Source organism: Rhodanobacter fulvus Jip2 (assembly GCF_000264315.1).
Lineage (GTDB): Bacteria > Pseudomonadota > Gammaproteobacteria > Xanthomonadales > Rhodanobacteraceae > Rhodanobacter > Rhodanobacter fulvus.
Genome location: NZ_AJXU01000007.1, coordinates 1 through 172,599, shown reverse-complemented (window position 1 = coordinate 172,599; position 172,599 = coordinate 1). Strand labels below are relative to the sequence as shown.

Annotated in this window: 162 protein-coding genes, 1 pseudogene and 1 riboswitch; of the genes and pseudogenes, 69 read left to right on the top strand and 94 right to left on the bottom strand. The window is 66.1% G+C overall.

Annotated features, from left to right (window positions below; all coding sequences use genetic code 11):
- Positions 1-161 precede the first annotated feature (161 nt).
- The 3 genes from UU9_RS01970 to UU9_RS01960 are packed head-to-tail and all read right to left on the bottom strand — an operon-like array spanning position 162 to position 1,696.
- Positions 162-680, bottom strand: coding sequence for a DUF3106 domain-containing protein (locus UU9_RS01970; RefSeq protein WP_007080035.1), 519 nt, complete (start codon positions 678-680; stop codon positions 162-164).
- A gap of 3 nt (positions 681-683) precedes the next feature.
- On the bottom strand, positions 684-1,118 hold the full coding sequence (locus UU9_RS01965; protein ID WP_007080034.1) for a hypothetical protein: 435 nt from the start codon (positions 1,116-1,118) through the stop codon (positions 684-686).
- On the bottom strand, positions 1,115-1,696 hold the full coding sequence (locus UU9_RS01960; protein ID WP_040669997.1) for an RNA polymerase sigma factor: 582 nt from the start codon (positions 1,694-1,696) through the stop codon (positions 1,115-1,117). Before UU9_RS01960 ends, UU9_RS01965 begins: the two co-directional genes overlap by 4 nt.
- A 136-nt stretch (positions 1,697-1,832) precedes the next feature.
- Between UU9_RS01960 and UU9_RS01955 the strand changes: the two genes are divergently transcribed.
- Positions 1,833-2,141, top strand: coding sequence for an NAD(P) transhydrogenase subunit alpha part 2 (locus tag UU9_RS01955; protein ID WP_007080032.1), 309 nt, complete (start codon positions 1,833-1,835; stop codon positions 2,139-2,141).
- Positions 2,138-3,598: an NAD(P)(+) transhydrogenase (Re/Si-specific) subunit beta gene (locus tag UU9_RS01950; RefSeq protein WP_007080031.1), complete on the top strand. Its 1,461-nt coding sequence runs from the start codon at positions 2,138-2,140 to the stop codon at positions 3,596-3,598. Before UU9_RS01955 ends, UU9_RS01950 begins: the two co-directional genes overlap by 4 nt.
- A 70-nt stretch (positions 3,599-3,668) precedes the next feature.
- Here UU9_RS01950 and UU9_RS01945 read toward each other — a convergent pair whose 3' ends face one another.
- Positions 3,669-4,049 carry a hypothetical protein gene (locus UU9_RS01945; RefSeq protein ID WP_237710196.1) on the bottom strand — a complete coding sequence of 127 codons (381 nt, stop codon included), beginning with the start codon at positions 4,047-4,049 and terminating at the stop codon, positions 3,669-3,671.
- A gap of 257 nt (positions 4,050-4,306) precedes the next feature.
- On the opposite strand from UU9_RS01945, the gene sufT reads away from it, so the two are divergent.
- Positions 4,307-4,864, top strand: a complete 558-nt coding sequence (gene sufT, locus UU9_RS01940; RefSeq protein WP_007080029.1) for a putative Fe-S cluster assembly protein SufT — start codon at positions 4,307-4,309, stop codon at positions 4,862-4,864.
- A 346-nt stretch (positions 4,865-5,210) separates the two neighbouring features.
- Here the strand turns inward: sufT and UU9_RS01935 are convergent, their stop codons facing one another.
- The 3 genes from UU9_RS01935 to UU9_RS01925 form a co-directional block, all read right to left on the bottom strand.
- Positions 5,211-5,531 (bottom strand): H-NS histone family protein, encoded by a 321-nt coding sequence (locus UU9_RS01935; RefSeq protein WP_007080028.1) that lies wholly within the window; start codon positions 5,529-5,531, stop codon positions 5,211-5,213.
- Positions 5,532-5,813: 282 nt separating this feature from the next.
- Entirely contained in the window at positions 5,814-7,511 is a 1,698-nt protein-coding gene (locus UU9_RS01930; protein ID WP_007080027.1) for a proline--tRNA ligase, read from the bottom strand.
- 130 nt (positions 7,512-7,641) lie between these two features.
- Positions 7,642-8,067, bottom strand: a complete 426-nt coding sequence (locus UU9_RS01925) for a DUF4124 domain-containing protein (RefSeq protein WP_007080026.1) — start codon at positions 8,065-8,067, stop codon at positions 7,642-7,644.
- A 104-nt stretch (positions 8,068-8,171) separates the two neighbouring features.
- Between UU9_RS01925 and UU9_RS01920 the strand changes: the two genes are divergently transcribed.
- Genes UU9_RS01920 through rimI form a run of 3 tightly spaced genes read left to right on the top strand, consistent with a single transcriptional unit; the run spans position 8,172 to position 9,926 of the window.
- On the top strand, positions 8,172-8,954 hold the full coding sequence (locus tag UU9_RS01920) for a CDP-alcohol phosphatidyltransferase family protein (protein WP_040669965.1): 783 nt from the start codon (positions 8,172-8,174) through the stop codon (positions 8,952-8,954).
- A complete protein-coding gene (locus tag UU9_RS01915) occupies positions 8,951-9,451 on the top strand; it encodes a hypothetical protein (RefSeq protein ID WP_007080024.1) in 501 nt (166 codons plus the stop codon). Before UU9_RS01920 ends, UU9_RS01915 begins: the two co-directional genes overlap by 4 nt.
- Positions 9,452-9,494: 43 nt before the next feature.
- Positions 9,495-9,926: a ribosomal protein S18-alanine N-acetyltransferase gene (gene rimI, locus UU9_RS01910; protein WP_007080023.1), complete on the top strand. Its 432-nt coding sequence runs from the start codon at positions 9,495-9,497 to the stop codon at positions 9,924-9,926.
- A 36-nt stretch (positions 9,927-9,962) separates the two neighbouring features.
- Here the strand turns inward: rimI and UU9_RS01905 are convergent, their stop codons facing one another.
- From UU9_RS01905 to UU9_RS01885, 5 genes are all read right to left on the bottom strand, one after another.
- On the bottom strand, positions 9,963-12,854 hold the full coding sequence (locus UU9_RS01905) for a valine--tRNA ligase (RefSeq protein WP_007080022.1): 2,892 nt from the start codon (positions 12,852-12,854) through the stop codon (positions 9,963-9,965).
- A 129-nt stretch (positions 12,855-12,983) separates the two neighbouring features.
- Positions 12,984-14,051, bottom strand: coding sequence for a uroporphyrinogen decarboxylase (gene hemE / locus UU9_RS01900; protein WP_007080021.1), 1,068 nt, complete (start codon positions 14,049-14,051; stop codon positions 12,984-12,986).
- Position 14,052: 1 nt separating this feature from the next.
- Entirely contained in the window at positions 14,053-14,313 is a 261-nt protein-coding gene (locus UU9_RS01895) for a WGR domain-containing protein (protein ID WP_007080020.1), read from the bottom strand.
- A 70-nt stretch (positions 14,314-14,383) separates the two neighbouring features.
- The gene (gene aroB / locus UU9_RS01890; RefSeq protein WP_007080019.1) at positions 14,384-15,481 is read right to left on the bottom strand and encodes a 3-dehydroquinate synthase; all 1,098 of its coding nucleotides are present in this window, start codon (positions 15,479-15,481) and stop codon (positions 14,384-14,386) included.
- The gene (locus UU9_RS01885) at positions 15,478-16,032 is read right to left on the bottom strand and encodes a shikimate kinase (protein ID WP_007080018.1); all 555 of its coding nucleotides are present in this window, start codon (positions 16,030-16,032) and stop codon (positions 15,478-15,480) included. Before UU9_RS01885 ends, aroB begins: the two co-directional genes overlap by 4 nt.
- Positions 16,033-16,059: 27 nt before the next feature.
- On the opposite strand from UU9_RS01885, the gene UU9_RS01880 reads away from it, so the two are divergent.
- From UU9_RS01880 to UU9_RS01870, 3 genes are all read left to right on the top strand, one after another.
- On the top strand, positions 16,060-16,893 hold the full coding sequence (locus UU9_RS01880) for an SDR family oxidoreductase (RefSeq protein WP_007080017.1): 834 nt from the start codon (positions 16,060-16,062) through the stop codon (positions 16,891-16,893).
- A 19-nt stretch (positions 16,894-16,912) separates the two neighbouring features.
- Positions 16,913-17,257 carry a YbjQ family protein gene (locus UU9_RS01875; protein WP_007080016.1) on the top strand — a complete coding sequence of 115 codons (345 nt, stop codon included), beginning with the start codon at positions 16,913-16,915 and terminating at the stop codon, positions 17,255-17,257.
- 109 nt (positions 17,258-17,366) lie between these two features.
- Entirely contained in the window at positions 17,367-17,570 is a 204-nt protein-coding gene (locus UU9_RS01870; RefSeq protein WP_007080015.1) for a dodecin family protein, read from the top strand.
- Between the two features lie 57 nt (positions 17,571-17,627).
- On the opposite strand, the gene UU9_RS01865 is transcribed toward UU9_RS01870, so the two are convergent.
- On the bottom strand, positions 17,628-18,458 hold the full coding sequence (locus UU9_RS01865) for a hypothetical protein (protein WP_007080014.1): 831 nt from the start codon (positions 18,456-18,458) through the stop codon (positions 17,628-17,630).
- Positions 18,459-18,615: 157 nt separating this feature from the next.
- Between UU9_RS01865 and pdxH the strand changes: the two genes are divergently transcribed.
- From pdxH to UU9_RS01850, 3 genes are read left to right on the top strand one after another with little or no spacing between them, the layout of a single operon-like run.
- A complete protein-coding gene (gene pdxH / locus UU9_RS01860) occupies positions 18,616-19,203 on the top strand; it encodes a pyridoxamine 5'-phosphate oxidase (protein ID WP_007080013.1) in 588 nt (195 codons plus the stop codon).
- On the top strand, positions 19,200-19,643 hold the full coding sequence (locus tag UU9_RS01855; RefSeq protein WP_007080012.1) for a secondary thiamine-phosphate synthase enzyme YjbQ: 444 nt from the start codon (positions 19,200-19,202) through the stop codon (positions 19,641-19,643). Before pdxH ends, UU9_RS01855 begins: the two co-directional genes overlap by 4 nt.
- A gap of 46 nt (positions 19,644-19,689) precedes the next feature.
- Positions 19,690-20,487 carry a cobalamin-binding protein gene (locus UU9_RS01850; protein ID WP_007080011.1) on the top strand — a complete coding sequence of 266 codons (798 nt, stop codon included), beginning with the start codon at positions 19,690-19,692 and terminating at the stop codon, positions 20,485-20,487.
- A 33-nt stretch (positions 20,488-20,520) separates the two neighbouring features.
- Here the strand turns inward: UU9_RS01850 and UU9_RS01845 are convergent, their stop codons facing one another.
- Both UU9_RS01845 and proC read right to left on the bottom strand, forming a co-directional pair.
- Positions 20,521-21,096: a YggT family protein gene (locus UU9_RS01845; RefSeq protein ID WP_007080010.1), complete on the bottom strand. Its 576-nt coding sequence runs from the start codon at positions 21,094-21,096 to the stop codon at positions 20,521-20,523.
- Positions 21,093-21,914, bottom strand: coding sequence for a pyrroline-5-carboxylate reductase (gene proC, locus UU9_RS01840; protein WP_007080009.1), 822 nt, complete (start codon positions 21,912-21,914; stop codon positions 21,093-21,095). The genes UU9_RS01845 and proC overlap by 4 nt, the downstream gene beginning before the upstream one ends.
- Before the next feature lie 470 nt (positions 21,915-22,384).
- Between proC and UU9_RS01835 the strand changes: the two genes are divergently transcribed.
- Together UU9_RS01835 and UU9_RS01830 are read left to right on the top strand one after the other, a co-directional pair.
- A complete protein-coding gene (locus tag UU9_RS01835) occupies positions 22,385-23,422 on the top strand; it encodes a type IV pilus twitching motility protein PilT (RefSeq protein ID WP_007080008.1) in 1,038 nt (345 codons plus the stop codon).
- Between the two features lie 172 nt (positions 23,423-23,594).
- Positions 23,595-24,767, top strand: coding sequence for a PilT/PilU family type 4a pilus ATPase (locus UU9_RS01830; RefSeq protein WP_007080007.1), 1,173 nt, complete (start codon positions 23,595-23,597; stop codon positions 24,765-24,767).
- A gap of 92 nt (positions 24,768-24,859) precedes the next feature.
- Here UU9_RS01830 and UU9_RS01825 read toward each other — a convergent pair whose 3' ends face one another.
- The 8 genes from UU9_RS01825 to gshB all read right to left on the bottom strand — a co-directional run bounded on the left by UU9_RS01825 (position 24,860) and on the right by gshB (position 32,046).
- Positions 24,860-25,234 carry a BON domain-containing protein gene (locus UU9_RS01825; protein WP_007080006.1) on the bottom strand — a complete coding sequence of 125 codons (375 nt, stop codon included), beginning with the start codon at positions 25,232-25,234 and terminating at the stop codon, positions 24,860-24,862.
- 183 nt (positions 25,235-25,417) lie between these two features.
- Positions 25,418-26,173 (bottom strand): Bax inhibitor-1/YccA family protein, encoded by a 756-nt coding sequence (locus UU9_RS01820; RefSeq protein WP_007080005.1) that lies wholly within the window; start codon positions 26,171-26,173, stop codon positions 25,418-25,420.
- 104 nt (positions 26,174-26,277) lie between these two features.
- Positions 26,278-28,065 (bottom strand): hypothetical protein, encoded by a 1,788-nt coding sequence (locus UU9_RS01815; RefSeq protein ID WP_040669962.1) that lies wholly within the window; start codon positions 28,063-28,065, stop codon positions 26,278-26,280.
- A 114-nt stretch (positions 28,066-28,179) separates the two neighbouring features.
- Positions 28,180-29,106, bottom strand: a complete 927-nt coding sequence (locus tag UU9_RS01810; RefSeq protein ID WP_007080003.1) for an aspartate carbamoyltransferase catalytic subunit — start codon at positions 29,104-29,106, stop codon at positions 28,180-28,182.
- Positions 29,107-29,132: 26 nt separating this feature from the next.
- On the bottom strand, positions 29,133-29,579 hold the full coding sequence (ruvX, locus tag UU9_RS01805) for a Holliday junction resolvase RuvX (protein WP_007080002.1): 447 nt from the start codon (positions 29,577-29,579) through the stop codon (positions 29,133-29,135).
- Positions 29,576-30,145 carry a YqgE/AlgH family protein gene (locus UU9_RS01800; RefSeq protein WP_007080001.1) on the bottom strand — a complete coding sequence of 190 codons (570 nt, stop codon included), beginning with the start codon at positions 30,143-30,145 and terminating at the stop codon, positions 29,576-29,578. Before UU9_RS01800 ends, ruvX begins: the two co-directional genes overlap by 4 nt.
- A gap of 63 nt (positions 30,146-30,208) precedes the next feature.
- Positions 30,209-31,072 carry an energy transducer TonB gene (locus tag UU9_RS01795; RefSeq protein ID WP_007080000.1) on the bottom strand — a complete coding sequence of 288 codons (864 nt, stop codon included), beginning with the start codon at positions 31,070-31,072 and terminating at the stop codon, positions 30,209-30,211.
- A complete protein-coding gene (gshB, locus tag UU9_RS01790) occupies positions 31,069-32,046 on the bottom strand; it encodes a glutathione synthase (RefSeq protein ID WP_007079999.1) in 978 nt (325 codons plus the stop codon). The genes UU9_RS01795 and gshB overlap by 4 nt, the downstream gene beginning before the upstream one ends.
- Positions 32,047-32,106: 60 nt before the next feature.
- Here gshB and UU9_RS17820 point away from each other — a divergent pair, with 60 nt between their 5' ends.
- From UU9_RS17820 to UU9_RS01755, 8 genes are all read left to right on the top strand, one after another.
- The gene (locus tag UU9_RS17820; protein ID WP_156804150.1) at positions 32,107-32,382 is read left to right on the top strand and encodes a hypothetical protein; all 276 of its coding nucleotides are present in this window, start codon (positions 32,107-32,109) and stop codon (positions 32,380-32,382) included.
- A 72-nt stretch (positions 32,383-32,454) separates the two neighbouring features.
- Positions 32,455-32,823: a twitching motility response regulator PilG gene (gene pilG, locus UU9_RS01785; RefSeq protein ID WP_007079998.1), complete on the top strand. Its 369-nt coding sequence runs from the start codon at positions 32,455-32,457 to the stop codon at positions 32,821-32,823.
- 22 nt (positions 32,824-32,845) lie between these two features.
- Complete coding sequence (locus tag UU9_RS01780) at positions 32,846-33,217, top strand: response regulator (protein WP_007079997.1); 372 nt, start codon at positions 32,846-32,848, stop codon at positions 33,215-33,217.
- Positions 33,214-33,753, top strand: coding sequence for a chemotaxis protein CheW (locus tag UU9_RS01775; protein WP_007079996.1), 540 nt, complete (start codon positions 33,214-33,216; stop codon positions 33,751-33,753). The genes UU9_RS01780 and UU9_RS01775 overlap by 4 nt, the downstream gene beginning before the upstream one ends.
- Before the next feature lie 118 nt (positions 33,754-33,871).
- The gene (locus tag UU9_RS01770) at positions 33,872-35,902 is read left to right on the top strand and encodes a methyl-accepting chemotaxis protein (RefSeq protein ID WP_040669958.1); all 2,031 of its coding nucleotides are present in this window, start codon (positions 33,872-33,874) and stop codon (positions 35,900-35,902) included.
- Positions 35,903-35,989: 87 nt separating this feature from the next.
- Entirely contained in the window at positions 35,990-42,043 is a 6,054-nt protein-coding gene (locus tag UU9_RS01765; RefSeq protein ID WP_007079994.1) for a hybrid sensor histidine kinase/response regulator, read from the top strand.
- The gene (locus UU9_RS01760) at positions 42,036-43,736 is read left to right on the top strand and encodes a chemotaxis protein CheB (RefSeq protein WP_007079993.1); all 1,701 of its coding nucleotides are present in this window, start codon (positions 42,036-42,038) and stop codon (positions 43,734-43,736) included. Before UU9_RS01765 ends, UU9_RS01760 begins: the two co-directional genes overlap by 8 nt.
- Positions 43,733-44,299, top strand: coding sequence for a chemotaxis protein CheW (locus UU9_RS01755; protein WP_007079992.1), 567 nt, complete (start codon positions 43,733-43,735; stop codon positions 44,297-44,299). The genes UU9_RS01760 and UU9_RS01755 overlap by 4 nt, the downstream gene beginning before the upstream one ends.
- A 4-nt stretch (positions 44,300-44,303) precedes the next feature.
- Here UU9_RS01755 and UU9_RS01750 read toward each other — a convergent pair whose 3' ends face one another.
- Positions 44,304-45,038 (bottom strand): 16S rRNA (uracil(1498)-N(3))-methyltransferase, encoded by a 735-nt coding sequence (locus UU9_RS01750; RefSeq protein WP_007079991.1) that lies wholly within the window; start codon positions 45,036-45,038, stop codon positions 44,304-44,306.
- Positions 45,039-45,062: 24 nt separating this feature from the next.
- Positions 45,063-46,427 carry an adenosylmethionine--8-amino-7-oxononanoate transaminase gene (locus tag UU9_RS01745; protein ID WP_007079990.1) on the bottom strand — a complete coding sequence of 455 codons (1,365 nt, stop codon included), beginning with the start codon at positions 46,425-46,427 and terminating at the stop codon, positions 45,063-45,065.
- 63 nt (positions 46,428-46,490) lie between these two features.
- On the opposite strand from UU9_RS01745, the gene UU9_RS01740 reads away from it, so the two are divergent.
- The 5 genes and pseudogenes from UU9_RS01740 to UU9_RS01720 form a co-directional block, all read left to right on the top strand.
- Positions 46,491-47,252, top strand: a complete 762-nt coding sequence (locus UU9_RS01740; protein ID WP_007079989.1) for a type II secretion system protein N — start codon at positions 46,491-46,493, stop codon at positions 47,250-47,252.
- Between the two features lie 31 nt (positions 47,253-47,283).
- On the top strand, positions 47,284-48,060 hold the full coding sequence (locus UU9_RS01735) for an inositol monophosphatase family protein (protein ID WP_007079988.1): 777 nt from the start codon (positions 47,284-47,286) through the stop codon (positions 48,058-48,060).
- A gap of 62 nt (positions 48,061-48,122) precedes the next feature.
- Entirely contained in the window at positions 48,123-48,677 is a 555-nt protein-coding gene (gene nudE / locus UU9_RS01730) for an ADP compounds hydrolase NudE (RefSeq protein ID WP_007079987.1), read from the top strand.
- Positions 48,674-49,486 (top strand): 3'(2'),5'-bisphosphate nucleotidase CysQ, encoded by an 813-nt coding sequence (gene cysQ / locus UU9_RS01725; RefSeq protein WP_007079986.1) that lies wholly within the window; start codon positions 48,674-48,676, stop codon positions 49,484-49,486. Before nudE ends, cysQ begins: the two co-directional genes overlap by 4 nt.
- 19 nt (positions 49,487-49,505) lie before the next feature.
- Positions 49,506-49,916, top strand: a pseudogene (locus tag UU9_RS01720) (MazG nucleotide pyrophosphohydrolase domain-containing protein); the annotation flags it as partial.
- A 57-nt stretch (positions 49,917-49,973) separates the two neighbouring features.
- On the opposite strand, the gene UU9_RS01715 reads toward UU9_RS01720, so the two are convergent.
- The 4 genes from UU9_RS01715 to UU9_RS01700 form a co-directional block, all read right to left on the bottom strand.
- Positions 49,974-50,495 (bottom strand): hypothetical protein, encoded by a 522-nt coding sequence (locus tag UU9_RS01715; RefSeq protein ID WP_007079984.1) that lies wholly within the window; start codon positions 50,493-50,495, stop codon positions 49,974-49,976.
- 91 nt (positions 50,496-50,586) lie between these two features.
- The gene (locus UU9_RS01710; RefSeq protein ID WP_050982353.1) at positions 50,587-51,720 is read right to left on the bottom strand and encodes an SLC13 family permease; all 1,134 of its coding nucleotides are present in this window, start codon (positions 51,718-51,720) and stop codon (positions 50,587-50,589) included.
- A gap of 46 nt (positions 51,721-51,766) precedes the next feature.
- Positions 51,767-54,250 (bottom strand): ABC transporter permease, encoded by a 2,484-nt coding sequence (locus tag UU9_RS01705; protein WP_007079982.1) that lies wholly within the window; start codon positions 54,248-54,250, stop codon positions 51,767-51,769.
- Positions 54,247-54,942 carry an ABC transporter ATP-binding protein gene (locus UU9_RS01700; protein ID WP_040669956.1) on the bottom strand — a complete coding sequence of 232 codons (696 nt, stop codon included), beginning with the start codon at positions 54,940-54,942 and terminating at the stop codon, positions 54,247-54,249. Before UU9_RS01700 ends, UU9_RS01705 begins: the two co-directional genes overlap by 4 nt.
- On the opposite strand from UU9_RS01700, the gene UU9_RS01695 reads away from it, so the two are divergent.
- The 3 genes from UU9_RS01695 (at position 54,941) to UU9_RS01685 (ending at position 57,443) form a co-directional block, all read left to right on the top strand.
- A complete protein-coding gene (locus UU9_RS01695; protein ID WP_040669953.1) occupies positions 54,941-55,597 on the top strand; it encodes an arylesterase in 657 nt (218 codons plus the stop codon). The two genes, UU9_RS01700 and UU9_RS01695, sit on opposite strands and share 2 nt — an antisense overlap.
- A gap of 99 nt (positions 55,598-55,696) precedes the next feature.
- A complete protein-coding gene (locus UU9_RS01690; protein ID WP_007079979.1) occupies positions 55,697-56,428 on the top strand; it encodes a response regulator transcription factor in 732 nt (243 codons plus the stop codon).
- Positions 56,429-56,447: 19 nt separating this feature from the next.
- Positions 56,448-57,443 carry a sensor histidine kinase gene (locus UU9_RS01685; protein ID WP_007079978.1) on the top strand — a complete coding sequence of 332 codons (996 nt, stop codon included), beginning with the start codon at positions 56,448-56,450 and terminating at the stop codon, positions 57,441-57,443.
- Between the two features lie 24 nt (positions 57,444-57,467).
- Here the strand turns inward: UU9_RS01685 and UU9_RS18585 are convergent, their stop codons facing one another.
- The 7 genes from UU9_RS18585 to UU9_RS01650 all read right to left on the bottom strand — a co-directional run bounded on the left by UU9_RS18585 (position 57,468) and on the right by UU9_RS01650 (position 66,844).
- Positions 57,468-58,826, bottom strand: coding sequence for a 3-oxoacid CoA-transferase (locus UU9_RS18585; protein ID WP_007079977.1), 1,359 nt, complete (start codon positions 58,824-58,826; stop codon positions 57,468-57,470).
- Between the two features lie 246 nt (positions 58,827-59,072).
- The gene (locus tag UU9_RS01675; RefSeq protein ID WP_007079976.1) at positions 59,073-59,534 is read right to left on the bottom strand and encodes a thioredoxin domain-containing protein; all 462 of its coding nucleotides are present in this window, start codon (positions 59,532-59,534) and stop codon (positions 59,073-59,075) included.
- The gene (locus tag UU9_RS01670) at positions 59,531-60,697 is read right to left on the bottom strand and encodes a sialidase family protein (protein ID WP_040669950.1); all 1,167 of its coding nucleotides are present in this window, start codon (positions 60,695-60,697) and stop codon (positions 59,531-59,533) included. Before UU9_RS01670 ends, UU9_RS01675 begins: the two co-directional genes overlap by 4 nt.
- A gap of 140 nt (positions 60,698-60,837) precedes the next feature.
- Entirely contained in the window at positions 60,838-63,081 is a 2,244-nt protein-coding gene (locus tag UU9_RS01665; RefSeq protein ID WP_007079974.1) for a TonB-dependent receptor, read from the bottom strand.
- A 228-nt stretch (positions 63,082-63,309) separates the two neighbouring features.
- Complete coding sequence (locus UU9_RS01660) at positions 63,310-63,894, bottom strand: response regulator transcription factor (protein ID WP_007079973.1); 585 nt, start codon at positions 63,892-63,894, stop codon at positions 63,310-63,312.
- A 99-nt stretch (positions 63,895-63,993) separates the two neighbouring features.
- Positions 63,994-65,268, bottom strand: coding sequence for an ATP-binding protein (locus tag UU9_RS01655; protein WP_007079972.1), 1,275 nt, complete (start codon positions 65,266-65,268; stop codon positions 63,994-63,996).
- A 22-nt stretch (positions 65,269-65,290) separates the two neighbouring features.
- Positions 65,291-66,844, bottom strand: a complete 1,554-nt coding sequence (locus tag UU9_RS01650) for a peptide MFS transporter (RefSeq protein WP_007079971.1) — start codon at positions 66,842-66,844, stop codon at positions 65,291-65,293.
- Between the two features lie 316 nt (positions 66,845-67,160).
- Between UU9_RS01650 and UU9_RS01645 the strand changes: the two genes are divergently transcribed.
- The 5 genes from UU9_RS01645 to UU9_RS01625 are packed head-to-tail and all read left to right on the top strand — an operon-like array spanning position 67,161 to position 70,766.
- Positions 67,161-67,535 carry a diacylglycerol kinase gene (locus UU9_RS01645; protein WP_040669948.1) on the top strand — a complete coding sequence of 125 codons (375 nt, stop codon included), beginning with the start codon at positions 67,161-67,163 and terminating at the stop codon, positions 67,533-67,535.
- A gap of 57 nt (positions 67,536-67,592) precedes the next feature.
- Positions 67,593-68,729, top strand: a complete 1,137-nt coding sequence (locus tag UU9_RS01640; RefSeq protein WP_007079969.1) for a glycoside hydrolase family 5 protein — start codon at positions 67,593-67,595, stop codon at positions 68,727-68,729.
- A 35-nt stretch (positions 68,730-68,764) separates the two neighbouring features.
- Positions 68,765-69,382: a LemA family protein gene (locus tag UU9_RS01635; RefSeq protein WP_007079968.1), complete on the top strand. Its 618-nt coding sequence runs from the start codon at positions 68,765-68,767 to the stop codon at positions 69,380-69,382.
- Between the two features lie 14 nt (positions 69,383-69,396).
- On the top strand, positions 69,397-70,263 hold the full coding sequence (locus UU9_RS01630; RefSeq protein ID WP_007079967.1) for a TPM domain-containing protein: 867 nt from the start codon (positions 69,397-69,399) through the stop codon (positions 70,261-70,263).
- Entirely contained in the window at positions 70,263-70,766 is a 504-nt protein-coding gene (locus UU9_RS01625; RefSeq protein ID WP_007079966.1) for a TPM domain-containing protein, read from the top strand. The genes UU9_RS01630 and UU9_RS01625 overlap by 1 nt, the downstream gene beginning before the upstream one ends.
- Positions 70,767-70,827: 61 nt before the next feature.
- On the opposite strand, the gene UU9_RS01620 is transcribed toward UU9_RS01625, so the two are convergent.
- Complete coding sequence (locus UU9_RS01620) at positions 70,828-72,783, bottom strand: alpha/beta hydrolase family protein (RefSeq protein ID WP_237710195.1); 1,956 nt, start codon at positions 72,781-72,783, stop codon at positions 70,828-70,830.
- A 215-nt stretch (positions 72,784-72,998) separates the two neighbouring features.
- Here UU9_RS01620 and lgt point away from each other — a divergent pair, with 215 nt between their 5' ends.
- A complete protein-coding gene (gene lgt / locus UU9_RS01615; RefSeq protein ID WP_007079964.1) occupies positions 72,999-73,880 on the top strand; it encodes a prolipoprotein diacylglyceryl transferase in 882 nt (293 codons plus the stop codon).
- Between the two features lie 104 nt (positions 73,881-73,984).
- Here the strand turns inward: lgt and UU9_RS01610 are convergent, their stop codons facing one another.
- Entirely contained in the window at positions 73,985-75,001 is a 1,017-nt protein-coding gene (locus tag UU9_RS01610; protein WP_007079963.1) for a TIGR00266 family protein, read from the bottom strand.
- A gap of 117 nt (positions 75,002-75,118) precedes the next feature.
- Here UU9_RS01610 and UU9_RS01605 point away from each other — a divergent pair, with 117 nt between their 5' ends.
- From UU9_RS01605 to UU9_RS01595, 3 genes are all read left to right on the top strand, one after another.
- Positions 75,119-75,913, top strand: a complete 795-nt coding sequence (locus tag UU9_RS01605) for a thymidylate synthase (protein ID WP_007079962.1) — start codon at positions 75,119-75,121, stop codon at positions 75,911-75,913.
- A 122-nt stretch (positions 75,914-76,035) separates the two neighbouring features.
- Complete coding sequence (locus tag UU9_RS01600; protein WP_007079961.1) at positions 76,036-76,521, top strand: dihydrofolate reductase; 486 nt, start codon at positions 76,036-76,038, stop codon at positions 76,519-76,521.
- A gap of 14 nt (positions 76,522-76,535) precedes the next feature.
- Positions 76,536-77,483, top strand: a complete 948-nt coding sequence (locus UU9_RS01595) for a Nudix family hydrolase (protein WP_007079960.1) — start codon at positions 76,536-76,538, stop codon at positions 77,481-77,483.
- A 114-nt stretch (positions 77,484-77,597) separates the two neighbouring features.
- Here the strand turns inward: UU9_RS01595 and yjgA are convergent, their stop codons facing one another.
- Together yjgA and UU9_RS01585 are read right to left on the bottom strand one after the other, a co-directional pair.
- On the bottom strand, positions 77,598-78,164 hold the full coding sequence (gene yjgA, locus UU9_RS01590) for a ribosome biogenesis factor YjgA (protein WP_007079959.1): 567 nt from the start codon (positions 78,162-78,164) through the stop codon (positions 77,598-77,600).
- A 19-nt stretch (positions 78,165-78,183) separates the two neighbouring features.
- Positions 78,184-78,402 carry a DUF1653 domain-containing protein gene (locus UU9_RS01585; RefSeq protein WP_007079958.1) on the bottom strand — a complete coding sequence of 73 codons (219 nt, stop codon included), beginning with the start codon at positions 78,400-78,402 and terminating at the stop codon, positions 78,184-78,186.
- Between the two features lie 116 nt (positions 78,403-78,518).
- Here UU9_RS01585 and pmbA point away from each other — a divergent pair, with 116 nt between their 5' ends.
- Positions 78,519-79,898: a metalloprotease PmbA gene (gene pmbA, locus UU9_RS01580; RefSeq protein ID WP_007079957.1), complete on the top strand. Its 1,380-nt coding sequence runs from the start codon at positions 78,519-78,521 to the stop codon at positions 79,896-79,898.
- Between the two features lie 247 nt (positions 79,899-80,145).
- Positions 80,146-80,586, top strand: coding sequence for a DUF4870 domain-containing protein (locus tag UU9_RS01575; RefSeq protein WP_040669985.1), 441 nt, complete (start codon positions 80,146-80,148; stop codon positions 80,584-80,586).
- A 71-nt stretch (positions 80,587-80,657) separates the two neighbouring features.
- Here the strand turns inward: UU9_RS01575 and UU9_RS01570 are convergent, their stop codons facing one another.
- The 5 genes from UU9_RS01570 to UU9_RS01550 all read right to left on the bottom strand — a co-directional run bounded on the left by UU9_RS01570 (position 80,658) and on the right by UU9_RS01550 (position 85,030).
- On the bottom strand, positions 80,658-81,557 hold the full coding sequence (locus UU9_RS01570; RefSeq protein WP_040669944.1) for a polyprenyl synthetase family protein: 900 nt from the start codon (positions 81,555-81,557) through the stop codon (positions 80,658-80,660).
- Positions 81,541-81,795, bottom strand: coding sequence for an exodeoxyribonuclease VII small subunit (locus tag UU9_RS01565; RefSeq protein ID WP_007079954.1), 255 nt, complete (start codon positions 81,793-81,795; stop codon positions 81,541-81,543). Before UU9_RS01565 ends, UU9_RS01570 begins: the two co-directional genes overlap by 17 nt.
- 73 nt (positions 81,796-81,868) lie before the next feature.
- Positions 81,869-83,170, bottom strand: coding sequence for a tRNA lysidine(34) synthetase TilS (tilS, locus tag UU9_RS01560; protein ID WP_007079953.1), 1,302 nt, complete (start codon positions 83,168-83,170; stop codon positions 81,869-81,871).
- Entirely contained in the window at positions 83,167-83,910 is a 744-nt protein-coding gene (locus UU9_RS01555) for an NYN domain-containing protein (protein WP_007079952.1), read from the bottom strand. Before UU9_RS01555 ends, tilS begins: the two co-directional genes overlap by 4 nt.
- 163 nt (positions 83,911-84,073) lie before the next feature.
- A complete protein-coding gene (locus UU9_RS01550) occupies positions 84,074-85,030 on the bottom strand; it encodes an acetyl-CoA carboxylase carboxyltransferase subunit alpha (RefSeq protein WP_007079951.1) in 957 nt (318 codons plus the stop codon).
- A gap of 162 nt (positions 85,031-85,192) precedes the next feature.
- Between UU9_RS01550 and UU9_RS01545 the strand changes: the two genes are divergently transcribed.
- A complete protein-coding gene (locus tag UU9_RS01545; protein WP_040669942.1) occupies positions 85,193-85,558 on the top strand; it encodes a YajD family HNH nuclease in 366 nt (121 codons plus the stop codon).
- A 119-nt stretch (positions 85,559-85,677) separates the two neighbouring features.
- On the opposite strand, the gene dnaE is transcribed toward UU9_RS01545, so the two are convergent.
- The 15 genes from dnaE to rpsB all read right to left on the bottom strand — a co-directional run bounded on the left by dnaE (position 85,678) and on the right by rpsB (position 104,008).
- Positions 85,678-89,217, bottom strand: a complete 3,540-nt coding sequence (gene dnaE, locus UU9_RS01540) for a DNA polymerase III subunit alpha (protein ID WP_007079949.1) — start codon at positions 89,215-89,217, stop codon at positions 85,678-85,680.
- Between the two features lie 106 nt (positions 89,218-89,323).
- On the bottom strand, positions 89,324-89,983 hold the full coding sequence (gene rnhB / locus UU9_RS01535) for a ribonuclease HII (RefSeq protein ID WP_007079948.1): 660 nt from the start codon (positions 89,981-89,983) through the stop codon (positions 89,324-89,326).
- Positions 89,970-91,202, bottom strand: coding sequence for a lipid-A-disaccharide synthase (gene lpxB, locus UU9_RS01530; protein ID WP_007079947.1), 1,233 nt, complete (start codon positions 91,200-91,202; stop codon positions 89,970-89,972). Before lpxB ends, rnhB begins: the two co-directional genes overlap by 14 nt.
- A gap of 120 nt (positions 91,203-91,322) precedes the next feature.
- Positions 91,323-92,111 carry an acyl-ACP--UDP-N-acetylglucosamine O-acyltransferase gene (gene lpxA / locus UU9_RS01525; RefSeq protein ID WP_007079946.1) on the bottom strand — a complete coding sequence of 263 codons (789 nt, stop codon included), beginning with the start codon at positions 92,109-92,111 and terminating at the stop codon, positions 91,323-91,325.
- Positions 92,108-92,581 carry a 3-hydroxyacyl-ACP dehydratase FabZ gene (fabZ, locus tag UU9_RS01520; protein ID WP_007079945.1) on the bottom strand — a complete coding sequence of 158 codons (474 nt, stop codon included), beginning with the start codon at positions 92,579-92,581 and terminating at the stop codon, positions 92,108-92,110. The genes lpxA and fabZ overlap by 4 nt, the downstream gene beginning before the upstream one ends.
- Positions 92,574-93,626 carry a UDP-3-O-(3-hydroxymyristoyl)glucosamine N-acyltransferase gene (gene lpxD, locus UU9_RS01515; RefSeq protein WP_007079944.1) on the bottom strand — a complete coding sequence of 351 codons (1,053 nt, stop codon included), beginning with the start codon at positions 93,624-93,626 and terminating at the stop codon, positions 92,574-92,576. The genes fabZ and lpxD overlap by 8 nt, the downstream gene beginning before the upstream one ends.
- Before the next feature lie 79 nt (positions 93,627-93,705).
- The gene (gene bamA / locus UU9_RS01510; RefSeq protein ID WP_007079943.1) at positions 93,706-96,129 is read right to left on the bottom strand and encodes an outer membrane protein assembly factor BamA; all 2,424 of its coding nucleotides are present in this window, start codon (positions 96,127-96,129) and stop codon (positions 93,706-93,708) included.
- Positions 96,130-96,315: 186 nt separating this feature from the next.
- A complete protein-coding gene (gene rseP, locus UU9_RS01505) occupies positions 96,316-97,662 on the bottom strand; it encodes an RIP metalloprotease RseP (protein ID WP_007079942.1) in 1,347 nt (448 codons plus the stop codon).
- A gap of 39 nt (positions 97,663-97,701) precedes the next feature.
- Positions 97,702-98,877 (bottom strand): 1-deoxy-D-xylulose-5-phosphate reductoisomerase, encoded by a 1,176-nt coding sequence (locus tag UU9_RS01500; RefSeq protein ID WP_007079941.1) that lies wholly within the window; start codon positions 98,875-98,877, stop codon positions 97,702-97,704.
- 18 nt (positions 98,878-98,895) lie between these two features.
- Entirely contained in the window at positions 98,896-99,711 is an 816-nt protein-coding gene (locus UU9_RS01495) for a phosphatidate cytidylyltransferase (protein ID WP_007079940.1), read from the bottom strand.
- Positions 99,711-100,463: a polyprenyl diphosphate synthase gene (gene uppS / locus UU9_RS01490; protein ID WP_007079939.1), complete on the bottom strand. Its 753-nt coding sequence runs from the start codon at positions 100,461-100,463 to the stop codon at positions 99,711-99,713. Before uppS ends, UU9_RS01495 begins: the two co-directional genes overlap by 1 nt.
- Before the next feature lie 52 nt (positions 100,464-100,515).
- A complete protein-coding gene (frr, locus tag UU9_RS01485) occupies positions 100,516-101,073 on the bottom strand; it encodes a ribosome recycling factor (RefSeq protein WP_007079938.1) in 558 nt (185 codons plus the stop codon).
- A gap of 76 nt (positions 101,074-101,149) precedes the next feature.
- On the bottom strand, positions 101,150-101,872 hold the full coding sequence (gene pyrH, locus UU9_RS01480) for a UMP kinase (RefSeq protein ID WP_007079937.1): 723 nt from the start codon (positions 101,870-101,872) through the stop codon (positions 101,150-101,152).
- 305 nt (positions 101,873-102,177) lie between these two features.
- Positions 102,178-103,059 (bottom strand): translation elongation factor Ts, encoded by an 882-nt coding sequence (gene tsf / locus UU9_RS01475; RefSeq protein ID WP_007079936.1) that lies wholly within the window; start codon positions 103,057-103,059, stop codon positions 102,178-102,180.
- A gap of 100 nt (positions 103,060-103,159) precedes the next feature.
- Positions 103,160-104,008: a 30S ribosomal protein S2 gene (rpsB, locus tag UU9_RS01470; protein ID WP_007079935.1), complete on the bottom strand. Its 849-nt coding sequence runs from the start codon at positions 104,006-104,008 to the stop codon at positions 103,160-103,162.
- Between the two features lie 316 nt (positions 104,009-104,324).
- Between rpsB and map the strand changes: the two genes are divergently transcribed.
- The 6 genes from map (at position 104,325) to dapE (ending at position 111,654) form a co-directional block, all read left to right on the top strand.
- On the top strand, positions 104,325-105,089 hold the full coding sequence (gene map, locus UU9_RS01465) for a type I methionyl aminopeptidase (protein WP_007079934.1): 765 nt from the start codon (positions 104,325-104,327) through the stop codon (positions 105,087-105,089).
- Positions 105,090-105,219: 130 nt separating this feature from the next.
- A complete protein-coding gene (gene glnD, locus UU9_RS01460) occupies positions 105,220-107,853 on the top strand; it encodes a [protein-PII] uridylyltransferase (RefSeq protein ID WP_007079933.1) in 2,634 nt (877 codons plus the stop codon).
- A gap of 85 nt (positions 107,854-107,938) precedes the next feature.
- Positions 107,939-108,763 carry a 2,3,4,5-tetrahydropyridine-2,6-dicarboxylate N-succinyltransferase gene (dapD, locus tag UU9_RS01455; protein WP_007079932.1) on the top strand — a complete coding sequence of 275 codons (825 nt, stop codon included), beginning with the start codon at positions 107,939-107,941 and terminating at the stop codon, positions 108,761-108,763.
- Between the two features lie 107 nt (positions 108,764-108,870).
- Entirely contained in the window at positions 108,871-109,230 is a 360-nt protein-coding gene (locus UU9_RS01450; RefSeq protein ID WP_007079931.1) for an arsenate reductase, read from the top strand.
- 162 nt (positions 109,231-109,392) lie between these two features.
- Positions 109,393-110,457, top strand: a complete 1,065-nt coding sequence (locus tag UU9_RS01445; protein WP_007079930.1) for a VIT1/CCC1 transporter family protein — start codon at positions 109,393-109,395, stop codon at positions 110,455-110,457.
- A gap of 66 nt (positions 110,458-110,523) precedes the next feature.
- The gene (dapE, locus tag UU9_RS01440) at positions 110,524-111,654 is read left to right on the top strand and encodes a succinyl-diaminopimelate desuccinylase (RefSeq protein ID WP_007079929.1); all 1,131 of its coding nucleotides are present in this window, start codon (positions 110,524-110,526) and stop codon (positions 111,652-111,654) included.
- Between the two features lie 20 nt (positions 111,655-111,674).
- Here the strand turns inward: dapE and tatA are convergent, their stop codons facing one another.
- The 11 genes from tatA to UU9_RS01385 form a co-directional block, all read right to left on the bottom strand.
- A complete protein-coding gene (tatA, locus tag UU9_RS01435) occupies positions 111,675-111,866 on the bottom strand; it encodes a twin-arginine translocase TatA/TatE family subunit (protein ID WP_007079928.1) in 192 nt (63 codons plus the stop codon).
- A gap of 15 nt (positions 111,867-111,881) precedes the next feature.
- Positions 111,882-112,508: a nitrous oxide reductase accessory protein NosL gene (locus UU9_RS01430; RefSeq protein WP_237710193.1), complete on the bottom strand. Its 627-nt coding sequence runs from the start codon at positions 112,506-112,508 to the stop codon at positions 111,882-111,884.
- A gap of 26 nt (positions 112,509-112,534) precedes the next feature.
- The gene (locus UU9_RS01425; RefSeq protein WP_007079926.1) at positions 112,535-113,368 is read right to left on the bottom strand and encodes an ABC transporter permease; all 834 of its coding nucleotides are present in this window, start codon (positions 113,366-113,368) and stop codon (positions 112,535-112,537) included.
- Positions 113,365-114,294, bottom strand: coding sequence for an ABC transporter ATP-binding protein (locus UU9_RS01420; protein WP_007079925.1), 930 nt, complete (start codon positions 114,292-114,294; stop codon positions 113,365-113,367). Before UU9_RS01420 ends, UU9_RS01425 begins: the two co-directional genes overlap by 4 nt.
- Complete coding sequence (locus UU9_RS01415) at positions 114,291-115,553, bottom strand: nitrous oxide reductase family maturation protein NosD (RefSeq protein ID WP_007079924.1); 1,263 nt, start codon at positions 115,551-115,553, stop codon at positions 114,291-114,293. Before UU9_RS01415 ends, UU9_RS01420 begins: the two co-directional genes overlap by 4 nt.
- Before the next feature lie 54 nt (positions 115,554-115,607).
- Positions 115,608-117,551, bottom strand: coding sequence for a TAT-dependent nitrous-oxide reductase (nosZ, locus tag UU9_RS01410; protein ID WP_007079923.1), 1,944 nt, complete (start codon positions 117,549-117,551; stop codon positions 115,608-115,610).
- A gap of 35 nt (positions 117,552-117,586) precedes the next feature.
- Positions 117,587-119,773, bottom strand: coding sequence for a NosR/NirI family protein (locus UU9_RS01405; protein ID WP_007079922.1), 2,187 nt, complete (start codon positions 119,771-119,773; stop codon positions 117,587-117,589).
- Positions 119,773-120,840, bottom strand: coding sequence for an FAD:protein FMN transferase (locus UU9_RS01400; protein WP_007079921.1), 1,068 nt, complete (start codon positions 120,838-120,840; stop codon positions 119,773-119,775). Before UU9_RS01400 ends, UU9_RS01405 begins: the two co-directional genes overlap by 1 nt.
- A gap of 47 nt (positions 120,841-120,887) precedes the next feature.
- On the bottom strand, positions 120,888-121,964 hold the full coding sequence (locus UU9_RS01395) for an NAD(P)/FAD-dependent oxidoreductase (RefSeq protein ID WP_007079920.1): 1,077 nt from the start codon (positions 121,962-121,964) through the stop codon (positions 120,888-120,890).
- Positions 121,965-122,156: 192 nt separating this feature from the next.
- Positions 122,157-124,562: a penicillin acylase family protein gene (locus UU9_RS01390; protein WP_007079919.1), complete on the bottom strand. Its 2,406-nt coding sequence runs from the start codon at positions 124,560-124,562 to the stop codon at positions 122,157-122,159.
- A complete protein-coding gene (locus UU9_RS01385; protein ID WP_007079918.1) occupies positions 124,562-125,350 on the bottom strand; it encodes a phosphodiester glycosidase family protein in 789 nt (262 codons plus the stop codon). Before UU9_RS01385 ends, UU9_RS01390 begins: the two co-directional genes overlap by 1 nt.
- Positions 125,351-125,505: 155 nt before the next feature.
- Between UU9_RS01385 and UU9_RS01380 the strand changes: the two genes are divergently transcribed.
- Positions 125,506-126,006: an NUDIX hydrolase gene (locus UU9_RS01380; RefSeq protein WP_007079917.1), complete on the top strand. Its 501-nt coding sequence runs from the start codon at positions 125,506-125,508 to the stop codon at positions 126,004-126,006.
- A gap of 133 nt (positions 126,007-126,139) precedes the next feature.
- Here UU9_RS01380 and UU9_RS01375 read toward each other — a convergent pair whose 3' ends face one another.
- The 3 genes from UU9_RS01375 to lplB form a co-directional block, all read right to left on the bottom strand.
- Positions 126,140-128,602, bottom strand: coding sequence for a glycoside hydrolase family 3 protein (locus UU9_RS01375; RefSeq protein ID WP_156804146.1), 2,463 nt, complete (start codon positions 128,600-128,602; stop codon positions 126,140-126,142).
- A gap of 118 nt (positions 128,603-128,720) precedes the next feature.
- Positions 128,721-129,497 carry a lipoate--protein ligase family protein gene (locus tag UU9_RS01370; RefSeq protein ID WP_007079915.1) on the bottom strand — a complete coding sequence of 259 codons (777 nt, stop codon included), beginning with the start codon at positions 129,495-129,497 and terminating at the stop codon, positions 128,721-128,723.
- Complete coding sequence (gene lplB / locus UU9_RS01365) at positions 129,494-129,766, bottom strand: lipoate-protein ligase small subunit (protein ID WP_237710192.1); 273 nt, start codon at positions 129,764-129,766, stop codon at positions 129,494-129,496. Before lplB ends, UU9_RS01370 begins: the two co-directional genes overlap by 4 nt.
- A 616-nt stretch (positions 129,767-130,382) precedes the next feature.
- Between lplB and UU9_RS01360 the strand changes: the two genes are divergently transcribed.
- Positions 130,383-135,470, top strand: a complete 5,088-nt coding sequence (locus tag UU9_RS01360) for a GLUG motif-containing protein (RefSeq protein ID WP_083838886.1) — start codon at positions 130,383-130,385, stop codon at positions 135,468-135,470.
- 44 nt (positions 135,471-135,514) lie between these two features.
- Positions 135,515-137,197 carry a ShlB/FhaC/HecB family hemolysin secretion/activation protein gene (locus UU9_RS01355; protein WP_007079912.1) on the top strand — a complete coding sequence of 561 codons (1,683 nt, stop codon included), beginning with the start codon at positions 135,515-135,517 and terminating at the stop codon, positions 137,195-137,197.
- A gap of 230 nt (positions 137,198-137,427) precedes the next feature.
- Here UU9_RS01355 and UU9_RS01350 read toward each other — a convergent pair whose 3' ends face one another.
- Positions 137,428-138,315 carry an NAD(P)/FAD-dependent oxidoreductase gene (locus UU9_RS01350; RefSeq protein ID WP_007079911.1) on the bottom strand — a complete coding sequence of 296 codons (888 nt, stop codon included), beginning with the start codon at positions 138,313-138,315 and terminating at the stop codon, positions 137,428-137,430.
- Positions 138,305-138,757, bottom strand: a complete 453-nt coding sequence (locus tag UU9_RS01345) for an Rrf2 family transcriptional regulator (protein ID WP_040669939.1) — start codon at positions 138,755-138,757, stop codon at positions 138,305-138,307. The genes UU9_RS01350 and UU9_RS01345 overlap by 11 nt, the downstream gene beginning before the upstream one ends.
- A gap of 50 nt (positions 138,758-138,807) precedes the next feature.
- On the opposite strand from UU9_RS01345, the gene UU9_RS01340 reads away from it, so the two are divergent.
- A complete protein-coding gene (locus UU9_RS01340; protein ID WP_007079909.1) occupies positions 138,808-139,545 on the top strand; it encodes a class I SAM-dependent methyltransferase in 738 nt (245 codons plus the stop codon).
- Between the two features lie 28 nt (positions 139,546-139,573).
- On the opposite strand, the gene UU9_RS01335 is transcribed toward UU9_RS01340, so the two are convergent.
- Together UU9_RS01335 and UU9_RS01330 are read right to left on the bottom strand one after the other, a co-directional pair.
- Positions 139,574-140,308, bottom strand: coding sequence for an SDR family NAD(P)-dependent oxidoreductase (locus tag UU9_RS01335; protein ID WP_007079908.1), 735 nt, complete (start codon positions 140,306-140,308; stop codon positions 139,574-139,576).
- An 89-nt stretch (positions 140,309-140,397) separates the two neighbouring features.
- Complete coding sequence (locus UU9_RS01330) at positions 140,398-140,997, bottom strand: NADPH-dependent F420 reductase (RefSeq protein WP_007079907.1); 600 nt, start codon at positions 140,995-140,997, stop codon at positions 140,398-140,400.
- A 137-nt stretch (positions 140,998-141,134) separates the two neighbouring features.
- On the opposite strand from UU9_RS01330, the gene UU9_RS01325 reads away from it, so the two are divergent.
- Positions 141,135-142,025 (top strand): LysR family transcriptional regulator, encoded by an 891-nt coding sequence (locus UU9_RS01325; protein WP_007079906.1) that lies wholly within the window; start codon positions 141,135-141,137, stop codon positions 142,023-142,025.
- Between the two features lie 639 nt (positions 142,026-142,664).
- On the opposite strand, the gene UU9_RS01320 is transcribed toward UU9_RS01325, so the two are convergent.
- Positions 142,665-143,504 carry an AraC family transcriptional regulator gene (locus UU9_RS01320; RefSeq protein ID WP_007079905.1) on the bottom strand — a complete coding sequence of 280 codons (840 nt, stop codon included), beginning with the start codon at positions 143,502-143,504 and terminating at the stop codon, positions 142,665-142,667.
- A 119-nt stretch (positions 143,505-143,623) separates the two neighbouring features.
- On the opposite strand from UU9_RS01320, the gene UU9_RS01315 reads away from it, so the two are divergent.
- Together UU9_RS01315 and UU9_RS01310 are read left to right on the top strand one after the other, a co-directional pair.
- Positions 143,624-144,052, top strand: coding sequence for an organic hydroperoxide resistance protein (locus UU9_RS01315; protein ID WP_007079904.1), 429 nt, complete (start codon positions 143,624-143,626; stop codon positions 144,050-144,052).
- Between the two features lie 292 nt (positions 144,053-144,344).
- Entirely contained in the window at positions 144,345-146,285 is a 1,941-nt protein-coding gene (locus UU9_RS01310; protein WP_007079903.1) for an FTR1 family protein, read from the top strand.
- Positions 146,286-146,465: 180 nt separating this feature from the next.
- On the opposite strand, the gene UU9_RS01305 is transcribed toward UU9_RS01310, so the two are convergent.
- From UU9_RS01305 to crcB, 8 genes are all read right to left on the bottom strand, one after another.
- Positions 146,466-146,915 carry a hypothetical protein gene (locus tag UU9_RS01305; RefSeq protein WP_007079902.1) on the bottom strand — a complete coding sequence of 150 codons (450 nt, stop codon included), beginning with the start codon at positions 146,913-146,915 and terminating at the stop codon, positions 146,466-146,468.
- 186 nt (positions 146,916-147,101) lie between these two features.
- The gene (gene parC / locus UU9_RS01300; RefSeq protein WP_007079901.1) at positions 147,102-149,342 is read right to left on the bottom strand and encodes a DNA topoisomerase IV subunit A; all 2,241 of its coding nucleotides are present in this window, start codon (positions 149,340-149,342) and stop codon (positions 147,102-147,104) included.
- Positions 149,343-149,494: 152 nt separating this feature from the next.
- Positions 149,495-150,364, bottom strand: a complete 870-nt coding sequence (locus UU9_RS01295) for a TraB/GumN family protein (RefSeq protein WP_007079900.1) — start codon at positions 150,362-150,364, stop codon at positions 149,495-149,497.
- A complete protein-coding gene (locus UU9_RS01290; protein ID WP_007079899.1) occupies positions 150,361-150,834 on the bottom strand; it encodes a GNAT family N-acetyltransferase in 474 nt (157 codons plus the stop codon). Before UU9_RS01290 ends, UU9_RS01295 begins: the two co-directional genes overlap by 4 nt.
- Before the next feature lie 4 nt (positions 150,835-150,838).
- A complete protein-coding gene (locus UU9_RS01285; protein ID WP_007079898.1) occupies positions 150,839-151,225 on the bottom strand; it encodes a YciI family protein in 387 nt (128 codons plus the stop codon).
- Between the two features lie 282 nt (positions 151,226-151,507).
- Positions 151,508-152,626, bottom strand: a complete 1,119-nt coding sequence (gene cfa, locus UU9_RS01280; protein ID WP_007079897.1) for a cyclopropane fatty acyl phospholipid synthase — start codon at positions 152,624-152,626, stop codon at positions 151,508-151,510.
- Positions 152,627-152,711: 85 nt separating this feature from the next.
- Positions 152,712-153,059: a DUF190 domain-containing protein gene (locus tag UU9_RS01275; protein ID WP_007079896.1), complete on the bottom strand. Its 348-nt coding sequence runs from the start codon at positions 153,057-153,059 to the stop codon at positions 152,712-152,714.
- A gap of 12 nt (positions 153,060-153,071) precedes the next feature.
- Positions 153,072-153,458, bottom strand: a complete 387-nt coding sequence (crcB, locus tag UU9_RS01270) for a fluoride efflux transporter CrcB (RefSeq protein WP_007079895.1) — start codon at positions 153,456-153,458, stop codon at positions 153,072-153,074.
- Positions 153,459-153,526: 68 nt separating this feature from the next.
- Positions 153,527-153,623: riboswitch (Fluoride riboswitch) on the bottom strand.
- Positions 153,624-153,725: 102 nt separating this feature from the next.
- On the opposite strand from crcB, the gene UU9_RS01265 reads away from it, so the two are divergent.
- From UU9_RS01265 to chaB, 3 genes are all read left to right on the top strand, one after another.
- Entirely contained in the window at positions 153,726-154,985 is a 1,260-nt protein-coding gene (locus tag UU9_RS01265; RefSeq protein ID WP_040669937.1) for a multidrug effflux MFS transporter, read from the top strand.
- A 44-nt stretch (positions 154,986-155,029) separates the two neighbouring features.
- Positions 155,030-155,491: a carboxymuconolactone decarboxylase family protein gene (locus tag UU9_RS01260; RefSeq protein ID WP_040669935.1), complete on the top strand. Its 462-nt coding sequence runs from the start codon at positions 155,030-155,032 to the stop codon at positions 155,489-155,491.
- 121 nt (positions 155,492-155,612) lie between these two features.
- On the top strand, positions 155,613-155,840 hold the full coding sequence (gene chaB, locus UU9_RS01255) for a putative cation transport regulator ChaB (protein ID WP_007079892.1): 228 nt from the start codon (positions 155,613-155,615) through the stop codon (positions 155,838-155,840).
- Positions 155,841-155,989: 149 nt separating this feature from the next.
- Here chaB and UU9_RS01250 read toward each other — a convergent pair whose 3' ends face one another.
- From UU9_RS01250 to UU9_RS01230, 5 genes are all read right to left on the bottom strand, one after another.
- Entirely contained in the window at positions 155,990-156,478 is a 489-nt protein-coding gene (locus UU9_RS01250) for a hypothetical protein (RefSeq protein WP_040669933.1), read from the bottom strand.
- 64 nt (positions 156,479-156,542) lie between these two features.
- Positions 156,543-156,833 (bottom strand): cell division topological specificity factor MinE, encoded by a 291-nt coding sequence (gene minE, locus UU9_RS01245; protein ID WP_007079890.1) that lies wholly within the window; start codon positions 156,831-156,833, stop codon positions 156,543-156,545.
- A 5-nt stretch (positions 156,834-156,838) separates the two neighbouring features.
- The gene (gene minD, locus UU9_RS01240; protein WP_007079889.1) at positions 156,839-157,654 is read right to left on the bottom strand and encodes a septum site-determining protein MinD; all 816 of its coding nucleotides are present in this window, start codon (positions 157,652-157,654) and stop codon (positions 156,839-156,841) included.
- A gap of 34 nt (positions 157,655-157,688) precedes the next feature.
- Entirely contained in the window at positions 157,689-158,447 is a 759-nt protein-coding gene (minC, locus tag UU9_RS01235; RefSeq protein WP_007079888.1) for a septum site-determining protein MinC, read from the bottom strand.
- A complete protein-coding gene (locus tag UU9_RS01230; protein ID WP_007079887.1) occupies positions 158,444-159,064 on the bottom strand; it encodes a GNAT family N-acetyltransferase in 621 nt (206 codons plus the stop codon). Before UU9_RS01230 ends, minC begins: the two co-directional genes overlap by 4 nt.
- 188 nt (positions 159,065-159,252) lie before the next feature.
- On the opposite strand from UU9_RS01230, the gene UU9_RS01225 reads away from it, so the two are divergent.
- The 7 genes from UU9_RS01225 to UU9_RS01195 all read left to right on the top strand — a co-directional run bounded on the left by UU9_RS01225 (position 159,253) and on the right by UU9_RS01195 (position 167,592).
- Positions 159,253-160,479: a sensor histidine kinase gene (locus UU9_RS01225; RefSeq protein WP_040669972.1), complete on the top strand. Its 1,227-nt coding sequence runs from the start codon at positions 159,253-159,255 to the stop codon at positions 160,477-160,479.
- Between the two features lie 139 nt (positions 160,480-160,618).
- The gene (locus UU9_RS01220) at positions 160,619-161,260 is read left to right on the top strand and encodes a response regulator (RefSeq protein WP_007079885.1); all 642 of its coding nucleotides are present in this window, start codon (positions 160,619-160,621) and stop codon (positions 161,258-161,260) included.
- Between the two features lie 247 nt (positions 161,261-161,507).
- A complete protein-coding gene (locus UU9_RS01215) occupies positions 161,508-162,872 on the top strand; it encodes an SRPBCC family protein (RefSeq protein WP_007079884.1) in 1,365 nt (454 codons plus the stop codon).
- A gap of 161 nt (positions 162,873-163,033) precedes the next feature.
- Positions 163,034-163,966, top strand: a complete 933-nt coding sequence (locus tag UU9_RS01210) for an ABC transporter ATP-binding protein (protein WP_007079883.1) — start codon at positions 163,034-163,036, stop codon at positions 163,964-163,966.
- Entirely contained in the window at positions 163,963-164,697 is a 735-nt protein-coding gene (locus UU9_RS01205; protein ID WP_007079882.1) for an ABC transporter permease subunit, read from the top strand. The genes UU9_RS01210 and UU9_RS01205 overlap by 4 nt, the downstream gene beginning before the upstream one ends.
- A 3-nt stretch (positions 164,698-164,700) precedes the next feature.
- Positions 164,701-166,617: a GldG family protein gene (locus UU9_RS01200; RefSeq protein ID WP_007079881.1), complete on the top strand. Its 1,917-nt coding sequence runs from the start codon at positions 164,701-164,703 to the stop codon at positions 166,615-166,617.
- Positions 166,618-166,731: 114 nt separating this feature from the next.
- Entirely contained in the window at positions 166,732-167,592 is an 861-nt protein-coding gene (locus tag UU9_RS01195) for a cytochrome c oxidase assembly protein (protein WP_040669929.1), read from the top strand.
- Between the two features lie 13 nt (positions 167,593-167,605).
- On the opposite strand, the gene UU9_RS01190 is transcribed toward UU9_RS01195, so the two are convergent.
- Both UU9_RS01190 and UU9_RS01185 read right to left on the bottom strand, forming a co-directional pair.
- Complete coding sequence (locus tag UU9_RS01190) at positions 167,606-168,118, bottom strand: copper chaperone PCu(A)C (RefSeq protein ID WP_007079879.1); 513 nt, start codon at positions 168,116-168,118, stop codon at positions 167,606-167,608.
- Positions 168,115-168,726, bottom strand: a complete 612-nt coding sequence (locus UU9_RS01185; RefSeq protein WP_007079878.1) for an SCO family protein — start codon at positions 168,724-168,726, stop codon at positions 168,115-168,117. The genes UU9_RS01190 and UU9_RS01185 overlap by 4 nt, the downstream gene beginning before the upstream one ends.
- A 79-nt stretch (positions 168,727-168,805) precedes the next feature.
- Here UU9_RS01185 and UU9_RS01180 point away from each other — a divergent pair, with 79 nt between their 5' ends.
- From UU9_RS01180 to UU9_RS01165, 4 genes are all read left to right on the top strand, one after another.
- Complete coding sequence (locus UU9_RS01180; protein WP_007079877.1) at positions 168,806-169,186, top strand: DUF423 domain-containing protein; 381 nt, start codon at positions 168,806-168,808, stop codon at positions 169,184-169,186.
- Between the two features lie 49 nt (positions 169,187-169,235).
- Positions 169,236-169,670 carry an NHL repeat-containing protein gene (locus UU9_RS01175; RefSeq protein WP_007079876.1) on the top strand — a complete coding sequence of 145 codons (435 nt, stop codon included), beginning with the start codon at positions 169,236-169,238 and terminating at the stop codon, positions 169,668-169,670.
- Positions 169,671-169,827: 157 nt separating this feature from the next.
- Positions 169,828-171,009 (top strand): formate-dependent phosphoribosylglycinamide formyltransferase, encoded by a 1,182-nt coding sequence (purT, locus tag UU9_RS01170; protein ID WP_007079875.1) that lies wholly within the window; start codon positions 169,828-169,830, stop codon positions 171,007-171,009.
- 36 nt (positions 171,010-171,045) lie between these two features.
- The gene (locus UU9_RS01165) at positions 171,046-172,557 is read left to right on the top strand and encodes an FMN-binding glutamate synthase family protein (protein WP_007079874.1); all 1,512 of its coding nucleotides are present in this window, start codon (positions 171,046-171,048) and stop codon (positions 172,555-172,557) included.
- The last annotated feature ends 42 nt before the right edge of the window (positions 172,558-172,599 follow it).

The following is a 172,599-nucleotide window of genomic DNA, read 5'->3' as shown; positions in this document are numbered from 1 at the left end:
CCCGCAGGCGGGGGAAGGAAGTCGTCAAGTTCCTCGAAACAGCCAGCTTCCTTCCCCCCGCTTGCGGGGGAAGGTGCCGAAGGCGGATGGGGGCGCTTTTCGCGACCGCGCGCTCCCCACCACTGATTCTTCACCCCTTAAATAACGCAGCCACGAGCCGGTTACTGTCCTGTCGGTTTCGGCGGGTTGCCGCTTGATGGCGGCTGACCGCTTGGCGGGTCGCGCCATTGCAGCCGTTGTTTGGGCGAAAGCTCGCGCCACTGGCGGATCAGTTGCTCGCGCTGCGGCGGCGGCAGGCTCTGGAAATGCTCGAACGTGGCGTGCAGCTGTTCGCGCTGCTCGCGCGGCAGCTTGTGGAATTCGCGCATGTTGGCGCGCGCCTGCCGGCGCTGCTCGGGCGTCATCTGCTGCCAGCGGGCGATGCGTTCGCGGATTTCCGCGCGCTTTTCCGGCGGCAGCGTGGCCCAGTGTTCGGCGCGGTGGAGCATGTGCGCCCGTTTGCGTGGCGACAAGGCATCCCACTCATGCTGCAGCGGTGCCAGCACGTCACGCTGGGCGGCGGACAGGCTGCTCCATGAGGGCGGCGGCGTACCCGCGTCGTCCGGCGGTGGCGCGGCAAAGCCATTGCCAAGCGCGCCGGCCAGCAGCAGGGAGAATGCGATGCGGAGTAGTGGTTTCATGACTCAGCGCGTCGTCGGGTGGCGGTCGGCAGCGGCCAGCCAGGTGTAGAAATCGAGGTTCTGGTAGAGCACCGGATCGGTCTTGTCGGCATCCGGCGGCAATTCGTTGTCGAGGTCGGTGGCCGCTTCGACGGTGGTGGCCGGCCTGTTGCTGCCTTGGGGCAACGGTTGCCACAGCATCAGGGACGCCAGGGCGATCACCGCGACGGCGCCGGAAGGAATCAGCCAGTGGCTGACCTGGTGCGATGGCTTGCCTGCCGTCTCCAGTGCCTGCCGGCGGGCCGCGCGCAAGCGCCCGGCGGTTGCCGGGTCGACGCGTCGGCCGGCTTCGCGGTAAAGCTCGCGGGCGCGCTGTTGCAGCCGCTGGTCGGACAGGTCGCCCGCCAGGCTGCCGGATCGATCACCAGGCCGAGTGGACTCGGTGTCGGGCATGTTCATCGCCAGTTCTCCAGTTGGTCGCGCAAGGTGTGCATGGCGCGCGACAGATGGGTTTTCACGCTGCCTTCGCTGCAGCCCATGGCTTGCGCCGTTTCCTTGCCGTCGAGGCCTTCCAGCATGCGCAGCATGAATGCTTCGCGCTGGCGTCTCGGCAAGGTATTCACCGCGGCGGCCATGTCGGCATAGGACTGCACGTCGTGCAGCCGGTCCAGCGGGCCGGGGCTCTGGTCGGCGGGCTCCCATGCCGGCAGTTCGTCACCCTCCTTGTCGTGGCCACCGCCGAGCCAGCCCACCACGATCGAGCGCACCTTGCGCCGCCGCTGCAGGTCGACCACGCGCCGCCGCAGGATGCCCCAGAACAGCGGCGCCCATTCCGTGGCCGGCTTGTCCCGGTAGTGCTTGACCAGCCGCAACATGGCGTCCTGCACCGCGTCCATGGCGTCTTCGCGGTGACGCAGCTGCATCTCGGCCATGCGAAACGCGCGGCGCTCGACCTGCGCCAGGAACGCATCCAGCGTGGCCGGCGTCGCCTCGTCGAGCACCATGTCCGCGCCAAGCGCGTCGACGGCCGTGTTCATGGCCGTCGCGCCCGTGTCGTCGCGTGCTGCATTTTCGGGCTCCATCGTTCGACTCCATGCTTGAACGCGGCAAGCTCGCGCCGGTTGACGGACAACCGTATGATGCGTGGACTGGGTGTCCTGACAGGGGTGGGTCATGATCGACGGTTTCCTGGCACTTTACATCTTCATGCTGGCCGCGTTCTGCGGTTACGAGATCATCGCGCGGGTGCCGGTGATCCTGCATACGCCGCTGATGTCCGGCTCCAACTTCATCCACGGCATCGTGCTGGTGGGCGCGATGATCGCGCTCGGTCATGCACAGACGCCGTTCGAGATAACCATCGGCTTCGTGGGCGTGCTGCTCGGCGCGGGCAATGCCGCGGGTGGCTACGTGGTGACCGAGCGGATGCTGGAGATGTTCAAATCCAGCAAGCCGGGCGCCGGCAAGGGAGACAGGGGATGAGCCTGCTGCCGACCCTGATCAAGGCTTGTTATTTCCTCGCTGCCCTGCTGTTCATCCTGGGGCTGAAACGCATGAGTTCGCCCCGCACGGCGCGCGGCGGCATCGTGTGGGCCGGCGTGGGCATGCTGCTGGCGGTGCTGGCCACGTTCTTCCTGCCGGATATGCACAACCGCAGCCTGATCGTCGCCGCCGTGCTTATCGGCGTCAGCGCCGCGTGGTGGACCGGCCGGCGCGTGGCGATGACGGCGATGCCGCAGATGGTGGCGCTGTACAACGGCATGGGCGGCGGCGCGGCAGCGGCCATCGGCGCGGTCGAGCTGATCGGCTATGCGCGCGCGCTGGGCCTGCTGCACGTGGTACCCGATACCTCGCCGCTGCAACCGGAGAGCTGGGCGATAAACGGCTTGCCGCCGTTGTTGTCGCCGGTGGAGCTGTCGCTGGGCGTGCTGGGTGCCTTGATCGGCACGGTGAGTTTTTCCGGTTCGCTGGTCGCTTTCGCCAAGCTGCAAGGGTGGATGGACAAGCGCTTTGTGTTCCCCGGCCAGCGCGTGGTGAACATATTGTTGCTGGCGGCGGCGGTCGTGGTGGGCGTGGTGCTGGCGTCTGGCCATGTCAGCGGGCCGATGATCGCGCTGTTCTTCGTGCTGGCGTTGCTGTTCGGCCTGCTGATGACGCTGCCGATCGGCGGCGCCGACATGCCGGTGGTGATCTCGCTGTACAACGCGTTCACCGGCCTGGCCGTGTCGTTCGAGGGTTTCGTGCTGGGCAACGAGGCGATGATCATCGCCGGCATGGTGGTCGGCGCGGCCGGTACCTTGCTGACCCAGTTGATGGCCAAGGCGATGAACCGTTCGATCGGCAATGTGCTGTTCGGCAGTTTCGGCGCGGCGGCCGGTGGCGACGCACAGACGATCGACGGCGCGCAGAAACCGGTCGATGCCGGCGATGCGGCTGTGATGATGGCGTATGCCGAGCGCGTGGTGATCGTGCCCGGCTACGGCCTGGCCGTGGCGCAGGCGCAGCACAAGGTATGGGAGTTCGCCCAGTTGCTGATCAAGCGCGGGGTGAAGGTGAAGTTCGCCATTCACCCGGTGGCCGGCCGCATGCCCGGGCACATGAACGTGCTGCTGGCCGAGGCCGGCGTGCCGTACGACCTGATCGCCGACATGGACGAGATCAACCCGGAATTTCCCGCCACCGACGTGGCGCTGGTGATTGGCGCGAACGACGTGGTGAACCCGCTGGCCAAGACCGATCCGGCCTCGCCGATCTACGGCATGCCGATCCTGGACGTCAGCGCCGCGAAACACGTGATCGTGATCAAGCGCGGCAAGGGCACCGGCTTTGCCGGCATCGAGAATGCGCTGTTCTACGCCGACAACACCCGCATGTTGTACGGCGATGGCCAGGCTGCCGCGGGCCAGCTGGTGAACGAGCTGAAATCGCTGGACGACTGAGCGCGCGTGATGCGGCCGGGGAAAACCATGGGAAGTGGTTTCCCCCGGGGCTTCCGGGGCTTCCGGGGCGTCAGTTGCTCCGCCGTACGGGCCGGCTTGCCAGTACCGCGGCCAGCCCGGCGGCAATCAGATACCAGCCGGCGTCAGCCGCCGAGAAGCCCATTCGCGCCAGTTGCAGCAGCATGCCGGCGCCCGCCGTGCGCAGCGCATCGACGATACCCATGCCCATGTTGGCGGCAACCAGCGCGCCGGCCATCAGCACATTGACGTACAGCGCCGCCAGCAGCGCGGCGAGCGCGGCAAGTACCGCCGCATAACGGCCCGGCGACTGCACCCAATGCCGTATGGTCCAGGCCAGCACCACGGCAAACGGCAACGCCAGCCACGACGTGGCGTGGCCGGCGTACAGGGCGGCCACCATCCACACGGCGCCGGCCGCGAGTCCCAGCATGGCCGCACAGACGAGGGCGAAGACCGCACGGAAAACAGAATGCACGCTCATGAATGCGACGGGCGCGAAAGAATGGCGGTCACGTTGATCCCCCGGATAAAGCCCCAATCATAACGCGAGCACGAAGAGCCACACCTGTCGCGGGCGGCTTACTGGCCCGCGCTTGATCTGGAACAAGCAGCCCGGAGCGACGGGCGGCATAATAGAGCGCTGGCGCGGTGTCTTGTCGCGCCCATTGATTCGGGTTGGACAGTGGTATGAGTGGTTTCAGTTTGAGCAGCGAACCTTTCACCCTCTTGCGTGATTGCAACGCGGTGATGGTGCCGCAGGGCGAGGTGATCACCTTGCCGGCCGGTCAGATCGGCTACATCACGCAGGCGTTGGGCGGCAGTTTCACCGTCTATGTCGACGGCAACCTGTTCCGTATTGCGGGCGACGATGCCGATGCACTGGGCAAGCCGCCACCGGAGGCCATCGAAGTGGCCGCCGACGCCACCAACGAGGACGTTGAGAAACTGGCTTGGGACCAGTTGCGCACCGTGTTCGATCCAGAGATCCCGGTAAACGTGGTCGACCTCGGGCTGGTTTACGACCTCAGCCTGGAGCAGACCGCCGAAGGCGAGCGCAAGGTCTACGTGAAACTCACCCTGACCGCACCCGGCTGCGGCATGGGCGACATCCTGGTGGATGACGCGCGCACCAAGCTGGAGATGATCCCCACCATTATCGAAGCCGACGTGGACCTGGTATTCGATCCGCCGTGGAGCCACTCGATGATGTCGGACGCGGCGAAACTCGAAACCGGCATGCTTTAATCCGGTTGCACCACGGCTCGGCGACAGGCAAGCCTCAGCACGTCAAAGAGACCGTAATACCCTCTCCCCTGCGGGGAGAGGGCAGGGGAGAGGGGGACACGCCGCGGGGAGGACCCAACGGAGCCGCTCACGGTACCGAAAAAACCCGTTACCCACTTCCCCCGCCAGCACCCACCCCTCTCCTCGATCCTCTCCCCAAGGGGAGAGGAGATTTCTTTCGGTACACGTATCGCCGGCCACAAAAAAGCCCACATGCGTCCAGAACGCATGCGGGCTTGATGTTTTTCAGCCCCGGTACGAAGGCATGGTTTGCGACATGCCTACCGCACAACGCGCCGGGAATGCATCAGATCGCCAGATCCTTTTCCTTCTTGCCCGCCTTCAGGGCGTCGTTGTACCAGCGCGGGCGCTTGCCGCGGCCGGACCAGGTCTGAGCGGGATCGGCGGGATTGCGGTATTTCGGCGCCACGGGACCGGTGCGGCGGCTCTTGGCGCGGCCTTGGCCGAAAATGTCCTCGAAGCTGTAACCCTCGGCCTTGATCAGTGCGTGGACTTTCTCGCGCAGCTTGACCACCTTTTCCTTGCGCAGCTCCGTCTGGCGCGTTTGTGCCTTGCTGATCAGTTCGTTGAGCTGGTTATGGTTGAGGTTCTTGATATCGACGGCCATGGGGAACTCCGGGAGTGGTTATCAGTAATGTTGAATTGGCTGCAACGGAGTGGAACAAACGAAGTGCCACTGCGTGATTCTCCACGAAAAGAAAATTGAATGCAAAGCAGGCGCCCATTAGCTCCCCGCGTAAACCTGTGACGATTAACTCGATCACATCGGTTTCACGTGGTCCGGCGGCGCCGCAATGCATTGCCGTGTGGTTAATCCGCGGCCGCCGCCCTGATAACGGGGCGGCATTCGTGTGCTGTCGCGACAGGTACTTTGTGCCCGCTGCGCGAATCAGCCAAGCAGGTCGAATAGCTGTTCCTGGGTAATGGCCCGGCTCTCGGTTTCGGTACGCCCGCGATATTCAAGCGTGCCCGCGGTGAGGCCGCGGTCGCTGATCACCACCCGATGCGGAATGCCGATCAGTTCCATGTCGGCGAACATGCCGCCGGGACGCAGTCCGCGGTCATCCAGCACGGTTTCGATACCGTGTGCATTGAGTGCTTCATAGAGCGCTTGCGCCGCTTCGCTTACTTCCGGCAGGTGCTTCGGGTTGATTACGCAAACCGCGACGCGCCATGGCGCCATCGCTTCGGGCCACACGATGCCGGCGTCGTCGTGGCGTTGCTCGATGGCAGCGGCCACGATGCGGCTCACGCCAATGCCGTAGCAGCCCATGGTCATCACTTGCGTCTTGCCCTGGTCATTCAACACGACGGCGTCGAGTGCTTCGGCGTATTTCGTGCCGAGCTGGAATACGTGGCCTACTTCGATACCCCGCGCGATATGCAGGATGCCTTCGCCATCGGGCGAACGGTCGCCCTCGACTACATTGCGGATGTCGGCGATGCGGCTGATGCGCGCGTCACGCGCCCAGTTGGCGCCCGTGCAATGGGTGCCGTCGGCATTGCCGCCGCAAACGAAGTCGGCGAGCACGGCGGCGTCGCGATCGACAATGACCGGGATCGAATCGGGCAGCCCCACCGGCCCGATGAAACCCGGGCGGGTTCCGATGGCCGCGAGGATTTCTTCTTCGCTCGCCAATATCGACTCGCCACCCAGTTCGTCAAGCTTCGCCGCCTTGACCTCGTTGACCTGATGGTCGCCACGCAGGCACAGCGCGACGAGCCCGTCGCGCCCGCGCAGCAGCAGGGTTTTCACGCAGCGGTCGGGTGAAACGCCGAGGAACGCAGCGACGTCCTCGATGGTTTTCTGGGTGGGCGTGGCCACTTGTTGCAACGCCGCCGTGGCCGTCGGGCGTGTGTTGGTGGGCGCCAGCGCTTCGGCTTTTTCGATATTGGCCGCGTAATCGGAGCCATCGGAAAACGCGATGGCGTCTTCGCCCGAATCGGCCAGCACCTGGAATTCGTGGCTGGCATTGCCGCCGATCGCGCCGGTATCCGCCTGCACCGCGCGGAAGCTCAGCCCAAGCCGGGTGAAAATGCGGGTATAGGCCTGATACATCACCGCATAGGTGGCGGCCAGCGATTCCTGCGTGAGGTGGAAGGAATAAGCGTCTTTCATCAGGAATTCGCGCGCGCGCATTACACCGAAGCGCGGGCGGATCTCGTCGCGGAACTTGGTCTGGATCTGGTAGAAATTGACCGGCAGCTGCTTGTAGCTTTTCAGCTCGTTGCGGGCAAAGTCGGTAATGACTTCCTCATGCGTGGGGCCATAGCAGAACTCCTGCTGCTTGCGATCCTTGATTTTCAGCAGCTGTCCGCCGAATTTCTCCCAGCGGCCGGTCTCTTCCCACAGTTCACGCGGCTGCACCGACGGCATCAGCAGTTCGATCGCGCCGGCGCGGTTCATTTCCTCGCGCACCACGTTTTCGACCTTGCGCAACACGCGCAACCCCAGCGGCGACCAGGTGTACAGGCCGGAGGCCAGCCGCCGGATCATGCCGGCGCGAAGCATCAGCTTGTGGCTGGCGATTTCGGCGTCGGCAGGGATTTCCTTGACGGTGGCCAGGTGGAATTGGCTGAGGCGCATGCGAGTGGATCCGGCGGAGGGGAAAGGCGCCGATTATAGCCGTCAGACCGCTCTGGAAGCCGCTATGCAGCGTGAATACGGGTTTTTCGCCGGCGCGTTTGAAAGGCGCACCAATGGCGACGAACGTAAATCAGTTGGCCTGGCAATATTGCTGGTATTGCGCTTCGTCCGCCGCGATCTGCTGCTTGCGCTGGGTATCGTCCAGCGCCGTCGATTTTCCGTCCTGCTGCATCACCACCGGGCCGGTGCCCTTGAGCATCTTCAGATTCGTCTGCAGGGAATCGCAAAGCGTCTTGCGGTTGGCGGGTGTGTCGGCGATCGGCTGGCTGGAAGCCGGCGCGGGCTGTGTTTTGGCAACTGCCGGCGTTTGCGTGTCGGCGTCTTGCGCGGGCGCCGCGGCGGATTCGACCGTTTTTATCCTTTTGAAATCGACGCCTGAGGCCGGCGCGGTCTGCGAGTAATGCACGGTGCCGTGGCTGTCGGTCCATTTGTAGACCTGCGCCACGGCCAGCGGCGTCAGCAGCATCAGCGCCACGGCGATCAACGAACGTTGCATGGGGTGTCCCCTGGATGAGATACGCAGCCCGTCCTTGTTATCACTCCGGCGATCGGGACTCAAGCGATGGTTTACACTTCGCGCATCCTGTCACGGTTTGATTCATGAGCGAGCAAATGCCAGTCCGCGCGCCGCGGCACCGGGGTATCTACCTGTTGCCCAACCTGTTCACCACCGGGGCAATGTTTGCCGGGTTCTACGCGATCATCGCCAGCATCAGCGGGTTCTACGCCGATGCGGCGGTCGCGGTGTTTTTCGCCGCCGTGCTCGATGGCATGGATGGTCGGGTGGCGAGGATGACCGGCACTCAGAGCGAATTCGGCGTGCAGTACGACTCGCTGTCCGACCTGGTCAGTTTCGGCCTGGCGCCTTCGCTGGTGCTGTACACGTGGTCGTTGTCCGCGTTGAAGGATTTCGGTCCGCTGTGGGGCAAGCTGGGCTGGGCCGCCGCCTTTATCTATGCCGCCTGCGCCGCGTTGCGGCTGGCGCGGTTCAATACCCAGGTCAGCGTGATCGACAAGCGCTATTTCCAGGGGCTGGCCAGCCCGGCCGCGGCAGGCGTCTGCATGTCGTTTGTGTGGAGCATGGAGAAGTTCGACGTGCCGGGTGCCGAGCTGTGCTTCGTGGTGCCCTTCATCGCCGTGATTACCGGTTTGTTGATGGTGAGCCGGTTTCGCTATTACAGCTTCAAGTCGCTGCCGACCGGTGATCGCCAGCGGGTGCCGTTTGGCTGGATGGTCGGCGCGGTGCTGTTGCTGGCGTTGCTGATTCTGGATACGCCGCGGGTATTGCTGGCGGGGTTCACGATTTACCTGTTGTCCGGCCCGGTAATGACGCTGTGGGGGTTGGCCGAGCACCGGCGGCGGGGACGCCGCGGTAACGCATGAACGTGGCCGCGAGCCACGTCGATGCCGTCCATCGTGCGCGGGTGTTGCGCGCGCTGGGCATGGTGCCGTGGGTACGCCGCGCCGCGCCCACGCCGCCGACTACACAAGAAGACATCATGGTTGCGTCGCCGGTGCGGGGCGACGATGCGCCAGGCGCCTGCGTGGTGATCCTGCCGGGCAGCTGCGCCACGCGTGAGCTCGACCTGCTGGGACGCACGTTCGGCGCCTGTGGCGCCTGGCTGGCGCGCGCCGCGCGGGTGCGCGTGAATGCGGCGGGCGAACTGGCGGAGACACCGCCAGCGGCGCGCGCGTATCTGGTGTTCGGTGAAGCCCAGGCCCACGCGCTGGGCCGCAGCCTGCCGGCCGAGGTGATGCAGCGCGCGCAGATCGTGCTGGTCGACGAGCCGTCGCAGGTGCTGTCGCAGGCAGCCTCCAAGCGGCGCCTGTGGACCGCAGTGCGCACGCTGCACCGTGCGCTGGCCGGCGTCACGGGCTGACGTCGTGGCCGCGCTCGCTCATCCCTCGGCCCGGATGCGCACGATGACGGCGGACGATCTTGCCGCCGTTGGCGAGATCGAGCTGGCCTCGTATGAATTCCCCTGGTCGCCGGGCGTCTTTGCCGATTGCCTCAAGGCCGGCTATCCGTGCTGGGTGCTGGTCGTGGATGACGTCACCGCGGGCTACGGCATTCTTTCTCTGGGCGCGGGCGAGGCGCATGTGCTGAACATCTGCATCAGCCCGCAACGGCGTGGCCAGGGCCTGGGCCGTTACCTGCTGCGCCGGCTGCTGGACAGCGCGCGCTGGAACGGCGCCGAACGCGTGTTCCTGGAAGTACGACCGTCCAATGCCGATGCCCGCGCCCTGTACGCGTCGATCGGTTTTCACGAGATCGGCCGGCGTCCGCGCTACTACCCGGCACGCAACGGACGCGAAGAGGCGATCGTGATGGCGCTCGATCTGCTGCCCTCGTAGGAGCGCACAAGGGGCGCTCCTGCAAGATCGGACCGATCACCCCAGCTTCTGCGCCTGCTCGCGCAACGCACCCAGCGTGGTGTTCCAGTCGGTGATGCGCTGGCGCTCCTGGGCGACGACTTCGGCCGGGGCGTTGGCGACGAAGCTGGCGTTGCCCAGCTTGCCCTCGCACTTTTTGATTTCGACTTCGATGCGGCTGATCTCCTTGGCCAGTCGCACCTTTTCCGCCGCCAGATCGATCAGCCCGGCCAGCGGAATCATCACCCGCAGCGCACCCACCACGGCCGCGGCCGATGCCGGCTCATCGGCGCCGGCTTCGATCCATTGCGGCGTTTCGGTACGGGCGAGGAAGCTGATCTGCGCCGCGAATTTGGCCACCCGCGCGTTGTCGCTGGCGTCGCCGTCGGCGAACAGCAGCGGGATCGTCCTGGCCGGCGAGATGTTCATTTCCGAACGGATCTTGCGAATGCCGGACAACACGTTCTTGAACCACTCGATCTCGCCCGTCGCCGCGTGATCCGCCACGATGTCCTCGGCCTTCGGCCACGGCCGGTGGATCAGGCTTTCCTCGGTCAGGCCGAGCTTCGGCCCCACGTCTTTCCAGATCTCCTCGGTGATGAACGGAATCACCGGATGCAGCGCGCGCAGCACCGATTCCAGCACCACCAGCAAGGTGCGCCGGGTCGACGCGGCGGCGGCAGCATCATCGCCATTCAACGCGGGCTTGGACAGCTCCAGGAACCAGTCGCAGTACTCGTTCCACACGAACTCATACAACGACTGCGCCAGATGGTCGAAGCGGTAGCTGACGAAATGCTGCTCCACCTCGGCCAGCGTCTGCTTCAGGCGGGTGAGAATCCACCGCTCCGCTTCGGTTGCGGGCGCTGTGGGAGCGGCTTCAGCCGCGATGCTTTTGCCGATGCCGATTGAAGGCATCGCGACTGAAGTCGCTCCCACAGCGGTAGCCGGGTCGGCGTCAAGATTCATCAACACGAAGCGCGCCGCATTCCACAACTTGTTGCAGAACGCCTTGTAGCCTTCGGCGCGCTTGATGTCGAAGTTGATCGTGCGGCTGTAGCTGGCCAGCGCGGCGAAGGTGAAGCGCAGCGCGTCGGTGCCGATCGCGGGAATGCCGTCGGGGTAGTCCTTGCGGATGCGCTTCTCGACCTTGGCGCGCACCTGCGGGATCAACAGCGACCTGGTGGATTTCGCCACCAGCGGTTCCAGTTCGATGCCGTCGATGAGGTCCAGCGGGTCCAGCGTGTTGCCCTTGGACTTGGACATCTTCTGGCCTTCCGCATCACGCACGATGGCGTTGATGTAGACCTCGCGGAACGGAATCTTTCCGGTGAAGTACTTGGTCGCCATCACCATGCGGGCGACCCAGAAAAAGATGATGTCGAAGCCGGTGACCAGCACCGCGCTGGGCAGGAAGATCTTGTCCTGCTCCCAGTTCGCGACCACTTCGCCGCGCTCGTTCTTCACCGGGCCCTCGGCCGGCCAGCCCAGGGTGGAGAACGGCCACAGTGCGGAGGAGAACCAGGTGTCGAGCACGTCGTCGTCCTGGCGCAGCGCGCCGACCGGCGCCGTGCTGGCGCTGGCGCGCGCATCGGCTTCGTCCTCGCCCACGAAGATGTTGCCGGCCCCGTCGTACCACGCCGGGATGCGATGGCCCCACCACAGCTGGCGGCTGATGCACCAGTCCTGGATGTTGTCCAGCCACTGCGTGTAGGTGGTGCTCCAGTTCTCCGGCACGAACTTGATGTCGCCGTTGCGCACGGCATCGAGCGCCGGCTCGGTGATCGCCTTGCGGCCGCCTGGACGTCCATCCGCCAACGTTTCGGAAGTGAGGTCGACGAACCACTGATCGGTCAGCATCGGCTCGATCACGGCGTCCGAGCGCTGGCTTATCGGCACCTGCAGCTTGTGCGGTTTTGTTTCGACCAGCAGGTCGGCGGCGTCGAGGTCGGCCAGCACCGCCTTGCGCGCGTCGTAACGATCCAGCCCGCGGTATTTCTCCGGTGCGTTGTCGTTGACCTTCGCGTCCAGCGTGAAGATCTCGATCGGTGCCAGCTTGTGGCGCTGGCCGACCGCGTAATCGTTGAAATCGTGCGCCGGCGTGATCTTCACCGCACCGGTGCCGAAATCCCTGTCCACGTAATCGTCGGCGATCACCGGAATCTGCCGGCCGGTCAACGGCAGGTGCAGCATCTGGCCGATCAGCGGTGCGTAGCGTTCGTCCTCCGGATGCACCGCCACGGCCACGTCGCCCAGCATGGTTTCCGGACGGGTGGTGGCGACCACCAGCGAGGCGGCGCCGTCGGTGGTCATGTAGCGGATCGACCACATGTGGCCGTCGCGCTCGACGTTGTTCACTTCCAGATCTGACACCGCGGTGCCCAGCACCGGGTCCCAGTTCACCAGCCGATTGCCGCGGTAGATCAATCCCGCGCGATACCAGTCGATGAACACCTTGCGCACGGCCGCGGAGAGGCCTTCGTCCATGGTGAAGCGTTCACGCGACCAATCCGCCGCCGCGCCGATACGGCGCATCTGGTTGGTGATGGTGGAGCCGGATTCCTCCTTCCACTTCCACACGCGTTCGATGAACGCCTCGCGGCCCAGGTCGTGCCGCGTCTTTTCCTCGACCGCCAGCTGGTTTTCCACGATCTTCTGGGTGGCGATGCCCGCGTGATCCGTGCCGACCTGCCACAGCGTGTTCATGCCGCGCATGCGCTGGTAGCGCACCAGCATGTCCATCACAGTCTGCTGGAACGCATGCCCCATGTGCAGCGTGCCGGTGACATTCGGCGGTGGCAGCAGGATGCAGTACGGCTCGCCCTGGCCCGACGGCTTGAACGCGCCGCTGGCTTCCCAGTGCGCGTACCACGTCGACTCGATCTGGGCGGGCTCGAAACTCTTTTCCATGGGTGTGCTCGATGGCGCGCGTGGGGCGCACGTTTTGTCTTGGCGAAACGGTAATTGTACGGGCGCGGCGCCGGGCTGCCAAAAAGCCGGCGCCGCCGATGTTGCCGCTTCCCGGTTGATGGCGGGTCGTCAGGAACGCAACGTGCGCCCGTAGGCATGCACTTCGTCCACCAGCACTTTCATGTGGGCCGGATCGACTTCCGGGGTGATGCCGTGGCCGAGGTTGAACACGTGCCCCGGATGGTTGCCGTAGCTGTCCATCACGGCGCGCGCTTCGCGACGGATCACCTCGGGGCTGGCGCGCATTACGGCGGGGTCGAGGTTGCCTTGCAGCGCAACCTTGCCGGCCACGGCGTGGCGTGCGTCCGTCAGATCCATGGTCCAGTCGACGCCGAGTGCGGTGCAACCGGTATCCGCCATCTCGGCAAGATGCTGGCCGGCGCCCTTGGAAAACAGCGTCACCGGCAAATCGCGTGATGCGGGGTCGGCTTTCAGTGCGGCCACGATCCGCGTCATGTAACGCAGCGAGAATTCGCGGAACGGAGCGGGGCCGAGCAGGCCGCCCCAGGTGTCGAAAATCATCAGCGCCTGGGCACCGGCGGCAGCCTGGGCGATCAGATACGTGGCAACGGCGCGGGCCAGCGTGTCGAGCAGTTGATGGGCGAGTTTCGGCTGGTTCCAGCACATGGTCTTGAGCGTGGCAAAATCCTTGGAACCGTGGCCTTCGACCATGTAGCAGGCCAGCGTCCACGGGCTGCCGGAGAAGCCGATCAGCGGCACGCGGCCGTGCAGTTCCCGGCGGATCAGGCGCACCGCATCCATCACGTAGCGCAGTTCGCCATCCATGTCCGGTACGGCCAGCTTCGCGATGTCGGCGGCGCTGCGCACGGGGTGCGCGAACTGCGGGCCTTCGCCTTGCGCAAACGACAGGCCCAGGCCCATCGCGTCGGGAATGGTGAGGATGTCGGAGAACAGGATCGCCGCGTCCAGTTCGAACCGCTCCAGCGGTTGCAGCGTGACTTCGCAGGCGTATTCGGGGTTCTGCGCCAACCCCATGAAGCTGCCGGCGCGCTCGCGGGTGGCGCGGTACTCGGGCAGGTAGCGGCCGGCCTGGCGCATCACCCAGATGGGCGTGGTGTCGGTGGCTTCGCGGCGCAGCGCGCGCAGGAAGCGGTCGTTTTTCAACGCGTCGGTCATTTCAACGTCCGTAGGGGCCTTCCTGGCCTTGGCTGAACATCAGGCGGAAGCCGCGCTTGAGTTGCGCGTCGCGGCTTTTCTCGAAGGCGGCAATGGCCTCGTCGCGCTCCAGGTATTGCTCGCGTTTGAGCGTGGCGCGGCCACCCTGCGTGCCGGATTCGCGGTACAGCGTCCAGCCGCCGAGCAGATCCTGCTCCAGCGTGATCTGGACATAGCGTGGCGCGTCGGCGTTGACGGGCACGGTTTGCAGGTAGAGGCGCATGGTTTCCAGAATGGAGCAAGGCGCATTGCCGGACCACACAGTTTATCGCACTGCCGACCTGCCCAGGTTCCTAGGCCGGCATGGCCGCCCGCAGCACGGCCAGCACCTCGGTTTCATCCACGCCACCGACGATTTCGGCCTTGCCGATACCGCGCCACAGGATCAGGCGCAGCTGGCCGTTGGCGTTCTTCTTGTCCAGCCGCATCAGCTCCAGCAGTTGCTGCGGGTCCATGCCGGCGGGCACCGTCGTGGGCAGCCCCAGACGCTGCAGCAGGCGCTGCAGCCGTTCGCGGTCGGCCGGCTCGCTCATGCCCAGCCGTTCGGACATCTTCGCGGCCAACACCATGCCCACCGCCACGCCTTCGCCGTGCAGCAGGGTGGTGTAGTGGCCGGCAGTTTCCAGCGCGTGGCCGAAGGTATGGCCCCAGTTGAGCAAGGCGCGCTCGCCCTGTTCGGTTTCGTCGCGGGACACCACGCCGGCCTTGTAGCGCACCTTGCGGGCGATGGCTTCGATCAGCAGCGCGGTGTTGTGCGCCATCAGCGAATCGGCGTGTTTTTCCAGCCATTCGAAGAAGGGCGCATCGCCGATCGCCGCACCCTTCACCACCTCGGCCAGGCCGGCGCTGTATTCGCGCTCGGGCAAGGTGGCCAGCGTGTCGATGTCGGCCACCACGGCGCGTGGCTGGTGAAACGCGCCGACCAGGTTCTTGCCCGCGGGCAGGTTGACGCCGGTCTTGCCGCCCACCGAGGAATCCACCATCGCCAGCAGCGTGGTCGGCATCTGGATGAAGTCGATGCCGCGCATCCAGCAGGCCGCGCTGAAGCCGGCCAGGTCGCCCACCACGCCGCCGCCCAGCGCGATCACGCAGGCGTCGCGGGTGGCGCCCAGGTCGGCCAGCGCCTGCAGCGCGCGCTCGACGTTGGCGAAAGACTTATGCGCCTCGCCGTCTTCGAGCAGGAATGACGACCACTCCAGCCCTTCCAGCCCCTGCGCCACACGCTGCAGGTACAGCGGCGCCACCGTGGTGTTGCTGATCACCAGCGCGTGGCGGCCACGCAGCATCGCGCGCCAGCGGTTGCGGTCGGCGAGCAGGTCGTGGCCGATCCATACAGGGTAGCGTCGCGTGCCGAGGGCGACTTCAATGGTGGAGAGATGCGAATCGTTCATGCGGTTTGCGATGGCCTGATGGGTTGGCGTTGCCAGTGGTGGTCGATCAGATCGATGCAGCGGTCGCCCGCCGTGGCGACGGTGGTGCTGCCGCCGGGGATGGCGAGGTCGGCAATCCGGCGATACAGCGGCTCGCGGATTTCCGCCATCGACTGCAGCCGCGCGCGGCGATCGGTGCCGGCCAGCAGGGGACGATGCGTATCGCGCTCCAGCCGCTCCAGTTGTTGCCCGATGCTTGCCTGCAGCCACACCACAAAGCCACGCGTGGCCAGCCTGTCGGCGTTTGCCGGGTCCAGCACGGCGCCGGCGCCGGTGGCCAGCAAAATTTCGCCGCGGGCGGTGATGGCATCCAGCAGCAGGCTTTCGCGTTGGCGGAAACCCGCCTCGCCCTCGATCTCGAAGATGGTGGGGATGTCCACGCCGGTCTGTCGTTCGATCTCCTGGTCCAGGTCGATGAACGAGAGACCATAATGGTTGGCCAGCCGCCGCCCGACGGAAGTTTTTCCGGCGCCGGTGGGGCCGATGAGAAAGAGGCTGGACGACGGATTCATCCGTGAACTTTAGCAGCAGAAGCCGATATGACCGAACGCGTTTTACTGGCTGGTTGCGGTGATCTGGGCTTGCGCGTGGCGCGACAACTGCAGGGCCGTGGCGACAGTGTCTGGGCGCTGCGGCGGATGCCGCCGGTCGGTGACACCAGCGGCATCCACTGGCTGCGAGCGGATTTGCGCCAGGCCGAAACGCTGCGTGACCTGCCGCCCGGAATCACCCGACTGGTCTACCTGCCCACACCCGACCGGCGCGACGAGACGGCCTATCGGGCCACCTTCGTCGATGGCTTGCGGCATCTGCTGCAGGCGCTGGATACCGGCACGCTGCGGCGGGTGCTGTTTGTTTCGTCCACGGCGGTTTATGGCGCGCACGGTGGCGAGTGGGTGGATGAAACCACCGCGCCGGCGCCGCCGGGTTTCAATGGCAAGGCCCTGCTGGACGCCGAGCGTTGGCTCGCCGCGCAATCCGTTCCGTCGGTAGCACTGCGGTTGGCTGGTCTGTACGGACCGGGTCGGCTGCAACTGGTCGAACGGCTGCGTACGGGCCAGGTGCGGGTACCGCGCGAGCATCCGCATTGGGCCAACCGCATCCATGTCGACGATGCCGCCAGCGCGATCACGCATCTGTTGACGCTCCCCGCGGTGCAGTCGCTGTACCTGGGCGTGGACGACACGCCGTTGCCGCTGGATGTGCTTTACGATCAGCTGGCCCGCCTGGCCGGCGCCCCATTGCCGGCCGAGGGGCCGGCGCCGGCGGGTATCGGCAGCAAGCGGCTCGGCAATGCCCGCCTGCGCGCCAGCGGCTGGGTGCCGCAATGGCCGGACTCGCGCGCCGGCTACGCTGCGTTGCTCGACAAGTGACCCACTACGGAGAACCGTCATGGCCAGCACCGTTCCGCATCATCAAGTCAGCACCACCAACGACATTCCCGGCTGGCGCATCGTGCGTTCGCTGGGCATCGTGCGCGGCATCACGGTGCGTTCGCGCAGCGTGGTCGGCAATATCGGCGCGGCGTTGCAGACCATCGTCGGCGGCAATATCTCGATCTACACCGAGTTGTGCGAGAAGGCACGCGAGGAAGCGTACGAGCTGATGCTGCAGCACGCCGCGGCGATGGGCGCCAATGGCGTGGTGGGGATGCGCTATGACGCCAACGACGTGGGCCAGGGCGTTACCGAAGTGCTCGCCTACGGCACCGCCGTGCAGGTTGAAGCGTCAACCTGAGGTGATTTTGCAATGCGGCTTGTCTCCCGCACGGAGCACGGGCCAGACTCGGGCTTCAGGAAGGGGGGCGCCTCGTGCCGCTTGCACGATTCAATCGGAGATTGACGCCATGTCGGTAGCCAAGGTCATTGAAATCAACGCTTCGTCCAGCAAGGGCGTGGAAGACGCCGTGCAGCACGGTTTGAAGAAGGCGGCGGAGTCGGTCAAGAACATCAAGGGCGCCTGGGTCAACGAGATCAAGGTGGTTACCAGGGACGACGGTACGGTGACCGAGTGGCGCGTCAACATGAAGGTCAACTTCGTCGTCGACTGATTCGGGGGGATGTCGGGTCGGGGCAGCAATGCTGTCCCGACTCCCGAAAGCGCGGGCTCAATCGTGGCTGAGGCCGGTGACGTGGCGCTCGTCGTCGTACTCCACGCAGCTGTCGGCCAGCACGGGCAGGGTGGCCAGCGCGTGGCGGCTCAGCCGTTCGAAATGCGACAGGAAGCGATCCATGGCGTCGGCATCCATCGCCAGCGGCGCATGACGGGCCAGCAAATCCTGCTCCTGCTGGCCGCGCCAGCGGCGCACGATGTTCCAGCCCGGTGCCTGCAGCACGATCAGCGCGTCGAACTTGCGCCACAGCGGCTGGTAACTGCGCAATTGCTTGTTCACCCAGCGGCGCCAGCTGCCGTCGGCGTCTTCGCGGCGTTCCAGATCGTTGATCGGGGCGAGCAGCGCCGATTGCGCCTGCGGCCGGATGCCCAGCGCCCAGCCTTCCACGATCACCAGCTTCGGCGCGCGCTTGATGCGCGGCCAGCGCGAGGGTGGAAAACGGGTGTCGCGGCCCTTGTCGAAACGCGGATGGGTCACCGGCAGCTTGTCCGACGCATGCGGCAGCGCCGCCAGCACCGACATCAGCAACTCGATCTCGTGGGTGCCCGGCACGCCGCGCGTGCGCAACAGCGGATGCACCTGCTGGGACAACGCCTCGCGCTCGCTGCGGGCGTAGTAGAAATCGTCCAGCGAAAGCACTTCGGTGGCCCAGCCACGCGCCTGGGCCTGCGCTTTCATCACCCGCGCCAGCGTGCTCTTGCCGCTGCCCTGCAGGCCGGAAAGCGCCAGCACGTACGGCCGCCGCGAACGGGCGATGCGGCCGGCGTAGTGATCCAGCAAATGGCCGGCCAGTGCCTCGTTCTGGGTGTCCGCGAGAGCCTTCATTCGTACCGCGCCGTGACGTGCGGCGGCACCGTGCCGCGGGCGGCGGATACCCGCCGTGCGGCGCGGGCTGGCGGGGGGATTGAGCTAATATGTGAGGTATCCATCTGCCCCATGATGGCGCGCGCGGGCCACGATTCAAGGAAAAGTTTCAAAAGCCATGCTTAATTCCGAGATGTTGCACACTTTCCAGCAGTTGCTGGAGGAGGCCAGGGCCAGCGGCGACCCCGAGCCGACCGCGATGAACCTGGCCACGGTGGATGCCTCCGGTCGCGTGGCCTCACGCATCGTGCTGCTCAAGGGCGCGGACGAGCGCGGCTTCCGCTTCTTTACCAATTACGCAAGCGACAAGGGTTCCCAACTGGAAGCGCACCCGCAGGTGGCGCTGTGCTTTCACTGGAAGCAGGTCCGTCACGGTGTGCAGGTGCGCGTGGAAGGCCACGCCCGCAAATTGCAGGACGAAGAATCCGACGCCTATTTCGCCACCCGTGCGCGCGGTAGCCAGATCGGCGCCTGGGCGTCGCTGCAATCGCAGACGCTGCCCGATCGACAGACCTTCGAGCAGCGGGTGGAACGCTACGAGCAGGAATTCGCCGGCCGCGACGTCAGCCGTCCGCCGCACTGGGGCGGCTTCGTGGTCGAGCCGGACACGCTGGAGTTCTGGTACGGCGCGGAGTTCCGCCTGCACGAGCGCGTGCGCTGGAACCGCCACGGCCAGACCTGGACCCATCGCCTGCTGTACCCATGAACGGCGGCGCCCAACCCTGTCGGCTGGTCGACCAGAACGGCTTCACGGTCGCCACCCGCGGCCGCGGTTTCAGCGAGATCACCCGCGACGTCGCCGAGCTGGTGGCCGCCAGTGGCGTGCAGACGGGTATCGCGCAGGTGTTTACGGCGCACACCAGTTGCTCGTTGCTGATCTGCGAAAACGCCGACCCGTCGGTGCGTGGCGACCTGGAACGCTGGATGGCGCGTGTGGTGCCCGATGGTGATCCGATGTTCCGGCACGACGCGGAAGGCCCGGACGACATGCCTGCGCATATCCGTTCGATCCTCGGCGGGGTCAGCCTTGCGGTGCCCGTCGGCGGCGGCCGCCTGCGGTTGGGCACCTGGCAGGGCATTTACCTGTGGGAGCATCGAACGCACCCGCATCAGCGCCAGGTCACCGTGACGGTCCTGGGATGCTGACGACCCGGGCCGCGCCGCTGCACGCCATGCCTGGCTGAGGCCGCACATGCCCGACGCCTACCCGCAACGCATCGTCTGCCTCACCGAGGAACCCACCGAGGTGCTCTACGCGCTGGGCGAGGCGCACCGCATCGTCGGCATCTCCGGTTTCACCGTGCGCCCACCGCAGGCGCGGCGGGAAAAGCCCAGGGTTTCGGCCTTCACCAGCGCGAAAATCGGCGAGATACTGAAACTGGAGCCCGACCTGGCGATCGGCTTTTCCGATATCCAGGCGGATATCGCGCGCGAGCTGATCAAGGCGGGCGTCGAGGTGTGGATCAGCAACCATCGCAGCGTGGACGGCATCCTCGCCTATATCCGCCGGCTGGGCGCGATGGTGGGTGCGGGCGCCAAAGCCGAAGCGTATGTGCAGCGGGCGGAGCGGCACATGGCCGATATCCGCGCCGCCGTCGCAAGCTTGCCGCGGCGGCCGAGGGTGTACTTCGAGGAATGGGACGAGCCCATCATCACCGGCATCCGCTGGGTCGCCGAGATCATCGGCATCGCCGGCGGCGACGACTGCTTTCCCGAGCTGGCCCGTGAGCCGTTGGCCAGACAGCGCATCCTGGCGAACGGCGACGAGGTGGTGCGGCGCGCGCCGGACATCATCCTCGGCTCATGGTGCGGCAAGCGTTTCCGGCCGGAGAAAGTCGCGGCACGAGCGGGCTGGGAGGCCATTCCCGCCGTGCAAAGCGGCGACCTGTACGAGATCAAGTCGCCAATCATCCTGCAACCGGGCCCGGCCGCGTTGTTCGATGGGCTGGACGAAATCCATCGCATCATTGCCGCGTGGGCGCTTCGCTGAGCCGGCTCGGTCAGTGCCGGCCTCAGGTAAAGCTCAACGCGCCAAGGCCAGTCGCATGCCCAGGTCCAGCAGCGGCGCGGCGATCAGCATGCGCGCCAGCAGCAGCGCGATCATCACCGCCATCGGCGCGAAATCGATCATGCCCACGACCAGTCGCCCGCGCAGCGGTCGCATCAATGGCGCCACGATGGTATCCAGCAGCCGCAGGACCGGATGGCGCTGATCGACCGCGAACATGCTCAGCAACGACCACGCGAAAACCAGGATCAGGTAGAACATCAGCGCGAAATCGAGCAGCTCGGCCAGCGACAAAATCAGCAACCCGGCCACTCCGGGCATCATGCCCGTCACCGCGAACAGCACCCAGCGTTTCAGCAGCATCGCCAGCCATGCCAGCAGCAGGGCGGCGAGGTTGATCCGGCGCCAGTTGGGGATCACCCGCCGTACCGGCGCCAGCACCGGGTTGGTATAGCGATAGACGAACTGGCTCAGCGGATTGTGGAAATCCGCCCGGCAGGCTTCGGCCAGCACCCGCAGCAGGAGCAGGGTGACGGCGGCATTGAAGGCCAGCTCGATCAGCAGGCCCAGGGCATTCAGCAGATAGCTCACGTTGTCTCATCCAGGCTGGCGGCAAGTTCGGCGCCGCGCTTCCTGGCCGCGCCCATGGCATGGGCCACGATGACGGGCAGGCCGTCGGCGGCAAAGCTTTCCAGCGCGGCCTGCGTGGTGCCGTTGGGCGAGGTGACGCGCTGGCGCAAGGTGGCCGCGTCTTCGCCGCCCTCCGTCAACATGCGGCCGGCGCCCAGGCAGGTCTGCGCGGCCAGCGCGCGGGCCGCGTCGCGCGGCAGGCCCTGCGCCACGGCCGCGGCTTCCATCGCCTCGACCAGGGCAAAGAAATACGCGGGGCCCGAGCCGGACAATGCCGTGACCGTATCCATCAGGGCTTCGTCATCGATCCAGCGGGTGACGCCAGCGGTACCCAGAACGTCCTGCGCCTTGGCCTTTTGCGCCGCGCTGACCGCCGCATTGGCGCACAGCCCGGTGGCCCCTGCGCCGATCAGGGCGGGCGTATTGGGCATGCAACGCACGATCGGCAAGGCGCCAAACCAGCGTTCGAGCTGGTCGATGCGCACGCCGGCGGCGATCGAGATGAGCAGGGGCGATTTGGCCCGCAGCACGTCGCGCAGGTCGCCCTGGATGGCCGGCATGACCTGGGGCTTCACCGCCAGCACAACCACCTCGGCGCCGGCTGCCGCGGTCTTGTTGTCACCATGGCAGGTCACGCCCAGGTCGCGCGTCAACGCCTCGCGGGCGGCGGCCATGGGTTCGGCAACGTTGATGTCGCCCGGGGCCGCGCCATGCTTCAACAATCCGCCGATCAGGCTGCGCGCCATGTTGCCGCCGCCGATGAAAGCAATCTGTGTCATGAAAATCCTCGTTGGTGGGCCTTGCCGCGGTGCCTGCTACAAGCAACCGGGCCACGCCTGTTTTGCCTTGTTGCCGATGACCGACCCCGGCGGTGCGTCGCGCCGAAGGGGAGATCGGTACATCTACCCGAAACGCTTGAAGTGGCGGCTGCCCGGTTTTGCACGCCGGGTTGCCTAGCCTAACCGAGCCGGCCATGGCGGGGAAAACCGCCGGCCTGCCGACGTCGTCGGACGGGTCCACTGGCGTGACGTGCAAACTGCGTCGAAAGTTTGCGATGTCCGCCCGGGAAACAGTGGCCGCGCAGCGGCTTGCGCGAGTAGTATCGAAGCGGTCGCAAGGGGAAGGGGATGCCGGGTTTTCGGATCGGGCCGGCGTCTGCGCTGGCGAGGCTCGCCCGGTGAACTTCGCACCCCGTGTCATGCGGCACCAATCCATGCATCCAGACGATCGGTTTTGAGGGGAACGATAGATGGACATTGCCGAACTGCTTGCGTTCTCGGTGAAAAACAAGGCTTCGGATCTGCACCTTTCCGCGGGCCTGCCGCCGATGATCCGCGTTGATGGCGACGTCCGCCGCATCAACATCCCGGCACTGGAACACAAGGAAGTGCACTCGCTGATCTACGACATCATGTCGGACAAGCAGCGGCGCGATTACGAGGAGTTCTACGAGACCGACTTTTCGTTCGAGATTCCCGGCCTGGCGCGTTTCCGCGTCAATGCATTCACCCAGAATCGCGGCGCCGGCGCCGTGTTCCGCACCATTCCGTCCGAAGTGCTGACGCTGGAAGACCTCGGCTGCCCGCGCATCTTCAAGGAGCTGATCGAGCAGCCGCAGGGCCTGATCCTGGTGACCGGGCCGACCGGCTCGGGCAAATCCACCACGCTGGCGGCGATGGTCGACCACATCAACAAGACCGAATACGGCCACATGCTGACGGTCGAGGATCCGATCGAGTTCGTGCACACCTCGCAGAAGTGCCTGGTAAACCAGCGCGAGGTGCACCGCGACACGCACGGTTTCAACGAGGCGCTGCGCTCGGCGCTGCGCGAGGATCCCGACTACATCCTGGTCGGCGAGTTGCGCGATCTGGAAACCATCCGGCTGGCGCTGACCGCGGCGGAAACGGGGCATCTGGTGTTCGCCACCGTGCATACCAGCTCCGCGGCCAAGACCATCGACCGCATCATCGACGTGTTTCCCGCCGGTGAAAAACCGATGGTGCGTTCGATGCTGTCCGAAAGCCTGCGCGCGGTCATTTCGCAATCGCTGCTGAAGAAGGTCGGCGGCGGCCGCATCGCGGCGCACGAAATCATGGTGGGCATTCCCGCCATCCGCAACCTGATCCGCGAGGACAAGGTGGCGCAGATGTACTCGTCGATCCAGACCGGCCAGCAGTTTGGCATGCAGACGCTGGACCAGTGCCTGCTCGACCTGGTCAAGCGCGGCGTGGTGTCACGCCAGCAGGCCTCGTCGTATGCGAAGAACAAGGATAGTTTCAAATGAGCGTCGGGATTCGGGATTCGGGATTCGGGATTGGCGAAAGCCGCCATCGCGCTACCGTCCGTCTTCCCTGCGCTTGCGTAAACAAGCAGACCATCGGTTGCGCGCGCAATTCGCGGATCGACGGCTTTGACGAATCCCGAATCCCGAATCCCGAATCCCGGGGGTACACGCCATGAGCGATTTCGATTTCACCTCGTTCCTGAAACTGATGGTGCACAAGAAGGCATCGGATCTGTTCATCACGGCGGGTGTGGCGCCGTCGATGAAGGTGCAGGGGCGCATCGTGCCGATCACGCAGAGCCCGCTGTCGGTGCAGCAGGCGCGCGACATGGTGTTGAACGTGATGACGCCGGGGCAGCGCGAGGAGTTCGAGAAAACGCACGAATGCCAGTTCGCGATCTCGGCGCAAGGCGTGGGCCGCTTCCGTGTGTCGTGTTTCTACCAGCGCAATTGCGTGGGCATGGTGCTGCGCCGGATCGAGTCGAAGATCCCCACGCCGGAGGAATTGAACCTGCCGCCGGTGATCAAGCAACTGGCGATGACCAAGCGCGGCATCATCGTTTTCGTGGGCGCCACCGGCTCGGGCAAATCGACCTCGCTGGCCTCGATGATCGGCTACCGCAACGCCAACTCGACCGGCCACATCATCACCATCGAGGACCCGATCGAATACGTGCACAAGCACGAGGGCTGCATCATTACCCAGCGCGAAGTCGGCATCGATACCGACAGCTGGGACAACGCGCTGAAGAACACGCTGCGCCAGGCACCGGACGTGATCATGATCGGCGAAATCCGTACGCGCGAGGGCATGGACCACGCGATCGCGTTTGCCGAAACCGGCCACCTGGTGCTGTGCACCCTGCACGCCAACAACGCCAACCAGGCGATGGATCGCATCCTGCACTTTTTCACGGAAGACCGCCGCCAGCAGTTGCTGATGGATCTTTCGCTCAACCTGAAAGGCATCGTGGCGCAGATGCTCATTCCCACGCCCGACGGCAAATCGCGGCGGGTGGCGGTGGAGATACTGCTGGGTACGCCGCTGGTGCAGGACTACATCCGCCAGGGCGACATCCACAAGCTGAAGGAGGTGATGAAGGAATCCACCTTGCTCGGCATGAAGACCTTCGACCAGAGCCTGATCGAGCTCTACCAGGCCGGCGAGATTTCCTACGAGGACGCGTTGCGCTATGCCGACAGTGCCAACGAGGTGCGCTTGCGCATCAAGCTGGCGCAAGGCGGCGATGCACACACCCTCGCGCAGGGGCTCGACGGCGTGGCGCTGGAGGAGGACCGCGACCCGAACAACCTGGGTTCCGGCAGCAATTTGCTGAATCGCTGAGTTCCACTGACCGTTGGCAAAAAAAGGGAGCCGTGGAGGCTCCCTTTTTTTGCCGCGTCACCGCGGCGCGACAATTACGACGGCTGCTTTGTTCAGTGGGTGGCCGACGCACTCACCGTGAGGCCACTGGCATCCACGCCCTTGACGCCCTTGACGGATTTGGCCACGCGGACGGCTTCGAGCTTTTCCTGCGCCGAACCGACGGTGCCGCTGAGGGAGACCGTGCCATCGACGGTGGTGACCGATACGTCGGTCGCCTTCACGGCCTTGCTGGTACCGAACTCGGATTTGACCTTGGTGGTGATCCAGGCATCGGCGGCCTTGTCCGGCACGGTCTGATTGCTGCTCTGCATCGAGCCATTGGCGCCGGCATCCTGCGCCGCGACCTGGCTGAGTGGAATCAGCGCAAATGCGGCGGTCAGGCCAGCGGCCAACACGGTGCGACGAATCATGGACTGGTTACGCATGGGCTCTCTCCTGCGGTGGGGGGTCTGTCGATACGACAGCCGGTCGCCAACATTCACGGCGTCCGTGCGGCACATGGCACCAGCCGCACCGTGAACCTCGCGTGGGGACGAGAGGCTCCCGTTCAGCCCGCGATCACCGACGCGAAGAGAGGGTTACGTGCATGTTTTCCTGCCGTTACGGGATCAATTGCGCGACTGCAGTTTCGACAGCAGGCGCAGCAATTCCAGATACAGCCAGACCAGCGTCACCACCAGCGCGAACGCGCCGTACCACTCCATGTACTTCGGCGCGCCCGACCGGGCACCGGTTTCGATCAGGTCGAAATCAAGCACCAGGTTCAGTGCGGCGATGATCACCACCACGATGCTGAAGCCGATGCCCATAGTGCTGTTGCCGCTGATGAAATCCATCGAGTGGCCGAAGAAGCCCATCACGAAATTGGCGACATAGAGAAGAAGCACGCCGCCGGTGGCCGCGACCACGCCCAGCTTGAATTTCTCGGTGGCGCGGATCAGTCCGCTGCGGTACGCCAGCAGCAGTGCCGCCATGGTGCCGAAGGTGAGGCCGACGGCCTGCATCACGATGCCGGGGAAACGCACTTCGAAGATGGCCGACAGCGCGCCGATGAAGACGCCTTCCACCAACGCGTACATCGGTGCGGTGAACGGCGCCCAGGTTTTCTTGAAGGTGGTGACGAGGGCCAGGATCAGTCCGCCGATCGCGCCGCCCAGGATCAGCGGATAAAGCGCGGGCGCACTCTCCGGGCCGCTGAAATGGCTCCAGCTGTACATCGCCCCGACCAGCACCAGGATCAGCAGCAGGCCGGTCTTGTTGACCGTGCCGTTGATCGTCATGGTGCTGTCGCCATGGGCAACCAGAGCGCCGCTGGCCGCGTCCAGGAAGGTGTTCTTGTTGATGGCCGGATTGCCGCTTTGCATGATGAGCTCCTGAAGAAGTAGTGCTCATCTTAGAGCCTGCGGCGCGGAAGTCGACCGGTCCGGCCGCACCGGCGCCAAAGGCGGCGCCGGGCGGCGGAAAGCGGCTATTTCAGGACGGTCTGGCTGGTGATCACCATGCCATCGTCGTCGACGTGCATTTCCGCGTCGATGCTGTCGACGCGCTCGGCCTGAGCCTTCATGACGGCGAACTGGGCCTTGGAACGGGCCGCGTTGGCGGCGGCCTCGGTTGCCGCGTCATCGTTGTCGGTACCCAGCGAGGAGTCGTCGCCGCGGCTTATGGTTGCCGTGGCGGCGGCCAGGCTGTCGGCCTTGTCCTCCATCAGCTGCAGCCAGCTCAGGTACATCGCGCCGTTCAGGTGCATCCGCAGCATGCGCCCGGCGTCGCCCACCGGTGTGTTCAGGGTTTCAGCGAGCTTGGCGTCTTCGCCGGCACCGATGCCGATGGCCAGTGCATGCGGACTCATGGCCAGCCATGCCGGTTGACCCACCATGTTCGCCAGATCCTGCGGCAGCGGTATCGGCTTGCCGTCCGCGGCGAGCTTCAGCCGCGCCAGCGACGGCACCATCATCTGGCCGGTGGCGAGCAGGCCGGCGGGGTTGGAGGTGCCCAGCACAAGGCGCCCGCTGAAAGTCGGCAGCGAGGTGTTTTTCGCGGCCACCAGGGTGTCCAGCGCCACCCGCAAACCGAGCATGTCGCCGAACGGCGGGATGGCCGCCTGCTGCATGGCGGCGCCGAGCTTGGCGAACTCGTCGTTGAGATCGGTCAGCTTGGGGCAGGTGAATGGCTTGGCGGCTACGGCATCGGCCTGTGCCGACCAGAACGTGCGCAAGGACATGACCGGCAGCGCGATGCTGAGGTCGAACGGCGCTGTGCCGGCCGTGCCCAGCCCGGGCAGATCCACCTTGAGCCTGGCAAAGGCCTCGCTGATGTCGGACGCCAGCGCGATGTCGAAGCGGGCATCCTGATGTTTCGGGTCAAGCCGCGTGTAGCCAAAGCTCAGCGCAGGTACGCGGGCGGCGATGCGCGCCGCGTCGATCGCGCAGCTGGGCGGTGTCTGCAACTGGTTGGCCACCGGCTCACCGGTCTTGGCCGACTCGGCCTGCGCCCGGGCCTTCTCGATGGCGCCGAACAACGGGTCGTTGCCACTGGCCAGCAGCGGCAGGGCGCGGGTCAGGTCCAGCTGGCCGACCAGCCAGTCCTTATAACCCTTGGCCTTGGCCAGGGTCTTCAGGCGGCCATCGTCCTGCAGGCTCTTTTTCGGCCGGTCCAGACCCAGCGCCTGACGCAGCAGGCTCGGCGTGGCCGTATCGGGAAGCAGGGCGATGACGGCCTGCTTGCCGACGATGGCCAGGATCACCTCGGTGCCGGACGCAGTGGAAACATGGCGGCGATAAGCCTGCTTGTCTTCCTGCGCGGCATCGAGTTTCTTGCCATAGGCGGTTTCGAGCCGGGCAATGAACTCCTCGAACATCGCCGGGTCGCTGAGGTCGAACCGCAGCACCGGTGCCAGGCCCAGGCCGTAAAAGGCGGCCCGGCCCTTCACGTCGATGCCGGCGTGTGCGGCAAAGGTTTCGACGGTCTGGCCTTTCAGCTCGGCGCCGAACGCGCGCAGCAGGCGCGCGGTATCCGGATCCTTGGCGGCCATGTCGTCGGCCATGGCATTGAGCTGTGCCAGTTGGGCCGGCAGCTGCGCGTCGGCCTGGGTCAGCAGGGCGGTGCGAGTGTCATCGTCCAGCGTTGCCAGGTTGGCCACCGCGTACGGCGTGTCCGCAGGTACGAAAGCCAGCGGTGCGTTCTTGTCCTTGTGCGAGCAGGCCACCAGCATGAAGCCGGCCAAACCCAGCGCGATGAAGCGCATCGTCGATCGCATGATGAAACCCCTGATGGATAGGTGGAAAGCGAGGCCATTATGCCCGTTTCCACCCGTGCCGCATTGCAACACCGGGGCAGCGGCGCGCGCCATCACATGCGGCCGGATACTTTCTCAGCGGGCCAGCACTTCGCACAGCACGGCCATGCGCACGAACACGCCGTTGCCCACTTGTTCGAGGATGCGCGACTGCGCTCCATCCGCCACTTCCGAAGCGATCTCGATGCCCCGGTTGAGCGGCCCGGGATGCATCACCAGGCAGCCCTTGGCGGCACGCGCCAGGCGACGTGTGTCCAGCCCGTAGTGGTTGAAATACGCGGCCTCATCGGGCAAATCCACGATGGCCATGCGCTCTTTCTGCAGGCGCAGCATGATCGAGACATCCGCGCCCTCGATCGCGGCGTCGAAATCGTTGTAATAGCGGCAGTGGGGGAATTCGTCTGCCGCCGGCATCAGGCCCGCCGGGCCGCACAGGCGGATTTCCTTCGCGCCCATCACGGTCAGTGCGTGGATGTCGGAGCGCGCGACGCGCGAATGCTTGATGTCGCCGCAGATCACCACCACCAGGTTTTCGAAATCCGGTCGGTGCTGGCGGATCGTGAGCACATCGAGCAGGCCCTGGGTGGGGTGGGCGCGGTGGCCGTCGCCCGCGTTGACCACCGAGACGCCGCTCATCGCATGGCGCACCAGCGCGTCGGGCGTGCCGGCTTCCTTGTGCCGCACGATGATCGCGTCCAGATGCATGGCTTCCAGCGTGTGCAGCGTGTCGTACAACTCCTCGCCCTTGCTGGTGGACGAAAAGCCGAGATCGAAATTGATGACGTCCGCGCCCAGCCGGCGGGCGGCCAGTTCGAACGACGTGCGGGTGCGGGTGGAGGGTTCGAAGAACAGGTTGAGCACGGTGCGCCCGGCCAGCACGTCCAGCTTTCGGGTGCCGTGCGCGCAGGCGTCGCGCAGGGCTTCAGCCCGATCGAGCAGGCGCTCGATGCTGATGCGGGGAAGGTGTTCCAGGGTGGTGAGGTGGCGCAGGCGAGGGCTCATGGGATCGGGTCGACAGGTGGGCGGGGTCAGCGCGGTTCGGCGGTGGCCGGAACCGGCGGTTCGAGGAGCCAGTGCTCCAGAATGACAGCGGCGGCCTCGGCATCGATGTCGTCGGCGTGACGGCGGCGTTTCAGGCCGACGGAGCGGGCATGTGCGAAGCGGCGCGCCGCTTCCTGCGAGCTGTGTCGCTCGTCGATGAGGACCACGGGCACGCCGTAGCGCTCGCGCAATTGCGTGGCGAACCGGCGCGCACCGCGGCTGGCCGGCTGTTCGGCGCCATCGAGCGTCAAGGGCAGCCCGACCACGAACGTGTCCGGCAGCCAGGTCTTTTGCAGCGCGTCGATGACATGCCACTCGATGTTGCCGTCGCGTACTTGCGCGGTGGCCACCGCGCGCGCGCTGCTGGTGATCGTGTTGCCGACGGCGACGCCGATGATGCGGCTGCCGACGTCGAAACCCAGCGCGCAACTCATGCGTGGCCCGCGTACGTGGAAAGCTGGCGCGGGTCCACGCCCACCAGGGCGGCGGCCGCGGTCCAGCGGTCTTCCAGTGGCGTCTCGAACAGGATGCGGCTGCTGGCTTCGGCGGTGAGCCAGGCGTTGTCCAGCAGCTCCTGTTCCAGCTGCCCCGCTTCCCAGCCGGCATAACCCAACGCCATCACCGCCTGCCGCGGACCTTCGCCGGCGGCGATCGCCACCAGGATGTCGCGCGAGGTGGTGATCGACCACTCGGTGTTGACGCGATAGCTGGACTCCCAGTTGCCGGTTTCGCGATGCAGCACGAAGCCGCGCTCCTGCTGCACGGGGCCACCGATCAATACCGGTGAATCGGCCATTTCGATATCGGCGCAGTCGAGCTTCATTTGTGCCAGCACGTCGCCCAGCCGGTATTCGGACAGGCGGTTCACCAGCAGGCCGACCGCACCGTTTTCGTCGTGCTGGCACAGCAGGGCCACGCCGCGCGAAAACGGCGGATCGGCCAGGTTCGGCATGGCGATCAGGAAATGGCCGGTGAGAATGTCGGCGACAGGCGTACTCATGCGTTCATTGTAAGCCCGGCGCGCCGAATAGCGTGCGAACGGGAAGTGACTGCCACACCGGTTCTAGTGATTGCGCAACACGTCGCCCGGCAGGAACTGCCAGGTGCGCGTGATGTACAGCTCGTCCACGGCGGCGTCCCTGGGCAGCGCCGGGAAAGGCGCCGCCAACCGCACGATGCGTTCGGCGGACGCATCCAGCAGCGGATGCCCGGAACTCTTGATCACCTCGATCGTCTTGATGCTGCCGTCGCGGCGCAGGCCCACGGTGAGCACCAGGTCGCCATACAGCTTGCGCTGGCGCGCCTGCTCCGGATAGTTGAGGTTGCCCACGCGTTGCACCCGGTCGGACCACCCGCGCATGTAGCTGGCGTAGACGTACTCGCGGGTGCTGGCGGAGATGAATTTCTTCTTCGGCCGCTTTGCCAGTGCCTCGGTCTGCTCGCGCAGCTCGGCGGCCAGTTGCGCCATCGTCTGCTGGCGTTGCAGGTCGGCGGCGGTCTGTGTCTGCGGCTGCGGCACGACCCTGGTCTGCGCCGAGTCGCTGGTCACCGCGAAGGCACTGGTGCCGGTGGTGGTGACCATGTGCGTGGGCGTGGCGTCGCGCGGAACCGGTGTGGTTGCCTCCGTCGCCCTGGCCGCGGTGCCGGGGTCGGGCTTGGACAGTGCGCCGGAGTGCCGTTGCGAAGGTCGCGCGGCCCGATCGCTCACGCCACCGCCGCTGTTGTTGGCCTGAGCCAGAAAATCCGCGTGGTCCGGCGCCTGCTGGTTGGCCACGTTGACCAGCGTCACATCCAGCGTCGGCAGCGTAGGCGTGGGCTTGGTGAAGTGGAACGTGATGCCCAGCAACAGCACGCCGTGCAGCAACAGCGAAAACAGCATGGTGGCGCCGATCGCGTTCGGCGTCTCGTTGACGGTGACGGCATTCACGCGGCGCGCGTTCCGGCAACGCGCTGCTCGATGACATCGAACAACTGGCCGGCGATATTGAGGCCGAACTGGCGGTCCAGCTCCCGCACGCAGGTGGGCGAGGTCACGTTGATCTCGGTGAGGTAATCGCCGATCACGTCCAGGCCGACAAACAGCAGCCCGCGCCGGCGAAGCTCCGGCGCCACCTGCGCCACGATCCAGCGATCGCGTTCGGACAGCGGCACGCCTTCGCCACGTCCGCCGGCGGCGAGATTGCCGCGGAACTCGTTGCCTTGCGGGATGCGCGCCAGGGCGTACGGCACGGGTTCGCCGTCGACCACCAGGATGCGCTTGTCGCCGGCAGTGATCTCCGGGATGTATTTCTGCGCGATGGTGAGCTGTCGGCCGGCGCCGTGGGCATCGCCGCCGAGCAAGGTTTCCAGCATCGAGTTGAGGTTGCTGTCGCCCGCCTTGACCCGAAAGATGCCCCGGCCGCCCATGCCGTCCAGCGGCTTCAACACCACCTCGCCGTGTTCGGCGGCAAAGCGGCGCAGTTCGCCGGCGTCGCGCGCCACCAGGGTCGGCACGATGCACTGGGGGAAATCCATCGCGAACAGTTTTTCGTTGCAGTCGCGCAGCGCCTGCGGCTTGTTCACTACGGTGACGCCGGCGCGGTGGGCGACTTCGAGCACCAACGTGTCGTTGATGAACTGCGCATCCACCGGTGGGTCCTTGCGCATCAGCACGACGTCGATGTCGCGCAGGTCGCGCCATTGCGGCTCGCCCAGCGTGTACCAGTCGCGCGGATCGTCGCGCACCTGCAAGGCCGCCAGTCGCGCCCACGGCACGCCGTCGCGCAGGGCCAGGCCGGCCTGTTCGAAGTAGAGCAGCGAGTGCCCGCGGCGCTGCGCCTCGAGCAGCATCGCGAAGCTGGTGTCCTTGGCGACCTTGATGGTGCTGATGGGATCCATCAGCACCGCGACCGAAAGCGTCATCGTATTTCTCCGTGGCGGTGTGGCGGACCGAGTGGCCCGCGGTCGCCATGACATCGGTGAATGGTCGCCGAGACCACGCCATCGCCACAAGCGATTCCGGCCTTGCCGTGCGCGTTGCCTGCCGCTGACCGCCACATGCTGCCGATTTGCGTCACACTCGACATCGCCGAGCGGAGCGCTCTGTCATCATTGCTTGACAGTCTCGGCGAGCAGGCGGTAAACAGCAATGCGCGAGAGGCACTGCCCGAAAGCCTGTTTTCGAGCGGCCTTATCTTTGCTGAATTTGTGCATGTACCCGGCGGCACAGTAGTTGCTTGCCATCAAGGTCCATGCTGAGCTCGGTGCGCCACAGGGGGAGCTTGAGTGAATTTGAACGTGAGCGTTAACGGTCTCGCTGGACTGAAGGTCATGGTGATCGATGACTCCAAGACCATCCGCCGCACCGCTGAAACCTTGCTCAAGAAGGAAGGTTGCGAAGTGTTGACCGCGGTGGACGGATTCGAGGCACTGGCCAAGATCTCCGATCAGAAACCCGCGATCATCTTCGTCGACATCATGATGCCGCGGCTGGATGGTTATCAGACCTGTGCATTGATCAAGAACAATCCGCAATTCCGCAGCACCCCGGTCATCATGCTGAGCTCGAAGGATGGTCTGTTCGACAAGGCTCGCGGCCGCATCGTGGGCGCCGAACAGTATTTGACCAAGCCGTTCACGCGCGACGAACTGCTGGGTGCCATCCATAGCCACGTCGGCTCAGCACACACTGCCGGCTGACTGCAGAGATCCAGGGGGTTCTGTGGCAACTATTCTCATCATCGACGATTCGCCGACCGACGTGCGTGTCTTCACCACGTTGCTCGAGCGCGCCGGTTATACCGTCATCGCGGTCAGCACCGCCGAGGACGGCATTGAACGGGTAAGGGCCGAGTTGCCCGACCTGGTCATCATGGACGTGATCATGCCCGGCATGAACGGCTTCCAGGCCACCCGCATCCTCACCCGCGACCCGGCCACGGCCGGCGTCCCGATCGTGATGATCACCACCAAGTCGATGGAAACCGATCGCGTGTGGGGGCTGCGCCAGGGTGCGCGGGCCTTCATCACCAAGCCGGTGAATGAAAAGGAGCTGCTGGCCAGCATCAGCGGGTTGCTGCCGGGGGCGGCATGAACCAGGCGGTCAACCTCACGCCTTTCGAGATACTTGCCCATTTCGAGCGGAAGTCGCTGGCGCACGCCTCGGCTTCGCCCGACACGCTGGAGGCGCCGGGGCTCTGGCGCGGCATCGGCTTCCGGGTAGGCTCGCGTCGGCTGGTCAGCGGCATCGACGAGATCAGCGAGCTGCTGGCGGTACCGCTGCTTACGCCAGTGCCGGGCACGCAGCCGTGGTTGCTCGGCGTCGCCAACGTGCGCGGCAACCTGGTGCCCGTCATCGACTTCGCCCGCTTCCTGTTCGGCGAACGCACGCTGCATACCGACCGTACGCGCCTGCTGATCGTGCGCCAGAACGGCGGCAACGTGGCGCTGCTGGTGGACGAGGTGTTTGGCCAGCGTACGGTCGACCAGGAACAGCGGACTCAGGCGATGAACGAGGACGATCCACGGCTTGTTCGTTTCGTCGATGGCCGCGTGGGTGAGCAGCAACTGGCGGTTTTCAGCATGAACCGGCTGGTGCGCGCACCGGATTTTCGACAGGCCGCGGCCTGACGCGTCACATCGAATACAAGAAGGACCGGGATCGGTTGGGACCGGAATCAGGGGCAACTGCTCCGCTGAGCGCCGCTGCGACGCGGCGCTGCCAGAAGCGTAGACGGGTGAGGTGAACATGAGCACTACAGGGGGCGTTAGCAGGGAACGGGGTTACACCCTCCTTATCGTCATGCTGCTGGCGGCGATCGGTTTTGCGGCGGTGGACTTTTTCCTGCTCAACCAGCGCAACGGCGAGGATCGGCAGGCGATCGCGCTGACCACGCAGATCCAGGTGCTGTCGCAGCAGACCGCGAAATTCGCGCTTGAGTCCGCCGACGGCAACGTCGATTCGTTCAAGGAACTGGAAAGCACGCGCAACGCCATCGATTCGGCCGTGCAACGGCTGAGCAAAGGCGATACCGCCGGTGGCATGCGTGCCTACGGCAACAATGACACCACGCCTTCCGGTCGCGCGGTAACCGCGTTGAGCCATTCCTGGAGCCAGCTCGACGCCGATATCGGCAAGATCCTGTCCAACAAGTCCGTGGTGCTCGATTCGGCCCAGCGCGCCGCCACGCTGTCGCGCGAGATACCGCTGCTCAACTCCAGCATGGAGCAGGTGGTCAACATCCTGCAGCAGCGCAATGGCAGCTCCGAGCAGATGCTGGGCACTTCGCGCCAGATGCTCTCGGCTGACCGCATCATCCGCCGCGTGCAGGAAGTGTTGCAGGGTGGCTCCACCGCCCAATCCGCGGCCGACGGACTCGCCCGCGACGCCCAGCTCTACGGCACCGTGTTGAAGGGCTTGCTTGAGGGCAACAGCGGCAGCGGCGTGAAACCGGTCAGCGATGCCAATGCGCGCAAGATCCTTGCCGACATGGATACCAGCTGGGAAAAGCTGGCCGATCCGCTGTCGCGACTGGTCGCCGCCGCCAGCAACATCGCGGACGTGAAGCACGCCGGCAACCAGGCGTCGCTGGATTCGCAGACCGTGCTGTTGCGCGCCAACGATCTCTCCGAGCAGATCGGCAAGCTGCCGTTGCGCCGGCTGTTCCCGAACGTGTGGTGGGGCCTGCTGGCGGCAATCGGTGCGGTGGCCTTCGCGCTGTTGCTGGTGGTCAGCCTGGTGCGCGACCAGCGCCGCCGCTTCGCCGAGAGTACCGAGCTGAACCAGCGCAACCAGGAGGCGATCATGCGCCTGCTGGATGAGATGGGCTCGCTCGCTGAAGGTGACCTCACCGTCAAGACCACCGTTTCCGAGGACATCACCGGCGCCATCGCCGACTCGGTGAACTACGCCATCGACGAGCTGCGTTCATTGGTTACCACCATCAACGAGACCTCCGAGCAGGTGTCGTCCTCGGCGCAGGAAACCCAGACCACCGCCCGCCAGCTGGCGAACGCGGCCGAGCAGCAGGCGCAACAGATCAGCACCGCGACCTCCGCGATCAACCAGATCGTGAGCTCGATGGACAACGTGTCGCGCGATTCGGCCGAGTCGGCCGACGTGGCAGAGCGCTCGGTGAAAATCGCCTCGCACGGCGCCGAGGTGGTGCGCGAAACCATCTCGGGCATGGACTCCATCCGCGACCAGATCCAGGAGACCTCCAAGCGCATCAAACGGCTGGGCGAGTCCTCGCAGGAGATCGGCTCGATCGTGGAACTGATCAACGACATCGCCGAACAGACCAACATCCTGGCATTGAACGCGGCCATCCAGGCAGCCTCGGCCGGTGAAGCCGGTCGTGGTTTCGCGGTGGTGGCGGACGAAGTGCAGCGACTGGCCGAACGTTCCACCAGCGCCACCAAGCGTATCGAGACCCTGGTGCAGACGATTCAGTCCGATACCAACGAAGCGGTGAACTCGATGGAACAGACCACCGCCGAGGTGGTCGCCGGTGCACGACTGGCGGAGGACGCAGGCAGCGCGCTGGGCGACATCGAGCGCGTTTCGCACGATCTGTCCGCACTGATTCAGAGCATTTCCACGGCAGCACGGGAGCAGTCGGCGGCGGCCACCGATATTTCGGTGTCGATGAACGCGATCCAGGAGATCACCTCGCAGACATCGCAAGGCGCCAGCCAGACAGCGGATTCCATCGGTACGCTGGCGCAGTTGGCGAGCGATCTTCGCCGCTCGGTGGCGCATTTCAAGTTGCCGGACTGACGTGAGCCGGACTGACATGAGAATTTTGAAGGGGGGCATTCTCGCTGGTGGCGTAATGCATCGTTGCGCAACCGCTGAGAGAGGCGCATGAGACTTCAAGACCACATCGATTTCACCACGCTGCAGTGGGTCAAGCCCCAGCTGGACGAAGCACTGTCCAGCGCCCGCGACGCGCTGGCGACCCATGTCGAAAATCCCGCCGATCGCAGCGTCATGCGTTCGTGCATGGACCAGTTGCACCAGGTGCGCGGCACCTTGCAAATGGTGGAGTTGCATGGCGCCGCCATGGCGGCCGCCGAGATGGAAGCGGTTTCCCGCGCGCTGCTCGACGACCAGGTGGGCAACCGCGAAGAAGCCTACGCCGTATTGATGCGTGGCCTGATGCAGTTGCCGGACTATCTCGAACGCCTGTCCGGCGGGCATCGCGACGTGCCGGTGGTATTGCTGCCGCTGCTCAACGACCTGCGTGGGGTCATCGAAAAGCCACCGCTTTCCGAATCGGCCTTGTTCCATCCCAATCTCGACGCCTTCCTGCCGGAGCAGGCGCCCGCCGCCATGAGCGAGTCGCATGCCGAGGCGCGTCGTGGTGAGTTGACCGCGCTGCGGCTTCGCTTCCAGCGACAGTTGCTGGGCTGGTTCCGTGGCGAGGACCCGACGCGCCAGCTGGCCGGCATGCGCACCACGCTGCTGGAAATTGCCGCGCGTTGCTATCACGTGCACGGTCGCCGGTTGTGGTGGATTGCAGCGGGTGTACTGGAAGGCCTTGGGCAAGGCTTGTTCAAGAATCGTACGACCGAAATTCGCCAGCTGATCGGCAAGGTCGATCGCAATATCCGCGAGCTGGTCGAACATGGCGAAGACAGTTTGCGGGGCGGTGATGCCGACGAACTGGCGTGCCAGCTGCTCTATCTGGTGGCGCAATCGCCGCAGCGCAGCCCGCAGATGGAGCTGCTGCAATCCACGTACGCGCTCGATCGCCAGGTGCCTGACGCCAGCGAGCTGGAGCACGCGCGCGGATCGATGGCCGGTCACAACCGCGCCTTGCTCGACTCCGTATCGCGCGCGCTGAAAGATGATTTGTTGCGGGTGAAGGAAGCGCTGGATCTGTTCCTGCGCCAGGTGGACGGTGATCCGGCGCAGTTGGCCGCCCAGGGCGAAGTGCTGGAGCGTGTTGGCGACACGCTCGGCATGCTGGCGCTGGCGGTGCCGCGGCGGATGGTTGTCGAGCAGCGGCAGGTTCTCGACGAGATCGCCAATCACATGCGCAGTGCCGACGAGGCCGCGTTGCTCGATGTCGCCGGCGCGCTGCTCTATGTCGAGGCATCGCTGGACGACCACATCGAAAGCCTCGGCGCCGAGGGTGTGACGGAAGGCGACGAAGGTGTGGTCGGCGTTCCCCGCAGCGAGGCCATGGGCATCGTCGTGGCGTTGATGCAGGAAGCGATCAGCAACACCGGCAAGGTCAAGGACGCGATCGTGGCGTTCAGTGAATCCGGCTGGCAGCACGAGCATCTCGCCGGCAGCCCGGCGTTGATGGATGAAGTGGCCGGTGCGTTGCGCATGCTGTCCACGGCACGCCCCGCCGAGCTGGCCGAAGGCATCAGTCGCTTCATCGGCAATGAGCTGCTGCTTGATCGACGCGTGCCCGATGGTGCGCAGATGGACCACCTGGCCGATGCGCTGGCTGCGCTGGAGTATTACCTTGAGGCTGCCCGCGAACACCGCGGTGGCCTGGAACATATCCTTGACGTCGCCGAGCACAGCCTGGGCCTGCTGGGTTACTGGCCGCCGCCAGCCGCGCGCGAATTGCCCGAAACCCTGCCGCCGGTGGCCGTCGATGCACTGTCGACGGACGACGAACATGTCGAGCTGTCCGAGTCGGTGAGCGTGCATCCGGGCGACAGCATCCATGAGCTGATCATTGGCGGAGACGAATCCTCGCCGCGCTCCGCGCAGGATATCGATGGCCTGCGTCTGGCTGAAACAGAATCCCTGAAACCCGAATCGGCTGAAAGTGCTGCGGACGAGGACTGGGTCGAAATCGAAGAGGAGATCGTCGAGCAGGTTCCGGTCACCGATCCGCGGGCGGCCACCGCCGGCTTCAATGCCAACGCCGAAGGCATCGATGACGACATCCGCGAAATCTTCCTGGAGGAGATGCAGGAAGAAATCGACAACCTGACCGAGGCCGAAAAGGTCTGGCTGGACGACCCCTCGCAGTTGTCCTCACTGACGGCCATCCGCCGCTCGTTCCATACATTGAAAGGGTCGGGCCGGCTGGTTGGCGCCAGCGTGCTCGGCGAATTCGCATGGAAGGTCGAAAGCGCGCTCAATCGCGTGCTGGACAACAGCATCGAGCCGCATGAAGGCGTGCAGGCGATGGTGCGTCATGCCATCGATGCATTGCCGCAATTGCTGGCCGCGCTCAAGGGCGAAGGCACGCTGAAGGCACCGCTCGGCGCCATCATGGACGTGGCCGAACGACTGGCCGCTGGCGAGCAGGGCGCGCGGGTCGAGGGCCATCCGTCGGTCGTTACCGAAACGGTTCGCCGGGTCGTACGCCGCCGCGTGCCGCGCATGGACGCGGATGCGGCAGCGATTCCGCAGGCCGGCATCACCGACGCCCATACGCTGGCAGGCGCCCCGGACGATGACATCGAACCGGTCGAAGCCTTGCCGCTGCCGGTGATGCCGCCGGTGGATCCGGTTCTGCTGGAGATCCTGCGCAGCGAAGTGGCCCAGTATCTGCAGACGATACGCGGCGCCATCCACCGCGCGGGCACCGAACTGCGGGTGGGGGAAGAATTGCTGCGCGCCGTGCATACCTTGCACGGAGCCATCGCCATGGTCGACATCGCCTTGCTGATGCAGGTGTTGTCGCCGCTGGAAGGCTTGCTCAAGCGCCTGCGCGCCGCCGATGTACCGTTGTCCAGCGAAGGCCTCCGCCTTCTGGGCGAGGCGGCGGACGTGGTCGATACCGTGATGGAGCAATTCGACGCGGCCGATCCGCAGTTGCCCGTCGTGGATACGCTGGTCGACCAGATCGTGGCCATGCGCGACTTGTACTCCGAGTCGCAGGTGGCCCACGTGGTGTACGAATCCCGTCCCGACGACCTGGAAGATGCCGCGGCGGCATTGGGTGCGGAGCATGATCTGGACGCCTGGGTGCCGTCGCACGAACTGGACGCGACGCCGGTCGACAATGACGAGGCGCCGGCCATCGCCGACGAGGCGCCTGCCGACGAGGCATTGTCGGGGGCGTCGCCGGCGGTCACCTTTGGCGACGGCATTGAGCCTGCGGCCGACGCTGACGATGCGCACCACGAGACGTTCGCCAATGAGTTGATGGCGGCGCTGGATGCGTTCGAACCCGGGGAAACCCGCGACAGCGATATCGAAGACGACGATGTCGTCCGAACGGATGACGAGAACGCCGCCGTCGACGCGCAGCAAGACGAGCTGGATGACACCGGGCTGGCCGAGGAGCTTGCCGCGGAGCTGGAGGCCGTCGAGCGCGAAGCTGCTGCGCGCGAAGCCGCCGAGCGCGAAGCGGCGGCACAGCGCGAGGCCGAAGCGCGTGCATCGGCCGAACGTGAAGCGGCCGAGCGCGAGGCCGCCCAACGCCGTGAGCGTGAGGCGCGCGAGCTCGCCGAGCGTGAGGCGTCGGAGGCTGCCGCGCTGGCGCGGCAGGCGACCCACGCCGTCGATGCCGGTGTGGCATCGACAACCGTGGAAGGGGGTGCCGAAGAGGCGCCTGCCGCCAACGCCCTCGATGACGACTTGCTCGAAGTGTTTCTCGATGAGGCACATGAAATCCTGGATCACGCTGATGGCGTGCTGGCGCAGTGGCGCGCCGAGCCGGCGGAACTCGGCTACGTGGGAGAGCTTCAGCGCGACCTGCATACGCTCAAGGGCGGCGCGCGCATCTCGGGCCTGGCGGCGATCGGCGATCTGGCTCACGCGATCGAGACACTGCTGGAGAAACCGGTCGAATCGGCGGGTACGCCCTCGTTGATCGGCGCGCTGGAATCCAGCTTTGACCAGCTCAACGCGATGGTGCAGCAAGTGGCGCATCGCCAGGCGGTCGAATACCCGCAGGCGGCGATCGACCGGCTGCTGGCGCTCGCCGGTGAGGAAGGCTTCACCAACGACGACGTGCTGGCTGCCATTGCGATGCCCGAGGCGGCGTCGCCGACGTCGCCGGTGGCGGCGTCCGGTGAGCGCACGCCAGACGGCGATCTGCCGGGGCTGTTGCCCGAGGCGGAGGAAGAGGTCCGCTCGACGCAGGAACAGATCCGCGTTCGCGCCGATCTGCTGGACAGTCTCGTCAACCATGCCGGCGAAGTGGCCATCTACCGTTCGCGGCTGGAGCAGCAGGTTGCCGGCTACCGCTTCAACCTGGTCGAGCTGGAACAGACCGTGGCCCGCCTGCGCAGCCAGCTGCGCATGCTGGAAATCGAGACCGAAGCGCAGATCATCGCGCGCTTCCAGCGCGAGCACCGCGAGGCGGGCCTCACCACCGTGTTCGATCCGCTCGAGCTCGATCGTTATTCCCAACTGCAGCAGTACTCCCGTGCGCTGGCCGAGTCGGTGTCCGATTTGGTTTCCATCCAGAGCACGCTGGACGAACTGACGCGTCAGGCCGAAACACTGCTGATCCAGCAGTCGCGTGTCAGCACGGACCTGCAGGACGGTCTGCTGCGTACCCGCATGCTGCCGTTCGACACCATGGTTCCCAACCTGCGCCGCACCTTGCGCCAGGCCGCCCAGGAAGAGGGCAAGCACGCGCAGCTCTATGTGGACGGTGCGCACGGCGAAATGGATCGCAACCTGCTCGACCGCATCAAGGCACCGTTCGAGCACATGCTGCGCAATGCCATCGCACACGGCATCGAAACGCCGGACGAACGACGCAAGGTCGGCAAGCCGGCCGAAGGCGCGGTGCATATCCGGGTGGCGCGCGAGGCGACCGAGGTGGTGGTGCGCGTCAGCGACGATGGCCGCGGTCTTGATCGCGAGGCGATCCGTGCCCGTGGTATCGAGCGCGGGCTGCTCCGTGCCGACGCCAACCCCAGCGACGATCAACTGCTGGGTCTGATCACCCAGGCCGGCTTCTCCACCGCGGGCAAGATCACCCAGCTGGCCGGTCGCGGCGTCGGCATGGACGTGGTGGCCAACGAGATCAAGCAGCTGGGCGGCTCGTTGTCGATCGAATCGACCGCGGGCAAGGGCACCACGTTCGTGCTGCGCCTGCCATTCACTCTGGCGGTGACGCAGGCGATCCTGGTACGCATTGGCGAGGCCACGTTTGCCATCCCGATGACGTCGGTCCAGGGCGTCGCGCGGATTGACGCCGAGGAGATGACGGCACTGCTGGAGCAGGGTGAACCCACCTTCTCCCATGGCAACGAGCCCTATGCCATCCACGACCTGGCCGAACTGCTCGGGTTGCCGCCTGGTTTGCCGCCCGAAGGCGAGCAGCAGCCCCTGTTGCTTACTCGTGCCGGCGACTTGCGTGCAGCTATCCGGATCGACGCGGTGCTGGGCTCCCACGAAATCGTGGTCAAGTCGGTGGGCCCGCAGATCAGTTCGGTGCCGGGCCTGCTCGGCGCCACCATCATGGGCGATGGCTCGGTGCTGATCATTCTGGATCTGGCACCACTGGTTCGCCACGGCATCACCCGTCGCGAACAGCGCCTGGCGGAGGGGCTCAGTGCCCTGCAGGCGCCGGTCATCGAGGAAGTCCGGGTGCGGCCGCTGGTCATGGTGGTGGACGATTCCATCACCATGCGCAAGGTCACCAGCCGCGTGCTCGAGCGTCATGAATACGAGGTCAGCACCGCCAAGGACGGTGTCGATGCGGTCGAGAAACTGCATGAGCGCGTCCCCGACCTGATGCTGCTGGACATCGAGATGCCACGTATGGACGGCTACGAGCTGGCGACACTGATGAAGGCCGACCCGCGTCTCAGCGGCGTGCCGATCATCATGATCACCTCGCGCAGTGGCGACAAACATCGCCAGCGGGCACTCGACATCGGTGTGGAGCGTTATCTCGGCAAGCCGTACCAGGAGGCCGACCTGCTGACGCAGATCGGCGAGGTGCTGGAACTGCATGCGTCGGAGCCGGCCCATGACTGAATCCGGCCCGGGGATCGCATTGCTTTTCGGCGACGGCGAACTGGGCAGCCAGTTGCGTCTGGCGCTACAGGAGCATGGCGCACGGATCGTGCACGAAGGCAGCATGGTCAGCCTCAGCCGGGATCTGCTGATGGAAAGCGGGGCCGAGGTCGTGGTGGTGAATCTCGACGACGAGAACGACGACGCGCTTGATCGCCTGTATGACGTGATCGACGGCGATACGCCACGCGTGGTTTTCAATGACGGCCAGGCCAGCCGCGCGCTAGAAGGCTGGGATCGCGCCCGCTGGGCGCGCCATCTGGCGGCCAAGGTCATGGCCTCCGCCGATGTCGACCCGCCACGGCCGCTCACCGCCGCCAGTCTGGTCGTACCTACCGTGGCCCCGTCGGCGGCCGAAAGCGCCGAGTTCACGGTCGACAGTATCCCTGCCACTGAAGACGTCGACGCGACGACCGCATCCTCCGCGCCGGAGACCGACGGTGCGCTGGCTTTCGACGAGCCTGCATCGATCGACCAGAGCCTTGATGCACCCGGGAACGTCGATTCCAATAGTCTCGAAGCCGAGCTCGAGGCCATGCTGGCCTCCGATGCCCTGGCGACGGGCGAAGACGAGTTCGGCTCGGGCCTGCGTTATTTCGAAAACGCGCCCGAACTGCACGATGGTGAATTCGGCGACGTGGCTGGCGAAGCGGCCGGTGCGGCCGATGTCGTGGATGAACCCTCCGCTGAGGACAGCGTCGGTACCGATCACCTTGCCGCCGAACCGGTTGCCGCAGCGGCCACGAGTTTCGATTTCGATCACCTGCCGTCGGATCTGTCCCTGGCTGGTGACGCTGCACCTGCCTCCGAAAAGGCCCCGGCACCCACCGTGGTGAGTGCGCCCGACAGCTGGGCCTTGCTGGATGATGACACCGCCGTCGCACCCGCGCCGGCGCCCGGCACGGCATCCGCCACGGATTTCGGCGTGGTGAAACAGACTGCTGCCGAATTCCTCTTGCCCGAGGTCGAACACGCGGCACCGGCCACCGAGCCGGTGATGAGCCTGCAATTGCTGACGATGGAAGAGGCGGTGGCGCCGCAGCCCTACTCGCATGCCAGCGAGATGCACCTGGACGACAACACTCACGGCTTGCATCGGGTCGTGTTGCTGGGCGCGGCTGCCGACGGGCTGGACTCGGTGTGCGAATTCCTTTCGGCGTTGACGGAACCCACGCGGTCGACCTTTCTGCTCACCCAGCACCTGGGTGCGCAATCGATATCGGGGCTGATGGAAGTGCTGTCGGTCGGCGGCGGGCCGTTGCCCGTTCGGCTGGCAACCGACGGTGACCATGCCGTACCCGGCGAACTGCTGGTGGTGCCGGCGGCGTCCCAGGTTTCGTTGCGCCGCGACGGCACGATAACCGTGCAGGGCAACGCGCCCGATGCGGGCAACGAATCCTCGATCGACGCCAATTTCAGCACGGTCGCCACTATTTTCGGGCGCGACGTGGTGTCGATCGTGTTCGCCGGACGCTCCACCGACGCGGTTGCCGGCGCCCAGGCCGTACACGATCTGGGTGGCGAGGTCTGGGTCGAAGCCGCGCCCGACGTGCAGTATTCCGATATGGTCGGCAGCATTTTTGCCGAGCGACTGGTCAGTTTTTCCGGTGCCCCGCATGAGTTGGCGGCGCATCTGATCGAGGTGTATCCATGAGTGATCCGCTGCCGCGCGAAATCCGCTGCATCCTGGTGCCGGTAGGCCATATGCGCTTGTTGTTGCCCAACGCCACCGTGGCCGAGGTCATCACCCTGCCCGAAGCGGAGTCGGTAGCCGGCGCACCGGCGTGGTTGCTCGGGCGCATTGCCTGGCGCGGCTGGCGGGTACCGCTGGTGTCGTTCACCCGGCTTTCCGGCGCGGAAGAGGGCGACGCCGAACTCAGTTCCCGCGTCGCCGTGCTGAAGACACTGAGTGGCAATGCGCAGATGCCGTTCATGGCGCTGGTCACGCAGGGTTTCCCGCGCCTTACCACGCTCAACGCCGAGCTGATCATCCCGACCCATGACGGCACCGAATTGCCGCCGGGCATCCGTGCCAGGGTGCTGGTGCGCGACGATGTCGCGGTGATTCCGGACATGGAAGGCATTGAGACGGAACTGCTGACCTTGCTGCAGCAGGCGGATGTCATGGAGTCGGACGAGGCAGGCGAAGGCCACGCCGACTTCGAACGCGTGGACTCCACGTCCGCGCCGTCGTCATGGGCCGATTCCGACGATTGAGGCGTCAGGCGTCGCCGTGCAGCGCCTGCAGCGCCGCAAGTGCCGCCATCCCCGCCGTTTCCGTGCGCAGGATGCGCGGACCCAGGCGCAGCCCGGCAAAACCGTGCGCCGTCAGGGCCTGTATGTCGCGTTCGCCGAGGCCGCCTTCGGGGCCGATCACCAGCGTGCCGCCGGCCGGCCCGAAACGAAGATCGCGCGCGTTCCGTGTGCCGTCGGGTAACAGCGCCAGGCGCAACGCACCGTCGTCGGCCAGCTGATCCAGCCATGTCTGCAGCGGTTGTGCGCCCAGGACCTCCGGCAACCGCGCCCGACCGCTCTGTTCACAGGCGCTGGCGACCACCGAACGCCAATGGGCCAGGCGCTTTTCGGCGCGGGCAGCGTCGAGTTTCACCTCCGAGCGCTCCGTCAGCAGCGGCACGATCCGCACCACGCCCAACTCCGTGGCCTTCTGCATGATCAGGTCCATCTTCTCGCCGCGCGCCACCGCCTGCGCCAGTGTCAGCTGCAGTGGTGATTCCGTCCGCGCCGGCTGCCCGGCGGTCACGCGCACCACGACCTCGCGCTTGCCGGTGCGTTCGATGGTGGACGGGTAGTCGTTGCCGTCGCCGTTGAACAGGGTCAGCGGATCGCCAGCGACCAGGCGCAGTACGCGGGCGACGTGTTCTCCAGCCTGCGCCGGCAAGGTCAGCTCCGCGCCGGCCATCAGCGATACGTCAACGTGGATACGAATGGTACGCATGGGAGCGATCCGCGATCGAGAGAGTCAGCCTGCCACGGCACGTTCAATACCAGCGATCGCGGTATCGACCAGCAAATCGATTTCCTGTTCCGTCACGACGTAGGGGGGCATGAAATACACCACGTTGCCCAGCGGCCGCAGCAACACACCTTGCTGCAAACCGTGCAGGTAGACGCGCATTCCGCGCCGCTCTTTGCTGTCGAACGGCCGGCGGGTGGCTTTGTCAGCCACCAGTTCCACCGCGGCAATCATGCCGGTCTGGCGCACATCGGCCACGTGCGGGTGGTCGCGAAGCGGCGCCAGTCGCTGCGCCAGGTGGGCGGCCAGCTTCCGGTTGCGATCAAGTACGGGTTCGTCGCGGAAGATCGCCAGGGTTTCCAGCGCCACGCGACAGGCCAGCGGGTTGCCGGTGTAGCTGTGCGAATGCAGGAACGCCTTGCCGGCGTTGTATTCGGCATAGAACGCGTCGTAGACGTCGTTGGTGGTGAGGGTCACCGAGAGCGGCAGGAAGCCGGCGGTAAGCCCTTTCGACAAGCACATGAAATCCGGTGACACGCCCGCCTGCTCGCAGGCGAACAGGCTGCCGGTGCGGCCAAAGCCCACGGCGATTTCATCGGCAATGAAATGCACCGAGAACTCATCGCACAGCGCGCGCAGGCCCACCAGATAATCCGGGTGATACATGCGCATGCCGCCGGCACACTGCACCAAAGGCTCGACGATCACCGCGCAGGTTTCATGCGCGTGGCTTTCCAGCAGCGTGCGCAACTCACGTAATCGTCGGGCGGCCGTCTGTTGTGGATTTTCGCCCGGCTCGCCTTCGTAGGCATCCGGCGACGGTGTCAGGAAGGGCGTCAGCAGCAGCGGCGCATAGGTTTTGCGGTACAGCGCCACATCGCTTACCGACAGCGCGCCCAGCGTTTCGCCGTGGTAGCTGCCGCTGAGCGCGATGAAGCGCGTCTTCTCGCCATGGCCCTGGTTGAGCCAATAGTGGAAGCTCATCTTCAGCGCGACCTCGACCGCCGACGAGCCATTGTCCGCGAAGAACACCTTGTCCAGCCCGGGCGGCGTAATGGCTACAAGCTTCTCGGCCAACTCGATCGCCGGTTCGTGGGTGAAGCCGGCGAAGATGACGTGCTCCAGCGTGCTGGCCTGGTCGGCCAGCGCCGCGGCGATGCGGGGATTGGCGTGGCCAAAGATGTTGGTCCACCACGAGCTGATGCCATCGAGATAACGACGGCCTTCGGCGTCGATCAGCCAGGCGCCTTCGCCGCGCACGATCGGTACCAGCGGTACGCTTTCGTGATCTTGCATCTGGGTGCAGGGGTGCCACACATGTTTCAGGTCGCGTGTGGCCAGTGCGACGTTGCCGCTTGCCGGGTGAGTCATCCGGTTATCATCGGCCCTGCGCCGTGATCACTCAAGTGTTGCGGCTTTTCTTCTGGAAGCGCCTTGACGTATTTGCGGAAAATCCTGCCTGGCTTCGGCGTTGTGCTGCTGGCCGTGGCGGTCCTGCTGTGGTTTTTCCCGGCGCGGTGGGCGGTGGCGCTGATCGCGCCGCAACTGCATGGCATGCAATTGCGGCAGGTCAGCGGTTCGGTATGGCAGGGCCAGGCAGGGCAATGGCGGGATCGCAACGGCCACGATCTGGGACACGTGCAGTGGCAACTCTCGCGTCGCGCCTTGTGGGGCGATGTGCGGCTGCAACTCGACATCGAGGGTCCGCAGCTGGATTTCAGCGGCAGCATGCGCAGGGTTTCGTCGGATACCTACGACTGGCGAAACGTGCAGGCCCGCGTGGTGCTGGGCGCAGCGTGGCAAGGCTGGCTGGCCACGATCGGCCAGCCGCGCGGCGAAATACACTTGTCGGTCGATCGTGCGCTGCTGCAAAGCGGCTGGCCCATGGACCTGCAAGGCACCGCCCGCTGGCGCAATGCCTCGATTCAAGGGGCTGGCGGCGAGATGGTGCTGGGCAGCTGGCAAGTGCAGGCACAGGCGCGCGACGGGTGGATCAAGGCACAATTCCACAACGAGGACGACGGCCCGCTGCGCGGCAACGGCCAGATGCAGGGGAATCTGCTCGGCTGGCGGTTGCAGGCGACATTGCAGCCGCATGATCCCGATCGCGCGCTGCGCCAGTGGTTGCATCGATGGGGAACCATCGACGCCGGCGGCACCGTGCATGTCGACCGCCGTGGTGGCCTTGCCCTCTGAACACGAATTTTTTCCACGAACAGGAAACAACATGGATTCCGCAACACTCGCTCAGGCGCTTGCCGCCGCCAAGGAAGCCGCCGCCGCCGCCGGTGAGGTCATTCGCCATTACTGGCAACAGGGCGTGGCGGTGGAACTGAAAGAAGACGCCACCCCCGTCACCATCGCCGACCGCGAGGCGGAGCAGGCGATTCGCAAGATCCTGCAGGCGGCGTTGCCGCAGGCGTCCATCTACGGCGAGGAATACGGCCTGGACGGCGAGCGTGGCGGCCTGATGTGGCTGGTCGATCCGCTGGACGGCACCAAGAGCTTCGTGCGGCGTACGCCGTTCTTCTCGACCCAGATCGCTTTGATGGAAGGCGACGAGCTGATCCTTGGCGTGTCCAGCGCGCCGATCTACGGCGAGGTGATGTGGGCCAGTGCCGGCGGCGGCGCGTGGATGGATGGTGCGCGGGTGCAGGTGGCGGGCACGTCGGCGATGGCGCAGGCCTCCGTGTCCACCGGCAACGTCAAGACGCTGACGACCGACGCGCGCTGGGATGCGCTGGGCGCGTTGATCCGCGACAGCAACCGCATCCGCGGCTACGGCGATTTCTGCCACTACCACCTGCTGGCGCGCGGCGGGCTGGATCTGGTGATCGAGTCGGACGTGAACATCCTGGACATCGCGGCGCTGGCGGTGATCGTGCGCGAGGCCGGTGGTGTGTTCACCGAACTGGACGGCGCACCGTTGACGCTCGATACGCGCAGCGTGCTGGCGGGCACGCCGGCCATCCACGCACAGGCGCTGCAGCGGCTGCGCCTCTGAATCGCGTCGGTTGACGTCGCGCGGCGTTCGATTTCTGCGGTGCGGGCTTCTAGAATGGGCGGATGCCGAAACTGCCGATCATCCATGCCACGCGCGACGTCGCCCACGGCCGTTTTCAGGTCGAACAAGTCGACCTGGAATTTTCCAACGGCGTGCGGCGCACCTACGAGCGCCTTAAAGGGGGCGGCTTGGGCGCGGTGATCATCGTGCCGATGCTGGATGACGACACCGTGCTGCTGATCCGCGAATACGGTGGTGGCGTGGGACGTTACGAACTCGGTCTGCCGAAAGGTCGCCTGGACCAGGACGAGACCGCCGAGCAGGGCGCCAACCGCGAGCTGAAGGAAGAGGTCGGTTACGGCGCGCGGAAGCTGAAAATACTGCACAACCTGTCGCTGTCGCCCTCGTACATGACGCACATGGCGCATGTGGTGCTGGCGCAGGATCTTTACCCCGAGCGGTTGCCCGGCGACGAGCCGGAGCCGCCTGAAGTGGTGCCCTGGAAAATGTCCGAATTGCATACCCTGCTCGGTCGCGACGACGTCACCGAGGGGCGTTCGATCGCCGCGCTCTTCATGGCGCGCGAATACCTGGCCGGCCGGTTCACGCGCTCATGATCGACCTTTCGCTGGCGCAAAAGGTCGGTGCCATCGCCCGCGCTGCCGGCGACGCCATCATGGCGATTTACAGCGGTGATTTCGCGGTGCAGACCAAGGCCGATGCGTCACCGCTCACCGCCGCCGATCTGGCCGCCCAGCAGGTGATTGCCGCGGCGCTGGCCGAACTCGATCCACCGCTTCCCATCGTGTCCGAAGAAGCCCGTGCGGCGGATTGGTCGCAGCGCCGGCAATGGTCGCGTTACTGGCTGGTCGACCCGCTCGATGGCACACGCGAGTTCGTCAAGCGCAACGGTGAGTTCACCGTCAACATCGCCCTGATCGACAACCACCAGAGCGTGCTGGGCGCGGTATTGGCGCCGGTCACGGGTGACCTCTACGTGGCCGCGCGGGGCGCGGGTGCCTGGCTGCAGCAGAAGGTTGACGGGCCATGGCAACCGATCCACGCCCGCAGCCTGGCGCAGCCGGCCACCGCTGCCGGCAGCCGTTCGCACGGCGGTCCGGAGCACGCCCTGCTGAGCCAGTTGGTGGGCGGCGATTACGAGCGGTTGCCGATGGGCTCTTCGCTGAAGTTCTGCCTGATTGCGCGGGGTGCTGCAGACGTCTATCTGCGGTTGGGGCTTACCAGCGAGTGGGACACCGCCGCCGCGCAATGCGTGCTGGAGGAGGCCGGTGGTGCGGTGCTTGATCTGGCTGGTGCACCGTTCCGCTACAACCGCGGGGAATCGCTGCTGAATCCGGAATTCCTGGCGGTCGGCGACGGCTCGCGTGACTGGTCGGCCCGCCTGCAAGCCGCCACGCGGGATTGATGGGGTGAGCCGGCGCGCTTCCGATCCGAGCGCGCTGGCTGGCGTACCGCACGGCTTGCCCGAGTGGAAACGTGCCGAGCGGTTGCAGCAGCGTGCGGCCGCCACCGGCTTTGAATGGACCGACCCGCAGCCGGTAGTGGACAAACTGCTCGAAGAGATCGAGGAGGTGCGTGCCGAGTTCGTTGCCGGCGCCGACCCGGCGCGGCTGGAAGACGAGATCGGCGACGTGCTGTTCGTGATGGTGAACCTCGCGCGCCATGCCGGCGTGGATTTTCCGCGCGCGCTGCGCCATGCCAATGCCAAGTTCGAGCGCCGGTTCCGGCAGATGGAACAACTCGCGGCCGACGATGGCGTCGAGTTTGCGAAGTGCAGCCTGGCCGAGCAGGAGCGGCTGTGGCAACGCGCGAAATCGGCGGAACGGCAATCATGAAAAAACGCGCGAAGGTTGCCCCTCGCGCGTTTCGTTCCACGGCAGGTGTCGTCTTGATTACTTGGCGGTTGCCGGCGTCGTGGCACCCTGGGCGCGACGCGACTGCCACTCGGCGCGCATCTTTTCCTTCGTCGCCTGCATCTTCGCCTCGCTGGCGAGGCTCTCGTCCAGGCCCTTGCGCAGGGTGGCGATTGCCTGGTCCACGTTGGCGGGACGTGCCTGCAAGCGGGCCAGGTGGTGATAGACATAGTTGCGCACGCGCGGGTTCTGCGACTTGGCCAGCACGTCGTTGTACACCGCGGTCAGCTCCTTGCTGCGGCCGGATTCCAGGTACAGGCGCTCCAGCTGGCGCAGGTCGCCGATCACGCCGCCGCGATCCTTGTTGAAGCCGTGGCGCTGCATGCCGTGGCGATACTCGCCATGATCGCGCATGCCGTGGGCACCATGCCCGTGACTGGTGGTGCCTTGCGTCGCCGCGGCGGGAGGCGTCGCAGCAGGAGCGTTCTGCGCGATGGCGAACGAGGCGGAACCGGCCATCAGCAGGGCCAGTGCGGAAGCGAGCAGTGTCTTGCGATGCATGGTGGATCTCCGTCGGTAGGTGGGAGAAAAAACGTGCGGTCGCCATGCGCGTTGACAGGTGCATTCAAGCGCCGCTCAGTTTCGCGACCGACTAGCCCAGCCAGCGCCACGCCAGATACACCAGTGGCGCGGCCACCAGCAGGAACGGAATCGATACCGCATGCAGCAGCCGCAGGCCGTGCGGCTGTCGCGCCAGGCGAAGCGCGATCAGGTTGGCCAGCGAGCCGGTCACCAGGCCGAAGCCGCCCACGTTGACCGCCACCGCCAACGCCACGGCGTCCGGCGCGCGATCGAGCAGCAGGACGGTGGCCGGCACGTTGCTGATCACCTGGGACGCCACGATGGCGCCGAGGTAGACCGTCAACGGCTGGTTGAAATCCATGGTCTGCAAGGCGCCGCGCACCCACGGCAACTCGGCGAAATGCCCCAGCCCCAGGAAAATGGCGGCGAACGTCAGCAGCAACAACCAGTCCATCCGCCGCAGGCTTGCGCGCGCGCCCAGCGCAAACAGCATCAGCAGGACAGCGGCACCCAGCGGCGCGTGGCCGTGTTCCATCAGCACCACCATGCCGGCCAGCGCCAGCGCCGAGCACATGCCGAGGCGGACGGAAGTCGGGGTGCGGTCGAGCCGATCGGTGGTCAATGCCACCCGGCCGCGCGGCAACCAGAACACGGTCAGCAACGCCACCATGGTCAGCATCACCGCGGCGGCTGGCAGCATCGCCGCGACGAATTGCGCGAAGCCCAGCGCCGAGTGCTGCCACAGCAGCAGGTTTTGCGGGTTACCGATCGGGCTCAGGGCCGAGCCCGCATTCACCGCCAGCGCCTCCAGCACCACCATGCGCAACACCGGCAGGTTCGACATCGTGCCGATCGCCAGCGTCAGCGGCACCACCAGGAACAGGCTCACGTCGTTGGTCAACACCATCGACAGCACGGCGGTGGCGGCCACCAGCCCCAGGCCGAGTCCGCGCAGCGAATGCGCCCGCGCCATCACCGCCGCGGCGGCGTGCTGCACCAGGCCGCTGTCGCGAATGCCCTGGATCGCCAGCAGCAACCCGGCGAGCCCGGTCAGCGTGGGCCATTGCAGCCAGCGCTGGTAGTCGGCAGGGGGCCGCGGGTCGAGCAGCGCCAGGACGCCAGCGAAAACGGCGAACAGCAGCAACAGCCATTCGTCGCGCAACCAGGCGCGCCACGATGGTCGTGGCGGAACGTCAGGCGTCATGGCGAACGGCGACGGTGGATGGGTGTGTCATCGGCTGGAGGAAACCTCACCCCTCCCGCAACAGGCGCATCGGTGGCGTGCGGCTGACCTTGCGCGTGCCAACCAGCCCCAGCGCCATCACGACCAGGGCCGCGGCGATGGCGGCCAGCGTCAGCGGCACCAGTGGCGGCATGAAGTGCTCGATATGAAACACCGCGCGGCCCAACCACCAGCCCGCACCGGCGGCGCCCAGCGCGGCGGTGAGGCCGGCGATCAATCCGAGCAGCGCGAACTCGCAGGCCGCCGCCACCCGCAATTGGGCGCGGCGGGCACCCAGCGTGCGCAATAGCGCCGCTTCGTGCTGGCGCTCGGCCGCGCTGGCGGCGAGCGCGGCGGCCAGGACCAGGGCGCCGGCCAGCAGGCTGAAACCAAGAATCCAGCGCACGGCATTGCCCACCCGGTCGACGATCTCGCGCACCCGGTCGAGCAACGAATCCACGTCGATCAGGCTGAGGTTGCCGTAGTCGCGCGACAGCTGCGCCAGCCCGTCGGCATGGCCGGGCGGCAGGTAGAAGCTGGCCAGCCAGGTGTGCGGCAGATTACCGGCGTGGGCCGGATCCAGCATCAGGAAAAAGTTGACCCGGAACGAACTCCAGTCGACCTTGCGGATGCTGGTTATCTTCGCGTCGATGCTGCCCTCGCCGATGTCGAAGCGCAGCGTATCGCCCAACTTCAGCGCAAACATGTCGCGCCATGTGGTATCGACCGACACCTCGGCCTGCGCCGGATGTGGCCCCGGCCACTGTCCGGCAATCACCTGGTTGCTGGGCGGCAGGGCATCGGCCCATGACAGCCGCAGCTGGCGATCCGCGCGGTCGTCGGCGCGTTCGTCCTCGAAGTGCACCTGGTCGATCGGCTGGCCGTTGATCGTCGTGAGTTTGCCCACGGCCAGCGGCATCATGTTGAGTTTCTCGCCGCCGATTTTTTCCAGCGCCTGGGCAAAGCCCTCGCGTTGATCGTCCTGCAGGTTCATCGCGAACCAGTTTGGCGTGTCGGGCGGCAGCTCCTGACGCCAGCCCTGCAGCAAAGCCGGCGCCACGATCGCCAGCAACAGCAGCGCACACATGCCGAGGCTGAGTGCGGTGGCCTGGATCAGGCTCAGTGTGCGTCGCCGCGCCAACGCCGCCAGCCCCAGCCGCAGGCCGGGATGTGCGCCGGGCGCCACGCGTCGCGCCAGCCACAGCATCAACGCCGCCAGCAGCGCGGCAACCACGGCCACGCCGAGCAGGCTGGCGGCGAGGATGCCGGCCAGCGTCAGCGACTGGCTCTGCGCCCAGATCAGGCCCAGCGCCACCAGCACGGGTATCAGGTACAGCGCATCGAAGCGTCGCGTTTTACGGGTGGCGCTCTGGCGAAATACCGCGACCGGCGGCACCTCGGCCAGCCGCGCCAGCGGTGGCAACGCAAAACCCGCCAGCACTGCCAGACCCATGGCGGCCGCTGCGAAGGACGGCGCCAGCGGCAACGAGGTCGGCGCCGAACCGAACAGCGTGCTGGCGAACAGCCACGCCAGCTGCGACAAGCCCAAAGCCAGCGCGGCCCCCAGCGCAGTGGCCGGTATCGCCAACGCACCCAGCGTACCCAGCAGCAAACCCATCACCTGCCGGCGCGGCGTGCCCAGCGCGCGCAGCAGGGCGACTTCGGCGGTCTTGCGCCGCGCATAGCGTTGCGCCGACAGCGCAATGGCGATGCCGGCCAGCAGCGCCGACAGCAAGGCGGTGAGGCGCAGAAAGGCGCCGGCGCGATCGAACGAGGTGCGCATGCGCTCCTGGGTCTGTTCGGGCGTAATCAGTTGGGCGCCTTGCGGCAGTGCGGATGCCTGCACCTGCTGACGCCACGCGTCCACTGCGCTCGGTTCACCTGCCAGCAGCAACCGATGGCGGGCGCGGCTGCCGGGATCGAGCAGGCCGGCCTGGCGCGCATCGGCCAGATTCATCAGCGCCCGTGGCGCCAGCGCCAGCAACTGGCCGCCATCGGGTTGGCGTTGGAGTTCCGCGGCGATGGTCAACTCGCGCCCGCCCAGTTGCAGCGGCTGCCCGACTTTCAGGTTGAGCGCGACCAGCGCGCGATGATCGAGATAGACCTGGCCCGGGGCAGGCGCCTGGCCGATGTGGCTGCGGCCCGCCGCATCACCGAGTTGCAGCGTGCCGCGCAACGGGTAGCGCGGCCCGGCCGCCAGCACATCGAGCAGTTGGGTCTGGTCGCCGGCAAACGCCACGCTGGGGAAACTGGCGCTGTGTGCAATCTGCAAGCCACGGTGGCGCGCTGCGTCGGCGTAGTTGTCGGGCAACGCCTGCGGCGAGGACACGCCGATGTCGCCGCCGATCAATTCGGCCGCGCCAGCCAGCATGCCGCGCTCAATCCGCGCGGCAAGCGTGGCCACCACGCCCAGCGCCACCACCGCCAGCACCAGCGACGCGGCCAGCGTGCGCAGTTCCGGCAAATGCCATTCCCGCCGCAAGCTGCGCAGCGCCAGCCAGAGCATCCTCATGAGTGGGCGCCTGCGGCCACGACGCGGCCTTCTTCAAGTTCGATCCGCCGATCGCAGCGCGCCGCCAATTCGGCGTCGTGGGTCACCAGCACCAGGGTGGTGTGGTGATCGCGGTTCAGCGCAAACAGCAGGTCGCAGATGTGGTGGCCGGTGCGCTGGTCGAGGTTGCCGGTGGGCTCGTCGGCGAACAGCACGCGCGGGCCGTGCACGAACGCGCGGGCGATCGCCACGCGCTGCTGTTCGCCTCCGGAAAGCTGCGCCGGGTAGTGCCTTCGCCGCGACGTCAGCCCCACCGCGTCCAGTGCCTGGCGCGCGCGCGATCGCGCATCGCTGGCGCCTTCCAGTTCCAGCGGCAGCATCACGTTTTCCTCGGCGGTGAGCGCCGGCAGCAGGTGGAACGACTGGAACACGAAACCCACCAGTCGCCGGCGCAGGTCCGCGCGTGCTTCCTCATCCAGCGATTCCAGCGCATGGCCGTCCAGATGGATGCTGCCGCTGCTGGACGTGTCCAGCCCGGCCAGCAGGCCGAGCAGGGTGGTCTTGCCTGAACCCGACGCGCCCACGATGGCGAAACTTTCGCCGGGCAGGATTTGCAGATTCACCCCGCGCAGGATGTCCAGGGCGCCCTCGGGGCCAACGACCGACTTGCTAACATCGCAGGCCACGACAAGCGGATGGGAAGAATCACTCATGCATCGAAGCCCTGGTTGGAGGATATGGAGCGTATGGGTGCTGCTTTGCTGCATCGGTGTCGGCAGCGCGCAGGCCGCCACGCCGAAAAAAACGGTATTGGTGCTGGGTGACTCGCTGTCCGCCGCGCACAACATTCCGGTCGAAGCCGGCTGGGTGCACTTGCTGGACACGCGTCTGGGCAAGATGGTGCCGGAATGGCGCGCGGTCAATGCCAGCATCAGCGGCGAGACCTCGCTCAGTGGCCGCAACCGCCTGCCGGCGCTGCTGCAGAAATACCATCCGGACGTGCTGGTGATCGAACTGGGCGCCAACGACGGGCTGCGCGGTTTGCCGTTGCCGGCGTTGCGCGACAACCTCGACGCGATGATCACCATGGCGCAGAAGAGCCGCGCGCGGGTGTTGCTGGTGGGCATCGAATTGCCGGTGAATTACGGATCCCGCTACCGTGACGGCTTGCGCGCGGTCTACGCCGACCTGGCCGCGTCACGGAAACTGGCGCTGGTACCGTTCCTGCTGAAAGGCGTCGCGATGGACCCGGCCTTGATGCAAAACGACGGCCTGCACCCCGTCGCGGCGGCGGAACCGACCGTGCTGGAGACTGTGTGGCAGGGCCTGCAGCCCCTTCTGAAACTGCCGCATTCTCCTCGTTCCTGAACGGTACCCGGAGCCCTCCACCGCCATTTCACGCATCCCTCACCAGGCAACCGTTTAGATCTTCACATTTGTGAAACCACTAAACGCGAGGACGACTATATGACCGTACACGACGAGCAAGCCGGGTTGATCCTGTTGGTCGAAGACAATCGCCAGATCGCCGAGATGGTGGGCGAATTCCTTGAACGCCGTGGTTATTCCGTGGATTACGCGGCCGATGGCGTCAGCGGCCTGCACCTGGCGGTGTCCAACAGCTATGACGTGATCGTGCTTGATCTGATGCTGCCGGGGCTGGACGGGCTGGAGGTCTGTCGCAAGCTGCGCAAGGAGGCACAGAAATCGACGCCGGTGCTGATGCTTACCGCGCGCGACACGCTGGACGACAAGCTGGTTGGCCTGGAAGCCGGTGCCGACGACTACCTGGTGAAGCCGTTCGAGGTGCGCGAACTGGAAGCGCGCCTGCGGGCCCTGATCCGCCGCGATCGTCGCCAGGTATCCACCGAGGTGCTCACCGTGGGCGACATGACCCTGGACACCGCCACGTTGCGTCTGACCCGCGATGGCCAGGAGCTGGTCGTGTCCCCGATCGGCCTGAAGCTGCTGGCGATCCTGATGCGCGAATCACCCCGCGTGGTCAGTCGCCGCGATATCGAGCGCGAGATCTGGGGCGACACCTTGCCCGACTCCGACACCTTGCGTTCGCATCTGTACAATTTGCGTCGCGTCATTGACAAGCCCTTCCCACGGCCCCTGTTACATACCATTCATTCGGCCGGCTACCGCCTCGCAGATCTCGATTCGGAGGTGGCGCTGTCCGCCCAGACGGCTTGATACCGACACGGCGAAGTCAATGGACGAAAGGGTGAAAACGACGCCCACCTACCGGGTGGGCGCCTTCCGCCGGCGCATCGCCTGGGTGTTCGGCCTGCAATTCGTGGCCGTCGTGATCATCTGCATCATGGGCATTTACGACGTGGCACCGACGCTCGCGGTCGTCACCGTCATCGTTATCACCACCATACTGGGCTGGTTCGCCACCCGCCGCGAATGGCGACCGGTGCGGGCGCTGGCCCGGTTGGTCGCGGGGTGGGATGGACAGCAGCCCGACCCGAATGCGCTGCAGCTGCACAAGCTGTCGACCCATACCGACGCCGACGTGGCGTCGCTGGCGCGCGGGCTGCACGGGTTCGCCACCCGCATCGCCGGCTACAACCAGCGCGAGCGCAACTTCACCCGCGACGCCAGCCACGAACTGCGCAGCCCGCTCACCGTGATCAAGATGTCGGTGGACATGCTTGCCGACGAAGAGGGTTTGACTGATTTCGGCAAGCGCTCGGTGAAGCGCATCCGCCGCGCCACCCGCGAGATGGAAGTGCTGGTCGAAGCCCTGCTGATTCTGGCGCGCGAGTCGGACACCGTCATCGACAACGAACGCTTCGTGGTCAACGACGTGTTGCGGCAGGAGCTGCAATCGGCCCGCGAACTGCTGGTGGGCCGGCCGATCGAACTGGAACTGGAAGAACCCGCACGGTTCGCGCTGGAAGGCTCCTCACGGGCATTCTCGGTTCTGTGCTGGCAGTTGATCCGCAACGCCTGCCAGCAGACCGAACAGGGCCGCGTCATGATCACCGTGACGCCTGGCGTGGTCAGCGTCAGCAATCACGAGTCGGTGCAACCGGTGGATGACGCCCATCCCAAGCGGATGCACGGCGCCGACCGGCATGGCTTCGAACTGGCCATCGCCCAGCGCATCAGCGACCGCTTCGACTGGCCGCTGGAGCTGCAGACCCATCCGGGTCACGAGAACATCGCACGCATCCGCTTTCCGCATCCGCTGCCGAGCTAGCCCGACAGCGGACATCGCGTGCCTTCAGTGCTGGAGCGATGGCGAAACGGCAAACGCGCAGCCGGTCTTCGCCTTCACGTCTTCCAGCGTGACGCCGTCATTGAGCTCGATCAGCGTCAGGCCCTTGCCCTTGGCCACCTCGAACACGCACAGGTCGGTGATGATCAGGTCCACCACCTGTTTGCCGGTGAGCGGCAGGTCGCATTGATCCTTGATCTTGGGGCTGCCGTCCTTCGCACAGTGCTCCATCAGCACCACCACGCGCTTCACGCCGCTGACCAGATCCATCGCCCCGCCGGGGCCTTTCACCATCTTGCCCGGCACCATCCAGTTGGCCAGATCGCCGTGCGCGGAGACTTCCAGGCCGCCCAGGATCGACAGGTCGATATGGCCGCCGCGGATCATCGCGAAGGAATCGGCACTGGAGAAGAAGCTGGAACCGGGCAGGGTGGTGATGGTCTGTTTGCCGGCGTTGATCAGGTCCGGATCGAGCTGATCCTCGGTGGGGAACGGACCGATGCCAAGCAAGCCGTTCTCCGATTGCAGGGTGACGCTGACGCCCTCGGGAATGTGGTTGGCCACCATGGTGGGAATGCCGATGCCGAGGTTCACGTAGAAGCCGTCGCGCAGTTCCTGCGCCGCGCGCTTGGCCATCGCCACGCGGGTGGGGTTCTCCTTGCCCGCCGCCACGCCGGCCAGCGTGCGGAATTCGATTCGCTTTTCGTACTTTTCGCCCTGCACGATGCGGTCGACGTAGATGCCCGGCACATGGATGTTGTTCGGGTCCAGCTCGCCCACCGGCACCAGGTGCTCCACCTCGGCCACGCAGGCCTTGCCGCAGGTGGCGATCATCGGGTTGAAGTTGCGCGCGGTCTCGCGGAACACCAGGTTGCCGTGGGCGTCGCCCTTCCATGCTTTCACGATCGACAGGTCGGCGTGGATGGCTTCCTCCAGCACATATTCCTTGTCGCCGAACACCTTGGTTTCCTTGCCCTCGGCCAGCTTGGTGCCGAACGCGGTGCGCGTGTAGAACCCCGGGATACCGGCGCCGCCCGCGCGCAGTTTCTCGGCCAGCGTGCCTTGCGGGGTGAGGTGCAGCTCCAGCTCGCCGGCCAGCGTCTGCCGCTCGAACTCCTTGTTCTCGCCCACGTACGAGGCGTATACGCGCTTCACCTGGTGGGTCTTCAGCAGCGGGCCCATGCCGAAATCATCCACGCCGGCGTTGTTGCCGACGATGGTCAGGTCTTTGGTGCCGGCCTCCAGCAAGGCGCCGATCAGGTTTTCGGGGATGCCGCACAAGCCAAAGCCACCGGCCGCGATCGTCATGCCGTCGAACAGCAGGCCGTCGAGGGCTTGCGTGGCGCTGGGATAAACCTTGTCCATTGCACGTATTCCTGCAGGAAGAGTCGTCTCGCAAGAATACGACGGAATGGTTCGACGAGCTTTCCGCCTGCTGAATCGGGCCTTGTGGGAGCGGCCCCAGCCGCGATGCCCTTGTTGTTTGTGCAGGAGCGCACCCTGTGCGCGATGCTCTTGCTCTGCAGTCAGATTCAAGAGCAAAAGCGTCGCGACTGAAGTCGCTCCCACAGACAGCGGGAGCGCGGCGGCTGAAGCCGTCCGTAGCGCTGCCTATCGAATCTTGTGCAACTGCGCAGGCGTCAACGCGCCACTGACGCCGGTGCGGCTGCCGTCGGCGCGGATCACCAGGACACGGGGAGTCTCTCCGCCCCAGTTCGAGTCGAGCAGGAAATTGATGCGTTGCGGGGTGGCTTCGGCGTAGGCGCGGGCGGGGTAGGTGGCCATCTTCATCTTGTGCAGGCGTGCTTCGATCGCCGGGCGCTGGGCGGTGATGTCGTCCGTGGTCACGGTGATCAGTTCAATCGACTTCGGATGCGCACGTTGCAAGGCTGCCAACGCTTCCAGATTGGATTCGCAGTAGGCGCAGTCCAGTGACCAGAGCGCGATGATGCGCTCGCCGTGGGCGGGTGGCTGCAGCAGTGCCGGCACGTCGGTGGCCGCCAGCGGTTGCAATGAGGCGGCGCTGACGAGGGTCGGCATCACCAGCAGCAAGAGGGCCAGCAGGCGTTTCATGGCATGGATTCCGTGGCGATCAGGCGGAAGCCATCGGCGGTGTTCCATGCCACGAACACGTGCCCGTTTTTCTGCAGCAGTTGCGGCGAGCCAACGGCGACGGTGCTGTGGGCGATATCGCGGGCGGGGCCGAAATGCGCGCCGTTATCGGTGGAATGGCGCAGCGCCAGCGCGTAGCCTGAGGCGCTGACCTGGTTCCACACCACCCAGACATCATGGCCGTGTACCGCCACGTCGGCATGGCTGGCGCCGGCGGTGGCGATGGCCTGCCGGTGATGGGGCGCGTGGCCGGGATCGAGCTGGCCGTACCAGATCGTGGGCTGTGTCTTTGCCTCGTACCACACGGCGTGGCGGGTGCCGTCTGCGCCGATGGCCAGGCCCGGGCCGTGATGCGGGCAGCCAGCGATGTGCCAGTCGCTGAAGGTGGCGCGTGTGGCCGTTGCGGCTTTCCCTTGCGTGGTCAGCACCGCGTAGCCGTGGTCGCGGATGTTGTCGCCATAGATGCTGCGGAAGAAGGCGGCGACGTCGCCTTGCGGTGTCGTTGCCAGGGCGATGCGGCAGCATTCGCAGCTCTGGTCGACCAGCTTGTGTTCGGGGACGAAGGTGGCGCCGCCATCGTCGGACCAGCTGTAGTACACCGCCGCGCCCAGGTACGGTTTCTTGGCGGCTTCCGCGGCCAGCAGGTCGCGCTTGTCGATCCATGCCACCACGATGCGGCCGTTGCCATCGACCGCCAGCGCGTCGAAACGGTGGGTGATTTCGGCGCGGTCGTGGTGCACGGTGATGGGGGTGGAGAAGTGCGCGCCGCCATCCAGCGAGCGGGCGAATCGCACGAAGCCTGTCCATGGTTTGGCGCGTGGCTGCGACCAGCTCACGTAGATCTCGTCATGCGGACCGAACGCCAGCTTGGGCCGGTTTTCACCCTCGGCGTAGATCCGTTCGGGTTCGGCGTTGACCGCGACGGGTGTGCTCAGGCTGTGGCCGTCATCGTCGGAATGCCGCAGCCGCACGTGGCCGTTGGCCGCATCGACCACCCACAAACGGCCATGGCTGTCGAACGCCGCGCTGGCGCCCAGCTCGGGTGCCTTCGCCATGTGGCCCATGTCGTGCGCGCACGCAAGTGGCGACAGCAGGTAAATCAGCATGAAGAGAAGTCGGCGCATCAGATTCCCTCGAAGTGGGCTTTTGCTCCCTCCCCTGCAAAGCAGGGGAGGGTTGGGGAGGGGTTGATCTTGATTGGAAAATCAAAAGCCTTACCCCCTCCCAACCTCCCCCTGCAGAGCAGGGGGAGGAGCGAAAGCGTTTACAGCTCCCAGCGCAACTCGCCGAACCAGGTTCGGCCGGCGTAGGGGTGATAAACCCAGTAATGAGTATCGGTGAGATTGTCCACGCCCAGTGAAGCGGTCCAGTGCGGCGCGAAGGCCCAGCGCAGTTTGGCGTCGACCACGGTGAACGCGCTGACCGCGCCGTACGTGTCGACGAAATCGCTGTTGTCCAGTGTGCCGTACTGGCGGCCGGAGCGGCGCACGCCCAATGAGGCGTCCCAGCCGGGCGCGAAGCGGTAGTCCGCGAACAGGTTGGCGCGAAGCCTGGGAATGCGCGGGAAATAGTTGCCTTCGGCCCGGGGGAACTGGCGATCGCGCAAGGTCTTGGCATCGTTGAGCGCGAGGCTGGCGGAGATATCCAGTCCGGACGTCCAGACGTCCGTCAGCGTGAGCTCGCCCTCGATGCCGCGTGAGCGCACGAGGTCGATGTTCTGCACGCTGGTGACGGTGGGCGTCACGGTGATGTCGGTTTGCGAATACAGCGAATCGGCGATGCGATCCTGGTACAGCGAGACGCGCCAGTGGCCCTTGTCCAGCTGGCGGGTGAGGGTGAGATCGGCGGATCGGTCGCGCTCGGGGCGCAGCGCGGGATTGTTGTTGACGATGGCGTTGGCCGAGATCGAACCCTGGAACAGCTCCGATACGGTGGGGTAGCGCACCGCCTTGCCGTAGGCCAGCCGCAGTTGCCAGTCGCCGGCGAAATCCCAGGCCAGCGACGCCTTGGGTGAGAAATCGGTACGCTGGCGATCGGCGTAACGCAGGCTGCCGTCGGCATTGCCCAGCACGCCGCCATAGGCGCGCCACTGTTCCAACCGCCCACCCACGGTGAGCGCCCAGGCTGGCGCAAGCGCCCACACGTCCTGCAGGTAGGCCGCGCGCGTCTGGGTGCGGCCGGCGAAGCTGCTGATCAGAGGGCCATCGGCGGCGCCCGTCCACCACTGGCTGCTGTTGCGCACGCGCGAATCCAGCAGATAGCGATCGCCATGCACGCCGGCGTAGAGCATATGGTTGTCGCCGACCGGGCCGGAACTGCGCAGGTCGAACGTGTCCCAGCCCGAGCCGCCCTTGTCGGCCACGGTGCCGGCGGCGCCGGTCGGGGTGAGCGCGTTGCGGCTTTGCGAACGCAGGAAATCGTAGTGGCTGGCGACAGCCGTCCAACGCCAGTCGTTGTCGAATTTGCCGTTGAGCTCGATGCCGTAGAGCGCGTGGGCGTCGCTGGCTGAGGACGGGGCCAGACCGCTGGATGGCAAGGTCCAGATCTTCCCGTCGGCGCTGATGACGCCTTCGTCGACGAGTTCGCCGGCCGCATTGCGGATCAGGCTGCGCGTGCGGTCGTCGGCGCGGTTGTGCCACCAGCCGAGGGTGAACAGGGCATCGACGTGCTCGGCAAGTTTCACGCCCAGCTTCAGCTTGGCCTGCGTCTGTACCGTGTGCTCGATGGTGTTGGCGCCATAGACCAGCCGCGGCGAACCGTTGGGATTGCGGTCTGGCGTGGCGCCAGTCACCGGCACTGCGGCGGTGGCATCGCCACCGGCGCGCGCGGTGGCGTATTGCATGGGCTGGCCGTGGTTGTCGAGCCGGTTCACCGATACCAGCCAGCTCCAGCGACCTTGCCGGTTGCCCAACGTGGCGGAAAGCTGATGGCCGTTGTAGCGGCCGGCGGCGCCGTACGCGTCGCGGTAATCCTGGCTGAAGAATTGCGAGCTGGCGCTGGCCATCAGGCGGTTCGGCAGGATGGTGTGGATCAGCACGGTGGTGCCCAGCGAGTTGCCCGGGTACAGCGCGGAATACGGACCGTACAGGATGTCGACCGCGCCGATCTCCTGCGGCGCCACCATGCCCCAGCGCGGCGCGCCGTCCCAGCCATTGGTCATCAGGTTGGAAAGCAGCAGGCCGTCGGCGTAGAGCAGGCTGCGCGCACTTTGCAGGGTGCCGGTGTTGCGGCCGCTGATGACCGCGTTGGGGTCGCCGATATAGCGTTTGCGCACGATCATGTTCGGCGCGTATTTCAGCGCGTCGGCGCTGTCGCTGACGTTCTGTTGCTGCAGCTGGGTTCGGTCGATCCGCACCTGCACGCTTTCGGTGCTCATCACCTGGGTGTCGCTGGCGTGGACCGAGACCGGTGCCAGTGTGGTGGCTGCCACGGCGGGCCCGCTGGCCATCGCCGGGCTGGTGGAGATCGCGAGTGCGGCTGCGCACAGACCGAGCGGGAAGGCGTTCAAGCGGAACTCTGGATGGGGGTCTAGGGTTGCAAGGATAGTCCGATGGCGCGCACGCAAAAGGTGGCGCGTTGTCGCAGTGGGGTGCGGACGTTGATGGGACGCGCGGGCATGGCGAAAGGTGCCCGCGGGAGATTCTGTGGGAGCGGCTTCAGCCGCGATGCTTCTGCGCCAAGGCTCCAGAGCAAGAGCATCGCGACTGAAGTCGCTCCCACACAAGGGAGCGCGCGATCAGTCGTCGCGGTCGGGGCGTTCGCGCACCGGGTGCTTGCTCAGCTTGCGCTGCAGCGTGCGGCGATGCATGCCGAGCCGACGGGCGGTCTCGGAGATGTTGCCGTCGCATTCGGTCAGCACGCGCTGGATGTGTTCCCACTCCAGCCGGCGCAGCGCCAGCGGCTGCTCCGGCGCGTCGGGCAGGTCGCTGTCGTCGCTGTCGTTGTCGCCATCGAGCAGGGCGCGCACCACCGCGTCCGCGTCCACCGGCTTGGCCAGGTAGTCGTGGGCGCCGCGCTTGATCGCCTCCACCGCGGTGGCGATCGAGGCGTAGCCAGTCAGCAGCAACACGCGGATGTCCGGCACCAGGGTGTGCAGTTCGGGGATCAGCCGCAGGCCGTTGTCCTCGCCCAGTTTCAGGTCGAGCACGCAGTAGCGCGGATGATGCCGGCGCGCCAGCGCGCGGGCCTCGTCGAAGCTGGTGGCGGTGATGACCTCGAAACCGCGCGAGCCCAGTGCGCGTGCCAGCACGCGAACGAAGGTGACGTCATCGTCGACCAGCAGCAGCGGGCGGCCGGACAGCGGGCTCGGTGATTCGGTCATCATGTTCTCCATTCAGTACCGCCATTTTGCCGCAAGTGCGGCGCGGGAAGGGGTTGCCGGTGCCGAATGATGCGCGACGCGATGGCGTGGGTCAGTGGATCAGGGTGTTTCGGCGATCACCGCCAGCGGCAGGCGCAGGCATACTTCGGCGCCATTCCCGCTGTTGCCCGCGATGAGCTCGCCGTTGAGCCGCTCGGCGGTGGCTTCGGCCAGCGCCAGGCCGATGCCCAGGCCGGTCTGCTTCTGCGAGATGCCCAGCGACAGCTGCTGCCCGCCCGCCACGAATCCCGGCCCATGGTCGCGCACGCTCAGTTGCAGCCACTGGTTCTCGTGGTGCACGTCCAGTTCCACCTTGTGCGAATCGTGCAGCGCGGACGCATCGGCGGCGTTGTTGAGCAGGTTCAGCAAGGCGTGGCGCAGGCCCGGCGGCGTGCGCAGCACGATGGCGGCGGTGGCGGGGTTCAGTTGCACGGCGAGTTCCGCCTCGGGCCGCAGCAACTGGAATCGCTCCAGGCAGCCATGGATGAATTTCGCCACGCTCAGCCGCTCGGGTTCCTGCGACAGCTGCGCCTGGCCGAACGCCACCATCTCGCGCAGAATCGTGCGGCAGCGATCCACCTGGCCTTCCAGCAGGGCCAGGTCGTCGGTGAGCGAGGTGTCGGCGGCGTGTTCGCGGCGCAATTCCGGCAGCAGCGTGCGCATGGTCGACAGTGGCGTGTTCAACTCGTGCGCGGCGCCGGCGGCCTGGGTGGCAATGGCCAGGATGCCTTCGTCGCGCAAGGCACGCTCGCGCACCCGCTGCACTTCCTGCTGCTGCAGGCGCAACACATTCGCCAGCCGGTTGATGAAGAAGCCCAGCAGCAGCGCGCTGATCACGAAGTTCACGCCCATGCCCGCCACGTGCAGCGAAAACCTGCCGCTGGCGTTTTCGTGCATCGCCGTCGGCAGCGGCACGTGCCAGTACAACAGCACCAGGTAGGCGATGCCGGCGAGCGTCGATACCGCGGCAATCGCCCGCGCCGACAATGCGGCGGCGGACAACGCGATCGGCACCAGCAGTAAGGTGATGAACGGATTGCTGGCGCCGCCGGTGAAGTACAGCAGATAGCCCAGTATCAGCGTGTCGAAGGCGATGTGGCCGATGGTTTCCACCTGGCGAACCGGCCATGGCTGGCGCAACCGCCAGGCCGCGAACACCGCAAACACCGCCAGCAGCCCGATGCCGATCAGCAGCGGCAACAGCGGGATCGGCAACTGCATCCACCACGCGCATACCAGCACCGCCACGCATTGCCCGGCAATCGCACACAGGCGCAGCCACGCCAGTGTGCGGGTGAGGGCGAACGGCCCGACGCGTTGGGTCAGTCGATGCATGGCAGGCGCGCTCACCGCTGGATCAGGGAGAGGGTGGGATGGTTGCGCTGCGTACCGGCGGCAGCGGGTCGTTGTTGTTGGCCGCGTCGGAATGGCTGGCCGAAAGCTTCTTCATCAACGGCAGCATCGCCAGCGCGATCGCCGTGCAGACCACGCCCGCCACGCCGAGCTGGTTGAACAGTTTGGTATAGATCGGCAGCGACACGGTGGGGTCGGCCACGTGCTGCGGGATGCTGGCGAAGTTCGCCACCACGCTGCCCAGGTATTGCGAGATGCCCGAGGCGACGTAATAGGCGCCCATCATGAAACCGCCCATGCGCGCGGGCACGTAGCGGGCGATCATCGCCAGGCCCAGGCCGCTGACCAGCAGTTCGCCCAGCGAATACAGCCCGTAGCCCCACACCATGTACCACGACGAGATCTGGCCGTTGACCGCAAACCTTGCGCCCACGCCGTACATGAAGAAGCCGGCCGCCACCGCGGCGAAGCCCCAGGCGAATTTCACCGCCACCGCGGGATTCTTGCCGACCTTGCCCATCGCGTTGTAGATCAGCACCAGCACCGGGCTCAGCGCCACGATCCAGATCGCGTTGAGCGACTGGAACTGCTCGGGAATCCAGTTGAACAAGTGCAGGCCGAACACGTCGAACGACAGGTCGACATTCTTCTGCGCGAACAGGTTCAGCGAGGTGGACATCTGCTGGTAGAAGATGAAGAAGAAGATCGTCTGCACCGTCAGCACCAGCGCGGCGACTAGGCCGGCACGCTCATGCTGCCGGCTGCTGCGGATCAGGTGGATGAAGATGCCCAGGATCGCCACGCCGGCCGCGTACACGCATATCCGCGCCACCAGCTCGCTCTGCAGGATGAAGGCGGCGATGAACACCATCGCCGCACCGGCGACCAGCAGCGCACCCAGGCGCTTGACGTTCACCGGCTCGCTGTCCGCGGGCGCGCCCACGTGCGCCAGCGTGCGATGCATCAGCGAGTAGTTCAGCAGCCCCAGCACCAGGCCGATGGCGCACACGCCGAAGGCGGTGTGCCAACCCCAGGCGTCGCCGTATTTCGCACCCACGTAGTCGCGGATCCACGGCGTCAGCAACATCGAGATGGTGGAGCCGATGTTGACTGCCATGTAATAGATGGTGAAGGCGCTGTCGATCTTGGTGTCGTCGCCCTCGTAGATCTTGCGCACCAGGTTGCCGGCGTTGGGCTTGAAGAAGCCGTTGCCCACGATGATCACGCCCAGCGAGCAATACAGCAGGTACTCGCTGCCCGAGGGAATCCACAGCATCGCGTAACCCACGGCCAGCACCACCGCGCCCAGCAGCATGGTGCGGCGGGTGCCGATGAGCTTGTCGCCCACCCAGCCGCCGATGGCCGGCGTGGCATAGATCAACGCCGCCGCCGCACCCCACACCAGGTTCGCCTTGCTGTCGACGAAGCCCAGCCGTTTCACCATGTAGGTAACCATCAGCACCTGCATGCCGTAGAAGCCGAAGCGCTCCCACATCTCGATCAGGAAGACGGTGCTGAATGAGCGGGTTTGTGAAACCGGAGGATTCTGGGTTGCCATTGACGATTCCGTACGCGATTCAAAACAACAGCGCGGCGGGCACAGGTACGTGCGCGGCCGTACTGCACCACAACCGGGCGAGGGTACCCCACTTCGGCGCAGGCGCCAGCTGCACTGCGGCGTGACAGCGCCCGCAAATCGTGGACGATCCGGCCGGGTTTTCAATGTTGCGCCGGGCCTGCTGTGGCATCATCGGCGCTCGGCGCCATCGCCATCCGACCGAGAGTTCCATCCGCCATGCTCCATGGTTTCAGCAGCGAGGCCCCCTTCCGGCCACAGCTTTCCGATGGTCGATCGCGCCGCGAGGTTGCCGTGCATGGCTGCTGAAGGTTTTCGCGGGCCGCGGCAAGTCTGGAACGCCTTCCGTTGGTCGATGAAGGGCCTGAAGGCCGGCTGGCGACACGAAGCCTCGTTCCGGCTGGAGGCATGCCTGGCCATCGTGGTGGTGCCGCTGGGTTTGTGGTTGGGGCATGGCCCGGTGGAGAAGCTGGCGCTGGCCGGCCCGCCGTTGCTGGTACTGTCGGCCGAGCTGCTCAATTCGGCGATCGAGGCGGTGGTGGACAAGGTCTGCCCGGAGATCCACGAGCTCGCCGGCCGTGCCAAGGACATGGGCTCGGCCGCCGTGTTCGTGTTGATGATGCTGGTGGTATTGAGCTGGGCGCTGGTGATCGGGCCGCGCTTTTTCGGCTGAGACATAGGCGGTGACACGCGGCGGGGCCGCGTTGCGCCGTGTTGCAGGGGGACAATCATGACTTGCGAAAAACCCTGCTTCCGCGGGGCATTTGCCGCGCTTGCCGCCAGCCTGTGGCTGCTTTCCGCGGCCGCGCAGGGCGCCGTGGCGCCGTTGTCCACCCACGGCAACAAGGTGTTGATCGGTGGCCAGCCGGGCAGCGTGTCGGGCAACAGCTTCTTCTGGAGCAACAGCGGCTGGGGCGGTGAGCGGTTCTACAACGCCCAGGCCGTGGCCTGGCTGAAAAATGACTGGAACGCCGGCATCGTGCGCGCCGCCATGGGCGTGGACGCGCCCGGCGGCTATCTGGCCGATGCCTCGAACAAACAGCGCGTGGTGACCCTGGTGGATGCGGCCATCGCCAACGACATGTACGTGATCATCGACTGGCACTCGCACCATGCCGAGCAATACCGCGCGCAGGCGGTGGCGTTTTTCCAGGACATGGCGCGCACGTACGGCCATCGCGACAACGTGATCTACGAGATCTACAACGAGCCGCTGGACGTTTCGTGGGCCGATACGTTGAAGCCGTACGCCGAAGCCGTGATCGACGCCATCCGCGCAATCGACCCGGACAACCTGATCGTGGTGGGCACGCCCCACTGGTCGCAGGACGTGGATGTGGCCGCAGCCGATCCGATTACCGGCTACGCCAACATCGCCTACGCCCTGCATTTTTACGCCGGCACGCATGGCCAAGCGTTGCGGGACAAGGCACAGGTGGCGCTGGACAAGGGTGCGCCGTTGTTCGTGACGGAATGGGGCACGGTCAACGCCAATGGTGATGGCGCGGTGGCCGAAGGCGAGACCGCCGCGTGGATGGCCTTTCTCAAGGCCAACCACATCAGCAACGTCAACTGGAGCATCACCGACAAGGCTGAAGGCGCCGCGGCGCTGGTACCCGGCGCCAGCGCTGCCGGCGGCTGGACCGATGCGCAGCTCACGGCGTCGGGAGCGCACGTCCGGACGATCGTGCGCAGCTGGCCGGCGCTCGGTGCGGGCAGCTGGCCGCGTCGTCGGTTGCGCATGTCCACGATCGCCGACCGGGGCGCCGCCGACCACGCTGTGATAGCCGCCGCGCAGGAGCGCCGTAATGTGACATCCGGCTTGCCGTGGCCCGGCCCGCTTCGATTTGCGCGGGCCGGGCGGTAATGCTGCAATGGCGCCTCCACCGACCGGAGCCGCCCATGAAACCTCTTCGCCATCTCGTGTTGCTGCTGCTCGCCTTCAGCCTCACCGGTTGCGGCTACAACGCGATCCAGAAGCAGGATGAGGCAGTCAAGGCCGCCTGGTCCGAGGTGCTCAACCAGTATCAGCGGCGCGCCGACCTGGTGCCCAATCTGGTCAACACGGTCAAGGGTTACGCGCAGCACGAGGAAAAGGTTTTCGTCGAGGTGACCCAGGCGCGCGCCAAGGTCGGCAGCCTGCAGATCAACGCCGATTCGCTGGACGATCCGCAGAAGATCCAGCAGTTCCAGGCAGCGCAGGGCGAGTTGGGCAGTGCGTTGTCACGGCTGATGGTGGTCAGTGAGAACTATCCCGAATTGAAGGCCAACGGCCTGTTCCAGAACCTGCAGGCGCAACTGGAAGGCACCGAGAACCGGGTCACCGTGGCGCGCAACCGCTACGTGCAGGCGGTGCAGCAATACAACGGCATGATCCGCACGTTCCCCAACAACCTCACCGCCAAGATGTTCGGCTACAAGGTGAAACCCAACTTCAGCGTGGACAACGAGAAGGCGATCTCCACCGCGCCCACGGTCGATTTCGGCACCACGGCGCCAGCACCCGCCGCCACCCGTTGATGGGATTCCCGCGCATGCCGCGCTGGTGCGCCGTGCTGGCGCTGATGTTGCTGTGGCCGTTCCTGCTGCAGGCGGCCGATACCGTGCCGCAACTGAAGCGCCACGTCACCGACCTGAGCGGAACACTCACGGCCGCGCAGGTCGACCAGCTCGACCAGCAACTGGTGGCGCTGGAGCGCAGCAAGGGCGCCCAACTGGTGGTGCTGATGGTGCGCAGCACCGGCGAGCAGGACATCGAGAGCTACTCGCTGGCGGTGGCCGAAGCCAACAAGATCGGCCGCAAGGGCACCGATGACGGCGTGCTGCTGCTGGTCGCCCAGGACGATCGCCACGTGCGCATCGAGGTGGGTTACGGCCTGGAAGGTGCCATTCCCGACGCCGCCACGGCGCGCATCATCCGCGAGTACATCGCACCGAAATTTCGCAGCGGTGACTATTTCGGCGGTATCAGCGATGCGGTCGGCGCGCTGACCCAGTTGATCAACGGCGAACCCTTGCCCCCGCCGGTGCAGGGCAACGCCGAGCGCGAGCGGCCCGGCCTCGGCCTGCAGGGCGGCCTGATGATCGGCCTGTTTGCCGCCCTGTTCCTGCGCAACCTGCTGGCGCGTGCGCCGTCGTGGCTGCGTGCGCCGGCGGGCGCGGTGCTGGTCGGCGGGTTGCTGTGGCTGCTGATCTCGATCGGCGCCGGCATCGTGGGCGCGATCATCGGCGGCCTGCTGATGCTGCTGCCCGGGGGCGCGGCCCGCTCGATCGGCCACGGCGGCTGGGGTGGTTTCGGCGGCGGTGGCGGCGGCTTTGGTGGCGGCGGCTTCGGCGGTGGCGGTGGTTTCAGCGGCGGTGGCGGCAGCTTCGGCGGCGGCGGTTCTTCGGGGAGCTGGTGATGGGGCGCATGGTGCGGTTATGGGCAAACCTGTGCGGCGGCTGGTTCCAGTTGCGTCGACGCTTCCCGGCCGCGTTGCTGGACGATATGGCCGCAGCGATCACCGCGGGTGAGCGTACCCACCTGGGCGAGATCCGTTTCGTGGTGGAGTCGCGGCTGGCGCCGCTGGATGTGTTGGCGGGCCTCGACGCGGCGATGCGTGCCCGACAGCTGTTCGCGCAGTTGCGGGTGTGGGACACCGAGCTCAATACAGGCGTGCTGTTCTACGTGCTGATGGCCGAGCACCGCATCGAGATCGTCGTAGACCGTGGCATCGCCGCGACAGTGGCGGCCGGCGAGTGGGATGCGCTCTGCGCGCGCATTCAGCAGCACTACGCCGGCGGGCGATGGCGCGACGGCAGCCTCGAAGGCATCGCTCGCGCCAATGCCCTGCTGGCGCAGCATTTTCCCGGCACCGACCGCGCCAACCCCGACGAGTTGCCGGATCGGCCCGTATTGCTCTGAGCCGAAGTCCGGCGAGACGCCGCCATGGCGACATGGCGGGTTTACCTGACTGGCGTATCGGTCATGCGCCCTTGCCGATGTGCTTTTCCAGAAAAGCCTGCAGACGGTTGTAGAACTCGATGTTGTTCTTCTCGTCGTAGAAACCGTGGCCTTCGCCAGGCTTACTCAGCCATTCGTAGGGTTTGTGCGCGGCATCCAGTGCGGCGCGCATCGCCTTGGCTTGCGCGAACGGTGCGCGCTTGTCGTCCTCGCCGTGGATCAGCAGCACTGGCACGTCGATCTTGTCGGCCAGCTTGTCGGGGGAGTTGGCGGCAAGGTCGGCATCGTCCTTGCCGATCACCGTCTTGAGGTAGCTGCGACCGGACTCGTCGCTCTTGATGTCACCCTTCTTGTACATCATGCCCAGGTCGTAGATACCGGCGTAGCCGACGGCGCACTTGAACATGCCTGGTGCGCGGATGGTGGTCATCATCGCCGAGTAACCGCCGAAACTGCCGCCGTAAACGCAGATACGCTGAGGGTCGGCATATTTCTCGGCAATCGCCCACTTCACGCCATCGATCAGATCCTGCTGGATGCGGGTGCCCCACTTCAGGTAGCCGGCCTCCAGGAAATCCGCGCCACGGCCGCCTGAACTGCGATAGTTCACTTGCAGCACCAGATAGCCGCGATTGGCCAGGAACTGTGCGTCGGTGTCGTAGAACCAATCGTCCTGCACCCCGACCGGGCCACCGTGCGGCAGCAGGACCATCGGCAGGTTGCGCGGATTGACGCCGTTGGGAATCGTCAGGATGGCGTCCAGCTCGACGCCGTCATCGGTCCTGAAATGCAGTGGCCGTCGCTCGGCCATTTTCGTCGGGTTGATCCACGGCGCCACGGCGAACAACTGGGTCACCTTGTAGACGTGCGTGTCGATCAGGAAATAGGTTCCCGGGTCGCGGTCGCTGCTGACCGAAAACAACAGCTTGCCGCCGTCCTCGCTGTAGTTGATGAAATTGACCAGCTTGCCGGGAAACTTCAGGCTGAGCGCCTGGTGCAGCTTGCCTTCCGGCGAGGTGGCGTCGATGTAGGTGACCATCGGCAGGCCGGTGGCGGGTGTCGTGGCAAATGGTCGGTAGGGCAAAGCCGTCCATTGGATATTTCCGATGCTGCTGAAAGCGTCGCTGGCGAGCGTCTTGCGGTTGCCGCCGTCCTTGTCCTGTTCCACCAGTGAAAGCGGTCCACCGCCGCCGTCGTACTTGGCGTAGATGCGCTTCCCGTCCGGGGTGGGGAACAGCGGAGTAAAGCTGCCTCCGATCGTGGCAGGACTCAATTGGAGCCAGCCATGCGGCCCCTGGCGATAGACGACATAATTCCAGCTGTCGTCACGGCCGTACGCATAGACGGCCTGCCCACCGGCGTCCACCATGAAACTCAATCCACCCACGCCGATCTTGCCGATCAGTTTGCGGGTATTTCGGGTTGCGTCGACGTCGTACAGGGTGCTGTAGTCATTGTTGTCCCAGTTCTGCGTAGCCATGTAGAAGTGGCCATTGGCAGGTGTGGGCAATCCGTCCACGAAACCCCAGCCGCGGTCGGTACCGCGCGTCGCCGCCCGCGTGCCGAACTTGCTCTCGAAACCGTACAGGTAATCCTGATGCTTGCCATCGATATCGGTGGCGAGGATCTCGCCGGTGCTTACGGGCTTGTCGATAGAACCGTATTGCTTGCCTTTTTCCACGACCAGCCGGGTATTGCTGACCCACGTGATGCCGGTGGCGAGCTCGTACTTGGGCAGGCGCAGCATGCTTATCGGCCGGGTCATGTCGTCCAGGTCGTAGACCGCCAACGTGTGCGAGTCGCCGTCGATTTCGTTCATGTTTACCGCCAGATGCTTGCCGTCTGGCGAGAGTGTCGGCATGGACAACAATGCGTGACGCGCGAAGTTCTCGACCGGGATCAGGTCGGTCGCTGCAGCGACGGCAGGCAGCAGCAGGCAAAACGCGGACAGTGCTGTCCGCATGACGCGATGAGACATCGGTTTTCCCCTGGTACGTTCCGTGTGAAGGCTTTCGCCGCGACAGGCGTGGCGATCCGGTCGAATGTGTAACTCGCAAACCTGCTATCCGTCCCAGTCCCCGATGGAACCGGTCTGCTTCGGCGGATTCTAGCCACAGTAAAAGGGGCCGGTAAGTGGGTGTCCGCCTATTCGCGGCCCGCTACACTAGGCAATTGTTTGCCAGTCTGGCCGCCATGTCCCAGCCCCACATCGTCGCGTTCGACCCGGTCGCCTTTCAGCTTGGCCCGATCCAGGTCCACTGGTATGGGCTGATGTATCTGCTCGGGTTCTTCTTCGTGGCGGTGCTGGGCGAATACCGCCGCCGTCGCGGTCGTTTGCCGGTGACCCGCGACGCGCTGGGGGATCTGTTTTTCTACGGCATGATGGGCGTGATCGTGGGCGGGCGCGTGTGGTACATGCTGTTCTATTACGAGGGCGGCATCGGCTGGATGTGGCGCGATCCGTTGGCATTGTTCAAGGTGTGGGACGGCGGCATGAGCTTCCACGGCGGTCTGCTGGGCGTGCTGGCCGCGGGCTGGTGGTGGTCGCGGCGACAGAGCCTGCATTTCCTCGACACCATCGATTTCGTGGCGCCGCTGGTGCCGATCGGCCTGGGCCTGGGCCGGCTGGGCAATTTCATCAACGGCGAGCTGTGGGGCAAGCCCACCTCGCTGTCGTGGGCCATGATTTTCCCCAACGCGCATGCGGAAGATGTGGCCTATGCAACCAGCCATCCCGCACTGTGGCCCACCTTGCAGCAATACGGCGGCTTGCCGCGGCATCCGTCGCAGCTGTACGAAATGCTGCTGGAAGGTGCGGTGATGTTCGTCATCGTGTGGCTGGTGTCGTTGAAGCCGCGGCCGCGTTATCTGGTTTCCGGGCTGTTTGCGCTGCTCTACGGTTGTTTCCGCTTCGCGGTGGAATTCGTGCGCGTGCCCGATCCGCAGTTGGGCTACCTGTTCGGTACGTCGTGGGTGACGATGGGGCAGATGCAGTCGCTGCCGTTGATCGTCATCGGCGTGGTGCTGATCGCGATGTCGCGCCGGGCGCCGACGCTGCCGCTGGCAAACGCCTGACGGGCCGCGGATTGTGGGAGCGACTTCAGTCGCGATGCTTCTGCCTTGGAGCCACAGAGCAAGAGCATCGCGACTGAAGTCGCTCCCACATTCAGGGAGAGCCGTCAGAAGTTGCGATCGCCGCCCAGGATGTCGCCCAGGCCGCCGAGGATCGAACCTTCGCCTCGACGCTGACCGCCGCCTTGCGGCGCTGCCGCCAACATGCGGCCGGCCATGCGCGAGAACGGCAGCGACTGCAGCCATACCGTGCCCGGGCCGGTCAGCGTGGCCAGGAACATGCCCTCGCCACCGAACAGCATGCTCTTGATGCCGCCCACCGGATGGACGTCCATGCTGACGCCGTCATGGAACGCCACCACGCAGCCGGTATCCACATCCAGCCGCTCGCCCGCCGCCAGTTCGCGCTGCATCACGGTGCCGCCGGCGTGCACGAAGACCCAGCCGTCGCCTTCGAGCTTCTGCATGATGAAACCCTCGCCGCCGAACAGGCCGGTGAGGATCTTGCGCTGGAAGAAGATGCCCAGTTGCACGCCGCGGGCGCCGGCCAGGAAGGCGTCCTTCTGGCAGATCAGCCGACCGCCATGGTCGGACAGCTTCATCGCCATCACGGTGCCGGGGTAGGGCGCGGCGAACGCCACCTTGGCCTTGCCCTGGCCGCGATGGGTGAACACGGTGGTGAACAGGCTTTCGCCGGTGACCACGCGCTTGCCGGCGGAGAGCAGCTTGTCCATCAGGCCACCGCCGGACTGGCCACTGCTGGCGCCGTCGCCGAACACGGTATCCATCTGCACCGCCGACTCCTTGTACATCAGCGCGCCGGCCTCGGCGATGGCGCTTTCGCCGGGGTCGAGCTCGATCTCCACGAACTGCATGTCGGTGCCCACGATGCGGTAGTCGATCTCGTCCGCGCGGCTGCCGCTCATCGATGGCGGCATCGGCGGTGGCACCAGTGTGGCTTCGTCGGCCAGCGCAGCTACGCTGCGGATCGGTTTCCATTCGGCAAAACCCTCGCTCCAGCAGTAGCCGTCGGGCTGGCGCCGGGCCTGTGCCTTCGCCGCGGTATCGTCGAACGGACCCAACCGCTCGGTGTTCTTGCCGTAACTGAAGTACCACTGCGCCATGGCGTCGCTCTCGTCGTTGGAAAAGCCCGAGTCTAAGCCCCGTTCGGATCACGCGGGAATGGCAAGGAGGCTGGCCCGACGGTTCGCGTACAGGGCGCCGCCACCTATACTTGTCCGATGCGCGCTTATCTCGACCTGCTCCGCCACGTCCTCGACCATGGCACCGAAAAAAGTGATCGCACCGGCACCGGCACGCGCAGCGTGTTCGGCTGGCAGATGCGGTTCGACCTGGCGGAAGGTTTTCCGCTGGTCACCACCAAGAAGCTGCACCTGAAATCGATCGTGCACGAGCTGATCTGGTTCCTGCGTGGCGACACCAATATCGGCTACCTGAAAGAACACGGCGTGCGCATCTGGGATGAGTGGGCCGACTCCGAGGGCAATCTGGGGCCGGTCTACGGCCAGCAGTGGCGGGCGTGGCCCACCGCCGACGGCGAGGCGGTGGACCAGATCCGCTGGGTGGTCGACGAGATCCGCCGCAACCCGGATTCGCGCCGCCTGATCGTCAGCGCCTGGAACGTGGGCGAGCTGCCGAAAATGGCCTTGATGCCTTGCCACACGCTGTTCCAGTTCTACGTGGCCGACGGCAAGCTCAGCTGCCAGCTGTACCAGCGCTCGGGCGACATCTTCCTGGGCGTGCCGTTCAACATCGCCAGCTACGCCTTGCTCACCCACATGGTGGCGCAGGTGTGCGGCCTGCAGGTGGGCGATTTCATCCATACGCTAGGCGATGCGCACCTGTACAACAACCATGTCGAGCAGGCGCGCCTGCAGCTGACGCGAGAGCCGCTGGCGCTGCCGCGGCTGGCATTGAACCCGGCCGTGCGCGAGCTGGGCACGTTCCGTTACGAGGACATCGTCATCGAGGATTACGCATCGCATCCGGCGATCAAGGCGCCGGTGGCGGTATAGCGGTTCGACGAGGCGCGTGGCATCACCGCGACCGTGTTCATCGCTAGAATGGTGATGCCAAGCACCGTGCCTGCCGCAGGCTCCTGCCCGATCACCAAACTTTTGCATCCTGGAGTTTCTTCATGGCCATATCGCTGATTGCGGCACTCGACGAGAACTTTGCCATTGGCCGCAACGGCCAGTTGCCCTGGCATCTGCCGGACGACCTGCGCTGGTTCAAGCAGCTGACCGTGGGCAAGCATGTGCTGATGGGTTACAACACGGCCGTATCGATCGGCCGCACCCTGCCGGATCGCACCAACCTGGTGTTGTCGCGCAAGCACGAGGCACCGTTTCCCGGCCAGATCACCGTGCGCTCGGTGGAAGAGGCGCAAGCGCTTTGCGGCACCGGGTTGATGGTGATCGGCGGCGGCCAGGTCTTTTCCGAGGCGATGCCCAAGGCACGCCGCATGTATCTCACCTGGGTCGGCGCCGCCATCGATGGCGCCGACGCGTTCTTCCCCGGCGTGCATTTCAGCGAGTGGACCGAGGTGTCGCGCGTGCACCACGCGGCGGATGCGGAGCATGCCTACGCCTTCGACATGGTCGAATACCTGCGCAACAGCTGAGCCGGGTCGCCGTCGTGCACGTGGTCGCGGCCGCGCTGATCGACGCCGATGGCCGCTTGCTGCTGGCCCAGCGCCCGCCGGGCAAGCACTTGGCCGGCGCCTGGGAATTTCCCGGAGGCAAGCTCGAAGCGGGCGAGACGCCGCTGGCGGCGCTGGTGCGCGAACTCGACGAGGAGCTGGGCGTGGCCGTGGAACAGGCCGCGCCGCTGATCCGCATTCCCTGGCGTTACAACCACCACGAGCTGTTGCTCGATGCCTGGCGCGTCACCCGCTGGCGCGGCGAACCGCGATCACTGGAAGGCCAGGCGCTGCGCTGGCAATTGCCGGCCGATGTCGACCCGGCGCACCTGGCACCGGCCGATCGTCCGCTGTTGCAGGCGTTGCGATTGCCCGCAAGGTATCCCATCACCCCGGCCGATGTGCCACTGGCCCAGCGCGATCATTGGCGCGAACGGCTGGCCGCCGCCATCGTGCGCGGCGAACGCTTGCTGCAACTTCGCCTGCCGCTGTGGCCGCGCGCTGCGGTGCGTGAACTGGCGGTGGATTTGTTGCCGCTTGCCGAACGGCACGGCGCCCGACTGTTGTTGAATGAGGATGTCGGTGGCGCACGTGCGCTGGGCATCGGCGTGCATCTGAAAGCGGCGCAATTGATTCCCCTGGCGGAGCGCCCATTGCCATGGCGTCAGTTGATCGCGGCCAGTTGCCATGATGCGGAAGAGCTGGCCCGCGCCGTGGCATTGGGGGCGGATTTCGCCACCTTGTCACCGGTCGCCACGACCGCCAGCCATCCGGCTGCCGCGCCGCTGGGTTGGCCGGCGTTTCACACGCTGGCTGAAGCGGCGGCATTGCCGGTTTATGCGCTGGGTGGCATGGATCCGTTGATGTCGCAGGAAGCGTGCGCGGCGGGGGCGCAGGGCGTGGCGGGTATCGGCGGCTTCTGGCTGGATACCGCGAATCGGTAGCAGCCGCTGGGGAAGGGTTCTGTGGGAGCGGCTTCAGCCGCGATGCTCTTGCTTTGGTCTGGAGCAAAAGCGTCGCGGCTGAACCCGCTCCCGCAATGAAAGAAAAAAGCGGTTCTACACCGCTTCCTCCGACGCCGGGTCGCCATCACCGTCAGCGGTCAATTCCTTCAGCAACTGGAAAATCTCGCGGTAGGCGCGCGGCGGCTTGTTGCCGTCGCGCTCGCTGCGGGCCCGGCGAATCAGCGAGCGCAGGTGCTGCCTGTCCAGGCCCGGATGCTGCGTGATCAGCGCCGACAGGGCGTTTTCGTCCTCGCCCAGCAACTGCTCGCGCAGCGCTTCCAGCCGGTGCATGGCGGCTTTTTCCTGGCGTTGGCGATCGCGGTTTTCGCCCAGTTCGGCGCGCACCGACTCGAACGCCTCGTCGCCATGCCGACGCATGATCTTGGCCAGGTAGGCCAGCTGCCGCTTGTGCGCGATGTGGGCGGTGATGCGGCGCGTGGTGGCCACCTCGTCGCGCACGTCATCGGGCAACTGCAGCTTGGCCAGCCGGGTGGGCGGCAGCTCCACCAGCTGCCGGGCCAGGGTCAACGTGGCCAGCGCCTCGCGGCGCTGCTGGGTGCGGCTGGGGCCGTAGTCCTCGTCGGACAGTTCGGTCTGGTTGCGGCTGCGGCTGGGGCTCACGGTGTCATCCTGTAATGGGTCAGGCGTCGGCCTGTTCGAGGGTGAAGCGCGCCACCGGCGCACCGTCCACCTCGATGATTTCGCTGAACATCGCGGCCGGTCGTACCCACAGGCCGCGCTCGCCGTAGAGCGCCTGGTAGACGACCAGCGGCTCCATTGTCTCGCTGTGGCGGGCGGTGCCCAGCACGCGATACGGCTGGCCCTTGTAGTGGCGGTAGACGCCGGCGACCACGGTCATGGCGGTTTCCTGCTTTCGGCTGGCGCGCTTTTCATTTGGCCGCGTCGACCCCATGTCGGGCAGTCGAACGGTTGCGAACCGTGCATTCTACCCTCTTCAATTTGCAGGAAACCGATGTGAGCGAAGTTACCAGCCAGGATCGCAGCACCCGCGACAGCAGCCAGCAGGATCTGGACCGCTTGGCCGAACTGGCCGAGGACGTGATCCGTCGCGCCCGCGCCGCCGGTGCCAGCCAGGCTGAGGTGGCCGCCAGCATCGATACCGGCCTCAGCGTGAACGTGCGCCTGGGTGAGGTGGAAACGGTGGAGCACACGCGCGACCGCGGCTTCGGGCTGACCGTGTATTTCGGCCAGCGCAAGGGTTCGGCCAGCACCGCCGACCTGCATCCCGATTCGCTGCAGGCCACGCTGGACCAGGCCTGCGCCATCGCCCGCTATACCGAGGAGGATCCCGCCGCCGGCCTGGCCGATCCCGCGCGCATGGCCGATAGCTTTCCTGACCTGGACACCTGGCATCCGTGGGACATCGACACCGCGCAGGCGATCGCGCTGGGCATCGAGATCGAGGAAGCCGGCCGCGCCCATGCAGGCATCACCAACTCCGACGGCGCCGGCGTGCAGGCCGGGCAGGGGCTTTCGGTGTACGCCAACTCGCATGGTTTCGTGGGCCGCGAACGCGGCACGCGGCATTCGTTGTCGCTGTCGCTGATTGCCGGCGACGACGACGGCATGCAGCGCGACTACTGGTACGACAGCGTACGCGCGGCCGGCGATTTCATCAGCGCCAGGGCGCTGGGCGACAAGGCCGCCGAGCGCACGCTGGCGCGGATGGGCGCGCGCAGCCTGTCCACGCGGCAATGCCCGGTGCTGTTCGCGCCGGAGCTGGCGCGCGGGCTGATCGGCCACCTGCTGAGTGCGGTGAGTGGCGGCGCGCTGTATCGCCGGGCCAGTTTCCTGCTCGATCACGTGGGCAAGCCGGTGATGCCGGCCTGGCTCAATATCAACGAGCGGCCGCGACTGCCGCGCGGCCAGGGTTCGGCCAATTTCGACGCCGAAGGTGTGGCCACGCGCGACAGCGCGCTGGTCGAAGGCGGCGTGCTGGCGCGCTATGTGCTGGGCAGCTATTCGGCACGCAAGCTGGGGTTGGCCTCCACCGGCAATGCCGGCGGCGTCCACAACCTGGTGGTGGATGCGGGCAGCGCCGACCAGTCGCGCCACGATTTCGCCAGCATGCTGCAGCGCCTGGGTACCGGCCTGCTGGTGACCGAGGTGATGGGCCAGGGTGTGTCCACCATCACCGGCGACTATTCGCGCGGCGCAGCGGGTTTCTGGGTGGAGAACGGCGTGATCGCCTATCCGGTGGAGGAGGTCACCATCGCCGCCAACCTGCGCGACATGTTCGCCGGCATCGTGGCGGTGGGCACGGATGTGGATCCGCGCTCGCACATCCTCACCGGCTCGATCCTGGTGGAGCGGATGACGGTGGCGGGAGAGTAGGGGCCGCAAAGCTGACCGCCCGGGAAGTGGGGTTGGCGAAAGGGCGGAGACAAGATCAAAAGCGACCCCTCCCCAGCCCTTCCCTGCGAGCAGGGGAGGGAGCAAGAGCGCGGCGAGGCCGGGTTGCGCGGGGCGGAGGGCTATGCCGCAAGTTCACTCGGCAAAGCGGGCAAGGCTTGCTAGCATCCACGCAACCGGCATTCGCCGGCAGGTTCCCAACGCACGTACTTGACCGAAGGAGATGCGCATGAGCGTTCCACCCGAGTCCGTCGTTCCGCCGCCGCCAGGCGAGCCGCCACCGCCACCGTCTTTCGACGATGAGCCCTCTGGGTTGCCATCGCGGGAGGAGCGCCAGTGGGCGATGTTTGCGCATCTGGCTGCCTTGCTGGGCGGTCTGGTCACCAGCCAGTTTTTGGGGCTGGGCTGCATCCTTGGCCCGTTGATCATCTGGCTGGTGAAGAAGGACAGCATGCCCTTCGTCGATGACCAGGGTAAGGAAGCGCTGAACTTCAACATCACCGTCGCCATCGCCGCGCTGGTCTGCGGCGTGCTGATGTTCGTCCTGATCGGTTTCGTGTTGCTGCCGCTGCTGGGCATCGCCTGGCTGGTTTTCGTCATCCTGGCGGCGATCAAGGCGAACGAGGGCGTGCGTTACCGTTATCCGTTCACGCTGCGGCTGATCAAGTAAGTCGTGCGGGACAAGCGAAAAAGGCAGCCGCGAGGCTGCCTTTTTCGTGTGCGAAGTTCGACCGCCGCGCGCTAGCTGGCGCGCTGTGCGGCGTAGTGGGCAAGTTCCCGCAGCAAGGCGCCGCGTTCGCCCAGCGGGCTGATGGCCGCCAGTGCAGCGTTGGTCAGCTCGGCCAGCCGCGCGCGCGAGGCGTCGAGGCCGATGATCGAGGGGAAGGTGGGCTTGCCGGCCGCTGCATCCTTGCCGGCGGTCTTGCCGATCACGATGGACTCGCCCTCCACGTCCAGGATGTCGTCGCGCACCTGGAACGCCAGACCCACGGCGTTGGCGTAATCATCCAGCGCCTGCAGCACGTCGGCATCGCCACCCGCGGCCAGCGCACCGAGTCGCACCGAGGCGCGGATCAGCGCGCCGGTCTTGCAGGCGTGCATGTGTTCGAGCTGGGCCAGCGTCAGCGGCTGTCCCACGGCGGCGAGATCCAGTGCCTGGCCGCCGGCCATGCCTTCCGCACCGCAGGCGCGGCCGAGCGTGCGCAGCATGGCCATGCCGGTGGCGGGATCGGTCTGGCGGGTGGTGTCCTCGGCCAGGATCTCGAACGCCAGCGCCTGCAGCGCATCGCCGGCCAGGATCGCCATCGCCTCGCCGAACACGACATGGCAGGTAGGTCGGCCGCGGCGCAGCGCGTCGTCGTCCATCGCGGGCAGGTCGTCGTGCACCAGCGAATAGGCGTGGATCAATTCGACCGCGCAGGCGGCCGCATCGAGTTGTGGACCGTCTTCGCCCAGTGCCTGCGCGGTGGCGTACACCAGCAGCGGGCGCAGCCGTTTGCCGCCGCCGAGCACGGCGTAGCGCATCGCGCGGTGCAGGTCGGCGGGGGACTGGTCGGCAGGCGGCAGGCGGTGATCCAGCGCCTGTTCGGCGCGCAGGATCAGCGCTTGCAGGGCGGGGCCCAACTCAGAATTCGGGTTCAAACGGCTGGGCGTTGTCGGGGGCATCGGGATCAAGCAGCAGGCGCACGCGCAACTCGGCCTGCTCCAGCGACTGCTGGCAGTGGCGGTACAGGCCGATGCCGCGCTCGAAGGAGGTCAGCGATTCGTCCAGACTCAGTTCGCCACCTTCCATCCGCGCCACCAGTTGCTCCAGCTCATCCAGCGAATGCTCGAAGTCGGCGGCGGGTGGTGTTGCGGGTGCGGGAGCGGTCTTGGCCATGGCCCGCAACGCTAACGCAGTGACTGCAGGGAATCAATCGGTGTGAGCACGCGCCGCGGGCGCGTGTGGGCTTTCAGCGACCGGGTCGCCACTGCGGTCGTCCACCGGCTTGCTGGAAAAGTGCTGCGCCGCTGGCGCTGGTCCAGCGGTCGGCAACGGCCACCAGTTCGTTGTCGACATACAGCAGCGGACAGGCCGGGCGACGCCAGGGCGGCATCATGTCCTGCTGGAACAGGTCGCGCAATTCGCGCGTGTGCGCATCGCCCGCTGGTTTGATCCGTTCGCCACCGCGGCGCAGGCGCACGGTGATCGGCGGGTCCAGCTGTGCACTTTGCGGCAGACGCAGTTCACCGCCGTCGGGCAGATGCAGGGGTTCGCCGCGCCACTCGGTTTGCCATTGCGGGTCGATGTTTGCCGCTGGCGGCACGCTCCAGAGACGTCCCCGCCAGATATGCAACTCCGTGCCGGGCCAGCGGATGCAGGGCAGTTTTCCGGGCCGCGATTCGCGCAGTTGCCGTTCGATCTGCTGGCGCTGCGCCGTGGTGGGCGCGGTCAGGCCGCGCGCATGCAGCCAGTGATCGAGCAGCGGATCGCGCAGCGCCGGCACGAGAGCGAGCCAGACCTGGCCGTCGAGGCTGTCGGTGGCCGGATCGCGCAGGCGTTCCAGCGCCTCCAGCCATTGCGAGCGCAAGGCGTCGGCGGCGGCGCGACTCAGCGCGGCGCTGTGCAGGATCGAATCGGCCGCCTGCGGCCAGTGGCCTTGCAGCCGCGGCAGGATTTCGTGGCGCAGGTAGTTGCGTGCCAGATGGATGTCGGCATTGCTGGGGTCTTCGATGAACGCCAGCCCGTGCGCCTCAACGTAGGCGCGCAGTGATGCCCGCGGCACGTCCAGCATCGGCCGCCACAGTTGGCCCTGGCCAAGCGGCCGCAACGTACGCATCGCGCCGAGCCCATCGGGACCGGCGCCGCGCAGGAGTTTCAGCAGTACGGTTTCCACCTGGTCGTCGCGATGGTGGGCCAGCACCAGCCGTTCGCCCTCGCGCAGGTGCGTGGCGAATGCCTGGTGACGGGCGCGTCGGGCCGCCGCTTCCAATCCGTCGCCACGGCCGCCCTCGACCTGCACGCGCGCCACCTCGCAAGGCACGCCCCATGCCTCGCCGAGCCGCTGGCAGTGCGCGGCCCAGGCCTCGCTGTCGCGCTGCAAGCCGTGGTTGACGTGCAAGGCCCGCAGGCCGTTCGCACGCGCCTGTGGCAGTTGCGCCAGCGCGTGCAGCAGGGCGGTGGAATCGGCGCCGCCACTGAACCCCACGCACAGCGGCGCCGGTTCGATCGCCGCCAGGCTGGCGGCGAGATGTTGCTGCAGGGCGTCGCTCATTTCTTGCCGTGCGACCGCACGTAGATGTGCTTGCCGTTGCCGACCTGCCGCTCCTCGGTGTCGAACAGGCCGATGGCACCGATCAGCCCGCTGAGTTTGGCGTAGCCGTAATTGCGCGAGTCGAACTCCGGTGCACGCTTGCTCACCATGCTGCCCACCGCGCCAAGCCCGGCCCAGCCGGTGTCGTCCGCGGCGGCGCCCAGGGCTTCGCGCAACAGGTTGAGCAGGCGCGAGTCCTGGCGCAGCTCCTGGGTGGTTTTCCGATGCGGCGCGTCGTCGGTTTTCTCGGGGCTTTCATCTGCTTCGCGCAGCACGTCGGTGTAGACGAACTTGTCGCAGGCCGCCACGAACGGCGTGGGCGTCTTGCGTTCGCCGAAGCCGTAGACGAACAGGCCCGATTCGCGGATGCGCCCGGCCAGCCGGGTGAAATCGCTGTCGCTGGAGACGATGCAGAAGCCGTCGAAGCGATTGGTGTAAAGCAGGTCCATCGCATCGATGATCATCGCCGAGTCGGTGGCATTCTTGCCGCTGGTGTAGCCGAACTGCTGGATCGGCTGGATCGACTGGGTCAGCAACTGGTCCTTCCAGCCACGCAGTTGCGGGCTGGTCCAGTCACCGTAGGCGCGCTTCACATGCGCGGTGCCGTACTTGGCGACCTCCGCCAGCAGGCCTTCGGCCAGCGACGGCTGCGCGTTGTCGGCGTCGATCAGTACGGCAAGTTTGGACGCGTCATGGGCCATGGTGGATATCCATCGGTGGGATTACCGATCGTAGCGCCCAAGGCTGGCTGAGGGGTGCTGTGGGAGCGGCTTCAGCCGCGATGCCTTTGCTCCGGTGCAACGAAACAACAACAGCATCGCGGCTGAAGCCGCTCCCACATACGGACACACCAGATCAGGATTCTTATTCCTGATACGCCCCGTAACCGCGCAACCGCTTGTAGCGCTGTTCCAGCAGATCGGTGACGGGCATCGCCTGCAGCTGGTCGAGCTGGTTCAGCAGCACGGCCTTCAGGCGGATCGCCATCGAGCGTGGGTTGCGGTGGGCGCCGCCCAGCGGCTCGCGCACCATCTTGTCGACCAGGCCCAATTCCAGCAGGCGCGGGGCGGTCATGCCAAGGGCCTCGGCGGCATCCTTGATTTTATCGGGGCTCTTCCAAAGAATCGAAGCGCAACCCTCGGGGGTGATCACCGAATAAGTCGAGTACTGCAGCATCAGGGTACGGTCGCCGACGCCGATGGCCAGCGCGCCGCCGGAGCCGCCTTCACCGATCACCGTGCAGATGATGGGCACCTTCAGCTCAGACATTTCCAGCAGATTGCGGGCAATCGCCTCGCTTTGCCCGCGCTCTTCGGCACCGATGCCGGGATAGGCGCCCATGGTGTCGATGAAGGTAAACAGCGGCAGCTGGAAGCGCTCGGCCATCTTCATCAGGCGTAGCGCCTTGCGATAGCCTTCCGGGCGCGGCATGCCGAAGTTGCGCTTGATCTTGCCCTTGGTGTCGCGAGCTTTCTGGTGACCAATGATCATCACCGGCCGGCCATCGATGCGGCCCAGGCCGCCCACGATGGCGCCATCGTCGGCATACATGCGATCGCCGGCCAGCTCGTGGAATTCCTCGCACATCACGCCGATGTAATCGAGCGTGTACGGCCGCGCCGGGTGGCGTGACAGTTGGGTGGTTTGCCACGAGTTGAGGTTGCGGAAAATCTCGGCCGTCTTGATCTTCAGCTTCTCGCGCAGACGGCCGACTTCCTCGTCGATATTGAACGCCTGGCCATCGCTGGCGTGGCGCAGCTCCTCAATTTTCGCGTCCAGCTCGGCGATGGGTTGTTCGAAGTCGAGGAAGTTGGGATTCATCCGTTTTCATTCATTAGCGATAGCCTTGCAGTATACCGCCATGACCGGTTTTCACGGGAACGCAACCGTATGGCGGCGTTCATCGCCCAACCCCCGGCAACATGCTGGCCCGACCCGGTTTTGCGCTATCGTCGGAGCCCCGATTTTCGCCCCGGAATCCTCATGGCCATCGACAACGCCAAGCTCGACCGCATCGTGGCCGAGGCCCGCCGCAACGCCGAACAGCGCGAGCTGGGCTACCGCGAGCGGGCGCTGAAAATGTACCCCTGGGTGTGCGGCCGCTGCGCCCGCGAATTCACCCGCGCCAACCTGCAGGAGCTGACCGTCCACCACCGCAACCACGACCACGATTTCAACCCGCCGGACGGCAGCAACTGGGAATTGCTGTGCGTGTATTGCCATGACAACGAGCATTCGCGGCACATCGATCACGTGCGCGGCGGGGTGATGGCGGTGGAAGATGCGCCGGCGGCCACGGGTAATCCGTTTGCGGATCTGAAGGCGATGCTGGAGCAGCGGGGGAAGTGACGTATCGGTTCCTCCCCTGCGAAGCAGGGGAGGTCAGGAGGGGTAAGGCTTTTGACTTTCAGATCGAGAGCGACCCCCTCCCCAATCCTCCCTGCAAGCAGGGGAGGGAGACATGCTGATCAGTCCTGCTGCTTGACGATGCGCAGGCGCACGGCTTCGACGCCGGGCATGGCGCGCACGGCGCGGAGCAGGTCGGGGACGGCGTCCACGCGCCACTCGTCGCCGAGTTCCAGATCGGCCTGGGCGGCGCCGTTGCGATAGTTGTGCAGGATCACGGTGGCGCGGCCGCCGCGGTAGCCGGTGAGCACCTGCTGCAGTTGGGCGGGGAAATCGGGGCTGATGCCGTCGAGCTTCAGGCGCAGCAGGCGGGCGTGCTTGTGGCAGGCCTCGGCCAGTGAGAGCGCGCTGCGGGCGCGCAACTGGAAGCCGCCACCGGAGAAATCGTCGATGCGCAGGCCACCTTCGACGATCAGGATCTGGTCGCGGGTCAGCAGCGGCGCGATCTGCTGGTACAGCTCGCCGAAGAAGCTCACCTCGATGCTGCCGCTGCCGTCCTCGATACGCACGAACGCATCGCTGTCGCCGCGTTTGCGCACGGCGGCGACCATGCCGGCGATCGTCCACGGCGTGTCCGGGCCGCGGCGGAAGCGGTTGCTGTCGCCGTCGTCGTTCCGGCGCGGCTTGGGCGGCTGGTAGCGGTCCACGATCTCGCCCAGCGGGCAGGTGGACAGTTGTGCCAGTTCATCCTTCCAGGGGTCGGTGGGATGACCCGAGAGATAGTGCCCCAGCGTGTCGCGCTCGCCCTGCAGCTTCTGCTCCAGCGGCCACTCGGCCACGACGGGCAGCTCGACCTTGAGTACCGGCGTGGCGTTGCCCATGGCTGCGCCGAACATGTCGTTCTGGCCCGACTGCTTGTCGCGCAGGTGCTGCTCGGCTGCCTTCATCGCGTTGGGCAGCTGGGCGATCAGGCTGGCGCGGGTGGGCGCCAGTGCATCCAGCGACCCGCACAGGATCAGCGCCTCCAGCACGCGCCGGTTCAGGCGCGTGGGATCGATGCGGCGGCAGAAGTCGGCCAGGTCGGTGTAGGGGCCGTTGGCACGCTCGGCCACGATCGCCTCGCAGGCGCCCTGGCCCACGCCCTTGATGGCGCCGAGGCCGTACTGGATCGTCTTTGCCTCGGTCGCGACGAACATGTACTCGGACGCGTTGACGTCCGGCGGTCGCACGTCGATGCCCAGCACCCGCGACTCATCCAGGAAGGTCACCACCTTGTCGGTGTTGTCCATGTCCGAGGAGATCGTGGCGGCCATGAATTCGGCCGGGTAATGCGCCTTCAGCCAGGCGGTCTGGTAGGACACCAGGGCGTAGGCGGCGGCGTGCGATTTGTTGAAACCGTAGCCGGCGAACTTCTCCATCAGGTCGAAGATGGCGTCGGCCTTGTCGCCGCTGAGGCCGTCCTTCGCGGCGCCTTCGCGGAACTTGACGCGCTCCTTCGCCATTTCCTCCAGCTTCTTCTTGCCCATCGCGCGGCGCAGCAGGTCGGCGCCGCCGAGCGTGTAACCGCCCACGATCTGCGCCATCTGCATCACCTGCTCCTGATAGACCATGATGCCGTAGGTCTCTTTCAGGATCGGCTCGACGCGCGGGTCGGGGTATTCCACGTCCTCGCGGCCGTGCTTGCGCGCCACGAAGCTGGGGATCAGGTCCATCGGGCCGGGGCGGTACAACGCCACCAGCGCGATGATGTCCTCGAAGCGGTCGGGTTTCGCGTCCTTCAGCATGCGCTGCATGCCGGAGGATTCGAGCTGGAACACGGCGACCGTCTGCGCTTTTTTCAGCAACTCGTACGGTGCCGGATCGTCCAGCGGCAGCGCGGCGATGTCGAGCGGTTCTTCACCGGTCTTGGCGCGGCGCGCGTTGATCGCCTTCACCGCCCAGTCGATGATGGTCAGTGTGCGCAGGCCAAGGAAGTCGAACTTCACCAGGCCCACGGCTTCGACATCGTCCTTGTCGAATTGCGTCACCACGCCGCCGCCGCCCGGTTCGCAATACAGCGGGGCGAAGTCGGTCAGCGGTGTGGGCGCGATCACCACGCCGCCGGCGTGCTTGCCGGCGTTGCGGGTGAGGTTTTCCAGCTTCAGCGCCAGGTCGATCAGGGCGCGGGCGTCTTCGTCCTGCTCGTAGATGTCGCAGAACTCGCGCACGACGCGGTCGGGTTCTTTCTTCGCCTTCTCCGAACGGTTCAGCGCATCGGACAGGGTGAGGTCGAGCGGGCGCGGCGGGATCAGCTTGGCCAGCTTGTCGACCTGGCCGTAGCCCATGCTGAGCACGCGGCCGGAGTCGCGCAGCACCGCCTTGGCCGCCATCGAGCCGTAGGTGATGATCTGGCTGACGCGGTCGCGGCCGTACTTGCGCGACACGTAGTCGATCACCTCGTCGCGGCGATCCATGCAGAAATCGATGTCGAAGTCGGGCATCGACACGCGTTCGGGGTTCAGGAAGCGCTCGAACAGCAGGTCGAACTGCAGCGGATCGAGGTCGGTGATCTTCAACGCCCACGCCACCAGCGAGCCCGCGCCGGAACCGCGGCCGGGGCCCACCGGAATGCCGTTGTCCTTGCCCCAGCGGATGAAGTCCGAAACGATCAGGAAGTAGCCGGGAAAGCCCATTTCCACGATCACGTCCAGCTCGCGCTCCAGCCGCTGGTCGTAGTCCTGGCGCGTGTGGTTGTTGGCCAGCGGCGCCAGTGCCAAGCGCTCCTCCAGCCCGTGACGCGAGAGTTCGCGGATGTAGCTGGCCAGGTCGTGGCCACCGGGTACGGGGAAGTCGGGCAGGTAGTAGGTGCCGAACTTCAGTTCAAGATTGCAGCGTTTGGCCAGCTCGACGGTGTTTTCCAGCGCCTCGGGCAGGTCGGCGAACAGCGCGGCCATTTCCTCGGGGGTTGTCAGGTATTGCTGGTCGCTGTAGTCGTGCGGGCGTTTGGGATCAGCCAGCACACGGCCCTGGTTGATGCACACGCGCGCCTCGTGCGCCTCGAAGTCGTCCTGTTTCAGGAAGCGCACGTCGTTGCTGGCCAGCACGGGCAGGTTGAGATCGGCGCCCAGCGCCAGCGCCTGGGTGTTCCAGTTTTCCTCGCCCTCGCGGCCGCAGCGGGTCAGTTCCAGGTACAGCCGGTCGGGAAACAGGTGCGCCAGCGGCTGGAGTTTCGACCGTGCCGCCGGCGTGCCCTGGTTGAGCGCGATACGGGCGACTTCGCTGTCCCTGCCCAGCAGCGCGATCAGGCCGAAGGTGGCGTCCGCGGTGAGCCAGCCGGCGTCGACCAGGGCGCGCCCGCCGTGCTGGCCGTCGCGCCAGGCGCGCGAGACCAGCCGCGACAGGTTGAGGTAACCGGCGTGGTGCTGGCACAGCACGGTGAGCCGCCACGGACGCGGGTCGTCCGGCGAACTGATCCACAGGTCGCAGCCGCCGATCGGCTTGATGCCGGCCGCGCTGCACGCCTTGTAGAACTTCACCAGGGCGAACATGTTGCTGTCGTCGGTCAACGCCACCGCGGGAATACCGTCGCGCACGCAGGCGCCGACCAGCGCCTTGATGCGGATGGTCGAATCGACCAGCGAGTATTCGCTGTGCAGGTGCAGGTGGGTGTAGCGGACGGTCATGCAGTCTTACGCGCTGAATCCATGCAGGCTACCGGGCGCCCTGCGCATCGGCAAGATTGACATGTGCGCGCTTTGCGCCAAACGGCACCCATGCTGGCACCGGTCCTCAGAGCAGGGGCTGTTGCAGCAATCGACCCACCGGGGCAAAGCTGCGCCGGTGCTGGCGGCAAGGGCCCAGCTGTTGCAGCGAGGCGAGGTGCGACGGGGTGCCGTAGCCCTTGTGGATGGCGAAGCCGTAGCCCGGATACTCGTCTTCCATCGCCACCATCAGGCGGTCGCGGCTGACCTTGGCCAGGATCGATGCGGCGCTGATCGCTGGCACGCGTGCGTCGCCGCCGATGATGGCTCGGCCGGGGCAGGGCAGATCCCTGGGCAGCTGGTTGCCATCGATGAATGCTTCCTGCGCAACCACACTCAGCCCGGCCACAGCGCGGCTCATGCCGGCCATGGTGGCGTGGAAGATGTTGAGGCGGTCGATCTCGTCCACCTCGATCATCACCACGCACCAGGCCAGCGCGCGTTCGATGATCTGCGGATACAGGGCCTCGCGCCTCGCCTCGGTGAGTTTCTTTGAATCGTCCAGCGCCTTGATGGGTCGCGACGGATCGAGGATGACCGCCGCCACCGCCAGCGGACCGGCCAGCGGCCCGCGCCCGGCCTCGTCGACGCCGGCCACCAGCAAGCCCCTGGTGGTGGCGACGTAACCCTTGCGACGCGAGAACGGGGTGGTGGCGCGCGTTCGTGCGGGGCGTTCAAGCACGGGCATGCGCGTGCTCCAGCAACTCGGCCACGGCCGTGGCGGCGCGGTCGGCGGCGTGGTGGTCGTCATCGCCGCGCAAGGCTTGGTGCAGGTGTTCGAAGGCGGCTACCACGGCGCCGCGGCGTTCGCTGTCGCGGAACAGCGCCAGCGTGGCATCGGCGAGTTTCTCCGCGGTGCAGTCGTCCTGCATCAATTCGGGTACGGGCAGGTCGGGCAAGCCTTCGGCGCGCGCCAGGATGTTGGGCAGGGTGAAGATGTCGGTCTTCAGCATGTTCAGCGCGCGGGCGATGCGGTAACTCATCGGCGCCACGCGATAGCCCACCACCATCGGCCGCTTGGCCAGCATCGCCTCCAGCGTGGCGGTGCCGGAGGCGAGCAGGACCATGTCGGCTGCCATCATCGCCTCGTGGGCGTGGCCATCGAGCAGCAGCGGTGCGGTTTCATCGCGCGTGCCGTTGGCCAGCATGGTCTTCAGCATGGCGTGCACCTGCGGGTTGGCGGCGGGTATCACCACGCGCAACCCCGGAATCGCGGCCGCCACGCGGTGCGCGGCGTCGATGAAAAGCTGCCCCAGTCGCGACAGCTCGGACGGGCGGCTGCCGGGCAGCAGCGCCAGCACGGGTGCTTCCTGCGGCAATTGCAACGTCTCGCGCGCAGCCACCCGATCGGCCACCAGTGGAAAACGGTCGGCCAGCGGATGACCCACGAAACGCGCGTCGACACCGTGCCTGGCGTAGATCGCCGGCTCCATCGGAAACAGGCACAGCACGCGGTCGGCGCTGCGGCCGATCTGGGCGGCGCGCTTTTCCCGCCACGCCCATACCGACGGGCTGACGTAGTGCACGGTGCGCAATCCGGCCTCTTTCAGGCGGCGCTCGACGGCGAGGTTGAAATCGGGGGCGTCGATGCCGATCACCACGTCGGGCCGCGTCTCCAGCAAGTGGGCAACCAGCGTCCGGCGCAGGCGCAGCAGTCGCGGCAGATGCTTCAGCACTTCCACGAAACCCATCACCGACAACTCGCGGATGTCGTGCCACGACTCGAAACCCTGCGCCTGCATGCGCGCGCCGCCGATGCCCACGAAGCGGGCCTGCGGATAACGCCGGCGCAAGGCTTCGATCAGGTCGGCGCCGAGCTGGTCGCCGGAATCCTCGCCGGCGATGATGGCGATGGTGGGTGAGCCGGGATTAGGGATTTGGGATTCGGGATTCGGCACGATGCTCACGGTTGGCGGATGCTTTTGTACAAAGGTAGCGGGCCAGAGCTTTCGGTGAATGAATCGGGTGGTTGGTGAGTCCGCGCTGTTGCCCTTGCGAATCCCCAATCCCGAATCCCAAATCCCGGCTTATCGCGCCAGCGCCCGCTCGCTGCGGTCGATGAAGTCGAGCATGGCGCGCACGTCGTCGCTTTCGCGGGCCTGCGTGGCCAGTTGCTCGCGCGCTTCGGGCAGCGACAGGCCGGCCATGTACAGCGTGCGGTAGGCGCGCTTGATCGCGGCGATCCGCGGCGCGTCGAAGCCGCGACGTTTCAGGCCTTCGCTGTTGATGCCGCGCGGGCGGCCCTGCTGCTCGTTGGCCATGGTGACGAATGGCGGCACGTCGTGGCCGACCAGGCAGCCCATGCCGATGAACGCGTGCGCGCCCACCTTGCAGAACTGGTGCACGCCGGAATAGCCTGAGAGGATCGTCCAGTCGCCGATTTCCACGTGCCCGGCCAGCGCCGAGTAGTTGGAAAACACCACGTTGTTGCCGATCTGGCAGTCGTGCGCGATATGCACGTAGGCCAGCACCCAGTTGTCGTTGCCGATGCGGGTGAAGCCGCCACCGTCGCCGGTGCCGCGGTTGATGGTGACGAACTCGCGGATCAGGTTGCGGTCGCCGATCACCAGCTCGGTATGCTCGCCGCCGAATTTCTTGTCCTGCGGGTCGCCGCCCAGCGAGGCAAACTGGGCGATGCGATTGTCGCGGCCGATGCGGGTGGGGCCCTCGATCACCACGTGCGGCCCGATCACGGTGCCTTCGCCGACATGCACATCCGCGCCGATCACGCTGTACGCGCCGATGCCGACATTGGCGCCGATGACGGCGGCCGGATCGACCTGCGCGGTGGGATGGATCGAGGCGGGCCTGGTCATTTCTCCGACCTCGCCGCACACATCAGTTCGCAGCAGGCTACCTCCTTGCCATCCACCAGCGAGCGCGCAAGGAACAGGCCCATGCCGCGCATCACGCGCTTCTGCGTCACCTCGAAGCGCAGCTGGTCGCCCGGCACCACCGGCGCGGTGAAGCGCGCGTTGTCGACCTTCACCAGGTAGAACAGCGGTGCCTCGATCAGGCCCTTGGAGCGGTTGCTGAGCTGGGTCAGCAGGCCTGCGGCCTGCGCCATCGCCTCGATGATGAGCACGCCGGGCATCACCGGGTGGTTCGGGAAATGGCCGTTGAAGAAGGGCTCGTTGATGGTGACGTTCTTCAACGCCACGATGCTGGTCTCCGGCACGATCTCGATGACCCGGTCGACCAGCAGGAACGGATAGCGGTGTGGCAACAGTTTCTGGATCTGTTCCACAGTCACCGGCAGGGTAATCGCCGGGGTGTTATCACTCATGATTCTTGTCCTTTTCCAGCGCCGACAGGCGGCGCGCGTACGCGTCCAGATGTTTGAAGCGCGCGGCATTCTTCCGCCATGGGCGGCTTTCCTGCAACGGTACCCCGGATGAATATTCGCCCGGCTCGTGGATTGAATGGGTAACCAGGCTCTTGGCGGTAATGGTAACCCGATCAGCCAGTTCCAGATGGCCGAGCACGCCGGCGTTGCCGCCGATCATGCAATAGCGGCCGATTTTCGCGCTGCCGGCCACCGCCGCGCAGCCGGCCATGGCGGTGTGCGCGCCCACGTATACGTTGTGGGCGATCTGGATCTGGTTGTCCAGGCGCACGTCCTCTTCCAGCACGGTGTCTTCCAGCGCCCCGCGATCGATGGTGGTGTTGGCGCCGACCTCGCAATCGTCGCCGATGCGCACGCCACCCAGTTGCGGCATTTTTACCCAATGGGCCGGATCAGGGCCGCCACGGTCGAACGCCAGACCGAAGCCGTCCGAACCGATCACGGCGCCCGGATGGATCAGCACGCGCTGGCCCAGCGTTACGCGAACCACCAGCGTCACCCGCGCTACCAGGCGCGAATGCGCGCCCACGGTGCAGCCGTCGCCGATGATGCAATGCGGCCCCAGCACCACGCCGTCACCGATCACGGCGTCGTCGCCGATCACGCAGCACGGTCCGATGCTGGCGCTCTGGCTGACCCGTGCCGTGGGCGCAACCACGGCGCTGGGATGGATGCCCACCGGCGCCGCCGGCAAACGTTCGAACAGCGCCGCGATTTTCGCGTAGGCCAGGTACGGGTCGGCCGCGACCAGCGCGGCACCCGGGCAATCGGCCAGGTTTTCCGCGCGGACGACCACGATGCCGGCGCCGCTGGCGGCCAGCTGGGCGGTGTATTTGCTGTTGGCGAGGAAGCCGAGTTGGCTCGGTCCCGCCGCCGCCAGGGTGCCGACGCCGTCGACCCGCACGCCCGCGTCGCCATGCGCGACGAGACCGAAGCGCTCGGCCAGTTCGGCCAGGGTGTAGCTGGTGGTCGTGCTCACGGTCATCTCCGAAGGCGCGAGGGACGCGAAACGGAAAAGCGCGGCATCGCCGCGCTCCTTTCCAGCGTTTGCGGGAGGTCCGGTATCAGAACTGGCTCCCGAAGGTGAACTGGACCCGCTCTTCGTAGTGATGGTCTTCTTTCTGCGAGCGGATCGGTACGGCCAGGCTGATGATCAGCGGACCGATCGGTGCCTGCCACTGCAGCGACAAACCTGTCGATGCGCGCAGCATCTTGGCGTCGAAGCTCTGGTAGTCCTTGTACGCATTGCCGACGTCCATGAACCAGGACACGCGGGCCGTGTTGATGTCCTTCAGGAACGGCAGCGGGATGAACACCTGCGCCGTGCCGAGCACCTTGAACGCACCGCCGATCGGTTGCGCGTAGGAGTAGTAGCCGCCGGTGCAGGTGCCGTTGGCATTCTGCGTCGCGCTGGGACCTACGCAGGAACGCGGGCCCAGCGTGTTGTCCTGGAAGCCGCGCACGTCGCGCACGCCGCCGGAGTAGAAGTTCTGCCAGAACGGGAAGTCATTACGCATGTCGGTCAGGACATGGTTGGGATTTTCCTTCGCGCTGGCGGCTTTCAACGCTTCGAACTGCTCGTCACTGATGCCGTTCTTGCCATAGCTTTCGCCGTAACCGACCTGGCCATCGAGGTACAGCACGAAGCCCAGGCCGACCGGCCAGTAGTGGTTGGCCTGAGCAAAGAACTTCCAGTACTTCGCCGTCGAACCGGGCAGGGCGACATCCACCGACGCCGACAGCAGGCCACCACGGGTGGGGGCCCAGTAACCGTTGCGGGTGTCGTGGTTCCAGCCGATCGTACTGGTCCAGGCGTGCTCGGTACGATTTCCGATCTGGTCCTGATAGGCCACGAACTGCGGTGGGCTGTAGAAGCTGGTGACGATGCGGTTGCTGCTGATGCCAAGGCCCAGGCGCAAGCTGTCGGTTTCGCCGAGCGGCAGACCCAGGTAGGTGGAGAACGCCTTGGTGCTCGTCTCGTAGTTGGCCAGTTCGGTATTGCCGTAATCGGTCTTGGAATAAGTGGCGTTGTAGCCGATACCGATGCCGTTGTCGGTGAGGTACGGGTTGTAATAGTTGAGGTTGAAGCGGGTGTAATAGCTGCTGCGCTCACCGCTGATCGCAAAGCTGTCGCCGCTGCCGAACAGGTTGTTCTGCGATACCGAGGCCGACAGGATCATGCCCGAATACTGCGAATAGCCCACGCCGAACTGCATGCTGCCGGCGGACTGCTCTTCGACCTTGACCGTCACGTCGACCTTGTCCTGGGTGCCGGGAACCAGCTTCTTGTCGATGTCGACCTTCTTGAAATAGCCCAGTCGCTGCAGGCGGATCTTGGAGCGGTCGACGGCGGCCTGCGAGTAGAACGTCCCTTCGAGCTGGCGCATCTCGCGGCGCAGCACGCTGTCCTCGGTGCGGGTATTGCCCTGGAAAACCACGCGGCGCACGTACACGCGCTCGCCCGGCTCGACGTACAGCGTGAGGTCGACGGTGCGCTTTTCCTTGTCCAGCTTGGGAATCGAGGTGACCTTGGCGAAGGCGTAGCCGAGGTTGGCCAGCAGTGCCTTGATGCCGTCGGTACTGGCTTCCACCGCGGCGCGGTTGAAGGTGTCGCCCGGCGCCACGATGACCAGATGGCGCAAGGTGGATTCCGGCAGGATCAGGTCGCCCAGCAGCTTCACGGCGGTGACCTTGTAGATCTCGCCTTCCTTCACGTCGGCGGCCACGTACATCGTGCGTTTGTCCGGCGCGATCGTGACCTGGGTGGAGTCGATGCCAAAGTCGGCGTAACCGCGATTCATGTAGTAGGACTGCAGCTTTTCCATGTCGCCGGAAAGCTTTTCGCGCGAGTACTGGTCGTTCTTCGAATACCACGACGTCCAGTTGGTGGTGCCCGATTCGAAATCGTCGCGGATTTCCTTGTCGGTGAAAGCGTGGTTGCCGAGGATGTTGATTTCCTTGATCTTCGACACCTTGCCTTCGCGGATCTCGATTTCCACCGCCACCCGGTTGCGATCGAGCTTGGTGACGTGCGGCAACACCGAGACGTTGTACTTGCCCCGGTTGTAGTACTGGTGGATCAGTTCCTGCCGGACCCGGTCCAGCGCCAGGCGATCGAAGGTCTCGCCTTCGGCCAGGCCGATTTCCTTCAGGCCCTTCTTCAGGTCGTCGGACTTGATGTCCTTGTTGCCGCGCAGGGTGAGCTTGCTGATCGACGGCCGCTCGACCACCTTGATCACCAGGATGTCGCCTTCGCGGCTGAATTCCACGTCGGTGAAGAACTTGGTGTCGTACAACGCGCGGATGGCCCGTTGGGCCTGCGCATTGGTCATCCGGTCGCCCTTGTCCACCGGCAGGTAGTTGTAGACCGTGCCGGCCGCGATGCGGCTGAGCCCGTCGATGCGGATGTCCGACACCACGAAGGGGGCGAACGCAAACGCGTTGGCGGAGAGGGAGGCAAGCAGGAGCAGGGCGGCGACACGCTTCATCGTCGATTCCGATGGGTTATTTGGATGAGGCAGCCTGCGCGGCCACCTCGATCAACAGTGAAGCTAAGGACGAATCCCGCTTCGAGAAAGTACTGACACGTGGCCGTGGTGCATCGCGAGGTCCGCCGTCGCGATGCCACGCACCGTGGCGTGCCGCGGTCATGAGCTTGTTGTGAAGCGCTGGCGTCACGACAGCAGCATGCGGTGAATATCGTTGTAGAACGCCAGCCCCATCAGGGTGAACAGCAGCGCCAGGCCGATGTACTGACCGACGATCATGACTTGTTCGCTGACCGGACTGCCTTTGACCAACTCGACAAGGTAATACAGCAGGTGGCCGCCGTCCAAGACCGGAATCGGCAGCAGGTTGAGAATGGCCAGACTCAGCGACACCAATGCCAGGAATTGCAGGAACCATGGCAGGCCCATGCTGGCCGATGCATTGGCCACCTCGGCGATGCCGATCACGCCGGAAAGATTCTTCGTCGATGCCTCGCCGGTGAGCATCTTGCCGAGCATGCCGAACGTCTGCGTGGTGTTGCGCCAGGTGGTTTCCAGCGAAGCACTCAGCGCCCGCAGCGGGCCGTAGTGAAGAGTGGCCAGTTCGGTCACCGGCGAGCCCACGCCCATCACCCAGCGCGCCGGCTGGCCCTGCAGCGATTCGAAGCGGGTGGTGACATCCAGCTTCAGCCGTTGACCGTTCCGGTCGACCACCAGCGCAAGCGTGGGCGACGTCGCCGCCTCCTTCTGCACCAGTTCACCGAACGCCGAAAAATCCGTTACTGACTTGCCGTTGACGCTGACGATGCGGTCACCACCCTGCATGCCGGCCAGCGCGGCGGGCTGGCCCGCCATCACGGTGGCGGCGATGGCCGGCGGCGGCGCCAGTTTCAGGCCCAGCGTGTCGAGGTAATGGCCCACGTCCTGGCCGGCGGGCAATTGATTCAGCGGCAACACCAGCTGGCGTTGCGCACCATCGGCGTCGCGTACGGTCAGCGGCAGCGGTTGGCGGCCCAGCGTGGCGTTGGCCACCGCCGCCATGGAATCGCTCCAGGTCGTCACCGGCTCGCCATCGACCGCCAGGATGCGATCGCCCGGCTGCACGCCGGCCACGGCGGCCATGCTGTTTGGCGTGGCGGTCACCACCGGCGCCACGTCGGGCTTGCCCAGCATGAACATCGCCCAGAACGCCACGATCGTGAAAATCAGGTTGAACCCGGGGCCGGCCGCCACGATGGCGATCCGCTTCCATACCGATTTGCCGGTGAATTCCTGATCGCGCAAGGCGGGGTCGACCTCACCCTCGCGCGCGTCCAGCATCTTCACGTAGCCACCCAGCGGGATCGCCGCGATCTGGTACTCGGTGCCGTCGCGGCCGATCCGTTTCCAGATCGCGCGGCCAAAACCCACCGAAAAACGCAGCACCTTGACGCCACAGCGGCGCGCGACCCAGTAATGGCCAAATTCGTGAAAGGTCACCAGCACGCCAAGCGTGACCAGCAACCAGAATACCGAGCCGAAGAAGGAAGTCATCAAGTGCCGAAGTTGAGGAAAATCGCGGGCTACAGAATATCAGCAAGCATGCTGCAGAACGCGACGGGCCGAGGCACGGGCGATCCGGTCGCGTTCACATAGCGCCCCCACATCGACCACGGCTTGCCCCGGCAGTTCCGTCAATACGCTCTCGACCACGTCGGCGATCGACAGGAAGGGCAGCGCGCCGGCGAGAAACGCCTCCACGGCGACCTCGTTGGCGGCGTTGAGTATCGCCGGGCTGTCGCCGCCGGCACGCAAGGCCTGATAAGCCAGTGCCAGGCAGCGGAAGGTCGACAGGTCCGGCGCTTCAAACGCCAGCGGCGCACAGGCGGCCAGGTCCAGCGACGGCACACCCGATTCCACCCGCTCGGGCCAGGCCAGCGCGTGGGCGATGGCGGTACGCATGTCCGGGTTGCCGAGCTGGGCCAGCACCGAGCCGTCGACGTATTCCACCATCGAATGCACCAGGCTCTGCGGATGCACCAGCACGTCGATGGCATCGGCGGGTGCGCCAAACAGGTGATGCGCCTCGATCACCTCCAGCCCCTTGTTCATCAGGGTGGCGGAGTCGACGGAAATCTTGCGGCCCATCACCCAGTTCGGATGCTTGCAGGCCTGATCGGGGGTGATGCCGGCCAGTTCGGCGCGGGTGCGGCCGCGGAACGGGCCGCCGGAGGCGGTGAGGATCAGCCGGCGCACGCCGCTGCGGGTCAGCTCGGGGCGCCCGCCGGGCAGGCACTGGAACACCGCGTTGTGCTCGGAATCGACCGGCACCAGCGCACCGCCACCCACGCGCACCGCTTCCAGCAGCAGCGCGCCGGCCATCACGATCGATTCCTTGTTGGCCAGCAGCAGGTGCTTGCCCGCCTGCGCCGCGGCCAGCGTGGAATCGAGCCCGGCGGCACCCACGATCGCGGCCACCACGGTGTCGCAGAGGGTGCCGGCAGCCGCATCGGTGATCGCCTGATGGCCGCTGGCCACGTCGCAGCGCACGCCGGCCGCGGCCAGGCGCCGCGACAGTTCCCCTTCCAGCGCAGGGTCGGCGATCACCGCCAGTTCCGGCCGGTGGCGCACACACAATTCGGCCAGCGCGGCGACTTGCCGGTTGGCGGTCAGGACGGTGGCGCGGAAGCGTTGCGGGTGGCGCGCGATGACATCCAGCGTATTGCCGCCGATGGAACCGGTGGCGCCAAGTACAGCGACCTTCTTCATGCCTGACGACCCGTCACTTCAGAGGCCCAGCAGCCACAGGCCGGCGGCAAACACCGGCAAGGCGGCGAAGACGCTGTCCAGGCGATCCAGCAGGCCGCCGTGGCCGGGGAAGATGGTGCCCGAATCCTTCACTTTGGCGTGCCGCTTCATCAGGCTTTCGATCAGGTCGCCGACGATGGATGCGGCGACGGTCAGGCACGCCAGTACGGCCAGGCCAACCAGCGAAGTCCCGCGCACATCCAGCAGCCAGCCACCAATCACCGCGACCAGCGTGCCGGCCACCAGTGCGCCGTAGGCACCCGCCCAGGTCTTGCCCGGGCTGACCTGCGGCGCCAGCTTGCGCTTGCCGAAGGTGCGACCGCTGAAATACGCGCCGATGTCCGCGCTCCACACGATCAGCAGGGCCAGCAGCGTCCACCAGTGGCCGTGCGGTTCGCGATCATGGATCGCCACCAGCGCGATCCATGCGGGAAAGATGATCAGCGCGCCGGCCATCAGTTTCAGTGCGCGGTTTTCACTGGTGGGCGCCGCGGCAAACGCGAAATGGCGCAGCCACAGGCAGGCCACCACCCACCAGGCCACGCCCAGCAGCACCACCGGTATCTCCACGGCGGCATGGCCCCACCACAGCAAGCCGAACACGACGACCGCCGCCAGCAGCAGCACGATGGATGCGGCGCGGTTCTTCAGGCCGGACAGTTGCGCCCACTCCCACCACGCGGCGAGAAACGCCACGGCGCAAAGCAGCGCGAAGATCGCCGTGGGCGGCCACAGGACGATCGCGATCGCCAGGGGGGCGAGTATCAGGGCGGTGAGGACGCGCTGGAGCAGCATCAGGATACCTGGACAGTGGTGGCGGCGACCTGCTCGCCGGTGCGGCCGTAGCGGCGTTCGCGGCGAGCGTAATCTTCGATGGCCCCGCGCAGGCAAGCCTGGTCGAAATCGGGCCACAGGGTATCGGTGAAATAGAACTCGGCGTAGGCCGCCTGCCACAGCAGGAAGTTGCTGATGCGGGTTTCGCCACCGGTGCGGATGAACAGATCCAGCGGCGGCGCATCGGCCAGGCTCATCCATTGGCCCAGGCGCGCCTCATCGATCTGATCCGGTTGCAGCTCACCCCGCGCCACGGCGGTGGCGGCCTGGCGGCTGGCCTGGACGATGTCCCAGCGGCCACCATAGTTCACCGCGACGTTCAATTGCAGCTTGTCGTTATCGGCGGTGCGCGCCATCGCCGACTGCATGCGCCGGCGCAGCGGTTCGTCGAACGCGGACAGGTCGCCGACGAAGCGCAGCCGCACGCCGTAGCCGTGCAATTCGTCCACTTCCTTGTCCAGCGCGCGCACGAACAGGTTCATCAGCGCACCGACTTCATCCTGCGGTCGCTGCCAGTTCTCGCTGGAAAACGCGAACAGGGTCAGCGCCTGAACACCTTCGCGCAGGCACGATTCCACTGCTTCGCGCACCGCCTTGCGGCCGGCGTTGTGGCCGAAGCTGCGCGGCTGGTGACGGGCCTTGGCCCAGCGGCCGTTGCCGTCCATCACGATCGCGATGTGGCGCGGCACTGCCGCCGCTGGCACGCCGGTCATGCGGCCGGCCGCGCGTGCCGGGTTACAGCGGCGGCAGCCGACGGACTCATCGTCAAATCGCCATCAGCTCGTCTTCCTTGGCTTTCACCACGGCGTCGACGTCCTTGACGGCCTTGTCGGTGAGCTTCTGGATCTCGTCGTCCACGCGGCGGTCGTCGTCTTCGGTGATCAGCTTTTCCTTGAGCAGGTCCTTGACTTGCTGCAAGGCGTCGCGGCGCACGTTGCGGATGGCGATCTTGGCGTTTTCGCCTTCATGGCCGACCATCTTGGCCAGATCGCGGCGGCGCTCTTCGGTGAGCGCGGGCATGTTGAGGCGGATCACGGTGCCGGCGGTGGTCGGCGTAATGCCCAGGTCGGAGGCCATCAAGGCCTTCTCGACCGGTGCCACCATCTGCTTTTCCCATGGCGTGATCACGATGGTGCGTGCGTCGGCCAGGCTGACCGACGCGACCTGGGTCAGCGGCATGTCGGAGCCGTAGTACGGCACCTTGATGCCGTCGACCAGCGCGGTGCTGGCGCGACCGGTGCGCAGGCGCAACAGATCGTGCTTGAGGGAGTCGATGCTTTTGCCCATGCGGGTCTGGGCATCGTTCTTGATGTCATTGAGCATGTGGCGTTTCCCGAAGAGCTCTGGCAAGCGGACGATTATAGCAGCCGGGTCAAGCCAGCCGGCGGCGTTGCCGGCCTCAATCGCCGCAAACCAGGGTGCCGATCGCTTCGCCGCGCATGATCCGCATCAGGTTGCCCGGCACGGTCATGTCGTAGATGCGCAGCGGCATCTGCTGGTCGCGGCACAGTGCGATGGCGGCGGTGTCCATCACTTCGAGCTTGTGCTCGATCACCTTGTCGTAGCCCAACTGCTCGTAGCGCACGGCGTCGCTGTGCTTGGCCGGGTCGGCGGTGTAGACGCCGTCGACCTTGGTGGCCTTGAGCAGCAGGTCGGCACCGATTTCCACCGCACGCAAGGCGGCGGCCGAGTCGGTGGTGAAGAACGGGTTGCCGGTGCCGGCGGCGAATAGCACGATGCGGCCCTTCTCGATGTGGCGGATGGCGCGGCGGCGGATGTAATCCTCGGCCACGTCGTGGATCTGGATGGCGCTGGTGACGCGGGCGAAACCGCCGCGCTTCTCGATCGCATCCTGCATCGCCAACGCGTTCATCACCGTGGCCAGCATGCCCATGTGGTCGCCGGTGACGCGGTCCATGCCCGCCGCGGCAAGGCCCGCGCCGCGAAAGATGTTGCCGCCGCCGATCACCACGCCGATCTGGATGCCGGCGCGCTGCACCTCGATGATCTCGTCGGCCAGGCGGCCGATCACCTTCGGATCGATGCCGTAATCGGCCTCGCCCATCAATGCCTCGCCGGAGAGCTTGAGCAAGATGCGGTGGTACTTGTGCGGGTTGCTCATGGGGACTCCGGATTGTGTGGGGTAAACCGGCACATTGTAGCGGAGAGCCGGTCGTGCGGCGCGAAGAATGAGCGTCGGGGAATGAAGGTGAACCGCCCGCTTTCTCCCTCCCCTGCGCAGCAGGGGAGGGTTGGGGGGTGGTGCTCTTGATCGGGTAAGCCCAAAGCTTTATCCCCTCACCTGAAGGACTCCCTGCGACCGAAGGAAGTCCTTTGGGGCAAGCAGGGGAGGAGCAGAGCTTCTCGCCAACGAAAAAGGCCGCGGTTTCCCGCGGCCTTTTTGCTTTCAGCAGTTAGGGCCGGCGATTACGCCAGACCGGCCTGCTTCATCACTTCAGCAGCAAAATCCTCGGTCGCCTTCTCGATGCCTTCGCCGACCGCCAGGCGGGCAACGGAGATCACGTCGGCGCCTTCCTTCTTCAGCGCGTCGGCGACGGTCACGTTGGTGTCCAGCACGTACGGCTGGCCCAGCAGGGTGACCTCGGAGATGATCTTGTTGACCTTGCCGGCCACGATCTTTTCCAGGATTTCGGCCGGCTTGGCCTTTTCCTTGTCGGACATCTGGCTCAGCGCGATGTCCTTTTCCTTGGCCAGGAAATCGGCCGGGACGTCATCGGCGCGAACATAGGCAGGATTCATCGCCGCCACATGCATGGCGATGCCCTTGGCCAGTTCCTCGGAACCGCCCTTGAGCGCCACCAGCACGCCGATGCGGCCGCCGTGGATGTAGCTGCCGATCGTGCCGTCGTTCTCGACGCGCGCCAGGCGGCGCACGTCGATCTTCTCGCCGATGGTGGCGATCAGGGTCTTGGCGGCATCTTCGACCGTGCCGCCGCCCGGATAGGCGGCAGCCTTCAGCGCGTCGATGTCGGCGGCGTTGGAGTTCAGCGCCACGTCGGCTACGGCGTCGCTGAACTTCAGGAAGCTCGCGTCCTTGCCAACGAAATCGGTTTCGCAATTCACTTCGACCAGCACGGCCTTGCCGGTGGTCTGGGCGGCCACGATGCGGCCTTCGGCGGCGATGCGGCTGGCCTTCTTGTCGGCCTTGGCCAGGCCGGACTTGCGCAGCCATTCCATCGCGGTTTCGATGTCGCCGTTGTTCTCGACCAGGGCCTTCTTGCATTCCATCATGCCGGCGCCGGACCGCTCGCGCAGCTCCTTGACCAGTTGTGCGGAGATAGTGCTCATGGGTTGTCCTCTAATGCTTGAAAGCGCCGGGGCACGCAGGCCCCGGCGCGGTTATCGCGTGCGGCGGATGCAGCGGCGGGACGAGCCGCCGTCGTCGCGCTTACCTGGCGGCAGGGGCGCCATCGCGCGAACCACGGCCACCATCACGGCGCGGCGCGGACTTGCGCGGGGCCGCCTCGCGGCGCGGGCGGTCGACCTTGGCCACCGGGTTGCCTTCCTCGTCCAGTTCGACGAAGTCGTTGCCGTCGCCCTGGGCGGCGGCCGGCGCGGCGGCCTTGCCTTCCAGGATGGAGTCGGCAGCGGCGCGGGCGTACAGCTGGATCGCGCGGATGGCGTCGTCATTGCCCGGGATGGCGTAGTCGACCAGGTCCGGGTTGTAGTTGGTGTCGACCACGGCGATCACCGGGATGCCCAGCTTCTTGGCTTCCTGCACGGCGATGTCTTCGTGGCCGATGTCGATCACGAACAGCGCGTCGGGCAGGCGGTTCATGTCCTTGATGCCGCCCAGCGAAGCCTGCAGCTTCTCGCGCTCGCGACGACGGGCCAGCACTTCGTGCTTGACCAGCTTGTCGAACGAACCGTCGGTCTCGGCTGCTTCCAGCTCCTTCAGGCGCGAAACGGACTGCTTCACGGTGCGGAAGTTGGTCAGCATGCCGCCGAGCCAGCGCGAGGTGACGAACGGCATGCCGGCGCGGGCAGCCTCTTCGGCCAACGGCTCGCGGGCGGAACGCTTGGTGCCGACGAACAGGATGGTGCCGCGCTTCTGCGCCAGGCCCGACAGGAAGTTCATCGCGTCGGTGAACAGCGGCAGGGTCTTTTCGAGGTTGATGATGTGGATCTTGCCGCGGGCGCCGAAGATGTACGGGGCCATCTTGGGGTTCCAGTAACGGGTCTGGTGACCGAAATGGACGCCGGCTTCGAGCATCTGGCGCATGGTGACTTGTGCCATGGGGTATTACTCCGATTGGCGGCTCCCTTGAAGGGAACCTGGGGTTGGGACCTCCACGCATCCCCGACTTCGACCGCGACTGCCCGGTTTGTGAGTGGGCAGGGCGCAGCACCCCGAAGACGGTGCCGATACGTGTGTGGCGTTGGTTTGGGTGTTGTACCGCTGAGGGTTACAATCCCGGTTCGCTTTGCGCTGGGCAGCTGCCAAAACAGCTACGTCAGATCAGCAAAACTCCGAAATTGTAGCCGGTGCGCCGGCATGGCGACAAGTCACCGGGTTCCCGAGGGCTTCGTCGCCACAGATTGAAGTGGAAACCATGGCCATCACCCTGAAATCCCCCGAAGACCTCGAAGGCATGCGTGTCGCCGGCAAGCTGGCCGCCGAAGTGCTGGCGATGCTGGTCGAGCACGTCAAGCCGGGCGTCAGCACCGAGGAACTGGACCGGCTCGCCTACGAGCACATCGTCAACGTGCAGAAGGCGATTCCCGCCAACGTGGGTTATCACGGGTTTCCCAAGACGCTGTGCACCTCGGTCAACCACGTGATCTGCCATGGCATTCCGAACGAGGGCAAGATTCTCAAGGACGGCGACATCATCAATCTCGACGTCACCGTGATCAAGGATGGCTGGCACGGCGACACCAGCCGCATGTACATCGCCGGCACGCCGTCGGTGCTGGCCAGGCGGCTGGTCGACACGGCGTTCGAATCGATGATGTGCGGCATCCGCGTGGTGCGCCCGGGCGCCACCCTGGGCGACGTGGGGCACGCCATCCAGCAGCACGCCGAGGGTGCCGGCTTCAGCGTGGTCAAGGAGTATTGCGGCCATGGCATCGGCAAGATCTACCACGACGAACCGCAGGTGCTGCATTACGGCAAGGCGGGCACGGGCGTGGAATTGAAGAAGGGCATGACCTTCACCATCGAGCCGATGATCAACGCCGGCAAGGCGCAGACCCGCCAGCTGCCGGACGGCTGGACCGTGGTGACCAAGGATCATTCCCTGTCGGCGCAGTGGGAACACACCATCGCCGTCACCGACGACGGCTTCGAGATCCTCACGCCCTGGCCCGATGCCTGAGTAGCCGGGATTCGGGATTCGGGAATAGGGAATCGGGATTCGGAAGAGCGGGTGTCGCCAGCCTGCTGCACTTGTGCCCGATGTAGCGTGGCAGACTGGTGACCTTTCTCCGTCGCCCCGGATCCCGCCGATGAGTGTTGTGCTTCCCCCGTTGCCGCGCCTGCCCGTGGCGGTGCCGCGCTCGGGCGTTTCCAGCGATGCCCGCCGTGCCTTGCGGCAGTTGCTGGGCGATGTGGATCGCGGCCTCACGGTGGCTTTCCGCGACGGTGCCGACGCCAGCGTGCTGGCGCGCCGGCGCAGCGAATCGGTGGATCGCATGGTGGCCCACGTATGGACGGCCTGCCTGGGCGAGGTCGACAACGCGGCGCTGTTCGCCGTGGGCGGCTACGGCCGCGGCTTGCTGTTTCCGTATTCGGATGTGGACCTGCTGGCGCTGGTCGACGCACCCTCGCCAGCGCGGCTGCGCGCGCTGGAGCAGTTCTTCGCCACGCTGTGGGACATCGGCCTGAAAGTGGGCCACGCCGTGCGCGAGCTGTCGCAATGCCGCGAGCTGGCGTCGAGCGATGCCACGGTATTCACCAGCCTGCTGGATGCGCGAAGGCTGGTGGGTGACCCCGCCTTCGACGCCACGCTGCGCACCATCATCGACGACCCGCAGTTGTGGCCCCCGGCGGATTACCTGGCCGCGCGCCTGGCCGAGCGCGACGCCCGCCATGCGCGCTACGACGACACCGCCTACAACCTGGAGCCCAACATCAAGGACGGCCCCGGCGGCCTGCGCACGCTCGATTCGCTGCGCTGGCTGGGCCGCCGGCTGGTGCATGCGGGCGGGTTCGAGGACATGCAGGTCGAAGGTCTGCTCGATCCGGCCGAGCGCACCAGCCTGTGCGAGGCGGAGACCACGCTGCGTCGCTACCGCTACGCGCTGCATCTGGAAGCGGGGCGGCCCGAGGAACGGCTGCTGTTCGACTACCAGCGCGCGCTGGCGGCGCGATTGGGGTTCGAGGACGAGCACGAGAAAAACCTGGGCGTGGAGCAATTCATGCAGGGCTACTACCGCGCCGCCAGCCAGGTGGAGCGGCTGGGGGTGCAGGTGGCCGAACGTTTCGTGGAAATGCTGGAGCCGGCCGGCGACGAAGAACCCGTCGGTGCGGACTTCGTGCGTTATGGCCGGCGCCTGGCGGCGCGCGATCCCGAGCTTTTCATGCGTCGGCCGGCGGCCCTGATCGAGATTTTCATCGCGCGGCTGGATCTGCCCGGCGTGGTCGGTTTCAGCGCCGACAGCATGCGCCGCATCCACCGCGCCACCGCCGTGCACGAAGCGATGCTCGCCACCGATCCCGACGCGCTGGCCGCGTTCCTGCGTCTGCTGCGCCGGGGCGCGCCGGCGGTGGACGCGCTGTGGCGGATGAACCGGCACGGCCTGCTGGCGGCGATCCTGCCCGCGTTCGGCAAGGTCTTCGGCCGCATGCAGTACGACCTGTTCCACGTCTACACCGTCGACGAGCACACGCTGCGCGTGCTGCGCAACATGGCGCGCTTCGCCGACCCCGCCGCGAAGCGTGATTTCGCGCTGGGCTGCGAGATCTGGGCCGACATGCCCAAGCCGGAAATCATGTTGCTGTCCGCGCTGCTGCACGACATCGCCAAGGGTCGCGGCGGCGATCATTCGGTATTGGGCGAGGAAGAGGCGCGCGCCTTCTGCACGCGGCTGGGACTTTCGCGCGGCGACGTCGAACGCGTGGCCTGGCTGGTGCGCTGGCATCTGCTGATGAGCACCACCGCCCAGCGACAGGACATTACCGACCCCGACGTGGTGCAGCGTTTTGCCGAAAAGGTGGAGAACCGCGAACGGCTGGGCCAGTTGTACCTGCTCACCGTGGCCGACGTGATCGGCACCAGCCCGCGGCTGTGGAACGCATGGAAGGATCGCCTGCTGGCCGACCTCTACCATGCCACCCGCTACGCCATGAGCCGCGACGTGGACCTGCCGCGCGATGCCGGCGAACGGGTGCAGGAATGCGCGGAGTATGCGCTGGCGCTGCTGATGGACCAGGGCGTGGCCGAAGCGGACGTGGAACGCATCTGGGCGGACTTCCCGCAGCTCAGCTTCCTGCGCCACCGGCCCGAGCAGATCGCGTGGCAGACGGCGGCCATCCTGCGTGCCGGCGGCGTGATGCCGCTGGTGGCCGTGCACCCGATGTCGGTGCGCGGCAGTACCGAATTGTTCGTCTGCACGCCCGACCGCGACGGCCTGTTCGCTTCCGTCACCGCGATGCTCGACCGGCTGCGTTTCTCGGTGATGGAAGCGCGCATCCTCAGCTCGCCCAAGGGCATGGCGATGGATACCTTCCTGTTGCTGGAGGCGGACAGCCAGCAGCCGGCCAACACCGTGCGCGCCGAGGAGCTGCAGCAGCGCCTGCAACGTGCGTTGACCCTGTCGACCGGCGTGCAGCCCAGCAAGCGCAGTATGTCGCGCCATCAGCGGCACTTCCAGACGGCGCCAAAGATCAGCTTCGACGATGCGGGCGACCGTACCCAGCTGGCGCTGGTCGGCACCGACCGTCCCGGCCTGCTGGCGGCGGTGGCGCAGGTGATCCTGGATGCCGGCGCGCGGGTGCATGACGCGCGCATCGCTACCTTCGGCGAGCGCGTCGAGGACTTCTTCCTGCTCAGCGACCGCCACAACGCACCACTCGGCCCGGCGCTGCGCGACCGCCTGCTGCACGCGTTGCTGGAACGCATCGGGCCGTCCAAAGACTGAGTTCCTGTAACCTTGGCAGTCCGATCGCGCGGCCGTGGACAGGCCGCGCGTTTAGCCATCCAGATACGCGAGCGAACCCCAGCCCATGCAAGCCATCGAAACCCTGATCAACGACGCGTTCGAGCGTCGCAATGAACTGACCGCCACCGAGATCGAAAACCAGCTGCGCCCCGCCGTCGAACAGGTCATCGACCTGCTCGAATCGGGCGAGCGCCGCGTGGCCGAGCCGGATGGCCAGGGCGGCTGGACGGTGAACCAGTGGCTCAAGAAAGCCGTGCTGCTGTACTTCCGCATCAACGGCAACCACGTCGTCGATGGTGGCGCGGCGCAGGCCTTCGACAAGGTGCCGCTGCGCTTCGCCCATGGCAATGACGCCGAACTGCAGAACCTGGGCGCCCGCGTGGTGCCCGGCGCGCTGGTGCGCCGCGGCGCGCACATCGCCAAAGACGCCGTGCTGATGCCCAGCTACGTCAACATTGGCGCCCACGTGGGTGCGGGCACGATGGTCGATACCTGGGCCACGGTGGGCTCCTGCGCGCAGATCGGCGCGGGCGTGCACCTGTCCGGCGGCGTCGGCATCGGCGGCGTGCTGGAGCCGTTGCAGGCCGGCCCCACCATCATCGAGGACAACTGCTTCATCGGCGCCCGCTCCGAAGTCGTCGAAGGCTTCGTGGTGGAAAAAGGCAGTGTGATCGGCATGGGCGTGTTCCTGGGCCAGTCCACCCGCATCTACAACCGCGCCACCGGCGAAACCAGCTACGGCCGCGTGCCCGCCGGCAGCGTGGTGGTCGCCGGCAATCTTCCCGCCAAGGACGGCAGCCACAGCCTCTACGCCGCCATCATCGTGAAGCAGGTGGACGAGAAAACCCGCAGCAAGACCGGCATCAACGAGCTGCTGCGCGCGCTGTAGCAAAATTCTCCGGGGATGGGTGGGAGCGACTTCAGTCGCGATGCTTCTGCTCTGAAACCTCCAAGGCAAGAGCATCGCGGCTGAAGCCGCTCCTACAGGAATTGCGCGTGACCGAACCGACGCTTTACGGCCTTCCCAACTGCGATACCTGCAAGAAGGCCCGCAACTGGCTGGCCCGCTTCGACGTGGCCCACGACTTCATCGACTACCGCGCCAACCCGGTGCCGGCAGCCACGTTGAAAGCGTGGGCGGCGCAGCTCGGTGGCTGGGAAAAGCTGGTCAACAAATCGTCCACCACCTGGCGCAACCTGCTGCCGCAGCGCAAGAACCCCGGCAGCGATCCGGAGTGGACCTTGCTGCTGAAGGAATACCCCGCGCTGATCCGCCGCCCCGTGGTCGTGCAAGCCGACGGCGCGGTCAGCGTGGGCTTCAGCGACAACGGCTTCAAGAAGCTGTTTGGTCGCTGAGAGGTTGTGATTTTCTCAACCTCGAAGCCCGGCCACGATGGCCGGGCGCGGATCGATCACGCAAGTGATGGGTCCGCGTGAGCGCTTCCGGGCCTGTGCCGGAAGCGCGATAGAGGAAAACCACAGGAAGTGGTTTTCCTCACAAACTCTGAGTCCACGGATATGAGCACCCACCGGGTCCGGCGCTATCGCAACAATCTGCGCATCGAGCGCGACAACGCCGCGCTGTATGGACGGCTGGCCGAGCTGGCCACCGACGCCAGGCTGGCGCGGGCGTATCGACGCATTGCCAAGGGCGAAACCGTCAACGCCGGTTTCTGGGAGGCGCGCCTGCGCGAGCTTGGCGAAACGGTGCCCCCGGCGCGCGTCGGCTTGCGTGTTCGCGCCCTGAGCGCGTTCGCGCGTCGCTTCGGCACCGAGTTCGTGATGCCCACCGTGGTGCGGCTGGAACATGCCGACCACGAATCCACGCCGGTGGACCGCAACCGTCATCGCGATCATTTCATTCCGCGGGACGAGCACGGCGTGCATGGCCGGCGCGACCGGCCGCAAAGCGGCAACACGTTGCGCGCGGCGGTGCTGGGCGCCAACGACGGATTGGTCTCGAACGTCAGCCTGGTGATGGGCATGGCCGGCGCGGCGTCCGGCGATCGCGCCGTGTTGCTGGCGGGCCTGGCGGGCCTGGTCGCCGGTGCCTGTTCGATGGCGCTGGGCGAATGGCTTTCGGTCAACAGCTCGCGCGAGTTCTACCAGGCGCAGATCACCGAGCGCGCCGAGCGGCTGGCGGTGGCGCCGGAAGACGGCTTGCGCCACATCACCGGCATCTATCGGGAGAAAGGGCTCGACCCCGCCGCCGCCGCGCATCTGGCCGGCCACGTCACCGAAACCCCGCGCGCGGCGCTGGACATGCTGGTGCGCGAGGACCTTGGCATCGACCCCAGTGAACTGGGTGGCTCGGCCTGGGGCGCTGCCATTTCATCGTTCTGCCTGTTCGCCTGTGGTGCGCTGTTTCCGGTGGCGCCGTACTTTTTCCTGGGCGGCCAGGCCGCGCTGCTTGCCAGCGCCTGCTCCACGGCCGCCGGGCTTGCCCTGATCGGTATCGGCACCTCGCTGTTCACCGGGCGCAGCATGCTGTTTTCGATCGCACGCCAGTTCGCGATCACCGCCGCCGCCGCCGCAGTCACCTATGCGGTGGGGCATGTGTTGGGCGTGGTGGTGGCCGGCTGAGGCAACGTCGAGTCGCACGCTTGATATGCTGCGATTTCCTTTTTCCCGCTGCCTCTGCGAGAGCGCATGTCCGCCGTATTCGATCTCACCTGTGATTTGATCCGCCGCCGCTCGGTCACGCCCGACGACGCCGGCTGCCTGCCATTGATTGCCGAGCGCCTTGAGCGCGTGGGCTTCCGCATCGAGCACCTGCGTTACGGCGACGTCGACAATCTGTGGGCCACCCACGGCAATGCCGGCCCCACGCTGGCCTTCCTGGGTCATACCGACGTGGTGCCCAGCGGGCCGGAGGATGCCTGGCAGAGCCCGCCGTTCGAGCCATCCATTCGGGATGGACGTCTATACGGCCGTGGCGCCGCCGACATGAAAGGCTCGGTGGCGGCGATGGTGGTGGCGCTGGAGCAGTTCGTGGCGGCTCATCCGCAGCATCGCGGGCGGGTGGGTTTGTTGCTCACCAGTGACGAGGAAGGCGTGGCGATCGACGGTGTGCGCAAGGTGGTCGAGCATTTCCGTGCCGTGGGCGAGAAGATCGACTGGTGCGTGGTGGGCGAGCCGTCCGCGAAGGAAAAGCTGGGTGACCTGATCCGTGTCGGTCGTCGCGGCTCGCTGTCGGCCACGCTCACCGTGCGCGGCGTGCAAGGCCACGTGGCCTATCCGGAAAAGGCGCTGAACCCGATCCACGCACTGGCACCGGCACTGGCCGAGCTGACCGCCGAGCGCTGGGACGAAGGCAATGCGGATTTCCCGCCCACCTCGATGCAGGTGTCCAACATCAACGCCGGCACCGGCGCCAACAACGTCATCCCCGGCACGCTCGCGGCGCTGTTCAACTTCCGCTACAGCACGGCCAGCCGCGCCGACGACCTGCGCGCGCGCAGCGAGGCGATCCTTCGCCGCCACGGCGTGGATTTCCACATCGACTGGCATCTCTCCGGCGAGCCGTTCCTTACCCCGCCAGGCGGTCAGCTGCGTGAAACCGTGGTGGCCGTGTGCCGCGAGCTGTGCGGTATCGACCCGGAACAGAGCACCGGCGGTGGCACCTCGGATGGCCGCTTCATCGCGCCGCTGGGCGCCGAAGTGGTGGAACTCGGCCCGGTCAACGCCACCATCCACCAGGTGGACGAGTGCGTGGATATGGTGGAACTCGACCAGCTGCCGTCGCTGTATCGCACGGTGTGCGAGCGGTTGTTGGGTTGACCATTTAAGGCGCGCCGTCGTCAGCGCGGGTCGTTCGATGACGTGGCTTGTTCCGCGGCATCGTCCGACGTGTCGCTCTTGAGTCCCTTGCGGAAACCGGCGATGGCGCCGCCGAGGTCGCGGCCGGTGTTGCGCAGCTTGCCAGTGCCGAACAACAGCAGCACCAGTACCAGCAGCACGATCCAGTGCGAAAAACTGTTCAATCCGAGCATGTTCGAAGCTTCCCGTTATGGATGGTCGTGTGAATGCGCCTGCGGAATCGCGGGTCGCTTGTGGCCCAGCAGGCCCAGCGATCGTGTGGACGGTGCGAGACATTGCAGCGTGCCGAGATTCGCGGCGACCTGGACCGGGCAGCGGTAGTCCAGCCTGGCCACCAGCGCGGGCGTGATTTCGCTGAAGCCGAGCACGGCGCCGCCGTGTTCGGCCTTGAACGCTTCCGCCGCCGCAAGGTTGGCGAAGGGCGCCAGGGTCGGTCCCATCGAACCGGGCAGCGGCTGCCAGGCCACGTAGGAGGCGCTGCGCGCGTCGATGAAACTGACGGCGGCGTGGGCGGGTTGTTGCCAGTCGATGCGCGCGCTGTCCTGCACGAACAGTTCCTGCAGCGAAGCCTGATTTTCCGGTTGCAGCACGTAGGCGAAAAAGTCGCGGGTGGAATCGAACACCAGCGGTTTGGCGCGACCGCTGACCCAAGCCTCCGCGCGCGGGCCGGGCGAACCGTCCAGGTACATGCCGCACACTGCGCAGGCATCTTCCGGGTGGGTGTCGACGGCGTGGTGTGGGGGTGCGGGCTTGCCGCCGCAACCAGCGAACAGGGCCAGTGCCAGCATGAAGGCGGCACGACGCAAAGTGGTCATCGGCGAGCAGAGCATCCGTTGGTTCCTCAGATTTCCTTGCGCCGGAACGCGAGCATCGCCCACGCGAACGGCGCCAGGGCCCAAACCAGCAACAACGCGTAAAGCAGGGTTGGCGAATAGGTGTGGTGGGCGGTCATGCCGGTCAGCAGGTCGTTGCCGGCGCCGTCGCCCAGCGTGGTGAGGTTGACCAACCGGAACACGTCGACCGGGTTGAGCAGCAACAGGTACGGATACACCGCGCGCTCGAGCGGGTTGCCGCCGCTGATCACCAGCAGCGCCAGCAGCGCCAGGTCGAACAGCACTACACTGACCAGCCAGCCGATCAGCGCCAGTCCGGCGGCGCGGGATTTGTCGGTCGTCTGCACGCTGATCAGGCATGCCAGCCCGACGAAGCAGGCACCGAGCAGCGAGGCGCTGAAGATGAAGCGGCCGATCTGCAACCAGGCCTGCATCATCTGCTCTGGCGGCTGCATCCACTGCATGATCGCCACCGCCAGGCCGAAGCCGGCCAGCGTGGCCGCGGCCAGCGCACCGCAATGGCCGAGGAATTTGCCGGCCACCAGTTGGCCGCGCGCCAACGGGTAACTGAGCATCAGCAGCAAGGTGCCGTCGTCGCGCTCGCCGACAATGCTGTCGTAGGCAATCAGCAGGCCGATCAACGGGATCACGAAGGCGCCCAGCGTGGTCAGGCTGGCCAGCGTGGCGTCGAAGGAGGTGAAGCCCACGCGCCCGGCCGCCGCACTGCCGAACCAGGCGATGCCCAGCGCCAGCAGCGCGAACAGGATGGTCAGCGCGATCGTCCAACGGTTGCGGAAGTCGTCGCGAAATTCCTTGGCGGCGACGGTGAGGATCGGGTTCATGCGGGCACCTCCGTCGTGGATGGCGGACCGGCGCCGAGCCAGTCGTAGAGTTGCGCCAAGGTCGGTTCGCGCACGTCGAGATCGACAACGGCCGGGTCGGCCAGCAGTTCGCGCAGCACGCGCAATTTGCTGGCGCGTGGCACCTGCAGTTCCAGCCGGCCGTCAGGACGCGTTTGCGTCAGGAGGCCGCCCATTTCGAGGCGCGCGATCAGTTCGGACATTGCCGGTTCGCGCGGCCGCAACAACACCTGCGCTGGCAGCGCGGCCTGCTCGCCCAGTGCATGCAGGCTGCCGGCGGCGAGCAACTTGCCCTGGCGCAGGATCAGCGCGCCGTCGATGTGCGGTTCCAGCTCGGCCAGCAGGTGCGAGGAGACCAGCACGCAGCGGCCATCCGCGCGCAGCTCGCCGACGATGCGATACAGCTCGCGGGTGGCCTGCGGGTCCAGGCCGGTGGTCGGTTCGTCCAGCAGCACCAGTTCCGGCGAACCCAGCAATGCCTGCGCCAAACCCAGACGCTGGCGCATGCCCTTCGAATACGTGCCGATGCGTCGGTCGGCGGCGTGCGCCAGGCCAACGCGTTCGAGCAGCGTGGTTACCTGCGTGCGTGACGCCTGCTTCAGCCGCGCCAGGTAGTCGAGCAGTTCGCGACCGGTGAGACTGGCGTAGAACGTCGCGCTCTCGGGCAGGTAGCCGATGCGCCGGCGCAAGGCATGCGCGCGCCACGGCGACTGCCCGAGCACTTCAATGCGACCGCCACTGGGTGCGATCAGGCCGAGGATCAGCTTGATCAAGGTGGACTTGCCCGCGCCGTTGTGACCGAGCAGGCCGATCACCTGGCCGTGCGGCACGCGGGCATCGATGCCGTCGAGTGCGGCCAGTTCGCCGTAGCGCTTGGCCAGCGCGTGGCATTCGATCGGATGGTTCATGGCATGGCCCGGGAAGCTTTCATCAGCGGATGGCTGTCCTGCACCGAGGGCGGTGTGAACACGGGGAAGGCGCGCTGCACGTAGCGCATCAGCAGCACCGCCGGGCTGGACATCAGGTTGCGCGCGGACGGGTATTTCCACAGCAGCACGTCGACGCCGTCGTTGGGGCGGAACGGGATGTCGCCGATGCCGTCGGCGTCCAGGTCCCAGCCCAGGTAGTCGCTCCAGAAATTGCCGCGGCCGCGCTCGGACCATTCCTGCGCCAGGTTCTGCACGTATTTCACCTGGATGCGGTTGTCCTCGAAGTGGTTGCCCCACAGACGGTTGTTCTCCGAACCTGCGGTCATGTGGATGCCGATTTGCGAGTCGGCGACGAGGTTGTCGTGGAAGGTGTTGAACTGCGACAGGTAGACGAACAGCCCCTTGCCCTCGGTGCCCTCGATGGTGCCGCCGGCGTCGTCGCTCTGGCCCTTGATGCGATGCACACGGTTGCCGGCGATCTCGCTGTGCGCGATGTAGTTGAGCAGGAAGCCGTAGGAGCTCTCGTCGGCGGAGCTGTTGCCGATTACCCGGAGGTGGTGCGAGGACATCAGCGCATAGCCGGCGAGGTTGCCGCGGCTGACGTTGTCCTGCAGCAGGTTGTATTGCGAATACATGTAGTGGACGCCGTAGCGCACGTCGTGCACCACGTTGCGGGTGATGGTGTTGTGCGAGCTTACGTAGACGTAGATGCCGTCGCGCGAGCCGGCGATGTCGTTGCCTTCGATGGTGCAGCCGGTGTCGTTCCACAGATGGATGCCGTCGCCGCGGTCGGCCACGCGCAGCTCGCGCATGCCGCGGATCACGTTGCGCTCCACCCTTACGTTGGCGGCGCCGTCGAGGTAGACGCCGAACAGGCTGTCCTCGATGCGGTTGCCGCTGATGACCACGTCGCGCGCCGTGCGCTCGATGAAGATGCCCGCGTTCATCGCGGTGAGGTCGTTGCCGCTGCGGCGCAGGGTCAGGTCGCGCACGGTGACGTTGGCGGCGGCGATGCGCAGCACGTCACCGGTGCCACCACCGTCGAGGATCGCGCCGGGCTCGCCGATCAGGATGAGCGGCTTGTCCAGCTTCAGATGCACCGCATGCACGCCCGCTGGCACGCTGATCGTGGCGCCGGGGGCCGCCGCGGCCACCAGCTGTTCCAGCGATTCGCGTGCGTGTGCCGGCAGCACCAGCAGCAACAGCAGTGCGATCGTGAGGTAGCGAAATGTCGTCATGGAACCGGAAGATCCGGCCGGGCCACCGCGGGTTGTGCGGCGGCCCGGCACGGCTCAGGCCTCCACCAGCATCCGCCCGCTCATCTCCATGTGCATCGCATGGCAGAAGAACGTGCAGTAGTACCAGAACACCCCCGCCTTGTCGGCGGTGAAGGTGGCCGAGGCGGTGGCGCCGGGGCTGATTTCCATGTTGATGCCGTAGTTGACGATGCAGAAGCCGTGGCTCACGTCCTCCACCGCGTCGATGTTGGTCACCACCACGGTCACCTCGTCGCCCTTCTTCACCTTGAAGCTGCCCAGGCTGAAGATCGGTGCGGCCGAGGTCATGTACACGAACACCTTGCGGCCCTCGCGGATGACCTTGCTGTCGGACAGCACGTTGACGCCGTGCTTCTTCGCCATGGCCACCGTCTCGGCGAAGAACGGATCGTCGCGCTCCCAGCTCTTCTTCACCTTGTCGATCAGCAACCGCCGGTGCAGCAGGATCACGTCGTGCGGCTCGGCGTAGACCGGGCCGTCGGCGACCAGTTTCATGGTCTCGCCGGAGATGTCGATCAGCTGGTCGTTGTCCGGGTGCAGCGGGCCGGTGGGCAGGAAGCGGTCCTTGGAGAACTTGTTCAGCGACACCAGCCATTTGCCGTCGGCATCGTGCGACTCGCCCATCGAGGTGTGGCAGTGGCCGGGCTGGTAGGCCACGTCGATCTTCTGGCGCAGGTAGTTGACCTTCTTGCCGTTGTGGGCGGCGATCGCATCGGCGATGTTCCACTTGGCGATCTGGCTGTCGATGAACAGCGTGGTGTAAGCGTTGCCACGGCCGTCGTAGGCCGTGTGCAAGGGGCCCAGGCCAAGTTCGGGCTCGGCCACCACGGTGTCGCGCGGATCCTTCAGCTTGCCGGCGAAGCAGTCGTCGATGCGGCTCCACTCGATCACGCTGACGGTGGGCGAGAGCTTGCCATTGGCCACCACGTACTTGCCGTCGGGGCTGGCGTTGATGCCGTGCGGGTTCTTCGGGATCGGGATGTACAGCGTCAGCGCCGAGCCGTGGCGGCCATCCAGCACCGGTACCTTCGAATCACCGATGGTCTTGAACTTGCCCTGTTTCACCGCCTCCTCGATGCGCGCGATGTTGAACACCACCGCCCAGTCGCGCTCGGCCTGCATGGTCCCGGGCAGGTCCAGGCCGCCCTCGCTGTTGTAGCAGGTGGAGATGGCGTACTTGCCGGCGTAGTCGGCTTCGGTGTTGTCCAGGTTGCCGTCCACCAGCACCTGCCAGGCCACTTCCATGGTGTCGCCGTCGATGGCGCTGAACATGGTCTGGTATTTCTTCGGGTCCTCCAGGTCGCGCCCGTCGTTCGGTGCCGGGATCATGAACTCGCCATTGGCGAACACGTAACCGGTGCGCGGCGCGCGCTGCACGCGCAGGCCGTGGATCGCCTGCACGTTGGGCACGTCGATGATGCGGTCGGTGCGCATCACGTCGCAGCGGATGCGCGCCACGCGGGTGTGCGCCTTGTCGTTGATGAAGATGTAGCGGCCGTCGTAGTGGCCGTCGGTCTGGCTCATGTGCGGGTGGTGGCAGTCGCCGCCGGGCGGGAAGTTCGGCCCCAGCACGCGCTTGCTCTCGTTGGTGACGCCCCAGCCGATGGTGAAGTCGGGGTTGAACACCGGGATGCGCATCAGCTCGCGCATCGACGGCACGCCGACCAGGCGCACCTCGCCGGATTGGCCGCCGCTCCAGAAGCCGTAGTACTCGTCGAGCTGGCCGGGCGGCACGTGGTCGGAGGCTGCTTCATGTTCGCCGTGCTTGCGCTGGCCCTCGCCATCGTGGCCTGCGGCACCTTCCGCGCCGCCGTGCTCACCCTTGCGGCCGCAGCCGGCCAGCGCCAGTCCCGCCGCACCGGCAAGGCCGGCCAGCGCGCTGTTCTTCATGAAGTTGCGACGGGCGGGGTCGGCGCCTTCCGCGTTCGCTTCGGGTTTGTTCTTCGATTCGTCGTGCATGGCTTCTCATCCGCAGAGGGCAGGTGACGTGGGGATCAGTCGGCGACGGGCGCCGGCTCTCGGGTTTCCGGCGCGTTTGCCGGGTTAATCAGCACGATCGGTGTGGGCAGCGGTCGCGCGGCGCGTTCGCGCTTCTTGCGTTGCTGCACCACCGGCGGGCACTTGTGGTCGTTGACGCGGGTGACTTGGCAATCCAGGCAGTAGTGGCATTCGTTGAAGTCGATGCGGCCATCGGCGTGGATCGCCTTGACCTCGCATTCGTTGGCGCAGACTTGGCAGGGGCTGCCGCACTCCGGCCGTCGGCGCAGCCATTCGAACAAGTGCCAGCGTCCGGACACGGCCAGCCCGGCACCCAGCGGGCACACGTAGCGGCAATAGAACTTGTGGTTGAACGCGGAGACGCCGATCAGCAGCACCGCGTAGAGCACGTAGCTCCACGAGCGCGCGAAGTGCAGCGTGAACGTGGTCTTGAACGGCTCGATCTCGGCGTAGTGCTCGGCCGTGTTGAGCGACTGCAACGACATGCCGAACAGCACCAGCAGGATGACGTACTTCAGCGCCCACAGCCGCTCGTGCACCGCCCGCGGAAATTCGAACTGCGGCACGTGCAGTCGCTTGGCCGCGTTGTTCACCAGCACCTGCAGCGCGCCGAACGGGCACAGCCAGCCGCAGTACACGCCGCGCCCCAGCAGCAGCAGCGTGGCGGCCACGAACACCCACAGGATGAAGATCAGCGGGTCCATCAGGAAGGTTTCCCAATGGAAGCCGTGCAACAGCGACTGGATGAAGGTGAAGATGTTCACCACCGACAACTGCGCCAGCCCGTACCAGCCGATGAACACCAGGGTGTAGATCAGGAAGCCGGTACGCAGGCGTTCAAGCAGCACGGGCCGCGTCACCAGCCAGTCCTGGAACAGCAGGATCAGCGTCAGCACGGTCAGCCCGGCCAGCAGCACGGCGATGTCGATGCGGCGGCCGTACCAGATCTTCTGCCACAGCGCGGCACCCGCCGGCAGCGCGCTGGAGGTGTCGGCGCTGCGCTCCGGCCGCGTGGTGTAGGCGGCCGGCATGCGGTAGTCGCGGGTGAAGGTGTGATAGATGCTCTGCAGCGGACCGACCTGGCGATTCACCAGCAATTGCAGCGTCCATGGCCGGGTCGCGTCGAAGCCACTGCCGCCGTGGCGCACGATGAAGATCGCCTGCTCGGCGAAATCGGGCTTGCCGCGCAGCGGGGTGTCGTTCAACTGCACCAGGTCGGTGTCCTTGAACAGCACCAGCTTGCCGTCCTGCAGCAGGTGCACGCGGTCGAAGATGCCGCCGCGCACGTAGCCCACGCCCTTGAACGAATAGATGCCGTTGGCCATCACCGCGATCGCCGAATCGCCCGGCTTGAGCTGCTTCATCAAGTCGGCATGGGCGCTGGCGCCGAGCAGGTTGCGGCCCACCGTGGGTGGGGTGACGTCGGTGAAGTACAGGTCGATGAAGACATCGCCCTCGTGGCCGGGTGACGGTGCGGTGGGATCATCGACCAGGCCGCTCTGCGGCTGGCCCTCGAAGGCGTCGGTGATCGCCCGGCGCTTGAGCTGCAGGTGGCCGATCGCGCCGTTGCCGGTCAGCGTGTCCCAGTCGGCCGGCTGGTAAAAGTCGGTGCGCACGGCGGCGGCTTCTGCGTCGGTACCGGTCGCGCCGGCAATCAGCTTGCGCGAGGCGGCCACCTTCAGCGCCGAGTTCATGATCGTTTCGTTGACCACCATCGAGGTCACTGTGGCGCTGCTGATCGCGTCGATGCGCACGCTGCCGCTGGCACCGCCGCCGACCACGATCTGGTCGTCCACGCGATGGCCGATGTAGTGCGCCACGAAGTCGTAGAGCTTCTGCACCGGGATGCCGACCAGCAGGATCGGCTCGTGCTGCTCCAGCACGCGCGCATCGCGGATGCTGCCGTCGGTGCCGATCGACACCAGCAGGTTGATCGGCGCGCCCGAGTACGCCGGCACCGGCGCCACCATCACCGTCTCGAACACGTAGCCGATGATCTTGTCGTCCCGGTACACGGCGGCCGCCGGCGGCGTGCCCTCGATGTCGCCGTAGCGGGTGGCCTGCGGGAACACGTCGTGCAGCTGCGGATGTTTCGCGTCGATGCCGGCCAGCGCCACGGGTGCCAGCCACAGCAGGCACAACGCCAGCAGCACGCGGGTGATGAGCGGACGCGGCACGCGCATCACACGCGCTCCGCCGTGCCGGCGATCAGCGGCAGTTCGCGCGAGCGCCAGCGTTGCTCGCCCGTGCGCGAGAACGCCAGCCACTGCTGATCCTGCGCGTCCATCAGCGCGGACAGGCGCGGCAGCTCCAGCGAGAACGCCGCCGTGCTCATGCCGTCGGCCAGCACCGAGCGCTGCGCCATCACGGTAACGCTGGAATAGCTTTGCGGCGACCAGCCGGTGCGCGGGTTGACGATGTGGAACAGCCGCCGGTCGGCGGAGAAGAACACGCGGTAATTGCCCGACGTGGACAGCGCCGCGTTGCGCAGCTGCAGTACCGCCGCCACGCGGCTGACGTCGCGCGGATCGACGATGCCGACGTTCCAGTGCCGCTCGGGGTCGTTGCCGCAGATCGCGTGGATGTCGCCACCGGCGTCGATCAGGCCGTACTCGATGCCGGCGCCGCGCAGCGCGGCGATACCCTGGTCGACCACGTGGCCCTTGGCGATGCCGTCCAGCGTGACGGCCATGCCCGGGCGCAACAGCCGCGCGCCGTGCGCATCGAGCGCGAGGTCGTGGTAGCCGACCAGCGTGTCGCGGCGTTCGGCCACGCGCTGCTCGTGCGCGTCGGTGCTCGCCGTGCCGCGCAGCGTTTCGAAATAGCGCAGCACCGGCAGCACGGTGGGATCGAACGCGCCGTCGGTCAGCAGCGACAGCGACAGCGCCTGGCGCAGCACCGCATCCAGTTGCGCCGGCACCTGCGCCAGCTGGCCGTCGCGGTTGAGCCGCGCCAGCGGGCTGGCGGCATCGAAGCGGGTCAGCTGCGCGGCGGTCGCGGCCATGCGTTCGAACGCCGCCTCGATGGCCACGCCCGCGGCCTTTACGTCGTCGGCCAGGCAGGTCACCGCCACCGAGGTCTGCATCAGCGTTCGCTCGCGCCGCACCTGCCACAGGTTCTGCTTGCGCTTGAGCACCGCCCAGCCGCCACCGGCCAGCAGGCTGCCGGCGATGGCGAGCTGGCCGGCCTGCTTCAGCCAGCACCGGCGTTCGGGCGAGCGCAGGTCGTCGGGAGCGGAGGAGCGGTACATGGGATGTATCCCCGGGAGTGGTTCAAAAGGTGCGTGCGTGGGGCGCGTCAGGCGGCGGTGGCGGCCACGCGTGGCGGTGGCTCGGCCACGCTGTCGCGACTTGCATCGCGCACGCCCAGGCGCCTCTGCAGCGCTGGGCTGGTGGTCGTGTATTGCAGGTTTGCCTTGTCGCCGGGGTGCAGGTAGGCATGCGCGGCGAACGCGCACAGCGCGCTTTCGTGAAAGCCCGACAGGATCAGCTTCTTCTTGCCCGGATAGGTGTTGATGTCACCTACCGCGAAGATGCCGGGTACCGAGGTCTGAAAGGTTGACGGGTTCACCGCCACTTGTTGCCGTTCCATCGCCAGGCCCCACTCGGCGATCGGCCCCAGCGCCGGGTGCAAGCCCCAGAACACCAGCAGGTGCGATGCCTCGATGCGCTGAACCATGCCGCTGCGGGTGCGTACGCGCACCTGTGCCAGTGTGTCGCCGATCGTCTCCACGCCGACGATGTCGCCTTCGCACGACTGCATGCATCCGCCGTCGCACAGTGAACGCATGCGCTCCACGCTGGCCGGCGCCGCGCGGAATGTGGGCGAACGGTGCACCAGCACCACGCTGCGCGCGCGCTCGACCAGGGTCAGCGCCCAGTCCAGCGCCGCGTCGCCACCACCGGCAACCACGATGTCCTGACCGTCGAACAGCGCCGGCTGGGTCACCTTGTAATGCACCGCATGACCTACCAGCGGTGCGGCCTCCGGCAGGTTCAGCGTGCGCGGTGCGAATGCGCCCAGGCCGCCGGCGATGATCACCGCACCCACGTCGAACATGAGCCCGTCACTGGTTTGCAGCCGGAAGCGACCGTCATGCACGCGCTCCAGCGCAGTGACGGTGTGGCCCAGGTGGAACTGCGGCGCGAACGGCCGGATCTGCTGCTGCAGCCGCTCGATCAACTCGCGTCCGCTGCAAACCGGCACGGCCGGGATGTCGTAGATCGGCTTGTCCGGATACAGCTCGATGCATTGACCCCCGGCTTGCGGCATGGAATCGATCACATGCGCGTTCACCCCGAGCAGACCCAGTTCAAAAACCTGGAACAGGCCGACCGGGCCCGCGCCGATGATGATGGTGTCGCAGCTGATCATGGAAGGCATCCGCCTTGTGGACGGTGCGGAGCATGCGCGTACGCAAAGGCGCTTCCTTTGACCTCAGTCAGATTCGCCCCGGTCGGTCGGTGTGGTCGAATGACGCAGGAATTGCCTGCCCCGATCGTGGATCACGGTTCGGCGTGGCGGCATGGCATGTCGCGGCTTTCCGCTGGCGACGCGTTCAAGCCATCAGCGGACGAGCGGCTGCAGGGTCAACGTGTGCTGTGTGGTGCCAGGCAGCAGCGGCGTCGGCCTGCCGTTGGCCCAGTCCTCATGGCCGGCGCCGTAGAACGGCGACAGCGGGTGGTCGCTCTGGCCGCCGGGCATTTGCAGGATGCCGTGGGCTTCGTGGCCGGGAGCCACGTCCAGTCGTTCGGAGGCGCCGAAGGCGGGGGCGGCCACGCGCGGCATGTTGCTGTCGCCGGCCTGCGGTTGCGAGGGCATGTCCAGGTAACGGCCCAGCCACGTCGGCAACGCGGTCGATAGCGGGTGGTCGATCTTGCTGCGGTTGTATTCGCCCCACTGCTGTGCGGCGAGGCCGCCGGGCTGCTTGCCCAGCTCGGTCGCCACGCGTTTGGCGCTGGCCACCAGCAGCGCGTGCCAGTCGGGGTAGGCAGGGTCCAGCAGATACGGTGGTTGCACATGCACCAGCGCCCAGACCGCGGCTTCCGCGCTGTTTTCGCCGGGCCATTCGAAGTCGCCGTGTTGCTGCGCCACGCGGCGGGCGAACGGTGCCAGCACGGCCGTGGTTACCTCGTTGCGGAACGCGCGCACCAGGCGGTAATCCACGCTGCCGACGGAGGCATGGCCATGCCAGTGCGCGGTGAGTTTGCGCAGCTGTTGCAGCTCGGGATCGCTACTGTCGGCGAGCGCGTTCTGCAGCAGCCCCTGCCAGCGGCTGAGGAAGATCGCGCGGTCGTCGAGCTGGATGTCGAGCAGGCTGCCGGGCGTGAAGCCGGTGCGCGCGTGCAGATCGTCGCGGATCTGCTGCGCGCGGGCGCCGAGGTCGTGGCCGCCGTTGCCGAGCAGGGCCAGCGCATCGCCGTCGACGGTGCGATTGTTGGCGGTCCACAACCGGCCGCCGACCGGGTCTTCGATGCGCGGATACTGCGCGGCCTTGGCCCAGCCCTGCCAGCCGCTGCCCGGCTGCGCGCCGTCGACAGGCATGCTCGGGTCGCCGTTGCCGCGCAGGGGCACGCCGATGCCGGCGATCGTCCAGCCGATATGCCCGGCGCGGTCGGCCACCAGCAGGTTCTGTACCGGCATGCCGAACTGCGGTGCCAGCGCCAGCGCCGCGCGCGTGCTCGGCGCGCGCTCCATCTGCATCAGCGCCAGGTTGTAGTTGCGCGGCGCGGCACCGCTCCATTGCAACGCCAGCGGTGTGCCATCGGCGTCGCGGCCCATGATCGGGCCCCAACGCGTGTCCTCGACGGTGAGCAGCGTATCGGGCCGGCCTTTCACCTGGATATGTTCGACGTGGCGCTCGATGTCGGCCCAGCCGCCGGGCACCTTGTAGCGATCGGCGTCGTGCGGATCGCGCTGCACGCGCACCCAGTCCAGCCAGTCGCCGTAGCTGTTGGTGAAGCCCCAGGCGACCTGGCCGTTCGAGCCGATCACGATGGCCGGGGTGCCGGGCAGGCTCACGCCGTTGACGTCACGCTGGCCACCCGGCGCGGTGGGGTCGGGATAACGCAGGCGGGTGCGAAACCAGATGTTGGGCACGCGCAGGCCCAGGTGCATGTCGTTGGCCAGCAGCGCCGCACCGTTGTTGGTGAGCGCACCGGCGACGGCGAAACTGTTGCTGCCGGGGCGCGCCGTATCGAGTGCGGGCGCCAGCGTGGCAGTCAGGTCAGTTGGTTTGGCCGGTGCCAGTTGGCGCAGGTCGAATACGCCCGCGCCGGGAACCACCGGCGAACGCGACAGCCGCCCGCGCAGTGGCGCCTCCCAATCCGGATCGGGCGACAGCAGAAAATCCACCAGGGCGCCGGGCAGCACCGCACGCATCTGCGCAATGTGCAGCTCGCGCGCGTTGAGGCCGTCGCCGTTGAGGTCGAGATACATGGCGGCAACCAGCAGCAGGCTGTCCGGCGATTGCCAGGGTTGCGGCTGGCTGCCCAGCAGCAGGTATTCCCACGGCTTCGTGCGCAGATCGGCCAGGCCCGCATTGACGCCGTCGCGGTAGCGGTCGAGTTGCTGCTTCTGGTCTTGCGGCAATTGTGCGTAAGCCGCATTGGCGACCGCGCGCAGGCGATGGCGCCGGTGGTTGAGATCGGTTGGCAGTGCGGATGGACCGACCAGCGCCGACAATTCCCCGGCGGGCACGCGACGCATCAGGTCCATCTCGAAGAAGCGCTCCTGTGCATGCACGTAGCCCAGTGCGTAGTCGAGATCGGCGCGGCTCTTGCCGGTGAGCGTCACCGTGCCCAGTGCGTCGCGCTGCACGCTCACCGCCGACTGCAAACCGCCCAGAGGCAACGTGCCGTCGAGCCGGGCGCGGCTGCCGGCAAGCACCCACCACAGCGCGATGCCGGCGATCAGCAACAGCGCCGGAACCGCCAGCGCCAGTACGCGCCAGACATTGCGCCGCCGCGCCATCACGGCGTGGCGAACACGGCAAAGATGCCCGCGTATGGCTTGACCATGAAAGCCGGTGCGCCGGCGTAACCTTCGTCGTCGACATACATCTGCGAGATGCTGCCGTCGAGGTAGAGTGCGTCGCGGCAGCCGAGCTTGTCGCGAAACAGACGTCCAAAGGTATGGAAGTTGACCGGCGCCTCGCTGACCGCGAACACCACCTCGTAGGGGCTGCGGGCACAGACGCCGCTGCGCCATTTCAGGCTGGCGGAGTCGCCCACGAACTGCGGGTTGAGCTGGCCGTCGATCAACAGCATCGGGCCGGACTGGCTGGCCCACTGCACGGGTTTGCCATCCGCCTTGAAATCGGCGCTGGTGCGCACGGCGGCGTGGCCATCGGGGTACACCGCGAACACGCCGTTGGGCAGCAGCGAGAAATTGCCCGACGCCGGGTTGCCATGGGCCAGGTTCAGCGGCACCAGTGCCTTGCCGTTTTCCACGTACAGGCCCAGTGGCGCGAACTGCTTGTCGTAGATGCCCGCGTTGGCGGCAAACAACAGGCGCTGGCCGCGCGCCTCACCCCAACGGCGCAGCGTCTCGATGCTGCCGAACGGCTGGCCGCTGGCCGGTTCGCGCCAGTGCAGGGTCAGTGCATGGCGACGCAGGTCCAGCCGCACCACGCGATAGTTCTGGCCCTCGAACGCCAGCTCGTCACTGGACACCGCCCGCGCCCGCGCGCTGCAGCCGGCCAGCAGGGCCAGCAGGATAAGCAGGATGAACACGACCGGCGCGCGGCGCGGGCCGGACATGCGTGGATGGGGTGGCAAAGGGAAAGACGACATCCCCCGATGGTCGCCGCCCCGGCTGTCTCCATGCAAGCCCGTCCTTGCGCCGTGCGCTGCGGCGGCGGGCAGGCGAGCGGTGCAGCGGCTAAACTTGTGGACTTTCCGCCAGCGATTCACGCATGTCCGCCTTGCCTCCGTACGCACCCATTGTCGCCACGCTCGGTTACGTGTTGTCGCCGGATCAGCGCGAGGTGTTGATGATCCATCGCAACACCCGTCCGGACGACCACCACCTGGGCAAGTACAACGGCCTGGGCGGCAAGATGGAGCCGGGCGAGGACATCGCCACCTGCATGCGCCGCGAGATTATGGAGGAGGCCGGCATCGCCTGCGAGTCGATGCAGTTGCGCGGCACGTTGAACTGGCCCGGCTTCGGCAAGCACGGCGAGGACTGGCTGGGTTTCATCTTCGTGATCGACCGCTACAGCGGCACGCCGCTCACCGCCAACCATGAAGGCACGCTGCGCTGGGTGGCCCGCGACAAGCTGATGGAACTGCCGATGTGGGAGGGCGACCGCCACTTCCTGCCGCTGGTGTTCGACGGCGACCCGCGCCCGTTCCACGGCGTGATGCCGTACAAGGACGGACGCATGCAGTCGTGGTCGTACAGCCGGTTGTGAGCGCGGTGAACTGACCCGCCGCGACAAGACAGGTGGAAGCGACTTCAGTCGCGATCCCCCGTAGCGACATTCGGAAGCTGCTGCGGGAAGAACGGCGTGGCGCGCTTGGCGGGCGATCGCGACTGAACGGCGGTCAGCGTGCGGGACATGCGGCACCCGCCCTGGTTTCGGTGAGGCGGATGTCGGCGATGGAAACGTCCAGCGCGCCGTCGGTTTCCAGCCGCGCCACGGTCGGGGTGGCGGCCAGATCCTGTGTGGCGAAGCACGACAGGGGTACCGCGAGCGTGGCGTAGCCGCCGGCGGACTGGGCTTTCAGCAGGGCGCTCACCGGCACCGAGGCCGAGCCCACACCCAGCCGTACCTCGCCTGTCGGAGCGGTGTTCACGCGCAGTTTGAGGTTGAGCATCATCGCGCCATTGGCTTCGCGGGCGATGTCGGAAGGGGTGTCCGTGCCGATCGCGATCCATGCTTTCGACTTGCCGTTCCAGCGGGTATGCAACGCGCCATCGGCCTGCGGCTCCAGGGTCAGGCCCGCCGAGCCGTACAGCGTGGTGCGCGTGCCGACGTAATCCATGTGCGGGGCGTTGTCGTCGCCGATCCACAGCTTGTAGCCGTTCCACGCCGTGCCCTGGTTGTAGTAGACGTTCTTCTCGCCGTAGCGGGTGGTGTCGACCACTTCGGGCAGCTGCGGCGTGGTGGCGGGCGCCGCGTAGCTGAGGCCATAGCCGTAGGCGAACTGCGGGTCGTAATGGGCGTCACCGACGTTGAGCGGTGTCTGGTCCGGACGGCTGGGCCACGAGAAGCTCAGCTTGCCGCTGAAGTCGCGGCGGCCCAGCAACACATCGGCCACGCCCGCGCCTTCCGAACCGGGCAGCCACGCGGCAACGAAGGCGTCGGCGGCGTTGATCTGCGGGTTGACGTAAAGCGGGCGGCCCGACAGCAGTACCGCCACCACCGGGATGCCCTGCGCCTTGAAGCGCTTGAGCAGGTCGAGCGATTCGGTGTTGTCGTGGTGCAGCGCCACGTCCGACTGGTCGCCCATGAATTCGGCGTAGGGCGTTTCGCCGAAAACGACGATGGCCGCGTCGGGCTTTTGCGGTGCGGTGCCGTCGGGGCTGTACAGCGCCACGCCGCCGGCCGCATCGATCTGCGCCTTCAGCCCCTCGTAGATGGAGGTGGCGCCGGGGAAATCGCTGTTGCTGTTGTCCGCGCCCTGCCAGCTCAGTGTCCAGCCGCCCGTCTGCATGGCGATGTTGTCGGCGCCGTCACCGGTGATCAGGACGGTGGCGTTGGACTTCAGCGGCAGTACGCCGTTGTTCTTCAGCAGCACCAGCGATTTGGCCACGGCCTCGCGCGCGACGGCGCGGTGTTGCGGCGTGCCGATGGGACGGAAGGTGGTGGCGCGGTTGGCGGGCGAAGGCTCGTCGAAAACGCCGGCGCGGAATTTCACCCGCAGGATGCGGCGCACCGCGTCGTCCAGCCGTGCCATCGGGATCACGCCCGATTTGACCTCACGCACCAGGTTGCCGATCAGCGCCTTCCAGTCCTGCGGCGCATTGAAGATGTCCAGCCCTGCATTGAACGCAGTCGCGCAATCGGAGTTGCTGCAACCGGGGATCTGCCCGTGGGCGTTCCAGTCGCCCATGATGAAGCCGTCGAAACCCATGCGGCCTTTCAGCACGTCGGTCAGCAGGCCCTTGTCCGCGTGCATCTTGATGCCATGCCAGGAGTTGTAGCTGGCCATCACCGATTGCACGCCCGCGTTGATGGCGTCGGTGTAGGGCGCGCCGTGCAGCCGGGCCAGTTCCGCCTCGGACACCGACGACTCGCCCTGATCGCGTCCGCCATCGGTACTGCCGTCGCCCAGGAAATGCTTGGCGGTCGCGATGACGTGATCGCCATCCAGGAATGTTTTGCCGCGGCCCTGCAGGCCGGACACCATGGCGGCGGCGTACTGGCGGACGATCCTCGGGTCTTCCGAATAGCTTTCGTAGGTGCGGCCCCAGCGGTCGTCGCGCGCCACCGCGATGGTGGGGGCGAACGACCAGTCCATGCCGGTGGAGCGCACCTCGGCGGCGGTGACCTCGCCGATGCGCTGCAGCAGGTCGGGATCGTGCGCCGCGCCCAGGCCGATGTTGTGCGGAAACAGCGTGGCGCCATAGACGTTGTTGTGACCGTGCACGGCGTCGGAAGCCCAGATCAGCGGGATGGTGGCGTTCTGGCCGGGCACGACCGAGGCCTGGTAATAGGGCTCGATCAGATCGACCCAGTCCTTGACCGTGGCGTGCTTGTTGCCGCCGGGCACCGCGCCGCCGCCGTTCTCGATCGAGCCGATGTGGTACTGCGTCACCTCCTGCGGCTTGATCGATTTCCATTCCGGCTGCACCACCTGGCCCACCTTTTCCTCGACGCTCATCGCCTTCAGCATCGCGGTGATGCGCGTTTCCATGGCGGCGTCGAGGCCGATGGGCGAGGCCGAAGCGGGCCAGATTTCCGGGTGGACGGTGGGTTGGACATCCGCGCTGTTGGCGTGGACGTCGATGGCCAGGCACAAGGCCATGGATGCGGCAGCCCGCAAGACGGAACGACAGGACATGAGCGCTTCTTCCCCCGATGGTTTCCCGTCGTCTATGGGCCACGGCGACAGCCGCTGTCAAGCGGCCCGCGTCCACCGTTCACCCCGGCTCGCGATGCGCACAGGCGCCGCGGCGCTGTCAGGGGACGTCGGCAAGCCAGGTCGCGCTGCCGAAGCGGGTCTGCGCGAGCGCCTCGGCCCGGGCCAGTTCATCGGCACGCAGTGTGTCGTCGGTGAGGCCGTGCAGGCGGCGGAAGGTGGCGATCATCCGTTCAATCACCGCCGCGCGCGGCAGGCCGGTCTGGCTGCGCAAGGGGTCGACGCGCTTGGCGGCGCTGGTGGTGCCCTTGTCGGACAGTTTCTCGCGACCGATGCGCAGCACGTCCAGCATCTTCGCCGCGTCGATGTCATAGGCCATGGTGACGTGGTGCAACACCGCGCCGCCGCGGTGCGCCTGCGCCGCGCCGGCGATCTTGCCGCCCTCGGAGGTGATGTCGTTCAACGGCTGGTACCAGGCCTTGATGCCCAGGCCGCCCAGCGCCTCGATCACCCACGCATCCATGAACGCATACGCCTGCTGGAACGACATGTCCTTGATCAGCGAGAGCGGCGCGTAGATCGAATAGGTGATGGTGTTGCCTGGCTCGATGAACATCGCGCCGCCACCGGAAATCCGTCGCACCACTTCGATGCCATGGCGTTGCGCGGCCTCCGCGTCGACCTCGTTGCGCAGCGACTGGAAGCGGCCGATCACCACCGCGGGCGATGCCCATTCCCATATGCGCACGGTGGGTTTGCGGTGACCGGCGCCGACCTCGTGGGTGAGTACGTCGTCCAGCGCCATGTGCAGGCTTGGCGATTGCGGCGCGGCGTGGATCAGTTGCCAGTCGTGGTCGTGCCATTCGGTGCGCATCATGCGAGGTGCTCCCCCTGCAGCGCGCGGCGCACGGCCACGGCGATGGCCTCGGGCGAAATGCCGTACATCATCACGTCCGGCGCGAGCGCGTCGCGGATGCGGCGGGCGAGCCCGGCGTCGTCCATGTCGGCGGGCTGGCCTTCGAGCGCCGCGTCGATGGTGCGCAGTGCGCTGTCGGGCTCGAGGAAAAAGTCACCGCTCAGTTGCACGTGGGCCAATCGCCCATCGCGGACATCGAGATCGATCACCACCAGCTTGCCGCCAGGCATCTTGTACTCGCCATGCATCGGCGGTTTACCTCGAGTAGGAACAAACCGGGATTATCGCGCGTGCGAGTGGGTGGCGGAATCGGTGCGGGCAGGGTGGTGCTTTGCCGCGATGGCAACGTGAGGCATGAAGGCGCGCGAAGAGCGGCCTCCATCAGCCCTTCGGGCAGCTTCTCCCGTGGGCGGGGAAGCAGGCACTCGCACTCCCGTGGGATGACCAGCGATAGGGCTTCGCCCGCACGAGATGCACAGCGCGGCCATCCAGGAAACCGGGCTCCGGTTCCTTCCCCCGCTTGCGGGGGAAGGTGCCCGACAGGGCGGATGGGGGGCCGCCCGAAGCGCGCAGATAAGGAACCGCACCGGGTGCATAATCGAAGGCGCGCGGCAGAGCGCACCTTGTGCGATGGCCTTCATGTTCGGGCCGCTTCCGCGGCTGGAAACCGCGGTGCTCACCGCTGCCTTCCGCATCCGGCACGATTCATGCTCCATCGGTCCATGATGATGCATCGCCATCGCGTGGCTACGGGACGTTGACCAGCCCCTTTCGAGGGGCGGCGACATCCCGATCGAGCCCACCGCCGTAGCGAAACTTTTCGCGCAAGAAACCCAAGGGGACATCATGAATCGTAGCTATCGCCTGATCTGGAACCGGGCCCGTGGGTTATTCGTGGTTGCGTCGGAGATTTCCCGGGGGCGTGGCAAGGCGGGGGGCACGTCGCCTGCGCAGCGGTTGGCCTGGCTGGCCCTGCTGCCGTTGGGTCTGGCGCCGGCCATGAGCATGGCGGCGGTCAATCCGCAGGGCGGGCAGGTTACCGCCGGCAGCGGCCATATCAGCCAGAGCGGGCTAACCACCACCATCGACCAGCGCAGCCAGAACCTGTCGTTGAACTGGCAGAGCTTCGACATCGGCGCGCAGAGCACGGTCAATTTCGTGCAGCCCAACGCGCGCTCGATCGCGGTCAACCGCATCGGCGGCAACAGCGGCAGCGTGATCCTCGGCCGCTTGAACGCCAACGGCCAGGTGTTCCTGATCAACCCCAATGGCGTGTTGTTCGGACAGGGTGCGCAGGTGAATGTCGGTGGCCTGGTCGCTTCCACCTTGAATGTGAGCGACAGCGAGCTGGCCGGTGGTACGCGCCACTTCAGCGGCAACGGTGGCGGCAGCATCGTCAACCGGGGCACGATCAACGCCGCGAAAGGTGGGTATATCGCGCTGCTCGGTCCACAAGTGACCAATCAGGGCACGCTCAACGCGCCCGGCGGCACCGCGGCGCTGGCCGGCGGCACCGCGGTCACGCTCAGTTTCGACGGCAGTCGGTTGCTCAGCCTGCAAGTGGACAAGAGCACGCTGAACGCACTGGCCGACAACCACCAGCTGATCGTCGCCGACGGCGGCCAGGTGTTGATGAGCGCCGGCGCGAAGGATTCGCTGCTGGCCAGCGTGGTCAACAACAGCGGCACGATCCAGGCGCGGACGGTGGAAAACCGCGGCGGCAAGATCGTGCTGCTCGGCGGCATGGCGGCGGGCACCACGACGGTGGCCGGCACGCTGGACGCATCGGCGCCGACCGGCGGCAACGGTGGTTTCATCGAAACATCGGCGGCGCATGTGAGCGTGGCTGACGGCGCCAGAATCACCACGCGGGCAGCCAATGGTCATACCGGCGCATGGCTGATCGATCCCAACGATTTCACCGTCGCCAGCAGCGGCGGCAACATGACCGGCGCGGCCGTGAGCAGCGCGCTCGCCGGCAACAATTTTGAAATCACAACGGCGTCGATGGGCACGGCAGGCGGCCATGGCGACATTTTCGTCAACGATGCGGTGAGCTGGAGCGGCAATACATTCACGCTCAATGCCGAGCGCAACATTGCCATCAACGCGCCCTTGAAAGGCTCCGGCACCGGCAAGCTGGCGCTGAAGTACGGCCAAGGCGCCGTAGCCGCCGGCAACACGGCCAACTATCGGATCAACGCGCCGGTCGATCTGGCGGCCGGCAACAATTTCAGCACCATGCTGGGTAACGATGGCACCGTGGTGCAATACCGGGTCATCACCAGCCTGGGGGTTGCAGGCTCCATCAGCGGTACCGACCTGCAGGGCATCAACGGCCACCTGGTTGGTAACTACGTGCTGGGCGCCAACATCGACGCCAGCGCTACTGTGGCCTGGAACGACAATGGCGACGGCACATATGCCGGCTTCGCACCGATTGGCCCGGACGCGACGCTTTTTTTTGCAGGCATATTGGACGGTCTCGGCCACACCATCAATGGCGTGTTTATCAACCGCCCATCCACGAGCGGTGTCGGCCCGTTTGGCTATATCGGCAATACGGCGGAAATCCGCAACATCGGTCTGACCAGTGTCAACCTCACGGGCGCGTCATATGTCGGCGGCTTGGTCGGATACAACAACGGTGGCAGCATCAGCAACAGCTACGCCACCGGCCAGGTGGCCGGTGGCTCGGTTTACGTCGGCGGCCTGGTGGGGGTCAACAAGGGCAGCATCAGCAACAGCTACGCCACCGCGATGGTCGCGGGTAATGACCTTGGTACGGGCGGCCTGGCCGGATACAACATCGGCAGCATCAACCACAGTTACGCTACCGGCCAAGTGGTCGGTAGCGGGCATTACACCGGCGGCCTGGTGGCGATCAACAGGGGCATCATCAACGACAGTTACGCCACGGGCACAGTCAGTGGCGGTGGCCATGCTGTGGGTGGCTTGGCGGGGCTCAATGGCCAGATGGCTGGCGACGCCGCCAGCATCAGCAACAGCTACGCCAGTGGCAACGTCAGTGGCGCTGCCAATGATGTCGGCGGCCTGGTGGGAGAGAGTTACACCGACATCAGCAACAGCTACGCCACCGGCACAGTCAGTGGTAATGCCCAGGATGTCGGCGGTCTGGTTGGCATCCAGTACAACGGCTCGATCAGCCAGACCTATGCCACCGGCGCGGTCATTGGCCCCAGCGCGGGTGGGTCCATCGGCGGTCTGATCGGCAGGCAGAACAATGGCACTGTCAGCACGATCAGCAGCAGCTACTGGGATGCGGAAACCACGGGGCAGGCCAGCAGCCACGGCGGCGGTACCGGCCTGACCACCGCAGCACTGATCGCGGCGTTGCCCGGCGGTTTCGCGAGTAGCGTCTGGGGTAACGGGGACAACCAGACCACGCCGTACCTGCTGGGTATGGCCGGCAATCAGGTGTTCAACCTCAACGATCTGCCGACCGGCGCCATCACGCCCAGCAATCGGCCCAACCTGTACACCGTCATTCTCGATGTGAACCAGTTGCAGGCGGTGAATAGCGGCCTCGCCGGCAGCTATGTGCTGGGCAACAACATCGACGCCTCGGCCACGTCGGGCTGGAATGCAGGAGAAGGCTTTGTTCCGATAACCGGATATATGGCCGACCCTGATCCTTTATGTAATCCATACTGCTCCGCTCAAATCCTCCCTTTCGCCGGCATATTCGATGGCTTGGGACATGCTATTTCCAACCTCACCATTAATCGGCCGACGGAGAGCCATCTTGGTTTGTTTGGCAGTATCAAATTAGGTGCAGAAGTCCGAAACCTGGGGTTGATCGGCGGCAGTATCAGTGGTGCGTACCAGGTGGGTGGATTGGCGGGTGAAAACAAAGGCACGATACGTAACAGCTACGCCACGGCAGATGTAAATGGAAGAAGCACCACCGGCGGATTGGTGGGAAACAACGGCGGCACGATCGGCAGCAGTTATGCCACCGGGAACATAAACGACATTGCCTACGCTGATGTTTATGTCATTTCCAGCATTGGCGGGCTGGTCGGCTTCAATAATGCCGTTATTGACAGCAGTTATAGCACCGGTAACGTCAACGGCACGAACTACATGGGAGGGCTGGTAGGGAGTAATGAGCCTGGGGGGATGATCAGCAATAGCTATGCCACGGGTAATGTAGTGGATGACTACAGCTATCATGGAAACTATGCCAACGGCGGTTTGGTCGGCTTTAATACGGCACAAATCCGCAACAGTTACGCCTATGGCAGCGTCGTCGACAATGGAGCCAATGGGGGTGTGGTGGGATACAGCGCGGGTGGCGGCACGATCACCAACAGTTACTGGAACAGCGCAGCCAATACCAAGGGAATTGGCACAAACAACAATGGGGCAAGCGCGACCGGCCTGACCGCCGCACAGATGCTCGACCCGACCAGCTTCGTCGCCTGGGGTGCGGATATCAGCGCGACCGGCGGCAGCAACGCCGTCTGGCGCATCTACGAAGGCCATACCTCGCCGTTGCTCAAGGCATTCATGACGTCGCTCACTGTGACGCTCGGCGACCAGACGACCACTTACAACGGGCAAGCCTACGACGGCAGCGGGTTGGCTTATTCCGTGGCCGATCCGGACATGAGCCAGCTGTTGGGCTCGTTCACCGATGGCACGGCACGCAACGCAGGCAGCTATACCCTGTCCGGCAGCGGCCTGTATTCCGGCCAGCAAGGCTACGACATCGTGACCGGCGGCAGCGGTACCTTGACCATCGACAAGGCGACCCTGACGTTGAGCGGCCTGTCCGCCGCCGACAAGGTGTACGACGCCTCCATAACGGCAGTAGCGACCGGCACGCTGTCCGGCGTGTTCGGTAGCGACGACGTCGATGCCACGCTGACAGTCAGCTTCGCCAACAAGAACGCGGGCACTGGCAAGACCGTAACAGTGGACGGCATCACGCTGGGCGGCGCCGATGTCGGCAATTACGTCATCGCTGCCGGCCAGACCGCCACGGCCGACATCGTCGCGGCCACATTGACGCTGAACGGCCTGTCCGCCACCGACAAGACCTACGACGCCAGCGCGATAGCGGCGGCAACTGGCACGCTGTCCGGCGTGTTCGGCAGCGACGACGTCGATGCCACGCTGGCGGCCAGCTTCGCCGACAAGAACGCGGGCACGGGCAAGACCGTGACGGTGGACGGCATCACGCTGGGCGGTGCCGATGGCGGCAACTACGTCATCGCTGCCGGCCAGACCACCACGGCGGACATCGCCAAGCGGGCGATCATCGTCGGCGCTACCGGTACCGACCGCGTCTACGATGGCACGAAGACGGATGCCGTGAGCCTGGCCACTACCGGCATCCTTGGCGGCGATACCGTGACCTTTACCGGCACCGGCAGCTTTGCCGACAAGAACGTCGGTACCGCCAAGGCGCTCGCGGTTACCGGCATCGCCGCCTCGGGTGCCGATGCGGGCAACTACAGCTTCAACGCCACCGCAAGCACGACAGCCACGATCACACCCGCCACGTTGACCTACCGCGCCGACGGCGCCTCCTCCTGGACCGGACAGATTCCAGGCGATCTGAGCGGCACGGTGAGCGGTCTGGTCGGTGGCGACACGCTGGCCGATGCCACCGAGGGTGCGCTGACATGGAGTACGCCAGCGAACGCGGCCAGCCCTGCCGGGTCGTACGCCATCAATGGCAGCGGCCTCAGTGCGCTCAACTACGTGTTTGCGCAAGCACCCGGCAATGCCGTGGCCCTGCAACTGATGCAGGGTGAAGCGGTGCAGAGCGGCGCACCGCTCGCCGTCGCCCGCACCGTCGCTGGGTTGCAACAGCAAGAGGACGACGCCGCGGCAGGCTACGCGCCCCATGCGCCGTACGCCCCAAGCATCCAGATCCTCAGTGGCGGGGTGCGTCTGCCGTGAGCCTTTCTTTCCGCTTGCCACCCACCCACCGCAAGGATCGCTGCATGTTCGTATCTTCCCGCCTTCGTCTCTCGCCGCTGACACTGGCCTTGCTCGCCTTGCCGCTGGCCACGCTGGCGCAGACGATCCCCAACAGCGGCCAGATCCTGCAGCAGGTGCAGCCGAAGCCGGCAGAACGGCCCCAGGCCGAACCGGGCCTGATGATCGAATCACCGGCTTCTAATGCCGCCGCCGACAGCACGCCGTTCGCGGTGACGCATCTGCAAGTCGATGGCAACACGGCGTTCGACCATGCAACGCTGCATGCGCTGGTGGCTGACGGCGAAGGGCGCACGTTGACCCTGACCGAGCTCAACACGCTGGTACAGCGCATCACCGATTACTACCACGCGCACGGCTATCCGCTGGCGCGCGCGCTGGTGCCGGCGCAGACGCTGAGCCATGGCACGGTTCGCATTGCCGTGGTCGAAGCGCGCTACGACCAGGTGCAACTGCATAACCGCAGCCGCGTCAGCGACGGCTTGTTGCGCGCCACGCTGGCACCGTTGCGTGCGGGCGATGTGGTGACCCAGTCATCGCTCGACCGCAGCCTGCTGCTGCTCGGTGAGCTTCCCGGCGTGTCGCCGCACGCCACGCTGAGCCCCGGCACCGGCGCCGGCACTTCGTCGCTGGATGTGGTGACCGATGCCGCGCCGATGGTGCAGGGCAACGTGTTCATGGACGATGCGGGCAGCCGCTACACCGGCCGCCTGCGCGTGGGTGGCAACCTGGACATCAACAATCCGTTGCGCCACGGCGACCAGCTCAATCTCAGTGCGCTCACCGCCGGCGGCGACATGAGCTACGGGCGGCTGGGCTATCAGTACACGCTGAACGGGCAAGGCACCCGGTTGGGCGCGGCGTATTCGGCACTGGCTTATTCGCTGGGTGGTCCGCTGGACGATCTCGATGCGCACGGCACGGCGCACGTCGCCAGTGCGTGGCTGGCGCAGCCACTTCTGCGCACGCGCAATAGCCGTATGGACGTCCGTTTGCAATTCGACCACAAGCAGCTGCGCGATCGCATCGATGCCAGTGCGCTGCGCAACGATCGCCACGGCAATCACTGGATGGCCAGCGTGGATGGCCAGCACAGCGATGATTTCGCCGGTGGCGGCTTCACCAGCGGCAGCCTCAGCCTTGGCCATGGCCGGCTCGGTTTCGATCGGGGCGCCGCGGCGGCTGCCGCTGCTGATGCCGCCACCGCGCGCACCCAGGGTAGCTACACCCACTGGAACGCCAGCCTGGCCCGCATGCAGTCATTGAATTCGAACACCCGCCTGTACGCCAGCGTCAGCGGCCAGCACAGCAACCGCAACCTCGACTCGTCCGAGCAGTTCCTGCTGGGCGGGCCGGGCAGCGTGCGTGGCTACGATGTCTCCAGCGTGGCCGGCGCCAGTGGCTGGCTGGGTACCGTGGAGCTGCGCCGTGATCTGGACTGGGACTGCGCCGGCCATTGCGAAGGCAGCGTGTTTGTCGATCACGGCAGCGTGCGCATCAACGCCGATCCATGGCTCGCCGGTCGCAACCACTTCGATCTGAACAGCGCCGGCATCGGCTTCAACTGGATTGGCGCCCGCCAATGGCAGGCGCAGGTGCAACTGGCTGTGCCGCTGGGCGATGCACCGGCCATGCTGGGCAAGCGCAACGACGGGCGGCTCTGGCTGCAGGTGGCCAAGGGTTTCTGACGCGTCCATGGCACTGGCTGCAGGGGCGCACCCGTGCGCGAAGCTCCTCGTCCACGCAAGAAACCACGATCGTGCCGGACATCGACGCTGGCAGAAGGGACGCGTCGCAAATTACCTGTCCATGGAATCGCGCGTCAGCCGACTTGCCGGACGGTAACGATCAGCCTCGGCCGCCCGACGGTTGCCGAGCCATCTTGTTGGCCGATACTCCCAGCGTGCGCCACGCCCATTTACGACGCAGGCCACACCAGCGACCGATGGATCTGCGCACCTGCCCACGCGCCATCGCCCACCGCCAGCGAAACCGAATGCGGCATCCTGGCGGCGTCACCGCAGGCGAACACGCCGGGCACGGTGGTCTCCTTGGTCTCGCCGGTGCCTATCTGCACGCCCGTCAATGTCTCGACGAGTTCGCAACCGAGTTGCGTGGCGATCGGGGTGGAGGGCTCGTTGTACGGCGCGGTGAACAGGCCGGCGAAGCGCAGTCGCCGTCCATCGGTGAGCACGACATCGGCGCTTCCATCGATGTGTTTGATCGGCGTCGTTTCGATCGTCACGCCGCGGCGAATCAATTCGTCCTCGGCAACCCGGTCGGGTTCGAACGTGCCGTTGAGGAAGAACGTCGTATCTCCCCATTCCGGCAGCAGCTGCGCCTGATGGATCGACACCGGACCCGTGGCGATGACGCCGACGCGCCCCCGGTCCAGCTCGTAGCCATGGCAATACGGGCAATGGAAGATGCTCCTGCCCCAGCGCTCGGGCAGGCCCGGGATCTCGGGCAGTCGGTCCGACACGCCGATCGCCAACAACAGACGCTTGGCGGCATACGTCGTACTGCCGCTGGTCACCGTGAAGTCGTCCATCGTGCCGGTGGCCTGCTCGACGGCGCCATCCACCCAAGTCAACGTGGGATAGGCTTCAAGTTGCGCCCGCGCGACGCGGGCCAGCTCGGCGGGATCGACGCCGTCGCTGCCCAGGAATCCGTGGGAGTGGCTGGCGCTGCGGTTGCGCCGCTTGCCGCCGTCGATGATGAGCACGCGGCGGCGCGCCCGCAGCAGTTGCAGCGCCGCCGCCATGCCCGAGTAACTGCCGCCGATGATGATGACGTCATGCTTCATGCCGGTGCCTCGCTCGATGGGCGCCGTGGCGGCGCGCGAAATCCGCCGCCAGCGCGGCCAGGGTGACTGACTCGAACCGCTGCAGCAGCAGCGCTTCGGCGTCGGCGAAAGCCGTGTCGAGCGCCGCATTGATCACCTGCTCGACCAGGCATGACGGCTGCTCGTTCCGGTTGCCCACGGCGAACAGCGCGGGCTCGCCGAGCGCTTCGTGCAACTGACGCAACGTGACCTTGGTGAGATCTGCCGAGATGCGCCAGCCGCCGGCGTGGCCACGATCCGCCGTGACCATCCCCGCATTCCGCAGCAGGCCCATGGTGCGCCGGACCACGACGGGGTTGGTGCCCAGGCACTGCGCCAGCGCATCGGACGTCATGGGCGTATCGCGCTCGGCCATGTGCAGCAGCGCGTGCAGTACGGCGGAAAGTCGGCTGTCTCGTCTCATGTAACAAACGATGTTACGTTAGCACTTCCATGTCAAGCGGCAGAGGCAAGATGTTTTCTTTCAACGAACCCCAGACAGCGGCGCATTACACGGCCGGCGTGCTGCGACAGGTGCCCGGACTGCACGCCCTGCACCAGATGGCCGGCCTGCTCCTGCACGAGCGCGTCCCGGCGGATGGGCGGGTGTTGGTATTGGGTGCAGGCGGAGGTCTGGAGCTGAGGGCCTTCGCCGAGACCTGGCCGCAATGGCATCTGCTGGGCATCGACCCGTCGGCACCGATGCTGGAATTGGCCGTCCAAACGCTGGGCTCGCTGGCGTCGCGAGTGGAACTGCTGGAGGGCACCATCGACGCGGCTCCGGCAACCGAATTCGACGGCGCCGCCTGTCTGCTCACCATGCACTTCCTGTCCGTCGACGAACGCCTGCACACGCTGCGCGAGCTGCGGCGCCGATTGAAACCCGGCGCCCCGCTGGTGATCGCCCATCACAGCGTTCCCGATGCGCCCGACGAAAAACTCCGATGGCTGGGGAGGCACGTGGCCTTCATGACCTCAAACGGCATGCCCGTTGCAGACCCGGCCACGACCATCGAAGCGATGGCCAGCCGTCTCCCGCTGCTTTCTCCCGAAGCCGAAGTCGACTTGCTGGAGCAGGCAGGCTTCGCACGGCACGAACTGTTCTATGCGGCTTTCACGTTCAAGGGGTGGGTGGCGTATGCGGGTCCTGGTTTCGAGTCGCAGCCACACGGCGGCACGGCGGTCAGGTCCACACACAGCTTGCCTAAGTGAACCTGACCCCCGTTCTTTGTGTAGCGCGTCAGAGTTGCGCCAAACCACCGTCGACCGCAACTTCGCTGGCGGTCATGAAGCTGCTGTCCGACGATGCGAGGAAGGCGGCGACCCCACCGATCTCCGAGGGATCGGCCATGCGCTGCAGCGGTGTCATCGCGGCGAAGACCTTCTGGCCTTCCTCGCCCAGCGCATCCTTCGCCAGCTCGGTCGCCGTCGCCCCGGGCGACAGCACGTTGACGCGGATGCCGGTGCCTTTCAGGTCTTCCGCCCAGGTCCGGGCGAGGTTGCGTACGGCCGCCTTGCTCGCGCTGTAGGCGGTCATGCCCGGGGCGCCGGTGGTGCCGGCACTCGATCCGGTCAGGATGATCGAACCACCCTGGCCCATCAGCGGCAGTGCCTTCTGCACGGTGAAGATCGTGCCTTTCACATTGGTGTCGAAGGTTTCGTCGATGTGCTCGGCGGTGATCTGGCCGAGTGCCAGCTGGCTTCCCGCCCCGGCATTGGCGAATACGATGTCAAGGGCGCCGCGCTCGGCCTTCACCGCCGCGTAGAGCCGGTCGAGGTCGACCAGGTTGGAGACCGAGCCCTTCACCGCGCGGGCGTTGGGGCCGAGTTTCGCCAGTGCGGCGTCAAGCGCTTCCTGCCGGCGGCCGTAGATGAAGACGAAGGCGCCTTCCTCGATGAAGCGCTGCGCTGCCGCGAAGCCGATGCCGCTGGCGCCGCCGGTGATCACGGCGGTCTTTCCATTCAACTTGCTCATGTCGTGAATCCTCAAGATGGGGGCTACTGCTTTCGAAACAGTGATGGGTTGCGGGCCGACCGCCATGGCGTCGTGATGGCCGCGCGCGCTTACGGCTCCCGCTTGAACAGGTCCTGGAAAATCAGCGGGCCCCAGACGCGGCCGCGTGCCTGTACCAGGGCGCCACCTTCGTCGAACTTGCCCAGATAGACGGGGGCAAAGCCGAGTCGCTTGGCCACATCCGCGACCTGCGCCGCGGCCGCTTCGTCGTCGCTCGACAGGAACACGACGCGGTGGCCGCCCTCGACGTTGGGGTCGGTGGCCAGGGTGCGCGACAGCAGGTGATTGAAGCCTTTCACGAACCTGGCGCCGGGGAATGACTTGGCGGCAAAGGCGGAGGAGGGGAGGTTGTCGAGCGTTTCCACGGGGTCATTCGTATTCATCGCATCGATGATCGTCTTGCCCGTCCAATCCGCAAGCAGTTTGCCGATGTCCTGGTGGCCCTCGAACAGCACCGCCAGGATGATCACGTCCGCCTTGACCGCTTCCTGCAATGTCCCGGGGATGACCTTGGGGCCGATCGCCTGTGCCTGCGGCAACAGGTCTTCGGGCGGCCGCCGACTGGCGACGGTGACTTCGATGTTGCTGCGCGCGAACGCGCGGGCGAGGGCCTGGCCGATGGAGCCGAAACCGATGATGGCGTAAGTCATGGGGATGATCCTTTTCAGTAAGGGGTTTGGAGTGGTTCTGGCCCTTGCAGGCCGGTTGCCCAAACGATCTGGGTCGCTTGACGCATCAATACAATTGACGAAACATCGTTCAATACGATCTAGTTTTTGGATAACTCATGCTCGACAACGTCACCATCAACCAGCTGCGGGCATTCGTGGCGGTGTGCGACCAGGGCAGCTTCTCCGGTGCGGCGCGCAAGCTCGCGCGGGCGCAGTCGGCCATCAGCCACGCGATCAAGGCGCTGGAAAGCGCGTTCGATGTCGAGCTGTTCGAGCGCAACACGCGCAAGGCGCAGCTCACCGCGGCGGGGCGCAGCCTCCTGCCCGACGCTCGGGCGGTGATCTCGCGCACGGAGGAAATGAAGAACCGCGCCGGCTCCATCGCCAAGGCCGGCGTGCCGCAAGTGTCGGTGGCGGTCGACGCCTACTTCGCGCGCGCCCACCTGATCAACTGCCTGCGCACGCTGCAGGAAGAATTCCCCACCGCCGCGATCAACCTGCGCATCACCACCATGCAGGGCGGTGAAAAGCTGGTGATGGAAAGGGTCTGCGCCCTGGCCGTCACCATCAACGACGTGCCAGAGGTAAACCCGCAAGCCATCGAGCGCCACTGGCTGCGCGAGGAGGAGATGGTGACGGTATGCGCGCCATCCTTTCCCCTCGCCGCAACCCCCCAACCCATCCCCGTGGACGAGTTCGGCCGCTACACCCAGATCATCGTCACCGACAACCAGCCCGGCGCCGACAACACCCAGGAAGGCGTGGCTGGCAAGCGCCAGTGGTTGGTCAACGATCTCGGTGCGAAACGCGATTTGCTGAAAGCCGGGCTGGGGTGGGGGCATCTGCCGCGGCATCTCGTCGATGAGGATCTGACCGGTGGCCAGCTCGTCGAACTTGAGCGGCGCGCGTGGCACCTCCGGTCGTTGACGTTCGTGGTTTCGCAGCGGCGGGGGCATGATTTGTCGGCGTGTGAATCTCGGCTGGTCGAGCTTCTGGGCAAGGCATAGCTTCATGCAATGATCAAGGCGGCTTTGGACCAGAGGCAGTCTCGTGAAAGTGCACTCTGACCCAGGTTCCAGTGCGGTCTAATCCCACCGCCTAATCTCGCAGCGTTTGTTTGGCTCGGAGAAGCGTGTTGGCGGTCTTTCACGAGGTGGGAGGTGGGGCAGGCAACGGGGTGGCGCGGTCGCCGAAGTTGCTGGATCAGGTGCGCGGGAGGATGTGGCGGCTGGGGATGGCGCGGCGCACGCTGGTATCAGGGATGAATGGCCCTTGCTTGAGCGCCGTCATCCCCGCGAAAGCGGGGATCCAGTGTCTCGCACACGGCCGACAATCTTGAAGGCACTGGATTCCTGCTTTCGCAGGAATGACGAAAAGTGGAGGTTTTGCGCTTAAGTAAGTGCCATTCGTGTCAGGGACAATTTGTCCGCTGGCAGCGGGCTCTTTTCCTGTTTCGAGAGGCGAGTGAATTGCAGGACATGCCCGCGATGGGCTGCCGGGACGTAGCAGCGCTTCGACTCCGCCCGCGGCGCGGGCTACGCTCAGCGCGAACGGTGGTGGGGGAGATGGCTCTGGGTGAGTGCCGATTCACGCCAGGGTAAATCCTTCGACAACCAGCTGCCGATTGTCGCTGGCACCTTGTGTACCTACGCCTTTCCCGCGGCACTCACCCCAAGCGCTTTCCACTCCCGCGGTGATTGCCCGGAATGCGCCTTGAACGCGCGGGAGAGTGCGGCTTCACTGCCGTAGCCCACGTCGGAAGCGATCACCTTCAAGGGGCGGCCGCGGCGCAGGGCCTTTTGCGCCAGCCGCACGCGCCAGCCTTGCAGGTAGCGCCCCGGCGTCGTGCCGATGGTCTCGCGGAATGTCGTGGCGAAGACGCTGCGCGACATGCCGGCGACGCGGGCCAGGTCGTCCAGCGTCCACTCTTGTGCCGGTGCTTCGTGCATGGCGACCAGCGCGTTGCGCAGGCGCGGGTGCGACAGGCCGGACAACAGGCCGCCGTGCACGTCGCCGCTTTCCATCAGCTGGCGCAGCACCTGGATCATCACCACTTCGAACAGGCGCTCGATCAGCGCGACGCGCCCGCAGCGCTGCTCGAAGGCTTCCTCGAACAGCAGCGCCAGCACCGGCGCGGCGCCGAAGATGTCTTCCAGCGGCAGGCAGACGACGTCGGGCAACGCCGAGGCCATCGGGTTGCCGGCGCCGCCTTCGAACGAGAGGTTTGCGCAGACCATATCCGCGCCGCGTTCGGGGTCGGTGACGAAGTGATGCGTCAACGGCCGCGGAAACAGCAGCAGGCTCGGTCGCTCGACGTGCAGCGTCTCTTTGCCGTAGCGCACCTCGACGGCACCACGGCGCACCAGGTGCAACTGCCCGTGCGTGCCATCGCCTTCCACGGTGTTGATGCCGCACAGCGCGCCGGTATTGAACACCTGCGCGTTCACCGGGAAATGCGCCATCAGCGCCGCAAGTCGGTCAGCCATGTTCGTACTCCTGATCAAGTTTTCAGGACTTTATATCACCAGTAGTTCCTCCGGGGCGGGCAAGATACTCCCACCGAGCCACACCGCCCGGATCTCCCCACTCGACAGGAACTACCGCCATGTCCATTCAGAAAATCCTCTACACCGCCGCCGCCACCGCCACGGGTGGTCGTGAAGGCCACGCTGCTTCGTCCGACAACGTGCTCGACGTGCAGCTGTCCACGCCGCGCGAGCTGGGCGGCGCCGGCGGCCCCGGTACCAACCCGGAACAGTTGTTCGCCGCCGGCTACTCGGCCTGCTTCCTCGGCGCGCTGAAGTTCGTCGCTGGTCAGCAGAAGGTCGCATTGCCCGCGGACACCAGCGTCACCGGCAAGGTCGGCATCGGCCAGATCCCGACCGGTTTCGGCATCGAGGCCGAACTGACCATCGCCGCCCCCGGCATCGCCCGCGACACCTTGCAGTCGCTGGTCGACCAGGCCCACGTGGTCTGCCCGTATTCCAACGCGACGCAGGGAAATATCGACGTGACGCTGCGCATCGCCGACTGATTGCAGATCTCTCGCGCCAGGCTCGCCTGGCGCGCCTCGCATGACCGTCGAAAGGAAGCCCGCAGTGGTGGGTGCATGGTCCCCACGACGAGAATGATCGCGACCGCGACAACAAGAAGGCGGGCTCATAACCGACGCGGTAGTGAGCCCGTTGTCTGTCTTCGTACCGGCGAAAGCGATGCCGGGCTATGTCATGTCAGGCGGCTGTCGGCTGGGTTGATGCCGGCCGTGTCCGGCTGCTGCATGCGGTGGCGTGCGGTAGACTGTTGCGATCCATTCTCATTTGCCTCTCATGACCCCACGACATCTGTTTGCGGCGCTGCTGCTGGCCACCCTCCTGTTCTGCCCTCGTCTTCATGCCGCGGTGGACTCTGTCCCCACCACGTGGCGGCTGCTGGACTACATCGCCGTGGACTACCGCGAGGCGGTGCGGGACGGCGCGGTCGTCAATCCGGTCGAGTACGAGGAGATGCGGGAGTTTTCGGCGACGGCGGCCGCGGCGATAAGGGCGTTGCCGCCCACGCCGGACTCGGACGCGTTGAATCAGGGCGCCGCGGCACTGCAGCAGGCCATCCAGGCCAAGAGCGCGCCGGAGCAGATCGCCACCCGGGCGCGCGCCGTGGCGGCCTTGCTGATCAAGGCATACCCCATCCCGCTGATGCCAACCAGCGCGCCGCAGTACGCACGCGGTCAGGTGTTGTACGCACAGCAATGCGCGAGTTGCCATGGCGCCACCGGCGCGGGTGATGGCCCCGCCGCTGCGGGCCTGGACCCGCCGCCGATCGCCTTCACCGACCGTGCTCGCGCCGACGAACGCAGCATCTTCGCGCTCTATCAGGTGATCGATCAGGGCCTGCAGGGCACGTCGATGCCCAGCTTTGCCAGCCTGCCGGCCGAGGATCGCTGGGCATTGGCGACCTATGTGGGCGCGATGGCCTACCCGGAGTCCGAAGCCCCGGCGGGACGTGAGCTGCTGGAGAAAAATGACGCGTTGCGGGCGAGGCTCGATTTCAAGAGCTACGTGGACACCACGCCCGCCACGCTGGCCACGGAGCTGCAATCCGCGCAGAAGGCGGCGGCGATCGTGGCGTATGTGCGCAGGCATCCGGATACCACGCAGGCCAAGGACGCGGAATCCGCCTTGGCGGTGTCGCATGAATTGCTCGGGCAGGCGATGGCGGCCTACCGCGGCGGCCAGCTGAAGCAGGCCAAGGACCTGGCGTTGTCCGCGTATCTGGACGGGTTCGAACCTGTCGAACCTCTTCTTGCCGCGCGCGACAAGCCGTTGATGGTGAAGATCGAGGAAGCCATGGCGCGCGTGCGCGCGGGCATCGCGGCCAACGTCGATGCCGAAACCCTGCAGACCCAGGTCGACAACCTGGACAACCTGTACGCGGAGGCGGGGCAGGTATTGGCACAGAGCGAAACATCCGCCGTGGCCAGTTTCGCCGCCGCCTTCACCATCCTGCTGCGCGAAGGGCTGGAGGCCTTGCTGATCGTCGTGGCGATCATCGCCCTGCTGCGCAAGTCTGGCCGGAAGGAAATGCTCCCCTGGGTACATGGCGGCTGGCTGTCCGCGCTGGTTGCCGGTGCCGTGACGTGGGGATTGGCCACGTGGGTCATTTCCATCAGTGGCGCAAGCCGCGAGCTCACCGAAGGATTTGGTTCGCTGCTGGCGGCGATCGTGCTGATCTGGGTCGGCATCTGGATGCATGGAAAAAGCCACGCCGCGAACTGGCAGCGCTATGTGCGCGACAAGCTCAGCCATGCCTTGGGCAAGACCTCCGGGGTTTTCCTGCTGGGCCTGATCTTCGTCGTCGTGTATCGCGAAGTCTTCGAGACCATCCTGTTCTATGTCGCCATCTGGAATCAGGGCGGCAAGGGCAGCGTGATCGCCGGAGGCGTGGCCGGGTCGCTGGTGCTGCTGGTGATCGGCTGGTTGATGATGCGTTACAGCCGTCGCCTCCCCATCAGCCAGTTCTTCCGCTACAGCTCACTGCTGATGGCAGTGCTGGCCATCGTGTTGATGGGCAAGGCGGTCTCCGCGCTGCAGGAGGCCGGTTATCTGCCGATCACCTGGATCAATGGCGGGCCACGGGTGGAGCTGCTGGGCATCTATCCCACCATGGAAGGCATCGCGGCCCAGGTCGGCATCGCGCTGATCCTGGTTATCGGTTTTGTCTGGTCCAACCGTTCCGCGGATGCGTTGGAGGCGTCTGACGGCGCTCGGTGACACCGAGCGCTTTCTTCTGCCCATCGCTTTGCGCATGCCGCTCAGGCCACCAAGCCCGGTGACTGGGGACCGGACGTGTCGCTTGCAGATGCCTGCCGTGACGGATGTCACGAACGTAAGCCGGGCGGGATCGGTCCGGGTCGATTTTCAACGCGGCCTCTACCCGGATTCGGGTTTGCCTCAGCGCCCGCGGCGGTCGTAGTCGGGGAAATGGCCGCGGCTGCCGCCGACCGAAATGCTGATGCCGCCGGAAGGTTCGTCGCAGCTGCCGAATGCCTGGCTGACACTCACCTGGCCCGCATTCCAGTTGCCGGTGCCCATGTGGCTGCCGGTGACGATGCCGGTGCCGACGCTGCCGTGGACCTGCGGCTTGTTGTAGGTGGAGTCGTCGCAATCGGGTGCTTCGGCGACGGGCTCGGTGTTGCCCATGCGGCCGCTGGTATCGCCGTAATACACACCCGGTGCATCGCCCGCCGTTTTCGGAACGGCGGGCTTCGGGGCGGTGGAACTGGTGGCGGGGAGGTCGCCGGGTGGCAGCTTCAGGTTCAGCGGCTTGCCGGTGGTCTGCGCCCACGCCGTGGCGGCCAGCAGGCTGGCGGCGACGGCGACGAGAAGCCGTTTGATTTTCATGCGTACTCCGGGGTGATACCAGCACCAACGCGCGATGTGCGGTTGGCGTGTACATCCCTATTGGAAAGGCCGCGCGCCGACAAGTTCCTGCGGCCTGTGGGAGCGACTTCAGTCGCGATGCTTTTGCTTCGACATTCTGGACCAGGAGCATCGCGACTGAAGTCGCTCCCACACAAGCAGCTTCGGTCAGCCGGTGGTCTCGATGCGCTCCACGCGGCGCAAGCCGCGTGGCAGCAAACCGCCGCGGCTGGCGCGGGTGCCACCGTATTCCACCAGGTCGGCCCAGCGCAGGGTGAGCTTGCGCTGGCCGGCGTACAGGGTGACTTCGCCCTTGCTTTCGCCGACCACGGCGATGCCGGCCACGCGTTCGTCGCCGGCCACCAGTTTCGCCTTGGGGATCTCGATCAGCTTGTTGCCCTTGCCCTTGTCCAGCTCGGGCAGCTCGGCCACCGAGAACATCAGCAGGTGGCCTTCGGTGGTGACCACCACGATGCGGTCGCGGGCGGGGTCGGCGCTGATCTGCGGCGCCAGCACTTTCGCCTTGTCGCTGAGGCTGATGATCTGCTTGCCGGCCTTGTTGCGGCTGGTGAGCGTCTCGAAGCGGGTGACGAAGCCGTAGCCGAAATCGGTGGCCAGGATCAGCCTTGTGGCGTTGTCGCCGGCGACCATGGCGTCGAAGCTGGCGCCGGCCGCGGGGCTGAAGCGGCCGGTCAGCGGCTCGCCATTGCCGCGCGCCGAGGGCAGGGTGTGCGCGGCGGTGGAGTAGGCGCGGCCGGTGGAATCGATGAACGCCACCTGCTGCGTGGTACGCGCTTTCACGGCGGCCAGCAGGCCATCACCCTCACGGTAATTCAGGCCTTCGGCATCCACGTCATGGCCTTTCGCGGCGCGCGCCCAGCCTTTCTGGCTCAGCACCACGGTGACCGGTTCGCTGGCCACCAGTGCGCTTTCGTCCAGCGCATGCGCCACGTCGCGTTCGACCAGCGGCGAGCGGCGGTCGTCGCCGAATTTCTGCGCGTCGGCATTGAGCTCCTGCTTGATCAGGCTTTTCAGCTTGGCCGGCGATTTCAGCAGCACGTTGATGCGCGCGCGCTCCTCTTCCAGTTGGTCCGCCTCGGCGGTGATCTTCATCTCCTCCAGCCGGGCCAACTGGCGCAAGCGCGTTTCCAGGATGTAGTCGGCCTGCTCGTCGCTGAGCTTGAAGCGGGCGATCAGCACGGGCCTGGGCTCGTCCTCGGTGCGCACGATGCGGATCACTTCGTCGAGGTTGAGGTAGGCGATGCGCAGCGCTTCGAGCAGGTGCAGCCGGCGCTCGACCTTGGCCAGCCGGTTCTCCAGCCGGCGGGTGACGGTGTTGGTGCGGAAGCTCAGCCACTCGGTGAGGATGCGCTTGAGGTTCTTCACCTGCGGGCGCCCATCCAGGCCGATCATGTTGAGGTTGATGCGGAAGCTTTTTTCCAGGTCGGTGGTGGCGAACAGGTGCTGCATCATCTCGTCGGCATCGACGCGGTTGGAGCGCGGCACGATCACCAGGCGGATCGGGTTTTCGTGGTCGGACTCGTCGCGCAGGTCCTCGATCATCGGCAGCTTCTTGGCGCGCATCTGCGCGGCGATCTGCTCCAGGATCTTCGACGGGCTGACCTGGTGCGGCAGCGCGGTGATCACGATGTTGCCTTCCTCGCGCTGGTACACCGCGCGGGCGCGCACCGAGCCGATGCCGTTTTCGTACATTGCCAGCAGGTCGCCGCGCGGCGTGATGATCTCCGCTTCGGTGGGATAATCCGGCCCGCGCACGTGTTCGAACAGATCCGCCACGGTGGCGTCCGGGTCATCCAGCAAACGGATGCAGGCGCTGATCACTTCGCGCAGGTTGTGTGGCGGAATGTCGGTGGCCATGCCCACGGCGATGCCCATCGAACCGTTCAGCAGCACATGCGGCACGCGCGCGGGCAGCCAGCTCGGCTCGTCCATGGTGCCGTCGAAGTTTGGCACCCAATCCACGGTGCCGTGCGCCAGTTCGCCCAGCAGCGCCTCGGCGATCGGGCTGAGCTTGCTTTCGGTGTAGCGCATCGCCGCGAAGCTTTTCGGGTCGTCCGGCGAGCCGAAGTTGCCCTGGCCGTCGACCAGTGGGTAGCGGTACGAGAACGGCTGCGCCATCAGCACCATCGCTTCGTAGCAGGAGCTGTCGCCGTGCGGATGGAATTTGCCGATCACGTCACCGATGGTGCGCGCGGATTTCTTCGGTTTGGCGGTGGCCGCCAGCCCCAGCTCGCTCATCGCGTAGATGATGCGCCGCTGCACCGGCTTCAGGCCGTCGCCTACGAAGGGCAGGGCGCGGTCCAGCACCACGTACATGGAATAGTCGAGATAAGCCCGCTCGGCGTATTCCTTCAGCGGGATCTGTTCGTAATTGGCTTGCAGGTTCATTCGGTGACATCGACACATGGCGCGCGAACTGCGCGGTTAACCGGTCGATGGTGCCAGAAAGCAATGGTTTCTTGTAGGAGCGGCTTCAGCCGCGATGGGGTTTGCGGTGGTGCGTGATCGCGACTGAAGTCGCTCCCACAAATGTCCGGGCTTTACTGGCGTGCGGCTTCAATGCCCAGCTTGTGCAACTGCGCCTGCACGCTGTCCGGCCCGGCCAGATGCGCCGCGCCCACGGCGATGAAGACGGTGCCGGGCTGTTGCAGCAGGGCGGCGATCTTTGTGGCCCAGGCTTCATTGCGTTGAACCAGTAGTCGTTGGTAAAGCTCGGGCGCGGTCTGGCGCATGTCCTCGTCTTCGAGCCGGGCGATGGTGGCGACGTCGCCGTCTTTCCAGGCGTCGATCAGCCGGATCAGCTGGGTCGGCCCCTTGTCGGCATCGCGCATGGCCGAACGCAGGAAGTCCAGCTGAACTTCCTGCGGCATGTCGGCCAGGAAGCGCATCTGCTGCTCGGCGGTTTCCAGGCCAAAAACCTGCTTGCCGGCGGCGGACATCTGCGCCTTGAGCTGCTTGTCCACGCCGTGCTCCGGGTCGAGCCCGGCTTTCAGCAGCGGCGCGGTCGTGAGCGTCAGTGCGGCCAGCCAGGGGCGCATCACGTTCAGCGCCTGCATGCCGCCGGGCACGCCGGCCTCGGTCGCCACCGTACGCAGGCGCTGCTGTTCGTCGGCGTCGAGCTGGCTGGACAGCGGGTGCGCCGCATCCAGCCCGTAGCGCAGCACCAGCGCCATCATGTTGCCGGGGTCGTCGTCGGTCAGCTCGATGTAGAGCGCCTGGCTGTCGGCTACGGCGCGATCCAGCGTGGCGTCATGCCAGTCGGCGTCGTTCGGCAACAGGTGCACGGTGCCGAACAGATAGATCGTGGTGTCGGCGTCTTTCACCGCCCATAACGTGGGACGAGCGATGGCTGCCGCGGGCAGCAGCAGGACGAGGCAGAACAACAGGCGAACGGACAGGGAGGATTTCATGTCGGCATTGTCGCCTGCATCGCGCGGGTCATGAACACGCTGTTGGGGTCTTCGACGTAGCCGGCGAACGGACCGCACATCACGAAGCCGAAGCGCGCATACAGACGGCGGGCCGGCGCGAAGGCTTCCATCGAGCCGGTTTCCAGGCTCAGGCGTTCGTAGCCGCGACGCCCGGCTTCCTCCAGGATGTGCTGCATCAGCCGCGCCGCCACGCCCTTGCGCAGATGGGCCGCGGACGTGCGCATCGACTTGATCTCGCCGTGCCGGCGGTCGAGCTCCTTCAGCGCGCCGCACCCCATCAGCTGGCCGTCGTTCCACACGCTCCAGAACGTGATGTCCGGTCGACGCAACCCATCGAGGTCGAGCGCATGAATGCTTTCCGGCGGCGAATGCTGCGCCACGCCCTGTAGGTGTTCACGCAGCAGTTGGATGATGTCGGAGCCGGTGAGGTCGTCGACGCGGATATGCATACGGCTAGGTCGGGGTCTCGTTGGTCAATGCATACGCGCTGGCGCGCACCGGATCAAGCGGCCGCACCTCGCAGACCAGACCGTAAGCCAGGCAAGGATTTTCCGCCGCGATATGCGCCGCTTCCTCCAGGCTGTTCGCCCGGATGAACCAGTAACCGCCGACCACTTCCCTGGCCTCGGCAAAAGGGCCGTCCGTGATCGCTTGTCGCGACACCACCTTGCCCTCCATCCCCAGCCGCTGCCCGGGCCCGATCCTGCCCTCGCTCACCAGCCGGTCGTACCACGCGTAGAAGCGGTCGATTGCACCCTGGATGTCTTCACGCGAAGCGTTCCCGTCCCATTGACCGCGTGAGAGGAGGAGGTACTCGGCGGGTGAGGCGTGCTTGCTCATGGTTCGCGCCCGTTAGGGTTGCGTCGTTCCGTAGGCCGACAGCGGGTGACGTGACGTTTCATCGGTGTTCCCCCTCGTTGGCTCGAGCGCCCCGGCACGTTTCGCTGCCAACATGGTTCGGCCGGTCGCACCGCCATCCTCCGTATTGCTGCATGCCCCTCGACTCCCCCCTGAAATGCGGGAAGCAGACTTGGCATTCCGTCATGAGGGTGGATGTTTATCACAAATACACCGGCCAGACCGGCCGGTGCGTGGTCGACTGCGATGGGTCCCCGGGGCGGATCAGCGCGGCACGCGATACCCGCCAGGCACGCCGCGCGCGCTGAGCGTCAGCTGCCACAACTGGTCGCGGCGGCTGCGGAACACGGCGGCGGAGGCGCCCAGGTAGTAGCGCCACATGCGCCGGAAACGTTCGTCGTAATGCGCAGGCAGGCTGGCCCACGCCGCTTCCACGTTGGCCGACCAGGCCATCAGGGTGCGGTCGTAGTCGGGGCCGAAGTTGTGCCAGTCCTCGACCACGAACAGGCCCTGCAGGGCCGCGGTCACCTGGGTGGCGGCGGGGATCACCGAATTGGGGAAGATGTATTTCTCGATCCACGGATCGGGTTGCGCGGGCGCGCTGTTGGTGCCGATGCAATGCAGCAGCGACAGTCCGCCACTCTTGAGGCAGCGCTCCACGGTTTCGAAATACGCGCGGTAGTTCTTGCCGCCCACGTGCTCGAACATGCCGATGGAATACACCGCGTCGAAGGGCTCGTCGATGTCATGGTAGTCCTGCAGGCGGATCTCGATGGGCAGGCCGGCGCACAGCTCGCGGGCGAACTCGGCCTGCTCCCGCGACACGGTGATGCCCACACCGCTGACGCCATGGTTTTCCGCCGCGTATTTCAGCGCCTCGCCCCAGCCGCAGCCGATGTCCAGCACGCGTTGCCCCGGTTGCAGTTGCAGCTTGCGGCAGACCAGGTCGAGCTTGGCCGCTTGTGCATCGTCGAGGTTGTCGGCGGCGGCCCAGTAACCGCAGGAATACACCAGCCGCTTGCCCAGCATGGCCTGGAACAGGTCGTTGCCCAGGTCGTAGTGCGCCTTGCCGATCTCGAACGCATGCTCGCCGCGCTGCAGGTTGATGAAGCGCGCCTTGAGGTGGGCGACCACCGCCTCGAAGGTGTGCAGCTTCTGGTCGAGCCCGGACAGCAGCATGCGGGTGAACATGCCGGCCAGGTCGCCGGCGTCCCACCAGCCGTCCATGTAGGCCTCGCCCAAGCCCAGCGAGCCGTGGGCGAACACACGTGGATAAAGCCGTTCGTCGTGCACCTGGATATCGGTGGGGGCGGCGCCGTTGATGGTGATGCCGGCGCTCTGCAGCAGTTCGCTGGCGCGATCCTTCAAGCTGTCCTGGCTCATGCCTTTCCTCGCGGAGTGGAACAAAACAGTCGTCAGCGCCGGATGGGTGTCTCCCGGCGTTCGGTGACGTCGCTGCGCGCGGTACTCATCCGGCCTTCGCCGCCCCCAGCACGCCATAGCTTGCCGGCGTTCGTGCATACACCGTGTCGATGCCGGCCGCGCGCACGCGCTCCAGCAGCAGGTCGGCCTGGTCTTCGCTCAGCAGGAATTCCACCTTCACCGGCAGGTCGTCGGCCAACTCGAAGAATTGCTCCTCGCGCAGCACGCCGTGGCGGCCGAAGCCGGCGGTGGCGCGAAACACCGAGCCGCCACCGAGGCCGTCGCGGCGGGCCTGCTGCAGCAGCCATTGCGATACCAGCATGCCCTCGTGGCGGGCGCGCACGTGGCAGTAGAACGTCAGATGCAGGCCTTGTTGCAGGTTGTCCTGGTTCATGCCGGTTCCCGATCAATGGCGCAGCAGGCTGCGGGTGAGGGCGATGCCGATGACGGTCATGCTGATCGAGCCGACCACGTGCACTGCCACGTGGCCGCTGAACCACAGGTACTGCTGGCGCAGCAGCAAGGTGGTCGATTCCGCGGAGAAGGTGGAGAACGTGGTCAAGCCGCCCAGAAAGCCGGTGAACACGAACAGCCGCAGTTCCGGCGAGAGGGTCTGGAAGTGATCGAACAGGCCCATGACGCAGCCCATCAACAGACCGCCGGTGAGGTTGGCCGCCAGCGTGCCCAGTGGCAGGGTGGGAAACAGCGGGTTGAGCGCGATGCCCAACAGCCAGCGCGACCAGCAGCCGATGGCGCCGCCGAGGCCAATTGCAACGAATCCGGTAACACCCACGAGCGCGTCTCCTGACGAATGGAAGTCCGGTTGCCGCGGCGGCAGGCACGCCTGCGCCGCCGGAAGCCGGTGGTGCAGGCATCATCAGCCCCTGCAGTGATGCGGGGCGGTTGGTTCCCTCGACCCTGTCGCGGGAACGGGAGGCATGCCATCTCCCGGAGCGGCCATGCTAGGAGCGTGGGCGGCAGGAACGCAAGTCACGCGACGCAGGCCGGGCACGCGCTCGCTACAATGCCTTTCCTGTTGCCGCCCGACGTTGTTGCTCCGATGAATCCACCCCCGCGCACGGCACGCCGCAGCCTTCCCTGGTTGCTGGCGGCGTTGTCGATGATCGGCCCGTTTTCGATCGACGCGATCTTCCCCGCTTTCCCCCTGATCGGCGCCCATTTCCAGGTGGACAGCGCAGCGCTGCAGCAGTTGATCAGCATCTACCTGCTGACCTATGCGTCCATGAGCCTGTTCCACGGCGCGATCTCCGATGCGATCGGGCGCAAGCCGGTGATGGTGGCCGGCATGCTGGTGTATGCGTTGGCGTCGGTGCTGGCGGCGGTGTCCACCTCGTTCGCCATGTTGCTCGCCTGCCGCGCACTGCAGGGTGCCTGCGCCGGGGCAGGGCTGGTGGTGGGGCGCGCGGTGATCCGCGATACGTTCGAAGGCCCGGCCGCGCAGCGGTTGATGTCGCAGGTGATGATGATCTTCGGGGTGTCGCCGGTGATCGCGCCGATGGTGGGCGCGTGGCTGCTGCCGCTGGGCGGCTGGCACGGCATCTTCTGGTTTCTGCTGCTGTTCACGCTGTTGCTGTCGGCGGCCATCGCGATCTGGCTGGAGGAGAGCCACCCGCCCGCGCAGCGCACCACGTTCGCGGTACGCCCGCTGCTGGCCGGCTATCTGTCGTTCGGTCGTGACCGGCCGTTCTGGCCCTTGCTGATTTCCAGCTCGGTGAACTTTGCGGGGTTGTTCCTGTTCATCGCGTCGGCACCGCGCATCGTGCTGGAACTGCTGCATCTGTCGGCGCAGGATTTTCCCTGGTTGTTCGTGCCGGTGGTGGTCGGGCTGATCAGCGGCGCCTGGCTTTCCGGGCGGCTGGCCGACCGGCGCAGCGTGCGTTTCACGGTCAACCTGGGCTATGCGGTGATGCTGCTGGCGTGCGTGCTGCATGTGTCGCTGGCGGTGGCGCTGCCGCAACCGCAAGTGCCGTGGTCGATGTTGCCGCTGGTGCTGCATGGCGTGGGCGTGCAACTGGCGTTCCCCACGCTCACCTTGCTGCTGCTGGATCGCTTCCCCCACCTGCGTGGCGGAATTTCCTCGGTGCAGGCGTTTGCCAGCCTGTTGCTCAGCAGTCTGGTGGCTGGCGTGTTGTCGCCGCTGCTGTCGTCGACCATGTTGTCGCTGTCGCTGGGCTCATCGACTTTGACCGTGATCGGCGTGCTGTCGTGGTACTGGTACGGGCGGATCAGCCGCGTGCCCAAGGCGCCGCGCCTGGCCCGGGATGTCGAACTGCAGGCGCAGATCACCGAGCCCCGCTGACTTCGCCGTACCGCTCTTCTTCCCATTGATTGACGAGGAACCGCATGAAACCGCGTATGGATTTCCGCCATGCCGCCCCCGACGCCTTCAAGGCGATGCGCGATCTGGAAGCCGGCGTGCGCCGCAGCGCTCTGGAGCATTCGCTGCTGGAGCTGGTGAAGGTGCGGGTGTCGCAGATCAACGGCTGCGGCTATTGCCTGGACATGCACATCAAGGAGGCGCGTGCCGCCGGCGAAACCGAGCAGCGGCTGTACCTGCTGTCGGCCTGGCGCGAGGCGCCGTTCTATTCGCCCCGCGAACGCGCCGCGCTGAGCTGGGCCGAGGCGGTGACCCAGGTGTCCACCAACGACTTGCCCGATGAACTGTATGCCGAGGTGCGCGAGCACTTCGACGAAAAGGCGACGGTTGAACTGACACTGGCGATCATCGCCATCAACGGCTGGAACCGGCTGGTGAAGGCCTGTCGTACCGAGGTGGGCAGCTATATGCCGGCAACGGTTGCGTGAGCTTCGGGCGGTGGGGGTGGGCCTTTTGACGGCTGCTTGACCGCGACCGGTCCAGGCTCTGCGGACGCCCATCGGTCCGGTGTTCCGGATTGCCCCCGACCGCATTACTGGAGGTTCGGCCATGCCTTACAAATCCATCAGCGACCTGCCTGATTCGGTACGCGACAACGTGCCGAAGCATGCGCAGGAGATCTACAAGGAGGCGTTCAACAGTGCCTGGGACGAATACGCCGACAAGGACGATCGCCGCGGCGATGCGTCGCGCGAGGAGACGGCGCACAAGGTGGCGTGGTCGGCCGTGAAGAAGGATTACAGGAAAGGCGACGACGACAAGTGGCACGCGAAGTAGCGCGTGCGCGCCCTTAAATGCGGGGGAAGTTGGGAGGGAGCCTCTTGGTTTTGCAGCGAAGAGCAACCCCTCCCCAGCCCTCCCCTGCGAGCAGGGGAGGGAGTAAGGCCGGACCCGCTCGGCACTTCTTTGCCAGCAGGGGCGGGGCCTCAGATCAAGCCGCGCAGGGTGAGGAACGTCCGTGCTTCGGCGGCGTCGTTTTCGAACCAGGCCCGGGTCGAACCCAGCCGAAACGTGTAGCCCCAGGCATCCATGTCGGCCATCAGGCGTTGGCGGCCCACGCCGGGGAAGGCGTCGGCCAGCACGATCTGCAGGTAGCAGGTGGCGTCCTCTTCCTCGATCGAATCGGTGGCGTTGGTATGGACGTCCAGACGTCTGTCCGGTGGCATCACGATGAGGTGGCAGGCCTCGTGCAGCAGCGAATGCAGCGGCGTATCCGCCCGCGCGTAGACCGTCGTGCCGATGATGCCGGCCTCCTCATCGCCCCAGAAACTGCCGGGAATGGGTGCGCCGCCGTCGACGCGCTGCAGCGCCAGGCCGTAGCGGGCAAGCAGCGCGGTGGGCGCGTCGAAGCCGAGTTCGGCCAGCCGCAACACGGTGTCGGGAGATCCGGCTGGAAAGGGAGGTTCGGATGGCATGCGTGGCGGCGACTGAAGGAGGAAGCGGGCCGGCCGAAGGCGCCGGCCCGCGACTTCGGAGCGCTCAGTTGGCCGTGGTGGCGTTGGTGGCGTCCGATTTTGCCTTGCCGTCGGGCAGCGTCACCGACAGCTCCAGGATTTCGTGGCCGCTGTCGCGCTCCAGGTTGATGTTGATGGCCTCGATGTCGACGTGAACATACTTCTTGATCACTTCGAGCAGTTCGTTGCGCATCATCGGCAGATAGTCGGGCGCGCCGCGGGAGGAACGCTCCTGCGCCACGATGATGCGCAGCCGCTCGCGCGCCACGGTGGCGGTCGGCTCGGGCCGGCGCTTCAGGAAATCAAGAATACCCATCGTGATCAACCTCCGAACACGCGCTGGAGAAAGCCCTTCTTGGGCACATCGATGAAGCGAAGCGGACGCTCTTCGCCGAGGATGCGGGCCACCGTGTCGCTGTAGGCTTGTCCGGCCGGGGACGCCGTGTCGACGATCACCGGCACACCGTTGTTGGACGCGGTGAGCACGTTTTCCGACTCCGGAATCACGCCGACCACCTTGATGCCCAGGATGTCCTCCACGTCGGTGACGCTGAGCATCTCGCCGATCGCCACGCGGGCCGGGTTGTAGCGGGTCAGCAGCAGGTGCTGGGTGACCTGGCCTTCACCGCGCTCGGCGCGCCGCGTCTTGCTGGCGAGCAGGCCCAGGATGCGGTCGGAGTCGCGTACCGACGACACCTCCGGGTTCACCACCACGACGGCCTTGTCGGCGAAGTACATCGCCAGGTGGGCGCCTTTCTCGATGCCGGCGGGCGAATCGCAGATGACGTAATCGAAGCCCTCCTCGGAGAGGCTGTCGAGCACCTTCTCGACGCCTTCCTGGGTCAGTGCATCCTTGTCGCGCGTCTGGCTGGCGGCCAGCACGAACAGGTTTTCGTAGCGCTTGTCCTTGATCAGCGACTGTTTCAGGGTGGCTTCGCCATGCACCACGTTGACGAAGTCGTACACCACGCGCCGCTCGCAGCCCATGATCAGGTCGAGGTTGCGCAGGCCGACGTCGAAGTCGATCACGGCGACTTTCTTGCCGGCCATGGCCAGGCCGGTGGCGAGCGAGGCGCTGGTGGTCGTCTTGCCGACGCCGCCCTTGCCGGAAGTGACAACGATAATCTCAGCAGTCAAGAGCCCATCTCCGCAAGGTTGTTGTTGCAGCTGATCACAGTTTTGCGATCAACAGTTTTTCGCCCTCGAGCCAGCATTGCACGGACCGGCCCTCGAGGTCGTCGGGAATTTGTTCGAACACGCGGTACTGGCCCGCGATGGCCACCAGTTCCGCCCGGAAATCGGAGACGTAGATGCGCGCTTTCTCGTCGCCTTGCGCACCGGCCATGGCACGCCCACGCAGCCCGCCGTAGATGTGGATATTGCCGTCGGCGATCACTTCGGCACCGTTGGCGATCGCACCGGTGACGATCAGGTCGCGGTCGCGGGCGTAGATCTGCTGGCCGGAGCGCACCGAGCCGTCGTGATGCTGCGCGCCGAGCGGGTGGCCCGCTTCGGGTGGCGCCAGGATCGGCTCCGGCCGCGCCACGGGTTCGGGCGCGCGGGTTTCGGCGGCCGGCGTGGCCGCGGCCGGCTCATAGGCGGCGCGGAACTTGGCGATCAGGGGCAGGCCCATGCGGCTGGCCAATGCCTCGGTTTCGCTGGTGCCGTAGGCCAGCCCCACCGGCAGCATGCCGGCGCTGCGCACCGCTTCGAGCAGTGCGTCGACGGTGCCGTCGTCGGGCAGTTGCAGCAGGTGACTGAGGTCCAGCACCACGGCGGCGCGGGAGAACATCTGCGGTGCAGCACGCACGCGGCGTTCCAGTTCCTCGCACAATGCGGCCGCGTCTACCCGGCGCACGCGCACGCAGGCGATGCCGACCTGGCCGAAGCGCAGATCGCAGGCGTCGGTTGTTTCGGTTTTTGCGTTCATGAATGTTGTTTTCCCGCCGATGTGCGCGCAGGGGTGGGGGCCAGTGCCGGCACGGTGCGCTCGCTCAACCAGGGCACGTCGGGCAGGCCGCCCTTGTCGAGCCAGGTTTCGCGCACGTAGGCGTAACTGGGCAGGTCGAGCGCCAGCAGGCTGACCTGCGGGCCGTCCTTGCCCATGCGTTGCTGGCCGACTTCCTGGAAGCCATAGGTGCCGTGGAAAAGCACGACCACGTCGTCGCGTGGTTCCAGCAGCACTTCGCAGGTGAGCAACGGCACGCGCACTTCGGCGTAGCTGTGCACGTCGCAATACAGCACGCGGCCCAGGCCGTGGCGATGGTAGGCGTTGGCGATCACGATGCGATCGATGTACATGAACTGCGGGTAATGCTCGCCGAACCAGCGGTAGTTGGGGCTGTCGTACTCGCCGCCATCGCGAAGGGCGATAAGGAAACCGGCCAGGTGACCGTCGACCTCGGCCACGCGGAAGTATTCCGCGTGCTCGTAGAAATAGCGCAACCGCGCGGAGTCGAGTGCCAGGATGGAGCGGCCGGCGGCGTTGTTGAGCGCCAGCACCGCATCCAGGTCGTGCTCGCGCACGTCGCGGATGGCAAGAACCATTCGTTGCTCCGCTTGATGGAGTCGGGGAAAGGCCAACGCACGGCCTCGCAAAGTCGCCATTATGCCATGCGGCCATGCCCCGTACACCGGCGAAAGCCCATGTAAAACCTTTGTAAAGCCGGCGCCGGCGCGCTTCTGCTGACTGTCGTGGATTGCGCTGGGCGCCCGCACGGCCAATGATGCGCGCCATGCGATGGCCATTCTTCAACCATATCCGCCTGCTGCTCCGTTACGCGGGGTTCTTTACCTATTTGTCAGCCGGGACGCCGCTGGTCACCACCTGGGCGGCCGAGCGCCTGAACCAGTTGCAGCGGCCGAGTTTCTCGCTGTTGCTGTGGACGCTGTGCTACCTGGTGTTCGGGCTGATGTACTGGTTGCTGACCAGCAACCTGGGCTCGCGCCGTTACCCCGCGCTGAAGTTGCTGGGCCTGGCGCTGATGACGGCGGCGGCGGTGGCGGTGGGCTGGTACAGCCACAGCGGCCTGTCGGCCATGCTGATGGTGGTGGCCTCGGTGGTCCTGCCCTGGCTGCTGCCGTTCTGGATGGGCGGACTGTGGCTGGTATTGCAGCATTTGAGTCTGGTGGCGGTGTTCGCCACGTTCCCGGAGTACGACCACAGCATCGCGATCGGTTTCGTGCAGGCGAGTGTCTACCTGGGCATTTCCGTGCTGGTGTTCACCACCTCGGCGATCGCCAGCCAGCAGGCGGAGGAGCGCGAAGTGCAGCGCCGCCTCAATTCGGAACTGCGCGCCACGCGGGCCTTGCTGGCCGAGTCCAGCCGCATCGCCGAGCGCATGCGCATCGCGCGCGATCTGCATGACGTCATCGGCCACCACCTCACTGCGCTGAGTCTCAACCTCGAAGTGGCCAGCCACCTCACCAACGAGGCGGCGGGCGCCCACGTGCGCAAGGCGCAGAGCACGGCGCGGCATCTCCTTTCCGACGTGCGCGAAGCGGTGAGCGAACTGCGCCAGGATGATGCGGTCGACCTCACCCGCGCCCTGCGCACGCTTACGGATGGCGTGCCCGGGCTGAAGATCCATGTGGAGATGCCGCCGCGCTTCAGTGTGGAAGATCCGCGGCGGGCACATGTGCTGCTGCGTTGCGCGCAGGAGATCATCACCAACACCGCGCGGCACGCGGGCGCGCGCAACCTGTGGCTGGATTTCGCCTATGCCGAGGCCAGCGAGGTCGGCCTGCAGGCGCGCGACGACGGCCGTGGCGCGGCCCAGGTCAAGCCGGGCAACGGGCTCTCGGGCATGCGCGAGCGGCTGGCCGAATTTGGCGGCAGCGTCACCCTGCATACCGGCGTCAGCCGCGGTTTTGCGCTGTCGGTGCGATTGCCGCTGGGTGAGCACCCGTCGCTGGCGCACGCGCCCACGCGATTCGACCCGCCGGCGCTGCGAATGCCCTGAGCGCCGCTGCCGGCGATGGGGATTGCGGCCACACCAAGGGTTTTCCGTGGCCCGCGCAGACATGCAAGAATGCACTGCTGACGGGGGCGATGCGTCGTGCCGATACCGCCCCATGGGCCTTACTGCTTGAGGATGCGCGATGATTTCCGTTTGTCTCGTCGACGACCAGAATCTGGTGCGCCAGGGCGTACGTTCGCTGCTGGATCTCGCTGCTGACATCCGCGTCGTGGCCGAATGCGCCGACGGCGCCCAGGCGATACGCGAGATTCCGCGGATCAAGCCCGACGTGGTGCTGCTGGACCTGCGCATGCCCAACATGAGCGGGTTGGAAGTGTTGCAGACGCTGGCGTCCCGCGATGAACTGCCGCCCACCATCATCCTCACCACCTTCGACGACGACCAACTGGTGCTGCAGGGGCTGAAGGCCGGTGCGCGCGGTTATCTGCTGAAGGATGTGTCGCTGGAGCAACTGGTCGAGGCGGTGCGCGTGGTGGCCGGCGGCGGCTCGCTGGTGGCGCCGATGGTCACCCAGCGGCTGATGGCCGGGGTGGCACGCATGCAGAACCAGTTCACCAGCCTGGAGCAGCCCGACCCGCTGACCGAGCGCGAAACCGAGATCCTGCGGCTGCTTTCCGGCGGCTACAGCAACAAGGAAATCGCCAATTCGCTGAAAGTGGCCGAGGGCACGGTGAAGAACCACGTATCCAACATCCTTTCCAAGCTGGGCGTCCGCGACCGTACCCGCGCCGTATTGAAGGCGCTGGAACTGGGCATCGTCTGAGCCGCAACGCGGCTCGCCATGGCTGCCGGAATGGCGCCGCGAGGCCGTTTCACGTGGCCATCCATACGGATGTTCCCGGCAATAGCGTTCCAGCCCGCGAGCAAGTAACATCCGTAGCTTCGGCAATTGCCGACCCCCCTTTTGCATCCCTGTAGCAACCCATGGGAGGCACCGCGCCACGCGGTTGGGGAGACCATCCTGGTACTGCCATCCTGGTACTGCGTAGAGACGTTCGGAGACCCTTGGAATGATGCGTGTCCTTGAATTTTTTGTTGCCCTGATCATCGTCGCCCTGATCGGCGTGGTGGCGGGTGTGGTCATGCCGGGCCACGGTCACGTGGAGCGGTCGCTGGTAATCGGCAAGGACATGCGGCAGGTCTACGACGTGCTCGACAATCTTCGCCGCGTGCCCGAGTACTCGGTGTTGCGTTCGTACGATCGGAACACGAAGTTCAGCTTCTCGGGCAATGCCTACGGCCCCGGCGCCGAGTTGAGCTGGAGCAGCGACAACGAGAAGGTAGGCAACGGCAAGCTGACCATCGCCAACGCCACCCCGTCGTTCGACCAGATCACCAGCACCACCAAGACTGCCAGCATCGTCTGGAACCTGGACAACAACTGGCGCGGTCAGGACAAGCACTTCACGCTGGACCTGGAACGCCAGGGCAGCCGCGGTCAGCTGACCGAAGTGACCTGGTCCTATGACGTCGCCTACGGCTGGAACCTGGTCAACCGCTTCGCCAACCTGTACATCCACGGCGATCCGGACTCCTTCGTGGACGTCACCCTGAACAACCTGCAGAACGTGATGGCGACGGTGCCGAACATCGACTACGCCGACCTGATCCCGTACATCGTGCAGACGCAGCAAACCCCGGTGCTGCTGGTGCCCACCTCGATCGCCCGCAAGGACGGCCTGGAAGGCTTCGAGGCGGCGACCAGCAAGGCGGTTGCACAGATCCAGGCCACCGCCAAGAAGCTGGGTGTGAACGTCACCGGCCCGCGGGTCGTGTTCACCACCAACTACGGCGACCAGACCTACACCTTCGACGTGGCGATGCCGATCGACAACAGCAGCCTCACCGTCAACGGTCAGGCCGAGCAGCTGACGCCGCCCACGCCGCCGGCATTGAATCCCCTTGCCGCACCCGCCGAGTCCAGCAGCAGCAGCGCCGATGCGGACAGTGTCCCGCTGGCCGTGGACAGTCGTGACCGCTACGGTCGCCTGGTTGTCGACGGTAACGTGCGCGCCACGCTGGCCTTCGGTGGCCCGGCCCTGAAGGGCGTGTGGAACGGCACCTTTGCCGGCGTGCCGCAGACCCGCGACATGCTGAAGGCCTATGCACAGACGCATGGCTACGCGTTCGATGACGTGGTCAACCGCCCGTACAACATCCAGACCAAGATCGGCGACAACGTCGAGACGTACTCGCAGTTCGAGATCTACCTGCCGCTGAGTAACGCGCCGGACCAGACCCCGGAGCAGGCCGCCGGCATCAAGCCGCCGTCGCTTGAGGAAGAGGCTCCGGCCAGCGCCGGCTCGGCGGCAGCCCCGGCCAGCGCAAGCAGCGTCGCGCCGGCCAGCAGCAGCGAAGCGCCCGCTGGCGAGTAAGCAGCTACCGCAACACGCAAAGAAGGGCTCTTCCTGACGGAGGAGCCTTTCTTTTTGGCGACCGGCCACGCCGTCACCGGACACTTCGCCGCTTGCGCTACATTGTTCCGATGCACGGCAGCGCTTCGTGCGCAGCCACTGTTCCCGATCGTCGACCGGACATGATAGAAACCGACCAGCTCACCCGTTGCTATGGCCACCTCACCGCGGTGGATGCGTTGAGCATCCGCGCCGAACCGGGCCAGGTGCTGGGGCTGTTGGGCCCGAACGGGGCGGGCAAATCCACGGCGATGCGGATGATCGCCGGCTTCCTGGCGCCGACCTCGGGCACGGCGCGGGTGTGTGGCTACGATATCCGGCGCGAACCGCTGAAGGCGAAGCGGGCATTGGGCTACCTGCCCGAGGGCGCGCCCAGCTACGGCGAGCTGACGGTACGCGAATTTCTGCAGTTCATCGTGCGCATGCGCCGGTTGAAGCCGGAGCTGGGTTACCGGCGCATCGACGAGGTGGTGCACCTGTTGCAACTGGACGACGTGATGGAGCAATGCATCGACACGTTGTCCAAGGGCTTGCGGCGGCGTGTCGGCCTGGCCCAGGCCATCCTGCACGATCCGCCGGTGCTGATGCTGGACGAGCCCACCGATGGCCTGGACCCGAACCAGAAGCACGCCGTGCGCCAGTTGATTGACACCATGGCGCGCGAGCGCACCATCCTCATTTCCACCCACCTGCTGGAAGAAGTGCACGCGCTGTGCAACCGCGTGGTGATCATCGCGCAGGGCACCTTGCTGGCTGATGCCACGCCCGCGGAACTGGAGGCGCGTTCGCGCTACCACGGCGCGGTGTCGTTCAGCGCGCCCGGCAGCGGGGTATCACAGGAGATGCTGGGGCGGTTGCCGCAGGTTGCCGCGATCGAGGTCGACCCGCTGGACGGTCGCATCACCGTGTTCCCCAAGCCGGGCATACGCATCCTGGAGCCGGTGCAGACGCTGTTGCGCGAGCAGGGGCTGGAAGTATCGGAAATCCAGCTCGAACGTGGCCGGCTGGACGAGGTTTTCCGGCAGATCACCACCGGCACGGCGGGCGCCGCATGAGCCCGATCAATGCGGTGATGCGACGCGAGCTGCGCAGCTATTTCGTGACGCCGGTGGCGTATGTGTTCCTGGTCATCTTCCTGGTGCTCGCCGGCATCCTCACTTTCTACGCCGGCGATTTCTACGCGCGCGGGCAGGCCGACCTGCAGCCGTTTTTCGTGATGCATCCGTGGCTGTACCTGATCCTGGTGCCCGCCATCACCATGCGCATGTGGGCCGAGGAGGCCAAGGGCGGCACGCTGGAACTGTTGCTGACGCTGCCGGTGACGTTGTGGCAGGCGCTGCTGGGCAAGTTCCTGGCGGCGTGGCTGTTCATCGGCCTGGCGCTGGGCCTCACGTTTCCGATCTGGATCACGGTCAACTACCTCGGTTCGCCCGACAACGGCGTGATCCTGGCGGGCTATCTCGGCAGCTGGTTCATGGCCGGCACGTTCGTGGCGATCGGTGCCTGCCTGTCCGCGCTGACGCGCAGCCAGGTGATCGCGTTCATCCTCACGGCGCTGGTGTGCGTGCTGTTGATTCTGGTCGGCCAGCCACAGGTGCTGGAGTTTTTCCAGGGCACCTTGCCGCGCCGGCTGATCAACGCGGTGGCGCATCTGAGCATGCTGCGCCACTTCGGTTCGATCGCCCGCGGCGTGCTCGACCTGCGCGACCTGCTGTATTTCCTGCTCAGCATCGTGGGCTGGCTCACCGCCGGCGTGTTGCTGCTCGACCTGAAAAGGACGCGCTGACCGATGCCGCGCCTGCACCTTCCCGCCTTCCTGACCCGGCCGCTCCAGTTGACGCGCGGCTCGTTGCTGTACGCCGCGCTGGTTTTGCTGGTGCTGGTATTCGTGCCGCTGATCGTCACCACCAGCCGCTGGATGCATGCGGTACGCATCGATCTCACCACGGACCATCTCTACACGCTTTCGCCCGGCACGCTGCACATTGTCGATGGCCTGCGGCAGCCGTTGAAACTCACCCTGTATTTTTCCGAGCACGCCACGCGCGACCTGCCGCAACTGCGCAGTTACGAGCAGCGCGTGCGCGAGATGCTGCAGGAAATGGTGGCGCGTGCGCATGGCCGCATCCGGTTGCAGATCATCGACCCCGTGCCGTATTCCGATGACGAGGCCAATGCCGAAGGCAGCGGGTTGACGGCGGCCAGCGGCGGCAGCAACGGCGAGCGGGTGTTCTTCGGGCTGGCCGGCAACCGGCAGGCCGGCGACGGCGACAACGAGGTGGTCAGCCAGGTGCCGGAGAAGGCGCTGAGCATCCCGTTCTTCGATCCGGCGCGCGAGGCGTTCCTGGAATACGACATCGCCAAGTTGCTGTACGAGCTGGATCAGACGCGCAAGCCGCCGATCGGCGTGATCAGCGCGTTGCCGGTGGAGGGCAAGCCGGTGCTGGGCCAGCAACCCTGGGCGGCGGTGCAGCAGCTGAGCCAGTTGTTCGACCTGCGCATGCTGGATCCTGCGCAATTGAAGCGGGTGGACCCGACCCTGAAGATGCTCTGGTTGATCCAGCCGACCCATTTGTCGAGCGATGCCTTGTACGCGATCGACCAGTACCTGCTTCAGGGCGGCCACCTGGCGGTGTTTGTCGACCCCGATGCCGAGCAACTGCAGAGCTCGCCGTACGACGTCGGCGCGGCGTTGCCGGAACACAGCTCCGACCTGCCGCGGATGTTCGCGGCGTGGGGCGTGGTGTATGACCCGCGCCAGGTCGTGCTCGACCGTTCGCGCGCGCTGCAGATCGAGCTGGCCGGAAGCAGCCTCAACCATCCGGCGATGCTGGGCCTGGGCGCGCAGGAGCTCAATCGCAACGACGTGATCACCGCCAGCCTGCAGCGCGTGAATCTGTCCACCGCCGGTTACTTCGACCTTGCGCCCGATGCCGGCACGCGGCTGATTCCGTTGTTGCAGAGCACCGGCGACGCCGAGGCGGTTTCCACCCAGCGCACCATGCAGGCCACCGCCGACCCGGCCTCGCTGCTGCAGGATTACCGGCCGGACAATATCCATTACGTGCTGGCGGCGCGGCTGCAGGGGCCGTTCCGGAGCGCCTTCCCCGAGCGGGCGGGCGAGCCCGGCCACCTGGCCAGTTCACGCAGCAACGCCGAGGTGGTGCTGGTGGCCGATACGGACCTGCTCAGCGACCGGTTGTGGGTGGAGACACAGACCATCCTTGGCCAGCCGATGCTGAGCGCGTTCGCCAACAACGGTGATTTCATCGCCAACATGGTGGACAACCTCAGCGGTTCGTCGGCGCTGCTTTCGATCCGCGGCCGCGCCACGTCGCAGCGTCCCTTCACCCGCGTCGAGGCGTTGCGCAACGCGGCCAACCAGAAATTCCTGCAGAAGAAGCAGGAGCTGGAGCGCGAGCTGGCCGATACCCGCCGCCGGCTGGAGGAATTGCAGCCGGCCAAGGGCGGCAGTGGCGATACGGTGACGGTCGAGCAGCGGCGGGAGATCGAACAATTCCGCCAGCGCCAGATGGCGATCCACACCGAACTGCGCAACGTCCAGCATCAGCTCAATGCCGAGATCGATGCGCTGGGCCTGCGCCTGAAGTTCATCAATATCGTGCTGGTGCCGGCGCTGGTGATCCTGATCGGCCTGCTCTATGGCTGGCGGCGCGCGCGGCACAGTCGGCGCCGGCGTTCGTGAGGGCGGCAATCTGCCGCAACGTGACGAGCGCCGCGGGGAGGATTCCGGCGCCGCGGCCGACTATGCTGGCGGGATCGCGCTCGCCGGTGCGCGGATTCGTCGTGGTGGCCTGAGTTGATTGCAACGTTGTTGAAATGGATCGTGCCGTGGGAGTTCTCCTGGATCTTCCTGGCAACTTTCGTGCTGACCTGCGTGCTGTACTGGCGCGGAAGCCGCCGGATGTCGGTGAGTTTCAGCCGCAAGCTGGCGTTCTGGACCGGCATGGCGATCATCTACCTGTCGCTGCACACCTATCTCGATTACTTCGCCGAGCACGAGTTTTTCGTGCATCGCATCCAGCAATTGCTGCTGCACCATCTGGCGCCGCTGCTGATCGTCACCGCGTTTCCGGGCACGGTATTGCGTGCGGGCATGCCGTTTTCGTGGCGCATGCGCCTGTGGGTGCCGTTCCGCCGTTCCTGGCCCTGGCGCGTGGTGAGCGGCGTGCTGCTGAATCCCACCGTGGCGACGGTGCTGTTCATCGGCTTCATCCTGGTGTGGCTGATCCCCGATATGCAGACGCTGGCGATGCTGGACTGGCGCATCTACCGCTTCATGAACTGGAGCATGTTGATCAGCGGTTTCGCCTACTGGTCGCTGGTGCTCGACCACCGGCCGCACCCACCGGGGCGGATGACCGCGGGGCTGCGGGTGTTGTCGCCGGGCATCACCATGACGCCGCAGATCATCGCCGGCGCCATCATCACGTTCTCGCACACCGACCTGTACCCGATCTTCGAGATCTGCGGCCGCGCCTTCACCTTCAACGTGCTCACCGGCCAGCTGATCGGCGGCGTCATCATCTGGGTGCCGTCGGCCTTGCTGGAATCGACCGGCGCGATGATGGCGATGCGCCAGTGGTTGCGGCTGTCACGCAATGGCCGGCTGCCGCGAAGGCCGCTGCCGCGCCGGGCCGAGGCGAGCCGTTCGACGTAAAGGCTGTGCCCGTTCAGTGCCCCGCGTGCGGCTCGCCTGCATCGATGGCATTGGCCGGGCGTGCCGCGAAATCGGTGGCCAGGGTGCTGCCGTCGCTGAACTTCAGTGTCAACGTGACGGTGTCGCCGGGTTTCACCGGGTTTTTCGCCTTCATCAGCATCAGGTGATAGCCGGCCGGGGCCAGCACCGCTTCGCCGTGCGCCGGTACGGTCAGCGTGTCGACCATGCTCATGCGGCTCATCCCGCCCGCGGTCGAGCTGTGATGCAACATCACCTCGGCGTATGCCGTGCTGGTGGCGCCGGTAAGCGCCACGGGTTGTGCACTGTCATTGTGCAAGGTCACGTAGGCGCCGGCGGGGAGCGCGCCAGGCAGCACGCGGATCCACGCATCGCTGGCGTGGACGTGGTCGGCCGCTGCGGCCTGCACGCCGCCGGCCAGCAACAGGCCGGGCAGCAACAAGCCGGCCAGCAACAAGCCGGCAAGCAACAAGCCGGCATTGAGGAAAGGCAGTCGAATCGGCTTCATGGCGTGGCTCCGGTGTCGAGCAGCAGATGCAGGTCGTGGACGAGGTCGTCCTGCGAGGCGGATGGTGTGGCCAGCAGGCGCGCCTTGCCGTCGCGATCGAAGATGTAGATGGCCGAGCTGTGGCTCACCTCGTAATTGCCGTCGGCGTCACCGGGTTCGCGGGTGAAGGCGGAGCGATAGCGCTTGCTCAGCGCCTCGACGGCGCGCGCGCTTCCCACCAGACCCACCGCGCGCTTGTCGAATGCGTTGACATAGGCGTGCATCACGGCGGGCGTGTCCCGCGCCGGGTCCACGCTGACGAACAGAATGCGCGCATCGTCCGCCAGTGGCCCCAGCCGCTGCATCACCACGTGGAGCTGGGCCAGGGTCAGCGGGCAGACGTCCGGGCAGTGGGTGTAGCCGAAGTACAGCAACACCACCTTGCCGCGATAATTCGCGCCCGTCACCGCCTTGCCGTTGTCGTCGGTGAGCTTGAAGTCCAGGTCCGGCATGTGCCCGCTGATATTGGTCAGGCGCAGGGGCAGCGGTTCGCTGCGGCAACCGCCGAGCAGGGCGCCCATGGCGAGCAGCAACAGCAGGGGAAGGCACAGCAGGTAGCGGGGCTTCATGCGAAAATCCGGTGTTCTGATCCCTTCCAGCATACGACACCGGCCCATACGCCCGCTCCGCCAACCCGGAAATTTCCCCATGCCGCGACAACATGTCCCCACCCCGCTGGCGTTGCTGGTCGGCCTGGCCGGCGCCAGCGCGGTGATGCTGGGTGCGTTCGGTGCGCATGCCTTGCGCCAGGTGCTCGACCCGCAGCACCGCGAGCTGTGGCGCACTGCGGTTGACTACCACGTGTGGCACGCGCTGGCATTGGTGTTGGCGGTGGGGCTCGGGCATGGTCGCAGCCGCCGCTTCGCGATGGTCGCGTTCGCGCTCGGCATCGTGCTGTTCAGCGGCAGTCTTTACGCGCTGGCCTTGGGCGCGCCGCGCTGGGTCGGCGTGGTGACGCCGCTGGGCGGGTTGGCGTTCATCGCCGGCTGGATTGCGCTGGGCCTGTCGCTGCGCCGCGGCAACAGCTAGGTCTTGCGCGTGACATCGTGCTGTCATCCGGCGGTGGGACGCTGCCGGCATGAACATGCAGATCGCCCTGCGGCATGCACACACGATCAACCCGTCGCGATTCTGGCGACTCGTACCGTGGCTCGGCTTTGCGTTGCTGGCGGCAGGGATGCTGCAACTTCGGTGGCCGCCCGTCGCCGGCAGTGACAACACCACGTCGGCAACGCCGATAGCGCCGCTGGTGCATTGGAGCGACGCGGATCACGACTGGTTGCTGGTTGTCGACCAGGCGTCCGGTGAGCTGGTGGTCTACGACGCGAACGACGGCCGCCCGCTGCGCCGGCTGGGCGCCCCCAACGGTGTGGGACCGATCGAGACGATCACCCGCGAAGGCGATTGGCTGGTCACCACCAGCGAACGCCGCCCGGGCCTGCAGATCCTCAGCCTGCCGGGGCTGCAGCCGGTGATTGGGCGGCGCGGGGACGTCGCCGGGAATGGGGAATAGAGAATAGGGAATCGGAAGAGCGCTCTTTCGCCGGTTCGAAGGATGTCGCCGGCGCCGAGCCTTTGCTTTTCCCATTTTCCATTTTCCATTTCCCATTCTCTGCTGGCTACACGCACGTGGCCGCATACAATGCCGTTTTGCCGCATTGGAAAATCCCATGAAGCCATTCGGTACGCCGCACTCCAGCCATGCCTTGCGTGTCCTGCTGCTGGGCGCGGGCGAGCTGGGCAAGGAAGTGGCGATCGAGCTGCAGCGCTACGCGGTGGAGGTGATCGCGGTGGATCGCTACGCCGACGCGCCGGCCATGCAGGTGGCCCATCGCAGCCACGTGATCGACATGCTCGATGGCGCGGCGCTGCGGGCCGTGATCGAGCTGGAAAAACCCGACCTGGTGGTGCCCGAGATCGAGGCGATCCATACCCCGACCCTGATCGAGCTGGAGAAGGAAGGCCAGCGGGTGATCCCCACTGCCCGCGCCGCCTGGCTCACGATGGATCGCGAAGGCGTCCGCAAGCTGGCCGCCGAGGAGCTGAAGCTGCCCACCTCGCCGTACCGCTTCTGCGACGACGAAGCCGCGTACCGCGAGGCGGCCGCCGCCATCGGCTATCCGTTCGTGATCAAGCCGGTGATGAGCTCGTCGGGCAAGGGCCAGAGCGTGGTGCGCGATGCCAGCGAATTGCCGCAGGCCTGGGCGTACGCGCAATCGGGCGGCCGCGCGGGCAAGGGGCGGGTGATCGTGGAAGGTTTCGTGGATTTCGACTACGAGATCACCCAGTTGACGGTGCGGCACGTGAACGGCGTGAGCTTCTGCGCGCCGATCGGCCATCGGCAGGAGCAGGGCGATTACCGCGAATCGTGGCAGCCGCAGCCGATGAGCCTGGCCGCCCATGCCGAGGCGCAGCGGCAGGCGGCGGCGATCACCGGCGCGCTGGGTGGCTGGGGTGTGTTCGGCGTGGAGTTTTTCGTCAAGGGCGACACGGTGATCTTCTCGGAGGTAAGTCCGCGGCCGCACGATACCGGCCTGGTCACCATGATCTCGCAGGAGTTTTCCGAGTTCGCCCTGCATGCGCGGGCAATCCTGGGCCTGCCGATTCCGGTGATCCATCAGTTCGGCCCGTCGGCATCGTGCGCGGTGCTGGTGGAGGGCGACGGCGTCGGGCCGCGCTACCACGGCGTGGCCGAGGCGCTGGCCGAACCGGATACGCAACTGCGATTGTTCGGCAAGCCTGCCGTCAGCGGACGTCGCCGCATGGCGGTCACCCTGGCCCGAGCCGATACACTGGAGGCGGCGGTCGACAAGGCCGTGCGCGCGGCGGCGTGTTTGCGCGTCGAGCTGTAGGCCGCCGCATCCAATTCATCCGCACGGGAGCAAGACATGCCATCCACCGGTTTCGCGCACTGGCTGATCGTTCTGGTCGAAACCTTCGCCGCACTGTTCCTGTTGCTGTTGGCGCTGTTCGTGGTGGTGCTGCTGGTGACGTGGCTGGTGGACCGCAACCAGACCGGCAACGCGGTGCTGCGCAATTTCCCGGTGATCGGCCACTTCCGTTACTGGTTCCTGCATCTGGGCGAGTTCTTTCGCCAGTACCTGTATTCCAGTGATCGCGAGGAGATGCCGTTCAACCGCGCGCAACGCACCTGGGTGTACCGAGCGGCCAAGAACGTGGACAACACCGGCGCATTCGGCTCCAGCCGCGACCTGCGCGGCGAGGGCGTGCCGTTTTTCGTCAACGCGCCGTTCCCGAATCTGGGCGAGGACCACGTCGAACCGGTGCCGGTCACCATCGGCCCGCACGCGCGCCAGCCCTACAGTCATGCGGCCTTCTTCAACATTTCGGCGATGAGCTTCGGCGCGTTGTCGGCGCCGGCCGTGCGTGCGCTGTCGCGCGGCGCGGCCAAGGCGGGCATCTGGATGGATACGGGCGAGGGCGGGCTGGCGCCGTACCACCTGGAAGGCGGCTGCGACATCATCTTCGAGATCGGCACCGCCAAGTACGGCGTGCGCACCCCCGAGGGCAAGCTGGACGACGACAAGCTGCTGGCGATCTGCGCCCACGAGCAGGTGAAGATGGTCAGCATCAAGCTGGGGCAGGGTGCCAAGCCGGGCATGGGCGGCCTGCTGCCCGGGGCGAAGGTCACCGCCGAGATCGCGGCGATCCGCGGCATCCCGATGGGCGAGGATTCGCAAAGCCCGAACCGTCACCTGGATATCGGCAACGTGCATCAACTGCTCGATGCGATCGACCACATCCGCGAGCTCACCGGCAAGCCGGTGGGCTTCAAGGCGGTGCTGGGCGGGGTCGACTGGATCGGCGAGATGTGCGACGAAATCGCCCGCCGCGGCATCGAGAGCGCGCCGGATTTCATCATCGTCGACGGCTCCGAAGGCGGTACCGGCGCGGCGCCGCAAACGCTGATGGAAGGCGTGGGACTGCCACTGCACGAAGCACTGCCGGCGTTGCTGGATATGCTGATCGTCAAAGGGCTGCGCCAGCGCATCAAGGTGGTCTGCTCGGGAAAATGCATCACCGCCTACGACGTGGCATGGGCGCTGTCGGTGGGCGCGGATTTCGTCAACTCCGCCCGCGGTTTCATGCTGGCGCTGGGCTGTATCCAGTCGCTGCAGTGCAATCGCAACACCTGCCCTACGGGCATCACCACGCAAAATCCCAAGCTGCAGCGCGGCCTGGTGGTGGCGGACAAGAGCGAGCGCGTCTTCCACTACGCCCGCAACGTGATGCACGAAGTGGGCATCATCGCGCACAGCTGCGGCGTGGCCGAACCGCGCCAGCTCAACCGCGGCCACTGCCGCGTGGTGGGTGACGACGGCCTGTCGATCCCGCTGGAAAAATTGTTTCCCTATCCGGTGAAGCAAGGAGTTTCGTAGGAGCCGCTTGCAGACGATGCTCTTGCTCTTGCGAATCCCGAA

Coding starts and splice junctions, on each gene's coding strand:
- UU9_RS01970 (WP_007080035.1), bottom strand. CDS start 680: ATGAAACCACTACTCCGCATCGCATTCTCCCTGCTGCTGGCCGGCGCG.
- UU9_RS01965 (WP_007080034.1), bottom strand. CDS start 1,118: ATGAACATGCCCGACACCGAGTCCACTCGGCCTGGTGATCGATCCGGC.
- UU9_RS01960 (WP_040669997.1), bottom strand. CDS start 1,696: ATGAACACGGCCGTCGACGCGCTTGGCGCGGACATGGTGCTCGACGAG.
- UU9_RS01955 (WP_007080032.1), top strand. CDS start 1,833: ATGATCGACGGTTTCCTGGCACTTTACATCTTCATGCTGGCCGCGTTC.
- UU9_RS01950 (WP_007080031.1), top strand. CDS start 2,138: ATGAGCCTGCTGCCGACCCTGATCAAGGCTTGTTATTTCCTCGCTGCC.
- UU9_RS01945 (WP_237710196.1), bottom strand. CDS start 4,049: ATGCTGGGACTCGCGGCCGGCGCCGTGTGGATGGTGGCCGCCCTGTAC.
- sufT (WP_007080029.1), top strand. CDS start 4,307: ATGAGTGGTTTCAGTTTGAGCAGCGAACCTTTCACCCTCTTGCGTGAT.
- UU9_RS01935 (WP_007080028.1), bottom strand. CDS start 5,531: ATGGCCGTCGATATCAAGAACCTCAACCATAACCAGCTCAACGAACTG.
- UU9_RS01930 (WP_007080027.1), bottom strand. CDS start 7,511: ATGCGCCTCAGCCAATTCCACCTGGCCACCGTCAAGGAAATCCCTGCC.
- UU9_RS01925 (WP_007080026.1), bottom strand. CDS start 8,067: ATGCAACGTTCGTTGATCGCCGTGGCGCTGATGCTGCTGACGCCGCTG.
- UU9_RS01920 (WP_040669965.1), top strand. CDS start 8,172: ATGAGCGAGCAAATGCCAGTCCGCGCGCCGCGGCACCGGGGTATCTAC.
- UU9_RS01915 (WP_007080024.1), top strand. CDS start 8,951: ATGAACGTGGCCGCGAGCCACGTCGATGCCGTCCATCGTGCGCGGGTG.
- rimI (WP_007080023.1), top strand. CDS start 9,495: ATGACGGCGGACGATCTTGCCGCCGTTGGCGAGATCGAGCTGGCCTCG.
- UU9_RS01905 (WP_007080022.1), bottom strand. CDS start 12,854: ATGGAAAAGAGTTTCGAGCCCGCCCAGATCGAGTCGACGTGGTACGCG.
- hemE (WP_007080021.1), bottom strand. CDS start 14,051: ATGACCGACGCGTTGAAAAACGACCGCTTCCTGCGCGCGCTGCGCCGC.
- UU9_RS01895 (WP_007080020.1), bottom strand. CDS start 14,313: ATGCGCCTCTACCTGCAAACCGTGCCCGTCAACGCCGACGCGCCACGC.
- aroB (WP_007080019.1), bottom strand. CDS start 15,481: ATGAACGATTCGCATCTCTCCACCATTGAAGTCGCCCTCGGCACGCGA.
- UU9_RS01885 (WP_007080018.1), bottom strand. CDS start 16,032: ATGAATCCGTCGTCCAGCCTCTTTCTCATCGGCCCCACCGGCGCCGGA.
- UU9_RS01880 (WP_007080017.1), top strand. CDS start 16,060: ATGACCGAACGCGTTTTACTGGCTGGTTGCGGTGATCTGGGCTTGCGC.
- UU9_RS01875 (WP_007080016.1), top strand. CDS start 16,913: ATGGCCAGCACCGTTCCGCATCATCAAGTCAGCACCACCAACGACATT.
- UU9_RS01870 (WP_007080015.1), top strand. CDS start 17,367: ATGTCGGTAGCCAAGGTCATTGAAATCAACGCTTCGTCCAGCAAGGGC.
- UU9_RS01865 (WP_007080014.1), bottom strand. CDS start 18,458: ATGAAGGCTCTCGCGGACACCCAGAACGAGGCACTGGCCGGCCATTTG.
- pdxH (WP_007080013.1), top strand. CDS start 18,616: ATGCTTAATTCCGAGATGTTGCACACTTTCCAGCAGTTGCTGGAGGAG.
- UU9_RS01855 (WP_007080012.1), top strand. CDS start 19,200: ATGAACGGCGGCGCCCAACCCTGTCGGCTGGTCGACCAGAACGGCTTC.
- UU9_RS01850 (WP_007080011.1), top strand. CDS start 19,690: ATGCCCGACGCCTACCCGCAACGCATCGTCTGCCTCACCGAGGAACCC.
- proC (WP_007080009.1), bottom strand. CDS start 21,914: ATGACACAGATTGCTTTCATCGGCGGCGGCAACATGGCGCGCAGCCTG.
- UU9_RS01835 (WP_007080008.1), top strand. CDS start 22,385: ATGGACATTGCCGAACTGCTTGCGTTCTCGGTGAAAAACAAGGCTTCG.
- UU9_RS01830 (WP_007080007.1), top strand. CDS start 23,595: ATGAGCGATTTCGATTTCACCTCGTTCCTGAAACTGATGGTGCACAAG.
- UU9_RS01825 (WP_007080006.1), bottom strand. CDS start 25,234: ATGCGTAACCAGTCCATGATTCGTCGCACCGTGTTGGCCGCTGGCCTG.
- UU9_RS01820 (WP_007080005.1), bottom strand. CDS start 26,173: ATGCAAAGCGGCAATCCGGCCATCAACAAGAACACCTTCCTGGACGCG.
- UU9_RS01815 (WP_040669962.1), bottom strand. CDS start 28,065: ATGCGATCGACGATGCGCTTCATCGCGCTGGGTTTGGCCGGCTTCATG.
- UU9_RS01810 (WP_007080003.1), bottom strand. CDS start 29,106: ATGAGCCCTCGCCTGCGCCACCTCACCACCCTGGAACACCTTCCCCGC.
- ruvX (WP_007080002.1), bottom strand. CDS start 29,579: ATGAGTTGCGCGCTGGGTTTCGACGTCGGCAGCCGCATCATCGGCGTC.
- UU9_RS01800 (WP_007080001.1), bottom strand. CDS start 30,145: ATGAGTACGCCTGTCGCCGACATTCTCACCGGCCATTTCCTGATCGCC.
- gshB (WP_007079999.1), bottom strand. CDS start 32,046: ATGACGCTTTCGGTCGCGGTGCTGATGGATCCCATCAGCACCATCAAG.
- UU9_RS17820 (WP_156804150.1), top strand. CDS start 32,107: ATGGTCGCCGAGACCACGCCATCGCCACAAGCGATTCCGGCCTTGCCG.
- pilG (WP_007079998.1), top strand. CDS start 32,455: ATGGTGATCGATGACTCCAAGACCATCCGCCGCACCGCTGAAACCTTG.
- UU9_RS01775 (WP_007079996.1), top strand. CDS start 33,214: ATGAACCAGGCGGTCAACCTCACGCCTTTCGAGATACTTGCCCATTTC.
- UU9_RS01770 (WP_040669958.1), top strand. CDS start 33,872: ATGAGCACTACAGGGGGCGTTAGCAGGGAACGGGGTTACACCCTCCTT.
- UU9_RS01765 (WP_007079994.1), top strand. CDS start 35,990: ATGAGACTTCAAGACCACATCGATTTCACCACGCTGCAGTGGGTCAAG.
- UU9_RS01760 (WP_007079993.1), top strand. CDS start 42,036: ATGACTGAATCCGGCCCGGGGATCGCATTGCTTTTCGGCGACGGCGAA.
- UU9_RS01755 (WP_007079992.1), top strand. CDS start 43,733: ATGAGTGATCCGCTGCCGCGCGAAATCCGCTGCATCCTGGTGCCGGTA.
- UU9_RS01750 (WP_007079991.1), bottom strand. CDS start 45,038: ATGCGTACCATTCGTATCCACGTTGACGTATCGCTGATGGCCGGCGCG.
- UU9_RS01745 (WP_007079990.1), bottom strand. CDS start 46,427: ATGACTCACCCGGCAAGCGGCAACGTCGCACTGGCCACACGCGACCTG.
- UU9_RS01735 (WP_007079988.1), top strand. CDS start 47,284: ATGGATTCCGCAACACTCGCTCAGGCGCTTGCCGCCGCCAAGGAAGCC.
- nudE (WP_007079987.1), top strand. CDS start 48,123: ATGCCGAAACTGCCGATCATCCATGCCACGCGCGACGTCGCCCACGGC.
- cysQ (WP_007079986.1), top strand. CDS start 48,674: ATGATCGACCTTTCGCTGGCGCAAAAGGTCGGTGCCATCGCCCGCGCT.
- UU9_RS01715 (WP_007079984.1), bottom strand. CDS start 50,495: ATGCATCGCAAGACACTGCTCGCTTCCGCACTGGCCCTGCTGATGGCC.
- UU9_RS01710 (WP_050982353.1), bottom strand. CDS start 51,720: ATGACGCCTGACGTTCCGCCACGACCATCGTGGCGCGCCTGGTTGCGC.
- UU9_RS01705 (WP_007079982.1), bottom strand. CDS start 54,250: ATGAGGATGCTCTGGCTGGCGCTGCGCAGCTTGCGGCGGGAATGGCAT.
- UU9_RS01695 (WP_040669953.1), top strand. CDS start 54,941: ATGCATCGAAGCCCTGGTTGGAGGATATGGAGCGTATGGGTGCTGCTT.
- UU9_RS01700 (WP_040669956.1), bottom strand. CDS start 54,942: ATGAGTGATTCTTCCCATCCGCTTGTCGTGGCCTGCGATGTTAGCAAG.
- UU9_RS01690 (WP_007079979.1), top strand. CDS start 55,697: ATGACCGTACACGACGAGCAAGCCGGGTTGATCCTGTTGGTCGAAGAC.
- UU9_RS01685 (WP_007079978.1), top strand. CDS start 56,448: ATGGACGAAAGGGTGAAAACGACGCCCACCTACCGGGTGGGCGCCTTC.
- UU9_RS18585 (WP_007079977.1), bottom strand. CDS start 58,826: ATGGACAAGGTTTATCCCAGCGCCACGCAAGCCCTCGACGGCCTGCTG.
- UU9_RS01675 (WP_007079976.1), bottom strand. CDS start 59,534: ATGAAACGCCTGCTGGCCCTCTTGCTGCTGGTGATGCCGACCCTCGTC.
- UU9_RS01670 (WP_040669950.1), bottom strand. CDS start 60,697: ATGCGCCGACTTCTCTTCATGCTGATTTACCTGCTGTCGCCACTTGCG.
- UU9_RS01660 (WP_007079973.1), bottom strand. CDS start 63,894: ATGACCGAATCACCGAGCCCGCTGTCCGGCCGCCCGCTGCTGCTGGTC.
- UU9_RS01655 (WP_007079972.1), bottom strand. CDS start 65,268: ATGCATCGACTGACCCAACGCGTCGGGCCGTTCGCCCTCACCCGCACA.
- UU9_RS01650 (WP_007079971.1), bottom strand. CDS start 66,844: ATGGCAACCCAGAATCCTCCGGTTTCACAAACCCGCTCATTCAGCACC.
- UU9_RS01645 (WP_040669948.1), top strand. CDS start 67,161: ATGGCTGCTGAAGGTTTTCGCGGGCCGCGGCAAGTCTGGAACGCCTTC.
- UU9_RS01640 (WP_007079969.1), top strand. CDS start 67,593: ATGACTTGCGAAAAACCCTGCTTCCGCGGGGCATTTGCCGCGCTTGCC.
- UU9_RS01635 (WP_007079968.1), top strand. CDS start 68,765: ATGAAACCTCTTCGCCATCTCGTGTTGCTGCTGCTCGCCTTCAGCCTC.
- UU9_RS01630 (WP_007079967.1), top strand. CDS start 69,397: ATGCCGCGCTGGTGCGCCGTGCTGGCGCTGATGTTGCTGTGGCCGTTC.
- UU9_RS01625 (WP_007079966.1), top strand. CDS start 70,263: ATGGGGCGCATGGTGCGGTTATGGGCAAACCTGTGCGGCGGCTGGTTC.
- UU9_RS01620 (WP_237710195.1), bottom strand. CDS start 72,783: ATGTCTCATCGCGTCATGCGGACAGCACTGTCCGCGTTTTGCCTGCTG.
- lgt (WP_007079964.1), top strand. CDS start 72,999: ATGTCCCAGCCCCACATCGTCGCGTTCGACCCGGTCGCCTTTCAGCTT.
- UU9_RS01610 (WP_007079963.1), bottom strand. CDS start 75,001: ATGGCGCAGTGGTACTTCAGTTACGGCAAGAACACCGAGCGGTTGGGT.
- UU9_RS01605 (WP_007079962.1), top strand. CDS start 75,119: ATGCGCGCTTATCTCGACCTGCTCCGCCACGTCCTCGACCATGGCACC.
- UU9_RS01600 (WP_007079961.1), top strand. CDS start 76,036: ATGGCCATATCGCTGATTGCGGCACTCGACGAGAACTTTGCCATTGGC.
- UU9_RS01585 (WP_007079958.1), bottom strand. CDS start 78,402: ATGACCGTGGTCGCCGGCGTCTACCGCCACTACAAGGGCCAGCCGTAT.
- UU9_RS01575 (WP_040669985.1), top strand. CDS start 80,146: ATGAGCGTTCCACCCGAGTCCGTCGTTCCGCCGCCGCCAGGCGAGCCG.
- UU9_RS01565 (WP_007079954.1), bottom strand. CDS start 81,795: ATGGCCAAGACCGCTCCCGCACCCGCAACACCACCCGCCGCCGACTTC.
- tilS (WP_007079953.1), bottom strand. CDS start 83,170: ATGAGCGACGCCCTGCAGCAACATCTCGCCGCCAGCCTGGCGGCGATC.
- UU9_RS01555 (WP_007079952.1), bottom strand. CDS start 83,910: ATGGCCCATGACGCGTCCAAACTTGCCGTACTGATCGACGCCGACAAC.
- UU9_RS01550 (WP_007079951.1), bottom strand. CDS start 85,030: ATGAATCCCAACTTCCTCGACTTCGAACAACCCATCGCCGAGCTGGAC.
- UU9_RS01545 (WP_040669942.1), top strand. CDS start 85,193: ATGGCCATCGACAACGCCAAGCTCGACCGCATCGTGGCCGAGGCCCGC.
- dnaE (WP_007079949.1), bottom strand. CDS start 89,217: ATGACCGTCCGCTACACCCACCTGCACCTGCACAGCGAATACTCGCTG.
- rnhB (WP_007079948.1), bottom strand. CDS start 89,983: ATGCCCGTGCTTGAACGCCCCGCACGAACGCGCGCCACCACCCCGTTC.
- lpxA (WP_007079946.1), bottom strand. CDS start 92,111: ATGACCAGGCCCGCCTCGATCCATCCCACCGCGCAGGTCGATCCGGCC.
- fabZ (WP_007079945.1), bottom strand. CDS start 92,581: ATGAGTGATAACACCCCGGCGATTACCCTGCCGGTGACTGTGGAACAG.
- lpxD (WP_007079944.1), bottom strand. CDS start 93,626: ATGACCGTGAGCACGACCACCAGCTACACCCTGGCCGAACTGGCCGAG.
- bamA (WP_007079943.1), bottom strand. CDS start 96,129: ATGAAGCGTGTCGCCGCCCTGCTCCTGCTTGCCTCCCTCTCCGCCAAC.
- rseP (WP_007079942.1), bottom strand. CDS start 97,662: ATGACTTCCTTCTTCGGCTCGGTATTCTGGTTGCTGGTCACGCTTGGC.
- UU9_RS01500 (WP_007079941.1), bottom strand. CDS start 98,877: ATGAAGAAGGTCGCTGTACTTGGCGCCACCGGTTCCATCGGCGGCAAT.
- UU9_RS01495 (WP_007079940.1), bottom strand. CDS start 99,711: ATGCTGCTCCAGCGCGTCCTCACCGCCCTGATACTCGCCCCCCTGGCG.
- uppS (WP_007079939.1), bottom strand. CDS start 100,463: ATGACCGGCGTGCCAGCGGCGGCAGTGCCGCGCCACATCGCGATCGTG.
- frr (WP_007079938.1), bottom strand. CDS start 101,073: ATGCTCAATGACATCAAGAACGATGCCCAGACCCGCATGGGCAAAAGC.
- pyrH (WP_007079937.1), bottom strand. CDS start 101,872: ATGAGCAACCCGCACAAGTACCACCGCATCTTGCTCAAGCTCTCCGGC.
- tsf (WP_007079936.1), bottom strand. CDS start 103,059: ATGAGCACTATCTCCGCACAACTGGTCAAGGAGCTGCGCGAGCGGTCC.
- rpsB (WP_007079935.1), bottom strand. CDS start 104,008: ATGGCACAAGTCACCATGCGCCAGATGCTCGAAGCCGGCGTCCATTTC.
- map (WP_007079934.1), top strand. CDS start 104,325: ATGGCCATCACCCTGAAATCCCCCGAAGACCTCGAAGGCATGCGTGTC.
- glnD (WP_007079933.1), top strand. CDS start 105,220: ATGAGTGTTGTGCTTCCCCCGTTGCCGCGCCTGCCCGTGGCGGTGCCG.
- dapD (WP_007079932.1), top strand. CDS start 107,939: ATGCAAGCCATCGAAACCCTGATCAACGACGCGTTCGAGCGTCGCAAT.
- UU9_RS01445 (WP_007079930.1), top strand. CDS start 109,393: ATGAGCACCCACCGGGTCCGGCGCTATCGCAACAATCTGCGCATCGAG.
- dapE (WP_007079929.1), top strand. CDS start 110,524: ATGTCCGCCGTATTCGATCTCACCTGTGATTTGATCCGCCGCCGCTCG.
- tatA (WP_007079928.1), bottom strand. CDS start 111,866: ATGCTCGGATTGAACAGTTTTTCGCACTGGATCGTGCTGCTGGTACTG.
- UU9_RS01430 (WP_237710193.1), bottom strand. CDS start 112,508: ATGACCACTTTGCGTCGTGCCGCCTTCATGCTGGCACTGGCCCTGTTC.
- UU9_RS01425 (WP_007079926.1), bottom strand. CDS start 113,368: ATGAACCCGATCCTCACCGTCGCCGCCAAGGAATTTCGCGACGACTTC.
- UU9_RS01420 (WP_007079925.1), bottom strand. CDS start 114,294: ATGAACCATCCGATCGAATGCCACGCGCTGGCCAAGCGCTACGGCGAA.
- UU9_RS01415 (WP_007079924.1), bottom strand. CDS start 115,553: ATGACGACATTTCGCTACCTCACGATCGCACTGCTGTTGCTGCTGGTG.
- nosZ (WP_007079923.1), bottom strand. CDS start 117,551: ATGCACGACGAATCGAAGAACAAACCCGAAGCGAACGCGGAAGGCGCC.
- UU9_RS01405 (WP_007079922.1), bottom strand. CDS start 119,773: ATGCGCGTGCCGCGTCCGCTCATCACCCGCGTGCTGCTGGCGTTGTGC.
- UU9_RS01400 (WP_007079921.1), bottom strand. CDS start 120,840: ATGTACCGCTCCTCCGCTCCCGACGACCTGCGCTCGCCCGAACGCCGG.
- UU9_RS01395 (WP_007079920.1), bottom strand. CDS start 121,964: ATGATCAGCTGCGACACCATCATCATCGGCGCGGGCCCGGTCGGCCTG.
- UU9_RS01390 (WP_007079919.1), bottom strand. CDS start 124,562: ATGGCGCGGCGGCGCAATGTCTGGCGCGTACTGGCGCTGGCGGTTCCG.
- UU9_RS01385 (WP_007079918.1), bottom strand. CDS start 125,350: ATGTCCGGCCCGCGCCGCGCGCCGGTCGTGTTCATCCTGCTTATCCTG.
- UU9_RS01380 (WP_007079917.1), top strand. CDS start 125,506: ATGTCCGCCTTGCCTCCGTACGCACCCATTGTCGCCACGCTCGGTTAC.
- UU9_RS01375 (WP_156804146.1), bottom strand. CDS start 128,602: ATGTCCTGTCGTTCCGTCTTGCGGGCTGCCGCATCCATGGCCTTGTGC.
- UU9_RS01370 (WP_007079915.1), bottom strand. CDS start 129,497: ATGATGCGCACCGAATGGCACGACCACGACTGGCAACTGATCCACGCC.
- lplB (WP_237710192.1), bottom strand. CDS start 129,766: ATGCCTGGCGGCAAGCTGGTGGTGATCGATCTCGATGTCCGCGATGGG.
- UU9_RS01360 (WP_083838886.1), top strand. CDS start 130,383: ATGAATCGTAGCTATCGCCTGATCTGGAACCGGGCCCGTGGGTTATTC.
- UU9_RS01355 (WP_007079912.1), top strand. CDS start 135,515: ATGTTCGTATCTTCCCGCCTTCGTCTCTCGCCGCTGACACTGGCCTTG.
- UU9_RS01350 (WP_007079911.1), bottom strand. CDS start 138,315: ATGAAGCATGACGTCATCATCATCGGCGGCAGTTACTCGGGCATGGCG.
- UU9_RS01345 (WP_040669939.1), bottom strand. CDS start 138,757: ATGAGACGAGACAGCCGACTTTCCGCCGTACTGCACGCGCTGCTGCAC.
- UU9_RS01340 (WP_007079909.1), top strand. CDS start 138,808: ATGTTTTCTTTCAACGAACCCCAGACAGCGGCGCATTACACGGCCGGC.
- UU9_RS01335 (WP_007079908.1), bottom strand. CDS start 140,308: ATGAGCAAGTTGAATGGAAAGACCGCCGTGATCACCGGCGGCGCCAGC.
- UU9_RS01330 (WP_007079907.1), bottom strand. CDS start 140,997: ATGACTTACGCCATCATCGGTTTCGGCTCCATCGGCCAGGCCCTCGCC.
- UU9_RS01325 (WP_007079906.1), top strand. CDS start 141,135: ATGCTCGACAACGTCACCATCAACCAGCTGCGGGCATTCGTGGCGGTG.
- UU9_RS01320 (WP_007079905.1), bottom strand. CDS start 143,504: ATGGCTGACCGACTTGCGGCGCTGATGGCGCATTTCCCGGTGAACGCG.
- UU9_RS01315 (WP_007079904.1), top strand. CDS start 143,624: ATGTCCATTCAGAAAATCCTCTACACCGCCGCCGCCACCGCCACGGGT.
- UU9_RS01310 (WP_007079903.1), top strand. CDS start 144,345: ATGACCCCACGACATCTGTTTGCGGCGCTGCTGCTGGCCACCCTCCTG.
- UU9_RS01305 (WP_007079902.1), bottom strand. CDS start 146,915: ATGAAAATCAAACGGCTTCTCGTCGCCGTCGCCGCCAGCCTGCTGGCC.
- parC (WP_007079901.1), bottom strand. CDS start 149,342: ATGAACCTGCAAGCCAATTACGAACAGATCCCGCTGAAGGAATACGCC.
- UU9_RS01295 (WP_007079900.1), bottom strand. CDS start 150,364: ATGAAATCCTCCCTGTCCGTTCGCCTGTTGTTCTGCCTCGTCCTGCTG.
- UU9_RS01290 (WP_007079899.1), bottom strand. CDS start 150,834: ATGCATATCCGCGTCGACGACCTCACCGGCTCCGACATCATCCAACTG.
- UU9_RS01285 (WP_007079898.1), bottom strand. CDS start 151,225: ATGAGCAAGCACGCCTCACCCGCCGAGTACCTCCTCCTCTCACGCGGT.
- cfa (WP_007079897.1), bottom strand. CDS start 152,626: ATGAGCCAGGACAGCTTGAAGGATCGCGCCAGCGAACTGCTGCAGAGC.
- UU9_RS01275 (WP_007079896.1), bottom strand. CDS start 153,059: ATGAACCAGGACAACCTGCAACAAGGCCTGCATCTGACGTTCTACTGC.
- UU9_RS01265 (WP_040669937.1), top strand. CDS start 153,726: ATGAATCCACCCCCGCGCACGGCACGCCGCAGCCTTCCCTGGTTGCTG.
- UU9_RS01260 (WP_040669935.1), top strand. CDS start 155,030: ATGAAACCGCGTATGGATTTCCGCCATGCCGCCCCCGACGCCTTCAAG.
- chaB (WP_007079892.1), top strand. CDS start 155,613: ATGCCTTACAAATCCATCAGCGACCTGCCTGATTCGGTACGCGACAAC.
- UU9_RS01250 (WP_040669933.1), bottom strand. CDS start 156,478: ATGCCATCCGAACCTCCCTTTCCAGCCGGATCTCCCGACACCGTGTTG.
- minE (WP_007079890.1), bottom strand. CDS start 156,833: ATGGGTATTCTTGATTTCCTGAAGCGCCGGCCCGAGCCGACCGCCACC.
- minC (WP_007079888.1), bottom strand. CDS start 158,447: ATGAACGCAAAAACCGAAACAACCGACGCCTGCGATCTGCGCTTCGGC.
- UU9_RS01230 (WP_007079887.1), bottom strand. CDS start 159,064: ATGGTTCTTGCCATCCGCGACGTGCGCGAGCACGACCTGGATGCGGTG.
- UU9_RS01225 (WP_040669972.1), top strand. CDS start 159,253: ATGCGATGGCCATTCTTCAACCATATCCGCCTGCTGCTCCGTTACGCG.
- UU9_RS01220 (WP_007079885.1), top strand. CDS start 160,619: ATGATTTCCGTTTGTCTCGTCGACGACCAGAATCTGGTGCGCCAGGGC.
- UU9_RS01215 (WP_007079884.1), top strand. CDS start 161,508: ATGATGCGTGTCCTTGAATTTTTTGTTGCCCTGATCATCGTCGCCCTG.
- UU9_RS01210 (WP_007079883.1), top strand. CDS start 163,034: ATGATAGAAACCGACCAGCTCACCCGTTGCTATGGCCACCTCACCGCG.
- UU9_RS01205 (WP_007079882.1), top strand. CDS start 163,963: ATGAGCCCGATCAATGCGGTGATGCGACGCGAGCTGCGCAGCTATTTC.
- UU9_RS01200 (WP_007079881.1), top strand. CDS start 164,701: ATGCCGCGCCTGCACCTTCCCGCCTTCCTGACCCGGCCGCTCCAGTTG.
- UU9_RS01190 (WP_007079879.1), bottom strand. CDS start 168,118: ATGAAGCCGATTCGACTGCCTTTCCTCAATGCCGGCTTGTTGCTTGCC.
- UU9_RS01185 (WP_007079878.1), bottom strand. CDS start 168,726: ATGAAGCCCCGCTACCTGCTGTGCCTTCCCCTGCTGTTGCTGCTCGCC.
- UU9_RS01180 (WP_007079877.1), top strand. CDS start 168,806: ATGCCGCGACAACATGTCCCCACCCCGCTGGCGTTGCTGGTCGGCCTG.
- UU9_RS01175 (WP_007079876.1), top strand. CDS start 169,236: ATGAACATGCAGATCGCCCTGCGGCATGCACACACGATCAACCCGTCG.
- purT (WP_007079875.1), top strand. CDS start 169,828: ATGAAGCCATTCGGTACGCCGCACTCCAGCCATGCCTTGCGTGTCCTG.
- UU9_RS01165 (WP_007079874.1), top strand. CDS start 171,046: ATGCCATCCACCGGTTTCGCGCACTGGCTGATCGTTCTGGTCGAAACC.